A 162,794-nucleotide genomic window follows, 5' to 3' on the forward strand; every position below is an offset into this window, starting at 1 on the left:
CCGGGACGGCCGCCGCCGCCCCGGGGGTGTAGCTCGTGCTGCTCTGCGTGCCGTACGCCCTCGGCGCCACCCGCTCCGGGGCCCCCCCCCCCCGGGGGGGGCCCCCCGCCTCCGCGTTTTCCCGGAGACCCCGGGCCGCGGAATCCCCGGAACCTCCCGGAACCCTCGGGACCTCCGGAAACGCTCGGGACCTCCGGGAACGGCGAATATCCGCACAGTCGATCCATTTCCGAACCGGCGTTCCCGGAAATGAATTCCCCAGGTAATTCGAAAAAGCGTGCAGTTGCCTTTGCGGCCATTTCCGGATGGGATGTGAATTTCCATTCCGAAGGGCTCCGATCACCATGCCTGTGCTCACCCGGCTCGTCCTGCCGCACGCCGCTCCCCGGGTGACCACCGCGCGCCCCGCGGACAAGGGGGACGTGGTGTTCGGCCTGCTGCGCGCCCGCTGGCACGACCGCGGCCTGGAACTCACCGGCTTCGCCCGCCCCCAGGGCCTGGACACCCGCCGCCCCGGATCCGCCTGGACCTGGCTGACCCTGCGCCACGAGGACGCGGACGCACCGCCGCTGCACCTGCGCTCCAGACCCCGCAGGATGCCCGAGGTCACCGACGACAGCGCCCGGCCCGAGCACAACCACGACTGGTCCGGTTTCACCGTCCTGCTGGCGCCCGGCCGGCTGCGCCGGGACGGCCGGTGGCTGCTCGGCGACTGGCGGATCGAGACCACCCTCTTCACCCGCCCGCGCGCCGTCCGGGTGCGCCGCCACTACGGCGCCCTCGCCCCGCACTGGTGCGGCTCCGGCGAGTACCCGCCGGCCTGCTGGGTGGACCACGACGTCCGCCTCCAGCCGTACTTCGAGGACGGCCGGCTGCGGCTGCGGCTCGAACGCCCGGCCGTCCGGATCACCCGGGCCGCCCGCACCGCCGTCGGCCTCGGCCTCGGCGGCGTCGCCGACTCCTGCCCGGCCGGCACCGTGCTGCGGCTGCGCCACCGGCAGAGCGACGCGGTGATCGAGCAGCCGCTCACCCGTGGCGGCGACACCTTCACCGTCCGGCTGCCGTACCGGCCGTTCACCGCCGAGGGGCGCGGCCGCGGGGACCTGGAGCACTGGGACGCCGAACTGCTGCGGCCGGACGGCGGCACCGAGCAGCTGTGCCTCGACGAGCGCGGCGGCCCGGTGGCCGGCCAGCACCCGCTGCCCGACACCCGCGACCGCGTGCTCTACCTCAAGCACCTCGCCGACGGCCGCCTCCAGCTCTGCGTCCAGCCCGCGGTCGGCCTGGTCGACCGGATCGCGGTGCGGGCCGACGGCTTCGAGCTCTCCGGGCACTGCCCGGAGCCGGCCGCGGACCGCCTGGAGCTGGTGCTGCGGCACTCCGGCACCGCGAGCGAGGTCCGCGGCCCGGTCGCGAGCGGCCCGGACGGCCGCTTCCTGGCCCGGGTGCCCGCCACCCGCACCGGCTCGGACGGCGCCGCACTGCCGCTGCGCAAGGGCATCTGGGAGGCCTCGCTGGAGCCGCCCGACGGCGCCGGGCCGGGCCGGTCGCTGCTCGCCGCCCCCGCCGCACTGCCCGCCGTCCCCGCCGCCGCCACGGCCGGCGGCAAGCGGATCCTGCTGCAGCGCCGCTGGCACGACACCCTGCTGGTGGACTCCACCCCGGTGCTCAGCGCCGCCGAGCGCAGCGCCTGGACGCAGCGCCGGCAGCGCGCCGAGCACTACCCGGCCGCCCGCCGCGCACCGCTGCGCGACGCGGTGCTCTACGACGTGTTCGGCGGCCGCGGCTACGCCGACTCCCCGCGCGCGGTGCACGCCGAACTCGCGCGCCGCAGCGCGCCGCTGGCGCACCTGTGGGCCGTCGACGACGCGCAGGCCGCGGTGCCGGCCGGGGTCACCCCGGTGCGGGTCTGGAGCCCCGAGTGGTACCGGGCGCTGGCCACCTGCCGCTACCTGGTCGGCAACACGCACTTCCCGGACTTCCTGGAGCGCCGCCCCGGCCAGGTCGTCGTGCAGACCTGGCACGGCTCGCTGCTGAAACGGATCGCCCACGACGTCGAGAACCCCTGGCTGGCCGACCACGGCTACCTGGCGGCGCTCGACCGGGAGACCCCGCAGTGGAGCCTGCTGCTCTCCCCCAGCCCGTTCGCCACCCCGATCCTGCGCCGCGCCTTCCGCTACGGCGGCGAGGTGCTGGAGTCCGGCTACCCGCGCAACGACGTGCTCGCCCACCCGGACCCGCGGACCGCCGCGGCCGTCCGCCGCCGGCTCGGCGTCCCCGACGGCAAGCGGATCGTGCTGTACGCGCCGACCTGGCGCGAGGACCAGCGGCGCGGCGACGGCGACGGCTTCCGGCTCGACCTGCGGCTGGACCTCGACCACGCCCGTCGGCTGCTCGGCCGGGACCACGTGCTGCTGGTCCGCCCGCACGCGCACGTGCGCGAGCCCCTGCCGGGCGCGGGGGACGGCTTCCGGTACGACTGCGGCGACTACCCCGACCCGCAGGAACTGCTCCTGGTCGCGGACGTGCTGGTGACCGACTACTCGTCGATCATGTTCGACTTCGCGATCACCGGCCGTCCGATGTACTTCTTCACCTACGACCTGGAGCACTACCGCGACACCCTGCGCGGCTTCTACTTCGACTTCGAGCCGAACGCCCCGGGCCCGCTGGTGCCGACCTCCGCCGAACTGCTCGGCGCGCTGCGCGAACTCGCCGACCGCGGCGGCGGGTTACCCCCCGGCTACGCCGAGCGCTACCGGCGCTTCCAGGCCGAGCACTGCGCGCTGGACGACGGCGGTGCGGCCCGCCGGGTGGTCGACCGGATGCTCGGGACGCAGCCCGCCGCGGGCCGGTCCCGGGCGGCGCCGGGAGCGCGCCGGAACCGCCGTCAGGAGAAGGAGTAGCTCCGCCAGGGCCGCCAGACCTCGTCCGCGTCGAACCGGGAGAGGCCGAAGCCCGGCACCACGAAGGACGCCCGGAAGCCGCGCGCCTGCTCGTACGCCTGGTCCAGCACGTCGTCCGGCAGGCCGTGGGCGACCGTCACGTGCGGGTGGTACGGGAAGGCCAGCTCGCGGGCCAGCGGGCCGGAGCGGACGTCCGCCTCCAGCAGCCGGCACTCCTGCGCGCCCTCCTCGACCCGGACGTACACCACCGGGGAGACCGGGCGGAAGGTGCCGCTGCCGCGCAGCAGCATCCGGAACGGCCGGTGCGCGGCGGCGACCGCCGCCAGGTGCTCCTCGATCTTCGGCAGCGCGTCGGCCGGCACCTCGGTCGGCGGCAGCAGCGTGACATGCGTCGGTATCGACCGGGCCAGCGGATCGCCGTGCCCGGCCCGGGCGTCCTGGATCGCCGCGCCGTGCGGGTCCGGGACGCTCACGGACACGCCGATGGTGACGACCTCCGGGAGGTCGCCACCACCGGGCAGGCGTGTGAGGGGAGTCACCGCTTGGCGGCCGGGAGGAAGCCGATCCGGTCGTACACCGTCTCCAGCGTCGCCGACGCCACGTCGCGGGCCTTCTCGGCGCCGATCGCCAGCACCCGGTCCAGCTCGGCCGGGTCGTCCAGGAAGGTGCGGGTGCGCTCCTGGAAGGGGGTGACCCACTCGGTGAACAGCTCGGCCAGCTCGGTCTTCAGGGCGCCGTACATCTTGCCCTCGAAGTGCGCGACCAGCTGCTCGACGGACTGCCCGCTGAGCGCGGAGTGGATGCGCAGCAGGTTGGAGACGCCCGGCTTCTCCTCCTCGTCGTAGGACACGACGGTGCCGGTGTCGGTGACGGCGCTCTTGAACTTCTTGGCGCTGACCTTCGGGTCGTCCAGCAGGCTCACCAGGCCCTTGGGCGAGGAGGCCGACTTGCTCATCTTGACGGCCGGGTCCTGGAGGTCCTGGATCTTCGCCGTCTCCTTGAGGATGTACGGCTTCGGCACCGTGAAGGTCGGGCTGTAGCGGGTGTTGAAGCGGTCGGCGATGTCGCGGGTGATCTCCACGTGCTGGCGCTGGTCCTCGCCCACCGGCACGGCGTCGGCCTGGTAGAGCAGGATGTCCGCGATCTGCAGGATCGGGTAGGTGAACAGGCCGACGGTGGTGCTCTCGGAGCCGTAGCGGGAGGACTTGTCCTTGAACTGGGTCATCCGCGAGGCCTCGCCGAAGCCGGTGAGGCAGTTCATCACCCAGGCGAGCTGCGCGTGTTCGGGCACGTGCGACTGGACGAAGAGCGTGCAGTGGTCCGGGTCCAGGCCCGCGCCGAGCAGCTGGGCGGCGGAGATCCGGGTGTTCTCGCGCAGCGTCGCCGGGTCCTGCGGCACCGTGATCGCGTGCAGGTCGACGACCATGTAGAAGGCGTCGTTGTCCTTCTGCAGGTCGACCCACTGGCGCACCGCGCCCAGGTAGTTGCCGAGGTGGAACGAGCCGGAGGTGGGCTGGATGCCGGAGAGCACCCGGGGACGCTCCTTGACCGGACCGGTGACCGCTGCGTTGACCATGCGGGCCATTCTTCCAGTTCCACCGGTCGCTCAGGAAACGTCCGCCCCCGGAGGTTCGGCCAGTGTGACGGCACTCACCCTCACCCGGGCGATCCGCCGGCCCTCGACCTTGGCCACCGTCAGCAGCACCCCGCCGCCGCCGTCCAGCGGGACGCGCACCTGGTCGCCGTCCCGGGGCAGCCGGCCGAGCGAGGCGACCAGGCAGCCGGCCACCGTCTCGTAGGGGCCCTCGGGCAGGGTGACGCCGGTCTCCTCGGCGAAGTCCCCGAGGTTGAGCAGGCCGTCCAGCTCCATGCCGCCGCCGGCCAGCCGACGGGTGGGGGCGGACTCCGGCCGGTCGTACTCGTCGCGGATCTCGCCGATCACCTCCTCGACCAGGTCCTCCAGGGTGACGATCCCGGCGGTGCCGCCGTACTCGTCCACCACGATGGCCAGGTGGTGGCCCTCGCGGCGCATCTCGCCCATCGCCTCCAGCACCCGCTTGGTGCCGGGCAGCAGCTTCACCGGGCGGGCCAGGTCGCGGACCTTGGCGGCCTGTCCGCCGCGCGCGCCGTACAGGTCGCGGACGTGGACGAAGCCGACCACCGCGTCGGCGCTGCCCTCGACCACCGGGTAGCGCGAGTGCGGGGAGGTGTCGGCCTGGTGCCGTACGGCGGCCAGCGGGCGCTCGGCGTCCAGGAAGGTCACCTCGGTGCGCGGGACCATCACCTCGCGCAGCTGGCGCTCGCCGGCGGCGAACACGTCGGCGATCAACGCCCGCTCGTCGCTGCCCAGTTCGGTGTTGGCGGCGACCAGGCCGCGCAGCTCCTCGGAGCTCATCGAGCCGCGCCCGGCCGTCGGGTCCCCGCCGAGCAGGCGGACCATCAGGTTGGTGGAGTGGCCCAGCAGCCAGATCGCCGGGCGCAGCACGACCGACATCACGTCCACCACCGGGGCGGAGAGCACCGCGATGGACTCGGCGCGCTGCAGGCCGATCCGCTTGGGGGTCAGCTCGCCGAGCACCAGCGAGACGTAGCTGATCACCAGGGTGAGGCCGACCAGGGCGACCGCGTCGGCCACGCCCTCGGACAGGCCCGCCCGGACGAACACCGGGGCGAGCTTGCCCGCCAGGGTGTCCGCGCCGAAGGCGGCGGACAGGAAGCCCATGCAGGTCACCCCGACCTGGACGGCGGCCAGGAAGCGGTTGGGGTCGGCGGCCAGGTGCGCGGCCCGGGCCGAGCGCCGGGTGCCGTGCGCCTCCAGCGTCCGGATCTGGCCCTCGCGCAGCGAGATCAGCGAGATCTCGGCGACGTTGAAGAGCCCGCCCAGCAGGATGAAAACGAGGACGAGCGCGGCGTCCCCGAGGGTTTCGTTCACAGCGGGCCAGTGTAGGGCGGCCGGTGCGGGGCCCCGAGGCCGGACACGGCGGCGGCCCGCCGCTTCCCCGGGGGGAAGTCGGCGGGCCGCCGGTGCTGCGGTGCGGGCGGGCTCAGATGAGGCCCAGCTCCTGGACCGCGTCGCGCTCCTCGGTCAGCTCCTGGACCGAGGCGTCGATGCGGGCGCGCGAGAAGTCGGAGATCTCCAGGCCCTGGACGATCTCGAACTTGCCGTCCTTGGTGGTGACCGGGAAGGAGGAGATCAGGCCGGCCGGGACGCCGTAGGAGCCGTCGGAGACGACACCCATGGAGGTCCAGTCGCCCTCGGCGGTGCCGTTGACCCAGGTGTGGACGTGGTCGATGGCGGCGTTGGCGGCCGAGGCGGCCGAGGAGGCGCCGCGGGCCTCGATGATGGCGGCGCCGCGCTTGGCGACGGTCGGGATGAAGTCGTTCTCCAGCCAGGCCAGGTCGCTGCCGACGGCCTCGAAGGCCGGCTTGCCGGCGATCTCGGCCTGGAAGACGTCCGGGTACTGGGTCGCGGAGTGGTTGCCCCAGATGGTGACGCGCTTGATGTCCGAGACCAGGGCGCCGGTCTTGGCGGACAGCTGGCCGACGGCGCGGTTGTGGTCCAGGCGGGTCATCGCGGTGAAGCGCTCGGCCGGGACGTCCGGGGCGTTGCGCTGGGCGATCAGGGCGTTGGTGTTGGCCGGGTTGCCGACGACCAGGACCTTGATGTCGTCCGCGGCGTGGTCGTTGATGGCCTTGCCCTGCGGGCCGAAGATGCCGCCGTTGGCCTGCAGCAGGTCGCCGCGCTCCATGCCCGCGGTGCGCGGACGGGCGCCGACCAGCAGCGCGACGTTGGCGCCGTCGAAGGCCTCGTTCGGGTTGTCGGTGATCTTGATGTCGCGCAGCAGCGGGAACGCGCAGTCGACGAGCTCCATGGCGGTGCCCTCGGCGGCCTTCAGGCCCTGCGGGATCTCCAGGAGGCGCAGGTTCACCGGCACGTCGGCACCGAGCAGGTGGCCCGAGGCGATGCGGAAGAGCAGCGCGTAGCCGATCTGGCCGGCGGCTCCGGTGATGGTGACGTTGACGGGGGTGCGGGTCATTTCTACCTTCTCCAGCAAATCGCCAGGTGCCCCAGGCACACCGGCGCACTGGAGCCGAGGATGGTCTCTCGACATCGAGAGACCGGCGTCAGGTTATCGCAAAGGGAAGCGTACGCCGCGTGTGCGGGCGTGGCTGATGCGTCACAGACGCACCGCGGCCCCCGCCCCGCCCCCGGGAGTCCGGGGGGGTGGGGCGGGGGCCGCGGCGGGCCGGACCGGTCGGCGCCCCGGCCGGTCGGTGCCGCCGGTCAGTGCTTGGGCCGGCCCATCAGCTGGCCGATGTTGTCCAGCAGCGGAATCTGCACCCACGGGTTCGGCTGGGCGACCAGGGTCAGCAGCACGATCGAGGCGCCCAGGAAGGTCAGCACGATCACGTCGGTGAAGCGGCTGCGCACCGCCAGCATCCCGACCTCGGGCAGCACCAGGCGCAGCACCGCGCCGAGCAGCACGCCGCCGCCGAGGATCAGCAGCCCGTACTTGAAGCCGTCCTTGAAGTCGGCGAACCAGGTGACCGCGAGGCCGGCGCCGACCACCAGCAGGACCAGCGTTATCGGCCACTGCCGGACCGGCAGGGCGTGCTCGCGTCCGAGGGCCGCGGCCGAGCCCTCGGGCGGCAGGGTGCCGGTGGTCTTCACCGGCCTGTGCCGGGACCGCGCCGGTCGCGGTTCAGTCATGTTCGCCGTCCCTGGGGTGTCAGATGCCGGCGCGGCGCTCGGCCGCCTCGACGATGTTGTTGAGCAGCATCGCGCGGGTCATCGGGCCCACGCCGCCGGGGTTCGGGGAGATCCAGCCGGCCACCTCGGCCACGCCCGGGTGGACGTCGCCGACGATCTTGCCCTCGCTGCGGCTGACGCCCACGTCCAGCACCGCGGCGCCCGGCTTGACGTCCTCCGGCTTGACCAGGTGCGGCACGCCGGCGGCGGCCACGATGATGTCGGCCTTGCGCAGGTGGGCGCTCAGGTCCCGGGTGCCGGTGTGGCACAGGGTCACCGTGGCGTTCTCGGAGCGGCGGGTCAGCAGCAGGCCGATCGAGCGGCCGACCGTGATGCCGCGGCCGACCACGACCACCTCGGCGCCGTTGATCTCGACGTCGTGGCGGCGCAGCAGCTCGACGATGCCCAGCGGGGTGCAGGGCAGCGGGCCGTCGATGCCCAGGGCGAGCCGGCCCAGCGAGGTCGGGTGCAGGCCGTCGGCGTCCTTGTCCGGGTCCATCAGCTCCAGGACCGGGTTCTGGTCCAGGCCCTTGGGCAGCGGCAGCTGGACGATGTAGCCGGTGCAGGACGGGTCGGCGTTGAGCTCGCGGACGACGTTCTCCACGTCCTCCTGGGAGGCGGTGGCGGGCAGCTCGCGCTGGATCGAGGCGATGCCGACCTCGGCGCAGTCCTTGTGCTTGCCGTTCACGTACCAGCGGCTGCCCGGGTCGTCACCGACCAGGACGGTGCCGAGGCCGGGCGTGACGCCCTTCGCCTTGAGGGCCGCCACGCGGGCGGCGAGTTCGGACTTGATCGCGGCGGCGGTGGCCTTGCCATCGAGAATCTGGGCAGTCATGACCCCATTCTCCCGGATCGCGGCAGGGTGCCGTACCACGGGCGGCCGGGTGCCGCGGCGGCGGCCGGTCGGACGGCCGGACGGGTACGGAACGTCCGTACCGCATTGCGGTTGCGCCACAGTCTCGACCCGGCGCCGGAACCGGCTGGACAGGGCGCTGCCGTCCGGATGACGATGTTGCCCGCATACCCTGCCGCAACCAGGCCCGGTGACGGGCCGACGGATACCGCGGCGGGGCGTATCCGGGGGAAAGAGCCAGTGATCCGACCACAGCAGTCCGAGCAGCCCGACCGCCGCAGCGCCGCGTCCGCCGCACTGCGCCCGTCCCGGTCCGCGCTCGCCCGTTCATCACGCTGCTGAGCCGGTCGTACCGCCCGCCACTGCCGCCGGGCTGTCACCGCGCCCCGATACCGTCCCGTGCTGTCGCCGACCCGACTCGCGACCGCACCAGGGGCCTCCGCCGTCCCGTCCCCGCGTCCCCGTAACTGCCCGGAGGCATCGATGAGTTACCCGCCCGACCCGAACAACCCGTACGGCCAGCCGCCGGCCGCCCCGGGCTACGGCTACCCGCAGCAGGCCCCGCCGGCCGCGTACGGCTACCCGCAGCAGCCCCCGGCGTACGGCTACGCGCCGGTGGCGCCGCCGCGCTCCATGCCGGGCCTGGTGATGACCGCCCGCGTCCTGCTGTTCGTCGTGGGCGGCGTGCAGGTCCTCCTCACGGGCCTGCTGCTGATCGTGGCCGCGAGCGCCAAGACGGTCGCCAACCAGCACAGCACCAGCAGCGACACCGCGATCTTCGGCAACGCGGCCGCGGGCGTGCTGCTGGTCCTCGGGATCCTGTACCTGCTCGCCTCGGTGCTCTCGATCACGCTCGGGGTGAAGTTCGGCAAGGGCGGCCCGGCGACCCGGATCACCACCATCGTGTACGGCTCGGTCGCCCTGCTGCTCGGTGCGCTCGTGACGATCAGCGCGATCACCGGGAGCACCCAGGCCCAGGCCGCGGGCAGCGGCTTCGGCGTGGTGGTCGGCGTGCTGTGGATCGGGATCTGCGTGCTGTGGATCGTCGCCATGAGCACCCGGGAGGGCGTCGACTGGTTCAACCGGCCGCGGTACTGACCGGCCCGTAGGAACCCCGCCCGTACCGCATGACAGAGCGGCCCGGCTCCCCTCGGGGGGCCGGGCCGCTCTGTCATACCGTCACGTCATCAGTGGAAGAAGTGCCGCGCACCGGTGAAGTACATGGTCACGCCGGCCTCGGCGGCCGCCGCGACGACCTCCTCGTCGCGGATCGAACCACCGGGCTGGACGATGGCCCTGACCCCGGCGGCGATCAGGATCGCCGGGCCGTCCGCGAACGGGAAGAACGCGTCCGAGGCCGCGTACGCGCCCTTGGCCCGCTCGCCGGCCCGCTCGACCGCGAGCTTGCAGGAGTCGACCCGGTTGACCTGGCCCATGCCCACGCCGACCGAGGCGCCGTCCTTGGCCAGCAGGATCGCGTTGGACTTGACGGCCCGGCAGGCCCGCCAGGCGAAGGCCAGCTCGGCCAGCTCGGCCTCCGACAGCGCCTCGCCGGTCGCGAGCGTCCAGTTCGCCGGGTCGTCGCCCTCGGCGTGCACCCGGTCGGCGTCCTGCAGCAGCACGCCACCGGAGATCGGGCGGACCTCCTGGCGGTTGGCCGGGGCCTCGGGGGCGAGCAGCACCCGCAGGTTCTTCTTACGGGTCAGCACCTCCAGGGCGCCGTCCTCGTAGCCGGGGGCCACGACGACCTCGGTGAAGATCGGGGCGATCTGCTCGGCCAGCTCGACGGTGACCGGGCGGTTGACCGCGATGACGCCGCCGTACGCGGAGACCGGGTCGCACTCGTGCGCCTTGCGGTGCGCCTCGGCGACGTCGGCGCCGGTCCCGATGCCGCACGGGTTGGCGTGCTTGATGATCGCCACGGCCGGCTCGGCGTGGTCGTAGGCGGCGCGGCGGGCGGCGTCGGTGTCGACGTAGTTGTTGTACGACATCTCCTTGCCGTGCAGCTGCTGCGCGCCGGCCAGGCCGCCGGTGCCGTCGCTGTACAGCGCGGCGCCCTGGTGCGGGTTCTCGCCGTAGCGCAGCACGTTCTGCCGCTCCCAGGTCGAGCCCAGGAACTCGGGGAAGTGCTCGTCGCTCGGCGCGTAGCCGGCCTCGAACCAGGAGGCGACGGCCACGTCGTAGGCGGCGGTGTGGGCGAACGCGGCACCGGCCAGGCGCTTGCGGGTGGCCAGGTCGAAGCCGCCCTCGCGGACGGCCGTCAGCACGTCCTCGTAGCGGGCCGGGTCGACCACGACGGCCACCGAGGGGTGGTTCTTGGCGGCGGCGCGGACCATGCTCGGGCCGCCGATGTCGATCTGCTCGACGCACTCGTCCGGGGTGGCGCCGGAGGCGACGGTGGCCTTGAACGGGTAGAGGTTCACCACGACCAGGTCGAAGGGCTCGACGCCCAGCTCGGCCAGCTGCGCGCGGTGCGACTCCAGGCGCAGGTCGGCCAGCACACCGGCGTGCACGCGGGGGTGGAGCGTCTTCACGCGCCCGTCCAGGCACTCCGGGAAGCCGGTCAGCTCGGAGACCTCGGTCACCGGGACACCGGCGGCGGCGATCCGGCCGGCGGTGGAGCCGGTGGAGACGATGGCGACCCCGGCGGCGTGCAGGCCCTGGGCCAGCTCCTCCAGACCGGTCTTGTCGTACACGCTGATCAGCGCGCGACGGATCGGACGGACGTTCTCCGAAACGGGCGTGGTGGTGGAGCTGGCACTCATGCCGGGATCCATACCTTTCGGTCCTCGATGCGGTGACCCTCGCGGGCCAGCCGGCCCACGACGTCGACGAGCAGCTTGCGCTCGACAGTCTTGATGCGCTCGTGCAGCGCGTCGCCGCCATCGGCGTGGTCGGCGTCGACGACCTCGACGACGCCCTGCGCGATGATCGGCCCGGTGTCCACGCCGGCGTCGACCAGGTGGACGGTGCAGCCGGTGACCTTCACGCCGTACGCGAGCGCGTCGGTGACGCCGTGGGCGCCGGGGAAGGCGGGCAGCAGTGCGGGATGGGTGTTGACGATCCGCCCGGCGAAGGCGGCGATGAACTCGGGGCCGAGGATCTTCATGAATCCGGCCGTGACCACCAGGTCCGGCTCGTACTCGGCGACGGAGGCGGTCAGCGCGCGGTCCCAGGCGGCCCGGTCCGGGAAGTCCTTCACCCGGTGGACGAAGGTCGGCAGGCCCGCCTTCGCGGCACGCTCCAGGCCGGCGATCCCGTCCCGGTCCGCCCCGACGGCGAGGACCTCGGCGCCGTAGGCCGGATCCGCAACGGCCTCCAGCAGCGCCTGCAGGTTGGTTCCGGAGCCGGAGACCAGCACCACCAGGCGAGCCGGTCCGGACGTACGGGGCGGGAAGTGCTGGGCGGGGGCGGCGGCCACTGCGCGATTCTCCGTAGGTCGGGCGCCGTGCGCTGGTACGTCCACCGGCGGTGGGGCCACTACGAACGGCAGGTCGAGCGAGGGGGAACACCAGGAAAACCCGCCGCGACGCGGGCCCCGGGAACCGATGTGAGCTGCTGACCGTCACCACGATAACGGCTGGTCGGACGGCCTCCGAACCCTCCCGGCGGCGCTACGCGCGTAGTTGAGACGGGGATCTCCTCGGGCCCGCCGCACCGGAGTTGTGCCCGGCCCGGCGGGGGCCGACCGGGCCCGGGCACCGGCCCGCCGGTCGGTCGGCGAACGGCTGCGGGATCATTGGGGGGCGCGGGAGACCGCGCCGACCGCGCCGGCCGCGGGACCGCGACGACCGCGGGCCCCGGCCCGGCTCCCGCCGAGCTCCGGCCGAGCTCCGACCGACAAGGATTGGCTGAACCCATGAGCAGCGGCGACGACACCGACGAGCGCAACCCCTTCGCGCCGCCGCCGGCGGACGCCCCGGACCAGCCGTGGCAGCCGCGCAGCCCCTGGACCGGCGGGGACGGCTCCGGCGGCCAGGGTGGCGAGCGCCCGCAGCTCCCGCCGCCGTGGGGCTCCGGCCAGGGCGAGGGCGGGCCCGGTCGGCGGCCCCCGGCCCCGCAGCCGCCCCGGCTCGACCCCACGAACCCGGCCCACCGCCGGGCCCGCAACGCCGCGCTTGCCGGGCCGTTCGCGCTGGTCTGCCTGTTCACGGGGTTCCACTGGATCGCCCTGCTGGTCGGGGTGCTCGGCATCGTCTGGGGCGTCGCCGCCCTGCGGAGCCCGCGGCCCGCCCCGGGCGCGGCCGGTGCGCCGGCGGGTCCGGCCACCACGGCGAGCCCGGTCGGCCCGGTCGGCCCGGCCCGCGGGGGCTCGGCGCCGAACCCGCTCGTCCCGGCCGCGCTCGCCGGGATCCTGACCGGTGCGATGACCGTCGTGGTCGCCACCTCGGTGATCGGCCTCAACTACCACTACCGCGCGTACGTCACCTGCGTCCGCGACTCGCTGACCTCCGTCGGAGCCCAGAACTGCGACCGCTACGCGCCGCAGTGGTACGTGGACTTCACCGGGAACGCCGAGTAGCCCGGGCGACCCGCCCGCGCGACGGTCCGTCAGTCGAGCGGGTCCGCCTCCGGCTCCGCGGGCTCGCGGGCGGGCCCGGACAGGTGCAGCACGAGGGCGTACGTACGGGCGCGCAGTCGCAGTGCGCCCCGGTGTGCCTGCCGTGCGAGCCTCGCGTACACGCCACCGCCGTCCGCGGGGGCGAGCACCAGGTGCCGGACGAGCAGGGCGCCCGGGACGGCCACCAACGCGAACCAGCCCGCCGCCGCCAGGCCCGCCGACCACGGCACCGGCCCCAGCCGGGCCATCCGCCCGCCCGCCAGCGCCCCGCCGGACAGCCAGCCCAGCAGCGCCGCCCCCGCCCCCACCACGAGGGCCGCCGCCAGCGCGGCCGTCACCGTCGCGGCGGGCGGCCAGGGCCCGGCGCCCTCCTCGTCGCCTCCGGTCGCCCCGGCCGGGCCCCGCCGGCCCGCCGCCGCCCGGCCGAGCAGCACCGCCGGCACCACCCCGGCCAGCAGCGGCAGCACCAGCGCCGCCCACCGCCAGCCGCCCGGGCCGTCGGCCGGCAGCAGCGCGAACAACGGGAACTCCGGCACCGGCCCCAGCGCCGTACCGTCCGGCGACACCACCGTCCCGGCGCCCACCGCGAACCCGGGGCCCAGCGCGTACGCCGCGCCCCACAGCACCGCGTTCGGCAGCAGCACCAGCGCGAGCAGCGACAACCCCAGCAGCGCGGCGGGCCCTCGCCCCAGCAGCGCCATCCCGCGGCCGCCGCCGGTCGCCGCGTCCAGCACCGCCGACAGGGCCACCAGCACCCCACCCGCGGCGACCAGCCCGGCCCCGGCCGCCAGCGCCGCGGCACGCACCACCGCCGCGCCGCCGGCCGGACGGCACGGCGACGGGAGGCGGTCCAGCGGGGAGCCGGCGAACGGGCCGCCCGCGGCGTCGACCGATCGGACCCCGGCAGCCGTCGCGAGGGCCGCCACCAGCGCGACCACCAGGACGTCCGGCACCACCCTGCTGCGGAACAGCCCGGCGCCCGCACCGTGCAGCGCGACCGCGACCGCCACCGCGCAGTAGCCCGCCCACAGGGCCACCGGCCCGCCCCAGCGCGAGCGCAGTCCGCGCCGGGCCGCCACTGCGGCGCCGGCCCGGTGCAGCCGGACCACGGCCAGGACACCCAGCAGCAGCGGAGTGACGGTCAGTGGGGTGTCCGCCTCCCCGCGCAGCACCGGCGCGCCGTGCCCGAGCAGCCAGAGGACCCCCGCCAACCGGGTGGCAGCGGCCGCGCCGTCGTCCGCGTACGGCGTCACCACCCACAGGCCGAACACCGGCGCCCCGACCACCGCCAAGCCGACCAGCGCCGTCCGCACCCCCGCCAACAGGTCGGCCAGCGCGGGGCGTCCGCCCAATTCTCCCGGCGCCTCCAGGATCGGACGGCCCATCAGCTGCGTCATGCGCCACATCGTGCCAAGGCGACTCGCCATGCTCCGTGAAGCGGCAAACCGCCGCCGTGTCCCAGATTATTGGCTTATGCGCATTTTCAGACCCTGCCCCCGCACCGTCGGCACCCCGGCCCGGAGTGTCTGATGACCACGCCGCCGACCGCGGACTCCCCCACCCCCGAGCGCCACCGCGACCCCGCCCGCGCCGACCACTCCCCGGCGCGCCTGCTGCGGAAACTGACTCCCCGTGAGGCCCAGACCCTCGCCCACCTCGCCGCCGGCCACGACCTCCCCCGCACCGCCGCCTCCCTCGGCGTCACCCCCACCACCGCCCGCAGCTACCTCCTGCGCGCCATGCGGAAGCTCGGCGCCTCCAGCGAGGCCGAGGCCGTCACCCTCGCCGCGGGCTCCCTGCCGTACGTCCCGCCCCCGGGCCCGGCGAACTTCGCCGGTCTCACCCCGTCCTCCCTCGGCCCCGTCTCCTCCAACGGCCGGCCGACCGCCTACGGCGCAGCCGCACCGACCGCCGCGCAGGCGTCGGGGCGCCCCGACACCGCGGGCGCGCCGGACGGGCTCCCGGTCTCCGGGAGCGGCGGAGGACGCGACGCCGGACGCGACGGCGGACGCGACGGCGGACGCGACGGCGGACGCGACGGCAACGCCCGCCTGGCGCCGGCCGGGCCGACGGCGGCGCCCCCGCCCGCGAACCCCCGGGCCGCGGCCCCCACGGTCCCGGACCGGGAGGAGGCGCCCACGGGCGACGGGCGGGGCCCGGCCACCGGCGCCCGACGCGGCCGGTCGGCGCAACGCGCCCGGCAGGAGCGCGGAGACACGGCGCACACGCCCGCGCGCGGGCGTCCGGCCACCCGTCCCGACCGCGCCACCCCGCCGAACCGCCCCGACACCGCTCCGGCAGCCGACGAGGGGCCGCGCACCGGCGCCGTCAGCGGCCCGGCACCGTCGGCCGCCGCACGGCGAGGACGACGGGGCCGTACCGCACCGGTCGTCGCGACTGCGGCACCGGTCGTCGCGAAGGAGACCGCACCGGCCGAGACGGCGGCACGCGGGAGAAGCGGTGCCGCGGACGAGGACGGACCGCGACCGGCCGACGCCGGCCGCGCGCAGCAGGCCGCCCGGGAGGAGCGCGACGGCACGGCCGAAGCTCCCACTCCGGAGCACCGGCGGCCCCCCTCCGCCGACCGCACGGCCCCCTCGGGCGCCGTACCGGACCGCGACGAGCCGACGGGGACTCCCCGGGCCGCCACAGCCACAACCAGCCGACTGGCCGCGTCCTCCGCCGACGGGCCGGACCGGGCGGGCTCCGCGCACCCGGCGAGGCGCGGCGACGTGGCTGCGGAGGTCCGGGCCGCCACCACGGCGGAGGGGCCGCAGCGCCGCTCCGGCGGCGGGCGCGCGCAGCCGGGTCCGGACACGCCCCCGCCCGCCGCGGCCGGGCGTGACCGGGCGGGCCCGGAAGCAGGTGGCACCGCGGCGGGCAGCGAGCAGCCCCCCGCGGGCACGGACGGGCACGGCGGACCGGCGCACACGGCCCCGCCCGCAGCGACCGCACCGGTCGCGGACGGGAGCGCCCGGCCGCCCGAGCGGCACCGCGACCCGTCGCCGGCCGTCCCGCCCGCCGCACCGCTCCCCGCCGACCTCCCGGCGCCGACCTTCGAGGAGCTGTACGAATCGGCGCACACCCGCCTGGTGCAGCAGGCGTTCCTGCTGACCGCCTGCCGCCACCGCGCGGTGCACTGTGTGCGGCGGGCCTTCGGGGAGGCGCGGCGCAGGTGGCCCGCGGTGGCCGGATCGGGTGACCCGGAGGGGTGGGTGCGGCTGCGGGCCTTCGAGCTGGCGCTGTCGCCGTGGCACCGGGGCGGGCCGCGGCGGGCGCACGCGTGGAGCCTTCCGCACCGGCGGATCAAGGTGCGGCCGGCGGACGAGTCGCAGGCGGTCCTGCCGGACCACGACCGGCTGACCGACCGGGACCGCGCGTTGCTGAAGGCCCTCAAGCGCCTGTCGCGGCCGCAGCGCCGGGCGCTGGTGCTGCACGACGGCCTGGGGCTGACGGCGGCGGCCATCGCCGTGGAGGTGGAGTCGACGCAGGCGGCCGCCGAGGGGCGGGTGTGGACGGCCCGGACGGCGCTGGCGCTGTGGGTGCCGGACCTGGTGGGGCCGGATCCGGCGGCGCCGGGGTTCGCGGACGGGCTGAGCCTGCTGCTGCACCGGGCGGCGGTCCGGGGTTGCCCCCAGCCGCACCGCTCGCCGATCCCGGTGCTGCGGGCCCGGCACCGCTTGTGGACGGCGAGCCGAACGGGCGCGGCGGCGCTGCTGACGGTGGCGGTGGGCGGGGCGACGCTGGCGACCCTGGCGGGGGTGCGGCCTGCGGTGCTGTTCCGGCCGTCGGATCCGCCGACGCCCTCGCTGTGCCTGCCGGTCGGCGAGGCGCAGGAGCCGGGCGTGCCGGTGCTGCCGGGCGGGGCACCGAACGGGATCAGCAGCCTGTGGTGCAGCCCGGCGCCGGGGCTGGAGGCGGTGCTGGTGGAGCCGCACACCCAGGCGGTCGCGCGCTGGGAGCTCCCGGCGGCGGCAAGGGGAGCGGACGCCCCGCCGCCGCGGGGGCCGGCGGTCTGCCGGATGTGGTCGCCGCTGCCCTGCACGACGGGGCCGACGGGTCACTGAGGGACAGGCGCCCGGGAGAAGGATCGCCGAGAGACGGGCCGCTGAGAACAGGCGAGCGCCCCCGCCCGGGGAGGGCGGGGGCGCTCGCTGCGCTTCGGCGCGGGGATCAGGCCTGGGCGGCGATGATCTCGCGGGCCAGGCGGGCGGTCTCGGACGGCGTCTTGCCGACCTTGACACCGGCGGCCTCCAGGGCCTCCTTCTTCGCCTGGGCGGTGCCCGAGGAGCCGGAGACGATGGCGCCGGCGTGGCCCATGGTCTTGCCCTCGGGGGCGGTGAAGCCCGCGACGTAGCCGACGACCGGCTTGGTCACGTTCGCCTTGATGAAGTCCGCGGCACGCTCCTCGGCGTCGCCACCGATCTCACCGATCATGACGATGATCTCGGTCTCCGGGTCCTCCTGGAAGGCCTTGAGAGCGTCGATGTGGGTGGTGCCGATGACCGGGTCGCCACCGATGCCGACGGCCGAGGTGAAGCCGATGTCGCGCAGCTCGTACATGAGCTGGTACGTCAGGGTGCCGGACTTCGAGACCAGGCCGATCTTGCCGGAGGTGGTGATGTCGGCCGGGATGATGCCGGCGTTCGACTGTCCGGGGCTGATGAGACCGGGGCAGTTCGGGCCGATGATGCGGGTCTTGTTGCCCTTGGCACCGGCGTGCGCCCAGAAGGCGGCGGTGTCGTGCACCGGAACGCCCTCGGTGATGACGACGGCCAGGCCGATCTCGGCGTCGATGGCCTCGACGACGGCGGCCTTGGTGAAGGCCGGCGGCACGAAGAGGACCGAGACGTCGGCGCCGGTCTTCTCCATCGCCTCGGCGACGGAGCCGAAGACCGGGATCTCGGTGCCGTCGACGTCGACCGTGGTGCCGGCCTTGCGCGGGTTGACACCGCCGACGATCTGGGTGCCGGAGGCGAGCATGCGGCGGGTGTGCTTCATGCCCTCGGCGCCGGTCATGCCCTGGACGATGACCTTGCTGTCCTTGGTAAGGAAGATAGCCATGGTGTTAAGTCCCCTTCCTTACTTGTTGGCCAGCTCGGCGGCGCGGTCAGCGGCGCCGTCCATGGTGTCCACGCGCTGGACCAGCGGGTGGTTGGCGTCGTCGAGGATCTTGCGACCCAGCTCCGCGTTGTTGCCGTCCAGGCGGACGACCAGCGGCTTGGAGACGTTCTCGCCCTTGCTCTCCAGGAGCGCGAGGGCCTGGACGATGCCGTTGGCGACCGCGTCGCACGCGGTGATGCCACCGAAGACGTTGACGAAGACCGACTTGACGTCGGGGTCGCCCAGGATGATCTCCAGGCCGTTCGCCATGACCTCGGCGGACGCGCCGCCACCGATGTCGAGGAAGTTGGCGGGCTTGACGCCGCCGTGCTTCTCACCGGCGTAGGCGACCACGTCGAGGGTGCTCATGACGAGGCCCGCGCCGTTGCCGATGATGCCGACCTGGCCGTCGAGCTTGACGTAGTTCAGGCCCTTGGCCTTGGCGGCGGCCTCCAGCGGGTTGGCCGCGGCCTTGTCCTCCAGGGCCTCGTGCTCGGGCTGGCGGAACTCGGCGTTCTCGTCCAGGGAGACCTTGCCGTCGAGGGCGATGATCTTGCCGTCACCGGACTTGATCAGCGGGTTGACCTCGACGAGGAGGGCGTCCTCCTTGATGAAGACGGTCCACAGCTTCTGCAGGACCTCGGCGACCTGGTCGGCGATCTCGGCCGGGAACTTCGCCGCGGCGACGATCTCGGCGGCCTTCTCCGGGGTGCAGCCCTCGTTGGCGTCGACCGGGATCTTGGCGAGCGCCTCGGGGTTCTGCTCGGCGACGACCTCGATCTCCACGCCGCCCTCGACGCTGGCCATGGCCAGGAAGGTGCGGTTGGTGCGGTCCAGCAGGAACGAGACGTAGTACTCGTCCTTGATGTCCGCGGTCTGGGCCAGCATCACCTTGTGAACGGTGTGGCCCTTGATGTCCATGCCGAGGATCTGCTCGGCCTTGGCGACGGCGTCCGCCGGGTCGGCGGCGAGCTTGACGCCACCGGCCTTGCCTCGGCCACCCACCTTCACCTGAGCCTTGACGACGGCGCGGCCGCCGAAGCGCTCCGCGATGGCGGCAGCGTCTGCGGCGGTCTCGATGACATCGCCGTCAAGCACGGGCACGCCGTGCTTGGCGAAGAGGTCCCTCGCCTGGTACTCGAACAGGTCCACGTGTTTGTCCTTGTTCGTGGTCGCGGATTGTGTCTCTACGAGCGTGCCACGGCAGGATCTTCGCTGCGGGTCGTCGGGGCGGTGCGGGTACGCAGAGGTACGGCCTTGCGGCCCACACAGCCACGGGCGCACACGTCAATCAACACGCGCGTCACGTCCGTCTGGCAGGTTATCCCCGTGGGACGGGACTGTTCCGCCCGGGGGCCTGCCCGTCTTGGGTGAGAACCGTCACAGACACCCTAGAGCGTCCCGGTGAACGTCCCGTCCACCGATCGGGTGGATTCCCGCGTCCGGGTGAATCCGTCACACCCCCTGGTCAGGCACCGGGATCGGACGCTTCTCGATGGCCGCGGCCATGATCCCGGGGAAGGCGTCCGGGGTGCAGGCGAAGGCCGGCGCGCCGAGGGCGGCCAGAGCGGCGGCGTGCGCGTGGTCGTAGGCGGGCGCACCTTCGTCGGAGAGCGCGAGCAGGGCGATGAACTGGACGCCGGCCGCCTTCATCGCGGCGACCCGCTTGAGCATGCCGTCCCGGATGCCGCCCTCGTAGAGGTCGCTGATCAGCACGACGACGGTCTCGGAGGGGCGGGTGATCCTCGACTGGCAGTAGGCGAGCGCGCGGTTGATGTCGGTGCCGCCGCCGAGCCGCGTCGCGAACAGGACGTCCACCGGGTCGCTGAGCTGCTCGGTGAGGTCGACCACCGAGGTGTCGAAGACGACCAGCCGGGTGTCCAGGGTGCGCATCGAGGCGAGCACCGCGCCGAAGACCGCCGAGTGCACGACCGAGGACGCCATCGAGCCCGACTGGTCGATGCAGAGGATGACGTCCTTCTTCACCGCGCGCTGGGCGCGGGCGTAGCCCACCAGCCGCTCGGGGACGACGGTGCCGTGCTCGGGCAGGTAGTTCTTCAGGTTGGCCCGGATCGTCCGGTCCCAGTCGATGTCGCGGTGCCGGGGGCGGTCGACCCTGGCGCTGCGGTCCAGGGCGCCGCCCACGACGGCCCGGGTGCGGTCGGCGAGCCGGCGCTCCAGGTCGGCGACCACCTTGCCGACCACCGCCCGGGCGGACTCCCGGGTGGTCTCGGGCAGCGCGTGCTTCAGCGAGAGCAGGGTGCCGACCAGGTGGACGTCCGGTTCGACGGCCTCCAGCATCTCCGGCTCCAGCAGCAGCCGGTCCAGTCCGAGCCGGGTGATCGCGTCCTGCTGCATCAGCTGGACGACGGTGGACGGGAAGTACGCGCGGATGTCGCCCAGCCAGCGGGCCACCTGCGGGGCCGAGCCGCCCAGTCCGGCGCTGCGGCGGCCGCCGCGGCCCGCCCGGCCGCCGTCCTCGGGCGCGCCGCGGTAGAGCGCGGCGAGGGCGCCGTCCATCGCGGCGTCCCGGCCGCGCAGGGTGCAGCCCGTGCCGTCGGCCTCGCCGCCGAGCACCAGCCGCCAGCGGCGCAGCCGTTCGTCGGTCGTGGGCGTTGCCATCTCGTCCTCCTCCTTCAGCGGATGTCGGGTGGTGCGGGTGTCGGTGGTGCGGGTGGCGGGCGTGCCGGGCGTGGCGGGCGGGCCGGGCGTGGCGGGCGGGCCGGGCGTGAGGGGTGCCGGGTGGGCCGGGTGCCGGGTGCCGGGCGGGTCAGGTGTCACGGCCGGTGGCCTGCCGGGGGATCCTCGGGCGGACGCCGAGCAGCAGCGCCACCACCGGGACGGCGGCGTCGGCGCGGGCCCGGTCCAGCTCGCCCGCCGGGGCAGGGTCCGCCGGTGGTTCGCCGAGCGGGCCGGCCGCGACCCGGCCGCCGATGGTCGTCCGCACGCCCGCCTCCAGCCCGGCGAAGGTACGGCGCAGCAGCGGCAGGACGTCGGTGAAGGCCTCGCCGCTCACCCCGGTCAGCCACTCGTCCAGCAGGGCGAGCAGCCGGGGGTCGTGCAGCAGCAGGGCGCCGCCGCCGGCCAGGAAGCCCTCGACCCAGCCGGCCGCGTCCACCGGGGCGTTGGCGACGGACAGGACCAGCCGCAGGCGGCGGCCGGCCTCCTCGGAGTCGAGCCGGCCGTCGTCCAGCAGCAGCCGGACGGCCCGGCCGCGGAGCAGGCCGGGGGCGCCGGTCGCCGGGCCGCCGGACGGCTCGCGGGCGGCCAGCGAGCGCAGGGCGGCGGCCCAGCGGTCGGCCAGGCCGACCGGCCCGTCGGGAGCGCCCGGGGCACCGGAACCGGCAGGGGTGTCCGGGGCGTCGGCGTCGACCGGCCCTGGTGCGGCGGAGCTGCCCCGGGGCCCGGCGGAGGTCAGCAGGCCGATCGCGCCGTGCACCTCGTCGAGGCGGCCGCGCATCGCCGCCGCGTTCTCGGCGTCCAGCCCGACGCATGCGGGCGGCAGGCCGACGCAGACCCGCTCGGCCAGGCCGGCCGCCGCCCCGGCGAGCGCGCCGTGGTCGGTGCCGCGCACGTCGCCGTAGCGCAGCGCGCGGACCAGTGCGGGCAGCGCGCCCGCCAGGTGCGCGACGTCGGTGTCCAGGGCCGCGCAGTCGGCGAGCGCCCGCATCACGGCGGGCAGCGCGTCGGACAGCCCGGCCAGCAGGCAGGTCTCCACCAGGCCGGTCAGCTCGGCGAGTTCGACGGCGGCGCGGGCGGTGCCGACCGCCTTGCCGGTCGCCGCGCCCTCGACTGTGGTGCCCCACTGGGCGGCCTCGGCGATCCGGACCGCGAACTCCGGCTGCCAGCACAGCCGCCAGCTCTCCCGGAACGTCCCGGTCGAGTTGACCGCGGAACGGGCCGGCACGCCCCAGTCCACGCCCAGCAGCCGCAGCCGGTGCAGCAGTCGGGAGCGGGCCGCGTCGGTCTCCTTGCGCAGGTCGAGGTCGACGTCCTTCGGCGCGGCCTCGGGCTTGAGCCGCAGCGAGCGCTGCAGCCGGGCCAGGTCGCGCTGCAGCGGCACCGCCGGTGCGGCGTCCGGCACCTCGCCGAGCGCGTCGCCGACCACCAGGCGGTCCCGGACCAGCTCCAGGGCGACGTCCGAGCCCTCGCAGAGCACCGCGCGAACGGCGTCCAGGGTCTCGGTCAGCCCGGCCAGCGGGCGGCCGCGCAGCACGGCCAGGGTCTCGGCGAGCCGGACCGCCTCGATGACGTGGGCGGAGGAGACCGGGTGGTCCTCGGCGCGCAGCAGGCCGGCGGCCCGGGTGAGCCAGCGCGGCACCGGGTCGCCGTCGGTGGTGAACAGGTGGTGGTACCAGCCGGGCGACTGCACGCCCGCGCCGTACCCGGTCGACTGGGAGAGCCTGCGGTGCGTCCACGGCACCCAGGTGATGTCCGTGCGCACCTTCTTCGGCAGCCCGGCGAGCAGTGCCCGGTCGTGCGCGACGGTGGGCATAGCCGCCAGCGCGGGGACGTGGAAGGCCCCGCAGACCACGGCGATCCGCCGGTGCCCGGCGCGGCGGGCGGCGCGGATCCGTCCGCGCATGTACGCCTCGCGCAGCAGGTCCCGGCGGGACTCGAAGAGCCCTTCGGCGCGCAGCGCGCCCATCGCCTCGGCGACGGCGGCGAACGGGGCCAGCGCGTCGGCGCCGGGCGTGCGGTGCTCGACCACGTCCTCCCACCAGCGCTCCGGGTCGTCGTGCCCGGCCGCCTCGGCGAGCAGCGCCACCGGGTCGGCGGGGAGCCCGTCGGCGTCGTCGGTACCGGGCGCGTCCCCGGGATCGGTCCCGTCGCCGCATTCGGCCGCGTCCTCGGGCGCGGCCGCGAAGCCGTACCCGGCGGGCAGGTCGATGAAGTGCACCGGCAGGTCGTGCTCGACGGCGTGCCGGATCGCCACCCACTCCGGGGAGAACTCGGCGTACGGCCAGAAGGCGGCCTTCGCCGGGTCGTCCACCGCGTGCGCGAGCAGCGCGACCGGCGGCACCAGGTCCTTCTCGGCGGCCAGGTGGACGATGCCGTCGGCCTCCGGCGGGCCCTCGATCAGCACCGCGTCCGGCTGCCACTGCGTCAGCGCGGCGGCCACCGCCCGGGCGGAGCCGGGGCCGTGGTGGCGGACGCCGAGCAGGGCCACCTCGGCGGCGCTCATGCCGCCACCCCGCTGCCCTCGGCGGGCGCTCCGCGCAGCCGGCACCGCCCGACGGTCCGTTCTCCCCCGGCCCCGGGCCGGGAGCACTCCCGTCGCCCGCTCACGCCGTCACCTCGCGGGCGGCCCGGTAGAAGTCCTTCCAGCCGTCGCGCTCGCGCACCACCCCTTCGACGTACTCGCGCCAGACCGCCTGGTCCGCCACCGGGTCGCAGACGACGGCGCCGAGGATGCCGGCCGCCACGTCCCCGGCGCGCAGCACGCCGTCGCCGAAGTGGGTGGCCAGGGCCACGCCGTTGGTGACCACCGAGATCGCCTCGGCGGTGGAGAGGGTGCCGCTCGGGGTCTTGACCTTCGTCCGGCCGTCCACCGTGATGCCGGCCCGCAGCTCCCGAAAGACGGTCACCACGCGCCTGATCTCCTCGGCGCCGCCGGGCAGTTCGGGCAGCTCCAGGGAGCGCCCGAGCTGGTGGACCCGGCGGGTGACGATGTCGACCTCCTCCTCCAGCGAGCCCGGCAGCGGCAGCACCACGGTGTTGAAGCGGCGGCGCAGCGCGCTGGAGAGCTCGTTGACCCCGCGGTCGCGGTCGTTCGCGGTGGCGATCACGTTGAAGCCGCGCACCGCCTGCGTCTCGGTGCCCAACTCCGGTACCGGGAGCGTCTTCTCGGACAGGATGGTGATCAGGGCGTCCTGGACGTCGGCCGGGATGCGGGTCAGCTCCTCGACCCGGGCGATCCTGCCGTCGGCCATCGCCCGCATCAGCGGCGAGGGCACCAGGGCGTCCGGGCCGGGGCCGCGGGTGAGCAGCTGGGCGTAGTTCCAGCCGTACCGGACGGCCTCCTCGGGGGTGCCCGCGGTGCCCTGCACCAGCATCGTGGAGTCGCCGCTGATCGCGGCGGCCAGGTGCTCGGACACCCAGGTCTTCGCGGTGCCGGGCACGCCGAGCAGCAGCAGCGCGCGGTCCGTCGCCAGGGTCGTCACGGCGACCTCGACGACGCGGCGCGGGCCGATGTACTTGGGGGTGATCCGGGTGCCGTCCGGCAGTTCGCCGCCGAGCAGGTACGTCGCCACGGCCCATGGCGACAGCTTCCAGCGCTCGGGGCGCGGACGGTCGTCCTGCGCGGCCAGGGCGGCCAGTTCGCCGGCGAAGGCGTCCTCGGCGTGCTGCCGCAGAACGTCGGTCATGGGGGCTCCTTCGGGTCGGCCGCCGGGTGCACGGGTGCCACGGCGGCGGGATGATCGGGGGGAGCCAGGCCGGCGTCCCGGCCTGTGGGAACCACCCTGCACCGACCCACTGACAACGCCCGGCGGCCCGCGGGAGGCCCGGGAGGAGGCCCGCGGGAGGCCCGGATGGCGGCCCGCGGACGGGCAGTCAGCCACTGTCAGTGCCGCCGCCTACGGTCGGTCGCATGGAGGAACGCTGGAGCACCGAACACGTCCTGTCCCTGGCGCCTGACGCCGCGTCGCAGAAGGCGGCGGGCAAGCTCTCCTCGCCCGCGTCGTGGTCCGGCGCCGGCACCGACGGCACCGCGCTCTGGGGCGAGTGCAGGGGCAGCGGCCGCACGCCGTACCGCACCGTGATCGAACTCGCCACGCCCGCCTACCAGTGCAGCTGCCCCAGCCGGAAGTTCCCGTGCAAGCACGCGCTCGGGCTCCTCCTGCTGTGGAGCGGCTCTCCCGGGGCCGTCCCGGCCGCCGAACCCGCCGACTGGGCGGCCGACTGGCTCACGTCCCGCCGGGAGCGCGCCGAGAAGCGTGCGACGGCTCCGGTCGACCCGGAGGCCGCCCGCCGCCGGGCCGAGAAGCGCGGCGCCCGGGTCGCGGCCGGCGCGGCCGAGCTGCGGCTGCGCCTGGCCGACCGGATCCGGCACGGCCTGGCCGACCGGTCCACCGCCGGCCCGTGGGAGGAGGTCGCCGCCCGGATGGTCGACGCGCAGGCCCCCGGCCTGGCCGCCCGGGTCCGCGAACTCGACACCGTGCCGCAGGAACGGCTGCTGGAGGAGTACGCGATGCTCCACCTGCTCGCCACCGCCGCCACCCGGGTCGACGAACTGCCCGCCGAGCTGGCCGCGACCGTCCGCGCCCGGGTCGGCTACACCCTGGACGCCGCCGAGGTGCTGGCCGGCCCCACCGTCCGCGACCGCTGGCTGGTGCTCGGCAGCCGCACGGTGCCGATGGAGGGGGGCTCCGACGACCGGCTCACCACCCGCCGGGTCTGGCTGCGCGGCGCCAAGACCGGCCGTCCGGCCCTGCTGCTGGCCTTCGGCCGCCCCGGCCAGGCCCCCGACCTCGCCCTGCCCACCGGCCACCTGCTGGAGGCCGACCTCGCCTACCACCCCGGCGCCCGCCCGCTGCGCGCCGCCCTCGGCACCCGCTACGGCGCGCCCGAGGCCGGCCCGGCCGACCCGCCCGCCGGGCTCACCGTCGCCGAGGCGACGGCCGGCTACGGCACCGCCGTCGCCGACGACCCGTGGCTGGAGGCCTGGCCGACCGTCCTCGGCGACGTCGTCCCGGTCCGCGCCCCGGACGGCTGGTACCTGACGGACGGCCGGCACACCGTGCCCGTCCACGCCCCGGCCGTCCCGGAGGCGGCGCTGTGGCGGCTGGCCGCGGTCTCCACCGGCCGCCCGCTGACGGTCTTCGGCGAGTACGGCCACCAGGGCTTCGCACCGGTCACCGCCTGGCCCGTCGGGCACCGGCCGGTCGGCCTCACCAACCCCTAGGAGCACCGAGAATGACGATCACCCAGGACCCGTGGGAGACCCTGCACACCAGCGCCCTGCTCGGCACCGACCGCCGCCCGCTCCCGGCCACCGTCCTGCCGCTCGCCGACGCCGTGGACACCGCCGACCAGGCCACCGCCCTGCTGGAGCTGGCCGCCCTCGCCACCGTCCGCCGCCGGGCGGGCGCGCTGCCCGTGCCGGCGGCCGAAGCGCCCGGCCCGCCCGCGCCCGGGGACACCCGCCCGGAGCTGCCCGAACCGGCCGCCCGCCGGCTGGCGGTGCTGCTGGCCGGCCGCACCGGCGGCGGGGGCGGCGGCACCCTGGCCAACCTCACCGAGTTGCTGCCGCAGTGGCTCGCCACCGCCCGCGCCCGGGGCCTGCGGCCGCCCGCCGCGCTGGTGCCCGGCCTGCTCGATGCCGCCCGCGCGCGCAGCGAACTGCGCTCCGACGCCGTCGCGTTGGCCGGTCCGCTGGGCCGCTGGCTGGCCGGGCGGAACCCCGACTGGCGGTTCGTGCTGCGCACCACCGCCCAGGAGCCGGCCCGGGAGCAGGACGACCCGGCCGACCACCAGCTGTGGCACGAGGGCCTGTTCGCCGAGCGCGTCACCCACCTCACCCTGCTGCGCCGCCACGACCCGGCGGCCGGCCTGGAACTGCTGCGCAGCACCTGGTCCACCGAGCGCGCCGAGGACCGCCTGCTCTTCCTGGACGCCCTCCAGGACGGCCTGTCCCCCGCCGACGAGCCGTTCCTGGAGGCCGCCCTCGGCGACCGCAGCAAGAACGTCCGCGCCACGGCCGCCGAACTGCTCTCCACCCTGCCCGGCTCCGCCCTGGCGGGCCGGATGGCCGGCCGGGCGCGGGCCGCCGTACGCCTCGCCGGGACGGGCACCCACCTGCTGGTCACCCCGCCCGCCGAGTGCGACGCGCAGATGCAGCGCGACGGCATCACGCCCAAGTCCCCCACCGGGCGCGGTGAACGGGCCTGGTGGTTCGGCGAGGTGGTGGCCGCGGCGCCGCTCGCGCTCTGGCCGGAGAGCACCGGGCTGACGCCCGAGCAGCTGCTCGCCCTGCGGGTCGGCGACAGCATGGACGAGACCGACAGCAGTTGGGCCGACGACCTGCGGGAGGCCTGGGCGCGCGCCGCCGTCCGCCAGCACGACGCCGCCTGGGCCCGGGCGCTGCTCGGCCCGGCGCCGGTCCCGCCCACCCGGGGTGCCGGCCGGGCCCGTTCCCCGCGCGCCACCGGCGCCCCGGCCAAGCTGCTGGCCGTCCTGCCGCCCGAGGAGCGGGCCGCCTGGACGGCCGCCTTCATCGAGGTGCACGGGCTGGGCGAGGCCTTCCAGCTGCTCGGCGCCTGCGCCACCCCGTGGACGCCGCCGCTGTCCACCGCGGTGGTGGACGCCCTGGCCCGGGCTGCCGCCTCCGGCGCGTACCCGTGGAGCCACAGCGGGGTGCTCGGGATGACGGAACGCGCGCTCGCGCCCGAGACGGCCGACGCGGTGGAGGAGTTGGCCGCCGGGGCCGCCCCGGACTCCGCCTGGGCCGAGACCTTCGCCCGGCTGGCGGGCACCCTGCGGTTCCGGGCCGCGATGCTCGCGGAGCTGGCGGGCTGACGCCGGACGGCCCGACCGGCGGCGGAAGCGGAAACGGCGGAGCGGGCCTGCCCCCCGGGGGCAGGCCCGCTCCGCCGTACCGACGACCGGCTCGTCCGGAGCCCGGTTCGCCCGAAGGCCGGTTCGCCCGGAGCTCAGCTCGCCCGAAGGTTGGCCTCGACCCAGGCGACCACGTCCCGGGTGGGCGTGCCCGGCGTGAAGATGTCCGCGACGCCCATCGCCTTGAGCTCGGCGATGTCCTCGTCCGGGATGATCCCCCCGCAGAAGACCTTGATGTCCGCCGCGTCGCGCTCCTTCAGCAGCTCCAGGACCCGCGCGCACAGCGTCATGTGGGCGCCCGAGAGGATCGACAGCCCGATGCCGTCCGCGTCCTCCTGGATCGCGGTGTCGACGACCTGCTCGGGCGTCTGGTGCAGCCCGGTGTAGATGACCTCCATACCGGCGTCGCGCAGGGCGCGCGCAATGACCTTGGCGCCACGGTCGTGACCGTCGAGCCCCGGCTTGGCGACCACCACACGGATCGGCCCCGACACACTCATCACTGCCTCCTGGACCTCGTCGTCCATCACCCCACCGGGCCTCGTGGGCCACGGGTGCGGTTAACGGTCAATAACCAACCTGAGGGGAGGTTAGCGCCACCCGACCCGGTTGACCGAGCCCCCTCCCAAGAGGAGGGCAAAGTCACAGCTCCGGGCCTTGCTACCAGTGGGTATACCCTTCTCACCCCCGACCTCCCCACAGACCCCCCGGGCGCCCCCTTGACAACACGGGGTTTTTCCGGAGCGTCGGCCTTCCGGCTACAGTCACGGCTGTTCGACCTCGACCGACGCCGTGACCGAGGCCCACCGAGGAGGCAGCCCCCGATGGCTCCCGAAGCAGCCGCCCGTCCGACCCGCGCGGAGCTGCGCCTCGCCGCCCGCGAGCAGTCCCGCGCCCAGCGCCGCGGCGCCGCCAAGGCGGCCACCCGGACGGCGCTGCTGCGGGTCGCGCTGCCGTCGGTGGCCGCGCTCGGGGTCGCGGCCGCGGCGGCGATCACGGTGCAGGGGCAGGCCGACCAGCAGCGCGCCCAGGCCGCCGGCCGGATGCCGGCGCAGGCATCGGCGGACGACGCCCCCGGCCACGCGGCCGCCGGGTCGGCGGCCGCCCAGGCCGTCGCGACCGGCGACCGGGCCCAGGCCTCGCGCGGCGACGCCCGCCAGCCACTGGCCGGCGCCCAGCCCACCGGGGCCCCGGACGCGCAGCCCACCCCCGAGCCGGCCCCCGAACCGGTCAAGCCCAAGGTGGTCATGCCGGTCGCGCAGCACGGCCTCGGCGAGCTGTTCGGCGAGGCGGGCACCCACTGGGCCAACCGCCACACCGGCATCGACTTCCCGGTGGACGGCGGCAGCCAGGTCATGGCCGTCGCGGACGGCACCATCCGCACCCAGTGGAACCCGTTCTACGGCTACATGTCGATACTCAAGATGTCCGACGGCACCGAGGCCTGGTACTGCCACCTGCGCGCCTACAAGATCCGCAAGGGGCCGGTGAAGCAGGGCGACGTCATCGCCTTCGTCGGCAGCAGCGGCAACAGCACCGGGCCGCACCTGCACTTCGAGATCCGGCCGGCCGGCAGCGGGCCGATCGACCCGCTGCCGTGGTTCCTGGCCAACGGCCTGGACCCCCGCTAGGACTGCGACGTCCCGACGGCTTCCCGCCGGGACCACAGCTTCTCGGACTACAGCTTCTCGACCGGCGCGTAGCGCAGCAGCAGCTGCTTGCGCCCGTCCGCGCCGAAGTCGACGGTGGCCTGTGCCCGGTCGCCCACGCCCGTCACGGCCACCACCGTGCCCAGCCCGAAGCTGTCGTGGGTGACGCGGTCGCCGACCGCCAGCGAGACGACGTCGCGCTCGACGACCTTGCCGCCGCGCCGCGCGGACTGCCCCCAGCCCGCCTTCGGTGCGGCCGAGGCCGAGAACGAGGAGGACGAGGACCCCGAGGAGGAACGCGAACTCCCGCCCCCGGAGGAGGACTTGCCCCAGGACGAGCCCGAGGAGTAGCCGCGCTGGGCCGGCGCGTGCACTCCCCCGGTGCGCTTCCACTCCACCAGCGTCTCCGGGATCTCCTCCAGGAACCGCGAAGCCGGGTTGTACGCCGGCTGCCCCCAGGCGCTGCGCAGCACCGAGCGGGTCAGGTACAGCCGCTCGCGCGCCCTGGTCAGCCCGACGTACGCGAGCCGGCGCTCCTCCTCCAGCTCCTTGACCTGGTTCAGCGCCCGCATGTGCGGGAAGATGCCGTCCTCCATGCCGGTCAGGAAGACCACCGGGAACTCCAGGCCCTTGGCGGTGTGCAGGGTCATCATCGTGATGACGCCCTGCCCCTCCTCGTCCTCGTCCGGGATCTGGTCGGAGTCGGCGACCAGCGCGACCCGCTCCAGGAAGTCGGCCAGCGAGCCGACCGGCGGCGCGCCGTCCTCCCCGGCGTCCGGCCGCTCGCCCGGGTCCTGCTCGTACTCCAGGGCGACGGACGCCAGCTCCTGCAGGTTCTCGACCCGGGTCTCATCCTGCGGGTCGGTGGAGGACTGCAGCTCGGCCAGGTAGCCGGTCTCCTCCAGGACGGCCTCCAGCACCGCCGCCGGGCCCGCGCCCGACTCGACCACCTGGCGCAGCCCGGCCATCAGGACGTTGAACTTCTTGACGGCGTTGGCGGAGCGCGCGGCCATCCCGTACGCCTCGTCCACCCGCACCAGCGCCTGGGCGAAGGAGATCCGCTCCCGCGCGGCCAGCGCGTCGATCATCGCCTCGGCCCGCTCGCCGATGCCGCGCTTGGGCACGTTGAGGATCCGGCGCAGCGGCACGGTGTCCTCCGGGTTGGAGAGCACCCGCAGGTACGCCAGGACGTCCCGGACCTCCTTGCGCTCGTAGAAGCGCACCCCGCCGACCACCTTGTACGGCAGGCCGACCCGGATGAACACCTCCTCGAAGACGCGGGACTGGGCGTTGGTCCGGTAGAAGATCGCGACGTCGCCGGGCTTGGCCTCGCCCTTGTCGGTGAGCCGGTCGATCTCGTCGGCGATGAACTGGGCCTCGCCGTGCTCGTCGTCCGCGACGTAGCCGACGACCTTCTCCCCGTGGTCGCCGGCCGTCCAGAGCTTCTTCTCGCGACGGTTCGCGTTGCGCTCGATGACGGCGTTGGCGGCGCTCAGGATGGTCTGCGTGGAGCGGTAGTTCTGCTCCAGCAGGATCGTGGTCGCGTTCGGGTAGTCCTCCTCGAACTGGAGGATGTTGCGGATGGTCGCGCCGCGGAAGGCGTAGATCGACTGGTCCGCGTCACCGACGACGCACAGCTCGGCCGGCGGCACCTCGGCGAGGTGCGCGGCGGCCGGGTTCACGAAGTCCCCGTCCGCGGTGCGCTTCGGCGCGGCCGCGACGGACCCGCCGCTCAGCTCCCGGACCAGCATGTACTGGGCGTGGTTGGTGTCCTGGTACTCGTCGACCAGGATGTGCCGGAACCGGCGCCGGTAGTGCTCGGCGACGTCGGGGAAGGCCTGCAGCAGGTTCACCGTCGTCATGATGATGTCGTCGAAGTCCAGCGCGTTGGCCTCGCGCAGCCGCCGCTGGTACAGCGCGTACGCCTCGGCGAGCTTCTTCTCCGTCGGGTTGGCGGCCTGGTCGGCGAAGGTCTCCTCGTCGATCAGCTCGTTCTTGAGGTTGCTGATCTTCGCCGTGAAGGACTTCGGCGGGTACTGCTTCGGGTCCAGGTCGAGGTCGCGGCAGACCAGCGACATCAGCCGCTGCGAGTCGGCCGAGTCGTAGATCGAGAAGCTGGAGGTGAACCCCAGCTGCTTGGACTCGCGGCGCAGGATCCGCACGCAGGCGCTGTGGAAGGTGGACACCCACATCGCCCGGGCGCGCGGGCCGACCAGCGCCTCGACGCGCTCGCGCATCTCCCCGGCGGCCTTGTTGGTGAAGGTGATCGCCAGGATCTCCCCGGGCTGCACCCCGCGGGCGCCCAGCAGGTGGGCGATCCGGTGGGTCAGCACCCGGGTCTTGCCCGAGCCGGCGCCGGCCACGATCAGCAGCGGCGACCCCGCGTGCAGCACCGCCTCGCGCTGCGGGTCGTTCATCCCCTCCAGCAGCTGCGCCGGGTCGATCATCGTGCGGGCGGCGCCGTTGCGGTACCAGGCGTCCCGCTCCGCCTGCGCGGCGTGGTCGGTCTGGAACAGCCCGTCCGGGATCGCCTCCTCGTACGCGTCGTACGGGACCTCGTCCTCGTACGGCGGCGGTTCCTCGTCGACGTGGTCGACGGGGGCGGCGGGCTGCTTCGACCCGGCGGCGGGTGCCTCGAAACCGGGGAGCGGGAGGTCGTCAAAGAGGCTACTCATGGCACTCCGAGTCTATGGCCACCCACCGACAAGCCCGCCCGGCCGGAGCAGCTCCATCGCTGCGGACCGGCCGGGCGGGCTCGACTGCGGGCGCGGCTCAGACCAGGCGGCGGGCGGTGGCCCAGCGGGTCAGCTCGTGGCGGTTGCTCAGCTGGAGCTTGCGCAGGACGGCGGAGACGTGGCTCTCGACGGTCTTCACCGAGATGAAGAGCTGCTTGGCGATCTCCTTGTAGGCGTAGCCGCGGGCGATCAGGCGCAGCACCTCGCGCTCGCGCTGGGTGAGGCGGTCCAGGTCCTCGTCGACCGGCGGGGTGTCGGTGGCGGCGAAGGCGTCCAGGACGAAGCCGGCCAGCCGGGGCGAGAACACCGCGTCGCCGTCGGCGATCCGGAAGATCGCGTTCACCAGGTCGGTGCCGGTGATGGTCTTGGTGACGTAGCCGCGCGCGCCGCCGCGGATGACGCCGATCACGTCCTCGGCGGCGTCCGACACCGACAGCGCCAGGAACTTCACCCCTCCCTGCTCGCCCATCACGCCGACCGAGCGGCGCAGCACCTCGACACCGCCGCCGCCGGGCAGGTGGACGTCGAGCAGGACCACGTCGGGCCGGGTCTCGGCGACCACGCGGACCGCGGAGTCCACGTCGTCGGCCTCGCCGACCACGTCGATGCCGGTCACGTCGGTGCGGCCGATCTCGGCCCGGACACCCGTCCGGAACATCCGGTGGTCGTCCACCAGCACGACCCGCGCGGTACGCCCGGCCCCCTCCGCCGGGACCCCCGTCGGCGCTGCCTCAGTCATTCGCTCTCTCCATCTCCAGCTCGACCTCGGTACCGCCGCCCGCTGCCGGCCGCACCCGAGCGGTGCCGCCGTTGCGCTTCATCCGGCCGATGATCGACTCCCGTACGCCCATCCGGTCCTCGGGCACCGTGTCGGGGTCGAAGCCGGGGCCGTGGTCGCGGACGAACACCGACACCGTCCTCCCCTCCACCTCGGCGTAGACCTGGACCGGTCCCCCGCCACCGTACTTGGCCGCGTTGACGGTCGCCTCCCTCGCGGCCTGCATCTGTGCCGCGATCCTCTCGTCCATCGGGCAGTCGCCGACGATCACCAGCTCGACCGGGACGCCGTGCCGGTCCTCGACCTCGGCGACGGCGGCGCGCAGGGTCTCCGCCATGGTGTCCGGCGCGGCCTCGGCGGCGGCCTCCGGGCGGTACAGCCACAGCCGCAGCTCGCGCTCCTGCGAGCGGGCCAGCCGCAGCACCTCCTTGGGGTCCTCGGCCCGGCGCTGGATCAGGGTCAGGGTGTGCAGCACGGAGTCGTGGATGTGCGCGGCGATCTCGGCCCGCTCCTGGGCGCGGATGCGGGCGGTGCGCTCGGCGCCGAGGTCCTGCCACAGCCGCAGGCCGTACGGGCCGAGCAGCACCAGCACCCCGGCGAGCACCGCGAGCGAGGCCTCGATCACCGAGCTGAGCGTGGAGCCGCTGCCCTGCATGGCGAGCAGCGCGATGGTGCCCGCCACCGCGAGCAGCACGCCCGCGCCGACCCGGGTGTAGGCGCCGCGCCGGCGCTCGCCCTCGATGCCGAACCAGCGCTGCCAGCGCGAGTCGTCGGCCTGCCGCCAGACCAGCGCGACGCCGACGCCGATCGCCAGCAGCGGCCAGGTGTACGGCTTGGCGGTCTGCACGCCGAGCACGTTGAGCAGGGCGATCAGGCCGATCACGACCATGACCAGGGCGGCGAGCTGGCCGAGGCCGCCCTGCCCGTTCTTGCCGGCCGGCGCCGCGTCCTCGCCCTCCGCGGGCGCCGTCACCGGCTCGCCCTGGAGGGTGTGCTGGAGCAGCTGGCGCAGCCGCCCGAGCCGGCCGCCGGCGGGGCCCTTGCTCAGCAGGCCGCCCTGCAGCCCGGGCGCGGCCGGGACGAACACCCCGTTGAGGTACACCCACTGGGCGCCGCCGCGCTGCGAGGGCTCGCCGATGCCGATCGGCACCACGAACCAGAACGCGGCGTACAGCAGCGCGCCGATCCCCTGCGCGAAGAACAGGAGGACGAAGGCGAGCCGCACCCAGCGCACCGGCAGCCCGAGGTGCACGGCCAGGCCGTGCGCGACGCCGCCGAGCATGCGGCCCTGCGGGCTGCGGTAGAGCCGGCGGTAGGGCGGCTTCCCGCCGTCGGGCGCGTTGGGGTCGGCGCCCGACGACGGCGCGGCGTCGGGGGCGATGGTTCGGGGATCGGTACCGGGGGCTGCCACGCCACCGATGGTTCCACGCACGCCCGTACGGGCGCATCAGGGTGTGCCCCTGGCCCTTATCAGGGACAAGTCAGGGTACGTGCAGGGGTGCTCCCGGTTGGGCCGGACCGGCACCTGCCGGAAGGATGGTGCCCATGACCGAGGACCCCCGCATCGAGGAGGCCGGGCCCGCCGCCCCGCCGGAACCGGAACGCCCGCCACTGACCAGGGCCGAGCACCACCGCGTGGTGGCCGGCGTCTGCGGCGGCCTCGGCCGGCACCTGGACATCGACCCGGTGGTCTTCCGCGTGGTCACCGTGGTGCTCTGCCTCTCCGGCGGCCTCGGGCTGTTCCTGTACGGCCTGGCGTGGCTGATCGTCCCGACGGACGACGACCCCAAGGGCCGCGGCGGGCGCACCGAGCTCCAGCGGGTGCTCACCGGCCGGGTGGACGGCCAGTCGGTCGGCGCGGTGCTGCTGACCGTGATCGGCACCGGGGTGTTCTTCTCCTCGATGGGCGACGGCGACCAGCTGTTCCCGCTGCTGCTGCTCGCCGGCCTGGTCTTCCTCGCGGTGCGCTACGACCCGGACCGCCGTCGCGGCCGGGGGCGCGGCCACCGGCAGGGCGGCCCGTACGACCGCCACTTCCCCGAGTCCGAGGCCGGGGCGGCCGGGGCCGAGGGCTACGTCTGGCCGCGGCCGGCGTCCGACGAGGCGGCGCGCGCCCACCACACCGCCGACCGGGCCGCCGGAACGGTCCCCACCGACGCCCCGCCCCCGGGCCCGAGCGGCTACCTGTGGGACCCCCGCCACCCCGAGCGCAACCCGTACGGCGCCGCCTCCGCGAACCCGACCCCGCCGTTCGGCACCCCGGTGCCGCCGGCCGGCGGCCCGGCCCAGCCCTGGTGGCAGCGCGCCGACCTGCCCGAGGGCGACCCGCTGCGCAAGGCCGGCCCCAAGCGCCGCGCCGAGGCCGCCGCCGTGCGGCACCCCCGGGAGGGTTCGGCGCTCGGCTTCTTCGGCTTCCTGCTGGCGATCGGCGCGGCCACCGCGGTCTGGGCGTCCTCCCGGAACCACCACGACCCCACCGCGCTGAGCACGACCGCGCTGGCCGCCGCGCTGCTGGTGGTCGGCCTGACCCTGCTGGTCGGCGCGAAGTTCGGCCGGGCCCGCAAGCTGGCCGCGACCGGACTGCTGCTGACCCTGGCGCTGGCCTTCGTCGGCCACTCGCCGGACTCGATGAAGAACGCCGTCGGCCCGCGCGAGTGGACGGTCACCGCGACGTCCGACCTGCACGACCGCTACAACCTCGGGGCCGGATCCCTCCGGCTGGACCTCTCCGGACTCGACCCGGCCGGGGCCACCCTCGCCACCAAGGTCGACCTCGGCGCCGGCGACATGACCGTCACCGTGCCGGCCGACGTGACCGTGAACGTGGTCGCCCGGGTGGGCCTCGGCGACATCGACGTCCCGGGCGACCGCAGCGACAGCACCGGACGGCACACCTATCTGATCGGCCCGGTCAACGGCCAGGCCTCCAAGGGCACGCTCAACCTCGAACTCGGAATCGGGCTCGGCGACATCAAGGTGGTCCAGCAGTGAGGAAGCACCGGCTCGACCTGTTCTCGCTGATCGCGGGTGGGCTGTTCACCGTGCTCGCCGTGCTCTACCTGGTCGCCGCGCTCAACGACCAGTCGGTGAACGGGCGGATCGTCATCCCCGTCACGTTCATCGTGCTCGGCGTCGGCGGTCTGGCCGGCGCGGTCGCCGCGGTGGCCCGGCGCGGCCGCCCCGACCGCAAGGAGTGACCCGCCCGGGCCTCAGCTCTGCTGCGGGCCCAGGGTCAGCTTGTCGCCGTCCTTGGTGACGGTGTACTTCGGCAGCGGCTTGACCGCCGGCCCGTTCACCACCGCACCCGTGGCGGCGTCGAACCGGGAGCCGTGGCAGGGGCAGTAGAGCCGGCCGTCCTTCGGGGCGTCCACGGCGCAGCCGGAGTGGGTGCACACCGAGGACAGGCCGCAGTACTGGCCCGCCTTGGGCTGCACGATGTAGACGGCGTCCCCGGTGGCCGGGTCCTTGACCTGGGCCGAGCCGCCGACCGGCACGCTCGCGACGGGCACCGTGGGCGCGGACGCCGGGGCGGCGGAGACCGGGGCCGCCGACTGCTTGGGCGCGGCCTTGTCCCGGCCGAAGGTGCGGGTCAGCGAGCCGGAGAGCAGCCCGGCGCCGCCGATCGCGACGGCCGCGATCCCGCCGTCCACCAGCGCCCGGCGCTTGACGTGGTCCTCGCCCAGCCCCCGCGCGCGGTCCCGGTCGGCCCGGCGGGCGAGGTAGCCGTCCAGCGACAGGTACGGGGTGCCGGCCAGCACCAGCGGGGTCCAGGCCATCAGGTAGGCGAGGTCGTTGCCGAGGTAGTACGGCGCGACGCTCCAGCTGACGGTCAGCCAGAGGCTGAGGTTGAGGAGCGCGCCGCCGAGCGCCGCGACCCGGCCCCAGAGACCGAGCAGGGTGCCGAGCCCGACCGCCAGCTCGCCGAAGGCGACGGCGAGCGCGAACAGCGTCGAGTGGTGGAGTGCCGGGCCGAGCAGGAAGGAGATCGGGCTGCCGCCCGCCTTGGCCGCCTGGGTCTGCGAGACGAAGGAGGCCGGGTCGCCCGCCCCGGCCAGGAAGTGCCCGTCGGAGAGCTTGTCGAGGGCGGCGTAGACGAAGGTGACGCCGAGGAAGAGCCGCAGCGGGAGCAGCGCGTACTTCGACGCGAGCGCGCGCAGCTGCGCCGCCCGGTCGGTCCGACCGGCCGCTGCCCCGCCGGCCGGCATCGGCTTGCTGGCCTCCGACATCCCGCACACCTTCCCTCTCGGCCTGCCACTCCCTGACAGGTCCGGTCCGCATTCTGCCCGCTCCTGCCCGCTTTCGGTGGGAGGTCCCACCACGGGGAGCGGTCCCGCACCGCGAACGGCCGCGCCGCCGCTCCCTTCAGTACGGGAACGACGGCGCGGCCGTTCAGGCTCCGGCCGGAGTCCGTCGGCGACGGTCCTCAGCGGCCGGCGGGAGTGGTCACTCCCACTCGATGGTGCCCGGCGGCTTGCTGGTGACGTCGACGACGACGCGGTTCACGTCGCGGACCTCGTTGGTGATCCGGGTGGAGATCCGGGCCAGCACGTCGTACGGCAGGCGCGACCAGTCCGCGGTCATGGCGTCCTCGGAGGAGACCGGACGCAGCACGATCGGGTGGCCGTAGGTGCGGCCGTCGCCCTGCACGCCCACGCTGCGCACGTCGGCGAGCAGCACGACCGGGCACTGCCAGATCTCGCGGTCCAGACCGGCCGCGGTCAGCTCCTCGCGGGCGATCGCGTCGGCGTCGCGGAGCAGGTCCAGGCGCTCCTCGGTGACCTCACCGACGATCCGGATGCCCAGGCCGGGGCCCGGGAACGGCTGGCGCTGGACGATCTCCTCCGGCAGGCCCAGCTCCTGGCCGACCATCCGGACCTCGTCCTTGAACAGCTTGCGCAGCGGCTCGACCAGCTGGAACTGCAGGTCCTCGGGCAGGCCGCCGACGTTGTGGTGCGACTTGATGTTGGCGGTGCCGGTACCGCCACCGGACTCCACCACGTCCGGGTACAGGGTGCCCTGGACCAGGAAGTCGACCGACTCACCGTGCTCGCCGGCCTCGGCGATGATCTCGGCCTGGGCCTGCTCGAAGACCCGGATGAACTCACGGCCGATGATCTTGCGCTTCTCCTCGGGGTCGGTGACCCCCTTCAGCGCGTCCAGGAAGCGCTCGGCGGCGTCGACGACCTTCAGCTGCACGCCGGTGGCGGCCACGAAGTCCTTCTCGACCTGCTCGGTCTCGCCCTTGCGCATCAGGCCGTGGTCGACGTAGACGCAGGTCAGCCGGTCGCCGATGGCCTTGTTGACCAGGGCGGCCGCGACCGCGGAGTCCACGCCGCCGGACAGGCCGCAGATCGCGCGCTTGTTGCCGACCTGCTCGCGGATCAGGGCGATCTGCTCCTCGACCACGCTGCCGGTGGTCCAGGTCGGAGCGATGCCCGCGCCGCGGTAGAGGAAGTGCTCCAGGATCTGCTGGCCGTGGTCGGAGTGCAGCACCTCGGGGTGGTACTGGACGCCGTACAGGCGGGCCTCGTCGTTCTCGAACGCGGCGACCGGGACCAGGTCGGTGGAGGCGGTGACGGTGAAGCCCTCCGGCGCGGCGGAGCAGGCGTCGCCGTGCGACATCCACACCGAGTGCTGCGCCGGGACGCCCTCGAACAGGGTGGAGCCGGTGCGGGAGACGGCCAGCGGGGTGCGACCGTACTCGCGGGCACCGTTGTTGTCGACGGTGCCGCCCAGGACCTTGGCCATCAGCTGGAAGCCGTAGCACATGCCGAAGACCGGGACACCGGCCTCGAAGATCGCGCGGTCGAGCTGCGGCGCGCCCTCTTCGTAGACCGACGACGGGCCGCCGGAGAGGATGATCGCCTTGGGGTTCTTGGCGAGCATCTCGGCGACGGGCATGCTGCTCGGCACGATCTCGCTGTAGACCCGCGCCTCACGCACCCGACGGGCGATGAGCTGGGCGTACTGGGCGCCGAAGTCGACCACCAGGACGGTGTCGTTGTCCGGCGCGGACTGGACGGGAATTGCAGAGGACACAGACGGCCTTCCGGCAGCGGTATCGGGGTGTCACGCGGAGCCGCCTCCCCCTGCGGGGCTGCGGTGGCGACGGGCGTGGGGTGTCTGGACACCGATTCTACCGGGCTGTCCGGTTTCACTCGTCTGCCCGTCCAAAGAACCGTGACCGGACGGGGCCCCGGTTCGTTGCTTCAGACGACCGCACGGCCGCGCCGCGTCCGCCAGACGCGCCGACCGACCCCCGCGGGGGCACCGCCGTACGGCTGCAGGACCACGCGTGGAGCTCCACCCCAGTCCACCGGCGCATGTGGCGCCGCCGCCCGGCCCGCCGGGTGCGCGGCTCCGTGGGACCGTGCGCGGGTGCCGCGGCCGGCCAGCAGGGGACAGCGAACCCGGCCGCGACTGGGCCGAGAGGTGGGACGGCCGGAGTCCGGGGACGCCCGGGACCGGCCGTCGCACCCCCGGCCCGATCCGGGGCGCAACCGGCGCACTCCCCCTGTCCGTCCCACGCCGCTACGCGCGTCCGCGTGCGCCGCAACCACCCGAACCACTACGCACCGTGATCATCGACGGCCGTCCCGCCGGTAAATGAGCCGGGTCGAACTGTGCCGAATCGGTTGCAGAGCAAGCCCTTCGTCCAGCACGATGCTCGTTGTAGGCGGTTCTCCCGGCGACCTGACGGCTCACCGAGGGGCTCGCCGACGACCTTCCGCAGCCGCCGCGCAGCGAGGCGACGGCGGTTTGCACTTCACGCTCCGTGAGCAAGGGGCCTGCGTGAACCGACACGCCACCCGCCGCTCCACGAGCGTGCGCGCCCTTCACCGCCGGTGACCCACGCCGGAGCCGCGGGGCGCGATCCGAAGCCGACCGACACGACGGCGCTCCTCCCCCGGCGCCGTCACCCCAGCACCGGCGCGGCCCTGACGCCGAGTGCTGAACGACAAAGGGCCCCGTTCCCCCGCGGGGCCCTTTGCCCGTTCCGGACGCCTCCCGACCACCCGCGCACCCGGTCCCGTCCGGCCCCGGCGCCCCCCGCTCCTTCCGGAAGCCGGGGGCGCTCCGCCCGGCTCAGGGGTGTTCGCGCCAGACGGTCGGGTCGACCGGCTCCTCGCCCCGGGGCTGCGGCACGTCGGCGGGGACCGGGGTCCCGCCCGCGGGGGTGGGCGGCGCCCCGTGCGAGCCCAGCACCTCGCTCACCCCGGCCGCGGGGGCGGGCGGTGCGTCCGACGGCGCGGCGGCCTGCGCCGGGACGCCCGGCGCGGGGACCACCGACGTGGGAGCACCCTGCTCGGGAACGCCCTGCGCGGGAACGCCGTGCGGCGGCGTCGGCCCGTACGGCGGCGCCGGCGGCACGGGCGCGTACGGCTGCGGATGCGCGGCGGCACCCTGCGGCGCGCCACCGTACGGCGCACCTCCGTACGGAACGCCTCCGTACGGGGCCCCGGCGTACGCGGCGTCCTTGGCGGCGCCCCCGCCCCGGACCGCCGTCAGCAGCGGCGGCACCAGCAGTGCACCGACCACCGCCCAGACCGCGTTGGCCGCCAGGACGGTGAGGAAGGTCAGCCCGACCGAGTTCTCCTGGCCCGCCACACCGGCGGTGGTGCTCAGGCCCGTCACGGACGAGGTCCGGGTCATCATCGCCCCGGCCACCGCCATCAGCAGGGTGAGCGCCGCGGCGTGCACCGCCGCCAGACGCAGCCGGTCGACGGCGTCCAGCTGCCGCCGGTAGGCCGTCCAGCCGAGCGTTCCCGCCGCGAACAGCGCCAGCAGACCGGCCCAGCGCCAGTCGGCGGTCACCTCGTCGGGCAGGTCGAAGAAGGAGATGTTCAGGTCCTCGCTGCGGTCGCCCCAGCCCGTCCCGCCGCCGGACACGCCGCTGTGGGCCTGGAACGTCGCCCCCGAACCGAAGCCGAGCAGGGTGAGGCCGAGGTTGGGCAGGAAGGCCAGCGACAGCCCGATCTGCCCGCCGCTCGTGCTGTTCGCCGCGACCAGGACGAAGGCGGCCGCCGCGGACAGCGCCACCGACACCGCCACGGCCCGGCCGGCGGTCAGCGCGGCCAGTGCCCAGCCGCGCACCGCCCTACTGCGCCAGGCGGCCCAGCGCAGCGCGTCGGTGCCGTAGACGACGAAGGCCAGCAGTCCGGCCAGCAGGACGGTCCAGCCGACCGCCTCCAGCCAGCCGGCTTCCGCGGTGACCGCCGGCCGGGACAGGTCCCGGCCGCTGGTGGTGGTGTAGTCGGGGACGCCGTAGGTGTCCTGGGGCTGCCAGGTCGTGCCGCCGAACGCCCAGAGCAGCGTGGTCACCCCGGCCAGGACCAGGGCGGTGCGCAGCGCCTCGCCCGCGGCCTGGCCCCGGGTCAGCTGGCCGGCCACCGCCTTGCGCTGCTGCAGCCCGGCCCGCAGTCCGAGCCAGAGCGCCAGGCACCACAGGACGGTGACGGTCATCGGCGCCACCCGGAAGACGATGTCCATCCGGTCGGCGTGGCCCCGGCTCAGCGGGCTCTGGTAGCCGAGCCTGAACGGCGCGCCGAGCGCGTTCAGTGCCATCGCCAGCGTCGCGCCGAAGCGGTCGCCGAACTCGGGCGAGTGGAAGCGGTACTCGTACTGGTAGTCGCTCGGGACGGCCGCGATCAGGGCGGCCAGCAGCAGCACGACCGTCGGTGCGACGGCCGCCTTGAGCGCCGGGCGCCAGTCGGGCCCGGTCAGCAGTCGGTGGAAGGGCGCCGGCTGGGCGTACGGCGTCCCGGCGCCCCAGCCGCCCACCGCGGGCGGGGCGGGCGCCGGGACGCCGGGGCCCCCGGTGGGGCCGTACCCGTGCGGCGGGGGCGGCGGCGGGACCGGGGGCGGGACGGTCCCCGCCGGGTACCCGGGCGGCGCGGCCGGCGCCACGGCGGGCGGCCCGGCCGGCGGCACCGCCGGCGGGCCGACGGCGGGTGGGGGCGGCGGCGGGGGTGCGAGCGGCCGCCCGCACGAACCGCACGCCGACGCCCCCTCCACCGAAGTCGCACCGCACGCTGCGCAGTTGGCCATGGACCGGTTCCCCCCGTTCGACGAGTCCCTGGGCTGCCCCAAGGAGCCCGTTTATCCCATCGGACCCAAACGAATGTCAACCGACCACCGGGGCAGGCGGATTGGGCGCACGGACCGGCTTCAGTCGCGCTTCTTCGGGACTTCCGGGACGGGCAGCATCGGCAGCCGCAGCGCGCCGAATGCGCCCTCCGGCACGGCCGGTCGCACCGGCGCCACCGGGGTGACCCTCCGGTACGCCTCGTCCTGCGCCGGGCGCCGGTCCGCCTCGCCCTTGTTCGGCCACATCGACAGGGCGCGCTCGGCCTGCGCGGTGATGGTGAGCGAGGGGTTGACGCCGAGGTTGGCGGAGACGGCCGCGCCGTCCACCACGCTGATCCCGGGGTGGCCGTACAGCCGGTGGTACGGGTCGACGACACCGGTCTCGGGGGCGTCGCCGATCGGGCAGCCGCCGAGGAAGTGCGCGGTCATCGGGATGTCGAAGATCTCGCCGACGGTGCTGCCCGCGAAGCCGTTGATCTCGGCGGCCAGCGCCTGGGCGCCCTTCTCGGCGGCCGGGATCCAGGTCGGGTTGGGGGCGCCGTGGCCCTGGCCGGAGGTGAGCCGGTCCTTGCCGAGCGGGCCCTTCTTCAGCGAGACGGTGATCGAGTTGTCCAGGGACTGCATCACCAGGCCGATGATCGTCTTCTCGGACCAGCCGCGCTGGTTCATCGAGCGGGCGAAGGTCACCGGGTGGAGCACCGAGTTGCCCAGGTAGCGCAGCCAGCGCGGGGCCCGTCCGCCGCCCTTGACCTGGGCGATCGACAGCGCGCCCATCGCGTTGGAGCCCTTGCCGTAGCGGACCGGCTCGATGTGGGTGTTGGCGTCCGGGTGGATCGAGGAGGTGATCGCGACGCCCTTGGTGAAGTCCGCCTTGGCGCCGTAGCGCCGGTCGGTGGTCTGTGCGCCCACCAGGGCCTCGGAGTTGGTGCGGGTCAGCTCGCCGAGCCGCGCCGAGATCCGGGGCAGGTGCCCGGCGGCGCGCATCCGGTGCAGCAGCGACTGGGTGCCGTAGGTGCCGGCCGCGACGACCACCCGGGCGGCGGTGATGGTCCGCGCGCCCGCCTTGACCCGGTCCGTCTTCGAGCGGGAGTCGGTGCGGCGCACGTCCACGGCGAAGCCGCGCTCCCCGTCGGCCCCGTCGATCTCCCGGATCCGGGCCACCGTGGTCAGCGGGTGGATCTCCGCGCCGCCCCGTTCGGCCAGGTAGAGGTAGTTCTCGGTGAGCATGTTCTTGGCGCCGTGCCGGCAGCCGGTCATGCACTCGCCGCACTCCACGCAGGCCTTGCGGGCCGGGCCGGCGCCGCCGAAGTACGGGTCGGGGACCTCGTCGCCGGGCGCCGCCTTGGCCGTACCGTCGGTGTCCTTGCCGTCGCCGAAGAACACCCCGACCGGGGCCATGTGGAAGGTGTCGGCGACGCCCATCCGCTCGGCGGCCGCCTTGAGGTGGACGTCGGAGGGGGTGACGGTCGGGTTGAGCCGGACCCCGAGCATCCGCTGCGCCTGGTCGTAGAACGGCGCCAGCTCCTCCTGCCAGTCGGTGATGTGGCGCCACTGGCGGTCCTCGAAGAAGGCCTTCGGCGGCACGTAGAGGGTGTTGGCGTAGTTCAGCGAGCCGCCGCCGACCCCGGCGCCGGCCAGGATCAGCACGTTGGCCAGCAGGTGGATCCGCTGGATGCCGTACAGCCCGAGCTGCGGCGCCCACAGGTAGTTCGGCAGGTCCCAGGAGTTCTTGGGCAGTTCGTCGCGGTCGAAGCGCCGTCCGGCCTCCAGGACGGCGACCCGGTAGCCCTTCTCGGTCAGCCGCAGTGCCGCGACCGACCCTCCGAAGCCGGACCCGACCACGACCACGTCGTAGTCGAACTCCGACGCACCACCGGACTCCACCATCTGCCACTGCTCCTTCACCGTGATGATCATGCGTGTGGGAACCACGAACCGGGCCCCGCCCGGAGCCGGGGCCCGCGTGCCACCGGGGGCCTACCGGAAGCGCAGCGCCTTGAGCGCGCGCAGCCCGCCGGTCATCAGCCCGGCGAACTGCTTGTCGTCCAGGCCGAACGAGGGCGCGATCGGCAGCAGCCGCTGGGTCGCGACGGTCTGCGCCTCGGTGAAGCGCAGGATGCCCTCGGCGCCGTGCCGGCGGCCCAACCCGGAGTCGCCCATGCCGCCCATCGGGGAGGCGATCGACCCGTACGCGGCCGCGTAGGCCTCGTTGACGTTGACCGTGCCGGTGCGCAGCCGGGCCGCGACCGCCCGGCCGCGGCGCAGGTCCCTGGTCCAGACACTGGAGTTCAGGCCGTACGGCGTGGAGTTGGCGGCGGCCACCGCCTCGTCGTCGGTGTCGAAGCGGTAGACGGAGACGACCGGGCCGAAGGTCTCCTCGGCGCAGACCGTCATGTCCGGGGTGACGCCGTCGAGGATGGTCGGCTCGTGGAAGAACGGGCCGAGGTCCGGTCGGGCGCGGCCGCCGGCCAGCACGGTGGCGCCCGCCTTCACCGCCTCCTCCACGTGCCGGGTGGTGGTCTCCAACTGGCGGACGGAGACCAGCGAGCCCATGTCCGCGCCGTACGCGAGGCCGCCGCCGAGGCGCAGCGCCCGGGTGCGGGCGGCGAAGCGCTCCAGGAAGGCGTCGGCCACCGAGCGGTGCACCAGCAGCCGCTCGATCGAGATGCACAGCTGCCCGGCGGAGGAGAAGCAGGCCCGTACGGCGCCCGCGGCGGCGGCGTCGAGGTCGGCGTCGGAGAGCACCAGCATGGCGTTCTTGCCGCCGAGTTCGAGCGAGGCGCCGACCAGCCGCTCGGCGGCGCGCCGGGCGACGTCCCGGCCGGTGCGGGTGGAGCCGGTGAAGGAGACGTAGTCGGCGTGCTCCACCACGGCCGGGCCGATCACCGGGCCGTCGCCGATCACGATCTGCCACAGGTCGGCCGGCAACCCGGCCTCGACCAGCAGTTCGCGGGCCCACAGCGCGGTCAGCGCGGTCTGGGTGTCGGGCTTGTTGACCACCGCGTTGCCGGCCACGAAGGCGGGCAGCGCGTCGCCGACGGACAGCTCCAGCGGGTAGTTCCAGGGCGAGATGTGGCCGATCACACCCTTGGGACGGCGGGCCTCGACCGTGTGGGTGAGCACCGGCAGGGCGCCGCCGCGCCGCTTGTCCCTGAGGTAGGCGTGCGCGGCCCGCCCGTAGTGCCGGGCGGCCATGGCGACGGCCATCACCTCCTCGAAGGCGTGCAGCCGGGCCTTGCCGGTCTCCGCCTGGATCAGGTCCAGGACCTCGTCCTGCCGCTTGAGCAGCAGGTCGTGGAAGCGCAGCAGGACGGCGGCGCGGCGGCGCACCGGCAGCGCGGCCCAGGCCGGCTGGGCGCGGCGGGCCAGCTGGAAGGCGACCTCGACGTCGGCGGGGGTGGACTGCGGCAGGCCGGCCAGCCGCTCGCCGGTCAGCGGGGCGACGGTCTCCACCAGGTCGGGCTCGCCGGCGGCGGTGACGCCGGCCGCCAGCCGGTCGACCAGGGAGGGCGGAACGGCCGACGCGACCGTCCGGCCGCCGCCGGGGGCCGCCGGGTTGCCGGCGCCGGGGTGCTCGGTGGTCACTGCATCTGCTGTGAGGTCCGACATACGGCGCAGCCTAGGCCTTCGGGAGCCGGTCCGGTACCCGTCGGTAACAAGAATCTGCCGCAGTCGGGCGAAAGCGGGGCGCTCCGCCCGTACCGCGTCCCGCTCGGCTCGTCGGCGGGCCGGCGGAGGGCACCAGCGGGTCGACGTGCGGCGTCAGCGGGTCGGCGTGAAGTAGTGGAGCACCGCGTTGAAGCGCTGCTCGGCCTCGTTCCACTCGTTGCCCTTCTCCGGGCTGGACGAGTAGATCGCGTAGCTGGTGCCGTCGTCGTCGATGAACTCCGCCTCGACCGCCCGCCGCCGGCCGCCGCCCTGGGCGGCGTAGCTGAACTCCCAGACGGCCGCCTCGTGGCCGTTGACCGCGACGGCGGTCAGCTTGTGCTGCTTGTAGTCCTTCAGCGACTTGGAGACGGTGCCCTCCATCTCCCGCATGTGCTCCAGCGGCTTGACCGACTGGCCGACGGTGACGGCGAACTGCAGGTAGTGCACCTTGTTGTCGGGGCTGTAGTAGATCTGGTTGTCGGACGTCGCGGAGCGCTGCCACACCGGGCTGCCCGAGGGCAGCGGGAAGCGGAAGCCGGCCGGGTCGTCGACCCAGTGGTAGCCGCCGGGCGCCGCCGGGGGGCTGGCGTCGCCGCTGGGCCCCGGTCCGGTCGACTCGGTCGGCGCGGTCGGCGCCGGGTCGTCGGGGCCGCCGCCCACCACGTACCGGGTGGCGCCGAAGGTGCCCGCGGCCGCGAGCAGGCCGACGGCCAGCGCGATGGCGACGATCCTCGCGGTGCTGCGGCGCTTGGCCGGGCCGCGCGCGGGCGTGACGGAGTGCGCCACCGGCGCGACGGGAGCGGTGTGCGCCTGCGAGGCGGCTGCCGCGCCCCCGGTGGTGTCCTGGACGGCGGGGGACGCCCCGACGGGGACACCGGCGGCCTGCGGCTCGGTCGGCCCCTCGGAGCCCGCCGGCGGAGCCTCCGCGGGCTCCGCGGGGCGCTCGCTGCGGTCCACCACCGGCACCGCCTGGGTGGGCGACCGCATCGGCGCGACGGCCTTGAAGCCGATCGTGTGCCCGGCCTGCACCTCGGCCAGCATCCGGGCCGCCTCGTCCGCGGTCGGACGGTCGGCCGGGTCCTTGGCCATCAGCGCGGCCAGCACCGGCCCGAGCGGCCCGGCCCGGCGCGACTCCGGCAGCGGCTCGTCGACCACCGCGGCCAGCGTGGTGATCGGCGAGTCCCGGCGGAACGGCGACTGGCCCTCGACCGCCGCGTACAGCGTCGCGCCGAGGCCCCACAGGTCGGAGGCCGGCCCGGGCCGCTGGCCCTGGGCGCGCTCCGGCGCCAGGTAGTCCGGCGAGCCGACCAGGTCGCCCGGCCGGGTCAGCTCGGTCGAGCCCTCGTACTTGGCGATCCCGAAGTCCAGCAGGACCACCCGCCCGGTGCCGCGCTCCAGCAGCACGTTGGCCGGCTTCACGTCCCGGTGCAGCACGCCCAGCTGGTGGCCGCGGTGCAGCGCCGCGAGCACCTGGCTGCCGACCTCGGCGGCGGCGCGCGGCTGCAGGGTGCCGTCCTGACTGATCACGTCGGCCAGCGAGCGTCCGTCGACCAGCTCCATGACGATCCACGGCCGGCCGTCCTGCTCCAGCACGTCGTGCACGGTGATCACGCCCGGGTGCTTGATCCGCGCGGCCGCGCTGGCCTCGCGCTTCATCCGGGTGTGCAGGATCTGCAGGTCCTCCTCGGGCAGGTGGTTGACGGTCAGCTCCTTGACCGCGACCTCGCGGTCGAGCATCCGGTCCCAGGCCCGCCAGACCGTGCCCATGCCGCCACGGCCGAGCCGCTCACCGAGCTCGTACCGCCCGGCGAGCAGCCGCTCCACCTCGGCCGCCTCCGGCCGGTCCTGCACACCCATCTGCGACCGCTCCCCCACACATTCCGCCAGCCGTCACCGCGACGGAGGGCCTGGTGCAGACCACTGTTCGAACAAATCCCACGCACACATTAGGCGTACCGCGCGGCCCCCGGTAATCACGCCCACCCCCCGGAGCGGGGCTGCCCGATCCGTCCGGGCCGTCAGCCTGCGAACATCACCACGGCGGCCATTCCCAGCGCCAGCAGGACGAAGACTCCCCCCACCAGCAACGGGCCGAGCAGGGCGGGTGGTATCCGCGGCGGTTTCGCGTCACCGCCGGACCGCTTTCCGGCGCCGCCGGCCGCGCCGGCCGCGCCGGCATTCCCGGTGTCCCCGGGGTTTCCACCCCGTCGGCCGCCGCGGCGCTTCCGCACCGGCACCAGCGGCGCCTCCGGCTTCAGCGTCACCGCCCGCGCCACCCGCTCCTCGTCCACCGGCTCCGGCGCGCCCGCCAGCAGCTCCGCCAGTTCGCGCCACACCGCCTCCGCGGTCGGCCGCAGCACCGGATCGGGCTGCAGCAGCCGCTCGACCAGCGGCCCCAGCGGCCCGCAGACCGCGGAGTGCTCGCGCCGCCCGTCCCGCACCGCGGTCACCAGCTCCGGCACGCCGCCCTCCGGGTACGGCGCGCGGCCGGTGACCAGCCGGTGCACCAGCACGCCGAGCGCCCAGCAGTCGCCCGCCGGGCCGCCGTCCAACGGCCAACGCTCCGCCACCGGGCCCACCAGGGTGGCCCGGACGTCGTACCGGCGCCGCCCGCCCGGCCCGCCGAGCTCCTCGGCCAGCGCCTCCTGCGCCACCCCGGCGAGCAGCCCGCCGAGCATCGCCGCGCCGTCCTCGCAGACCAGCACCGACTCCGCGGTCACGTTGCCGTGGGTGAGCCCGGCCGCGTGCAGCGCCCGCAGCGCGCCGGCCAGGTCCGCCGCCAACTCGGCCGCCCGGTACGGCGGTACCGGCCCGCCGACCAGCAGCTCGGCCGCCGTCTGCCCGGCCGGCCGTTCCTCGGCCGTCCACAGCGACTCACCGTCCACGAAGGCCCCGACCCCGCGCAGCAGCCGCGGGTGCGCGGCCGGCGCGGCCGAGCCGACCGCCGCCACCCGCCGCACCAGCCGGTCCGCCTGGGCGGGCGCCTCCTCCTCCGGGTCCTGACCGGCGGTCAGCAGGGCCGGCAGCTCCAGGGCGCGCAGCAGCACCGATTCGCCGGTCCGCTCGTCCACCGCGTGGGCGCGGAAGGGTTCGGGACGGTCCGTCAGCCGGTACCGTCCCGCCAGCAACTGCCCGGGGCCGCCTCGCATGCCAGTTCCTCTCGCTCACCGAGCAGCCTACTGAGCGGTTCCCCTACGCTCGGCCCATGGACTGGACCGATCTGATCGACACCGCCTTCACGGTGGCGGGGAACACCGACCGAGCCAACCGGGCGGAGGCCGTCCGCACGGTGGAGGCCGCCGTCGTCGACGGCGAGGAGCCGGTCGCCTCCACCGCCGGCCGCCACCCCGACCACTTCCGCAAGGGGGTGCTCGTACTGACCACCCACCGGCTGCTCTTCCTGAAGGACGGGAAGCCGCCGGTACCGGTTCCGCTCACCGCCGTCACCGGCGCCACCGTGAACCGCACCAAGCTCAACGGCGAGGTGCTGACGGTCGTCGCGCTGACCGGCTCGCACCGCTTCGAGGACGTGGCCAAGGCCGACGTCTTCGCCGAGCGGCTCCGGGAGTCCGCCCGGCTCGCCCGCACCGCCGCGGCGCCGGGGAAGCCGGCCGCCGCCGCGCCCTCCGACGGCGAGCAACTCGTCGGACAGCTGGAGCGGTTGGCCGCGCTGCGCGCGTCCGGGGCACTCACCGAGGACGAGTTCAGCCGGGCCAAGCAGCGCCTGATCGGCTGAACCCGCCTCCCGTGCGCTACGGCGCCGGCTGGAAGCTGTTGAAGACGACGTCCCGGACCGGGGCCTGCGCGGCCCACTCCGCGTCCGGGACGATCCAGTAGATCGAGTAGCCGTACTTGGCCGGGGTCCCGGTCACGAAGCCGCGGTTGAGCGAGTGCATCCTGGGCGTGCCGTTGGTCCACTCCCAGTCCGCCGCGTTGGTCCACTGCCGGTAGGTGATCGGCGCCAGGTTCAACCGCTGGTAGTTGGTCACCTGGCCGCGCACGTTGGGCTCGGACTCCTGCCAGTCGGCGACGGCGCTGGCGCCCGGCGTGGTCGTCCACTCGATCCGCAGCTGGCTGCCGTCGGCGGCGTTCTTGAAGATCCGCCGGTTGGCGTCGGACCCGGACGGCTGCAGCCAGTCCGGCAGGACGACCGAGAAGCCGCTCGGGTCCTTGTACTCGTGGTACCCGGCCGGCACCGCGCCGCCCGGAGCGGGCTGCGCCGGGGCCGGGGCGGGTGCCTGCGACTGCGCCGGAGCCGCCGGCGTGGTGGCGGCGGGCTGCGCGGGCGCCGGAGCGGGGACCGCGGGCGTGGCGGCCCCGGCGCCCGGTGTCCCGGTGGCCGTGGCGGCGGGCGCGGGTGCGGACGCGGGCGGCGCCGCGCTCTCGCCCGGCGCGGCGTCCGTGGTCGTCGCCACCGGCGAGCCGGACCCGGCGCCGTGGGTGGACGCGCCCTTGGCGCTGCCGTTCCCACCGCCGACGGCCTGGAGCACCGCGACCACTCCCGCGATCAGCAGCAGCACCACGATCACGGTGGCGATGGCCAGCCGCCGCCGGCCGGTGCGCGGGTTCGCCCCGGCGGCCTGCGTCGCGCCCATCGTCCACTCGCTGGTCACCGGCCGGATCGGCTCGGGCGCCGGCTCCGCCGCCTTCGCGGCGGGCTCCGCCACGGCGGCCGCGGGCGGCTCCTCGTCCCGGGCCCGGCTGCCCACCCGGACCGTCCCCAGCAGCCCGCCCACGGGCCGCTTCCGGCCCTCCTCGGGCTTCTCCGGCTCCGGCTCCGGCTCCGGCTTCGGCTCCGGCTTCGGCTCGCTCGCGGGCTCCGCCCCGGATCCGGCCTCCGGCTCGGTCCTCGGCCCGGCCGCGGACTTCGTCCCCGGCGCGACGGCCGGCTGCTCCACCGGCATCGCGTACTCGGTGGTCGACTCGGACTTCACGGTCGCCTCCGCGACCACCCGCTTGAGCATCGACCGGGTCTGCGTGGCGTCCAGCCGCTCGGCCGGGTCCTTCTCCAGCAGCCCCTCGATCACCGGCAGCAGCGGCCCGGCGTTCACCGGCGTGGCCAGGTCCTCGGTCATCACCGCGGTCAGTGTGGCCAGGGCCGAGCCGCGGTCGTACGGCGGCCGCCCCTCGACCATCGCGTACAGCGTGCCGCCCAGCGACCACAGGTCTGCCGGCGGCCCGGGCTTCTGCCCGCGGGCCCGCTCCGGGGATATGTACGAGGGCGCGCCGACCAGCATGCCGGTGGAGGTGACGGAGGCGTCGCCCTCGACGCTGGCGATGCCGAAGTCGGTCAGCACGACCCGGCCGTCATCGCCGATCAGCACGTTGGACGGCTTGACGTCCCGGTGCAGGATGCCCAGCGCGTGCGCGGCGATCAGCACCCCCAGCACGTCCAGCGCGATCTCGGCGGCCCGGCCGGGCGCGAGCGGCCCGTCCTCGCGGATGACGTCGGCCAGCGAGCGGGACTCGACCAGCTCCATGACGATCCACGGCCGGTCGTCCTCGTCGACGACGTCGAAGACGGTGACCGCGGAGTTGTGCCGGATCCGTGCGGTCGCCTTGGCCTCGCGCAGCGTCCGGACGATCAGCCGGTGCTTCTCCTCCTCCTCGACGCTGGCGTTCATCCGCAGTTCCTTGACCGCGACGGTCCGGCCCAGCATCTCGTCCTCGGCGCGCCAGACGGTGCCCATGCCACCGCGTCCGAGCACGCCGTTCAGCCGGTAGCGGCCGGCCAGGAGGCGGCCGGTGGAACCCTGCGCCTGGGTCATTCGGAACGTTCCCCCATGTGCTGCTGGCGGTCGTGGTGACGGCGTGTCGGACCGGCCGGGCCCGAACGCCCAAGCCTCCATCATCCCCTGTCCCGGTGGCTCCGGACCACCCGCCCCCCGTCCCAAGCCGGGACGAACCGGAACCGGTGCGGCGCTCCGTGCCCGATCTGTGATCGAAAACTCGCCAAGATCCGTTCGAATCACTGCTACCGTTCGGCAGCTCATCGTCTTTTCCGGGGGGATTCGGCGCCCATGACCGCACCCGCACCGGGCGCTGACGGCCCATCGCCCCGGCCGCACACCGCCCAGCACTACTCGGTCGCACCCGCACCGGCCTCCCCCGAAGGCTACGTGGTGCCCGGCATGCCCGGCGCCCCGGTGGCCGGGTACGACCCCGTCGCCCCCGCGGCCCGGACCGCCCCCCGCCGCCGCACCGCCGCGGCCGTCGCCCTCGCCGTCCTCGCCATGCTGCTCGGCGGCCTGGCCTACGGCTGCGCCCCGCTGCGGGCCGCCGACAGCCTCGGCTGGCTGGCCATCGCCCAGGCCGGAGTGGTGGCCCTCCCGCTCGGCCGGCTCGGCGGCCGCAACCGGCTGCTCCCGCCGCTCGGCGCCCTCCTCGCAGCCGGTGCGCTCCTCCTCGGTCAGCTGGCCGAACACCTCCGCCTGGTGGACGCCGACGGCCCCGGCCCGCGCGGCCTCCTGCACGACGCCCTGGCCGGCTGGCGCGCCGACCTGCGCCCGCTCGACGCCGCCTTCTACGCCATCGCCCTCATCGGCGGCTTCCTCCTCACCCGCCGCACGGCCGACCGCAGTTGACGCCCCGCCGACGACCGGGAAGCCCCCGGACAGCCCGAAGGCCCCCGCCGTGCTCGGCGGGGGCCTTCGTCAGCCGACGGCTCAGCGGTGGTCGAGCGCCGGGTTGACCGTCACCTCGACGCGCTGGAACTCCTTGAGCTCCGTGTAGCCGGTGGTGGCCATCGCACGGCGCAGCGCACCGAACAGGTTCATGGTGCCGTCCGGGGTGTGCGACGGACCGGTCAGGATCTCCTCGGTGGTGCCGACCGTGCCGAGGTCCACCCGCTTGCCGCGCGGCAGCTCCTCGTGGACGGCCTCCATGCCCCAGTGGAAGCCCTTGCCCGGGGCGTCGGTGGCGCGGGCCAGCGCGGCACCGATCATCACGGCGTCGGCGCCGCAGGCGACGGCCTTCGGGATGTCGCCGCTGTAGCCGACGCCACCGTCCGCGATCACGTGCACGTAGCGGCCGCCGGACTCGTCCATGTAGTCGCGGCGCGCGGCCGCCACGTCGGCGACGGCGGTGGCCATCGGCACCTGGATGCCGAGCACGTTGCGGGTGGTGTGGGCGGCGCCGCCGCCGAAGCCCACGAGCACGCCGGCCGCGCCGGTCCGCATCAGGTGCAGCGCCGCGGTGTACGTGGCGCAGCCGCCGACGATCACCGGGACGTCCAGCTCGTAGATGAACTGCTTGAGGTTGAGCGGCTCGGCGGCGCTGGAGACGTGCTCGGCCGAGACGGTGGTGCCGCGGATGACGAAGACGTCGACGCCGGCGTCCACCACGGCCTTGGAGAACTCGGCGGTGCGCTGCGGGGAGAGCGCGGCGGCGGTGACCACGCCGGAGTCGCGGACCTCCTGGATCCGCTGCTTGATCAGCTCGGCGCGGATCGGCGCGGCGTAGATCTCCTGCAGCCGACGGGTCGCGGTGGCCTCGTCGGTGATCGCGGAGATCTCGTCGAGCAGCGGCTGCGGGTCCTCGTAGCGGGTCCAGAGGCCTTCGAGGTTCAGCACGCCCAGGCCGCCGAGGCGGCCGATGGCGATGGCCTGCTGCGGCGAGACCACGCTGTCCATCGGGGCGGCCAGGAACGGCAGCTCGAAGCGGTAGGCGTCGATCTGCCAGGCGATCGAGACCTCCTTCGGGTCCCGGGTACGGCGGCTGGGGACGACGGCGATGTCGTCGAAGGCGTACGCCCGGCGGCCGCGCTTGCCTCGCCCGATCTCGATCTCGGTCACTTCGAGCCCTTCTGCTGTGTTGCTGTGCCCGCCGGGTCACCCCGGCCGCACCCCAGTATCCCGTACTACCGGCGGCCGCGCCCCGACGGCCCGCTCCCCGGACGCGCCGGAGGGGCCCGCCGCTGCGCTGCAGCGACGGGCCCCTCGGTGGCTCGGGTGGTGCGGACCGGTCAGCGGGTCGAGTAGTTCGGCGCCTCGACGGTCATCTGGATGTCGTGCGGGTGGCTCTCCTTGAGGCCCGCCGAGGTGATCCGGACGAAGCGGCCCTTGCTCTCCATCTCGGCGATGGTGCCGGCGCCGACGTAGCCCATGGTCTGGCGCAGGCCGCCGACCAGCTGGTGCAGCACGGCCGACAGCGGGCCGCGGTACTGCACCTGGCCCTCGATGCCCTCGGGGACGAGCTTGTCGTCCGAGGCCACCTCGGCCTGGAAGTAGCGGTCCTTGGAGTACGAGCGGCCCTGGCCGCGGGACTGCATGGCGCCCAGCGAACCCATGCCGCGGTAGGACTTGAACTGCTTGCCGTTGATGAACAGCAGCTCGCCCGGGGACTCCTCGCAGCCGGCCAGCAGCGAGCCGAGCATCACGGTGTCGGCACCGGCGGCCAGCGCCTTGCCGATGTCGCCCGAGTACTGCAGGCCGCCGTCACCGATGACCGGCACGCCGGCCTCGCGGCAGGCCAGGGCGGCCTCGTAGATGGCGGTGATCTGCGGGACGCCGATGCCGGCGACCACGCGGGTGGTGCAGATGGAGCCGGGGCCGACGCCGACCTTGACGCCGTCCACGCCGGCGTCGATCAGCGCCTGGGCGCCGTCACGGGTGGCGACGTTGCCGCCGACCACGTCGACGCCCACGGCCGACTTGATCTTGGCGATCCAGGCCAGCGCGTTGTGGCTGTGGCCGTGCGAGGTGTCGACCACCAGGAAGTCCACGCCGGCCTCGACCAGGGCCTGGGCCCGGTCGAACGCCTCGGCGCTGGCGCCGACGGCGGCACCGACCAGCAGCCGGCCCTCGGCGTCCTTGGCGGCGTTCGGGTACTGCTCGGCCTTGACGAAGTCCTTGACGGTGATGAGGCCCTTGATCCGGCCCTCGTCGTCGACCAGCGGCAGCTTCTCGATCTTGTGGCGGCGCAGCAGCGCCATCGCGTCGACGCCGGAGATGCCGACCTTGCCGGTGATCAGCGGCATCGGGGTCATGATCTCGCGGACCTGGCGGCTGCGGTCCGACTCGAAGGCCATGTCGCGGTTGGTGACGATGCCGAGCAGCTTGCCCGCCTCGTCGGCGATCGGCACGCCGGAGATGCGGAACTTGGCGCACAGCGCGTCGGCCTCGGCCAGCGTGGTGTCCGGGCCGACCGTGATCGGGTCGGTGACCATGCCGGACTCGGAGCGCTTCACCAGGTCGACCTGGTTGGCCTGGTCCTCGACGGACAGGTTGCGGTGCAGCACGCCGACGCCACCCTGGCGCGCCATCGCGATGGCCATCCGCGACTCGGTCACCTTGTCCATCGCCGCGGAGAGCAGCGGGATGTTGACGCGGACGTTCCGGGAGACCCGCGAGGAGGTGTCCACCTGGTTCGGCAGCACCTCGGAGGCCCCGGGCAGCAGCAGGACGTCATCGAACGTGAGCCCGAGCATGGCGAACTTCTCGGGTACGCCTGCGGCGTTGTAAGACATTTGGGGGGTACCTTCCGTGGCCGGCCTTATCCGCTCACGCCCTGAGGGTGGGGGCGCATTCATCGCTCACTCGCGCAGACCGCCGAAAGCCGGGCGCAATAGGAGGATCCTCCAAGGGGACCCCGCGCGCACCCGTGAAACTTTGGCAACCCGCCCAGGCGCCGATACCCCATGGTACTGGCACCGCGAATGTGTCCTCGTGTGCCCTTGACAACAACCCCGCCCGCTGCCTGATTCCGCCTGATTCCGTCCCGCCCGCGGAGCCCCGCCGAGCGGGCACGCCCCGCAACGGCCGAGGTCACGCGCCCCGCAACGGCCGAGGCCAGGGGTCAGGAGGACTCCTCCGCGAGGGCCCGCAGCCGACTGAGCGCCCGGTGCTGGGCCACCCTGACGGCGCCCGGGGACATTCCGAGCACCTCGCCGGTCTCCTCCGCCGACAGCCCGGCGGCCACCCTCAGCAGCACCAGCTCGCGCTGACGGGCCGGCAGGTTGGACAGCAGCTCCTTCGCCCAGGCCGCGTCGCTGCTCAGCAGCGCCTGCTCCTCCGGGCCGAGCGCCTCGTCCGGCACCTCCGGCAGGTCGTCCTGCGGGACGACGGTCGACCCCGGCCCGCGCATCGCGGCCCGCTGCAGGTCGGCGATCTTGTGCGCGGCGATGCCGTACACGAAGGCCTCGAACGGCCGCCCCTGGTCCTTGTACCGGGGCAGCGCGCAGAGCACCGCGACGCAGACCTCCTGCGCGACGTCGTCCACGTGGTGCCGGGCTCCGCCGGGCAGTCGCACGAGCCTGGCACGGCAGTACCGCAGCGCCAGCGGGTGGACGTAGGCGAGCAGGGCGTCGATCGCCGGGCCCTCGCCGCGCACGGCCGCCGCGACCAGCTCGCCCACCAGCGGCGAGCCGCCCGTACCGAGCACCGGAGGACGGCCCGGTCCGCGGTCGGCGCCGGAGCCGTCCGGACCGCCGGGATCGGCGTACGACGGATCGTGACCCGGACCGGAGGGCTCGCCCTCCACCGGGTCCGCCTGGCCGGCCGCGCCGGCGACGTCGTCGCGCATCGGTCCATGGTGCCTGGTCGAGCGGGAAAACGCGGCACCGCGTCCGGAGTTGTGCACCGGAACGTTATGCGCTGCCGCACCGTGGGGCGTGCCGCGCACCACCGGCCCCTCCTGCACCGTGCCGCCTCCCGCCCCGCCGTCGGTGGTCCCGTCCGTCGCGCCGTCCGCCGAGTGTCCTGCGGCCGCGCGGTTCGCCGCAGTGCCTGTCCGCTGGTCCCCGAGGTGCTCCACTCCTCCATGGTGCAACCTCGGGACCGTGACGTCACACACCTGTGCGGTACCCGCCACGGGGATCACCGGTGGCGCGCCGCACCCGGCGGCGCCGCCGGTGGTCAGCGGACCAGGCCCCAGCGGAAACCCAGCGCCACCGCGTGCGCGCGGTCGGAGGCCCCGAGCTTCTTGAACAGCCGTCGGGCGTGGGTCTTGACGGTGTCCTCGGACAGGAACAGCTCGCGCCCGATCTCGGCGTTGCTGCGGCCGTGGCTCATGCCCTCCAGCACCTGGATCTCACGCGCCGTCAGGGTCGGCGCGGCACCCATGTCGGGGCTGCGCAGGCGGCGCGGGGCGAGCCGCCAGGTCGGGTCGGCGAGGGCCTGGGTGACGGTGGCCCGCAGCTCGGCGCGCGAGGCGTCCTTGTGCAGGTACCCGCGGGCGCCCGCGGCCACCGCGAGCGCGACACCGTCGAGGTCCTCGGCGACGGTGAGCATGATGATCCGCGCGCCCGGGTCGGCGGACAGCAGCCGCCGGACCGTCTCGACCCCGCCGAGGCCGGGCATCCGGACGTCCATCAGAACGAGATCGGAGCGGTCGGCCACCCAGCGGCGGAGGACCTCCTCCCCGTTCGTCGCGGTGGTGACCCGGTCCACACCGGGTACGGTCGCGACCGCGCGGCGAAGCGCCTCGCGGGCGAGCGGGGAATCGTCGCAAACGAGAACGGAAGTCATGACCGTCGTCCTCCGCAGCTGATCCGCGTCACGTTGAGCCTCCTGGCTGGTACGAACCTCTCCGACACGGCCGATCGGCGACAGACTCCGTGCTGATCGCCCCAACCTGCCCGCGATCGTTCCCGACGTCCGGCGCCCGCTAACCGCCTCCGCACTTCCAACGACCGTCACTCGAATGAGTTACGGCCTTCGGGGCCATCTCCACCACTGTACGTGGCCAACCCATTACCGATCAGCCGCATCGCGGTGCACACGCCGCACTTTTCCGCAGCTCGCGCGCGGTCGGCGTACGACCCGCACACCGATTCGGCATGTCGTGCGCCCGTCGGCCACCCGATTGCCACGCCCGCGCCCGCCGAGGACCCTTGCCCACTTTGCCCGTTTTTATAGCTTTCGTATGGTCATTGACTGTTGTGCCAGTGTGTGGGTGACTTGTCCATGGAGTTGCCTTAAGTCATATTTCCAGGTGTCCACACCAGTGCATCGAAGCCCCGCCGTATCGCTCGGCAGCAGCCCGCCGAGCGCCCGGCCGACGGCCGACGGCCTCTGAAGGGAATGAGCCATGGCAGATTTCTCCCGCCTCCCCGGTCCCAACGCGGACCTCTGGGACTGGCAGCTCTCCGCAGCCTGCCGCGGCGTGGACAGCTCGCTCTTCTTCCACCCCGAGGGCGAGCGCGGGGCCGCGCGCAGTTCGCGCGAGGCCAGCGCCAAGGAGGTCTGCATGCGCTGCCCGGTGATCGCCGAGTGCGCCGCGCACGCGCTGGCGGTCCGCGAACCGTACGGAGTCTGGGGCGGGATGACCGAGGACGAGCGCGAGGAGATGCTGGGACGCTCGCGGCACCGGCTGGTGGAGGTCCCGCTGACCCCGCCCGCGGTCGCGCAGCGCTAGACCCGCCTCCGCGACGCGCCGTGAAGAAACGTTTCTTCGCGGCGCATCAGGCCGGTCACGGCCGGTACGGGACCTGCGGGATTTCCGTCACCCACCGTCAGCGGGCGGCCGCCGCCCCCGCCAGCCGCTCCAGCATCAGCGCCACGGCCGGCACCTCGGCCAGGTCCGGCAGGGTCAGCGCGACCACCTGTCGCACCGCCGGCGCCCCCGAGGCCGTCCGCACCGGCACCGTCGACACGCCGTCAGGGCGCACCGACTGCAGCGCCAGCCGCGGCAGCACCGCCACGCCCAGCCCGGCCGCCACCAGGCCGACCACCGCCGGGTAGTCGTCGGTCGCGAAGTCGATCCGGGGCTCGAAGCCCGCCCCGGCGCACAGCTCCACCAGGTGCCCCCGGCACTGCGGGCAGCCGGCGATCCACTGCTCCCCCGCCAGCTCGGCCAGCTCGACCGGCCCGCCCCGCCCGGCCAGCGGGTGGGCGGCCGGCAGCAGGCCCACCAGCGGGTCGTCCAGCAGCGGGGTGACCACCAGATCGGACCAGTCGGTCCCGGCGGTCAGCTGCTGGGCCTCCAGGTTGGCCTCGGCCCGCGCCTCGCGCGGCGTGCCGTGCGCCGGCGGCGGCAGCACGACGGCGCCGTCGGACTGCGGGTAGCGGAAGGCCAGCGCGATCTCGCACTCGCCGCCGCGCAGCATCGCCAGCGACTCCGGCGGCTCCGCCTCGACCAGCGACACGCGCACCCCCGGATGGCCGTCCCGCAGCCGGGCGACCGCGGGCGGCACCAGGGTGGAACTCGCGGTCGGGAAGGACACCAGCCGCACCCGGCCGGCCCGCAGCCCGGCGATCGCGGCCACCTCCTCCTCGGCGGCGGAGAGCCCGGCCAGGATCCCGGTGGCATGCTTGAGCAGGACCCGCCCGGCCTCGCTGAGCTGCATCCCGCGGCCCGAGCGGACCACCAGCGGGGTGTCCACGGACTTCTCCAGGGCCTTCATCTGCTGGCTGATGGCGGGCTGGGTGCACCCCAGCTCACGAGCGGCGGCGGAGAAGGAGCCGGTGCGGGCGACGGCACGCAGGACGCGCAGGTGGCGGGCCTCGATCATGCCTTAGTTATAAGGCAATCTTTGCGTTCTGCAAAATTCTACTGATGGTTGAAGCGGCCACGACCCGGCGGACGACCGGGCGGGCGACAGCCGGAGGCCCGGCCCGCGTCCCCTCGCGGGGTGCGGACCGGGCCTCCGGTCAGTCGTTCGGGCCTCAGTGCGAGTGGCCGTGACCGTGGGAGTGGCCGTGACCGTTGTCGGCCTCCTCCTCCTTCTTCTCCACCACGAGGGTCTCGGTGGTGAGCAGCAGGGAGGCGATCGAGGCGGCGTTCTCCAGGGCGGAGCGGGTGACCTTGACCGGGTCGATGACGCCGGCCTTCACCAGGTCGCCGTACTCGCCGGTGGCGGCGTTGTAGCCCTGGCCGATCTCCAGCTCGGAGACCTTGGAGGTGATGACGTAGCCCTCCAGGCCGGCGTTCTGGGCGATCCAGCGCAGCGGCTCGTGCAGCGCCTTGCGGACCACGGCGACACCGGTGGCCTCGTCACCCGACAGGCCCAGGCCCTCGTCCAGCACCTTGGCGGCGTGGACCAGGGAGGCGCCACCGCCGGCGACGATGCCCTCCTCGACCGCGGCGCGGGTCGCCGAGATGGCGTCCTCCAGGCGGTGCTTGCGCTCCTTCAGCTCCACCTCGGTGGCGGCGCCGACCTTGATGACGCAGACGCCGCCGGCCAGCTTGGCCAGGCGCTCCTGCAGCTTCTCGCGGTCCCAGTCGGAGTCGGTGGCGGCGATCTCGCCCTTGATCTGGGCGACGCGGCCGGCCACGGCCTCGGCGTCACCGGCGCCGTCGACGACGGTGGTCTCGTCCTTGGTGATGGTCACGCGGCGGGCGGTGCCCAGCACGTCCAGGCCGACCTGGTCGAGCTTGAGGCCGACCTCCTCGGAGATGACCGTGCCGCCGGTCAGGGTGGCCAGGTCGCCCAGGATCGCCTTGCGGCGGTCACCGAAGCCCGGGGCCTTGACGGCGACGGCGTTGAAGGTGCCGCGGATCTTGTTCACGACCAGGGTCGACAGCGCCTCGCCGTCGACGTCCTCGGCGATGATCAGCAGCGGCTTGGAGGCACCGCCCTGCAGGATCTTCTCCAGCAGCGGCAGCAGCTCCTGGATGGAGGAGATCTTGCCCTGGTTGATCAGGATGTACGGGTCCTCCAGGACCGCCTCCTGCCGCTCCGCGTCGGTGACGAAGTACGGCGACAGGTAGCCCTTGTCGAACTGCATGCCCTCGGTGAAGTCCAGCTCCACGCCGAAGGTGTTCGACTCCTCGACGGTGATGACACCGTCCTTGCCGACCTTGTCGATCGCCTCGGCGATCAGCTCGCCGACCTGGGTGTCCTGGGCGGAGAGGGACGCGACGGCGGCGACGTCGTCCTTGCCCTCGATCTCGCGGGCGACGGACAGCAGGTGCTCGGAGACGGCGGCGACGGCCTTGTCGATGCCCTTCTTCAGGGCGGCCGGGCCGGCACCGGCGGCGACGTTGCGCAGACCCTCGTTGACCAGGGCCTGGGCCAGCACGGTGGCGGTGGTGGTGCCGTCACCCGCGACGTCGTTGGTCTTGGTGGCGACCTCCTTGACGAGCTGCGCGCCAAGGTTCTCGTACGGGTCGTCCAGCTCGACCTCACGGGCGATGGTGACACCGTCGTTGGTGATGGTCGGGGCGCCGAACTTCTTGTCGATGACGACGTTGCGGCCCTTGGGGCCGATGGTCACCTTGACGGTGTCGGCCAGCTTGTTGACACCGCGCTCCAGCGAGCGGCGGGCGTCCTCGTCGAACTGCAGGATCTTCGCCATGTTCCCTATTCCCTCGGGGCTGCGGCCGGCCCACCGGCCGCCGAACTACGTGAACCAACAACCACGCCCCGGGCCCCTGTCACTTGGGACACGGATCCGGGGCGGGTCGGAACGACTTACTTCTCGATGCTGCGTTTACTTCTCGATGATGGCGAGAACGTCACGAGCCGAGAGGACGAGGTACTCCTCGCCCTGGTACTTCACCTCGGTGCCGCCGTACTTCGAGTACAGGACGATGTCACCGACGGCGACGTCGAGCGGCAGACGCTGGCCGTCCTCGAAGCGGCCCGGGCCGACGGCCAGGACGACGCCCTCCTGGGGCTTCTCCTTGGCGGTGTCCGGGATGACCAGGCCGGAGGCCGTGGTCGTCTCGGCGTCGAGCGGCTGGACCACGATGCGGTCCTCAAGCGGCTTGATGGCAACCTTGCTGCTGGTGGTCACGTCCGAGCTCCCCTTCGGAGATTACGGGGTTTTCTAACGGGTAGGGGCGAGCCTGCGGGTCTGCCGTCGCGGGGGTCAGACACACGTCTTCGCGTTAGCACTCCCCCGGTGGGGAGTGCCAAGGACGACCATAGGGCCGTGTTAGCACTCAGTCAACCAGAGTGCCAACGGCGCGCCCGGACAGCCCCGGCCGAGGGATGAGTACCCGTACTCATGTGCGACCGTCGGCGCCCTCGGCACACTCGTGCCATGACCGACACCCCGGTACGCCTCGGCCCGTCCGACGCGCAGGACGCCGTGCTCGCGGTGGCACTCCTGCCCGTACTGGCCGCCCTCCCGCTCGGCGCCTTCTGGCTGGGCGCCGCCGTGGCCGAAGGCTTCGGCTCCGACAGTGGCGGCTGCGTCGCCTACGGCGCGCTCTGCGCCCTGGTCATCGGCTGGGGCGTGCCGGTCGCCGTCGCCGTGCTCGGCGAACGGGCCGACTACCGGCTGCTGCCGATCTCCGCCGCGGTCGCCCCCTTCGCCCTGCCCGTCGTGCTCTGCCTGGCCGCCCTCGGATGAGCACGCCGCCCGCCGTCCGCGGGGCCCGAGCCGGGCTCCGCCCGCTCGCGCCCGCCCCGGGCACGGCGCCGCGCCGACCGGCGAGAATGACCCCGTGGACACCGAGAACCTCCAGCCCCTGCTGACCCCCGAGGGCCAGGCCCTGCTCGCCGAGCTGCGCGAGTTCACCCCCGAGGAGGAGCTCGCGCTGGCCACCCGGCTGCGGCGGGAGCACCCGGCGGAGCTGGTGTCGGCGGCCTTCGGGCAGGCGCGGCTGCGGCAGCGGGCGCGCGCGAAGTTCGGGGCGGACGCCGACCTGATGTACTTCACGCCCAACGGGGTCGAGCAGTCCACCCGGCGCAGCGTGGCCGAGTGGCGGGCGCGACGGTTCGCCGAGCTGGGCGTACGGCGGCTGGCGGACCTGTGCTGCGGCATCGGCGGGGACGTGCTGGCGCTGGCCCGGGCGGGCATCGAGGTGCTGGCCGTCGACAAGGACCCGGCGGCCTGCGCCGCCACCGCCGCGAACGCCGCCGCGCTGGGCCTGGCCGAGCTGGTCGAGGTGCGCTGCGCGGACGTCGCCGAGGTGGACGTCGCCGGCTACGACGCGGTGTTCACCGACCCGGCCCGACGGACCTCGCGCGGCCGGGTGTTCGACCCCGAGGCGTACGCCCCGCCGCTCTCCTGGGCGATCGAGGCCGGCCGGCGCACCCCGATCGGGGCGCTGAAGGTCGCACCGGGCATCCCGCACGAGGCCGTCCCGGCGGACGCCGAGGCCGAGTGGGTCTCCGACCACGGCGACGTCAAGGAGGCGGTGCTCTGGTTCGGCACCAGGGCCGCCAGCCCGCACCGCGCCACCCTGCTGCCGCACGGCGACAGCCTCACCGGCGGTGACCTGCCCGACCCGCCGGCCGGCCCGGTCGGGCGCTACCTGTACGAGCCGGACGGCGCGGTGATCCGGGCGCACCTGGTGGCCGAGGTGGCCGAGCAGGTCGGCGGCCGGCTGATCGACCCGAAGATCGCCTACCTGACCTCGGACGAGCTGGTCGCCACCCCGTACGCGCACGCCTTCGAGCTCACCGACGTGATGCCCTTCCACATCAAGAAGCTGAAGGCGCTGCTGCGCGAGCGCGGGGTCGGCACGGTGGTGATCAAGAAGCGCGGGATGGCGATCACCCCGGAGGAGCTGCGCCGCCAGCTCAAGCCCTCCGGGCCGAACACCGTCACGGTGATCCTCAGCCGCACCGACCACGGCCCGCTGATGATGCTGGGGCAGCCGGTCCGGGCCTCCGGGGCCTAGGAGGCGGGGGCCTGGATGTAGTCCTCCAGCCGGGCCACCGAGAAGCCCTGCTCCTGGATCCGGGCCAGCAGGTCGCCGAACATCTGGGTCATCGTGGCGCCCTTGAGCTCCTTGGGGCCGCGGAAGTGCGCCAGGATGATGTCGCCGGGCTTCAGCTTCTTGTCCCCCGCCTGGTACTGCATGTCGTGGATCTGCATCGACTCGCGCCACAGCACGACCGCGCGCGGGCCGCACTGCTGCACCGCGGTGTTGAGCGTCGGGGTGTTGGCACCGTCGCCGAACGGCGGGCGGAACAGCAGCGGCGCGGTGCCGTACTGCTGGGTGAGCGCGGCCTGGTCGTCGCAGACCTCGGACTTCTGCTTGTCCGGCGACAGCTTGCTCATCACCGGGTGGTCCACGGTGTGGTTCTGGATGTGGTTGCCGAGCGCCTGGAGCGGCTTGAAGTAGCCGTAGTCGTTCTTGACGATGTCCTTGGTCAGGAACATCGAGATCGGCACCTTGAGGTCGGTCAGCATCTCGACGAACTTCGGGTCCTTCTCGGCGCCGTCGTCGATGGTGATGAAGACCACCTTGTCGGTCGTCTTCACGTCGCTGAACACCGGTACCGGGCCGGTCCGTTCGAGCTTGATGGGCTTGTCGGCGGGCGGCGCCGGGGCGGGCGGGAGCGGGGTGAGGTTCCACTTCGCCCAGGCCGCCGCGTTCGCGCCCGCCGGGGCGGCCCCCGGCGTGGCGGCCGCGCTGCTCGGGGCTGCCGCGGCCGGCTGGGGCGTGCCCGACGCCGCCGACGTGCCGGCCGGCGCGGCCGTGCCGCCGCCTCCGTTGTCGCCGCACGCGGTGGCGAAGGCCAGCAGGGCCAGCGCCCCCGCCGCGTACGTCCTGGTCCTGCTCCGCCCGTCCCTGCTCACCGCACCGCGCTCCCGGTTCCCGTTCAGCTTTCTATCAGCTGATTCACGGTAGCGGCCGGGGTCGCGGTTCCCGGTGACGACCTATTCGACCTGTTCGACCTGTTCGACGCGCTCGCTGGTGAAGGACCAGCGGTGCACCGGCCGGCCGAGCAGCTCGGCCGGCGGGTCGGCGACCGGCACCGGCGCGCCGCTCCACCAGGTGATCAGGAGCACCCGCTCGCCCGGGGCGGAGAACACTTCGAGGCGCTCAAGACCGGCCGTGCCGCGCACCGCGGGCAGCACCGACTCCCGCACCCAGGCGGCGAGTTCGGCCCCGCGGCCGTCCGCCGCCCGGGCCTCCCACATCGCGGCGACGGTCATCCGGCGCCGCCACCCAGGGCGTCGTAGGCCTGTCCGTGGACGTCCCCGTGCCCGAAGCCCGCGGCCGGCACGTGGACCTCGGTCACCGGCAGCGAGGAGTCGGCGGACAGCTCGAACGCGGACGGCGCACGGTCGCGCCACACCATCTCGGAGCCCAACGCCGCCACCATCGCGCCGTTGTCGGTGCACAGGCCCGGCCGCGGCACCCGCAGTCGGATGCCGGCCCGGTCGCAGCGCTGCTGGGCCATCTCGCGCAGTCGCGAGTTGGCCGCCACGCCGCCGCCGATCATCAGATGGTCGACGCCGTTGTCCTTGCACGCCTTGACGGCCTTGCGGGTGAGCACGTCGGTGACCGCCTCCTGGAAGGACGCCGCCACGTCGGCGATCGGCACCTCCTCGCCGGCCCGGCGCTTGGCCTCCACCCAGCGGGCGACGGCGGTCTTCAGACCGGAGAAGGAGAAGTCGTACGCGGGGTCGTTCCGGCCGCTCAGGCCGCGCGGGAAGGCGATCGCCTTCGGGTCGCCCTCGCGTGCCCTCCGGTCGACCACCGGGCCGCCGGGGAAGCCCAGGCCGAGCACCCGGGCGACCTTGTCGAAGGCCTCGCCGGCCGCGTCGTCGATGGTCGCGCCGAGCGGGCGGACATCGCTCGTGATGTCCTCGCTGAGCAGCAGCGAGGAGTGCCCGCCGGAGACCAGCAGGGCCATCGTCGGCGAGGGCAGCCGGCCGTGCTCCAGCTGGTCGACGCAGATGTGCGAGGCGAGGTGGTTGACCCCGTACAGCGGCTTGTCCAGCGCCCAGGCGTACGCCTTCGCGGCGCTGACGCCGACCAGCAGCGCGCCGGCCAGGCCGGGGCCGGCCGTGACGGCGATGCCGTCCAGGTCGCTCGCCTTGATCCCGGCGGTGTCCAGGGCGCGCTGGATGGTCGGGACCATCGCCTCCAGGTGGGCGCGGCTGGCAATCTCCGGGACGACGCCGCCGAAGCGGGCGTGGTCGTTGACGCTGGAGGCGACCGCGTCGGCCAGCAGCGTGGTGCCGCGCACGATGCCGACGCCGGTCTCGTCGCAGGAGGTCTCGATGCCGAGGACGAGCGGTTCGTCAGCCATGGCGGGTGTCCTCAATGTCCTTCGGGTCAGTGCTGTCAGTGCTGGGGTGGTCGAGGCGCATCACCAGCGCGTCGACGTTGGCGGGCTGGTAGTAGCCGCGTCGGATGCCCACCGGTTCGAAGCCGTGGCGCTCGTACAGCCGCTGGGCCCGCGGGTTGTCCACCCGCACCTCCAGCAGCAGTTCGGCGCAGCCGCGCCGGGCGGACTCCCGGATCAGGTCGGTGAGCAGCGCCGTGCCGAGGCCGGCGCCCTGGTGCCGGTCGTCGACGGCGATGGTCTGGACGTCGCCCTCGCCGGCGATCGCCATCAGGCCGGCGTAGCCGACGACCGAACCGTCGGCGGCGGTGGCGACGGTGTAGTGGCGGGTGCCGCCGGGGTGGGTCTCGGCCAGCTCGGACCAGAACATCCCGGTGGACCAGGCGTCCTCGGGGAACAGCCGCAGCTCCAGCTCCATCACCGGCGCGATGTCCCACCAGCGCATCGGGCGCAGGGTGGTGCCGTGGTTCACGCCGGGAGCACCGCCTTGTAGCCGGCCGGCACCTGGGCGTCCGGGCGGCGCAGGTACAGCGGCACGTTCGGCAGCAGCTCGCGCCCGGCGGCCAACTCGGCGGCGGCGAAGCCGGCCAGGGCCCCGGCGGACACGTGCTCCGGGCCGTGCGCGCCCGGGAAGGCGTCCGGGTAGAGCAGCGCGCCGGCGCCGACCGAGCGCGGCGGCGCGGTCAGCTCGGCCGGGCGGTCCACGCCCGGGCCCTCGGTGCGGCGGCCCTCGGCGTCGTACGAGGCCCAGTAGACCTCCTTGCGGCGCGCGTCGGTGGCCACCGTGAACGGCTGCCCCGCCAGCCCCTCGGCGCGGGCCTGGAAGGCGATCGCGTCCAGGGTGCAGACGCCGTGCACCGGCAGCCCGAGGGCGTGGCCGAGCGCGGCGGCGGTCACCAGGCCGACCCGCAGACCGGTGTACGGGCCCGGGCCGACGCCGACCGCGATGCCGGTCAGCCGGTGCTTGTCCACCCCGGCCGTGCGCAGCACACCGTCGATCGCGGGCAGCAGGAGTTCGCCGTGGCGCCGGGCGTCGACCTGGTGGGTCTCGGCCAGGACGGCGGTTCCGTCGTGGACGGCGGCGGTGACGGCGGGGGTAGCGGTGTCGAACGCGAGCAGCAGCACGGGTCAAGGTTAGACCGACGTTGGGCCGACCGGACGATCGGCCGGACGTGCCAACCGGGAACACACATCCGAGGCGCTGCGACCCGGACGGACGGACCTGGCACGATAAGCCCGTACGAAAAGGGACGGCAGCGGGAGCGGCACGTGGCGAAGATGGGTCCTGGAGTGGTGGTCACGGGGCTGACCCTGGGGGCCCTGGCGGTGGTGAGCCTGCTGGCCTTCCAGGCCAACGGCGCCCAGGACCGGGCCGGCGGCGCCAAGCCGACCCCCACCATCACGGCGACGGGCACGGCCACCGCCGCGGCGCCGACCGCCTCGGCCACCCCGACCGTCCCGCCGCTGCCGGCCACCTCGGGCACCGGCATCCGGGTGGTCTACTCGGTGAGCAGCCACTACGTCTGGCTGGTCGACCCGAAGAAGACCCCGCAGGTCGCGGCGGCCTTCCCGGTCAGCCCGGGCACGGTCGAGCCCGCCCCGGGCAGCTACGCGGTGTACAGCCGCACGGCGACGGCCACCGGCACGGACGGCCGGCAGATCGAGCACGTGGTGCGCTTCGCGCAGCAGAGCGGCGTGGTGTTCGGCTTCAGCGCGGCGGTGGACGGCACGACCCCGCCGGCCGACCCGAAGACCAAGACCGGCGGCATCCGCAGCGGCCGCACGGACGGGCAGCTGCTCTGGGACTTCGCGCCGAAGGACACCAAGGTGGTCGTGGTCGCCTGAGGCGGCTTCACGCGGCCCGGGGTGCCTGCGCCTCGGGCTCCTCGGCCTGCCCGGGCTCGGGTCCGGGCGGGGTGGACACCGCCTCGGCGGCCGCGCGGGCGGCCAGCAGTGCCCGCATCGGCTCCCCCGGAGCGCAACGGGCGGACTCTCCGGCCCCGGCGGCGCGGACGGCGCGCTCCGGGGCGGGGGTGGTGCTCGACATGGCGCCTCCCTAGTTAGGCAGACCTAACCGCAGCACCCATCCCACCACGCCCGGCACTCCGCCCGCAACATCTTGCCGACAGTCTGTCGGCAAGTCGCCGCGACCCGCCGCTACTCCTGCCCCGCCAGCTTCGCCAGCGCCACGTCCGCCCAGCGCGGACCGATGCCGGTCAGCAGCACCCGGCGCGGATCGTGGTCGTCCCCGTCGGCGGTGTCGCCCAGGGCGCGCTCGATCCGGACCTCCAGCCGGTCCTCGGACAGCCGCTCGACCTTGCCCTCGCCCCACTCGACCACGACCACCGACTCCGGCAGCGAGACGTCCAGGTCGAGGTCCTCCATCTCGTCCAGGTCACCGCCCAGCCGGTACGCGTCCACGTGCACCAGCGCCGGGCCGCCGACCAGCGAGGGGTGCACCCGGGCGATCACGAAGGTCGGCGAGGTCACCGCCCCGCGGACCTGCAGCCCCTCCCCCAGGCCCCGGGTCAGCGTGGTCTTCCCCGCCCCCAGCTCGCCGGAGAGCAGCACCAGGTCCCCCGGCCGCAGCAGCGCGGCCAGCTCCCGGCCGAGCCGGCCCATCCGCTCCGGGGTGGGGACGGTGAGAGTGGCGTGCGAGCCCATGCGCGTGTCTTGCCCTTCGGTCCGTACCGGCGCACCGACCACCGGCCGCCACCGCTACCGTGCCACATCGCCGCCCCCGGGTGCGCCGGGCGGGTGCCGGGCCGGGCGTCGGCGGGCGTCGGGCGGGCGTCAGGCGGGGTCGACGACCGGTTCGGCGGCCGGTCCGGCAGCCGTGCCCGCGGCCGTGCCCCCGGCAGGCTCGCGGGTCAGGTCGAGGACGGCCGCGGGCAGCGGCGCGGCCCCCGCGAAGTCGGCGGCCCGGCGCAGCAGCAGCGCCAGCTCGCGGTCGACCAGCTCCGGCCGCTCCAGCATCACCAGGTGCCCGGCGCCCTCGGCCAGCACCAGCTCGGCGCCCGGCAGCCGCTCGGCCATCGCCTCGCTGTGCGCCGAGGGCGTCAGGAGGTCCTTCGTCCCGGCCAGCACCAGGACCGGCAGGCCGCGCAGGGCGGCCAGCGCCTCGTACTTCTCGTGCGCGCCGAACACCGGGTAGAACTCGGCGACCACGTCGATCGGGGTGGCGTCCAGCAGCTGCTCGGCGAAGCGCACCACGCCGGGGTCGACGTCCCGGCCCCCGAAGGAGAACTTCCGGTAGAAGACGGCGGTCAGGTCCGACCCCAGCCGCCGGGTGGCCTCGACCAGGTCGACCTGACGGCCCAGCAGCTTCACCATCCCGGGCGCGACCTTCTTGAACAGCTTCGCGCCGGCCTTGGGCAGGCCGAGGCTGACGTCGTCCCAGTCGCCCGCGAGCGTGCCGATCAGGGCGACCCCGGCGACCCTCTCCCGGAACAGGTCCGGGTACTGGTCGGCCAGCGCCATCACCGTCATGCCGCCCATCGAGTGGCCCACCAGCACCAGCGGCCCGGTCGGCGCGACGGCGTCGATCACGGCCTTCAGGTCGCCGCCCAGCTGGTCGATGCCGGCCGGCTCGCCGGCCAGGTACGAGCGGGAGCGCTCCGAGCGGCCGTGGCTGCGCTGGTCCCAGAAGACCAGCCGCATGCCCTCGCGCAGCGCGGCCCGCTCGAAGTGCCAGCTGTCCTGGTTGAGGCAGTAGCCGTGGCAGAACACCACGGTCAGCGGTTCGGCGCCGGAGCCGTCGCCGTCCGGCTCGGCCCAGCCGGTGCCGTCCAGCTCCACGTACAGCTCGGTGCCGTCCGGCGCGGCCACCGTCCTCGGACGCCCGCGCAGCGAGCCGTACGGGGCGCTCGCGTCCAGCTCGGCCCGGGCCCGGCGGCGCATCGCCCGCCCGACGGTCAGCCGCTCGATCGCCACCCCGGCGGCGGCCCCCGCCGCCAGCACACCGACCGAGATCCCGATCACGCCCGCCCGGCTCACCCCGGAGGCCGCGCCGGCCGCCTTGGCGACCGCCGCGACCGTTCCGTCCCCGGTCGGCGCGTCGGTCATGCCGGCGTGTCCCCGGTGTGGCTGCCGCCCAGGTAGCGGCGCGGCACCCGGGCGCCGATCCGGGTGACGATCTCGTACGCGATGGTCCCGCAGGCGCGGGCCCAGTCCTCGGCGGTCGGCTCGCCGCGCTCGCCGCTGCCGAACAGCAGCGCCTCGTCGCCGATCGCGGGGGCGTCCCCGCCGAGGTCCACGACGAACTGGTCCATCGCGACCCGGCCGGCCACCGTGCGCCACTTGCCGCCGATCTGCACCGGGCCGGTACCGCTGGCGTGCCGGGGGACGCCGTCGCCGTAGCCGAGCGGGACCAGGCCCAGGGTGGTCGGGCCGGGCGTCGTGTAGTGGTGGCCGTAGCTGACCCCGTGCCCGCCGGGGACCTCCTTGACCAGCGCCAGCCGCGCCGCGAGCGACATCACCGGGCGCAGCCCGAAGTCGGCCGGCGAGCCCACCTCGGGCACCGGCGAAAGCCCGTACGCGGCCAGGCCGGTACGGACCAGGTCGAAGTGCGACTCGGGCAGCAGCAGGGTGGCCGGCGAGTTCGCCAGGTGCCGCACCTCGGGGCGCAGCCCGGCCGCCTCGGCCTCGGCCAGCGCGGTGCGGTAGGAGTCCAGCTGGGCCTGGATCGACGGGTGGCCGGGCTCGTCGGCGGCCGCGAAGTGCGACCAGACGCCGACCACGGTGAGCAGCCCCTCCGCCTCGGCGCGCCGGGCTGCGGCCACCAGCCGGGGCCAGTCGTGCGGCTGGCAGCCGTTGCGGCCGAGGCCGGTGTCGGCCTTCAGGTGCACGCGCGCCGGGATGCCGGTCTCGCGTACGGCCGGGAGCAGTTCGTCCAGCGCCCACTGGCCGCTGACCGAGATGTCCAGGCCGGCCCGGAGCGCCTCGCGCCACGGCCCGCCGGGCGTCCACAGCCAGCACAGGATGCGGGCGTGCTCCGGGCGGATGCCCGCGGCCCGCAGCGCCAGCGCCTCGTCGGGCGTCGCGCAACCGAGCCAGCCGACCCCGTTCGCGACCGCCTCGCGGGCACACTCGACCGCGCCGTGGCCATAGGCGTTCGCCTTGACCGCGAGCATCACCGCCGCGCCGCCGACGCGCTCGCGCAGCGCCGCGAGGTTGCCGCGCAGGGCGCCGAGATCGATGGTCGCCTCGGCCCGTACGCCGTCGGTCAGGGTGGCGGTGCCGATCGTGTTCGCAGTTGTCATCAGGGTCAGTCTCCCAGACGTCCCGGAGTCCTCGCCGAACGGCCCATCGGCGCGGCGGCCGACGACCGGGCCCCTCCCGCCGCACCACCCCGCGGCGAACCGCTCGTCACCCCCTCTCGGACGCGGCCGGCGGAGCCTTCGGTTCCGCTCCCGGCCGCGGCCCGCTACCCCGCGCGGACCGCCCGCCACACCGCCGGCAGCGCCTCCGCCACCGCCAGGGCGGTCACCGGTGCGCCCGGGTCCCCCGCCGCCTCGCGGCCGGCCAGGCCGTGCAGGTAGGCGGCCACCGACGCGGCGTCCAGCGGCGGGAGTCCCGCCGCCAGCAGCGAGCCCGCCAGCCCGGCCAGGACGTCGCCGCTGCCCGCGGTGGCCAGCCAGGAGGTGCCGGTGGGGTTCACCCGGACGGCCCCGCCCGGGTCGGCGACCACCGTCGTGGAGCCCTTGAGCAGGACGGTCGCGCGGTAGGCCGCCGCCAGCCGTCGGGCCGTGGCCAGCCGGCTGGCGGCCAGGTCGTCGGCGGCCGGCGGCGCGGTGCCCTCGGCGCCGGCGAGCAGCCGGGCGGCCTCGCCGGTGTGCGGGGTCAGCAGGGTGGGTGCGGTGCGGCCGGCCAGCGCCTCCGGGCCGAGTCGGCCCAGCTCGGTCAGGCCGTCCGCGTCCACCAGCACCGGGACGTCGCCGGCCAGCGCCTCGGCCAGTGCCTGCCGCGCCCCCTCGCCGCCGCCCGGCCCGACCACCCAGGCCTGCACCCGGCCGGCCCCGGCCGGCCCGCCCTCGGTGACCAGCGTCTCCGGGAAGCGCCGCACCACCTCCTCGGCCGCCGTGCCCACGTACCGGACGGCGCCCGCACCGCCGCGCAGCGCCCCGGCAACCGCCAGCAGCGCCGCCCCCGGGTAGGTCGCCGACCCGGCCGCCACGCCGACCACGCCCCGCCGGTACTTGTCGCTCTCCGCGCCCGGCCGCGGCAGCAGCGCCGCCACGTCCGCGTGCTGCAGGGCCGTCACGCCCGCCTCCGGCAGCTCCAGCCCGATGCCGACCAGTTGCACGGCGCCCGCGTACGAGGCCCCCGGGTCGACCAGCAGGCCGGGCTTGTACGTGCCGAAGCAGACCGTGACGTCCGCGCGCAGCGCCGCGCCCGGCACCTCGCCGGTGTCGGCGTCCACCCCGCTGGGCAGGTCGACCGCGACCACCACCCCGCGCCGCCCGGCCTCCGCGTACGGCCGGGCCCCGGGGCGCAGCCCGCCCCGGCCGCCGATGCCGACGATCCCGTCCAGCACCAGGTCCGCGCGCGAGAAGTCGGCCAGGCCGACGTCCTGCTCCGCCGTCACCCGTCCGCCGGACGCCCGCAGCGCGGCCAGCCCGCCCTCGTGCGCCCGTTCCGGCGCGAGCAGCACCGCCGTCACCCGCGCCCCGCGCCGGGCCAGCGCGGCCCCGGCGTACAGGGCGTCACCCCCGTTGTCCCCGCTGCCGGCCAGCACCACCACCCGGCTGCCGTACACCCGCCCCCGACGCCGGGTCAGCAGCCGCGCGCACGTCGCCGCCAGCCCCGCGGCCGCCCGCTGCATCAACGTCCCCTCCGGCAGCCGCGCCATCGACGCGGCCTCGGCGGCCCGGACGGTTTCCACAGGGTGTGCATGACGCATGGCGGGGCTCCTCCGGCCGTCGACGTACGGACGACGCTAGCCCGCGTCACCGCCCCGCGGGAGCCGGGCCTGCGGCACACTTTCGAGTGACAACCACTTCGATCCCCCCACCAGTGCCGGTCCGTGCGCCTACCTTGTGGCCCGGCACGGACCCACAGGAGGGAGAAGGGCCATGGTCGCCATGCCAGCAGTCGAGGGCCCGCTGGGCCGGGACGGCCTCCTCCAGGCGTTCCTGGAACTGGACACACCGCCTGGTTACAAGGCCGAGCTCGTCGAAGGGGAGATCGTCGTGACGCCACCGCCGGACGGAGAACACGAGACCGCGTTCTCCCTGCTGAACCGGCAGTTCATGCGCAAGGCCGAGGCCGAGTTCGACCTGTCCGGCAACAAGGGGCTGATCGTGCCGACCGGCCGGTTCATCCCCGACGGCACCGTCAGCCCGGTCGGACACTTCCTGAACGCCGGTTCCTGGGCGGACGCCTCCGGTGTACTCCTCGTCTTCGAGGTCACGTCCACCAGTCCGCACCGGGACCGCGAACAGAAGCGCCGCGGGTACGCCGCCGCCGGAATCCCCTGCTACCTGCTGGTCGACCGGAGCGCGGGCATGGTCACCCTGTTCACCGCCCCCGAGGGGGAGGACTACACGGAGAAGGAGCCGGTCCCGTTCGGCAAGCCGATCGACCTGCCCGCCCCGTTCTCCTTCACGCTCGACACGGCGCCCCTGCGGTAGGACGCAGCCACCGCAGGGGCGCCGTTGCCGACGGGCGTGGAACTACTCGACGGTGACCGACTTCGCCAGGTTGCGCGGCTGGTCGACCTCGTGGCCCTTGGCCGTGGCCAGCTCGCAGGCGAAGACCTGGAGCGGCACGGTGGAGACCAGCGGCTGGAGCAGGGTCGGGGTGACCGGGATGCGGATCAGGTGGTCCGCGTACGGCACGACGGCCTCGTCGCCCTCCTCGGCGATCACGATCGTGCGGGCGCCACGGGCCCGGATCTCCTGGATGTTGGAGACGATCTTGTCGTGCAGGATCGACCGCCCGCGCGGCGAGGGCACGACCACCACGACCGGCAGCCCCTCCTCGATCAGCGCGATCGGGCCGTGCTTGAGCTCGCCCGCCGCGAAGCCCTCGGCGTGCATGTACGCCAGCTCCTTGAGCTTGAGCGCGCCCTCCAGGGCCACCGGGAAGCCGACGTGGCGGCCGAGGAACAGCACCGAGCGGGCGTCGGCCAGCGAGCGGGCCAGCTCGCGCACCGGCTCCATGGTCTCCAGGACCTGCTCGACCTGCTTCGGCGCGTCGCCGAGCTCCTTGATGACGGCGAAGATCTCGTCGCCCCACTTGGTGCCGCGCACCTGGCCCAGGTAGAGGGCGACCAGGTAGCAGGCGACCAGCTGGGTCAGGAACGCCTTGGTCGAGGCGACCGCGACCTCCGGACCGGCGTGCGTGTACAGCACGGCGTCCGACTCGCGCGGGATGGTGGAGCCGTTGGTGTTGCAGATCGCCAGCACCTTGGCGCCCTGCTCACGGGCGTGCCGCAGGGCCATCAGGGTGTCCATGGTCTCGCCGGACTGCGAGATGGCGATGACCAGCGTGCCCGGGCCCATGATCGGGTCGCGGTAGCGGAACTCGGAGGCGACCTCGACCTCGCAGGGGATGCGGGTCCAGTGCTCGATCGCGTACTTGGCGATCATGCCGGCGTGGAAGGCGGTGCCGCACGCGACGATGACGACCTTGTCGACCGACCGCAGGTCGGCGTCGGAGATCCGCAGCTCGTCGAGGGTGAGCCGGCCGTCGGTGCCGATCCGGCCGAGCAGGGTGTCGGCGACGGCCTTCGGCTGCTCGGCGATCTCCTTGAGCATGAAGTAGTCGTAGCCGCCCTTCTCGGCGGCGGAGGCGTCCCAGTCGACGTGGTACTCGCGCACGTCGGCGGGGGTGCCGTCGAAGTTCGTGACGGTCACGCCGTCCTTGCGCAGCTCGACGACCTGGTCCTGGCCCAGCTCGATCGCCTCGCGGGTGTGCGCGATGAAGGCGGCGACGTCCGAGGCGAGGAAGTTCTCGCCCTCGCCGCGGCCGACGACCAGCGGCGAGTTGCGGCGGGCACCGACGACGACGTCCGGCGCGTCGGCGTGCACGGCGACCAGGGTGAAGGCACCCTCCAGCCGACCGCAGACCGCCCGCATGGCCTCGGCGAGGTCGCCCTGGTAGGCCTCGCCCAGCAGGTGGGCGACGACCTCGGTGTCCGTCTCCGACCGGAGGGTGTGGCCGCGCTCGGCGATCTCGGCGCGCAGCTGCGCGAAGTTCTCGATGATGCCGTTGTGCACCACGGCGACCCGCAGGTCGTCGTCCAGGTGGGGGTGGGCGTTGGCGTCCGTCGGGCCGCCGTGGGTGGCCCAGCGGGTGTGGCCGATGCCGGTGGTGCCGCCGGGCAGAGGGGACTCGGCGAGCGACTTCTCCAGGTTGGCGAGCTTTCCGGCCCGCTTGTCGGTCGACAGGCTCCACTGCCCGTCGGAGTCCTGAACCTGCACCGCGACACCGGCCGAGTCGTAACCCCGGTACTCCAGGCGCTGCAGGCCTGCGATTACTACGTCGAGGGCGGACTGCGCGCCCACGTATCCAACAATTCCGCACATGCGTGCCAGCATAAGGGCGGTTCTGTGGCCGTATTCCCGCCTCCCGCGAACGCTGCGTGACCGACACCACAACCACCGTGAACGCCGCTACGGCTCACAATGGAGCATGTGCTGACCGAACTCTGTACGCGGGGCGCCGCCACGCCCGGCCCGTCCCCGTCCCCCTACGTGGATCTCAGCCGGGCCGAATGGAGCGCGCTGCGCGAGCGCACGCCGCTGCCGCTGACCGCCGAGGAGGTGGAGCAGCTGCGCGGCCTCGGCACCGCCCTCGACCTCGACGAGGTACGTGACGTCTACCTGCCGTTGTCGCGGCTGCTGAACCTGTACATCCACGCGACGCACGAACTGCGCGGCGCCGTGGGCACGTTCCTGGACACGCCGGACACCGAACGCACCCGGACCCCGTTCATCATCGGGGTGGCCGGATCGGTCGCGGTCGGCAAGTCGACCACCGCGCGCCTCCTCCAGGCGCTGCTCGCCCGCTGGCCCGAGCACCCCCGGGTCGAACTGGTCACCACCGACGGCTTCCTGCTCCCCAACGCCGAGCTGCGCCGGCGCGGCCTGATGGCCCGCAAGGGCTTCCCCGAGTCGTACGACCGCCGGGCGCTGATGCGCTTCGTCGCGGACGTGAAGGCGGGCAAGGAGCGCGTCAGCGCGCCGGTCTACTCGCACCTGGTGTACGACATCGTGCAGGACGAGCGGCTGACCGTGGAGCGCCCGGACATCCTGATCGTCGAGGGCCTGAACGTGCTCCAGCCGGCCCTGCCCGGCACCGACGGCCGCACCCGCCTCGCGGTCGCCGACTACTTCGACTTCTCGATCTACGTCGACGCCCGGACCGACGACATCGAGCACTGGTACCTGGACCGCTTCAGGAAGCTGCGTCAGACCGCCTTCCAGGACCCGAACTCGTACTTCCGCCGCTTCACCGAGGTGCCGGAGGAGGAGGCGATGGAGTACGGCCGGCAGGTCTGGCGCACCATCAACAAGCCGAACCTGCTGGAGAACGTGCTGCCGACCCGCGGCCGGGCCACCCTGATCCTGCAGAAGGGCCAGGACCACAAGGTCCGCCGGGCGCTGCTGCGCAAGCTCTGAGCGCACGACGGAGGGCCCCCGCCGCAGCGGCGGGGGCCCTCCGTACGTCCGGGCTCGGCCCGGGGTCCGGGCTCAGCCCAGGTGGGTGCGCACGGCCTCGGCCAGGGTCTGCGCGACCGCCTCGGCCTGCACCGGGTCGGCGGCCTCGACCATCACGCGGACCAGCGGCTCGGTGCCCGACGGGCGCAGCAGCACCCGGCCGGTGGAGCCCAGCTCGGCCTCGGCCGCGGCGACCGCGGCGGCCAGCTCGGTGCTGGTCCTCACCCGGGACTTGTCGACGCCCTTGACGTTGATCAGGACCTGCGGCAGCCGGGTCATCACGGCGGCCAGGTCGGCCAGCGGCTGCTTGGTGGCGGCCAGGCGGGCGCCCAGCATCAGGCCGGTCAGGGTGCCGTCGCCGGTGGTGGCGTGGTCCAGCAGGATGACGTGGCCGGACTGCTCGCCGCCCAGTGCGAAGCCGTGCTCCTTCATGGCCTCCAGCACGTAGCGGTCGCCGACGGCGGTCTCGACCAGCTCGATGCCCTCGCGCTCCATCGCCAGCTTGAAGCCGAGGTTGGACATCACGGTGGCCACCGCGGTGTTGCCGCGCAGGGTGCCGGCCTCCTTCATGGCCACGGCGAGGATCGCGATGATCTGGTCGCCGTCCACCTCGTCGCCGTCGGCGTCGGCGGCCAGGCAGCGGTCGGCGTCGCCGTCCAGGGCGATGCCGAGGTCGGCCTTGTGCTCCTTCATCGCGGTGCGCAGGCGGTCCAGGTGGGTGGAGCCGACGCCGTCGTTGATGTTGAGGCCGGTGGGCTCGGCCCCCAGGGTGTGGACGACCTCGGCGCCGGCCCGGGCGAAGGCCTCGGGGGCGACGTAGGCGGCCGCGCCGTGGGCGCCGTCGATGACGACCTTGACGCCGTCCAGGCGGTTGGGCAGTACGCCGATCAGGTGGGCGACGTACTTGTCGAAGCCCTCGGTGTACTCGCGGACCCGGCCGACGGCGGCGCCGGTCGGGCGCTTCCAGTCCTCCTCGCCGACCGTGTGCTTGCGGTAGTGGGCCTCGATCGCGTCCTCGATCCGGTCGTCCAGCTTGTGGCCGCCCCGGGCGAGGAACTTGATGCCGTTGTCCGGCATGGCGTTGTGGCTGGCGGACAGCATCACGCCGAAGTCGGCGCCGAGCGCGCCGGTGAGGTACGCCACGGCCGGGGTGGGCAGGACACCGACCCGCAGGACGTCGACTCCGGCGCTCGCCAGACCGGCGATGACGGCGGCCTCCAGGAACTCGCCCGAGGCACGCGGGTCACGGCCGACCACCGCGACCGGCCGGTGGCCGTCGAAGGCGCCGGCCTCTCCGAGCACGTGCGCCGCGGCGACGGACAGCCCGAGCGCGAGCTCCGCCGTCAGTCCCTCGTTGGCCACCCCGCGTACGCCGTCCGTACCGAAGAGTCGTCCCACTGTCCCGTCCTCCATCACCACTGCTCGGAACCACCGATGATCCCGGCCGCCGCACAGTAGCCGGGGAACACGTCGCCCCGGAGTACGCGTGGTACTCCGGGGCGACGGTTGTGCGCATCCAGGGGGTGCGCCGCCAGGGCGGACCGCACCCCCTGGGACGCGATTAGCGCTTGCTGTACTGCGGCGCCTTGCGGGCCTTCTTCAGACCGGCCTTCTTGCGCTCGACGGCGCGGGCGTCACGGGTCAGGAAGCCGGCCTTCTTCAGCGCGCCGCGGTTGTTGTCCACGTCGGCCTCGTTCAGGGCACGGGCGACGCCGAGGCGCAGCGCGTAGGCCTGGCCGGACACGCCGCCACCGCTGATGCGGGCGACGACGTCGTAACGGCCGTCCAGCTCCAGGAGCTTGAAGGGCTCGTTCACGGTCTGCTGGTGCACCTTGTTGGGGAAGTAGTCCTCAAGGGTGCGACCGTTGATCTTCCACTGGCCGGTGCCGGGGACGATGCGCACGCGGGCGATCGCCTCCTTGCGACGGCCCAGGCCGGCGCCGGGGACGGCCTCGCCGAAGCGGCCGGCCAGCGACTCGGAGGTGTAGCTCTCCTCGGAGGTGTACTCGCCCTCGACGACGGTCTCGTCGAAGTCGACCTCAAGGGTTTCAGTGGTCTCGGCCACGGTGTTCCTCAGCTCTTTTCAGTGTTGGGGGGCTTGGTGGCCGAATTACTGCGCGACCTGGGTGATCTCGAACGGCACCGGCTGCTGGGCAGCGTGCGGGTGCTGGTCGCCCGAGTAGACCTTCAGCTTGGAGAGCATCTGACGGCCCAGGCTGTTCTTGGGAATCATGCCCTTGATGGCCTTCTCGACGGCCTTCTCCGGGTTGTTCGCCAGCAGGTCGTCGTAGCGCACCGAGCGCAGACCGCCCGGGAAGCCCGAGTGGCGGTAGGCCAGCTTCTGGGTCTTCTTGTTACCGGACAGGTGCACCTTGTCGGCGTTGATGATGATGACGAAGTCACCAGTGTCAACGTGCGGCGCGTAGATCGCCTTGTGCTTGCCCCGGAGGAGGTTGGCGGCCTGGGAAGCCAGGCGGCCGAGCACGACGTCGGTCGCGTCGATGACGTGCCACTGACGCTGGACGTCGCCGGGCTTGGGGCTGTACGTACGCACGGTCGTAGCCTTCGCTTTTCAGTGAGTGAGTCCTGACAGGAGCACCCGGACGGAAGATCAGCCTGGTCAACCTTGGACGCAATTCAAGGGGGACCGCTGGTCGTCGACCTGATGTCTCCGGCGTACCGACCTCTCACGTGAGATAGAGCGAGCCAATACGCACATCAAGCGTCCAGGTTACCGGCACGATCCTGAGGGGTCAAAAATCGCCGTGGACCCCCCTGGCCGTCACTCAGCGTTCGCGCTCCACCCGGGTCACGTCCCAGACCGGATCCGACGACTCGAACACCTTGCCGTCGGCCCCGAAGACCAGGAAGCGGTCGAAGGTCTTGGCGAACCAGCGGTCGTGGGTCACGCACAGCACGGTGCCCTCGAAGGCCTCCAGCCCGGCCTGCAGCGCCTCGGCGCTCTCCAGGTCCAGGTTGTCGGTCGGCTCGTCGAGCAACAGGGCCGTCACACCGGAGAGTTCGAGCTTGAGGATCATCAGCCGGGCCTGCTGCCCACCGGACAGCGACTCGAACTTCTGCTCCTCCTGGCGGTCCAGCTCGTACCGCCGCAGCGCACCCATCGCGGCGCCGCGGCTGAGCGCGTGCTCCTCCTCCACGATCGAGCGGACGGTACGGCCGAACAGCTCCGGATGGGCGTGGGTCTGCCGGAAGTGGCCGGGGACGACCCGGGCGCCGAGCTTCCAGTCGCCGGTGTGCTCGACCGTCGTGTCGCCGGCCAGCAGCCGCAGCAGGTGCGACTTGCCGGCGCCGTTGGCCCCCAGCACGCCGACCCGCTCGCCGTAGAAGACCTCCAGGTCGAAGGGCTGCATCAGCCCGGTGAGCTCCAGCCGCTCCATGGTGAAGGCGCGCACGCCGGTGCGCCCGCCCTTGAGCCGCATGGTGATGCTCTGCTCGCGCGGCGGCGCCTCGGGCGGGCCGGCGTCCTCGAACTTCTTCAGCCTGGTCTGGGCGGCGGAGTAGCGGGAGGCCATGTCGTGGCTGACGGAAGCGGCCTGGCGCAGGGTGACGACCAGCTTCTTGAGCTTGGCGTGCTCCTCGTCCCAGCGGCGGCGCAGTTCCTCGAAGCGCTCGAAGCGGGCCTTGCGGGCCTCGTGGAAGGTGTCGAAGCCGCCGCCGTGCACCCAGACGCTGCTGCCGGCCGCGCCCGACTCGACGCTGATGATCTTGTCGGCGGTGCGGGAGAGCAGCTCGCGGTCGTGCGAGATGTACAGGACGGTCTTCGAGGTGGCCTTGATGGCCTCCTCCAGCCAGAGCTTGGCGGGGACGTCCAGGTAGTTGTCGGGCTCGTCGAGGAGCAGCACCTCCTCCGGCCCGCGCAGCAGCGCCTCCAGCACGAGCCGCTTCTGCTCGCCGCCGGAGAGGGTGTTCAGGCCGCGCCACTGGGCCTTGTCGAAGGGCATGCCGAGGGCCGCCATGGTGCAGACGTCCCAGTCGGTCTCGTAGTCGTAGCCGCCGACGTCGGCCCAGTCGGACAGGGCCTGGGCGTAGCCCATCTGGGTCTTCTCGTCGTCCTGGGCGATCATCGCCAGCTCGGCGGCGTCCACCGCGCGGGCGGCCACCGCGATCCGCTCGGGGGCGACCGACACCAGCAGGTCGCGCACGGAGGCGTCGGCCGGCAGCGCGCCCGGCGTGGACTGCTGGTCCTCGCGGCCGGTGGTGCCCACGAACTGGCGCATCACGCCGAGCCCGCCGCTGATCGTCACCGAGCCGCCGTGCGGCTGGAGGTCCCCAGCGATCATCCGCAGCAGGGTGGTCTTGCCCGCGCCGTTCGCGCCGACCAGGGCGACCGCGGCGCCCTCGCCGACCCGGAAGGACGCGTCGTCGAACAGCACCCGCCCGTCCGGCAAGTAGTACTCAAGGTGCGAAATCTCGACGTGTCCCATGAGGAGGATTGTCCCAAGCGGGCGCCCCCGGCCAAAACGGATTACGTCACAGCGGGCTGCCCCGGGAGGGTGCGCATCCGCCGGGCCGCCCGGTTGCGCTCGGCCAGCTGGTCGTCCGGCGGGTAGCCGACCTCCTCCAGCGTCAGCCCGTACGGCCGGATCACGTTGACGGCGGAGTTGCGCACCCCGCCGGCCAGCACCTCACCGGGGAACTCCACCGGCCGGTGCCCGTCGCCGACCAGCAGCATGGCGCCGACCAGCGCCCGGACCATGTTGTGGCAGAAGGCGTCCGCCCGGACGGTGGCGACCGCGAGCGAGCCCTCCTGGGCGGCGTACGGGTCCACCGGGACGCGGTCCCAGTGCAGCTCCAGCAGGGTGCGGATGGTGGTGGCGCCCTCGCGCTTCTTGCAGTACGCGGCGAAGTCGTGCTCGCCGAGCAGCAGCTCCGCCGCGGCGTTCATCCGGTCCAGGTCCAGCGGGCGGTCGTGCCAGAGCACGTGCCCGCGCAGCAGCGGGTCCACCCCGCCCGGGTGGTCGGCGACCCGGTACGCGTACCGGCGCCAGACCGCCGAGAAGCGGGCGTCGAACCCGGCCGGCGCTTCGCCGACCCGGTAGATCCGGACGTCCCCGGGGAGCCGGCCGGCCAGCCGGCGCAGCAGCTTCTCCCGGTGGGCCTCCCACAGCTCCGCCGGCAGGTCGACGTGCGCGACCTGGCCGCGCGCGTGCACCCCGGCGTCGGTGCGGCCGGCCACGGTCAGCGGGAACAGCTCCGGGCTGCGGGTGACGATCTGCAGCGCGGTCTCGATCTCCTCCTGGACCGTCCGGCGGCCGCCCTTCTGGCGGGCCCAGCCGGAGAACTCGGCGCCCTGGTAGGCGAGGTCGAGCCGGACCCGGACGTGCCCGTCCGCCGGACCGTCCTTGACCGGCGGCTGCTCGGCGCAATCGTTGACCACTGCTTCTCTTCTCCCGGGAACCTCGCGCGGACAGGCAACGGGCCCGCTCCCCCATCGCTGGGAGAGCGGGCCCGCTTCACACCTGGAGGTGTCAGGCCTGCTCGGCGGCCTCGGCCTCGTCGGCCTTGGTCTCGACGGCGGTGGCCTCGTCGGCCTCCTTGACGGCACGCTTGGTGGCGGCCTCGGCCTCACCCACGGCGGTCTGCGCGACGGTCAGCGCCTCGACCAGCTCGATCACGGCCATCGGGGCGTTGTCGCCACGACGGGGACCGATCTTGGTGATACGGGTGTAACCACCCGGGCGGTTCTCGTAGCGCGGCGCGATCTCGGTGAAGAGGGTGTGCAGCACGGCGATGTCGGTGATCGTCTTGCGAACCAGGCGACGGTTGTGGATGTCGCCCTTCTTCGCCTTGGTGATCAGCTTCTCCGCCAGCGGGCGCATCCGACGGGCCTTGGCCTCGGTCGTGGTGATGCGGCCGTACTGGAACAGCTCCCGGCACAGACCGGCGAGCAGCAGCGGCTCGTGGTGCGGGCCGCCGCCGAGGCGGGCACCCTTGGTGGGACGCGGCATGGATTTACTCCTCGAATCTCCGACTGCGGCCGTACCAGGTACCGCAGCGGGCGTGCGGGCACTGTGCCCGCACGACTTTCACGACGACGGAGGCGGTTCCGGGGAACCGCCCCCGCGGTCAAGTCTTTCAGTACTGCTCGGTCTCCGCGTAACCCGCGTCGTCCAGGTCGTCGGCGCCGAAGGCGTCGGCGGCGGCGGTCGGGTCGAACCCGGGCGGGCTGTCCTTGAGGGCCAGGCCCATGCCGGCCAGCTTCGCCTTGACCTCGTCGATCGACTTCGCACCAAAGTTGCGGATGTCGAGCAGGTCGGCCTCGGAGCGGGCGACGAGCTCACCCACGGTGTGGATGCCCTCGCGCTTGAGGCAGTTGTAGGAGCGGACCGTGAGCTCCAGCTCCTCGATCGGCAGCGCCAGGTCGGCGGCCAGGGCGGCGTCCGTCGGGGACGGGCCCATGTCGATGCCCTCGGCGTCGATGTTCAGCTCGCGGGCGAGACCGAACAGCTCCACCAGGGTCTTGCCGGCCGAGGCCATGGCGTCGCGCGGACGCATGGCGGGCTTGGTCTCGACGTCGACGATCAGCTTGTCGAAGTCGGTCCGCTGCTCGACACGGGTGGCCTCGACCTTGTAGGTGACCTTCAGCACGGGGCTGTAGATCGAGTCGACCGGGATGCGGCCGATCTCCTGGCCGGAGGCCTTGTTCTGGACGGCGGAGACGTAGCCGCGACCGCGCTCGACGGTCAGCTCCATCTCCAGCTTGCCCTTGCCGTTGAGCGTGGCGAGGACCAGCTCGGGGTTGTGCACCTCGACACCCGCCGGCGGGGCGATGTCGGCGGCGGTGACGACACCCGGACCCTGCTTGCGCAGGTACATCACGACCGGCTCGTCGTGCTCCGAGGAGACGACCAGCTGCTTGATGTTGAGGATGAGGTCGGTCACGTCCTCCTTGACGCCCGGCACGGTGGTGAACTCGTGCAGGACGCCGTCGATGCGGATGCTGGTGACAGCGGCACCCGGGATCGACGACAGGAGCGTGCGGCGCAGGGAGTTGCCGAGGGTGTAGCCGAAGCCCGGCTCCAGCGGCTCGATCACGAACCGCGAGCGGAACTCGTCGACGACCTCTTCGGTCAGCGAGGGACGCTGAGCGATAAGCATGGGGGATGTTCCTCCAGTTGTCTTCGGCACCCACTATTTGATGCCGACAGGACCAAGCGTACGGGCTCCCGCAGGAAGCGACGAATCACTGTGTGTGGGAGCCCGTACGAGGTTTCAAGCAGTACTACCGAGTGCCCGAAGGCGCTGCGTCAGACGCGGCGGCGCTTCGGCGGACGGCAGCCGTTGTGCGGGGTGGGGGTGACGTCCTGGATCGAGCCGACCTCCAGGCCGGTGGCCTGGAGCGAACGGATCGCGGTCTCGCGGCCGGAGCCCGGACCCTTCACGAAGACGTCGACCTTGCGCATGCCGTGCTCCTGCGCGCGACGGGCAGCGGCCTCGGCGGCCATCTGCGCGGCGAACGGGGTGGACTTGCGCGAGCCCTTGAAGCCGACGTGGCCGGCGGAGGCCCAGGAGATCACGTTGCCCGCGGGGTCGGTGATCGAAACGATGGTGTTGTTGAACGTGCTCTTGATGTGCGCGTGGCCGTGAGCGACGTTCTTCTTTTCCTTGCGGCGGATCTTCTTCGCGCCGGCAGCCTGACGACCCTTGGGGGGCATAAGTCTGTTCTCCTACTGAGGTGGTCGGTCCGCTGACCCGCGGGCCGGAGGGATGTCCGGTTACGGGACGGACTACTTCTTGCCCGGCTTCTTCTTGCCGGCGATCGCGCGACGCGGGCCCTTGCGGGTACGCGCGTTGGTGTGGGTGCGCTGGCCGCGGACCGGCAGGCCACGGCGGTGACGCAGACCCTCGTAGCAGCCGATCTCGACCTTGCGGCGGATGTCGGCGGCCACCTCACGGCGGAGGTCACCCTCGACCGTGTAGTTGGCGTCGATGTACTGGCTCAGCTTGACCAGGTCTTCCTCGGTGATGTCGCGAACGCGGACATCCGGGTTGACGCCGGTCTCGGCGAGGGTCTGCTGGGCGCGGGTACGGCCGATGCCGTACACGTAGGTGAGGGCGATCTCGATCCGCTTCTCACGGGGGAGATCAACGCCGGCGAGGCGTGCCATTCAAGGCTCCTGTGCTTTTTCAGAGGTCTTGCGTGCTACCTACTCCGACACCTCACGGTGAGGGAGCCCCGGCCTCTGACCGGGGGCGGCAGTCCGTTCCGGACGGAACGGATCGGGTAGCCAGCTCATGACGTTTTCGCGTCGCGCGAAGTACTACGAGAAATGCTGGGGAGAGATCAGCCCTGGCGCTGCTTGTGGCGCAGGTTGTCGCAGATCACCATGACCCGGCCGTGACGGCGGATCACCTTGCACTTGTCGCAGATCTTCTTGACGCTCGGCTTGACCTTCATGTTTCAGGTTCTCCGGGTCTAGATCTGACGTTCTTACTTGTAGCGGTAGACGATCCGGCCGCGCGTGAGGTCGTAGGGGCTGAGCTCCACGACGACCCGGTCGTCCGGCAGGATGCGGATGTAGTGCATGCGCATCTTGCCACTGATGTGCGCGAGGACCTTGTGACCGTTCTGCAGCTCGACCTTGAACATCGCGTTCGGAAGAGACTCGATCACGGTGCCCTCGATCTCAATGGCGCCTTGCTTCTTAGCCATGAACTGCGAGATCCACCTTCCGGGACCGGCTACCGTATGCGGAACGCTCGTGCGAACCTGGGTTCACCCCGCCCCCGAGGGGAAGAGGGCGTGCTGAAGCACGCTACGAGTGAGCCGACGGTCCATCCTACGCCAGCGCGTCCGGTGGACCAAAACGGGGGTCCCGGAAAGCGGTACCCGTCACATCTGCTACGTCAGACCCCCGCGGACACCGTCAGCGGCTCGACGTGCGCGGTGCAGGCCGAGCAGCGGCGGGCGGCCTGGGGGATCTCGGTGAGGCACTCGGGGCACGGGCGCTTCGCGACCTTCGGCTTCTTCGGCAGGTAGCGCTCGGTCGCCTTGGTGACCGGCAGCACCACGCAGAAGTACAGCACCGCGGCGGTCATGACGAAGGCGATCACGACGTTGAGGAACTGGCCGTACGGGAAGGTGACCCCGGCCACCGTCGCCTTGTACGAGCTGAAGTCGCCGGCCGCGCCGACCACCACGCCCACCAGCGGGGTGAGGAAGGCGGACACGAAGCCGGTCACCACCCCGGTGAACGCGGCACCGATGACCACACCGACGGCCATGTCGACGACGTTGCCGCGCATCATGAAGTCGCGGAATCCCTTGAGCACGTGCTCTCTCCTGCTCGCTCGCAAACCGGTACTGCTGACCACTACCAGCCGATAAAAATAGGACAAAAGCCCTGGAGGTCCAAACCTCCAGGGCTCTGATCCCTTGTCAGCGGCGGCGGCTCGGGCCGCCGCGACTACGCGAGCGGGTCCGGAGCTGCGGTGATGCCCAGCTTCGCCAGTTCGGCCTTGCCGCCGTCGAAGGCGGTCAGGACCAGCGGGCCCTGCTCGGTCACGGCCACCGAGTGCTCCCAGTGCGAGGCCCAGGTGCCGTCGTTGGTGACGACCGTCCACTCGTCGTCCAGGACGGTGGTGTGCGGGGTGCCCAGCGAGACCATCGGCTCGATCGCCAGCACGGTGCCGGGGATCAGCTTCGGGCCCTTGCCGCGGCCGCGCTCGACGTAGTTCAGGACGTGCGGCTCCATGTGCATCGCGGTGCCGATGCCGTGGCCGCCGTAACCCTCGGTGATGCCCCACTTGCCCTTCGGCGGCAGCGGCTGGCGGCGGATGAAGCCCTCGATCGCCTTGGAGACGTCGACCAGGCGGTTGCCCTTCTTCATCTGGGCGATGCCGGCCCACATCGAGCCCTCGGTGACCCGGCTCAGCATCTCGACCTCGGGGCGGACCTCGCCGACCGCCACGGTGATCGCCGAGTCGCCGTGCCAGCCGTCCAGGATGGCGCCGCAGTCGATCGAGATGATGTCGCCCTCCTGCAGCGCCCGGTCGCCGGGGATGCCGTGCACGACCTCGTTGTTCACCGAGGCGCAGATCACGCCCGGGAACCAGAGGCCGCCGTGGTGGGCGCGGAAGTTCGAGGTGGCGCCGTGGTCCGTGATGACCTTGTCCGCGACGTCGTTGAGCTCCTGGGTGGTCACCCCCGGAGCGACCGCCTCGCGGCAGGCCTTGAGAGCCTCGGCGACGACCAGCCCGGCCGCTCGCATCTTCGCGATCTGCTCGGGGGTCTTGATCTCCACCATCTGGTCACGCCTTCCAAGTCCGGATTACCACTGCCTACAACCGTACGACGCCGAAACGGCCGGGCCACCCGCTGGGCGGGCGACCCGGCCGTACCGTCGTACGTTCGCCGAGAGACTCAGCTGTCCTGCTTCAGCGCCTCGATCGCGCGGGCGGTGACCTCGTCCACCTTGCCGAGGGCCGGGATGGTCACCAGGAGACCCTGCTCCTTGTAGTAACCGATGATCGGCTCGGTCTCCGTGTGGTAGACCTCCAGGCGCGTGCGCACCTTGTCCTCGGTGTCGTCCGAGCGCTGGTACAGCTCGCCGCCGCACTCGTCGCAGACGCCCTCGGCCTTCGGCGGGTTGTAGTCCACGTGGAACACGTGGCCACCGTCGTTGCGGCACAGGCGGCGGCCGGCGATCCGGCGGACGACCTCGTCCTCGGGGACCTCCAGGTCCAGCACGCCGTCCAGGTTGATGCCCTGCTCGGCGAGGAACTCGTCCAGCGCCTTGGCCTGGCCCAGGTTGCGGGGGAAGCCGTCGAGCAGGAAGCCGTTGGCGGCGTCCTCCTGGAGCATGCGGTCCTTGGCCATCCCGATGGTGACCTCGTCCGGTACCAGACGGCCCGCGTCCATGTAGCTCTTGGCCTCAAGCCCCAGCGGGGTGCCCTGGCCGATGTTGGCGCGGAAGAGGTCGCCGGTGGAGATGTGGGGAATGGACAGGGTCTTGGCGAGCAGGTGCGCCTGAGTACCCTTCCCGGCCCCGGGAGGACCAACGAGGACGATACGCATCAGCGGAGGAACCCTTCGTAATTGCGCTGCTGGAGCTGGCTCTCGATCTGCTTAACAGTTTCGAGTCCGACGCCGACGACGATGAGAACGCTGGTGCCGCCGAACGGGAAGTTGGTCTGCTGTCCGAAGGCGACCAGGGCGATCATCGGGATCAACGCGATCAGGCCCAGGTAGAGCGAACCCGGCCACGTGATTCGGGTCAGCACGTAGTTCAGGTACTCGGCCGTCGGCCGGCCGGCCCGGATACCCGGGATGAACCCACCATACTTCTTCATATTGTCGGCAACTTCTTCGGGGTTGAAGGAGATGGCGACGTAGAAGAACGCGAAGAAGACGATCAGCAGGAAGTAGGTGGCCATGTAGATCGGGTGGTCACCCTTGACGAAGTTCGTCCGGATCCACGTGGCCCAGCCCGCCTGGCTGTTGGTCAGCTGGACCACCAGGGCGGGGATGTAGAGCAGCGACGAGGCGAAGATGACCGGGATGACACCGGCCTGGTTCACCTTGAGCGGGATGTAGGTCGAGGTGCCGCCGAACGCCCGGCGGCCGATCATCCGCTTCGCGTACTGGACCGGGATCCGGCGCTGGGCCTGCTCGACGAAGATGACGAGCATCACGACGACGATGCCGACCGCGACCACGGACAGGAACTCGACCCAGCCGTCGCCGATGGTGCCGGACTGCTTGATCGCCCACATCGAGGACGGGAACTGGGCCGCGATCGAGGTGAAGATCAGCAGCGACATGCCGTTGCCGATGCCGCGGTCGGTGATCAGCTCGCCCAGCCACATGATCACCGTGGTGCCGGCGGTCATCGTGAGGACCATGACGGCGATCCGGAAGACGCCGGTGTCCGGGACGATCTGGTTGGCCAGCGGGCAGCCGGAGAACAGCGCACCGCTGGAGGCCGTCGCGACGATGCCGGTGCCCTGGAGCACGGCGAGCGCGATGGTCAGGTAGCGGGTGTACTGGGTGATCTTGGCCTGGCCGGCCTGGCCCTCCTTCTTCAGCATCTCCAGTCGCGGGATCACGACGGTGAGGAGCTGGAGGATGATGCTCGCCGTGATGTACGGCATGATGCCGAGGGCGAAGATCGTCAACTGGAGGAGCGCGCCACCGCTGAACAGGTTGACGAGCCCGAAGAGGCCGCTGTTCTTGGTCTCCTTCACGCACTCGTTCACGGCGGTGAAGCTCACGCCAGGAATCGGAATGTGCGAGCCCAGCCGGAACAGCACCATGATGCCCAGCGTGAACAGCAGCTTCTTGCGCAGGTCGGGCGTCTGGAACGCCCGCGCGAACGCACTGAGCACGGTGCCTCCTGCGCCTCCCGCGCGTCGTCGGCGGGAGGGTCGGTCCTGAATGGGGAGTTTGCGGTTCGGGCCCCCGTACAGACGGCACAGGCGAGCCTACGCGCAGCCTACAAGGGAACTCCACGGACTCTAACAGTGCGCGGCCACTCCGAAGAAGCGCGTACGGCCCGTCCCCCACTCACGGGGTACGGGATGCCCGGATTTGCCACACAAAAAACGACCGGAAAATGGCACGGGCCCCGCACCTCCCGGAGGAGGTGCGGGGCCCGAAAGCGGTATTCAGCGGGCTCAGACGAGCTCGGTGACCGTACCGCCGGCGGCCTTGATCTTCTCGGCGGCCGAGCCGGAGACGGCGTCGACCGTCACCTGCAGCGCAACCGAGACCTCGCCGGTGCCGAGCACCTTGACGAGGGAGTTCTTGCGAACCGCGCCCTTCGCGACCAGGTCCTCGACCGTGACCTCGCCACCCTGCGGGTAGAGCTCGGCCAGCTTGTCGAGGTTCACGACCTGGAACGTGATCTTGAACGGGTTCTTGAAGCCCTTCAGCTTCGGCAGACGCATGTGGAGCGGCATCTGGCCACCCTCGAAGCGCTGCGGAACCTGGTAGCGGGCCTTGGTGCCCTTGGTACCACGACCGGCGGTCTTACCCTTGGAACCCTCACCACGACCCACGCGGATCTTGTCGGTCTTGGCACCCGGGGCGGGACGCAGGTTGTGGATCTTGATCGGGTTGTCGCCCATGATCAGTCCACCTCCTCAACCGTCACCAGGTGACGGACCGTGTGGGCCATCCCGCGGATCTCGGGACGGTCCTCCTTCACCACGACGTCGTGCATGCGCTTGAGACCAAGCGAACGCAGGGTGTCACGGTGGTTCTGCTTGCTGCCGATGTACGACTTGGTCTGCGTGATCTTCAGGCGAGCCATCAGGCGCTCACCCCAGCAGCACGCGCCCGCAGCAGAGCGGCGGGGGCCACGTCCTCCAGCGGCAGGCCACGACGGGCGGCGATCTCCTCGGGGCGCACGAGGCCCTTCAGAGCAGCCACGGTGGCGTGCACGATGTTGATCGCGTTGTCCGAGCCGAGCGACTTCGACAGGATGTCGTGGATGCCGGCGCACTCCAGGACGGCGCGCACCGGACCACCGGCGATAACACCGGTACCGGGGGCGGCGGGCTTCAGCAGCACGACGCCGGCGGCCTTCTCACCCTGGATGGGGTGCGGGATGGTGCCCTGGATACGGGGGACCTTGAAGAAGTTCTTCTTGGCCTCCTCAACACCCTTGGCGATGGCGGCCGGAACCTCCTTCGCCTTCCCGTAACCGACACCCACGGTGCCGTCACCATCGCCCACCACGACCAGCGCGGTGAAGGAGAAGCGACGACCACCCTTGACAACCTTGGCGACACGGTTGATCGCGACGACGCGCTCGACGTAAGCGGTCTTCTCGACGGCGGGGGCGTTGCCCCGGTCGTCACGCTTACGGTCACGCCGCTCGCCACCGGTGCCGCCGCCGGCGCCGCTACCGCGGCGCTGGGGTCCAGCCATTGGAATTACCTCTCTCGATTACGTCCGCCGACAGAGTCGACGAGCGGCTTAGAAGTCGAGCCCGGCCTCGCGAGCCGCGTCCGCCAGGGCGGCGATGCGGCCGGCGTACCGGTTGCCCGCGCGGTCGAAGACGACCGACTCGATGCCGGCGGCCTTGGCGCGCTCGGCGACCAGGCTCCCGACCTTCTTGGCCAGCTCGGTCTTGTCGCCCTCGGCGCCCTTGATGGACACGTCGAGGGTGGACGCCGACGCCAGGGTGTGACCCTTGGCGTCGTCGATGACCTGGGCGACCATGTGACGGTTCGAGCGCGTCACGACGAGACGCGGACGCACCTCGGTGCCGACGACGCGCTTGCGAACGCGGATCGCGCGGCGCTTGCGAGCGGCGCTCTTGTAGGCGTTGCCCTTGCCGATCTTGACAGAGACGCTCATCGCTTACTTACCACTCTTTCCGACCTTGCGGCGGATGACCTCGCCCGCGTACTTGACGCCCTTGGCCTTGTACGGGTCGGGCTTGCGCAGCTTGCGGATCTTCGCGGCGACCTCGCCGACCTTCTGCTTGTCGATGCCGTCCACGTGGAACTTGGTGGGCGACTCGACGACGAAGGAGATGCCCTCCGGCGCGGGGACCAGGATCGGGTGGCTGTAGCCGAGCGAGAACTCCATGTCGGAGCCCTTCGCAGCGACTCGGTAACCAACACCGCTGATCTCCAGCGACTTGCGGTAGCCCGCGGTCACGCCGGTGATCATGTTCGCCACCAGCGTGCGGGTCAGGCCGTGGAGGGCCTTCGACATACGCTCGTCGTTGGGGCGGGTGACAGCCAGAGTGCCGTCCTCGCCCTTGCCGATCTCGATCGGCGCGGCGACGACGTGGGTGAGGGTACCCTTCGGGCCCTTCACCGAGACCGTCTGGCCATCGATGGTGACGTCCACGCCAGCGGGGACCTGGATGGGCAGCCGTCCAATGCGCGACATTGCTGTACCTCCGTTTCCCGAATTACCAGACGTAGGCGAGAACTTCTCCGCCTACGCCCTTCTTGGCGGCCTGCTTGTCGGTCAGGAGGCCGGAGGACGTGGAGATGATCGCCACGCCCAGGCCGCCGAGAACCTTCGGCAGGTTGGTGGACTTTGCGTAAACGCGCAGACCCGGCTTGCTGATGCGCTTGATGCCGGCGATGGAGCGCTCACGGTTGGGGCCGAACTTGAGCTCGATGGTCAGCTTCTTGCCGACCTCGCCCTCGGTGGGCTCCTCAACCTTGTAGGAGGAGATGTACCCCTCCTGCTGCAGGATCTCGGCGACGTGCGCCTTGATCTTGCTGGCCGGCATCGCCACGGAGTCGTGGTACGCCGAGTTCGCGTTACGCAGACGCGTGAGCATGTCTGCGATGGGGTCGGTCATGGTCATGATGGCCTCAGGCCTCTCTCGCCGTGGTTTCTCCGCGCCAGGTCCCCCTTCCGCACTCTCGCGAGTTCGGCAGGGGCACAAGCGCAGGGGACCTGCGACGTAGTAAGACTGGGTGCGAGCCCCGGAGAGGGGCCACGGACGTCCATGGGGAAGCCGTGGCAGGGGGCCCGACCCCACTACCTTACGGGAATCCGTACGGCAGGCCCAAAACGGGCCGGTGTGGGATCGGGCACCTCTGCGTCGCTGTGTGCCTAGGGCGCCTGGATTACCAGGAGCTCTTGGTCACGCCCGGCAGCTCGCCGCGGTGCGCCATCTCACGGAGGCAGACACGGCACAGGCCGAACTTGCGGTACACCGAGTGCGGACGGCCGCAGCGCTGGCACCGGGTGTAGGCCCGGACGCCGAACTTCGGCTTGCGCTCGGACTTCGCGATGAGGGACTTCTTCGCCATTGGCTCACGCCTCCTTGAACGGGAAGCCCAGAGCGCGCAGGAGCGCCCGGCCCTCGTCGTCGGTCTGAGCGGTGGTCACGACGGTGATGTCCATACCGCGCTGACGGTCGACCTTGTCCTGGTCGATCTCGTGGAACATAACCTGCTCGGTCAGACCGAAGGTGTAGTTGCCACGGCCGTCGAACTGCTTCGGGGAGAGGCCGCGGAAGTCGCGGATTCGCGGCAGGGCCAGCGAAACCAGACGGTCCAGGAACTCCCACATGCGGTCACCACGGAGGGTGACGTGCGTGCCGATCGGCTGGCCCTCGCGCAGCTTGAACTGCGCGATGGACTTGCGGGCCTTGGTGACGGCCGGCTTCTGACCGGTGATCGCGGTCAGGTCCTTGATGGCACCTTCGATCAGCTTGCTGTCGCGGGCAGCCTCGCCGACACCCATGTTGACCACGACCTTGACCAGGCCGGGGATCAGCATGACGTTCTCGTACTTGAACTGCTCGTGCAGCTGGCCCTTGATCTCGGAGTTGTAACGCTCCTTGAGGCGGGGGGCCACCTTCTCAACAGTCGTCTCAGACATCAGATGTCCTCACCGGTTCGCTTGGCAACGCGGATCTTGTTGCCCTCGTCGTCGAAGCGGTAGCCAACGCGGGTGACGACCTTCTTGCCGTCCTTCTCCACGACCAGCTGGACGTTGGAGACGTGAACCGGGGCCTCGACGGTGACGATGCCACCCTGGGTGCCCGGACCCGGCTTGGTGTGCTTCTTGACCCGGTTCACACCCTCGACCAGGACCTTGTTCTCAGCCGGCATGGCCTGGATGACCTTGCCCTGCTTGCCCTTGTCCTTGCCGGTGATGACCTGAACCAGGTCACCCTTCTTGATCTTCATGCTGTTCGCCATGGGTTAGAGCACCTCCGGCGCCAGCGAGATGATCTTCATGAACTTCTTGTCGCGCAGCTCGCGGCCCACGGGGCCGAAGATGCGGGTGCCACGGGGGTCACCCTCGGTGTTCTTCAGCACGACAGCGGCGTTCTCGTCAAAACGGATGTACGAGCCATCCGGACGACGACGCTCCTTGACGGTGCGGACGACGACGCACTTGACGACGTCACCCTTCTTCACCGAGCCACCGGGGATCGCGTCCTTGACGGTCGCGACGATGACGTCCCCGATTCCGGCGTAGCGGCGACCGGAGCCACCGAGAACACGGATGCAAAGGATCTCCTTGGCACCAGTGTTGTCGGCAACACGCAGTCGCGACTCCTGCTGGATCACAGCTTTCTCCTGATCGTCAACGAGAGTCGACGGGCCGGCCGCTGCTCACACCGGCGTCCTGAACGGACCCGGTGCACATACGGCCGTACCTCATCGGCTTCGTTACTTGGCCTTCTCGAGGATCTCGACGACGCGCCAGCGCTTCGTCGCGGACAGCGGGCGGGTCTCCGCGAGGAGAACCCGGTCGCCCACGCCGCACGCGTTCTGCTCGTCGTGCGCCTTCAGCTTGTTCGTACGGCGGATCACCTTGCCGTACAGAGCGTGCTTGACGCGGTCCTCGACGGCGACGACGACGGTCTTGTCCATCTTGTCGCTGACGACGAGACCCTCACGGGTCTTGCGGAAACCGCGCGTCTCGTTGGTGTTCTCAGTCATCAGGCGTTCTCCACCGTCTCGATGCCCAGCTCGCGCTCGCGCATCAGGGTGTAGATCCGCGCGATGTCCTTGCGGACGAGCTTGAGCCGTCCGTGGTTGTCGAGCTGCCCGGTCGCCGCCTGGAAGCGGAGGTTGAACAGCTCCTCCTTGGCCTCGCGCAGCTTGGCAACGAGACCCTCGTTGTCCAGCGAGCGAAGCTCAGCAGCCTTGGTAGCGGCCGACATCAGCTCTCACCGTCCTCGCGCCGGACGATCCGGCACTTCATCGGCAGCTTGTGCGCGGCGCGGGTGAGCGCCTCGCGAGCAACCTTCTCGTTCGGGTACGACAGCTCGAACATGACCCGACCCGGGTGCACGTTCGCGATCCACCACTCCGGCGAACCCTTACCGGAACCCATGCGGGTCTCGGCCGGCTTCTTGGTGAGCGGGCGGTCCGGGTAGATGTTGATCCAGACCTTGCCGCCACGACGGATGTGACGGGTGATCGCGATACGAGCGGACTCGATCTGACGGTTCGTCACATAGGCCGGGGTCACGGCCTGGATGCCGAACTGGCCGAACGCCAGCTCGGTGCCACCCTTGGCAGCGCCACGGCGCTTCGGGTGGTGCTGCTTGCGGTGCTTGACCCGACGGGGGATCAGCATTGGGGTCAGGCCTCCGTTCCGGTGTTCTCGGCAGCCGGAGCCTCCGCGACCGGGGCCGCGGGGGCCTCGGCAGCGGCGGGACGGCGGCCACGGCCACCGCGCTCGCCACCACGGCGCTCGCCACCGCGGGCGGGACGACCACCCTCGGGACGGGCCGGGCGGTTGCCCGAGCGGGCAGCGGCGTTCTCAGCGCGGACCTCGGCGATGTTCTTGACGTCGCCCTTGTAGATCCAGACCTTCACGCCGATGCGGCCGAAGGTGGTCTTGGCCTCGAAGAAGCCGTAGTCGACGTTCGCACGCAGGGTGTGCAGCGGCACGCGACCCTCGCGGTAGAACTCCGAACGGCTCATCTCGGCGCCGCCGAGACGACCGGAGCACTGGACCTTGATGCCCTTGGCGCCGGACTTCATGGTGCCCTGCATCGACTTGCGCATGGCACGGCGGAAGGAGACGCGGGAGGACAGCTGCTCCGCGACGCCCTGAGCCACGAGCTGGGCGTCCAGCTCGGGGTTCTTGACCTCAAGGATGTTCAGCTGGACCTGCTTGCCGGTCAGCTTCTCCAGGTCGCCGCGGATGCGGTCGGCCTCGGTGCCACGGCGACCGATCACGATGCCGGGACGCGCGGTGTGGATGTCAACGCGGACGCGGTCGCGGGTGCGCTCGATCTCGACCTTGGAGATGCCGGCGCGCTCCATGCCCTTCGTCATCATGCGACGAATGGCGACGTCTTCCTTGACGTAGTCCTTGTACAGCTTGTCGGCGTACCAGCGGGACTTGAAGTCCGTGCTGATGCCGAGGCGGAACCCGTGCGGGTTAACCTTCTGGCCCATTACCGGGTCCCTTCCTTGCTGCTGACGACCACGGTGATGTGGCTGGTCCGCTTGCGGATCCGGTAGGCGCGGCCCTGGGCGCGCGGACGGAACCGCTTCAGGGTCGGGCCCTCGTCAACGTACGCCTCGGAGATGTAGAGGTCGTCCACGTTGGAGTGGTTGTAGTTGTGCGCGGCGTTGGCAATGGCGCTGTCGAGCACCTTGCCGACCGGCACGGTGGCTGCCTGCGGAGCGAAACGCAGGACGGCCTGGGCCTCCGTGGCATTCATGCCACGGATGAGGTCCACCACGCGGCGGGCCTTCATGGGCGTCACGCGGATGTACCGCGCCTGAGCCCTGGCTTCCATGGTTGTCCCCTTAATGGAGTAAGTCATTGAGTCGTTTTGGCGCGTCAAGCTCAGGCGCTTAGCGACGCTTCGACTTCCGGTCTTCCTTCACGTGACCACGGAAGGTGCGGGTCGGAGCGAACTCGCCGAGCTTGTGGCCGACCATCGACTCGGTGACGAACACCGGGACGTGCTTGCGGCCATCGTGGACCGCGATCGTGTGACCGAGCATGCTCGGCGAGATCACGGAACGACGGGACCAGGTCTTGATGACGTTCTGGGTACCCGCCTCGTTCTGAGCGTCCACCTTCTTGATGAGGTGGCCGTCGATGAAGGGGCCCTTCTTGAGACTGCGCGGCATCTGACCTGCTCCTAGCGCTTCTTGTTGGTCTTGCGGCGGCGCACGATGAGCTTGTCCGACGCCTTGTTCGGGCGACGGGTACGGCCCTCGGGCTTACCCCACGGCGAGACCGGGTGGCGACCACCGGAGGTCTTACCCTCACCACCACCGTGCGGGTGGTCGATCGGGTTCATGGCGACACCACGCACGGTCGGGCGGACGCCCTTCCAGCGCATACGGCCGGCCTTGCCCCAGTTGATGTTCGACTGCTCGGCGTTGCCGACCTCGCCGACGGTGGCGCGGCAGCGCGCGTCAACCAGGCGGATCTCACCGGAGGGCATGCGCAGGTGCGCCATCTTGCCCTCACGAGCCAGCAGCTGGATGCCGGAGCCGGCGGAGCGGGCCAGCTTGGCACCGCCACCGGGACGCAGCTCCACAGCGTGGATGGTGGTACCGACCGGGATGTTGCGCAGCGGCAGGTTGTTGCCCGGCTTGATGTCGGCGCCAGCGCCGTTCTCGATCCGGTCACCCTGCGCGATGCCGCGCGGCGCGATGATGTAGCGCTTCTCGCCGTCCGCGTAGTGCAGGAGCGCGATGCGCGCGGTGCGGTTCGGGTCGTACTCGATGTGCGCGACCTTGGCCGGCACGCCGTCCTTGTCGTGACGACGGAAGTCGATCACGCGGTAGGCGCGCTTGTGACCGCCACCCTGGTGGCGAGCAGTGACACGACCGGCGTTGTTACGGCCGCCCTTGCTGTGCAGGGGGCGAACCAGCGACTTCTCCGGCGTGGACCGCGTGATTTCTACGAAGTCGGCCACGCTGGAGCCACGACGGCCCGGCGTAGTCGGCTTGTACTTGCGGATGCCCATTTGGCTCTCTCGTCCTCGTCCTAATCGACGATCACGATCTCCCTATTCAGGAGACCGGACCACCGAAGATGTCGATGCGGTTGCCCTCGGCCAGCGTCACGATGGCGCGCTTGGTGTCCTTGCGCTTGCCAAAGCCCGTCTTGGACCGCTTGCGCTTGCCCTGACGGTTGATCGTGTTGACAGCCTCGACCTTGACCGAGAAGACCGCCTCGACGGCCTGCTTGATCTGGGTCTTGTTGGCGCCCGGCGACACGATGAACGTGTACTTGTTCTCGTCGAGAAGGCTGTAGCTCTTCTCGGAGATGACCGGCTTCACCAGGACGTCACGGGGGTCCGTGAACGTCTTGCTCGTAACGTCGCTCATCAGGCGGCGCTCCCTTCGAGCTCGCCCTCAGCGGCAACGGCCTTGGCGGACGCGACCGGACCGGCCACGAAACGCTCGAAGGCGGCCTGGGTGAAGACCACATCGTCGGAGACGAGCACGTCGTAGGTGTTCAGCTGACCGGCGTCCAGGATGTGGACGTGCGGCAGGTTGCGAGCGGACTTCAGGCCCAGCTCGTCCTCGCGCTCGACGACCAGGAGGACGTTCTTGCGCTCGGTGATCTTGCCGAACAGGCTCTTCGCGGCCTTGGTCGACGGCGCCTCGGTCGCGGTCACGCCGGTGACGACGTGAATGCGGTTGTGGCGGGCCCGGTCGGTGAGCGCACCGCGCAGGGCGGCGGCGATCATCTTCTTCGGGGTCCGCTGCGAGTAGTCGCGCGGCACGGGACCGTGCACGACGCCACCGCCGGCGAACTGCGGCGCACGGGTCGAGCCCTGACGGGCGCGGCCGGTGCCCTTCTGGCGGTACGGCTTCTTGCCGCCACCGCGGACCTCGCCGCGAGTCTTGGTCTTGTGGGTGCCCTGACGGGCCGCAGCGAGCTGCGCCACGACGACCTGGTGCATCAGCGGAACGCTGACCTTCGCGTCGAAGATCTCGGCCGGCAGCTCGACGCTGCCGGTCTTGTCGCCAGCCGGCGACAGGATGTCAATGGTGCTCATTTCCTCACAGCCCCTTCGCCGCGGTGCGGACGAGGACGAGGCCGCCGTTCGGGCCCGGGACGGCGCCCTTGATGAGCAGCAGACCCTTCTCCGCGTCGACCGCGTGCACGGTCAGGTTCTGGGTGGTCACACGCTCGTGGCCCATCCGACCAGCCATGCGCAGGCCCTTGAACACACGGCCCGGGGTGGCGCAGCCACCGATGGAACCGGGCGAACGGTGCTTGCGCTGGGTGCCGTGACCGGCGCCGAGACCCTTGAAGTTGTGACGCTTCATGACACCGGCGAAGCCCTTGCCCTTGGAGGTGCCGGTCACGTCGACCTTGACACCCGCCTCGAACAGCTCGGCGGTGATCTCCTGGCCCAGGGTGTACTCGGACGCGTCCGAGGTACGGATCTCGACCAGGTGGCGGCGCGGGGTGACACCGGCCTTGGCGAAGTGGCCCGCGAGGGGCTTGTTCACCTTGCGGGGGTCGATCTCGCCGAAGCCGAGCTGGACGGCGCTGTAGCCGGCCGGGCTGTCGGCGGTGTGGACCTGGGTCACGACATTGGGCCCAGCCTTGACGACGGTCACCGGGACAACCCGGTTGTTCTCGTCCCAGACCTGGGTCATGCCGAGCTTCTCGCCCAGGATGCCCTTAATCTGCTTAGCCATCTTCGGTGCGCCTCTCAGAGCTTGATCTCGATGTCGACGCCCGCCGGCAGGTCGAGACGCATGAGCGAGTCAACCGTCTTCGGCGTGGGGTCGAGGATGTCGATCAGACGCTTGTGAGTACGCATCTCGAAGTGCTCGCGCGAGTCCTTGTACTTGTGCGGCGAGCGGATGACGCAGTACACGTTCTTCTCAGTGGGCAGCGGCACCGGGCCTGCGACCTGCGCACCAGTACGGATCACCGTCTCGACGATCTTCTTCGCCGAGGAGTCGATGACCTCGTGGTCGTAGGCCTTGAGCCGGATGCGGATCTTCTGTCCCGCCATGGCTACTCAGTAGTCCTTTGTCCTTAGTCACTGCACGACTCCCCCTCCGACCCCCGCGCTCGGGCGTGTCGCCTTCGCGCTTGCAAAAAACCGGCGAAATACTTCGTCGGTTTCGAACTTTCGGGGTGAGGGGTGCCGGATCGAGGCCCCGCACACGCTTCCCGGAAGATTCCCGTACTTTCGCCCCGCAGCTGCCGTGGCGTAGAACTCACGCTTGACGGCCATCACGGGAACGACGAGTAGATGGGACTCGCTTCCAGTCCTCCCGGCGGGAGGCGCGCAGCATCGGCAACTCAACCGAGCAACTTGGACATACTGCCACATGGAGCAGCACGGATGCCAATCGGGGCCGGTGAGGCGTACCTCACCGGCCCCGACGGGGTGATCCCGCAGGTCAGTTCTTGGGCGGGCGCCCGCAGGTGGCGTCCACGTCCTTCGAGGTCGTGTTGGCGCACCACAGGTGGCCCTGGTCCGGACCGAAGGTGTACTCGGCCAGGTCCATGTTGACCGGGTTGCAGGCCTGCTTGCCCTTGTACGGCGAGTACTTGGGGCAGTCCCCGTTGTCGAGCTGCTGCAGGTGGGCGCGCAGCGCGTCCAGGCCCATGTCCTCGACGCCCGGGTTGGTGGACGGCATGAAGCGGTTCGCCGACCAGGAGCCGCCCATGGTGGCGAACAGGGCGAGCGCGCACACCAGGCCGGCAGCCAGCTGCGACATCACCCGCGGCGAGATCCGCGCGGCCCGGCTCGGGGCCACCTCGCGCAGCGTGTCGCGGACCCAGCCGAAGCCGCGCTCGTAGGTCAGCATCACGCCCATGACCGCCAGGATCATCAGGCAGTAGAGGATGATCCAGGTCGTCCGCGGGTACAGCTGGACGGCCTGGTTGTGCTCCATGTGGGAGGCGAACCAGAAGCGCAGCAGCCAGGCGCCGGCGAGGACGAAGCCCGCCGTGCGGACCACCATGTTGCGCAGGCCCAGGCCGACGCCGATGCCCAGGGCGACCAGCAGCAGGATGCCGAAGCCGGTCTGCCCGGCGATGTCACCGTTGCCCGGCCAGTTGTGGTAGGTCAGGTCGCCGGTGCGGTCCGACGCCCAGCCCATGACGTAGGCCGGGTCGATGTAGGTGTTGATGTAGGCGTACCGGTCCATCGTGGAGGCGCCCAGGCGGGCCAGCTGGTACAGCAGCGGGGCGCCGATCACGCCGGCGGTGACCAGCATGGTCGCCAGGAAGACCAGCGCGCGCTTGAGGGCCGTCCGGCCGCGGCGCCACGGGAAGAGCATCAGCACGAGGATGAACGAGCCCGGCGCCGCCCAGAGGTACCAGCCCGAGTACCAGAGGAACATCACGCCGAACGCGGCACCGAAGCCGAGGCCGCGCAGCACCGCGGAGCGGGTCGACAGCTCGCCGGCCCGGCGGATCTCGCGGAAGCAGGCCGCCAGCAGCGGCAGCAGCACCAGCATGGAGCCGTGGCTGTACGGACGGATCGGGTCGAGGAAGACGATCGACGTCGGCACCGCGACCGCCATCGCCCAGAACGGGCGCAGCAGCATCCGCCAGGAGAGGTAGGCCATCGGCCCGACCAGCGCGCTGAGGATCAGCTGCAGGTCCTTGAGCGCGTGGCCCACGCCGGCGATGCCGTTGTGGAAGAACTTGGCCCAGACGGCGAGCAGGGCGGGGAACAGCGGGGGGTACACCCCGGGCAGGCCCTGGCCGCGCAGCATGTCGTTGGCCATGCCCATGAGGTTGCCGGGGTCGCCCTCCTGGCCGCCGAGGCCCCAGGGGGTGCCGTGCAGGGCGACCACGATGCCGCCGGCCACGACGCCGGTGCCCAGGCCCGCGACGGCGGCGCACGCCAGTCGCTGGGCGACCCGGTAGTAGCGCAGCGTCCCGCGGTAGGCGAGCAGCAGCAGCACCGCGAGGACGGGGATGCCGAGCAGGGCGGCGTACTGCTGGATCTTGGCGAGGCCGCTGACCTGGCCGATCCTGGTGGTCGGGTTGACGCTGATGTGGGTGCACAGCAGCATGAAGCCGACCGCGACGCCGACGCTGACCACGGCCTCGGCCAACGGGAGGAACCAGCGCTTCTCGGTCCACCGTGAGAAGCGGTCGGCCCGGCGGCCGCTCGGCGATCCGTCGGAGGACGCCGTGGTCGCCTCGTCGTCGGGTGCGTTGGCACGGCCGCCGACGACGTCCGGGGCCAAATCCGTCATGTCTCTTCGCTTCCGTGAAGCGGCACACTGCCGCGGGTCGGACCGACTCGCCGGATGCGGGCGAGCTCTGCGGGCGGCGGCCGGGCGCCCGATCGGCACAGGTCGGCCGAAACTCCTGAAGTGCTGTGGGCGTCCGGCGGATCGATCATCGCCCTCGGCGGTGCCGGGCCCGGGCCGGGACTCATGGTAATCGCACCGCGAAGAGCGTGTCATGGCGTGCCGCCGGGCCGTCACGGGCCCCTTCCCGCCCCGGGGGGAGCGGGACCCCGGCGGATAGGGTGAGCTGCGCTCAGTCCTCGTCCGCCCAAGACCACCGGCCCGGAGTCCCCCGCCCATGTCGCACACCGCACGCAAGAGATCGGTTCTGACGGCCAGTCCGCCCCTGGCCGAGGCCCTCGGACGGAAGAACGGCTTCGGCCTCCTGCGGCTCGTCCTCGCCCTCGCCGTGATCTTCGCCCACGCGATGCCGCTCGGGCTCGGCAAGCCCGACCTCGGGCTGCTGGAGAGCCGCGGTCAGACCAACGTCGGCGCGATCGCGGTGAGCGGCTTCTTCGTGCTCTCCGGGCTGCTGATCACCCGCAGCGGCATGCGGTTGAGCCCGGCCCGCTTCCTGTGGAACCGGGCGATCCGCATCCTCCCCGGCCTCTGGGCCTGCCTGCTGCTGACGGCGTTCGTGGTCGCCCCGGTCGTCGCGTACCACCAGGGTCGGCTGGCCGGCTTCTGGTCGCACCCGCAGGGCCCGCTGGCGTACCTGGAGGCCAACTGGTCGATCGGAGTGAACCAGTGGGGGATCTCCGGGCTGCTCGACCACGTGCCGCACCCCACCGCCTTCAACGGCTCGGTGTGGTCGCTGGCGTACGAGGTGCTCTGCTACCTGCTGGTGGTCTCGCTGGCCGCGGTCGGCGTGCTGCGGCGGGCGCGCTGGGCGGTCGCCCTGATGATCCTCGGGCTGTACGGCTACCTGGTCCACCTGGCGTCCGGCTTCCACCTGCTGCGGGCCCCCGAGTACGCGCCGACCGGCCTCACCGGCTGGCAGCTGCCGTTCCTCGGCCCGATCAGCCTGGACATGTTCATCCCGCTGACCTTCATGTTCGGCCTCGGCGCGCTCGCCGAGCTGTACAAGAAGCGCCTGCCGATCAACGACCCGGCCGGCGTGCTGGCCGCGGTGGTCTTCCTCGGCACCGCGCGGTTCGGCGGCTTCACCCTGTTCGGCCTGCCCGCCTTCGCCTACCTGCTGATCTGGCTCGCCTGCCGGATGCCCGGCCCGCTGACCAAGGTCGGCACCCGGGTCGACCTGTCGTACGGGGTCTACATCTACGCGTTCCCGATCCAGCAGTGCCTCGCCCTCTGGGGCGTCAACAAGCACGGCTACTGGGCCTACACGGCGGCCTCGGTGGCGCTCTCGGTCACCGCGGCGTTCTGCTCCTGGTACGCCGTGGAGAAGCCCGCACTGAAGCTGAAGGACCTGGGCCTGCGCAAGCCGCCGCGGCAGGAGCAACCGCCGGCCGCCGAGCCGGCCCGGCCCCTGTCGCAGGTCTCGACCTGATCCGCCCCCGCAACGGATCCGGGCCCGGTACGCAGTGCGCGTACCGGGCCCGGTCCGTTCGGTCCGCCGGGGACCGCCGGGAGCTAGCCGGAGACCTTCTCGTCGAAGCGCTCCTGGTTGAGCCGCGCGCCCTCGGTGATGGCGACGGTGCGGGCCATGTCGGTGAGCTTCTTCTCCAGGGAGCGGAAGCGCAGGTAGGTGTTGAGCGCCAGGAAGGCCAGCGCCAGGACCATCAGGTACAGCACCAGGTCGGTGCCGCGGCCGACGCCGAACCGGTTCGCGACCCAGGTGACGTCGTTCGGACGCAGCACCGCGTAGATGTTCGCGAGCACGAACAGCACGAAGGCGATGCGCTTCCAGGCCCTGGTGTTGGTCCGGTCCCAGCGCCGGATGAAGATGAGCGCCGCGGTGCCGGCGCCCAGCACCAGCACCAGTTGGATCCAGAAGTACTTCATCGCCGGCCACGCTCCCGGAGCGAGATGTCGAAGAGGATGTTGACGCCGTTGATCAGGGACTGGCCCTTGGCGCGTGAGTAGTCGGTGTAGAGGATGTCCACGGGGACCTCCACCACACGCAGCGAGGACTTCGCCAGCAGGCCGACGATCTCCGAGGCGTGGGCCATCCCGTTCATGGTGATCCGCAGCTGGGAGGCCGCCTCGCGGTTGATCACGCGCAGCCCGTTGTGCGAGTCGGTGAGCTTCAGCTTGCGGGCGGTCGGGCTGACCGCGGCCGCCGTGCGGAGCACCACGCGCTTGATCATCGGGACCTGCTCGGACTGCTCGATGAAGCGGGAGCCGAGGACGACGTCCGCGGTCCCGTCGCGCAGCACGGCGACCATCTTCTCGACGTCGTGCGTCTGGTGCTGGCCGTCCGCGTCGAAGGTGGCGAAGTACTGGGCGCCGGGCTGCTGCAGTGCGTAGGAGAGCCCGGTCTGCAGGGCGGCGCCCTGGCCGAGGTTGACCGGGTGCCGCACCAGGTGGGCACCCGTGGTCATGATGTGCTCGGCCGAGCCGTCGGTGCTCCCGTCGTCGACCACGACGATGTTCGGGAACGTCTTGCGGGCGTTCTCCACCACATCGGCGATCACCTGGCCTTCGTTGTAGGCGGGGATCACCAGCCAGACGTCGTCGTATTGGGACATGGTCGCTTCCTGGGCGCTGGGACGGGATTGCTGGAGGGGTCTCACGGGTCAGGCCCGGCGGCCGGCCACATGGCTCAGCATCGCCCCGACACCCCGCAGGCCCGCCTTGCGGCCGGCCGCGGGGATCATGCTGAGCGCGTGCAGCCGCGAGGAGACGAAACGGCGGGAGATGGTGGCCGCCCGGTGCCAGCCGTGGCCGTCCAGCCGGTCCGCGGTCTCCCGGAAGAAGCGGCGGGCCTCCTCGAAGCGCTTGCCCGTGAAGGCGGTGACCGAGGACTCGCTGACGGCGTGCCGCCGGTAGCTGAAGCACACCTCGGGCACGACCGCCAGGGAGACGTCCGCGAGGAGCAGGTCGACGATGATCGCGAGGTCCTGGATGACGCCCAGGTCCGCGCGGAAGCTCGTCGCCTGCATGTCCTTGGTGCGCCAGCACACGGACGGGAAGTACAGCCAGTCGCCGCGCATCAGGCTCATCGCGAGCGGCTCGCCGGACATCAGCAGCGGGCCCGGGTCCTTCGGCGCGTACAGCCGGCGCTTGACGGTGTCGGCGAGGCTGCCGACCGGGTTCCCGTCGGCGCCGATGACCAGCACGCCGGGCTGGACCATGCCCGCCTCCGGGAAGCGCTCCAGCGCGTCCCGGACCACCTTCACGTAGTTGGGGTGCATCAGGTCGTCGCAGCCCATGAGCACGAGGTAGTCGTACTCGGCGAGCTGGACGCAGCGGTTGAAGTTGCCGCTGACGCCGAGGTTGGATTCGTTGCGCAGGTACCGGACCCGCGGGTCCGCGAGGGACTCGAACCAGCCGGGGACGTCCGGCTCCTTGCCGTCGTCGACGACCGTGAGGCGCCAGTCGTCGCCGTCCTGGGCCAGCACGCTACGGACCGCGTCCTGCATCAGCCGGACGTCGCCGTAGTACGGCATCAGGATCTCGAAACGGGACATCGGGTACCTAGACCTTGCCAATGAGCTCGGGCCGGCGGGCGGCGGCGCGGGTGGCGGGCTCGATCGCCTTCACGTTCGCCGGCATGCGGCGGATGAGGGCGAGCAGCAGCACCAGGCCGGCCCGGGCCAGGTAGATCGTCGCCTTGATCGGGGAGGCGGAGGGCGTGCCGGTGGTCCGCTCGCGCATCGCGACCGGGACCTGGCGGATGACGAAGCCGCAGCGGGCGGCGCCCACCATGCTCTCGATGGTGTCGCCCAGGTACTCGACCGGGTACCAGTGCGAGAAGAACTCGATCATCGGCTTGTTGCAGGCCTTGAAGCCCGAGGTGGTGTCGGTGAGGCGGGTCTTGGCGACCCGCGACAGCACCACCGAGAGCAGCTTCATCGCCCAGGAGCGCGGGCCGCGCACCTTGTACGAGCCCTCGCCGGCGAAGCGGGCGCCGATGACCAGGTCGGCCTCGTCGCGGAGCTTCTCCAGCAGCGCGGGCACGTAGGCCGGGTCGTGCTGGCCGTCGGCGTCGCACTGGATGGCGACGTCGTAGTCGTGCAGGTGCGCGTAGCGGTAGCCGAAGCGCATGGCGCCGCCGACACCGAGGTTGTACGGCAGCTGCGCGACCCGGGAGCCGCAGGCGGCGGCGACGGCGGCGGTGCTGTCCGTCGAGCCGTCGTCGACGACCAGGGTGTCCACGCCGGGGAGCTTCTGCTGGATCTCGCGGAGGATCTTCGGCAGGCCCTCGGCCTCGTTCCAGGCGGGGAGGATGATCAGTACCCGCTTGCCGTCGATCATGCCTTCACCTCGGGGTCGTTCACGTCGCTGCCCGAGCGGGCAATCGGGAAGTCGTGGTGCTCGGCGAGGTGGGCGCGCATCATCGCGACGTCCTCGGCCAGCGTGCGGGTCTCGGCCTCCAGTCGGCTGGTCTCCCAGCTGAGGTGCACGCAGACCAGCAGGACCAGCACGAAGCCGGCGAACAGCACGAGGCTGACGCCGGAGGCGACCCCGAGCCGCCGTGCGGTCGAGTCCAGCAGCCGCGGGAAGAAGCCCAGCGGGGCGATCACCACGCCGATGGCGAGCCAGAGGGCCGCGTACTTCTCCCGGAGCTGCTGGCGGCGCAGCAGCTCCAGGATCCACACGAGCACCAGCACGCCGGTGATCGAAGTCAGCACACTCAGCTGCACGATGGGTCTCGCCTTTCACGCGTCGGTGAGGCATGGGGGTGAATGGGGCACATGCTAGGGGCTCCGGTACCGCGGGACGGCCGCGGGGGGAGCGCTGACGACATCGTGATCAGCTCGCGGAGACCGCGTCGGGAGAGACCGTGACCTGCGCGGTGTCCGTACCGGCGCCGCGCACGCTACCGTCGCCGCGCAGCGCCAGCAACATGACCACGAGCACCACCAGCGGACCGACGGTGTACGCGGCCTCGACCCTGGTCGCCGGGGCGCCCGGCAGGCAGGTGATCAGCAGCAGCGCGGCGGTGCCGAGCACCCACCCGAGCAGCTGCCGGCGGTGGTGGCCGCGGGCGATGACGGCCTGGCCGACCACCGTGGCGAGCAGGTAGGCGAGCGTGCCCACCGAGAGCCAGAGGAAGTCCACCGGGCCCAGAGCATGCCGGTCCGCGTTGAACGCGACGTGAATCATCCATGGCCCCAGGACCACGGCGGGCACCCCGCCGAGGACCCCGAGGGCCGTCACGATGCCGCAGGTCTTGGTGAGGAGCTTGCGGAAGCCGACCCGGTCGCCGGTCGACGCGGCCGTCGACAGCCCCGACATCAGCGAGGCCTGCAGCGCGCCGAAGACGAACAGCGGGACCCGGCTGAGCACCATCGCGCCGGTGATCGCACCGACCAGGACGGCCTGCGAGGGCGCCAGCACCTTGATGCTGAGCACCGCCGCGTTGGCGACGAACTGCGCCAGCAGGAAGGAGACGGTCAGCAGGCCCAGGCCGCTGCACAGCTCCCGCCAGCCGATGGCCGGACCGGGCAGGGCGATCCGCAGCGTCCGCGGCAGGCTGACGAGCATGGCCAGCACCGGGGAAACGGCCAGGACCAGGCTGTACGCGAGCGCCGAGTGCACACCGGCCACCAGCAGGCCGACCGAGAGGGCGATCCGCAGGACGCCGTCCAGGCCGAGCTGGAGGCCGTACGCACCGAAGTGTCCGAGACCGGCCAGCACCCCGCGGGTCAGGTAGCAGGCGGCCGGGCCGACGAAGGCGGCGGCCAGGGCCACCACCAGGCTCCGGTCGCCGTGGAAGAAGGTGTCCGCGAGCGGGCGGGAGAACGCCCCCAGCGCGGCGAGCACGACCAGCAGCAGCCCGCCGGTCAGCACGGTCGCCTTGCGCAGCACCGGGGCCGCGCCCTCGCCCCGGGCGGCGCGGGCGGCGATCACCCGGGTCAGCTCCTGCTCGACCGGGAAGAACAGTCCGAGGGCGAACGCCATGGCGATCGTCCACAGGACGTTGACATCGGCGATCGCCTGGCGGTCGAGCGCGTGCCCGGCCACCCCGAGGTGCACGTACGAGGCGCCCCCGAGGGTGACCGTCCCGACGCCGACCGCCAGCAGTCCCGGCGGCAGCGCGCGCGTCAGTCGGCCGAGCACGCCGCTCACCGCTCCGCCGCGGTGCGCAGCGCCCGGAAGGCCGGGCGCTCCAGGGCGTCGGCCAGCATGGCCCGCCACTCCGGCAGCGGCGCCAGCCCGGCGGCGGCCCAGCGGTCGTGGCCCAGCACGCTGAAGGCGGGGCGGACGGCCGGGCGGACGAACGCCTCCGAGGTGGTCGGCCGGATCCGCTCCGGGTCGAGCCCGCTCAGCGCGTAGGTCTCGCGGGCCAGCCCGAACCAGGTGGTCCGGCCGCTCGCGGTGCCGTGGTAGACCCCGGCCGGGGCCCACCCGCCGAGCGCGGCCCGGCCGAGCTCGACCAGGCGGACGGCGAGCGCGTACGACCAGGTGGGCTGGCCGTGCTGGTCGTCGACCACGTCCAGGGTGTCCCGCTGGGCGGCCAGCTTGAGCATGGTGGCCACGAAGTTCGGGCCGTGCTCGCCGTACAGCCAGGCGGTGCGCACGACGTAGCCGTGCTCGGGGAGCAGCTCGGCGACGGCCTGCTCCCCCACCAGCTTGCTGCGGCCGTAGGCGTTGACCGGTGCGGTCGGGGCGTCCTCCGGGCAGGGCTCGGTGGCGTCGCCCGGCAGGACGTAGTCGGTGGAGACGTGCAGCAGCCGGGCGCCGGTCTTGGCGCAGGCCGCGGCGAGGTGGCGCACGCCGGTGCCGTTGACGGCGGTGGCGGCCTCCTCCTCGGTCTCCGCACCGTCGACGTCCGTCCACGCTGCGCAGTTGACCACGATGTCGTGGCCCTCGACGGCGGCCAGTACGGCCGCCGCGTCGGTGATGTCGAGGTCCGCCCGGCGCAGCGCGGTGATCTCGGCGGTCGGGTCGGCGGCCAGCACCGACAGCAGGTCCTGCCCGAGCATCCCGGCCGCGCCGGTGACCAGCCAGCGCACGGGCCCGGCGGCGTTCGCGGTCACTTGGCCAGGGCCGCCTTCTGCTTCAGCGGCTCCCACCAGGCGCGGTTCTCGCGGTACCAGGCGATGGTCGCGGCGAGGCCGTCCTCGAAGCGGACCTGCGGCTCGTAGCCGAGCTCCTCGCGGATCTTGCTGATGTCGATCGAGTAGCGCAGGTCGTGGCCCTTGCGGTCCTCGACGTACTCGACCATGTCCCAGCCGGCGCCGGCGGCCTCCAGCAGAAGACCGGTCAGCTCCTTGTTGGTGGCCTCGGTGCCGCCGCCGATGTTGTAGACCTCGCCGGCGCGGCCGCCGCGCATGACCAGCTCGATGCCGCGGCAGTGGTCCGAGACGTGCAGCCAGTCGCGGACGTTGCCACCGTTCCCGTACAACGGCACCTTCTTGCCGTCGATCAGGTTGGTGGTGAACAGCGGGATGACCTTCTCCGGGAACTGGTAGTGCCCGTAGTTGTTGGAGCAGCGGGTCACCACGACGTCCATGCCGTGGGTGCGGTGGTACGCCAGCGCCAGCAGGTCGGAGGAGGCCTTGGAGGCCGAGTACGGGGAGTTCGGCACCAGCGGCCAGGTCTCGGTCCAGGAGCCCTCGCTGATCGAGCCGTACACCTCGTCGGTGGAGATGTGCACGAAGCGGCCGACCCCGTGCTTGCGGGCGGCGTCCAGCAGGACCTGGGTGCCCACGACGTTGGTCAGCACGAACGGGCCCGCGCCGGCGATCGAGCGGTCCACGTGCGACTCGGCGGCGAAGTGCACCACCACGTCGTGGCCCGGCATGACCTGGTCGACGGCGTCCGCGTCGCAGATGTCGCCCTGGACGAAGGTGTAGCCCTGGTGGTCGGCCACCGGGGCCAGGTTCTCCAGGACGCCCGAGTAGGTGAGCTTGTCAAAGACGGTGATCCGGGCGCTCTCGTCCGCTCCGAGGAGCTGACGGACGAACTCCGAACCGATGAATCCGGCGCCGCCGGTCACGAGGATGCGCATAATGCGCGTAGTCTACCGTCGCCGATCGGCCCCCTCGAACGGCCCAGGACAGGGCCCGTCCGACTCTCACTTAAGCTGCTCGCATGCGTGGAATCCTCCTGGCCGGCGGGACCGGCTCGCGCCTGTGGCCACTCACCCGGGCGGTGTCGAAGCAGCTGCTCCCGGTCTTCGACAAGCCGATGATCTACTACCCGCTGTCCACCCTGGTGATGGCGGGCATCAGCGAGATCCTGATCATCACCACCCCGGCCGACCGCGAGCAGTTCGAACGCCTGCTGGGCGACGGCTCGCAGCTCGGCCTCAAGCTGGAGTACGCCGTCCAGGAGAAGCCCGAGGGCATCGCCCAGGCCTTCGTGCTCGGCGCGGACTTCATCGGCGACGAGTCCGTCGCCCTCATCCTCGGCGACAACATCTTCCACGGCAGCGGCCTCGGCACCCGGCTCGCCGAGCACACCGACGCCCCCGGTGGCCGGGTCTTCGCCTACCCGGTGGCCGACCCGACCGCGTACGGCGTGGTCGAGTTCGACGAGCACGGCCAGGCGATCTCCATCGAGGAGAAGCCCGAGAAGCCGAAGTCCCGCTACGCCGTCCCCGGTCTCTACTTCTACGACAACCAGGTCGTGGAGATCGCCCGCGGCCTGAAGCCCAGCGCGCGCGGCGAGCTGGAGATCACCGCGGTCAACGACGCCTACCTGCGCAAGGGTGAGCTGAACGTCACGATCCTGGACCGCGGCACCGCCTGGCTGGACACCGGCACCTTCGTCTCGATGGTGCAGGCCTCGGAGTTCGTCCGGGTCATCGAGGAGCGCCAGGGCTTCAAGATCGGCTGCATCGAGGAGGCCGTCTGGCGGGCCGGCCTGATCAGCTCCGAGCAGCTGCGCGAGCTCGCCGAGCCGCTGCTGAAGAGCGGTTACGGACAGTACCTGCTGGCCCTGCTGGACGAGGAGAACGCCCGGTGAAGTTCCGCGAACTGAGCATCGAGGGCCTGATCGAGATCACCCCTCAGCTGCACGGCGACCCGCGCGGCATGTTCACCGAGTGGTACCGCTTCGACCGCCTCGCCGAGGTCGTCGGCCACCCGCTGCGGCTGGCGCAGGCCAACCTGTCGGTCTCCTCGCGCGGCGTCGTGCGCGGCATCCACTTCGCCGACGTGCCGCCCGGCCAGGCCAAGTACGTGACCTGCGTGCGCGGCGCCGTGCTCGACGTCATCGTGGACCTGCGGGTCGGCTCGCCGACCTTCGGCCGCTGGGAGGGCGTGCGGCTCGACGACGTGGAGCGCCGCGCGGTCTACATCCCGGAGGGCCTCGGTCACGGCTTCTGCGCGCTGAGCGACGACGCCACGCTCTCGTACCTCTGCTCCGAGACGTACAACCCGACCGGCGAGCACTCGGTCCACCCGCTCGACCCCGACCTGGGCATCGAGTGGCCGGCCGAGGAGCCGCTGCTGTCGGCCCGGGACGAGGCCGCGCCGTCGCTGGCGGAGGCGATCTCCTCCGGCCTGCTGCCGACGTACGAGACCTGCAAGGCGTTCACCGAGAGCCTGCGCACCCAGCAGGACTGAGGTCCCGCGAGGACGCACGAAGGCCCGGCCGGATCCCTCCGGCCGGGCCTTCGTCCTTCCGTCACTTGTCCCGGAACACCCAGTACTTGTAGCCGAAGTAGTTCACGACCGAGAGGATGACCAGCGCGAGCGCACGGGCCAGCAGGTAGAAGAGGCCCAGCTTCACGAAGCCGCCGACCAGCAGCACGGTGCCGACCCAGTTGCCGCCCGCCATCACCATGTAGCGGGCGGTCTGCTTGCCGACCGGCGAGGAGCTCTCGAAGGCCCAGATCCGGTTCAGCACGAAGTTCGTCGTGAAGCCGGCCAGCACGGCGACGAGGGTGGACACCGCCAGCGGCAGGCCGAGCACGCCGTGCAGGAGGTACAGCAGGCCCATGTCGACCGTGGTGCTGGTGACGCCGGCGGCCAGGAACCGCACCGCGCTATGGCCCAGAAGTCCGGCGATCCGGCCCTTCGCGGTGGATCCGGACACTTCCGAGGGCGATTCCAGTTGAGTCACGGGGGAATCGTAAGTGCAACGCCGGGCGGGCACACAGCCGCCCGGTCCGACCGAAATCGGCCACCCGTTATCTTGGTCGCGTGTCCTCATACCCCCCCGCCGTGACCTCCCCTCCCCCGGCCGCCGCGAGCAGGGCCGGCGACAGCTCCGGCCGACCGGGCCGCCTGCTGTTCCGGCGGACCTGGTGGACCGCGTTCATCGGGTTCTTCCTCGTCTGCGCGGGCTGGGCGCTCGCCTCGCCGTACGACGCGAGCCCGGACGAGCGGGAGCACATCGTCCGCGCGGTCGGGGTGGCCCGGGGCGAGTTCGCGCCCAAGCCCGAGGCGGCCGGCGGCGGCACCGGTGCCTTCCAGCACGTGCCGGCCTCGATCGTCCGGGACAACTGCTGGTGGTTCGACCCCACCAAGTCGGTGGCCTGCGCCAAGGCGCCCGGCGGCGCGGACCAGCAGATCGAGCGGGTGGGCACCCGGGCCGGCCGGTACAACCCGGTCTACTACGCGCTCGTCGGCTGGCCGATGGCCCTCTGGCCGAACTGGCTGGGCCTCACCCTGGCCCGGCTGGTCAGCGCCGCCCTGGTGTCGGCGCTGCTCGCCTCCGCCGCGCACAGCCTGGTCGCCTGGACCAGGCACCGGATCGCGGCGGCCGGGCTGCTGGTCGCGGTGACCCCGATCACCGCGCACCTGGCGGGCTCGATCAACCCCAACGGCATCGAGATCGCGGCCGGCGTGGCCCTGGTCGCGGCCCTCATCCCGACCATGCTGGACCCGGAGCAGCCGCTGCGGCGCGCGGCCATGGTGCAGATCGCGATCGCCGGATCGGTGCTCATGACGGTCCGCGCGCTCGGTCCGCTCTGGTGCGCGGCGGTCCTCGGGATCATGCTGATCCCGGCCAAGCGGGAGCGGGTGAAGGAGCTGCTGCGCTTCCGGCCGGCCTGGTGGGCGGCCGGGACGCTGTTCGCCGCCGGCGCCGCGGGGGCGCTGTGGACCGTGGTCATGAAGGCCTCGGAGATGATGCCCGTCCAGGTGCCGCCCGGCATCACGGTGCCCAAGGCGATCCGGCACGAGGTGATCGTCCGCTGGCCCGACTACTTCACCGAGGTGATCGGCGTCCCGTCGTGGCTCGACACGCACCTGCCCGGCACCGCCTACTACCTCTGGTACCTGGCCATCGGCTGCCTGGTGCTGCCCGCGCTCGCCTTCGGCGCGTGGAGCGACCGCTGGCGGGTGCTCGCCTTCTTCCTCGCCCCGTTCGCGGTGATCACGCTCTCGGACGCGATAGCGGCGCACAAGGTCGGCTTCGCCGGCCAGGGCCGGTACATGCTGCCGGTCGCCGTCGGGGTCCCGCTGATCGCGGCCTTCGTCCTCGGACGCCGGGACGTGCTCGACGGGGCCCGGTCGGCCTCGCTGGTCCGGATGATCGCGCTGCTGGTGCTGCCGCTGCAGCTGGCCTTCCTCGGGTACACCATGATCCGCTGGCAGGCGGGGCTCGGCACCTCGGTGGACTACACCCCGCTCAACCCGCTGGCCGGCACCTGGCACCCGCCGGCGGGCTCGGCGACCGCGCTGCTGACCGCCGTGGCCGGCTGCGTGGTGCTCGGGTACTGGGCGTGGACGAGCACCGGCGGCCGCGCCGGGCGGCAGGAGCGGACCGCCGCGGTCAGCGCTTCCTGAAGACCCACAGTTTGAGGAGGACGAACCGGGCCACGGTGGCGAGACCGTTCGCCACCACGAGCCCGGTCACCTCCACCACCCGGGAGGCGTGCGGCACCGCCGCGTCGAGCAGCGCGAGGACACCGCTGCTGAGGCCGAGGCCGATCAGGAACGCGACCGCGCCCTGGAGCTGGTGGCGCACCGCGCCGTCCGAACCGGTGATGCCGAAGGTGAAGCGGCGGTTGGCCGCGGTGTTGGCCACCGCGCTGACGGCCAGCGCGACCAGGTTGGCCACCTGCGACGAGGCGACCAGCCGCAGGGCGACGAACAGCGCCAGGTAGAACAGGGTGCTCAGCACCCCGATGACCAGGAACGACGGCAGCTGCCGACGGACCGCCGGCGGCTCGGTGCGCGGCCCGTCGCGGTGGTCGTGCCCGTCGCGGTCGTTCGGCCCGTCGTGCTCGCCCCGGTCGGCGGAGAGGATCTCGTTCACTCGCCCGTACCGTACCGGTCCGGCTCCTCGGCCGAGTCGTAGCCGATGAAGTAGGCGGGCCGCGCCTGGACCGCGGAGTAGATCCGGCCGACGTACTCGCCGAGCAGTCCGACGCAGACCAGCTGGACGGCGCCGATGAACAGCATCCCTATGAAGAGCGAGGACCAGCCGGGCACGGTGGAGCCGACCGCGTACGCGACCGTGGTGTAGAGCGCCAGCGCGATGCAGACCAGGAAGCTGAACAGCCCGAGCCAGGTGGCGAGCCGCAGCGGGGCCGCGGAGAAGTTGGTGATGCTGTCCAGCGCCAGTCGGACCATCTTGGACAGCGGGTAGTGGGTGCTGCCCGCGACCCGCTCCTCGCGCACGTAGACCACCTCGCCGCTGGGGAAGCCCAGCCACGGCACCAGCAGCCGGTAGACCGGCTGGTGCTCGGGCATCGCCTTCAGCGCATTCACCGCGGCCCGGCTGAGCAGCCGGAAGTCGCCGGCCTGGTTGGGCATCCGCTTGCCGACCAGCTTGCGCATCAGCCAGTAGTACGCCCCGGCGGTGCGCCGCTTGAAGGAGGTGTCGGTGCCGCGGTCGCCGCGGACGCCGTAGACGATGTCGAGGCTCTCCTCGCGGGCGAGCTCCAGCATCTCCGGGATCTTCTCCGGCGGGTCCTGGAGGTCGGCGTCGATGGAGACGACGTAGTCGCCGAAGGCGCGGTGGAGGCCGGCGGTGAGGGCGGCCTGGTGCCCGGAGTTGCGGGCGAAGCGGACGATGCGGAACTCCGGCCAGTCCTGGTGGATCTTCTGCATCAGCACCGGCGTCGCGTCGGTGCTGCCGTCGTCGACGCCGACCACCTCGTAGGCCACGTCGAGCCCGTCGAGGATCGGCCGCAGCCGCTCGACGGTCAGCGGGAGCGCCTCCTGCTCGTTGTAGATCGGCATCACGACCGACAACAGCGGTGCCGTTGACATGCGTTGGATCCCACTTTCCGCGACGGCGGGGCTGGTTGGTGGCCCGACCATAACAGTCTGCGATGAGCGGCCGGTGAAAGGAGGCGCGCTCCGGTGAGCGCCCCGTGAGACGCCGAAGGGCCCCGCGCACCGTGCGGTGCGCGGGGCCCTTCGGACTCGCCTGTACGGGGCAGGCAGGTCAGATCGTCAATTACTTGATGATCTTGGTGACCTGGCCGGCGCCGACGGTGCGGCCACCCTCACGGATGGCGAACTTCAGGCCCTCCTCCATGGCGATCGGCTGGATCAGCTGAACCGTCATGGCGGTGTTGTCGCCCGGCATGACCATCTCGGTGCCCTCGGGGAGGGTCACGACGCCGGTCACGTCCGTGGTACGGAAGTAGAACTGCGGGCGGTAGTTGTTGAAGAACGGGGTGTGGCGGCCACCCTCGTCCTTCGACAGGATGTAGGACTGGGCCTCGAAGTCGGTGTGCGGCGTGACCGAACCCGGCTTGATGATGACCTGGCCGCGCTCGACGTCCTCGCGCTTGATGCCACGGAGGAGCAGACCGACGTTCTCACCGGCCTGGCCCTCGTCGAGCAGCTTGCGGAACATCTCGATGCCGGTGACCGTGGTGGTGGTCTTGGTCTCCTTGATGCCGATGATGTCGACAGTCTCGTTGACCTTGAGGATGCCACGCTCGATACGACCGGTGACGACGGTGCCACGACCGGTGATCGTGAAGACGTCCTCGATCGGCATCAGGAACGGCTGGTCCACGGCGCGGGCCGGGGTCGGGATGCTCTCGTCGACGGCGTGCATGAGGCCGAGGAGCTTCTCGCCCCACTCCTTGTCGCCCTCCAGCGCCTTCAGCGCGGAGACGCGGACGACCGGCAGGTCGTCGCCCGGGAACTCGTACTCGGAGAGGAGCTCACGGACCTCAAGCTCGACGAGCTCCAGGATCTCCTCGTCGTCCACCATGTCGGCCTTGTTCAGGGCGACGACGATGTACGGAACGCCGACCTGGCGGGCCAGGAGGACGTGCTCCTTGGTCTGCGGCATCGGGCCGTCGGTGGCGGCGACGACGAGGATCGCACCGTCCATCTGGGCCGCACCGGTGATCATGTTCTTGATGTAGTCCGCGTGACCCGGGCAGTCGACGTGGGCGTAGTGACGCGCCTCGGTCTGGTACTCGACGTGCGCGATCGAGATGGTGATACCGCGCTGCCGCTCCTCCGGCGCCTTGTCGATCTGGTCGAACGGCGTGAAGGGGTTGATCTCCGGGTACGCGTCGTGCAGCACCTTGGTGATGGCCGCGGTAAGGGTCGTCTTACCGTGGTCGATGTGACCGATGGTGCCGATGTTGACGTGGGGCTTCGTCCGCTCGAACTTCGCCTTCGCCACTGCAGTCCTCCTGAGGACAGATCCTGTACGCCGTGCTGACGTCAGTTGGTCTTGTATCGGGCTTGGTCCGCGGTGCCGGAAGCACCTCGTACCGTCCCGCGGGTGGGGGCCGGAGGCCCCGGGAGGATCCGTCCGGATCCTCCCGGGTCGCCTCCTCATAGCCTAAGGGGTCGAAATCATCCCGAATGTCGGACTGATCCCGAGGCCGGCAGAGCCGGACTCACTCGCCCTTGGACTTGGCGATGATCTCCTCAGCCACGGCCTTGGGGACCTCGGCGTACGAGTCGAACTGCATCGAGTAGCTGGCGCGACCAGAGGTCTTGCTGCGCAGGTCACCGACGTAGCCGAACATCTCGGAGAGGGGCACCAGCGCCGTGACGACGCGGGCACCGTGACGCTCGTCCATGGACCGGATCTGGCCACGGCGAGAGTTGATGTCGCCGATCACGTCGCCCATGTAGTCCTCGGGCGTGGTGACCTCGACGGCCATCATCGGCTCAAGAAGGACCGGCTTGGCCTTCTTCGCGCCTTCCTTGAAGGCCATCGAGCCGGCGATCTTGAACGCGAGCTCCGAGGAGTCGACGTCGTGCGACGCACCGTCGAGCAGCGTGACGCGGACACCCTGCAGCGGGTAGCCGGCGAGCACACCGAACTCCATGGCCTCCTGGCAACCGGCGTCGACCGAAGGGATGTACTCCTTCGGCACGCGGCCACCGGTGACCTTGTTCACGAACTCGTAGCCCTCGGCCTGCTCAAGCGGCTCGATCGCGATCTGGATCTTCGCGAACTGGCCCGAACCACCGGTCTGCTTCTTGTGCGTGTAGTCGATGCGCTCGACGGCCGAACGGATCGTCTCGCGGTAGGCGACCTGCGGCTTGCCGACGTTGGCCTCGACCTTGAACTCACGCTTCATACGGTCGACCAGCACCTCAAGGTGCAGCTCGCCCATACCCGCGATGATGGTCTGGCCGGTCTCCTCGTCCGTGTTGACCTGGAAGGACGGGTCCTCCTCGGCGAGACGCTGGATGGCGACACCCAGCTTCTCCTGGTCACCCTTGGACTTGGGCTCGATGGCGACGCGGATGACCGGGGCCGGGAAGTCCATGGACTCCAGGATGACCGGGTTCTTCTCGTCGGCCAGCGTCTCACCGGTGGTGGTCTGCTTCAGGCCCATGACGGCGACGATGTCGCCGGCGCCCACCGACTCGATCTCCTCACGCTTGTTCGCGTGCATGCGGTAGATCTTGCCGATGCGCTCCTTCTTGCCCTTGACGGCGTTCAGCACCGAGGTGCCGGACTCCAGGCGGCCGGAGTAGATCCGGACGAAGGTGAGCTTGCCCAGGTGCGGGTCGGACATGATCTTGAACGCCAGCGCGGACAGCGGCTCGTCGTCCGACGCCTTGCGGGAGATCTTGGTCTCCGGGTCGTTCGGCTTGGTGCCCTCGATGGACTCGATGTCCAGCGGGGACGGCAGGTACTTGACGACCGCGTCGAGCAGGGGCTGAACGCCCTTGTTCTTGAAGGCGGTACCGCAGAAGATCGGGGTGAAGTCCGAGTTCAGGGTGCCCTTGCGGATCGCGTCCTGCAGCAGCTCGACCGGGATCTCCTCGCCCTCAAGGGCGAGCTCCATGATCTCGTCGCTGATGTTCGAGACGGTGTCGATCAGCGTCTCGCGGTACTCGTCAGCCTGCTCCTGCAGCTCGGCCGGGATGTCGACGACGTCGTACATCTCGCCCTTGGCGGCCTCGGCGGACCAGACCAGCGCCTTCATGCGGACCAGGTCGACGACGCCCTGGAAGTCCGACTCGGCACCGATCGGGAGCTGCATGACCAGCGGGGTGGCGCCGAGGCGGTCCACGATGGTCTGCACGCAGAAGAAGAAGTTCGCGCCCGTGCGGTCCAGCTTGTTGATGAAGCAGATGCGCGGGACGCCGTAGCGGTCAGCCTGCCGCCACACGGTCTCGGACTGGGGCTCGACACCGGCGACACCGTCGAACACCGTCACGGCACCGTCGAGGACGCGCAGCGAACGCTCCACCTCGACGGTGAAGTCGACGTGACCCGGGGTGTCGATGATGTTGATGGTGTTGTCGACGTCGTCGACCGTCCAGTGACAGGTCGTCGCGGCCGACGTGATCGTGATGCCGCGCTCCTGCTCCTGCTCCATCCAGTCCATGGTGGCAGCGCCATCGTGGACCTCACCGATCTTGTACGAGACACCGGTGTAGAACAGGATCCGCTCGGTGGTGGTGGTCTTGCCCGCGTCGATGTGCGCCATGATCCCGATGTTGCGGACCCTGGCGAGGTCAAGGGAGGTTGCAGCCATGGTGGCTCGTTCTCTCTCTGTCTAGTGACGGGGTACGGACTACCAGCGGTAGTGCGCGAAGGCCTTGTTGGACTCGGCCATCTTGTGGGTGTCCTCGCGACGCTTCACGGAAGCGCCCAGGCCGTTGCTGGCGTCGAGGATCTCGTTCATCAGGCGCTCGGTCATGGTCTTCTCGCGACGGGCGCGGGAGTAACCGACCATCCAGCGCAGCGCCAGGGTGCTGGCGCGGCCCGGACGGACCTCGACCGGAACCTGGTAGGTCGCGCCACCGACACGGCGGGACTTGACCTCAAGGGCCGGCTTGACGTTCTCCAGCGCGCGCTTCAGCGCGACGACCGGGTCGGAGCCGGTCTTCTCACGGACGCCCTCAAGGGCGCCGTAGACGATCCGCTCGGCGGTGGAGCGCTTGCCGTGCAGCAGGATCTTGTTGACCAGCTGGGTGACGACCGGGGAGCCGTAAACCGGGTCGATGATGACCGGGCGCTTCGGGGCGGGGCCCTTACGAGGCATTCTTACTTCTCCTTCTTGGCGCCGTAGCGGCTGCGGGCCTGCTTGCGGTTCTTGACACCCTGGGTGTCGAGCGAACCGCGGATGATCTTGTAGCGGACACCAGGAAGGTCCTTCACACGACCACCGCGCACCAGCACGATGGAGTGCTCCTGCAGGTTGTGGCCCTCGCCCGGGATGTAAGCGGTGACCTCGATCCCGCTGGTGAGGCGCACACGGGCGACCTTACGAAGCGCCGAGTTCGGCTTCTTCGGGGTGGTCGTGTACACACGCGTGCAGACCCCACGGCGCTGCGGGGAGCCCTTCAGCGCGGGAGTCTTGTTCTTCTCGACCTTGTCCTGCCGGCCCTTTCGGACCAGCTGCTGGATCGTAGGCACCGTTTCTCCGTTTTCTGTGTGCCAAGGCTTGGTGGAACTAACCTGCGGTGTCTTCCCTCGCAACCGGCCCCGTGGTCGACCCACGCGGTCGGGTGTGTTGGGCTTTTCCGACACGGAATCCCATGGCTGATGTACAGCGACGGCGCTCTACGCGCGGGGCGCTGGAAAGCGCTCCGGCTCGGCGCGGCGACCGGTGTGCATGCACGCACAAGGACCCGGGGACACCCCAGGCACAAGGTCAGAGCGTACCTAGCGCATGGGGCGCGGTCAAAACAAATGCAACGCCGCAGGTCGTCGCCTTCGGCCGGGCGTCACGCGGGTGTCCCGCACGTGACCGCCCGGTGTCGGGCCGTCTTCACCCGCTCTACCACAGTCGTCGGCCGCCCGCCAGCGGAGCGCCGCCGCGCGGCCTAGGCGATGCCCACCAGGATCAGCAGCGCCCAGAAGGCGCTGCCCATGTAGCCGAGGACCAGGCCGAGGACGGCCGCCCAGTCGCCGTCCATGTTGCGCTCGCGGATCTGGGCCCGGGCGATGTGCCCGGTGATCACCGCACCCACCGCCGGCAGCGCCAGGAAACCGCTCAGGCCGCACACCACCGAGACCACCGCCAGCACGTTGGTCTGGCGGGCCGGCGGGGGCGCGGCGGGCAGGAAGGTGGCCGGGACCGGCGGGCCGGCGGGGGCCGTCATCGGGCCGGCGGGCAGGTCCGCCACCAGCGCGGCCAGCTGCCCGTAGGTCTGCGCCTCGACGGCGGCCTCGTGACGCTGCTCGTACTCCTGGACGGAGAGCCGGCCCTCGGCGAAGGCGGCCTTCAGCACGTCGACCGTCCGGTCGCGGTCCGCGTGGCCGGCCCGCATCCCGGCCTGCGGGGACGGAGCGGGGACAGGAGCCTGGGCCGGAATCGGCGCGGGCTGCCAGCCGACGACCGGCCGGTGGCCGTGGCCGTGGCCCGGCTCGTGGCCGTGCTTGTAGGCGGGACCGGGTTCGCCCCACGGTTGAACGGACATCCGCCACCTCCCGGTACCGCGGTTCCCCCGCGCACCCTCACTGCTCCTCATAGTGCAGGACGAACAGGCGAACTGAGTAGTTGCCAAATCGGACCGACAAGGTCGGGAAAGGCGTTCCGCACGGCGTGCCTCACCCGTTCGGCGGACACGCTCAGGGGATCCTCAACTCGGGCGACAGCCCGTTCGTGCAGTGACAGGCTGAGCCGGAGAGCAGTTCCGCCGACCACGAGCAGAGAAGGCAGCGATGCAGGCGTCAGCACCACCTCCCTCCGACCTCCCCCGACCGGACGCCCCGTCCGCCGTCAGCATCCGAGGGCTGTGGAAGCACTTCGGCGCCCAGGCCGCCGTGGCCGGGCTGAGCCTGGAACTGCCGGCGGGCTCGTTCATCGGCCTGGTCGGCCCGAACGGCGCCGGCAAGACCACGACGCTGTCGATGGTCACCGGGCTGCTGCGGCCCGACCAGGGCACCGTCCTGGTGCACGGCGCCGACGTCTGGGCCGACCCGGTCCTGGTCAAGGCACGGATCGGCATCCTGCCCGAGGGCCTGCGGATGTTCGAGCGGCTCAGCGGGCGCGAACTGCTGCAGTACACCGGGCGCCTGCGCGGCCTGCCCGGCGCCGAGGTCGACCGCCGGGCCGAGGAGCTGCTGGCCGTCCTGGACCTCGGCCGGGACGCCGACAAGCTGGTCGCCGACTACTCCACCGGCATGCGCAAGAAGATCGGCCTGGCCGCCGCGCTGCTGCACAACCCCGACGTGCTGTTCCTGGACGAGCCCTTCGAGGGCGTCGACCCGGTCTCCGCCCAGACCATCCGCGGTGTGCTCAAGCGGTACGCGGCGGCCGGCTCCACGGTCGTCTTCTCCAGCCACGTGATGGAGCTGGTCGAGCAGCTCTGCGACTGGGTCGCGGTGGTCAACGCGGGCCGGGTCATCGCCCACGGCCCGCTGGACTCCGTCCGCGGCGGGCGCAGCCTGCACGAGGCCTTCCTCGACCTGATCGGTGTCCGCGAGGACGACGGGCAGGCCCTCGGCTGGCTCGGCGGCGGGCAGTTCGGCAGCGGGCAGTTGGACGGCGGACAGCTCGACGGCGGACAGCTCGGGGGCGCGCAGTGACTGCGGCCGTGCCCGGCGCGGTGCCGGACGGGCGGACGGTGGTCCGCGCCCTGGTGGCGCTCAAGCTGCGACTGCTGCGCAACGGGCTGCGGCGCAGCCCCGGCAGGACAACCGTCTACGTGCTCGGCGGCGTCGTGGGCCTGGCCTTCGCGGCCGGCATCGCCGTCGCCATGGCCGCGCTGAACGGGCGGTTCGCGGGCTCCGGGGACGCCGGGGTGATGCTGCTCGGCGTGCTGACCCTGGGCTGGGCGGCGCTGCCGCTGTTCCTGTTCTCCAGCGACGAGAGCGCCGACCCGACCCGGCTCACCATGCTGCCGCTGCGGCCCGGTCCGCTGCTGCGCGGCTCGCTGCTGGCCGCGCTGATCGGGCCCGGACCACTGATCAACCTGGTGCTGGTGACCGGCGCGGTGCTGGCCGGCGCCGGCGGCGGGGCCTCCGCCGCGGTCGCCGTGGTCGGCGTGCCGCTCGCACTGCTCGGCCTGGTCACGCTCTCCCGGGCGGTCGCGGCCGGCAACGCCCGGATGCTCTCCAGCCGCCGGGGCAAGGACTTCGCGGTCTTCGGCGGGCTGGCCTTCGCCCTGCTGATCCAGACCGCCAACGTCGGTTCGCAGAGCATCTTCGGCCGCCCCGGCGGCGACATCGACCTGAGCCCGCTGAAGCCGATCGCCTCCGTCCTGCGCTGGATCCCGCCGATCAGCGCCGCGGACGCGCCGCGCACCGCCGCCGAGGGCCGGTACGGGCTCGCGCTGCTGCAGCTCGCCGCGGCCGGCGTGCTGGTGGCGCTGCTGCTGCGCTGGTGGCGCAGCAGCCTGCAGGAGCTGATGGTCACCGCCGACTCCTCCACCCTGGAGGTGGCCCGCGGGGTGCAGCGCTCGCGCGGCTGGGGCTTCCTGCCCGGGGGCCGGACCGGCGCGGTGATGCAGCGCCACCTGCGGTACGCCTGGCGCGAACCGCGTGCCAAGGCCGCGGTGTTCACCAGCATCGGCATGACGGTGGTGATCTGTGTGCTGTCGATGGTCCAGGGCTGGGCGAGCGTCTACCTGCTGGCGATGACGGGGACGTTCCTCGGGCTGCAGATGCTCAACCTGTTCGGCATGGACGGCTCGGCGTTCTGGATGGTCGCCGCCACCCTGCGCACCCCGGCCGACGCCCGGGACGAGCTGCGCGGCCGGGCGTACGCGGTGCTGTCGTACGCGATCCCGGTGACGCTGGTGCTCGGCCTGGTGCTGGCGGCCGTCACCGGCACGTGGGCGGAGCTGCCCGCCGCAGTCGGCCTCGCGCTCGCGCTGCTCGGCTGCGGGGTGGCGCTCGGCGCGATGTTCAGCGTGCTGGTGCCGTACAGCATGCCCGCCGACAGCAACCCGATGCGCAACGCCGCCCCGGGCCAGAGCGGGCTGGTGATGCTCAACTCCTTCGGCTCGATGATCGGCGTCGCCCTGCTCGGCCTGCCGGTGGGCGGCTACCTCGGCTGGGCGCTGATCTCGGACGGGCCGAGCTGGCCGGTCCTGCTGATCGGCCCGCTCTACGGCGCGCTGATCGCCGTCCTCGGTGTGCGGATGGCGGCCACCCGGCTGCTGGAGCGCGCCCCGGAGATCCTGGCCACGGCCGTCGAGCGCTAGCCGCACCACCATCGGCGCCCCCGCTCGTTGCCGCCCCGCCGTCCGCTCCCGGTCCTCGGTGCGCGCTCCGGCATCATGGGCAGGAGGAACCGGGCCGTCGAGGAGAGCAGGGACACACCGTGGGCAAGCGCACGCAGCAGGGCGGGGACGCCGGGCCGCTGCTGGAGCAGGCGGTGCGGTCGGTGCTGACGGCACCCGAGGAGGGGCTGGACCTCGCCCTGGACACCGGGGCGTCCCTGCTGGCCGCCTCGGCCGGGCAGTGGTCGGCGGTCAGCCGGGCGCTGCTGGGGTACGCGGACACCGCCGTCGGCCGGTGCTGGTCCGCCGGCTGGCGCCCGGCCGACCTGGTGCGGGTGGTGCGGCGCGGGCTGAAGCCCGTCCACCTCGCCCTCGCGGTGGACCTGATCGCCGCCGAGGGCCGCCGCCACCCGGCGGCCGCGCTCGACCGGCGCTGGCTGGAGCAGCTGCGCGAGCTGGAGGCCGAGGTCTGGTGGCCCGGCGACGAGCAGTACCTGGGGGCCTTCGCCCAGCGGCACCGGCTGGACCGCTTCGCGCTCGCCACCGCCGTCCTGGAGCTGCTGCGCACCTGGGGCCGGCTGCCCCCGATCGCCCCGGTGGGGCCCGGCCCCGGGCAGGCGGCGCGGACCCGGCACTCCGGCCCGCAGCACCCCGGGCCCCCGGCCGGCGAGCCGCGGATGCTGGCCCGGATCCGGGCGCTGCTGGCCAAGGCCGAGTCCACCGAGTACTCCGAGGAGGCCGAGGCGCTGACCGCCAAGGCCCAGCAGCTGATGGCCCAGCACAGCATCGACGAGGCGCTGCTGGCGGCCGCCGGTGCGGACCGGAACGCCCCGGCGGCGCTGCGGATCGGGGTGGACAACCCGTACGAGGGCCCCAAGACGATGCTGCTGGACGCGGTCGCGGCGGCGAACCGGTGCCGGGTGGTCTGGGCGAAGGAGTTCGGTTTCTGCACCGTGGTCGGCTTCGACGGCGACCTGGACGGCGTCGAACTGCTCTACACCTCGCTGCTGGTGCAGGCCACCCATGCGCTCAACAAGGCGGGTTCCCGCCGGGACTCGCGCAGCAAGGCGTTCCGGCAGTCCTTCCTGGTCGCGTACGCGGCGCGGATCCGCGAGCGGCTGACCACGGCCACCGAGCGGACCACCAGCGCCGCCGCGGCCGGCCGGCACCTGCGCGAGGACGGCACCGAGGAGCAGCTGCTGCCGGACGCGCGGCTGCTGCCCGCGCTCGCGGCCCGCTCGGAGGCGGTGGACGAGGAGGTCGGCCGGCTGTTCCCGAAGCTGGTCTCGCAGCGGGTCCGGGTCAGCGACGGCGAGGGCTGGGCGGCCGGGCGCGCCGCCGCCGACCGGGCCGCACTGCACGGGCGCGCCGGGCAGATCCGCCGGTAGCTCCGCACGCGGACCTGATAGAACTACTCCGCCACGAACGAAGGGGGATCCGACGTGACGGAGCCGGCTGCCGAGTCGGGCTACCGGGACCGGGTGCGCGGAGCGCTGCTCGGCGGAGCCGTCGGCGATGCGCTGGGCTGGCCGGTGGAGTTCCAGCAGCTCCATCAGATCCAGGGCCGCTACGGGCCGGAGGGCGTGACCTCCCTACCGGGCGGTCCCGGGCCGGTCGAGGTCACCGACGACACACAGATGACGCTGTTCACCGCCGAGGGCCTGATCCGCGGCTTCGTGCGCGGCTGGACGGGCGGCGGCGGCTCGGTGCCGGAGGCCGTCCACGGCGCCTACCGGCGCTGGCTGCTGACGCAGTACCAGCCCGCGCCGGACACCGCGCCGCAGCCGCGCCCGTACGACGGCTGGCTGCTGCGGCAGTCCTTCCTGTACGCGCGGCGGGCGCCGGGCAACGCCTGCCTGAGCGGGGTGTCCGAGCACCCGGTGTTCGAGGCGCCGTCCGTGATCGGGCGGCCGGGGCCGATCAACCCGGGTTCCAAGGGCTGCGGCACGGTGATGCGCTCGGCGCCGTTCGGGCTGGCGCGGCTGGGTGTCGAGCAGTCCTTCGGGCTGGCGGTGCAGTGTGCCCAGCTCACCCACGGTCACCCGACCGGGTACCTCGCGGCGGGCGCCTTCGCGGCGCTGGTCGAGCGGCTCGCGAACGGGACGGAGCCGTGGGCGGCGGTCGGCGAGACCGTGGAGCAGATCCGCGACCTGCCGGCGTCCAAGGAGACCGTCCAGGCGCTGGCCAGGGCGGTGCGGGTCGCCCAGGAGTCCGAGCCGTCGGCGGAGGCGGTGGAGCGGGTCGGGCTCGGCTGGATCGCCGAGGAGTGCCTGGCCATCGCGGTGTACGCGCTGCTGGCGGCCACCCTCGACCCCGACCCGGTGCGCACCGCGCTGCTGCTGTCGGTGAACCACTCCGGGGACAGCGACTCGACGGGCGCGGTCTGCGGCAACCTGGTCGGGGCCGCGTACGGCGCCTCGGCGCTGCCCGCCGAGTGGGCCGGGGCGGTCGAGGGGCGGGCCGAGCTGCGGCAGGTCGCGGACGACCTGCTGGTGCTGTTCGGCACCCGCGACCCGCTCCACCCGGGGCTCGGCGGGCGCTACCCGGCCTGGTGAGCCCGCCGGCCCCGGCGCGACGGGCGCTCTCGGCCGGGCCCGGTGAGCGCGCCTAGCCGGCCTGCGGGTCGGTGACCTGGCCGAGGAACAGCGGCTGCCCGCCGGCGGTGTCCCGGATCAGGAACAGGAACGGCCGGTCGATGTGCAGCTGGGCGGCCTGACGCGGGGCGGGCGCCGCCGCGGCACCCACGCCGACCCCGCTGCCGGCCGCCGCGACCGTCCCCTCCTCGTCGACCTGCACGGTGGCCTTCTGCACCACCGAGCTGACGACGAGCGGCTCCTTGGCGATGCCGCCGAGGTCGGCGTCGTCGAAGGCCGTGTGGACACCGAGCGAACGCAGCGCGGAGGTGAGCTCGTTGGACGTGTCGAAGTGGAAGCGCGGCAGCTGCAGGTCGACGGGCTGTGCGCTGAGGGCGCCGAGGATCCGGTCCAGCTGGGGCTGGTCCAGGCCCTTGGTGAACGCGTCGAAGCCGCCCTGCGCGGGAACGATCAGGTCCATCGCCAGTCCGCCGTCCGCATAAGGCAGTTCGACGGCCTGCCAGGGTTCGCCGACGATCCCGCCGGAGCCGTCGGCGTACTTGAAGTCGCCGGTCTGGCCCATCGTGGAGACGTTCGGCGCGGTGCCGTCGAGCTTGTGGAACGGACGGTCCTCCGTGTGCGCGGGCTTGAACGCGGAGGCCCACTTCGCCTTGAGGTAGAGCGCGTCGGTGAGCACCAGCCGGGTGTCCGGGTTGATCGCCTTCGGGGCGAACAGGTCCTTGATCCGCCCCTCGGTGGCCTTCTCCACGGCCGCGTTGACCGCCTTGCGGCTGCCCTCCGGGTCCTTCTTGAAGTCGGTGGTGTGCACTCCGGCGTCGAAGGCCGCAGCGAGCGTCGCCAGGTAGTCGGGCTCCACCGTGAAGCCCTGCTGCGTCCAGACCTCGTCGCTCCGGTGCAGGGTGAGTCCGTCGGTGGTCGGCACGGGTCGGTTCAGCGCGCCGACGGCGAGGGCGTACTGCTTCGGGTCGAGCTCGGTGTGCAGGGCCTTCGCCAGCTCCTGGGCGGTCGCGCCGCGGGCACCGGGCAGCAGCATGGCGAGCACGGTGGAGAGCCCGGACGGGGAGAGCACCACGTTGCGGCCGGCGCCGTCCGGCGTGGCGGTGAGGGTGTGCAGGAGGTCCAGTCCGAAGGCGTCGGTGGCCTTCGCGGTGGCCGCCACCCGGGCCGGGTCCACCGCGGGCGGACTGGCGGGTGCGGAGGCCCTCACCTCCGCGCCGGTGGCGGCCCCGGTGCTGCCGCACCCGGCCAGCAGCGGCGCGGCGAGTGCGGCGGCGAGGAGCAGCGCCGCCGGGCGGCGGGACGTACGACGGGTTCCGGTGCTGCGGTTCGTCATGGCCCTTCGACGCACCACCCCGCCGAGCGGTTCCGCCCGCCCGGGGGGACGCAGGCCGGGAGCGCACCGGCCGGGAGCGCGCCGGCCGGCCCCGGGACCGGGACCGGGCCTCGACCGCTCAGTCCCAGAGCGCCCCGAGCTCCAGGAGCTCGTCCCGGTACTCGATCCGGTCCACCCATTCGGCCGGCCAGACCGCTTCGCCGTGGTGGGCGCCCGCGAAGGCGCCGGTCAGGCAGGCGAGGGAGTCGGAGTCGCCGCTGGAGTAGGCGGCCCGGCGGACGGCGGCGACCGGGTCGTCGGGCAGCAGCAGGAAGCAGAGCAGGCCGGTGCCGAAGGCCTCCTCGGCGACCCAGCCCTCGCCGGTGGCCAGGCAGGGGTCGGCCTCGACGTCGGGCGCGGCGAGGGCGGCCTCCAGGTCGTCGAGCACCTTGAGGCAGTCGTCCCAGCCGCGGGCCATGACGGCCTGCGGGGAGCTGCCGTACCAGCGGTCGGCGAGGTCGCCGAGCCAGAACTCGTCGTAGCGCTCCCGGCCGGCCAGCGCGTACGCCCGCAGCACCGCGGGCAGGCCGGCCGGCGGGACGCCCTCGGCCAGCTTGCGGACGGCGTACGCGGTGAGGTCACTGGCGGCGAGCGCGGTGGGGTGGCCGTGGGTGAGCGCGGACTGCAGCTGGGCGGCGCCGGAGAGCTGCCGGGCGTCCAGTGCGCGGACCAGCCCGATCGGGGCGACCCGCATGTTGGCGCCGCAGCCCTTGGAGCCCACGTCGCTCGCCTGCTGCCAGCGGTACTCGGGGCGGCTGAGCCGCTCGCAGGCGCGCAGGCAGGTCATGCCCGGGGCGCGGTTGTTCTCCGGGGAGCGCCACCAGTCGACGAACTCCTCGCGGACCGGCCGCTCCAGGCGCAGCGGGGTCAGCGGTCCGTCGGCCAGGGCGGTGCGCAGGCCGCGGCCGAGAGCGAGCGTCATCTGGGTGTCGTCGGTGACCGACGCCCTGGCGGGCAGCGGGAGTCGACGCCAGTCCGGATGGTCGACGGCGATCCGCTCGACGTCCTGGAACTCGGTCACCCGGCCCATCGCATCACCGATCGCCAAGCCCAGCAGTGCCCCCGTCGCCTTGCCCACGGCCGTTCCCCCTCGTCGTCAGACCTCGACCTGCAGTTCCTTGAGCCCGCGGATCACGTAGCCCGGGTTCCACTCGGGCTCGCGGACCAGCCGCAGGCCCGGGGCCCGGCGCAGCAGCGTGCCGTAGGACTCGGTGAGCTCCAGTCTGGCAAGCGGGGCGCCGAGGCAGAAATGGATTCCGGCGCCGAAGGTGATGTGCGGGTTGTCGGTGCGGGCGAGGTCGAGCCGGTCGGGGTCGGCGAAGCGCTCGGGGTCGCGGTTGGCGGAGCCGAACAGCAGGGCGATCTCGGAGCCGCGCGGGACGGTGACGCCGTGGACCTCGATGTCCTCCAGCACCCAGCGCTCGAACATCTGCAGCGGGGTGTCCCAGCGCATCAGTTCCTCGATCGCGGTGGGCAGCAGCCCGTCCACCGAGGCGCGCAGCCGGGCGAGCTCCTCGGGGTGGCGGAACAGCGCCCACCAGCCGTTGCCGGTGGTGTTGACGGTCGCCTCGTGGCCGGCGTTGAGCAGCAGCACGCAGGTGGAGACCATCTCCTGTTCGCTGAGCGCGTCGGAGCCCTCCTGGGCCTGGATGAGCGCGCTGACCAGGTCCTCGCCGGGTTCCGCCCGGCGTTCGCGGATCAGGGCGCGCAGGTAGTCGGAGAACTCGGTGCTCGCGGTGACGGCCCGGCGGGCGGCCTCCTCGCTCGGGTTGAGTTCGAACATCCCGGTGATGTCGGAGGACCACGGCCGCAACAGGTGCCGGTCGCCCTCCGGCACGCCGAGCATCTCGGCGATCACGGCGACCGGCAGCGGCTCGGCGACGGTGGCGATCAGGTCGCCGCCGCCGGCCGCGAGCAGGTCGTCGACCAGTTCGCCGGCCAGGCGCCGGACGGTCGGGCGCAGGCCCTCGACCATGCGCGGGGTGAAGGCCTTGGAGACCAGCCGGCGGATCCGGGTGTGGTCGGGTGCCTCCAGGTCGAGCAGCCCGTGGTCGTTCAGGGTGTGGAAGGGCTCGTGCGCCGGGTCGGGCTCGGGGCGGCCGAACTCCGCGTGGCTGAAGCGGTGGGTGTAGGTGCGGCCGAGCCGCCGGTCGCGGAGCAGCGCGCTGACGTCCTCGTGGCGGGAGACGAGCCACTGGTTCGTCGGCTCGAAGTACGTCACCGGCGCGTGCTCGCGCAGCTCGGCGTACGCGTCGTACGGGTGGGCCACGAACGCCGCCGACCAGGGGTCGAAGTTCGCCGTCGTCGTCATCGGTCGATCACTCCAGGCCGTGAGGGGGAGCCGGAAGGATCATCGTACGCACGCGGTGCGTCCGTGCGGAGCCCCCTCCGGCCCTCTCTCCTCAGGCCCGTTCGGTCACCAGCCGCCGCACCAGCGCCGGCAGTGCCCGGGAGATCGGCTCCCGGATCACCTCGTCCGCCGCCTCGTCGAACGGGGTCGGCTCGCCGTTCACCACGATCAGCCGGGCGCCGTTCTCCACCGCGATCTGCGGCAGCGCGGCCACCGGGTAGACCTGGAGGCTGGTGCCCACCGCGACGAAGACGTCGCAGGCCCGGGCGATCGCGTCGGCCTGCTGGAGCACCACCGGGTCCAGGTTCTCGCCGAACATCACCGTGCGCGGCTTGAGGACACCGCCGCACTCCCGGCAGGCCGGGTCCGGCTCCCCCGCCGCGACCCGCGCCAGCGCGTCCTCCATCGTCCCGGTCACCCGGCAGCGCACGCACTGCACCTCCCGTGCGGTGCCGTGCAGTTCGAGCACCTTGCGGGCGGGCAGCCCGGAGAGCTGGTGCAGCCCGTCCACGTTCTGGGTGAGCACCCGCACCGGCAGCCCGGAACGCTCCAGCTCGACCAGCGCCCGGTGCCCGGCGTTCGGCTCGGCGGCCAGCGCCCCGGCGTCGCGGCGCATCAGCCAGGCCCGCTCCCGCACCAGGCCGTCGGTCAGGTACGGCTGGAGGGTGACCAGTTCCTGCGCCGACGGGTCCCGTTGCCAGAGCCCCTGCGGGCCGCGGTAGTCGGGGATGCCGGAGTCGGTCGAGATGCCCGCGCCGGTGAGCACGGCGATCAGGGGACGCTTCGCGTTCATGCCCCGGACGGTACGGTGCCCGGCCCGCCCGCGGCCACCGAAAATCCGGGCCCGCCGACTCCCCCCGCGCACCGGGCCGGTCACCCCGCGCGGGCCGGCCCTCCGGACTAGCCGACCGGCCGGCGTCGGGCCTGCCCTGGCGTCAGGCCAGCGCCGGCCGCGGCGCCGCCACCGGACGGGCCAGCGGGGCCAGCGCCACCAGGTAGCAGGCGGCGGCCACCGGGATCATGGCCAGGTCGGCCGCCGAGGCGACGGTGCCGACCAGCATCAGCACCGGGCTCCACCAGCGCAGCGTCCGGGCCGCGCCCACCGACGCGGCGACCAGCAGCGCCAGCAGGCCGACGTAGAAGAACAGCGGGCCCACCTGGTACACGGCCGGGAGCACCCCCGGCACCTCCTGCACCCGGTCGAACAGCCGCGACTGCTCGGCCTTGTCCGCCGCCACCAGGCCGACCACCAGGTCGATGCCGATCTGCGCCAGCGAGCAGAGCAGCCCCGCGAAGGCCGTCCCCAGCGCCGCCCCGGCGGCGATCCGCCCGGCCGTGCCGCGCGGGGCGAGCTGCCGGCGCAGTGCGAGGAAGAGCGGGGCGAACAGCAGCAGCCCGGCGAACATCGCGGTGTGGCCGACCGTCCAGCCGAGGCCCGGCTCGCGGGAGCCCGGCACCAGGCGGATGCCGCCGTAGAGGGCCATCAGGGCGGGCGCGCCGACGACGGCGTACGCGGTGCGGCGGCTGTGCTGGGTGGTGTTCATCTGCGGTCTCCTGCGGTGTCCGTGATCCGTTCCGACACCGCACAGCCTGTCCGCCGGACCCCTCGTCCCGGATCGCCCGCACCGGCGAACTCCCCGCCTCCCCCGCACGGGGGAGGCGGTCCGCCCCCGTGCGTCAGGACTCCCCCGCCACCACCGCCCCCGCCTCGTAGGCGAACACCACCGCGTGCACCCGGTCCCGCAGGCCGAGCTTGCTCAGCACGTTGCTGACGTGCGTCTTCACCGTGTGCTCGCTGACCACCAGCTCGGCCGCGATCTCCGCGTTGGACAGCCCGCGCGCGATCAGCTGCAGCGTCTCCTGCTCGCGCAGGGTCAGCTGCTCCAGCAGCTTGGACGGCGGCCGCACCGCCCGCTCCGGCGCGCCCGGCCGGCGGGCGGCGAACTCGCCGATCAGGCGCCTGGTCACCGAGGGTGCGAGCAGCGCCTCCCCCGAGGCGACCATCCGCACCCCGTGCGCCAGGTCGTCCCGTCGGACGTCCTTGAGCAGGAAGCCGCTGGCGCCCGCGTACAGCGCGTCGAAGACGTAGTCGTCGATGTCGAAGGTGGTCAGCATGATCACCTTGGTGGAGGGGAACTCCGCGCACACCCGGCGGGCCGCCTCCAGCCCGTCCATCACCGGCATCCGGACGTCCAGCAGCAGCACGTCCGGACCGTGCGCGCGCACCGCCTCGACCGCCTCGGCGCCGTCGGCCGCCTCCGCCACCACCTCGATGTCCGGCTGTGCGTCCAGGATCATCCCGAACCCGGCCCGCACCAGCTCCTGGTCGTCCGCGACGACCACCCGAATCGGCGTCATCCGCCCACCCTCTCCACCCTCGTGCCCGCGGCCAGCGGCAGCCGGGCGCTCACCAGGAAACCCCTGCCCTCCGGCCCCGGCCCGGCCTCGGCCAGCCCGCCGCAGGCCGCCGCCCGCTCCCGGATGCCGACCAGCCCGCGCCCGCCCGACCAGCCGATCACCGCGCGGTCGGCCGTCGGCGGCACCCCGCGGCCGTTGTCGGAGACCACGACCTCCAGCACCTCGGCGGAGCGCCGCACCCGGATCGCCACCCGGTCGGCCCCGGCGTGCTTGACCGTGTTGGTCAGCGCCTCCTGCACGATCCGGTACGCCGCTGCCTCCACGTCGGCCGGCAACGCGCCCTTCCCCTCCGGGAGTTCGAGCTCCACCCGCAGCCCCGCCCCGCGCACCCGCTCGGCCACGTCGGCGAGTTCGGCCAGTCTGGGCTGCGGCGCCAGCTGGCGGCCGGCCTCGGGGTCCTTCAACACCCCGAGCACGCGCCGCAGTTGGACCATCGCATCGCGGCCCGCGTCGGCGATGGTGTCGAACGCGCGGATCGCCCGGTCCGGATCGCTGTGCACCACCACCGGCCCGGCCTCGGCCTGGATCACCATCAGCGAGACCGCGTGCGCCAGGATGTCGTGCATCTCCCGGGCGATCCGCGCCCGCTCCTCCGCCACCGCCCGGGCCGCGTCGCTCGCCGCCCGCTCACCGGCCTCCCGGGCTCGCTCCGCCTGCAGCCGGGCCAGCTTCCGCTGGGCGCGCACCAGCGAGCCGAACACGAAGGTGCCGACGGAGGTGAGCAGGCTGAACAGCGCGCCGTTCGGCGAGTGGGTGCCGACGACGTTGCCGACCACCACCACCGCCAGGACGCTCCACCGCACCCGCTCCGAGGACCGCTCCGCCACCGTGTAGAGGGCGATCACCCCGGACAGCGGCACCTGGGGGTTCGCCGAGTGCGCCACGATCGAGATCACCAGGGACGGCAGCGTCGCCAGCGTCAGCACCGTCAGCGGCCTCCGGCGCCGCCAGGGCAGCGGCAGCGCGGTCGCCACCGCGAGCAGGTAGATCCACCACGACCGGGCCGTCTCGTCCTGGGACACCGCCCACACCGCGACCCCCGCCGCGACCACCGCCAGCAGCGAGTCCTGCACGTACGGACTCAGCCCGGCCGACCAGCTCGGCCGACCCGTCGCACGCTCCACCCCGGTTCCTCCCCCGTAGCCGGGGACGCCGCCCCCGCGGAGAAGATCATGCCCTACCGGCAGGACCTCCGGAACGGCCCGGTCAGGCACCGCTGACCGTCACGCCGCCGGTCTCCGCCCGGGCGGTGATGCTGCGCGCCGCACCCGGCTGCGAGGGGAGGCCCACGTCCACCCCGCCGACCGAGGCGTGCGCGTCCACCGCGTACGCCTCACCGGTCGGGACCTTCACCCGCACCCCGCCGTTCGAGGTCGTCGCCTCGACCTTGGTCGGCGCGGCCGCGAAGTCGGCCCGCACCCCGCCGTTCACCGCGGTCAGCTTCACCTGCGCCGAGCTGAGCCCGCTCGCGTCGACCCCGCCGTTCTTGACGTCGGCCTCCGCGTCGCCGGCCAGCCCGGTCAGCCTGATGCCGCCGTTGGTCTCCTTGACCCGCACCTTGGTCCCGGCCGGCACCCGCACGGTGTACCCGATGCCGCAGTGGTCGCAGTCGTACGTCAGCCGGAGCACGCCGTCCTTCACCTCGTGCGTGCTCTTCGGCGCGGCCCCCTGGTAGTTCTGCTTCTCGACGACGCTCACGGTGTCGCCGTCGCCGGTCACCTGCACGCCGCCGTTCTCCCCCTCGACCACCAGCTCCTTGACCGGCTCGGCCACCCCGTAGCTGACCGTCCGGTGCTCCTGGTCGTCCCCGATCGGCAGACAGCCCATCATCCCGGCCAGGACCCCCGCCGTGATCGCCATCGCACCCAGTACCCGCTTCATCCCCTGCCCCCTTCGAAAGCACCGTCGTCCCGACACCGAGAAGCCTCCCGCAACCGCCCCCTCCCCCACCTCCCTCCGCGGAGCGGTTCCCGCCCCTCCCCCGCACGGGTGAGCCGGTCCGGGCGGTCGGCGACCCGCCCGGCGCCGGGAACGCCGCAGGGCGGCCACCCCGTGAGGGGTGACCGCCCTGCGATCAGCGGCCGTCGAAGGCCGAAGAGGTGACTCAGCCGGTGTACGGGCCGTAGTCGTAGTCGTCCAGCGGAACCGCCTGGCCGGAGCCGGCGCCGAAGGGCGACAGGTCGTAGTCGTCGTAGCCGACGGCCGAGTACATCGCGGCCTTGGCCTCCTCGGTCGGCTCGACCCGGATGTTGCGGTAGCGGGGCAGACCCGTACCGGCCGGGATGAGCTTACCGAGGATGACGTTCTCCTTGAGGCCCAGCAGCGGGTCCGACTTGGCGTGGATCGCCGCGTCGGTGAGGACCCGGGTCGTCTCCTGGAAGGAGGCGGCCGACAGCCAGGACTCGGTGGCCAGCGAGGCCTTGGTGATACCCATCAGCTGCGGACGGCCGGAGGCGGGGTGACCGCCCTCGGCGACCACACGACGGTTCTCGGTCTCGAAGCGGCCGCGCTCGACGAGCTCGCCCGGGAGCAGCTCGGCGTCGCCCGACTCGATGATCGTCACGCGGCGGAGCATCTGCCGGATGATGATCTCGATGTGCTTGTCGTGGATCGACACACCCTGCGAGTTGTAGACCTTCTGGACCTCGGCGACCAGGTGGACCTGGACGGCACGCTGGCCCATGATGCGCAGGACGTCGTGCGGGTTGGTGGCACCCATGGTCAGCTTCTGGCCGACCTCGACCGCCTCGCCCTCGCTGACCAGCAGCTTGACACGCTTCGAGACCGGGTAGGCGATCTCGTCGGTGCCGTCGTCCGGCGTGATGACGATCTTGCGGGTCTTCTCGGTGTCCTCGATCCGCGCCCGGCCGGTGGCCTCCGAGATCGGGGCCACACCCTTGGGGGTACGGGCCTCGAAGAGCTCGACGACACGCGGCAGACCCTGGGTGATGTCGTCACCGGCCACACCACCGGTGTGGAAGGTACGCATCGTCAGCTGGGTACCGGGCTCACCGATGGACTGGGCGGCGATGATGCCGACCGCCTCACCGATGTCGACCAGCTTGCCGGTGGCCAGCGAGCGGCCGTAGCAGAAGGCACAGGTGCCGACGGCCGACTCACAGGTCAGGATCGAGCGGGTCTTGACCTCGCTGATGCCGTGGCGGATCAGCTCGTCGATCAGCACGTCACCGAGGTCGGTGTTCGCGGTGGCCAGCAGCTTGCCGTCCACCGTGATGTCCTCGGCGAGCATGCGGGCGTAGACGCTGGTCTCGACGTCGTCCGTCTTGCGCAGGACGCCGTCCGCACCCACGATGCCGATCGCCAGCTTCAGGCCGCGCTCGGTACCGCAGTCCTCCTCGCGGATGATGACGTCCTGGGAGACGTCGACCAGACGACGGGTGAGGTAACCGGAGTCGGCGGTACGGAGGGCGGTGTCGGCCAGACCCTTACGGGCACCGTGGGTGGAGATGAAGTACTCCAGCACGGTGAGACCCTCACGGAACGACGCCTTGATGGGTCGCGGGATGGTCTCGTTCTTGGCGTTCGACACCAGACCACGCATACCGGCGATCTGGCGCATCTGCATCATGTTTCCACGAGCACCCGAGTCGACCATCATGAAGATGGGGTTCGTCTTCGGGAAGTTCGCGGCCATGGCGTCCGCGACCTCGTTGGTCGCCTGGGTCCAGATGCCGACGAGCTCCTGCTTGCGCTCGTCGTTGGTGATCAGACCGCGCTCGTACTGCTTCTGGACCTTCTCCGCCTTGGCCTCGAAGCCCTCAAGGATCTGGGGCTTGCTCGGCGGGACGATGACGTCCGAGATCGAGACGGTGACACCCGAGCGGGTCGACCAGTGGAAGCCGGCCGACTTCAGGTTGTCCAGGGTCGCCGCGACGACGACCTTGGGGTAGCGCTCGGCCAGGTCGTTGACGATCGCGGAGAGCTGCTTCTTGCCCACCTCGTAGTCGACGAACGGGTAGTCCTCGGGCAGCAGCTCGTTGAAGAGCGCGCGGCCCAGGGTGGTGGTGAGGCGGAAGGGCTCGCCCTCGTACCAGGTCTGCTGGCCGTCCTCGTCCACCGGAGCGGCCCAGCCGCGCGGCGGGACGGTGCCGGCCGGCAGGCGCAGCTCGATCGGGGCCTGCACGTCCAGGTCGCGGGCGTCGAAGGCCATGATCGCCTCGGCGGTCGACGAGAAGGTGCGACCGGCGCCCTTCACGTTCTCGCGGTCCGAGGTGAGGAAGAACAGACCGAGCACCATGTCCTGGGTCGGCATGGTGACGGGGCGACCGTCGGCCGGCTTCAGGATGTTGTTCGAGGACAGCATCAGGATGCGGGCCTCGGCCTGCGCCTCCGCGGAGAGCGGCAGGTGGACGGCCATCTGGTCACCGTCGAAGTCCGCGTTGAACGCGGTGCAGACGAGCGGGTGGATCTGGATGGCCTTGCCCTCGACCAGCTGCGGCTCGAAGGCCTGGATGCCGAGGCGGTGCAGGGTGGGCGCACGGTTCAGCAGGACCGGGTGCTCGGCGATGACCTCTTCGAGCACGTCCCACACGACCGGGCGGGCACGCTCGACCATGCGCTTGGCCGACTTGATGTTCTGCGCGTGGTTCAGGTCGACCAGGCGCTTCATCACGAACGGCTTGAAGAGCTCCAGCGCCATGGCCTTCGGCAGACCGCACTGGTGCAGCTTGAGCTGCGGGCCGACGACGATGACCGAACGGGCCGAGTAGTCGACTCGCTTGCCGAGCAGGTTCTGACGGAAACGACCCTGCTTGCCCTTCAGCATGTCGCTGAGGGACTTCAGCGGGCGGTTGCCCGGGCCGGTGACCGGACGGCCGCGGCGGCCGTTGTCGAACAGCGCGTCGACGGCCTCCTGGAGCATGCGCTTCTCGTTGTTCACGATGATCTCGGGGGCACCGAGGTCGAGCAGGCGCTTCAGGCGGTTGTTGCGGTTGATGACGCGGCGGTACAGGTCGTTCAGGTCGGAGGTCGCGAAGCGGCCACCGTCCAGCTGCACCATCGGACGCAGGTCCGGCGGGATGACCGGGACGCAGTCCAGCACCATGCCGTTGGGCTTGTTGGTGGTCTGCAGGAACGCGGAGACGACCTTGAGGCGCTTCAGCGCACGGGTCTTCTTCTGGCCCTTGCCGGTGCGGATGATCTCGCGCAGGCGCTCGGACTCCTCCGCCAGGTCGAAGTTCTCCAGGCGGTCCTTGAGCGCCGCGGCGCCCATCGAGCCGGAGAAGTACGTGCCGAAGCGGTCGCGCAGCTCGCGGTAGAGCAGCTCGTCGCCCTCAAGGTCCTGGACCTTGAGGTTCTTGAAGCGGGCCCACACCTCGTCGAGGCGGTCGAGCTCGCGCTGCGCGCGGTCGCGCAGCTGCTTCATCTCGCGCTCGGCACCCTCGCGCACCTTGCGGCGCACGTCGGCCTTGGCGCCCTCGGCCTCCAGCTCGGCCAGGTCGGTCTCGGCCTTCTTGGCGCGGCCTTCGAGGTCGGAGTCGCGGCGGTTCTCGATCTGCTGACGCTCGACCGAGACGTGCGCCTCCAGGGACGGCAGGTCGCGCTGGCGGCGCTCGTCGTCGACCCAGGTGATCATGTAGGCGGCGAAGTAGATGACCTTTTCGAGGTCCTTCGGCGCCAGGTCCAGCAGGTAGCCCAGGCGGGACGGGACACCCTTGAAGTACCAGATGTGGGTGACCGGGGCGGCCAGCTCGATGTGGCCCATCCGCTCACGGCGCACCTTGGCGCGGGTCACCTCGACGCCGCAGCGCTCACAGATGATGCCCTTGAAGCGGACGCGCTTGTACTTGCCGCAGTAGCACTCCCAGTCCCGGGTGGGGCCGAAGATCTTCTCGCAGAAGAGCCCGTCCTTTTCCGGCTTCAGGGTGCGGTAGTTGATGGTCTCCGGCTTCTTGACCTCGCCGTGCGACCACTGGCGGATGTCGTCGGCGGTGGCCAGGCCGATGCGGAGCTCGTCGAAGAAGTTGACGTCAAGCACTGGTCGTCAAGCCCTCTTTCGTAAGTCGAGAGTCGTTCATGTGGTCTGAGGGGGGCCTGGGGGCGGGCCGGCCGCGGTCGTGCGGCCGGCCCCACCTCCGTCAGACCTCTTCGACGCTGCTCGGCTCGCGCCGGGACAGGTCGATGCCGAGCTCCTCGGCGGCGCGGAACACGTCCTCGTCGGAGTCCCGCATCTCGATGGACTGGCCGTCCGAGGACAGCACCTCCACGTTGAGGCAGAGCGACTGCATTTCCTTGATGAGGACCTTGAAGGACTCGGGAATGCCGGGCTCGGGGATGTTCTCGCCCTTGACGATGGCCTCGTAGACCTTCACGCGGCCGAGCACGTCGTCGGACTTGATGGTGAGCAGCTCCTGCAGCGCGTAGGCCGCGCCGTACGCCTCAAGGGCCCACACCTCCATCTCACCGAAGCGCTGACCACCGAACTGCGCCTTACCACCGAGCGGCTGCTGGGTGATCATCGAGTACGGGCCGGTCGAACGGGCGTGCAGCTTGTCGTCGACCAGGTGGTGCAGCTTGAGGATGTACATGTAGCCGACCGAGACCGGCATCGGGAACGGCTCGCCGGAGCGGCCGTCGAACAGCCGGGCCTTGCCGGTGGAGTTCACCAGGCGCTCACCGTCACGGGTGAGGGTGGTGTTGTCCAGCAGGCCGGTGATCTCGTCCTCGCGGGCGCCGTCGAAGACCGGGGTGGCGAGGTTGGTGCCACCGTCGACCTGGTCGGCGCCGATCGCCTGCAGGCGCTGGGCCCACTCGTCGGCGAGGCCGGAGACGTCCCAGCCCTGCTTGGCGAGCCACCCGAGGTGGATCTCCAGGACCTGTCCCGGGTTCATTCGGGACGGGACACCCAGCGGGTTGAGGATGATGTCGACCGGGGTGCCGTCCTCCAGGAACGGCATGTCCTCGACCGGCAGGATCTTGGAGATGACGCCCTTGTTGCCGTGACGGCCGGCGAGCTTGTCACCGTTGGTGATCTTGCGCTTCTGGGCCACGTAGACGCGGACCAGCTGGTTGACGCCCGGGGGCAGCTCGTCGCCCTCTTCGCGGTCGAAGACGCGGACGCCGATGACCTTGCCGGACTCACCGTGCGGCACCTTCAGCGAGGTGTCGCGGACCTCACGGGCCTTCTCACCGAAGATCGCGCGGAGCAGGCGCTCCTCGGGGGTCAGCTCGGTCTCACCCTTCGGGGTGACCTTGCCGACCAGGATGTCGCCGGTGACGACGTCGGCGCCGATGCGGATGATGCCGCGCTCGTCGAGGTCGGCGAGGACCTCCTCGGAGACGTTCGGGATGTCCCGGGTGATCTCCTCGGGGCCGAGCTTGGTGTCACGGGCGTCGACCTCGTGCTCCTCGATGTGGATCGAGGAGAGGACGTCGTCCTGCACGAGGCGCTGCGACAGGATGATCGCGTCCTCGTAGTTGTGACCCTCCCACGACATGAACGCCACGAGCAGGTTCTTGCCGAGGGCCATCTCGCCCTCGTCGGTGCAGGGGCCGTCGGCCAGCACCTGGTTGACCTCGACCCGGGCGCCCTCGTCCACGAGCACCTTCTGGTTGAAGGCGGTGCCCTGGTTGGAGCGGGTGAACTTGGCGGCGCGGTACGTGGTGTACGTGCCGTCGTCGTTGGCCACGGTGACGTAGTCGGCCGAGACCTCCTGGACGACACCGGCCTTCTCGGCGGTGATGACGTCGGCGGCGTCGACGGCGCAGCGGTACTCCATGCCGGTGCCGACCAGCGGGGCCTCGCTCTTCAGCAGCGGCACCGCCTGACGCATCATGTTGGAGCCCATGAGCGCGCGGTTGGCGTCGTCGTGCTCAAGGAACGGGATCATGGCGGTCGCGACCGACACCATCTGGCGCGGCGAGACGTCCATGTAGTCGATCTCGGAGCCCGGGATGTAGTCGATCTCGCCGCCGCGGCGGCGGACGAGGACACGCGGCTCGGCGAAGGTCAGCTCCGCCGTCAGCGGGGCGTTCGCCTGCGCGATGACGTAGCGGTCCTCCTCGTCGGCGGTCAGGTAGTCGACCTGCTCGGTGACCACACCGTCGACGACCTTGCGGTACGGGGTCTCGATGAAGCCGAACGCGTTGACCCGGCCGTACGAGGCCAGCGACCCGATCAGACCGATGTTCGGGCCTTCGGGGGTCTCGATCGGACACATGCGGCCGTAGTGCGAGGGGTGCACGTCACGGACCTCGAAGCCGGCGCGCTCACGGGAGAGACCGCCGGGGCCGAGGGCGGACAGACGACGCTTGTGGGTCAGACCCGACAGCGGGTTCGTCTGGTCCATGAACTGCGACAGCTGGCTGGTGCCGAAGAACTCCTTGATGGAGGCGACGACCGGCCGGATGTTGATCAGGGTCTGCGGCGTGATCGCCTCGACGTCCTGGGTGGTCATGCGCTCGCGCACGACGCGCTCCATACGGGCGAGACCCGTACGGACCTGGTTCTGGATGAGCTCGCCGACGTTGCGCAGGCGACGGTTGCCGAAGTGGTCGATGTCGTCGACCTCGACCACGATGTCGCGGCCGTCGCCGTCACGCCACTCGGTCTCGCCCGCGTGCAGCTTCACCAGGTACTTGATCGCACCGATGATGTCGGGCTCGGTGAGCACGCCGGAGTCCAGCGACTCGGCGTTGCCCAGCTTGCGGTTGACCTTGTAACGACCGACCTTGGCCAGGTCGTAGCGCTTCGGGTTGAAGTACAGGTTCTCCAGAAGCGTCTGCGCGGCCTCGCGCGTCGGCGGCTCGCCCGGACGCAGCTTGCGGTAGATGTCCAGCAGCGCGTCGTCCTGGCCCTGGGTGTGGTCCTTCTCCAGGGTGGCGCGCATCGACTCGTACTCGCCGAACTCTTCGAGAATCATCTCGTTGGTCCAGCCGAGCGCCTTGAGCAGCACGGTGACGGACTGCTTGCGCTTGCGGTCGATGCGGACGCCGACCATGTCGCGCTTGTCGATCTCCATCTCCAGCCAGGCACCACGCGAGGGGATGACCTTGCAGGAGTAGATGTCCTTGTCGGACACCTTGTCCAGGGTGGAGTCGAAGTACACACCCGGGGAGCGGACCAGCTGCGAGACGACGACACGCTCGGTGCCGTTGATCACGAACGTGCCCTTGTGGGTCATGAGCGGGAAGTCGCCCATGAAGACCGTCTGAGACTTGATCTCACCGGTCTCGTTGTTGGTGAACTCGGCCGTGACGAAGAGCGGGGCCGCGAACGTGAAGTCGCGGTCCTTGCACTCGTCAATGGAGTTCTTCGGCGGCTCGAAACGGTGGTCGCGGAAGGTCAGGGACATCGACCCGCTGAAGTCCTCGATCGGGGAGATCTCCTCGAAGATCTCCTCCAGACCGGACTTGGTGGGGACGTCCTGACCACTCTCCAGGGCCGCCTCGACCCGGGACTTCCAGGCCGCGTTGCCGAGCAGCCAGTCAAAGCTCTCGGTCTGCAGGGCCAGGAGGTTCGGGACCTCAAGGGGCTCCTTGATCTTCGCGAAGGAGACGCGGAGCGGGGCGGTGGATGCGGCGGAATTGTTCGAGGCGTTGCGCGGCGCGGCCAAGAGGGGGGTCCTTCCGAGGGCTCGGAGCTCACTACGCGCGTACCAGCCGGGCCTGCTTGGGCTTGGTCCCGCCTCCATCGCCACCGGCCTCTGCCGGAGTCGAAACCCCAGGTCAGAGCCGCTTTGCGGAGGCGATGCCAGACCCCTTCAGGGCAACGCAAACTCCGGGCGACGAGTCACGGAGCAGCTAACAGGCAGCGCAAAGGGACAGTGTAGCCAAAGGCCACACTGCTGTCCAGCTCTGATTCGGAGACCGAATCGGAGACTCCTCCCGGTAGCCGGTGAGCGCGGACGCCCACCGGGTACTGCTCTAACTCACGTGGAGTCATTTCCCGCCGGGCCACTGGTTATGCATCCAGCAGCGGACCAACCGGGCGGACTCGCGCCTTGAGAATCGCGCGCCGCGCCTGGTTCGTCAAGGGCCCGCCGACGGTGCGGACCTCGCCCCGTCCATCGGTCGGATCCCCTCCGGCGTTACAGAAGCCGTGGTGGGGACCGCCCCGACGACGTTGATCACCATACCCCTCACCACCGACACTGCCGAGTGCGCGATCGGCCACACCGGTGGGGCGCATCGACCCGGACGGCGGAACGGGGCCCGGAGCGGGGCCCGGAACGGGGCCGGACGGGGCCCGCCCCCGGGAACGCGAAAAGGCCGGGCCGACCACCCGTGAGGGTGGTCGGCCCGGCCGCACGCCCCCTCAGAGGGGGCGCAAGATCACTTGACGGTGACCTTGGCGCCGGCACCCTCAAGGGCAGCCTTGGCCTTCTCGGCAACGTCCTTGGCAACCTTCTCCAGGACCTTGGCACCAGCGGTGTCAACGAGGTCCTTGGCCTCCTTCAGGCCGAGGGAGGTCAGGGTGCGCACCTCCTTGATGACCTGGATCTTCTTGTCGCCGGCACCGTCGAGGATGACGTCGAACTCGTCCTGCTCCTCAGCGGCCTCGGCGGCCGGGCCGGCAACGCCGGCGGCGGCAACGGCGACCGGGGCGGCAGCGGTGACGTCGAACTTCTCCTCGAAGGCCTTCACAAAGGCGGCCAGCTCGATGAGGGTGAGCTCCTCGAACTGCGCGAGCAGCTCGTCCTGGGACAGCTTCGCCATGATGGCGTCCTTCCACTAAATCGGCAGGTGGTGCCGGATGTACGGGTTGGGCGGGCACGGGCCCGCAGCGAGGCGTGAGCCTGCCGAATTACTCGGCGGCAGCGTCCTCGGCGGCGGGAGCCGGCGTACCGGCACCGCCCTGCTCGACCTTGTCGCGCAGCGCGTCCACAGTGCGGACGAGCTTCGACGGCAGGGCCTGGAAGAGCGCGGCAGCCTGGGACTGCTTGGCCTTCAGGGCACCCGCCAGCTTGGCGAGCAGCACCTCGCGGGACTCAAGGTCCGCGAGCTTCTTGATCTCATCGGCGGACAGCGCCTTACCGTCAAGGACACCGCCCTTGATGATGAGAGCGGGGTTCTCCTTGGCGAAGTCACGCAGAGCCTTCGCCGACTCCACCGGGTCACCGGTGACGAAGGCGACAGCCGTCGGACCGTTGAACAGGTCGTCGAGCTCCGTGATCCCGACCTCATTGGCCGCGATCTTGGTCAGCGTGTTCTTCACCACGGCGTACTCGGCGTTGTCGCCGAGCGAGCGACGCAGGGTCTTGACCTGCTTCACCGAGAGACCGCGGTACTCGGTCAGCAGCGCCGCGGAGGAGCCACGGAACTTGTCCGTGATCTCGGCGACGGCAGCAGCCTTGTCGGGCCTGGCCATAGGCTTACGCCTCCTTCCGTGATGTCGAAGTCAGGCCGACCACGAAAGTCGACCAATTCTGCCGCTGACCGGCTGGACGGAAGGAAAGCCCTTGCAGAAATGCAATGAGCCCCGATGCGCAGGGGCACGGGGCTCGGAACGACCTCGACGGGCTGCCGCGCGAACGCGAGACCCGGAAGTCGAAGCTCCAGACACACCTGCGCGGGCTGCCTGCGACGAATCGCAGATCCTTCGGCCACCGACTCCCTCTCGGGCGCCCGGCGACAACCAGCGGTCTTTGGCTTCGGCCAGATTAGCCGGACGCGTCCGCGAGGTGCAAATCGCCCTCGGACGGAGCAACCCCGGAGCGGCTCAGCGGGCCAGCGGGGAGACCGTCCGCACGCCGGTGTCCGCGGTGTCCGTCTCAGCCGGCGCCTGCGCCGAGAGCAGGGCGCCGGCCAGGTCGGTGTAGAGCACCGAGTCGTCCGCCCGGCCGCTGTCCCCGCTGCCGGTGCGCTGGAGCCGCACCAGCTGGTCCTTGTCGTTGAGCCAGAGGTCCAGGGTGAGCAAGAGCGAACCGCCGGGGGCGAGCGCGGCCCGCAGGCCGTCCCGGCGGGCCTGGGGCAGCTGGGTCTGGGCGGCCGCGTACCGCTCGGCGTTGGTGGTGACCCGGTAGTGCTCGACGGTCGAGTCCTCGTACTTCTCCTCGCCGACGAAGGCGGGGTCCGTCCCGTCGGCGGTGGCCGCGGCCAGCGCCTCCACCGGGTTCAGCAGGTCGATCAGCCCGGCGTACGGGATCTCCTTGCGGCCGTCCGGGTCCGGCGGAACGGTGAAGCGCTCCCAGTGCCGGCCGCCCTGCCGGGCCGCGGTGGCCGCGTCGCCGCCCTGGTAGGCGACGGTGTCCACCACGATCAGCTGCTCGGCGTCGGCCGGGGTGGAGCGCTTGACCTGCAGCGCCGTCTTCGGCTGCCAGAACAGCGGGCCGGATCCGGCGTCCGCGCCGAGCCGGTAGCTGACCTTGGCCCGGCGGGCGGTCTGCATGGCCAGCTGGGCGGAGAGCAGCACGCCGTGCGGCGAGCGGTCGGTCGGCTTGGCCGCGGAGGCGGTCGGCGACGCGCTGGTCGGGGTCGGGCTGCCGGACGGCTCGGCCGACCCGTCGGCTCCCCCGCCGCAGCCGCTCAGCCCGCTCGCCAGCAGGGCGACGACGGCCACTGCCGCCAACCGCTGCCGTCCCGCCACGTCCGTTCCCTTCCTCACCCTGCTCCGTCCGACGACGGCCCTCGTCCCGCCACCTTGCCACCCGTCACCGGCCCGCGCGGTGGCGGCCCCCTCAGCGATCGGGCCGGTCCGGCCGGATCCACCGGGTCGGCCGAGCCGGGGCCGTGCGCGCCGGTCGGCCGGTGGCGCCCTCCTCCGGGCTCCGCGGGCTCGGTGGACGCCACCACGTCGGACGGCTCCGGGTGGTGGCGGTCACCGGGACGGCGCGGTCCGGGTGGGCGACGGCCGGATCAGCTGCCGAGCAGCTTGAGGAGCTCGGCCTGGTCGCCGAGGTCGGCGGCGGCGGGCGCGGTGATCGCGGCGGCCTTGCCGAGGTCCGAGTAGGTGACCGTGACGGCCTCCTTCGCACCGTTCGTGTCGCCGTACTCCTGGTACTGGACGAGCTCCTGCTTGGCGTTCAGCCAGAAGTCGAAGGTGAGGGTCTTGCCGTCCTCCTCCAGCGTCTTCTGGACGGCCTTGCGCTGCTCCTCGGGGAGCCCCGACATCCCGGCCACCAGGGTGGAGGTCTCCTCGACCGCCCGCAGGTGGGTGGTCGGGGTGCCCTTCAGGTCCTCCTGGCCGACCTTGGTCGGCTTGCCGCCCTGGGCCGCGACGGTGAGCAGGACGACCGGGTTCAGCATCTGGCCCGCCGCCCGGAAGCCGTCCCCGGCCTCGTTCCCGGCGGGCAGCTTCACCCAGTGCTTCCCGCCCAGGACCGCGGCCGCGTCGTCGCCGCCGAGGTAGGCGTCCGGCCCGACCACCCGGATCCGGAGCTTCTTGCCCCCCATGTCGCCGACCAGGTCCACGGCGGCCTTGGCCGGGTCCTTCCAGTCGGCGTCGCCGGTGCCGCCGCCCTTGGCGTCGTCCGGGGCGACCATGGTGACCTTGCCGTTGCCGGCCTTCTGCATGACCAGCGCGGAGGCGGCCAGCGCCGCCTTCGGGTCCCCGGTCAACGCCGCCGCGATCGGGTCGCCGCCGCCCTTGGCGTCGCCGGCCTTGGCGTCGTTGCCGCCCTTGCTGCTGCAGGCGGTGACCGCACCGAGCAGGACGACCGTCGTCGCGACGGCCGAGGCGAGGCGCACAGCGCGCATGAAGTCCCCCGTGAAGATCATCGTCGACCCGGACAGGAGCCGGTTCCCGGCTCTTCCCAGGTCTCTCCCAGTCATTCCCAGCCGGACTCTAACGGATCTCCCGAGCCGTCACTCACCGGATTTCGGGCATCCCGTCAGCCGTCCGCGGCGGGCGACGCGTCGCCCGTCCCGGAGGACGGGACGTCCGTCGTGGTCACGGTGGTTCCGGCGGTGCCCCGGACCGTCTCGCGCAGTCTCATCAGCCGCTCGCCGGGCCCCACCCAGACGTCGAAGCCGATCGTCGTGACCCCGCGCTGCCGGTACCAGTCGACCGCGGCCGCGCGCCGCTGCGGGCTCGACTCCCGGTCCGCGCCGAAGAATCCGTCCACCGACACGGAGCCCTGGTAGTGCGCGACGGTCGTGCCGGCCAGCTGCTCGCCGCCGAGCGATCCGAGCGGGACGGCCTGGGCGATCGCGTAGGCGCGGCTGCCCGGGTCGGTGACCAGCGCGGTCGTCCAGCCGCCCGCGTAGCCGTCCGGATCGGGGCCGGCCGTCGGGTCCAGCGACTCGGCGCCGGCCCGGTCGGCGTGCTTGGCCGCGCCGCCCTGGTAGACGAGGTCGATCGCGCCGTTCCTCGACGTCAGCTGCCCGGTGCCCGCCTCGTCGGTGACGGTCAGCGCGGCCTCGTCCCGGGGGCCCCAGACCAGCGTGCCGCTCGCGGTGCGACGCCCCTCGGGCCCCTCCCGCTCCACCTCGATCCGGGCACCGCCGGCGTCGTCCAGGGCCTGCGCGGCCGAGAGCACCACCTGCTTGGGCGGCAGGGCCGTGGGGACGCCGGGCGTGCCGGTGTCCGGTACGGCCAACAGGCTGCAGCCGGTGCCGGCGCCGAGCAGCAGCAGAACGGCCGCCAGGGCGGCGGAGCGGGGGGCTGGCGGCACGGCACACTCCGTCGGTCGCGGGCTCTCCACATGATCTGACCGGCAGAGCGTACGACGGTTCGTGCATGCGTTCCCATCCGGGCAGGTCCCGGCCCCGCAGCCGCTCCCGTCGCGCCCCCGACCCCGGCTCCGGGAGCGGCTCCGACCGCGGGAACGACGACGGGCCCGCACCCCCGGTGAAGGGGGTGCGGGCCCGTCGTACGGACTGCTCTAGAGCGCTGGGGCTCAGACCGCGGCCGGGTCCTCCTCGACGAGGAGGTTGCGGGTGCGGTTCGGGTCCACCAGGATGCCGGGGCCCATGGTGGTCGAGAACGCGGTCTTCTTGATGTAGCGGCCCTTGGCGGCGGACGGCTTGGCGCGGAGCACCTCGTCCAGCGCGGCGGCGTAGTTCTCGACCAGCTGCTCGTCGGTGAAGGAGGCCTTACCGATGATGAAGTGCAGGTTCGAGTGCTTGTCGACGCGGAACTCGATCTTGCCGCCCTTGATGTCGTTGACAGCCTTGGCGACGTCCGGGGTCACGGTGCCGGTCTTCGGGTTCGGCATCAGACCACGGGGACCGAGCACGCGGCCCAGGCGGCCGACCTTGCCCATGAGGTCCGGGGTGGCGACGACGGCGTCGAAGTCCAGCTTGCCCTTCGCGACCTCGTCGATCAGCTCGTCGGCACCGACGATGTCGGCACCCGCAGCACGCGCGGCCTCGGCACGCTCGCCGGTCGCGAAGACCAGGACCCGAGCGGTCTTACCGGTGCCGTGCGGGAGGATCACGGTGCTGCGGACCATCTGGTCGGCCTTGCGCGGGTCGACGCCCAGACGCATGGCGACCTCAACGGTGCCGTCGAACTTGGTGGTGCTGGTCGCCTTGGCGAGGCGGACAGCCTCAAGGGGGGCGTAAAGGCGCTCGCGGTCGACCTTGGCGTCCGCGGCCTTCAGAGCCTTGCTGCGCTTCACTGCTGCTCCTGAATGGTGATTGGAGTTGTGGTGTCTCGGGCCTGCGCAGGCCCTACCACAGGGAACGAGAAGGGGATCAGCCCTCGACCGTGATGCCCATCGACCGGGCGGTGCCGGCGATGATCTTCTCCGCGGCGTCCAGGTCGTTGGCGTTCAGGTCGGGCATCTTGGCGGTGGCGATGTCGCGGACCTGGGCGCTGGTGAGCTTCGCGACCTTGGTCTTGTGCGGCTCGCTGGAGCCCTTCTCGATACCGGCGGCCTTCAGGATGAGGCGCGCGGCCGGCGGCGTCTTCGTGATGAAGGTGAAGGAACGGTCCTCGTAGACCGTGATCTCCACCGGCACGATCATGCCGCGCTGCGACTCGGTCGCAGCGTTGTAGGCCTTGCAGAACTCCATGATGTTGACGCCGTGCTGACCCAGCGCGGGGCCGACCGGCGGCGCCGGGTTGGCCGCGCCGGCGTTGATCTGGAGCTTGATAAGCCCCGTGACCTTCTTCTTCTTGGGAGGCATGTCTCTCCGGGTCCTTCCGAGAGGTGATTGCTGGTGCGTGCGGAACCGGGGCGACACCCGGCCGCCAGCACACACATCGGACCAGGCTAACGCGTCCGCGCCGCTGGACCAAAACGGATCCGGGGCAGGGCCCTCGGCCCCGCCCCGGATCCGAAGACCGTATGACTAGTTCTTCTGGATCTGGTCGAAGGAGAGCTCGACCGGGGTCTCCCGGCCGAAGATCTCGACCAGGCCCTTGACCTTCTTCGAGTCGGGGTTGATCTCGTTGATGGTCGCCTGCAGGGTCGCGAACGGGCCGTCGGTGACGGTGACCGAGTCGCCGACCTCGAAGTCCAGCACCTGGATCTCGCTCGGCTTGACCGGCGAGGGCTTGCCGGCCTCCTTGGCCGCCTGGCGCTCGACGTCGGGGGCGAGCATCTTGACGACCTCGTCCAGCGTCAGCGGGTACGGGTCGTAGGCGTTGCCGACGAAGCCGGTGACACCCGGGGTGTTGCGCACGACGCCCCAGGACTCCGGGGTGAGGTCCATGCGCACCAGGACGTAGCCGGGGAGCTTGTTCTGGCGGATGGTCTTGCGGTCGCCGTTCTTGATCTGGACGACCTCCTCCTGCGGCACCTCGGCCTGGAAGATGTACTCCTCGACGTTCAGCGAGACGGCGCGCTGCTCCAGGTTCTGCTTCACCCGGTTCTCGTAGCCGGCGTAGGTGTGGATCACGTACCACTCGCCCGGCATGAAGCGCAGGTCCTCGCGGAACTTGGCGACCGGGTCGACCTCCTCGGCCTCCTCGGCCTCCTCGACCTCGGTCTCCTCGGCGGCGGCCTCGACGTCGCCCTCCTCGTGCAGCGCGGCCTCCTCGGCGGGCTCGCCGGCCTCGGCCTCGTCGTACGCCTCGACCTCGTCCTCGTCGCTGTCCGCGGCGTCCACGATCTGCTCGGCGGACTCGACGTCGTCAGCCAGCTCGGCCGCGTCCAGCTCGGCGGCGACATCCGCCTCGCGGACGGTCTCGTCGGCGTCGTACAGGGGGGACTCAGACACGGTGGCTGCTTCTTTCCTGGAGATGGTGAAGGTGGCGCGCTCCGGAACCGGACCCGGCGCGCTGCCGCTCGCGCGGGCGCCTGGATGAGGCCTCGGAGACTTCAACAGTACCGAGTCAACGGTAACGGCGCGTACGACCTCCGCCGACAGCTCGACCCGGGCCGAAGGTCGGCCCGGGTCGGGAGGTTGTTTCGAAGGTGGTCGGCTGCGTCAGCCGAAGATCCAGAGGCTCAGCTTGGAGAAGCCGTAGTCCAGACCGGCCACGAAGGCCATCACGACGACGACGAACACGACCACGACGGTGGTGTAGTTGGTGAGCTCGCTCCGGGTGGGCCAGACCACCTTGCGCAGTTCCGCGATGATCTGGCGGTAGAACAGCGCCATGCGGGCGAACAGGCCCTTCTTGGCCCGCTTGCCGGACTTCTTGTCGCCCGAGCGGTTGGCCCGCTTGCGGTCGCGGCGCGAGAGCGCCTTCTCCTCGCCCTCGGCAGGCGTGGTCCCGGCAGCGCCGTCGGCACCCTCGGGGTTGCCGCTCTCAGGCGTTGCGGTGGAGCCCGTGGTCTCCGTCACTCGTCCTCACCTGAATCCGGGTCCTGCCGGACCGTCGCCGCGCACCCTAGATGGAGCACGACCGGCCGGCTTAGCGGTGCTGATCGGTGCCATCTCCGCATCAAGCCCGCTCGCTCTGTGGAGCGAACGGGCTAAGTGCGGATCTAGCAGCAGGGCAAGAGGGACTCGAACCCCCAACCGCCGGTTTTGGAGACCGGTGCTCTACCAATTGAGCTATTGCCCTACGGTGCCTCGCGGCTCCGGTGGCGACCAACCTACCGCATCTCTCCCCGCTGTCTGCACAGGCGGTTCAAGCTCCGGTCTTTTTCGGCGGGCCGTCGAGCAGCGAGTGTACGTGGTCGAGGGGCGTTTGGTCGAACCTCTTCTTCCGGGACGATCGATCGCCCGGCGGATGTCCGGTCCGGCGGGGCGCCCGCCGACGGATCGCCGGGCGCCGGGATCCGGACGGAGCCGTACGGATACTGGAACCGCGCTGCCCGGTCCGTCCCGGTTCTGCGACGATGCAGGCATGAGCGCTTCCACCCCGCAGCCCGACCAGTCCATCCGCCCCGCCGACCGCCGGGTCTCCGCCCGGATCGGCGCGATCGCCGAGTCCGCGACCCTCGCCGTGGACGCCAAGGCCAAGGCTCTCAAGGCCGCCGGCCGCCCGGTCATCGGCTTCGGTGCCGGCGAGCCCGACTTCCCCACGCCGGACTACATCGTCGAGGCCGCCGTCGAGGCCTGCCGCGACCCGAAGAACCACCGGTACACCCCGGCGGGTGGCCTGCCCGAGCTGAAGGCCGCGATCGCCGCCAAGACGCTGCGCGACTCCGGCTACGAGGTGGACGCCTCCCAGGTACTGGTCACCAACGGTGGCAAGCAGGCGATCTACGAGGCCTTCGCCGCGATCCTGGACCCGGGCGACGAGGTCATCGTCCCGGCCCCGTACTGGACCACCTACCCGGAGTCGATCCAGCTGGCCGGCGGCGTCCCGGTGGAGGTCGTGGCCGACGAGACCACCGGCTACAAGGTCTCGGTCGAGCAGCTGGAGGCCGCCCGCACCGAGAACACCAAGGTGGTGCTGTTCGTCTCGCCGTCCAACCCGACCGGCGCGGTGTACACCCGGGCCGAGGCCGAGGCGATCGGCCGCTGGGCGCTGGAGCACGGCCTGTGGGTGCTCACCGACGAGATCTACGAGCACCTGGTCTACGGCGACGCCGAGTTCACCTCGCTGCCGGCCCTGCTGCCCGAGCTGGCCGACAAGTGCATCGTGGTCAACGGTGTCGCCAAGACCTACGCGATGACCGGCTGGCGGGTGGGCTGGGTGATCGGCCCCAAGGACGTCATCAAGGCCGCGACCAACCTGCAGTCGCACGCCACCTCGAACGTCTCCAACGTCGCCCAGCGCGCCGCGATCGCCGCCGTCGCGGGCGACCTCTCGGCCGTGCACGAGATGCGCACCGCCTTCGACCGTCGCCGCCAGACCATCGTGAAGATGCTCAACGAGATCGACGGCGTCGTCTGCCCCGAGCCGCAGGGCGCGTTCTACGCGTACCCGTCGGTCAAGGGCCTGCTGGGCAAGGAGATCCGCGGCAAGCGTCCGCAGACCTCCGCCGAGCTGGCGGGTCTGATCCTGGACGAGGTCGAGGTCGCCGCCGTCCCCGGTGAGGCCTTCGGCACCCCCGGCTACCTGCGGTTCTCCTACGCGCTCGGCGACAACGACCTGGTCGAGGGCATCAGCCGGATCCAGAAGCTGCTGGCCGAGGCCCGCGACTGACGTCAAGCAGACATTCGGGATTCACCCGGCACACCGCCCTCTTTCACCCCTTCGGGGGACGAAAAGAGGGCGGTTCCCGTTCTGGGGCCGCATACGGCAGTATCGGTGAATGGAACGCCTGTTGAACCCGCGAGACGTCAGGGGCCTCCCGAAGGCCCACCTGCACCTGCACTTCACCGGCTCGATGCGACCCGCCACGCTGCTGGAGCTGGCCGACAAGCACGGCGTCCGGCTGCCGGAGGCACTGAGTTCCGGCGAACCGCCCAGGCTGCGGGCCACCGACGAGCGCGGCTGGTTCCGCTTCCAGCGCCTGTACGACACCGCCCGCTCGGTGCTGCGGGACGAGGCGGACATCCGCCGGCTGGTCCTGGAGACCGCGCAGGACGAGCGGCGGGACGGCTCCCGCTGGCTGGAGATCCAGGTCGACCCGACCTCGTACGCACCCCGGCTCGGCGGGCTGATCCCGGCGCTGGAGCTGATCCTGGACGCGGTGGACCAGGCCGCCCGGGCCACCGGGGTGGGCATCCGGGTGCTGGTCGCGGCCAACCGGATGAAGTCCCCGATGGACGCCCGGACGCTGGCCCGGCTGGCCGTCCGCTACGCCGACCACGGGGTGGTCGGCTTCGGCCTCTCCAACGACGAGCGCCGCGGCCTCGCCCGGGACTTCGACCGGGCCTTCGCGATCGCCCGCAAGGGCGGCCTGCTGGCCGCCCCGCACGGCGGGGAGCTGGCCGGCCCGGAGTCCGTCCGGGACTGCCTAGACGACCTGGACGCCGGCCGGATCGGCCACGGCGTCCGGGCCGCCGAGGACCCGCGGCTGATGGAGCGGCTGGCGGCCCGGCAGATCACCTGCGAGGTGTGCCCGTCCTCCAACGTCTCGCTCGGCGTCTACGAGAGCCCCGAGGAGGTCCCGCTGCGCAAGCTCTTCGACGCCGGCGTGCCGCTGGCGCTGGGCGCGGACGACCCGCTGCTGTTCGGCAGCCGACTGGCCGCCCAGTACGACCTGGCCCGGGACGTCCTGGGCTTCGACGACGCCGAACTCGCCGAGCTGGCACGGCAGTCGGTGCGCGGCTCGGTCGCGCCGGAGGCCGTCCGCAAGGAGCTGCTGGCGGACATCGACGCCTGGCTGGCGAACGGGCACGCCCCCGCGGACGCGCCCGTCACCGCCGCCGCGGCACCCTAGGCGCGCCGCCGGGCCGCACCGCCGGATCGCGCCGCCGGATCGCGCCGCGCAGCGCGGCCGGAGCGCCGCGCTAGAGCGCGACGCCCACCATCACCGGCTCGTTCACCAGCTCCACCCCGAAGGCCTCGCGGACCCCGTCCCGGATCTCCCGGGCCAGGGCCAACAGGTCCTCGGCGGTGGCCGAGCCGCGGTTGGTGAGCGCCAGGGTGTGCTTGGTGGAGAGGGTCGCCGGGCCGCTGCCGTAGCCCTTGCCGAAGCCGGCCTTGTCGATCAGCCAGGCCGCCGAGGTCTTGGTGCAGCCCTCCGGGGCCGGGTAGGCGGGGGCGTTCTCGGTGCCCGGGCGGGTCCGGAAGGACTCGTACTGCGCGGCCGTGAGCACCGGGTTGGTGAAGAAGGAGCCCGCCGACCAGGTGTCGTGGTCCGCCGGGTCCAGCACCATGCCCTTGCCGGCCCGCAGCCCCAGCACCGCCTCGAAGGCCTCGGCCAGCGGCACCCGCTCGTCCTGTCCGACCCCGAAGTGCTTGGCCACCTCGGCGTACTTGACCGGGCTGGAGAGGCCGGCGTGGTCCGCCAGGGCGAACCGGACCCGCAGCACCACGTAGCGGTCCGGCTCGGCCTTGAACCGGCTGTGCCGGTAGGAGAACGCGCACTCGGCGTTCGAGAGCGTGACCACCTCGTCGGCGGCGCGGTCGTAGGCGACCACCTCGGTGATCGTCTGGGCGACCTCCTGGCCGTACGCGCCGACGTTCTGCACCGGGGTGGCGCCGGCCGAGCCGGGGATGCCGGCCAGGAACTCGATGCCGGCCAGGCCGTGCTCGCGCACCGCCCGGGCGACCGCCTCCGACCACACCTCGCCGGCCGCCAGCTCCAGCACGGTGCCGTCCAGGGCGAAACCGGCGGTGGCGATCCGCAGCACGGTGCCGGGGAAGCCGGCGTCGCCGATCACCAGGTTGGAGCCGCCGCCGAGGACCAGCAGCGGCTCGCCGGCCGCGTCGGCCTCGCGGACGGCGGCGATCACCTCGTCGTCGGTGTGGGCGGTCACCAGGCGGCGGGCCGGGCCGCCGAGCCGGAGCGTGGTCAGCGGGGCGAGGGGGGCGTCGTTTTCTACCAGCACGCCCACCAGCGTACGGGGGGAAGGGCGGCCCCCCGGCCGCCCTTCCCCCGCGCCGGTCCGGTGCGGGTCCGCCACCGGCTCAGACCCGGGCCGCCCCGGCCCGGTCCGCCGCCGGCTGCCCGTCGGCGGCCCGGCCTGCGACCGCGGCCCCGGCCCCGCGCCGGCGCGGGATGAGCGCCGCGGCGAACGCCCCGGCCCCGACGGCCGACGCGCCGACGTACAGGGCGGGCACCAGCCCGTCCGCGAAGGACCGGGCCGACTCGTAGCCGCCCTGCGCCGAGAAGACCGCCGAGAGCACGGCGACCCCGAGCGCCCCGCCGACCTCGCGCAGCGCGTTGTTGGCACCGGAGGCGATGCCCTGCTCCTTCGGCCGGACGCTCGCCATCACCAGCTGGGCGGTCGGGCCGAAGTACAGCGACATCCCGATCCCGCAGATCACGATGACCGGGACCTGCGCGGCGTAGTCGAAGCCGCCGCCGTCCGCGACGAGGCCGAACAGCGCGAGGCCGATCGCCTGGAGCGCCAGCCCGGCCACCACGATCGGCCGGCCGCCGATCCGGTCGGAGACGATGCCCGCGATCGGCGAGACCAGCAGCGGCATCGCCGTCCAGGGCAGCATCCGGATGCCGGCCTCCTGCGGGCTGTAGCCGCCGACCCCCTGGAGGTACTGGCTGATCAGGAAGATCGAGCCGAACATCCCGAGGTACATCAGCAGGCTGGCGGCGTTGACGGCCGAGAAGGTGCGGCTGCGGAAGAGCCGCATCGGCAGCATCGGGTGGGCGGCCACGCGCTGCTCGTACCGGACGAAGGCGGCCAGCAGCACGACGCCGCCGATCAGGGCGCCGAGGACCAGCGGGCTGGTCCAGCCGTCCGGGTTGCCGCGGATCAGGCCGAGCACCACCCCGAACATCCCCAGGCTGACCAGCGCCGTTCCGGGCACGTCCAGGGCCCCGTCCGCGCCGCGGCTCTCGCCGAGCCGGCGGAAGGCCAGCGGCAGCAGGACGAGGCCGACCGGGACGTTCACCCAGAAGATCCACTGCCAGGAGAAGTGCTCGGTCAGCGAGCCGCCGATCAGCGGTCCGGCGGCGACGGCGAGGCCGCTGACGCCCGACCAGATGCCGAAGGCCAGCCCCCGCTTGGCCTCGGGCACGGCCGCGGTGAGCAGGGTGAGGGTGAGCGGCATCATCACCGCGGCTCCGACGCCCTGGACCGCCCGGGCGGCGATCAGCTCGCCGATCTCCGGGGAGAGGGCGGCCGCCGCCGAGCCGGCCGTGAAGATCGCCAGGCCGACCAGGAAGATCCTCCGGCGGCCGAAGCGGTCGCCGAGGGCGGCGCCGAACATCAGCAGCACGGCGAAGCTCAGGGTGTAGGCGCTGACCGTCCATTCGAGGTCGGACAGCCCGCCGCCGAGCTCCTCGCGGATCGACGGCAGTGCGGTGGTGACCACCAGGTTGTCCAGGGCGGCCATGAAGCCGGCCGCGCTGACGATCACCAGGGTCCAGATCGCGGTCCTGCCGAGGACCGGTTTCTCCGTCATGACTTCCCCCAGGTTCCTCTCGGGTGTTCCAGGAGTCTCAGGTAGTTATCGCTCAATAACTTTCGGGGGCCGAAAAGAGGCCGCACGGATGCCACCGTGCGGCCCGCCTACTCGGCCTTGTCGCACTTGTCGTCGAAGCCGGTCCAGATCCGGTGGTCCGGCGGGAAGCCCAGGGCCACCAGGGTGTTGATCAGCATCCCGTGCGCGAAGAACTGCGTGGTGTCCCGCATGTCGCCGCCGATCCGGATCCTGACCCGCTCGAACAGGCCCTCCCAGAGCCGCCGGGCGCTCTCCCCAATCTCCTCCTCGCCGGACGCCCTGGCCGCGAACACCGAGACGTAGAGCTGCATCTGCATCATGAGCTGGTCACGGTCCTCGACCAGCCCCATGTACGCCCCGGACATCGCCTCGGCGGCCGCCTCACCGGTCAGACCGGCCGAGGCCTCGTCGAAGACCCGCCAGGTCTCCTCCACGCAGCGTTCGGCGGCCGCCTCGAAGATGGCCTGCTTGCCCGGGAACAGCCGGAACAGGTACGGCTGCGAGACGCCCACCCGGCGGGCGATCGCCTCGGTGGAGGTGCCCCGGTAGCCACCCCGGGCGAACTCGATCATCGCGGCACGGACGACGCTCTCGCGCCGCTCCTCCGCACTCATCCTCATGCTCGACCTCGCCATGCATTCAAAGTTAGTGGCCAATCACTATCTTCGCAAGGCCCGCGACCGCGGCCGGGTTCCGCCGGGCGGCTCCCGGGCGCGGCCCGGCCGGTCGAGCGAACGCCCGACCGGCCCGCAGCCCCGGACCGGCCGGTCCTCAGACCAGCCGGACGACCGCCTTGGACATCCCGAGGACCTTCTGCCCGCCCGTGGTGGCCAGCAGGTCGATCTGCACCCTGCGGTCGTCCAGCTTCTTGGCGACCTTGGCCGAGACCTCGACCACCGCGCCGACCCCGTCGTTGGGCACCGGCACCGGACGGGTGAACCGCACGCCGTACTCGACCACCGCGGCCGGGTCGCCGACCCAGTCGGTGACCACCCGGATCGCCTCGGCCATGGTGAACATGCCGTGCGCGATGACGTCGGGCAGGCCGACCTCCAGGGCGAACTTCTCGTTCCAGTGGATCGGGTTGAAGTCGCCCGAGGCGCCCGCGTAGCGCACCAGTGTGTCGCGGGTCACCGGGAACGACTGCGCCGGCAGCTCGGTGCCGACCTCGACCTCGTCGTAGCTGATCGCCATCGCGCTCACTCCCCCGCCTCGTCGGCGGCCCGGGCCACCAGGGTCATGACCGACGTCACCACGTGCTCGCCGGTCGCGTCCGTCACCTCGCCGCGCACGGTGAGCACGTCGTTGCCCGCGAGCGACTTGATGTTGTCGATGGTCACCTCGACCGACAGCCGGTCCCCGGCCCGCACCGGGCGGGTGTAGGCGAACTTCTGGTCGCCGTGCACCACCCGGGTGAAGTCCAGGCCCAGCTCCGGGTCCTCGACGACCTGGCCGGCCGCACCGTAGGTGACCACGAACGGGAAGGTCGGCGGGGCGATCACGTCCGGGTGGCCCAGCGCCTTCGCCGCCTCCGCGTCGATGTACGCCGGGTTGGCGTCACCGATCGCGATCGCGAACTCGCGGATCTTCTCCCGGCCGACCTCGTACGGCTCGGTGGGCGGGTAGCTACGCCCGATGAAGGAGGGGTCGAGCGCCATGGCAGCTCCTGGGATCACGGGTGGACACGAAGCGGACGGATACGGAAAAGACTCCGGGCCGCACCCCCCGTGAGGGATGCGGCCCGGAGTCGAAGACCTGAATTCACACAGGCCCGATGCCCTACGACGAGGTCAGCGGGTCTCGCGGTGCGCGGTGTGCGAGTTGCAGCGGGGGCAGTGCTTCTTCATCTCAAGACGGTCCGGGTCGTTACGCCGGTTCTTCTTGGTGATGTAGTTCCGCTCCTTGCACTCCACGCAGGCCAGCGTGATCTTCGGGCGGACGTCGGTGGCAGCCACGGGAGTGCCTTCCTTGGACAACGAATAAGAACACAACAAGAGTAGCCGACCGGGAGTGCGATCTCCCGACCGACTACGCGGGGTAGCGGTGACCGGACTTGAACCGGTGACACAGCGATTATGAGCCGCTTGCTCTACCAACTGAGCTACACCGCCACAGTGATCCGCAGCACAGCCGAAACTGACTGCTTCTCACCAGAGCCCCCATGCGGAATCGAACCGCAGACCTTCTCCTTACCATGGAGACGCTCTACCGACTGAGCTATAGGGGCGAACGAGGAAGAGATTACACGTTTCGCGCCCGGAGGTGAAATCCGTATCCCGCGGCGAAGACCGCAGGTGGGCGAGGTGCACGGACGAGCGATCCAAGGCAGCTCGTTCGATCGGCCTCCGAGGCGCGCGGCCCGACCCGATACGACTATTGCCCGCCTCCCGGCACCCCGCCCCCTGGCGCCATAGGCTCGACGCTCATTGATCGGGATCGACTGGCCGACCGCACGGTCCGGCGCGAGAAGGAGCCGGCGATGGACAGCGCAGCCGCCGACGGGCCGCACCACGGGCCCGGCCCGGCGGCCAACCCGCTCGGGCACGGCCCGGTCCTGCTGCTCACCGGCGCCCGGCTGGCCGACGGACGGGTGGTGGACGTCCGGATCAGCGGCGACCGGATCCAGGCCGTCGGCACCGTCGGCAGCCTCGGCCCGCTGCCCGCCCTGCCCGGCGCGCCCACCGTGACCACCGGCGCCCGGATCGACCTCAAGGGCTACCTACTGCTCCCGGCCCCCGCCGAGGCGCACGCCCACTACGACGCGGCCTTCTCCGCCGCCCTGCCCGCCCCGCCCCCGGACACCCAGACCGACCTCACCCGCCGGGTCACCGAGGCCGCGCTCACCTCGCTCGGCTACGGCGCCACCGCCCAGCGCACCCACGTCCGGATCGGCGACGTGCACGGGCTGCGCCCGCTGGAGGCGGTGCTCACCGCCCGGCAGGCACTGCGCGGGCTGGCCGACCTGCAGGCGGTCGCGATGCCCCGGCTGCTCACCGGGCGGGCCGGTGCGGACGGCCGGGCGCAGCTGCGCGAGGCGCTCAAGCTGGGCGCCACGGCGGCCGGCGGCTGCCCGGAGCTGGACCCGGACCCGTCCGGCTACGTGGAGCTGCTGCTGGAGGCCGCCCGGGAGGCCGACTGCCCGGTGGACCTGCACACCTCGGCCGCCGACGGGGCCCAACTCGCCCGGCTGGCGGGCGCCTTGGCACCGCTGAGGCCACGGGTGACGCTCGGGCCGTGCGGTGCGCTGCCGCGCGGCGCGTCGGCGGTGCTGGCGACCAGCGGGGTGCGGGTGGTCTGCCTGCCGCAGAACGGCGGCTGCACCGGCCTGGAGGGCCGGCCTTCCGGCCTGCGGCCGGGCCTGCTGCGGGAGTTGGCGGCGGCCCGGGTGCCGCTGGCGGCGGGCAGCGGGGCCCTGCGCGACCCGTCCAACCCGGTCGGCCGGGCGGATCCACTCGCGTGCGCCTATCTGCTGGCGGCGAGCGGGGAGTTGACGCCGGAGGCGGCGTACGACGCGGTGGCGAACCAGGCCCGGGCGGCGCTCGGGCTGGCACCGGTCCGGGTGGACGCCGGGTTCCCCGCGGAGCTGCTGGCGGTGCGCGGGGACAGCCTGGCCGGGGCGCTCTCGGGCGGGCACAGCCGGCTGGTGGTGCACAGCGGCCGGGTGGTCAGCCGGACCAGCGCGGTACGGGAGTTCGCGGACACCGTGGCGCTGGCGCTGCCCAGGCAGTCCGGGAGCGCCGAGGGCTGAGCGACGGCCGGGGTCCGGGCCGCGGGGTCCGGGCCGCGGGGCCGACGTACGGGTTCGGACGTGCGGGTTCCGACGTGCGGGTTCCGACGTGCGGGTTCCGACGTGCGGGTTCGGACGTGCGGGTTCCGACCTGCGGGTTCCTGCGCGAACACCAAGGGGCGCGCGACGGGTTGTCGCGCGCCCCTCCCCCACCTGCCGGCCGTCGTTCGACGGCGGTGCGAGCGGCCCCGGGCTTCCCCACACGGAGCTGGGCCCGCTCGGTTCGGTACCGACGCTACGCCTACGGAGCACCACCGCCGTCCCGCCTTGACGCCCTCCTGTCGGCACGCGGCGGACTCTTGATGCCCCCTTGACGACCGGGCCTGCTCTTCCCCGCCCCCTCCCTCTCCCCCTCGCCCACCCGAGCTACGGCACGTACCGGTACCCGATGCCCGGCTCGGTGATCAGGTGCCGCGGCCGGGCCGGGTCCCGCTCCAGCTTGCGGCGCAGCCCGGCGAGGTAGACCCGCAGGTAGTTGCCGCGCCCCTCCTGCGCCGGGCCCCACACCTCGCGCAGGATCTGCCGGCCGGGCACCAGCCGGCCGGGATTGGCGAGCAGCAGGGCGAGGATCCGCCACTCGGTCGGGGTGAGCCGCACCGTGCCGTCGGGGCCGTTCACCGTGGTGGCCGCGAGGTCCACGGTGTGGTCGCCGATCACCGGCCGGACCGGCTGGACGCCGCCCAGCGGCCGGCGCAGCACCGCGCGTAACCGGGCCAGCAGTTCGTCCATCAGGAACGGCTTGGTCAGGTAGTCGTCGGCGCCCGCGTCGAGAGCGCCGACCTTGTCCGCGGCGTCGCTCCGGCCGGAGAGCACGATGATCGGCATCGCGCTGTGGGTGCGCAGGCCGCGCAGCACGTCCATCCCGTCGAGGTCGGGCAGGCCGAGGTCGAGCAGGACGGCGTCCGGGAGCGAGTGCGCGGCACGGTCGAGCGCCTCGCCGCCGCTGGCCGCGGTGCGGACGGCGTACTGCCGGGCGCTGAGGTTGATCCTCAGGGTGCGCAGCAGGGCCGGTTCGTCGTCGACGATCAGGATCTCACTCATGCGGCGCCTCCTCCTCGGGGCCGACGGGCTCGGGGGTGACGGGCTCGGGGGTGATGGGCTCAGCTGCGACGGGCTCGGCGGCGGGGTGCGCCGTGGCGGCGGGCAGGGTGAGCAGCATGGTGGTGCCGCCGCCGGGGGTGTCCTCGACCTCCAGGCTGCCGCCCATGGCCTCGGCGAGGCCGCGGGAGAGCGCGAGGCCGAGGCCGACGCCGGTGGTGTTGTCGGTGTCGCCGAGGCGCTGGAAGGGCAGGAAGACCCGGTCGCGGTCCTCGGGGGCGATGCCCGGGCCGCGGTCGATCACCCGGACCTCGACCTGCTCGGCGTGGTGGCTGGCGGTGACCAGGACGGGCGCGCCGGGGGCGTTGTGGCGCAGCGCGTTGGTGATCACGTTGGCGAGCACGCGTTCCAGCAGGGGCGGGTCGGCGAGCACCGCCGGGGCGGTGTCGAGGTCGAGCGGCTGGATCGGCGCGTACGGGTCGGTGAGGCTGTCGAGCGCGCGGGGCAGGACCTCGTCGAGGTGGGTCTCGGTGAGGTGGAGGGTGAGCGCGCCGGCCTGGAGGCGGCTCATGTCGAGCAGGTTGTCGACCAGACGGGTGAGCTTGACCAGCGATTCGTCGGCGGTGGCGAGCAGTTCGGCCTGGTCCTCGGGCGAGAACTCGACGTCGGGGCTGCGCAGCGAGCCGACCGAGGCGCGGGCGGCGGCGAGCGGGGTGCGCAGGTCGTGGCTGACGGCGGCGAGCAGGGCGGTGCGCATCCGGTCGGCGGCCTTGATCGGTTCGACCTCGGCGGCGACCACGGCGAGCCGGTCGCGTTCCAGGGCGGCGGCGACGTGCGCGGCGAAGGCGGTGAGCACGCGCTGGTCGGCGGCGGGCAGCCGGCGGCCGGTGAGGACCAGGACGGCGTCCGGGCCGACCGGGACCTCGGTGGTCTCGTGCGGGCCATCGCCGTCGCCCGGGTGCTCGTCCGCGCAGTGCGCGAGCACCTCGCCGTCGGCCCGGGAGAGCAGGGCGACGGCCCGCATGCCGAAGGCCGTCCGGGACTTCTCCAGCAGGGCGGGCAGCGCGTCGGCGCCGCGCAGCACGCTGCCCGCCAGGGTGGAGAGGGTCTCGGCCTCGGCGGTGGCCCGGGCGGCCCGGGCGGTGAGCCGGCCGGCGTGGTCGACGACGGTGGAGACGGTGAGCGCGATGGCGGCGAAGACCACCAGGGCCACGATGTTGTTGGTCTCGCCGATGGTCAGGCTGTGGATCGGCGGGATGAAGTAGTAGTTCAGCAGCACCGAGGCGAAGAGCGCGGCCACCAGGGCGGACACGGCGCCGCCGAGCAGGGCCACGATGACCACGCCGAGCTGGAAGATCAGCGCGTCGGTGGTGAGGTTGATCCGGTGGTGCGCCTGGGAGAGCAGCGCGGTGAGCAGCCAGGGCAGGACGAAGCCGGCCGCGTAGCCGACGACGGTGCGGCGCCTGGAGTGGCGGCGGCCGAGCGAGGGCAGCCGGCCGCGGCCGGTGAACTCGTGGGTGACCATGTGGACGTCGATGTCCTCGGAGGCGTCCACGGTGGTCTCGCCGATGCCGGGGCCGGTGAGGAAGCGGTTGATCCGGCCGCGGCGGCTGGTGCCGAGGACCAGCTGGGTGGCGTCGTGGGCGCGGGCGAAGGCGAGCAGCGCGGTGGGGATGTCGTCGCCGACGACCACGTGGTAGCTGCCGCCGAGGTCCTCGACCAGCTGTCGCTGCTGGGCGAGCGCGCCGGAGGAGGCGCCGGCCAGGCCGTCGCTGCGGGTGACGTGGACGGCCAGCAGGTCGCCGCCGGCCGTCCGGTCGGCGATCCGGGCGGCGCGGCGGATCAGGGTCTCGCCCTCGGGGCCGCCGGTGAGGGCGACCACGACGCGTTCGCGGGTCTCCCAGACCCGGTCGATGTTGTGGCTGGCCCGGTAGTCGCGCAGTCCCTCGTCCACCCGCCCGGCGACCCACAGCAGGGCGAGTTCGCGCAGGGCGGTGAGGTTGCCGACCCGGAAGTAGTTCGAGAGTGCGGCGTCCACCTTCTCCGCCTTGTAGACGTTGCCGTGGGCCATCCGGCGGCGCAGGGCCTGCGGGGCCATGTCGACGAGCTCGATCTGGTCGGCCCGGCGGACCACCTCGTCCGGGACGGTCTCGCGCTGCGGGATGCCGGTGATCTTCCGGACGACGTCGTTCAGCGATTCCAGGTGCTGGACGTTCACCGTGGTGATGACGTCGATCCCGGCGGCGAGCAGTTCCTCGACGTCCTGCCAGCGCTTGGCGTGCCGACCGCCGGGGATGTTGGTGTGCGCCAGCTCGTCGACCAGGACGACGGACGGGCGGCGGGCGAGCGCGGCGTCGAGGTCCATCTCCTCGAACTCGGCGTCCCGGTAGGAGCGGTGGACCCTCGGCAGGACCTCCAGGCCCGCGAGCATGCCCTCGGTGTGGCGTCTGCCGTGGCACTCGATGTACCCGACCACGACGTCGGACCCGCGGTCCCGTCTGCGCCGGGCCTCGTCCAGCATCCGGTAGGTCTTGCCGACGCCCGGCGCGGAGCCGAGGTACACCCTCAGCCGGCCGCGGCGGACGCCGGAGCCGGGGGTGAGGTCGCGGGCCATGGGCACTGCTCTTTCCATCGGATCGGAGGTGGTGGACGTCTGCGGACACGGGTCGGCCGACCCGGGCGCGGGAGGCGTCCTCCCGTGCCCGGGCCGGCCCGGTCACCCGCTCGTGTGGGGTGGTGTCACTTCTGCTCGCTGAGCGCCTTGTTGAGCAGGACGACGTTGACGCCGTCCTGTCCGAGGAAGCCGAGCGAACGGCTCTCGGTGTGCGCGTCGACCAGCGCGGCCACCTTCTCGACGGGCAGGCCGCGCTCCTTGGCGACCCGGTCGACCTGCTCCTTGGCGTAGGCCACCGAGATGTCCGGGTCGAGGCCGGAGCCGGAGGCGGTCAGCGCGTCGGCGGGGACGCTCGCCGGGTCGACGCCGTCGAACGCGGCGACGGCGGCGCGGCGGTCGTTGACGGCCTTCAGCAGGTCGTCGCTGTTCGGGCCCTGGTTGGAGGCACCCGACGAGGATCCGTCGTAGCCGGTCCCGGCGGCGGAGGGGCGGGGCTGGAACCACTTCGGGTCCGGCTGGGCCTCCTCCTTCGGGTCGTCCGGGTTCTTCTTCGGCAGGTTGAAGTTCTGGCCGATCAGGCTGGACCCGATCTCCTTGCCGTCGGCCTTCACGATCGAGCCGTTGGCCTTGTCGCCGAAGGCGACCTGGGAGATCCCGGTGACGAGGAGCGGGTAGGCGACTCCGAGGATCACCGTGAGAACCAACAGCACGCGCAGCGCGGTGAAGTGGGTGCGGACGGCGGTCGGCAGGGGCTTGGACATGGTGTTTCTCTCCTTTCCCTGCGTCAGTTGAGGCCGGGGATGAACTGGACGATCAGGTCGATCAGCTTGATGCCGACGAACGGCACCACCAGACCGCCGAAGCCGTAGATCCCGATGTTGCGGCG

General features: G+C 72.4%; 153 protein-coding genes and 3 tRNA genes. 28 read left to right on the forward strand and 128 right to left on the reverse strand.

The window, feature by feature from the left end; translation table 11 throughout:
• The first annotated feature begins 344 nt into the window (after nt 1-344).
• The gene (locus tag ACIRST_RS19070) at nt 345-2,906 is read left to right on the forward strand and encodes a CDP-glycerol glycerophosphotransferase family protein (RefSeq protein ID WP_402803190.1); all 2,562 of its coding nucleotides are present in this window, start codon (nt 345-347) and stop codon (nt 2,904-2,906) included.
• On the opposite strand, the gene ACIRST_RS19075 is transcribed toward ACIRST_RS19070, so the two are convergent.
• The 6 genes from ACIRST_RS19075 to ACIRST_RS19100 all read right to left on the reverse strand — a co-directional run bounded on the left by ACIRST_RS19075 (nt 2,891) and on the right by ACIRST_RS19100 (nt 8,491).
• The gene (locus ACIRST_RS19075; RefSeq protein WP_350519977.1) at nt 2,891-3,379 is read right to left on the reverse strand and encodes a 2'-5' RNA ligase family protein; all 489 of its coding nucleotides are present in this window, start codon (nt 3,377-3,379) and stop codon (nt 2,891-2,893) included. The two genes, ACIRST_RS19070 and ACIRST_RS19075, sit on opposite strands and share 16 nt — an antisense overlap.
• Before the next feature lie 62 nt (nt 3,380-3,441).
• On the reverse strand, nt 3,442-4,482 hold the full coding sequence (gene trpS, locus ACIRST_RS19080; protein WP_350519976.1) for a tryptophan--tRNA ligase: 1,041 nt from the start codon (nt 4,480-4,482) through the stop codon (nt 3,442-3,444).
• Between the two features lie 30 nt (nt 4,483-4,512).
• A complete protein-coding gene (locus tag ACIRST_RS19085; RefSeq protein ID WP_350519975.1) occupies nt 4,513-5,838 on the reverse strand; it encodes a hemolysin family protein in 1,326 nt (441 codons plus the stop codon).
• A gap of 112 nt (nt 5,839-5,950) precedes the next feature.
• Nucleotides 5,951-6,943, reverse strand: a complete 993-nt coding sequence (locus ACIRST_RS19090) for a malate dehydrogenase (protein ID WP_350519974.1) — start codon at nt 6,941-6,943, stop codon at nt 5,951-5,953.
• 248 nt (nt 6,944-7,191) lie between these two features.
• Nucleotides 7,192-7,617 carry a DUF3017 domain-containing protein gene (locus ACIRST_RS19095; RefSeq protein ID WP_350519973.1) on the reverse strand — a complete coding sequence of 142 codons (426 nt, stop codon included), beginning with the start codon at nt 7,615-7,617 and terminating at the stop codon, nt 7,192-7,194.
• Nucleotides 7,618-7,636: 19 nt separating this feature from the next.
• Complete coding sequence (locus ACIRST_RS19100) at nt 7,637-8,491, reverse strand: bifunctional methylenetetrahydrofolate dehydrogenase/methenyltetrahydrofolate cyclohydrolase (RefSeq protein ID WP_350519972.1); 855 nt, start codon at nt 8,489-8,491, stop codon at nt 7,637-7,639.
• A gap of 501 nt (nt 8,492-8,992) precedes the next feature.
• Here ACIRST_RS19100 and ACIRST_RS19105 point away from each other — a divergent pair.
• A complete protein-coding gene (locus tag ACIRST_RS19105) occupies nt 8,993-9,607 on the forward strand; it encodes a hypothetical protein (protein WP_350519971.1) in 615 nt (204 codons plus the stop codon).
• Between the two features lie 89 nt (nt 9,608-9,696).
• On the opposite strand, the gene purH is transcribed toward ACIRST_RS19105, so the two are convergent.
• Together purH and purN are read right to left on the reverse strand one after the other, a co-directional pair.
• Complete coding sequence (purH, locus tag ACIRST_RS19110; RefSeq protein ID WP_350519970.1) at nt 9,697-11,274, reverse strand: bifunctional phosphoribosylaminoimidazolecarboxamide formyltransferase/IMP cyclohydrolase; 1,578 nt, start codon at nt 11,272-11,274, stop codon at nt 9,697-9,699.
• Nucleotides 11,271-11,930, reverse strand: coding sequence for a phosphoribosylglycinamide formyltransferase (gene purN, locus ACIRST_RS19115; protein ID WP_402803191.1), 660 nt, complete (start codon nt 11,928-11,930; stop codon nt 11,271-11,273). Before purN ends, purH begins: the two co-directional genes overlap by 4 nt.
• Before the next feature lie 438 nt (nt 11,931-12,368).
• Here purN and ACIRST_RS19120 point away from each other — a divergent pair, with 438 nt between their 5' ends.
• Nucleotides 12,369-13,031, forward strand: a complete 663-nt coding sequence (locus ACIRST_RS19120) for a hypothetical protein (protein WP_402803192.1) — start codon at nt 12,369-12,371, stop codon at nt 13,029-13,031.
• Between the two features lie 29 nt (nt 13,032-13,060).
• Here the strand turns inward: ACIRST_RS19120 and ACIRST_RS19125 are convergent, their stop codons facing one another.
• A complete protein-coding gene (locus ACIRST_RS19125) occupies nt 13,061-14,467 on the reverse strand; it encodes a DUF6350 family protein (protein WP_402803193.1) in 1,407 nt (468 codons plus the stop codon).
• 132 nt (nt 14,468-14,599) lie between these two features.
• On the opposite strand from ACIRST_RS19125, the gene ACIRST_RS19130 reads away from it, so the two are divergent.
• Nucleotides 14,600-17,137, forward strand: coding sequence for a LuxR C-terminal-related transcriptional regulator (locus tag ACIRST_RS19130; RefSeq protein ID WP_402803194.1), 2,538 nt, complete (start codon nt 14,600-14,602; stop codon nt 17,135-17,137).
• A 106-nt stretch (nt 17,138-17,243) separates the two neighbouring features.
• Here the strand turns inward: ACIRST_RS19130 and sucD are convergent, their stop codons facing one another.
• The 5 genes from sucD to ACIRST_RS19155 all read right to left on the reverse strand — a co-directional run bounded on the left by sucD (nt 17,244) and on the right by ACIRST_RS19155 (nt 24,541).
• Nucleotides 17,244-18,134 (reverse strand): succinate--CoA ligase subunit alpha, encoded by an 891-nt coding sequence (gene sucD / locus ACIRST_RS19135; protein WP_350519965.1) that lies wholly within the window; start codon nt 18,132-18,134, stop codon nt 17,244-17,246.
• An 18-nt stretch (nt 18,135-18,152) separates the two neighbouring features.
• A complete protein-coding gene (gene sucC, locus ACIRST_RS19140) occupies nt 18,153-19,325 on the reverse strand; it encodes an ADP-forming succinate--CoA ligase subunit beta (protein ID WP_350519964.1) in 1,173 nt (390 codons plus the stop codon).
• Nucleotides 19,326-19,628: 303 nt separating this feature from the next.
• Entirely contained in the window at nt 19,629-20,795 is a 1,167-nt protein-coding gene (locus ACIRST_RS19145; RefSeq protein WP_402803240.1) for a VWA domain-containing protein, read from the reverse strand.
• Nucleotides 20,796-20,943: 148 nt separating this feature from the next.
• On the reverse strand, nt 20,944-23,358 hold the full coding sequence (locus ACIRST_RS19150; protein WP_402803195.1) for a DUF5682 family protein: 2,415 nt from the start codon (nt 23,356-23,358) through the stop codon (nt 20,944-20,946).
• Between the two features lie 100 nt (nt 23,359-23,458).
• Nucleotides 23,459-24,541: an AAA family ATPase gene (locus ACIRST_RS19155; RefSeq protein ID WP_402803196.1), complete on the reverse strand. Its 1,083-nt coding sequence runs from the start codon at nt 24,539-24,541 to the stop codon at nt 23,459-23,461.
• A gap of 224 nt (nt 24,542-24,765) precedes the next feature.
• Between ACIRST_RS19155 and ACIRST_RS19160 the strand changes: the two genes are divergently transcribed.
• Together ACIRST_RS19160 and ACIRST_RS19165 are read left to right on the forward strand one after the other, a co-directional pair.
• Entirely contained in the window at nt 24,766-26,079 is a 1,314-nt protein-coding gene (locus tag ACIRST_RS19160) for an SWIM zinc finger family protein (protein ID WP_402803197.1), read from the forward strand.
• An 11-nt stretch (nt 26,080-26,090) separates the two neighbouring features.
• A complete protein-coding gene (locus ACIRST_RS19165) occupies nt 26,091-27,692 on the forward strand; it encodes a DUF5691 domain-containing protein (protein WP_350519959.1) in 1,602 nt (533 codons plus the stop codon).
• A 134-nt stretch (nt 27,693-27,826) separates the two neighbouring features.
• Here ACIRST_RS19165 and ACIRST_RS19170 read toward each other — a convergent pair whose 3' ends face one another.
• Nucleotides 27,827-28,231 (reverse strand): cobalamin B12-binding domain-containing protein, encoded by a 405-nt coding sequence (locus tag ACIRST_RS19170; protein WP_189916109.1) that lies wholly within the window; start codon nt 28,229-28,231, stop codon nt 27,827-27,829.
• Between the two features lie 324 nt (nt 28,232-28,555).
• Here ACIRST_RS19170 and ACIRST_RS19175 point away from each other — a divergent pair, with 324 nt between their 5' ends.
• On the forward strand, nt 28,556-29,362 hold the full coding sequence (locus ACIRST_RS19175) for a M23 family metallopeptidase (RefSeq protein WP_350519958.1): 807 nt from the start codon (nt 28,556-28,558) through the stop codon (nt 29,360-29,362).
• Between the two features lie 47 nt (nt 29,363-29,409).
• Here the strand turns inward: ACIRST_RS19175 and pcrA are convergent, their stop codons facing one another.
• From pcrA to ACIRST_RS19190, 3 genes are all read right to left on the reverse strand, one after another.
• Nucleotides 29,410-32,055 carry a DNA helicase PcrA gene (gene pcrA, locus ACIRST_RS19180; protein WP_350519957.1) on the reverse strand — a complete coding sequence of 882 codons (2,646 nt, stop codon included), beginning with the start codon at nt 32,053-32,055 and terminating at the stop codon, nt 29,410-29,412.
• 97 nt (nt 32,056-32,152) lie between these two features.
• On the reverse strand, nt 32,153-32,854 hold the full coding sequence (locus ACIRST_RS19185; protein ID WP_350519956.1) for a response regulator transcription factor: 702 nt from the start codon (nt 32,852-32,854) through the stop codon (nt 32,153-32,155).
• Nucleotides 32,847-34,304: a PspC domain-containing protein gene (locus tag ACIRST_RS19190; RefSeq protein ID WP_396549237.1), complete on the reverse strand. Its 1,458-nt coding sequence runs from the start codon at nt 34,302-34,304 to the stop codon at nt 32,847-32,849. The genes ACIRST_RS19185 and ACIRST_RS19190 overlap by 8 nt, the downstream gene beginning before the upstream one ends.
• Nucleotides 34,305-34,438: 134 nt before the next feature.
• Here ACIRST_RS19190 and ACIRST_RS19195 point away from each other — a divergent pair, with 134 nt between their 5' ends.
• Nucleotides 34,439-35,884 (forward strand): PspC domain-containing protein, encoded by a 1,446-nt coding sequence (locus ACIRST_RS19195; protein WP_402803198.1) that lies wholly within the window; start codon nt 34,439-34,441, stop codon nt 35,882-35,884.
• Nucleotides 35,881-36,090, forward strand: coding sequence for a hypothetical protein (locus ACIRST_RS19200; protein ID WP_402803199.1), 210 nt, complete (start codon nt 35,881-35,883; stop codon nt 36,088-36,090). The genes ACIRST_RS19195 and ACIRST_RS19200 overlap by 4 nt, the downstream gene beginning before the upstream one ends.
• A 12-nt stretch (nt 36,091-36,102) precedes the next feature.
• Here ACIRST_RS19200 and ACIRST_RS19205 read toward each other — a convergent pair whose 3' ends face one another.
• The 7 genes from ACIRST_RS19205 to ACIRST_RS19235 all read right to left on the reverse strand — a co-directional run bounded on the left by ACIRST_RS19205 (nt 36,103) and on the right by ACIRST_RS19235 (nt 48,777).
• Nucleotides 36,103-37,119, reverse strand: coding sequence for a Rieske 2Fe-2S domain-containing protein (locus ACIRST_RS19205; RefSeq protein ID WP_350519953.1), 1,017 nt, complete (start codon nt 37,117-37,119; stop codon nt 36,103-36,105).
• 217 nt (nt 37,120-37,336) lie between these two features.
• Entirely contained in the window at nt 37,337-38,932 is a 1,596-nt protein-coding gene (gene guaA / locus ACIRST_RS19210) for a glutamine-hydrolyzing GMP synthase (protein ID WP_350519952.1), read from the reverse strand.
• A gap of 1,047 nt (nt 38,933-39,979) precedes the next feature.
• The gene (locus ACIRST_RS19215; protein WP_402803200.1) at nt 39,980-41,674 is read right to left on the reverse strand and encodes a hypothetical protein; all 1,695 of its coding nucleotides are present in this window, start codon (nt 41,672-41,674) and stop codon (nt 39,980-39,982) included.
• 387 nt (nt 41,675-42,061) lie between these two features.
• Nucleotides 42,062-43,897, reverse strand: coding sequence for a GMC family oxidoreductase (locus tag ACIRST_RS19220; RefSeq protein WP_350519950.1), 1,836 nt, complete (start codon nt 43,895-43,897; stop codon nt 42,062-42,064).
• Between the two features lie 60 nt (nt 43,898-43,957).
• On the reverse strand, nt 43,958-45,589 hold the full coding sequence (locus tag ACIRST_RS19225; protein ID WP_402803201.1) for a succinic semialdehyde dehydrogenase: 1,632 nt from the start codon (nt 45,587-45,589) through the stop codon (nt 43,958-43,960).
• 153 nt (nt 45,590-45,742) lie between these two features.
• A complete protein-coding gene (locus ACIRST_RS19230; RefSeq protein ID WP_402803202.1) occupies nt 45,743-47,485 on the reverse strand; it encodes a protein kinase in 1,743 nt (580 codons plus the stop codon).
• Between the two features lie 161 nt (nt 47,486-47,646).
• Nucleotides 47,647-48,777, reverse strand: coding sequence for a hypothetical protein (locus tag ACIRST_RS19235; protein WP_402803203.1), 1,131 nt, complete (start codon nt 48,775-48,777; stop codon nt 47,647-47,649).
• Between the two features lie 56 nt (nt 48,778-48,833).
• Between ACIRST_RS19235 and ACIRST_RS19240 the strand changes: the two genes are divergently transcribed.
• A complete protein-coding gene (locus ACIRST_RS19240) occupies nt 48,834-49,364 on the forward strand; it encodes an SHOCT domain-containing protein (protein ID WP_402803204.1) in 531 nt (176 codons plus the stop codon).
• Nucleotides 49,365-49,380: 16 nt separating this feature from the next.
• Here the strand turns inward: ACIRST_RS19240 and ACIRST_RS19245 are convergent, their stop codons facing one another.
• Nucleotides 49,381-51,396, reverse strand: a complete 2,016-nt coding sequence (locus tag ACIRST_RS19245) for a serine/threonine-protein kinase (RefSeq protein WP_402803205.1) — start codon at nt 51,394-51,396, stop codon at nt 49,381-49,383.
• A 252-nt stretch (nt 51,397-51,648) separates the two neighbouring features.
• Between ACIRST_RS19245 and ACIRST_RS19250 the strand changes: the two genes are divergently transcribed.
• A complete protein-coding gene (locus ACIRST_RS19250; protein WP_350519944.1) occupies nt 51,649-52,212 on the forward strand; it encodes a hypothetical protein in 564 nt (187 codons plus the stop codon).
• Nucleotides 52,213-52,293: 81 nt separating this feature from the next.
• Here the strand turns inward: ACIRST_RS19250 and ACIRST_RS19255 are convergent, their stop codons facing one another.
• The 4 genes from ACIRST_RS19255 to ACIRST_RS19270 form a co-directional block, all read right to left on the reverse strand.
• Nucleotides 52,294-53,421, reverse strand: coding sequence for a GuaB3 family IMP dehydrogenase-related protein (locus ACIRST_RS19255; RefSeq protein WP_350519943.1), 1,128 nt, complete (start codon nt 53,419-53,421; stop codon nt 52,294-52,296).
• Between the two features lie 170 nt (nt 53,422-53,591).
• A complete protein-coding gene (gene guaB / locus ACIRST_RS19260) occupies nt 53,592-55,094 on the reverse strand; it encodes an IMP dehydrogenase (RefSeq protein ID WP_350519942.1) in 1,503 nt (500 codons plus the stop codon).
• A gap of 329 nt (nt 55,095-55,423) precedes the next feature.
• Nucleotides 55,424-56,149 carry a sigma-70 family RNA polymerase sigma factor gene (locus tag ACIRST_RS19265; RefSeq protein ID WP_350519941.1) on the reverse strand — a complete coding sequence of 242 codons (726 nt, stop codon included), beginning with the start codon at nt 56,147-56,149 and terminating at the stop codon, nt 55,424-55,426.
• 332 nt (nt 56,150-56,481) lie between these two features.
• Entirely contained in the window at nt 56,482-57,093 is a 612-nt protein-coding gene (locus ACIRST_RS19270) for a response regulator transcription factor (protein ID WP_014136228.1), read from the reverse strand.
• 562 nt (nt 57,094-57,655) lie between these two features.
• Here ACIRST_RS19270 and ACIRST_RS19275 point away from each other — a divergent pair.
• Nucleotides 57,656-57,982, forward strand: coding sequence for a WhiB family transcriptional regulator (locus ACIRST_RS19275; RefSeq protein ID WP_350519940.1), 327 nt, complete (start codon nt 57,656-57,658; stop codon nt 57,980-57,982).
• 97 nt (nt 57,983-58,079) lie between these two features.
• Here the strand turns inward: ACIRST_RS19275 and ACIRST_RS19280 are convergent, their stop codons facing one another.
• The 3 genes from ACIRST_RS19280 to groES all read right to left on the reverse strand — a co-directional run bounded on the left by ACIRST_RS19280 (nt 58,080) and on the right by groES (nt 61,305).
• Nucleotides 58,080-59,078, reverse strand: a complete 999-nt coding sequence (locus tag ACIRST_RS19280) for a LysR family transcriptional regulator (protein ID WP_350519939.1) — start codon at nt 59,076-59,078, stop codon at nt 58,080-58,082.
• Between the two features lie 154 nt (nt 59,079-59,232).
• Nucleotides 59,233-60,864 (reverse strand): chaperonin GroEL, encoded by a 1,632-nt coding sequence (gene groL / locus ACIRST_RS19285; protein WP_350519938.1) that lies wholly within the window; start codon nt 60,862-60,864, stop codon nt 59,233-59,235.
• Nucleotides 60,865-60,999: 135 nt separating this feature from the next.
• Nucleotides 61,000-61,305 (reverse strand): co-chaperone GroES, encoded by a 306-nt coding sequence (gene groES / locus ACIRST_RS19290; protein ID WP_014136232.1) that lies wholly within the window; start codon nt 61,303-61,305, stop codon nt 61,000-61,002.
• Between the two features lie 249 nt (nt 61,306-61,554).
• Between groES and ACIRST_RS19295 the strand changes: the two genes are divergently transcribed.
• Nucleotides 61,555-61,866 (forward strand): hypothetical protein, encoded by a 312-nt coding sequence (locus ACIRST_RS19295; RefSeq protein ID WP_402803206.1) that lies wholly within the window; start codon nt 61,555-61,557, stop codon nt 61,864-61,866.
• Between the two features lie 94 nt (nt 61,867-61,960).
• Nucleotides 61,961-63,142 (forward strand): methyltransferase domain-containing protein, encoded by a 1,182-nt coding sequence (locus ACIRST_RS19300; protein WP_402803207.1) that lies wholly within the window; start codon nt 61,961-61,963, stop codon nt 63,140-63,142.
• On the opposite strand, the gene ACIRST_RS19305 is transcribed toward ACIRST_RS19300, so the two are convergent.
• The 5 genes from ACIRST_RS19305 to tsaB form a co-directional block, all read right to left on the reverse strand.
• Nucleotides 63,139-64,047: a polysaccharide deacetylase family protein gene (locus ACIRST_RS19305; RefSeq protein WP_402803208.1), complete on the reverse strand. Its 909-nt coding sequence runs from the start codon at nt 64,045-64,047 to the stop codon at nt 63,139-63,141. The genes ACIRST_RS19300 and ACIRST_RS19305 overlap by 4 nt on opposite strands.
• Before the next feature lie 81 nt (nt 64,048-64,128).
• The gene (locus ACIRST_RS19310) at nt 64,129-64,407 is read right to left on the reverse strand and encodes a hypothetical protein (protein WP_402803209.1); all 279 of its coding nucleotides are present in this window, start codon (nt 64,405-64,407) and stop codon (nt 64,129-64,131) included.
• The gene (tsaD, locus tag ACIRST_RS19315; RefSeq protein ID WP_350519933.1) at nt 64,404-65,510 is read right to left on the reverse strand and encodes a tRNA (adenosine(37)-N6)-threonylcarbamoyltransferase complex transferase subunit TsaD; all 1,107 of its coding nucleotides are present in this window, start codon (nt 65,508-65,510) and stop codon (nt 64,404-64,406) included. Before tsaD ends, ACIRST_RS19310 begins: the two co-directional genes overlap by 4 nt.
• Complete coding sequence (gene rimI, locus ACIRST_RS19320) at nt 65,503-65,991, reverse strand: ribosomal protein S18-alanine N-acetyltransferase (RefSeq protein WP_350520093.1); 489 nt, start codon at nt 65,989-65,991, stop codon at nt 65,503-65,505. The genes tsaD and rimI overlap by 8 nt, the downstream gene beginning before the upstream one ends.
• Before the next feature lie 23 nt (nt 65,992-66,014).
• Complete coding sequence (tsaB, locus tag ACIRST_RS19325) at nt 66,015-66,671, reverse strand: tRNA (adenosine(37)-N6)-threonylcarbamoyltransferase complex dimerization subunit type 1 TsaB (protein ID WP_350519932.1); 657 nt, start codon at nt 66,669-66,671, stop codon at nt 66,015-66,017.
• 153 nt (nt 66,672-66,824) lie between these two features.
• Here tsaB and ACIRST_RS19330 point away from each other — a divergent pair, with 153 nt between their 5' ends.
• Nucleotides 66,825-67,391, forward strand: coding sequence for a hypothetical protein (locus tag ACIRST_RS19330; protein WP_402803241.1), 567 nt, complete (start codon nt 66,825-66,827; stop codon nt 67,389-67,391).
• Between the two features lie 7 nt (nt 67,392-67,398).
• On the opposite strand, the gene ACIRST_RS19335 is transcribed toward ACIRST_RS19330, so the two are convergent.
• The 5 genes from ACIRST_RS19335 to ACIRST_RS19355 all read right to left on the reverse strand — a co-directional run bounded on the left by ACIRST_RS19335 (nt 67,399) and on the right by ACIRST_RS19355 (nt 72,447).
• Entirely contained in the window at nt 67,399-67,593 is a 195-nt protein-coding gene (locus tag ACIRST_RS19335) for a hypothetical protein (RefSeq protein ID WP_350519931.1), read from the reverse strand.
• Between the two features lie 110 nt (nt 67,594-67,703).
• Nucleotides 67,704-68,210: a tRNA (adenosine(37)-N6)-threonylcarbamoyltransferase complex ATPase subunit type 1 TsaE gene (tsaE, locus tag ACIRST_RS19340; RefSeq protein WP_350519930.1), complete on the reverse strand. Its 507-nt coding sequence runs from the start codon at nt 68,208-68,210 to the stop codon at nt 67,704-67,706.
• A gap of 129 nt (nt 68,211-68,339) precedes the next feature.
• Nucleotides 68,340-69,611: an alpha/beta hydrolase gene (locus ACIRST_RS19345; RefSeq protein WP_350519929.1), complete on the reverse strand. Its 1,272-nt coding sequence runs from the start codon at nt 69,609-69,611 to the stop codon at nt 68,340-68,342.
• Complete coding sequence (gene alr / locus ACIRST_RS19350) at nt 69,608-70,807, reverse strand: alanine racemase (protein WP_350519928.1); 1,200 nt, start codon at nt 70,805-70,807, stop codon at nt 69,608-69,610. The genes ACIRST_RS19345 and alr overlap by 4 nt, the downstream gene beginning before the upstream one ends.
• 164 nt (nt 70,808-70,971) lie before the next feature.
• Nucleotides 70,972-72,447 carry an NAD(P)H-hydrate dehydratase gene (locus ACIRST_RS19355; RefSeq protein WP_402803210.1) on the reverse strand — a complete coding sequence of 492 codons (1,476 nt, stop codon included), beginning with the start codon at nt 72,445-72,447 and terminating at the stop codon, nt 70,972-70,974.
• Nucleotides 72,448-72,619: 172 nt separating this feature from the next.
• Between ACIRST_RS19355 and ACIRST_RS19360 the strand changes: the two genes are divergently transcribed.
• Nucleotides 72,620-73,177 carry a Uma2 family endonuclease gene (locus tag ACIRST_RS19360; protein ID WP_402803211.1) on the forward strand — a complete coding sequence of 186 codons (558 nt, stop codon included), beginning with the start codon at nt 72,620-72,622 and terminating at the stop codon, nt 73,175-73,177.
• A 42-nt stretch (nt 73,178-73,219) separates the two neighbouring features.
• On the opposite strand, the gene glmS is transcribed toward ACIRST_RS19360, so the two are convergent.
• Nucleotides 73,220-75,076: a glutamine--fructose-6-phosphate transaminase (isomerizing) gene (glmS, locus tag ACIRST_RS19365; protein ID WP_350519925.1), complete on the reverse strand. Its 1,857-nt coding sequence runs from the start codon at nt 75,074-75,076 to the stop codon at nt 73,220-73,222.
• Nucleotides 75,077-75,175: 99 nt separating this feature from the next.
• Between glmS and coaA the strand changes: the two genes are divergently transcribed.
• Nucleotides 75,176-76,171, forward strand: a complete 996-nt coding sequence (gene coaA, locus ACIRST_RS19370; RefSeq protein ID WP_350519924.1) for a type I pantothenate kinase — start codon at nt 75,176-75,178, stop codon at nt 76,169-76,171.
• A 72-nt stretch (nt 76,172-76,243) separates the two neighbouring features.
• On the opposite strand, the gene glmM is transcribed toward coaA, so the two are convergent.
• The 37 genes from glmM to ACIRST_RS19555 form a co-directional block, all read right to left on the reverse strand.
• Nucleotides 76,244-77,608: a phosphoglucosamine mutase gene (gene glmM / locus ACIRST_RS19375; protein ID WP_350519923.1), complete on the reverse strand. Its 1,365-nt coding sequence runs from the start codon at nt 77,606-77,608 to the stop codon at nt 76,244-76,246.
• 163 nt (nt 77,609-77,771) lie between these two features.
• The gene (gene rpsI, locus ACIRST_RS19380) at nt 77,772-78,275 is read right to left on the reverse strand and encodes a 30S ribosomal protein S9 (protein ID WP_350519922.1); all 504 of its coding nucleotides are present in this window, start codon (nt 78,273-78,275) and stop codon (nt 77,772-77,774) included.
• A gap of 45 nt (nt 78,276-78,320) precedes the next feature.
• Nucleotides 78,321-78,764 carry a 50S ribosomal protein L13 gene (rplM, locus tag ACIRST_RS19385; RefSeq protein ID WP_030055846.1) on the reverse strand — a complete coding sequence of 148 codons (444 nt, stop codon included), beginning with the start codon at nt 78,762-78,764 and terminating at the stop codon, nt 78,321-78,323.
• Between the two features lie 232 nt (nt 78,765-78,996).
• A complete protein-coding gene (locus ACIRST_RS19390) occupies nt 78,997-80,655 on the reverse strand; it encodes an ATP-binding cassette domain-containing protein (RefSeq protein WP_350519921.1) in 1,659 nt (552 codons plus the stop codon).
• A 41-nt stretch (nt 80,656-80,696) separates the two neighbouring features.
• Nucleotides 80,697-81,608: a tRNA pseudouridine(38-40) synthase TruA gene (truA, locus tag ACIRST_RS19395; protein ID WP_350519920.1), complete on the reverse strand. Its 912-nt coding sequence runs from the start codon at nt 81,606-81,608 to the stop codon at nt 80,697-80,699.
• 91 nt (nt 81,609-81,699) lie between these two features.
• Nucleotides 81,700-82,179, reverse strand: a complete 480-nt coding sequence (gene rplQ, locus ACIRST_RS19400; protein WP_360254676.1) for a 50S ribosomal protein L17 — start codon at nt 82,177-82,179, stop codon at nt 81,700-81,702.
• A gap of 127 nt (nt 82,180-82,306) precedes the next feature.
• A complete protein-coding gene (locus tag ACIRST_RS19405; protein ID WP_030055844.1) occupies nt 82,307-83,329 on the reverse strand; it encodes a DNA-directed RNA polymerase subunit alpha in 1,023 nt (340 codons plus the stop codon).
• A 149-nt stretch (nt 83,330-83,478) separates the two neighbouring features.
• Nucleotides 83,479-83,886: a 30S ribosomal protein S11 gene (rpsK, locus tag ACIRST_RS19410; RefSeq protein ID WP_030232513.1), complete on the reverse strand. Its 408-nt coding sequence runs from the start codon at nt 83,884-83,886 to the stop codon at nt 83,479-83,481.
• Between the two features lie 72 nt (nt 83,887-83,958).
• A complete protein-coding gene (gene rpsM / locus ACIRST_RS19415; protein WP_030259703.1) occupies nt 83,959-84,339 on the reverse strand; it encodes a 30S ribosomal protein S13 in 381 nt (126 codons plus the stop codon).
• A 176-nt stretch (nt 84,340-84,515) separates the two neighbouring features.
• Nucleotides 84,516-84,629, reverse strand: a complete 114-nt coding sequence (gene rpmJ, locus ACIRST_RS19420) for a 50S ribosomal protein L36 (protein ID WP_003956441.1) — start codon at nt 84,627-84,629, stop codon at nt 84,516-84,518.
• 33 nt (nt 84,630-84,662) lie between these two features.
• On the reverse strand, nt 84,663-84,884 hold the full coding sequence (gene infA / locus ACIRST_RS19425; RefSeq protein ID WP_003956442.1) for a translation initiation factor IF-1: 222 nt from the start codon (nt 84,882-84,884) through the stop codon (nt 84,663-84,665).
• Nucleotides 84,885-85,078: 194 nt separating this feature from the next.
• Entirely contained in the window at nt 85,079-85,504 is a 426-nt protein-coding gene (mscL, locus tag ACIRST_RS19430; protein ID WP_350519918.1) for a large conductance mechanosensitive channel protein MscL, read from the reverse strand.
• Between the two features lie 134 nt (nt 85,505-85,638).
• Nucleotides 85,639-86,478: a type I methionyl aminopeptidase gene (gene map / locus ACIRST_RS19435; RefSeq protein ID WP_350519917.1), complete on the reverse strand. Its 840-nt coding sequence runs from the start codon at nt 86,476-86,478 to the stop codon at nt 85,639-85,641.
• Between the two features lie 116 nt (nt 86,479-86,594).
• Entirely contained in the window at nt 86,595-87,248 is a 654-nt protein-coding gene (locus ACIRST_RS19440) for an adenylate kinase (RefSeq protein ID WP_350519916.1), read from the reverse strand.
• Nucleotides 87,248-88,558 (reverse strand): preprotein translocase subunit SecY, encoded by a 1,311-nt coding sequence (gene secY, locus ACIRST_RS19445; protein ID WP_350519915.1) that lies wholly within the window; start codon nt 88,556-88,558, stop codon nt 87,248-87,250. Before secY ends, ACIRST_RS19440 begins: the two co-directional genes overlap by 1 nt.
• Before the next feature lie 288 nt (nt 88,559-88,846).
• Nucleotides 88,847-89,299 (reverse strand): 50S ribosomal protein L15, encoded by a 453-nt coding sequence (rplO, locus tag ACIRST_RS19450; RefSeq protein WP_030280790.1) that lies wholly within the window; start codon nt 89,297-89,299, stop codon nt 88,847-88,849.
• 2 nt (nt 89,300-89,301) lie between these two features.
• On the reverse strand, nt 89,302-89,484 hold the full coding sequence (gene rpmD / locus ACIRST_RS19455; protein ID WP_030055835.1) for a 50S ribosomal protein L30: 183 nt from the start codon (nt 89,482-89,484) through the stop codon (nt 89,302-89,304).
• Entirely contained in the window at nt 89,484-90,104 is a 621-nt protein-coding gene (rpsE, locus tag ACIRST_RS19460) for a 30S ribosomal protein S5 (protein ID WP_030393306.1), read from the reverse strand. The genes rpmD and rpsE overlap by 1 nt, the downstream gene beginning before the upstream one ends.
• A gap of 48 nt (nt 90,105-90,152) precedes the next feature.
• On the reverse strand, nt 90,153-90,536 hold the full coding sequence (rplR, locus tag ACIRST_RS19465) for a 50S ribosomal protein L18 (RefSeq protein ID WP_030280785.1): 384 nt from the start codon (nt 90,534-90,536) through the stop codon (nt 90,153-90,155).
• Between the two features lie 3 nt (nt 90,537-90,539).
• The gene (gene rplF, locus ACIRST_RS19470; protein WP_350519914.1) at nt 90,540-91,079 is read right to left on the reverse strand and encodes a 50S ribosomal protein L6; all 540 of its coding nucleotides are present in this window, start codon (nt 91,077-91,079) and stop codon (nt 90,540-90,542) included.
• Nucleotides 91,080-91,101: 22 nt separating this feature from the next.
• Nucleotides 91,102-91,509, reverse strand: a complete 408-nt coding sequence (gene rpsH / locus ACIRST_RS19475; RefSeq protein ID WP_033213994.1) for a 30S ribosomal protein S8 — start codon at nt 91,507-91,509, stop codon at nt 91,102-91,104.
• 265 nt (nt 91,510-91,774) lie between these two features.
• Nucleotides 91,775-91,960, reverse strand: coding sequence for a type Z 30S ribosomal protein S14 (locus ACIRST_RS19480; protein WP_030055830.1), 186 nt, complete (start codon nt 91,958-91,960; stop codon nt 91,775-91,777).
• Nucleotides 91,961-91,964: 4 nt separating this feature from the next.
• Nucleotides 91,965-92,534 carry a 50S ribosomal protein L5 gene (rplE, locus tag ACIRST_RS19485; RefSeq protein WP_350519913.1) on the reverse strand — a complete coding sequence of 190 codons (570 nt, stop codon included), beginning with the start codon at nt 92,532-92,534 and terminating at the stop codon, nt 91,965-91,967.
• Nucleotides 92,534-92,845 carry a 50S ribosomal protein L24 gene (rplX, locus tag ACIRST_RS19490; protein ID WP_030232484.1) on the reverse strand — a complete coding sequence of 104 codons (312 nt, stop codon included), beginning with the start codon at nt 92,843-92,845 and terminating at the stop codon, nt 92,534-92,536. Before rplX ends, rplE begins: the two co-directional genes overlap by 1 nt.
• Before the next feature lie 15 nt (nt 92,846-92,860).
• Nucleotides 92,861-93,232: a 50S ribosomal protein L14 gene (gene rplN / locus ACIRST_RS19495; protein ID WP_030232481.1), complete on the reverse strand. Its 372-nt coding sequence runs from the start codon at nt 93,230-93,232 to the stop codon at nt 92,861-92,863.
• A gap of 102 nt (nt 93,233-93,334) precedes the next feature.
• Nucleotides 93,335-93,607: a 30S ribosomal protein S17 gene (gene rpsQ / locus ACIRST_RS19500; RefSeq protein ID WP_030280777.1), complete on the reverse strand. Its 273-nt coding sequence runs from the start codon at nt 93,605-93,607 to the stop codon at nt 93,335-93,337.
• Nucleotides 93,607-93,831 carry a 50S ribosomal protein L29 gene (gene rpmC, locus ACIRST_RS19505; RefSeq protein WP_030232478.1) on the reverse strand — a complete coding sequence of 75 codons (225 nt, stop codon included), beginning with the start codon at nt 93,829-93,831 and terminating at the stop codon, nt 93,607-93,609. Before rpmC ends, rpsQ begins: the two co-directional genes overlap by 1 nt.
• Entirely contained in the window at nt 93,831-94,250 is a 420-nt protein-coding gene (gene rplP, locus ACIRST_RS19510) for a 50S ribosomal protein L16 (protein ID WP_030232476.1), read from the reverse strand. The genes rpmC and rplP overlap by 1 nt, the downstream gene beginning before the upstream one ends.
• A gap of 5 nt (nt 94,251-94,255) precedes the next feature.
• A complete protein-coding gene (gene rpsC, locus ACIRST_RS19515; RefSeq protein WP_030055823.1) occupies nt 94,256-95,080 on the reverse strand; it encodes a 30S ribosomal protein S3 in 825 nt (274 codons plus the stop codon).
• Nucleotides 95,080-95,427: a 50S ribosomal protein L22 gene (gene rplV / locus ACIRST_RS19520; protein ID WP_030280773.1), complete on the reverse strand. Its 348-nt coding sequence runs from the start codon at nt 95,425-95,427 to the stop codon at nt 95,080-95,082. The genes rpsC and rplV overlap by 1 nt, the downstream gene beginning before the upstream one ends.
• Nucleotides 95,428-95,485: 58 nt before the next feature.
• Nucleotides 95,486-95,767 carry a 30S ribosomal protein S19 gene (rpsS, locus tag ACIRST_RS19525; protein WP_030280772.1) on the reverse strand — a complete coding sequence of 94 codons (282 nt, stop codon included), beginning with the start codon at nt 95,765-95,767 and terminating at the stop codon, nt 95,486-95,488.
• A gap of 11 nt (nt 95,768-95,778) precedes the next feature.
• Nucleotides 95,779-96,615 carry a 50S ribosomal protein L2 gene (rplB, locus tag ACIRST_RS19530; protein WP_030232466.1) on the reverse strand — a complete coding sequence of 279 codons (837 nt, stop codon included), beginning with the start codon at nt 96,613-96,615 and terminating at the stop codon, nt 95,779-95,781.
• A 46-nt stretch (nt 96,616-96,661) separates the two neighbouring features.
• Nucleotides 96,662-96,979, reverse strand: coding sequence for a 50S ribosomal protein L23 (gene rplW / locus ACIRST_RS19535; RefSeq protein WP_030280768.1), 318 nt, complete (start codon nt 96,977-96,979; stop codon nt 96,662-96,664).
• On the reverse strand, nt 96,979-97,656 hold the full coding sequence (rplD, locus tag ACIRST_RS19540) for a 50S ribosomal protein L4 (RefSeq protein WP_350519912.1): 678 nt from the start codon (nt 97,654-97,656) through the stop codon (nt 96,979-96,981). The genes rplW and rplD overlap by 1 nt, the downstream gene beginning before the upstream one ends.
• 4 nt (nt 97,657-97,660) lie before the next feature.
• On the reverse strand, nt 97,661-98,308 hold the full coding sequence (gene rplC / locus ACIRST_RS19545; protein WP_207810335.1) for a 50S ribosomal protein L3: 648 nt from the start codon (nt 98,306-98,308) through the stop codon (nt 97,661-97,663).
• A 14-nt stretch (nt 98,309-98,322) separates the two neighbouring features.
• Nucleotides 98,323-98,631: a 30S ribosomal protein S10 gene (gene rpsJ, locus ACIRST_RS19550; protein WP_012785157.1), complete on the reverse strand. Its 309-nt coding sequence runs from the start codon at nt 98,629-98,631 to the stop codon at nt 98,323-98,325.
• Nucleotides 98,632-99,025: 394 nt separating this feature from the next.
• Entirely contained in the window at nt 99,026-100,840 is a 1,815-nt protein-coding gene (locus tag ACIRST_RS19555) for a hypothetical protein (protein ID WP_350519911.1), read from the reverse strand.
• Between the two features lie 334 nt (nt 100,841-101,174).
• On the opposite strand from ACIRST_RS19555, the gene ACIRST_RS19560 reads away from it, so the two are divergent.
• On the forward strand, nt 101,175-102,386 hold the full coding sequence (locus tag ACIRST_RS19560) for an acyltransferase family protein (RefSeq protein ID WP_402803212.1): 1,212 nt from the start codon (nt 101,175-101,177) through the stop codon (nt 102,384-102,386).
• Between the two features lie 83 nt (nt 102,387-102,469).
• Here ACIRST_RS19560 and ACIRST_RS19565 read toward each other — a convergent pair whose 3' ends face one another.
• From ACIRST_RS19565 to rfbB, 8 genes are all read right to left on the reverse strand, one after another.
• Complete coding sequence (locus tag ACIRST_RS19565; protein ID WP_350519909.1) at nt 102,470-102,841, reverse strand: DUF2304 domain-containing protein; 372 nt, start codon at nt 102,839-102,841, stop codon at nt 102,470-102,472.
• Nucleotides 102,838-103,527: a glycosyltransferase family 2 protein gene (locus ACIRST_RS19570; RefSeq protein ID WP_350519908.1), complete on the reverse strand. Its 690-nt coding sequence runs from the start codon at nt 103,525-103,527 to the stop codon at nt 102,838-102,840. The genes ACIRST_RS19565 and ACIRST_RS19570 overlap by 4 nt, the downstream gene beginning before the upstream one ends.
• Nucleotides 103,528-103,575: 48 nt before the next feature.
• Complete coding sequence (locus ACIRST_RS19575) at nt 103,576-104,469, reverse strand: glycosyltransferase family 2 protein (RefSeq protein ID WP_402803213.1); 894 nt, start codon at nt 104,467-104,469, stop codon at nt 103,576-103,578.
• A gap of 7 nt (nt 104,470-104,476) precedes the next feature.
• Nucleotides 104,477-105,256, reverse strand: coding sequence for a glycosyltransferase family 2 protein (locus tag ACIRST_RS19580; RefSeq protein WP_350519906.1), 780 nt, complete (start codon nt 105,254-105,256; stop codon nt 104,477-104,479).
• On the reverse strand, nt 105,253-105,645 hold the full coding sequence (locus ACIRST_RS19585; RefSeq protein ID WP_360254645.1) for a DUF2304 domain-containing protein: 393 nt from the start codon (nt 105,643-105,645) through the stop codon (nt 105,253-105,255). The genes ACIRST_RS19580 and ACIRST_RS19585 overlap by 4 nt, the downstream gene beginning before the upstream one ends.
• Nucleotides 105,646-105,754: 109 nt before the next feature.
• On the reverse strand, nt 105,755-107,074 hold the full coding sequence (locus ACIRST_RS19590; RefSeq protein WP_396549179.1) for a hypothetical protein: 1,320 nt from the start codon (nt 107,072-107,074) through the stop codon (nt 105,755-105,757).
• Entirely contained in the window at nt 107,071-107,985 is a 915-nt protein-coding gene (gene rfbD, locus ACIRST_RS19595) for a dTDP-4-dehydrorhamnose reductase (protein WP_402803214.1), read from the reverse strand. The genes ACIRST_RS19590 and rfbD overlap by 4 nt, the downstream gene beginning before the upstream one ends.
• Entirely contained in the window at nt 107,982-108,959 is a 978-nt protein-coding gene (gene rfbB, locus ACIRST_RS19600; protein WP_402803215.1) for a dTDP-glucose 4,6-dehydratase, read from the reverse strand. Before rfbB ends, rfbD begins: the two co-directional genes overlap by 4 nt.
• A gap of 83 nt (nt 108,960-109,042) precedes the next feature.
• Here rfbB and rfbA point away from each other — a divergent pair, with 83 nt between their 5' ends.
• Both rfbA and rfbC read left to right on the forward strand, forming a co-directional pair.
• A complete protein-coding gene (rfbA, locus tag ACIRST_RS19605; protein WP_350519901.1) occupies nt 109,043-109,918 on the forward strand; it encodes a glucose-1-phosphate thymidylyltransferase RfbA in 876 nt (291 codons plus the stop codon).
• Entirely contained in the window at nt 109,915-110,520 is a 606-nt protein-coding gene (gene rfbC, locus ACIRST_RS19610) for a dTDP-4-dehydrorhamnose 3,5-epimerase (protein WP_350519900.1), read from the forward strand. Before rfbA ends, rfbC begins: the two co-directional genes overlap by 4 nt.
• A gap of 61 nt (nt 110,521-110,581) precedes the next feature.
• On the opposite strand, the gene ACIRST_RS19615 is transcribed toward rfbC, so the two are convergent.
• On the reverse strand, nt 110,582-111,019 hold the full coding sequence (locus ACIRST_RS19615) for a GtrA family protein (protein WP_350519899.1): 438 nt from the start codon (nt 111,017-111,019) through the stop codon (nt 110,582-110,584).
• 101 nt (nt 111,020-111,120) lie between these two features.
• Here ACIRST_RS19615 and ACIRST_RS19620 point away from each other — a divergent pair, with 101 nt between their 5' ends.
• Entirely contained in the window at nt 111,121-112,689 is a 1,569-nt protein-coding gene (locus ACIRST_RS19620; RefSeq protein WP_402803216.1) for a DUF2142 domain-containing protein, read from the forward strand.
• Here ACIRST_RS19620 and ACIRST_RS19625 read toward each other — a convergent pair.
• From ACIRST_RS19625 to ACIRST_RS19655, 7 genes are all read right to left on the reverse strand, one after another.
• Nucleotides 112,676-113,161, reverse strand: a complete 486-nt coding sequence (locus ACIRST_RS19625; protein WP_350519897.1) for a GtrA family protein — start codon at nt 113,159-113,161, stop codon at nt 112,676-112,678. The two genes, ACIRST_RS19620 and ACIRST_RS19625, sit on opposite strands and share 14 nt — an antisense overlap.
• The gene (locus ACIRST_RS19630; protein WP_350519896.1) at nt 113,158-114,120 is read right to left on the reverse strand and encodes a glycosyltransferase family 2 protein; all 963 of its coding nucleotides are present in this window, start codon (nt 114,118-114,120) and stop codon (nt 113,158-113,160) included. The genes ACIRST_RS19625 and ACIRST_RS19630 overlap by 4 nt, the downstream gene beginning before the upstream one ends.
• Before the next feature lie 190 nt (nt 114,121-114,310).
• Entirely contained in the window at nt 114,311-115,504 is a 1,194-nt protein-coding gene (gene tuf / locus ACIRST_RS19635) for an elongation factor Tu (RefSeq protein ID WP_350519895.1), read from the reverse strand.
• Between the two features lie 220 nt (nt 115,505-115,724).
• The gene (fusA, locus tag ACIRST_RS19640; protein WP_350519894.1) at nt 115,725-117,830 is read right to left on the reverse strand and encodes an elongation factor G; all 2,106 of its coding nucleotides are present in this window, start codon (nt 117,828-117,830) and stop codon (nt 115,725-115,727) included.
• Between the two features lie 39 nt (nt 117,831-117,869).
• Nucleotides 117,870-118,340 carry a 30S ribosomal protein S7 gene (rpsG, locus tag ACIRST_RS19645; RefSeq protein ID WP_148644378.1) on the reverse strand — a complete coding sequence of 157 codons (471 nt, stop codon included), beginning with the start codon at nt 118,338-118,340 and terminating at the stop codon, nt 117,870-117,872.
• Nucleotides 118,341-118,342: 2 nt separating this feature from the next.
• Nucleotides 118,343-118,714 carry a 30S ribosomal protein S12 gene (rpsL, locus tag ACIRST_RS19650; protein WP_014144289.1) on the reverse strand — a complete coding sequence of 124 codons (372 nt, stop codon included), beginning with the start codon at nt 118,712-118,714 and terminating at the stop codon, nt 118,343-118,345.
• A gap of 410 nt (nt 118,715-119,124) precedes the next feature.
• A complete protein-coding gene (locus ACIRST_RS19655) occupies nt 119,125-119,721 on the reverse strand; it encodes a DUF1707 and DUF4190 domain-containing protein (protein WP_402803217.1) in 597 nt (198 codons plus the stop codon).
• A 244-nt stretch (nt 119,722-119,965) separates the two neighbouring features.
• Here ACIRST_RS19655 and ACIRST_RS19660 point away from each other — a divergent pair, with 244 nt between their 5' ends.
• From ACIRST_RS19660 to ACIRST_RS19675, 4 genes are all read left to right on the forward strand, one after another.
• Nucleotides 119,966-120,832 carry an ABC transporter ATP-binding protein gene (locus tag ACIRST_RS19660; protein ID WP_402803218.1) on the forward strand — a complete coding sequence of 289 codons (867 nt, stop codon included), beginning with the start codon at nt 119,966-119,968 and terminating at the stop codon, nt 120,830-120,832.
• A complete protein-coding gene (locus tag ACIRST_RS19665) occupies nt 120,829-122,451 on the forward strand; it encodes a transporter (RefSeq protein ID WP_402803219.1) in 1,623 nt (540 codons plus the stop codon). The genes ACIRST_RS19660 and ACIRST_RS19665 overlap by 4 nt, the downstream gene beginning before the upstream one ends.
• A gap of 119 nt (nt 122,452-122,570) precedes the next feature.
• Nucleotides 122,571-123,857 carry a DUF2786 domain-containing protein gene (locus ACIRST_RS19670; protein ID WP_402803220.1) on the forward strand — a complete coding sequence of 429 codons (1,287 nt, stop codon included), beginning with the start codon at nt 122,571-122,573 and terminating at the stop codon, nt 123,855-123,857.
• 54 nt (nt 123,858-123,911) lie between these two features.
• A complete protein-coding gene (locus ACIRST_RS19675) occupies nt 123,912-125,024 on the forward strand; it encodes an ADP-ribosylglycohydrolase family protein (RefSeq protein ID WP_402803221.1) in 1,113 nt (370 codons plus the stop codon).
• Nucleotides 125,025-125,076: 52 nt separating this feature from the next.
• Here ACIRST_RS19675 and ACIRST_RS19680 read toward each other — a convergent pair whose 3' ends face one another.
• From ACIRST_RS19680 to ACIRST_RS19775, 20 genes are all read right to left on the reverse strand, one after another.
• Nucleotides 125,077-126,396: a serpin family protein gene (locus ACIRST_RS19680; RefSeq protein ID WP_350519888.1), complete on the reverse strand. Its 1,320-nt coding sequence runs from the start codon at nt 126,394-126,396 to the stop codon at nt 125,077-125,079.
• A 118-nt stretch (nt 126,397-126,514) separates the two neighbouring features.
• Nucleotides 126,515-127,513, reverse strand: a complete 999-nt coding sequence (locus tag ACIRST_RS19685; RefSeq protein WP_350519887.1) for an ADP-ribosylglycohydrolase family protein — start codon at nt 127,511-127,513, stop codon at nt 126,515-126,517.
• An 18-nt stretch (nt 127,514-127,531) separates the two neighbouring features.
• Nucleotides 127,532-128,746 (reverse strand): cytochrome P450, encoded by a 1,215-nt coding sequence (locus tag ACIRST_RS19690; protein WP_350519886.1) that lies wholly within the window; start codon nt 128,744-128,746, stop codon nt 127,532-127,534.
• Nucleotides 128,747-128,837: 91 nt separating this feature from the next.
• On the reverse strand, nt 128,838-129,578 hold the full coding sequence (locus tag ACIRST_RS19695; RefSeq protein WP_402803222.1) for an SIR2 family NAD-dependent protein deacylase: 741 nt from the start codon (nt 129,576-129,578) through the stop codon (nt 128,838-128,840).
• A 142-nt stretch (nt 129,579-129,720) separates the two neighbouring features.
• Nucleotides 129,721-130,329 carry a hypothetical protein gene (locus ACIRST_RS19700; RefSeq protein ID WP_350519884.1) on the reverse strand — a complete coding sequence of 203 codons (609 nt, stop codon included), beginning with the start codon at nt 130,327-130,329 and terminating at the stop codon, nt 129,721-129,723.
• Nucleotides 130,330-130,462: 133 nt separating this feature from the next.
• Nucleotides 130,463-131,143 (reverse strand): response regulator transcription factor, encoded by a 681-nt coding sequence (locus ACIRST_RS19705; protein ID WP_350519883.1) that lies wholly within the window; start codon nt 131,141-131,143, stop codon nt 130,463-130,465.
• Entirely contained in the window at nt 131,140-132,327 is a 1,188-nt protein-coding gene (locus ACIRST_RS19710; RefSeq protein WP_402803223.1) for a sensor histidine kinase, read from the reverse strand. The genes ACIRST_RS19705 and ACIRST_RS19710 overlap by 4 nt, the downstream gene beginning before the upstream one ends.
• A gap of 82 nt (nt 132,328-132,409) precedes the next feature.
• Nucleotides 132,410-133,084, reverse strand: coding sequence for a DUF4097 family beta strand repeat-containing protein (locus ACIRST_RS19715; RefSeq protein WP_402803225.1), 675 nt, complete (start codon nt 133,082-133,084; stop codon nt 132,410-132,412).
• Nucleotides 133,085-133,307: 223 nt separating this feature from the next.
• The gene (locus ACIRST_RS19720) at nt 133,308-137,201 is read right to left on the reverse strand and encodes a DNA-directed RNA polymerase subunit beta' (protein WP_350519880.1); all 3,894 of its coding nucleotides are present in this window, start codon (nt 137,199-137,201) and stop codon (nt 133,308-133,310) included.
• Between the two features lie 100 nt (nt 137,202-137,301).
• Nucleotides 137,302-140,778: a DNA-directed RNA polymerase subunit beta gene (rpoB, locus tag ACIRST_RS19725; protein ID WP_350519879.1), complete on the reverse strand. Its 3,477-nt coding sequence runs from the start codon at nt 140,776-140,778 to the stop codon at nt 137,302-137,304.
• A 718-nt stretch (nt 140,779-141,496) separates the two neighbouring features.
• Nucleotides 141,497-141,880: a 50S ribosomal protein L7/L12 gene (gene rplL / locus ACIRST_RS19730; RefSeq protein WP_350519878.1), complete on the reverse strand. Its 384-nt coding sequence runs from the start codon at nt 141,878-141,880 to the stop codon at nt 141,497-141,499.
• A gap of 88 nt (nt 141,881-141,968) precedes the next feature.
• Nucleotides 141,969-142,532: a 50S ribosomal protein L10 gene (gene rplJ, locus ACIRST_RS19735; RefSeq protein ID WP_045693068.1), complete on the reverse strand. Its 564-nt coding sequence runs from the start codon at nt 142,530-142,532 to the stop codon at nt 141,969-141,971.
• A gap of 351 nt (nt 142,533-142,883) precedes the next feature.
• Nucleotides 142,884-143,750, reverse strand: coding sequence for a hypothetical protein (locus ACIRST_RS19740; protein ID WP_402803226.1), 867 nt, complete (start codon nt 143,748-143,750; stop codon nt 142,884-142,886).
• A 269-nt stretch (nt 143,751-144,019) separates the two neighbouring features.
• Entirely contained in the window at nt 144,020-144,859 is an 840-nt protein-coding gene (locus ACIRST_RS19745; protein WP_402803227.1) for a hypothetical protein, read from the reverse strand.
• A gap of 134 nt (nt 144,860-144,993) precedes the next feature.
• Nucleotides 144,994-145,776 (reverse strand): hypothetical protein, encoded by a 783-nt coding sequence (locus ACIRST_RS19750; RefSeq protein WP_402803228.1) that lies wholly within the window; start codon nt 145,774-145,776, stop codon nt 144,994-144,996.
• Nucleotides 145,777-146,001: 225 nt separating this feature from the next.
• On the reverse strand, nt 146,002-146,724 hold the full coding sequence (gene rplA / locus ACIRST_RS19755; protein WP_329930358.1) for a 50S ribosomal protein L1: 723 nt from the start codon (nt 146,722-146,724) through the stop codon (nt 146,002-146,004).
• Nucleotides 146,725-146,800: 76 nt separating this feature from the next.
• Entirely contained in the window at nt 146,801-147,235 is a 435-nt protein-coding gene (gene rplK, locus ACIRST_RS19760) for a 50S ribosomal protein L11 (RefSeq protein WP_350519874.1), read from the reverse strand.
• 165 nt (nt 147,236-147,400) lie between these two features.
• Nucleotides 147,401-148,270, reverse strand: coding sequence for a transcription termination/antitermination protein NusG (nusG, locus tag ACIRST_RS19765; protein WP_402803229.1), 870 nt, complete (start codon nt 148,268-148,270; stop codon nt 147,401-147,403).
• Between the two features lie 210 nt (nt 148,271-148,480).
• Entirely contained in the window at nt 148,481-148,840 is a 360-nt protein-coding gene (gene secE / locus ACIRST_RS19770) for a preprotein translocase subunit SecE (RefSeq protein ID WP_350519872.1), read from the reverse strand.
• 150 nt (nt 148,841-148,990) lie between these two features.
• A tRNA-Trp gene (locus ACIRST_RS19775) sits at nt 148,991-149,063 on the reverse strand.
• 285 nt (nt 149,064-149,348) lie between these two features.
• Here ACIRST_RS19775 and ACIRST_RS19780 point away from each other — a divergent pair.
• Together ACIRST_RS19780 and ACIRST_RS19785 are read left to right on the forward strand one after the other, a co-directional pair.
• A complete protein-coding gene (locus ACIRST_RS19780) occupies nt 149,349-150,596 on the forward strand; it encodes a pyridoxal phosphate-dependent aminotransferase (protein ID WP_350519871.1) in 1,248 nt (415 codons plus the stop codon).
• A gap of 109 nt (nt 150,597-150,705) precedes the next feature.
• Complete coding sequence (locus ACIRST_RS19785; RefSeq protein ID WP_402803230.1) at nt 150,706-151,779, forward strand: adenosine deaminase; 1,074 nt, start codon at nt 150,706-150,708, stop codon at nt 151,777-151,779.
• Between the two features lie 70 nt (nt 151,780-151,849).
• Here the strand turns inward: ACIRST_RS19785 and ACIRST_RS19790 are convergent, their stop codons facing one another.
• The 8 genes from ACIRST_RS19790 to ACIRST_RS19825 all read right to left on the reverse strand — a co-directional run bounded on the left by ACIRST_RS19790 (nt 151,850) and on the right by ACIRST_RS19825 (nt 156,696).
• Nucleotides 151,850-152,893: a UDP-N-acetylmuramate dehydrogenase gene (locus ACIRST_RS19790; protein WP_402803231.1), complete on the reverse strand. Its 1,044-nt coding sequence runs from the start codon at nt 152,891-152,893 to the stop codon at nt 151,850-151,852.
• A 79-nt stretch (nt 152,894-152,972) separates the two neighbouring features.
• Complete coding sequence (locus ACIRST_RS19795) at nt 152,973-154,430, reverse strand: MFS transporter (RefSeq protein ID WP_402803232.1); 1,458 nt, start codon at nt 154,428-154,430, stop codon at nt 152,973-152,975.
• 107 nt (nt 154,431-154,537) lie between these two features.
• Nucleotides 154,538-155,104 carry a helix-turn-helix domain-containing protein gene (locus ACIRST_RS19800; RefSeq protein WP_350519867.1) on the reverse strand — a complete coding sequence of 189 codons (567 nt, stop codon included), beginning with the start codon at nt 155,102-155,104 and terminating at the stop codon, nt 154,538-154,540.
• A 136-nt stretch (nt 155,105-155,240) separates the two neighbouring features.
• Nucleotides 155,241-155,663 (reverse strand): MaoC family dehydratase, encoded by a 423-nt coding sequence (locus ACIRST_RS19805; RefSeq protein ID WP_350519866.1) that lies wholly within the window; start codon nt 155,661-155,663, stop codon nt 155,241-155,243.
• 5 nt (nt 155,664-155,668) lie between these two features.
• On the reverse strand, nt 155,669-156,127 hold the full coding sequence (locus tag ACIRST_RS19810; RefSeq protein WP_402803233.1) for a MaoC family dehydratase N-terminal domain-containing protein: 459 nt from the start codon (nt 156,125-156,127) through the stop codon (nt 155,669-155,671).
• Nucleotides 156,128-156,259: 132 nt separating this feature from the next.
• Nucleotides 156,260-156,424 (reverse strand): 50S ribosomal protein L33, encoded by a 165-nt coding sequence (gene rpmG, locus ACIRST_RS19815; protein WP_006604855.1) that lies wholly within the window; start codon nt 156,422-156,424, stop codon nt 156,260-156,262.
• 83 nt (nt 156,425-156,507) lie between these two features.
• Nucleotides 156,508-156,580 (reverse strand) — tRNA-Met (locus ACIRST_RS19820).
• A 43-nt stretch (nt 156,581-156,623) separates the two neighbouring features.
• Nucleotides 156,624-156,696: transfer RNA gene (locus ACIRST_RS19825), tRNA-Thr, on the reverse strand.
• A gap of 252 nt (nt 156,697-156,948) precedes the next feature.
• On the opposite strand from ACIRST_RS19825, the gene ACIRST_RS19830 reads away from it, so the two are divergent.
• A complete protein-coding gene (locus ACIRST_RS19830) occupies nt 156,949-158,217 on the forward strand; it encodes a hydrolase (RefSeq protein WP_350519864.1) in 1,269 nt (422 codons plus the stop codon).
• Between the two features lie 405 nt (nt 158,218-158,622).
• Here the strand turns inward: ACIRST_RS19830 and ACIRST_RS19835 are convergent, their stop codons facing one another.
• From ACIRST_RS19835 to kdpC, 3 genes are all read right to left on the reverse strand, one after another.
• Complete coding sequence (locus tag ACIRST_RS19835) at nt 158,623-159,297, reverse strand: response regulator (protein WP_350519863.1); 675 nt, start codon at nt 159,295-159,297, stop codon at nt 158,623-158,625.
• The gene (locus ACIRST_RS19840) at nt 159,290-161,908 is read right to left on the reverse strand and encodes an ATP-binding protein (RefSeq protein ID WP_402803234.1); all 2,619 of its coding nucleotides are present in this window, start codon (nt 161,906-161,908) and stop codon (nt 159,290-159,292) included. Before ACIRST_RS19840 ends, ACIRST_RS19835 begins: the two co-directional genes overlap by 8 nt.
• A gap of 125 nt (nt 161,909-162,033) precedes the next feature.
• Nucleotides 162,034-162,669 carry a potassium-transporting ATPase subunit KdpC gene (gene kdpC / locus ACIRST_RS19845; RefSeq protein WP_402803235.1) on the reverse strand — a complete coding sequence of 212 codons (636 nt, stop codon included), beginning with the start codon at nt 162,667-162,669 and terminating at the stop codon, nt 162,034-162,036.
• Nucleotides 162,670-162,794 lie beyond the last annotated feature (125 nt).

The organism is Kitasatospora sp. NPDC101447, from assembly GCF_044767225.1.
Taxonomy (GTDB): Bacteria; Actinomycetota; Actinomycetes; order Streptomycetales; family Streptomycetaceae; genus Kitasatospora.

Excerpts from the sequence above, each read along its gene's own strand:
- ACIRST_RS19070 (WP_402803190.1), top strand. The coding sequence starts at position 345 with ATGCCTGTGCTCACCCGGCTCGTCCTGCCGCACGCCGCTCCCCGGGTG.
- trpS (WP_350519976.1), bottom strand. The coding sequence starts at position 4,482 with ATGGTCAACGCAGCGGTCACCGGTCCGGTCAAGGAGCGTCCCCGGGTG.
- ACIRST_RS19090 (WP_350519974.1), bottom strand. The coding sequence starts at position 6,943 with ATGACCCGCACCCCCGTCAACGTCACCATCACCGGAGCCGCCGGCCAG.
- ACIRST_RS19095 (WP_350519973.1), bottom strand. The coding sequence starts at position 7,617 with ATGACTGAACCGCGACCGGCGCGGTCCCGGCACAGGCCGGTGAAGACC.
- ACIRST_RS19100 (WP_350519972.1), bottom strand. The coding sequence starts at position 8,491 with ATGACTGCCCAGATTCTCGATGGCAAGGCCACCGCCGCCGCGATCAAG.
- ACIRST_RS19105 (WP_350519971.1), top strand. The coding sequence starts at position 8,993 with ATGAGTTACCCGCCCGACCCGAACAACCCGTACGGCCAGCCGCCGGCC.
- purH (WP_350519970.1), bottom strand. The coding sequence starts at position 11,274 with ATGAGTGCCAGCTCCACCACCACGCCCGTTTCGGAGAACGTCCGTCCG.
- ACIRST_RS19120 (WP_402803192.1), top strand. The coding sequence starts at position 12,369 with ATGAGCAGCGGCGACGACACCGACGAGCGCAACCCCTTCGCGCCGCCG.
- ACIRST_RS19125 (WP_402803193.1), bottom strand. The coding sequence starts at position 14,467 with ATGACGCAGCTGATGGGCCGTCCGATCCTGGAGGCGCCGGGAGAATTG.
- ACIRST_RS19130 (WP_402803194.1), top strand. The coding sequence starts at position 14,600 with ATGACCACGCCGCCGACCGCGGACTCCCCCACCCCCGAGCGCCACCGC.
- sucD (WP_350519965.1), bottom strand. The coding sequence starts at position 18,134 with ATGGCTATCTTCCTTACCAAGGACAGCAAGGTCATCGTCCAGGGCATG.
- ACIRST_RS19145 (WP_402803240.1), bottom strand. The coding sequence starts at position 20,795 with ATGGCAACGCCCACGACCGACGAACGGCTGCGCCGCTGGCGGCTGGTG.
- ACIRST_RS19150 (WP_402803195.1), bottom strand. The coding sequence starts at position 23,358 with ATGAGCGCCGCCGAGGTGGCCCTGCTCGGCGTCCGCCACCACGGCCCC.
- ACIRST_RS19155 (WP_402803196.1), bottom strand. The coding sequence starts at position 24,541 with ATGACCGACGTTCTGCGGCAGCACGCCGAGGACGCCTTCGCCGGCGAA.
- ACIRST_RS19160 (WP_402803197.1), top strand. The coding sequence starts at position 24,766 with ATGGAGGAACGCTGGAGCACCGAACACGTCCTGTCCCTGGCGCCTGAC.
- ACIRST_RS19165 (WP_350519959.1), top strand. The coding sequence starts at position 26,091 with ATGACGATCACCCAGGACCCGTGGGAGACCCTGCACACCAGCGCCCTG.
- ACIRST_RS19170 (WP_189916109.1), bottom strand. The coding sequence starts at position 28,231 with ATGAGTGTGTCGGGGCCGATCCGTGTGGTGGTCGCCAAGCCGGGGCTC.
- ACIRST_RS19175 (WP_350519958.1), top strand. The coding sequence starts at position 28,556 with ATGGCTCCCGAAGCAGCCGCCCGTCCGACCCGCGCGGAGCTGCGCCTC.
- pcrA (WP_350519957.1), bottom strand. The coding sequence starts at position 32,055 with ATGAGTAGCCTCTTTGACGACCTCCCGCTCCCCGGTTTCGAGGCACCC.
- ACIRST_RS19185 (WP_350519956.1), bottom strand. The coding sequence starts at position 32,854 with ATGACTGAGGCAGCGCCGACGGGGGTCCCGGCGGAGGGGGCCGGGCGT.
- ACIRST_RS19195 (WP_402803198.1), top strand. The coding sequence starts at position 34,439 with ATGACCGAGGACCCCCGCATCGAGGAGGCCGGGCCCGCCGCCCCGCCG.
- ACIRST_RS19205 (WP_350519953.1), bottom strand. The coding sequence starts at position 37,119 with ATGTCGGAGGCCAGCAAGCCGATGCCGGCCGGCGGGGCAGCGGCCGGT.
- ACIRST_RS19220 (WP_350519950.1), bottom strand. The coding sequence starts at position 43,897 with ATGATCATCACGGTGAAGGAGCAGTGGCAGATGGTGGAGTCCGGTGGT.
- ACIRST_RS19225 (WP_402803201.1), bottom strand. The coding sequence starts at position 45,589 with ATGTCGGACCTCACAGCAGATGCAGTGACCACCGAGCACCCCGGCGCC.
- ACIRST_RS19230 (WP_402803202.1), bottom strand. The coding sequence starts at position 47,485 with ATGGGTGTGCAGGACCGGCCGGAGGCGGCCGAGGTGGAGCGGCTGCTC.
- ACIRST_RS19235 (WP_402803203.1), bottom strand. The coding sequence starts at position 48,777 with ATGCGAGGCGGCCCCGGGCAGTTGCTGGCGGGACGGTACCGGCTGACG.
- ACIRST_RS19240 (WP_402803204.1), top strand. The coding sequence starts at position 48,834 with ATGGACTGGACCGATCTGATCGACACCGCCTTCACGGTGGCGGGGAAC.
- ACIRST_RS19245 (WP_402803205.1), bottom strand. The coding sequence starts at position 51,396 with ATGACCCAGGCGCAGGGTTCCACCGGCCGCCTCCTGGCCGGCCGCTAC.
- ACIRST_RS19250 (WP_350519944.1), top strand. The coding sequence starts at position 51,649 with ATGACCGCACCCGCACCGGGCGCTGACGGCCCATCGCCCCGGCCGCAC.
- guaB (WP_350519942.1), bottom strand. The coding sequence starts at position 55,094 with ATGTCTTACAACGCCGCAGGCGTACCCGAGAAGTTCGCCATGCTCGGG.
- ACIRST_RS19265 (WP_350519941.1), bottom strand. The coding sequence starts at position 56,149 with ATGCGCGACGACGTCGCCGGCGCGGCCGGCCAGGCGGACCCGGTGGAG.
- ACIRST_RS19270 (WP_014136228.1), bottom strand. The coding sequence starts at position 57,093 with ATGACTTCCGTTCTCGTTTGCGACGATTCCCCGCTCGCCCGCGAGGCG.
- ACIRST_RS19275 (WP_350519940.1), top strand. The coding sequence starts at position 57,656 with ATGGCAGATTTCTCCCGCCTCCCCGGTCCCAACGCGGACCTCTGGGAC.
- ACIRST_RS19280 (WP_350519939.1), bottom strand. The coding sequence starts at position 59,078 with ATGATCGAGGCCCGCCACCTGCGCGTCCTGCGTGCCGTCGCCCGCACC.
- groL (WP_350519938.1), bottom strand. The coding sequence starts at position 60,864 with ATGGCGAAGATCCTGCAGTTCGACGAGGACGCCCGCCGCTCGCTGGAG.
- ACIRST_RS19295 (WP_402803206.1), top strand. The coding sequence starts at position 61,555 with ATGACCGACACCCCGGTACGCCTCGGCCCGTCCGACGCGCAGGACGCC.
- ACIRST_RS19310 (WP_402803209.1), bottom strand. The coding sequence starts at position 64,407 with ATGACCGTCGCCGCGATGTGGGAGGCCCGGGCGGCGGACGGCCGCGGG.
- tsaD (WP_350519933.1), bottom strand. The coding sequence starts at position 65,510 with ATGGCTGACGAACCGCTCGTCCTCGGCATCGAGACCTCCTGCGACGAG.
- rimI (WP_350520093.1), bottom strand. The coding sequence starts at position 65,991 with ATGCGCTGGTGGGACATCGCGCCGGTGATGGAGCTGGAGCTGCGGCTG.
- ACIRST_RS19330 (WP_402803241.1), top strand. The coding sequence starts at position 66,825 with ATGGGTCCTGGAGTGGTGGTCACGGGGCTGACCCTGGGGGCCCTGGCG.
- ACIRST_RS19335 (WP_350519931.1), bottom strand. The coding sequence starts at position 67,593 with ATGTCGAGCACCACCCCCGCCCCGGAGCGCGCCGTCCGCGCCGCCGGG.
- tsaE (WP_350519930.1), bottom strand. The coding sequence starts at position 68,210 with ATGGGCTCGCACGCCACTCTCACCGTCCCCACCCCGGAGCGGATGGGC.
- ACIRST_RS19345 (WP_350519929.1), bottom strand. The coding sequence starts at position 69,611 with ATGACCGACGCGCCGACCGGGGACGGAACGGTCGCGGCGGTCGCCAAG.
- alr (WP_350519928.1), bottom strand. The coding sequence starts at position 70,807 with ATGACAACTGCGAACACGATCGGCACCGCCACCCTGACCGACGGCGTA.
- ACIRST_RS19355 (WP_402803210.1), bottom strand. The coding sequence starts at position 72,447 with ATGCGTCATGCACACCCTGTGGAAACCGTCCGGGCCGCCGAGGCCGCG.
- ACIRST_RS19360 (WP_402803211.1), top strand. The coding sequence starts at position 72,620 with ATGGTCGCCATGCCAGCAGTCGAGGGCCCGCTGGGCCGGGACGGCCTC.
- glmS (WP_350519925.1), bottom strand. The coding sequence starts at position 75,076 with ATGTGCGGAATTGTTGGATACGTGGGCGCGCAGTCCGCCCTCGACGTA.
- coaA (WP_350519924.1), top strand. The coding sequence starts at position 75,176 with ATGGAGCATGTGCTGACCGAACTCTGTACGCGGGGCGCCGCCACGCCC.
- ACIRST_RS19390 (WP_350519921.1), bottom strand. The coding sequence starts at position 80,655 with ATGGGACACGTCGAGATTTCGCACCTTGAGTACTACTTGCCGGACGGG.
- rplQ (WP_360254676.1), bottom strand. The coding sequence starts at position 82,179 with ATGCCGCGTCCCACCAAGGGTGCCCGCCTCGGCGGCGGCCCGCACCAC.
- ACIRST_RS19405 (WP_030055844.1), bottom strand. The coding sequence starts at position 83,329 with ATGCTTATCGCTCAGCGTCCCTCGCTGACCGAAGAGGTCGTCGACGAG.
- rpsK (WP_030232513.1), bottom strand. The coding sequence starts at position 83,886 with ATGCCCCCCAAGGGTCGTCAGGCTGCCGGCGCGAAGAAGATCCGCCGC.
- rpsM (WP_030259703.1), bottom strand. The coding sequence starts at position 84,339 with ATGGCACGCCTCGCCGGCGTTGATCTCCCCCGTGAGAAGCGGATCGAG.
- rpmJ (WP_003956441.1), bottom strand. The coding sequence starts at position 84,629 with ATGAAGGTCAAGCCGAGCGTCAAGAAGATCTGCGACAAGTGCAAGGTG.
- infA (WP_003956442.1), bottom strand. The coding sequence starts at position 84,884 with ATGGCTAAGAAGCAAGGCGCCATTGAGATCGAGGGCACCGTGATCGAG.
- map (WP_350519917.1), bottom strand. The coding sequence starts at position 86,478 with ATGGTGGAGATCAAGACCCCCGAGCAGATCGCGAAGATGCGAGCGGCC.
- ACIRST_RS19440 (WP_350519916.1), bottom strand. The coding sequence starts at position 87,248 with ATGCGTATCGTCCTCGTTGGTCCTCCCGGGGCCGGGAAGGGTACTCAG.
- rplO (WP_030280790.1), bottom strand. The coding sequence starts at position 89,299 with ATGGGCGACAACCCGATCAAGATCCACAACCTGCGTCCCGCCCCGGGT.
- rpmD (WP_030055835.1), bottom strand. The coding sequence starts at position 89,484 with ATGGCTCGCCTGAAGATCACGCAGACCAAGTCGTACATCGGCAGCAAG.
- rpsE (WP_030393306.1), bottom strand. The coding sequence starts at position 90,104 with ATGGCTGGACCCCAGCGCCGCGGTAGCGGCGCCGGCGGCGGCACCGGT.
- rplR (WP_030280785.1), bottom strand. The coding sequence starts at position 90,536 with ATGAGCGTCTCTGTCAAGATCGGCAAGGGCAACGCCTACAAGAGCGCC.
- rplF (WP_350519914.1), bottom strand. The coding sequence starts at position 91,079 with ATGTCGCGCATTGGACGGCTGCCCATCCAGGTCCCCGCTGGCGTGGAC.
- rpsH (WP_033213994.1), bottom strand. The coding sequence starts at position 91,509 with ATGACCATGACCGACCCCATCGCAGACATGCTCACGCGTCTGCGTAAC.
- ACIRST_RS19480 (WP_030055830.1), bottom strand. The coding sequence starts at position 91,960 with ATGGCGAAGAAGTCCCTCATCGCGAAGTCCGAGCGCAAGCCGAAGTTC.
- rplE (WP_350519913.1), bottom strand. The coding sequence starts at position 92,534 with ATGTCTGAGACGACTGTTGAGAAGGTGGCCCCCCGCCTCAAGGAGCGT.
- rplX (WP_030232484.1), bottom strand. The coding sequence starts at position 92,845 with ATGAAGATCAAGAAGGGTGACCTGGTTCAGGTCATCACCGGCAAGGAC.
- rpsQ (WP_030280777.1), bottom strand. The coding sequence starts at position 93,607 with ATGACTGAGAACACCAACGAGACGCGCGGTTTCCGCAAGACCCGTGAG.
- rpmC (WP_030232478.1), bottom strand. The coding sequence starts at position 93,831 with ATGTCGGCCGCTACCAAGGCTGCTGAGCTTCGCTCGCTGGACAACGAG.
- rplP (WP_030232476.1), bottom strand. The coding sequence starts at position 94,250 with ATGCTGATCCCCCGTCGGGTCAAGCACCGCAAGCAGCACCACCCGAAG.
- rpsC (WP_030055823.1), bottom strand. The coding sequence starts at position 95,080 with ATGGGCCAGAAGGTTAACCCGCACGGGTTCCGCCTCGGCATCAGCACG.
- rplV (WP_030280773.1), bottom strand. The coding sequence starts at position 95,427 with ATGGAAGCCAGGGCTCAGGCGCGGTACATCCGCGTGACGCCCATGAAG.
- rpsS (WP_030280772.1), bottom strand. The coding sequence starts at position 95,767 with ATGCCGCGCAGTCTCAAGAAGGGCCCCTTCATCGACGGCCACCTCATC.
- rplB (WP_030232466.1), bottom strand. The coding sequence starts at position 96,615 with ATGGGCATCCGCAAGTACAAGCCGACTACGCCGGGCCGTCGTGGCTCC.
- rplW (WP_030280768.1), bottom strand. The coding sequence starts at position 96,979 with ATGAGCGACGTTACGAGCAAGACGTTCACGGACCCCCGTGACGTCCTG.
- rplD (WP_350519912.1), bottom strand. The coding sequence starts at position 97,656 with ATGAGCACCATTGACATCCTGTCGCCGGCTGGCGACAAGACCGGCAGC.
- rplC (WP_207810335.1), bottom strand. The coding sequence starts at position 98,308 with ATGGCTAAGCAGATTAAGGGCATCCTGGGCGAGAAGCTCGGCATGACC.
- rpsJ (WP_012785157.1), bottom strand. The coding sequence starts at position 98,631 with ATGGCGGGACAGAAGATCCGCATCCGGCTCAAGGCCTACGACCACGAG.
- ACIRST_RS19555 (WP_350519911.1), bottom strand. The coding sequence starts at position 100,840 with ATGACGGATTTGGCCCCGGACGTCGTCGGCGGCCGTGCCAACGCACCC.
- ACIRST_RS19560 (WP_402803212.1), top strand. The coding sequence starts at position 101,175 with ATGTCGCACACCGCACGCAAGAGATCGGTTCTGACGGCCAGTCCGCCC.
- ACIRST_RS19565 (WP_350519909.1), bottom strand. The coding sequence starts at position 102,841 with ATGAAGTACTTCTGGATCCAACTGGTGCTGGTGCTGGGCGCCGGCACC.
- ACIRST_RS19570 (WP_350519908.1), bottom strand. The coding sequence starts at position 103,527 with ATGTCCCAATACGACGACGTCTGGCTGGTGATCCCCGCCTACAACGAA.
- ACIRST_RS19575 (WP_402803213.1), bottom strand. The coding sequence starts at position 104,469 with ATGTCCCGTTTCGAGATCCTGATGCCGTACTACGGCGACGTCCGGCTG.
- ACIRST_RS19580 (WP_350519906.1), bottom strand. The coding sequence starts at position 105,256 with ATGATCGACGGCAAGCGGGTACTGATCATCCTCCCCGCCTGGAACGAG.
- rfbB (WP_402803215.1), bottom strand. The coding sequence starts at position 108,959 with ATGCGCATCCTCGTGACCGGCGGCGCCGGATTCATCGGTTCGGAGTTC.
- rfbA (WP_350519901.1), top strand. The coding sequence starts at position 109,043 with ATGCGTGGAATCCTCCTGGCCGGCGGGACCGGCTCGCGCCTGTGGCCA.
- ACIRST_RS19630 (WP_350519896.1), bottom strand. The coding sequence starts at position 114,120 with ATGTCAACGGCACCGCTGTTGTCGGTCGTGATGCCGATCTACAACGAG.
- fusA (WP_350519894.1), bottom strand. The coding sequence starts at position 117,830 with ATGGCTGCAACCTCCCTTGACCTCGCCAGGGTCCGCAACATCGGGATC.
- rpsG (WP_148644378.1), bottom strand. The coding sequence starts at position 118,340 with ATGCCTCGTAAGGGCCCCGCCCCGAAGCGCCCGGTCATCATCGACCCG.
- ACIRST_RS19655 (WP_402803217.1), bottom strand. The coding sequence starts at position 119,721 with ATGTCCGTTCAACCGTGGGGCGAACCCGGTCCCGCCTACAAGCACGGC.
- ACIRST_RS19660 (WP_402803218.1), top strand. The coding sequence starts at position 119,966 with ATGCAGGCGTCAGCACCACCTCCCTCCGACCTCCCCCGACCGGACGCC.
- ACIRST_RS19680 (WP_350519888.1), bottom strand. The coding sequence starts at position 126,396 with ATGACGAACCGCAGCACCGGAACCCGTCGTACGTCCCGCCGCCCGGCG.
- ACIRST_RS19690 (WP_350519886.1), bottom strand. The coding sequence starts at position 128,746 with ATGACGACGACGGCGAACTTCGACCCCTGGTCGGCGGCGTTCGTGGCC.
- ACIRST_RS19695 (WP_402803222.1), bottom strand. The coding sequence starts at position 129,578 with ATGAACGCGAAGCGTCCCCTGATCGCCGTGCTCACCGGCGCGGGCATC.
- ACIRST_RS19700 (WP_350519884.1), bottom strand. The coding sequence starts at position 130,329 with ATGAACACCACCCAGCACAGCCGCCGCACCGCGTACGCCGTCGTCGGC.
- ACIRST_RS19705 (WP_350519883.1), bottom strand. The coding sequence starts at position 131,143 with ATGACGCCGATTCGGGTGGTCGTCGCGGACGACCAGGAGCTGGTGCGG.
- ACIRST_RS19715 (WP_402803225.1), bottom strand. The coding sequence starts at position 133,084 with ATGAAGCGGGTACTGGGTGCGATGGCGATCACGGCGGGGGTCCTGGCC.
- rplL (WP_350519878.1), bottom strand. The coding sequence starts at position 141,880 with ATGGCGAAGCTGTCCCAGGACGAGCTGCTCGCGCAGTTCGAGGAGCTC.
- rplJ (WP_045693068.1), bottom strand. The coding sequence starts at position 142,532 with ATGGCCAGGCCCGACAAGGCTGCTGCCGTCGCCGAGATCACGGACAAG.
- ACIRST_RS19745 (WP_402803227.1), bottom strand. The coding sequence starts at position 144,859 with ATGCGCGCTGTGCGCCTCGCCTCGGCCGTCGCGACGACGGTCGTCCTG.
- rplK (WP_350519874.1), bottom strand. The coding sequence starts at position 147,235 with ATGCCTCCCAAGAAGAAGAAGGTCACGGGGCTTATCAAGCTCCAGATC.
- ACIRST_RS19780 (WP_350519871.1), top strand. The coding sequence starts at position 149,349 with ATGAGCGCTTCCACCCCGCAGCCCGACCAGTCCATCCGCCCCGCCGAC.
- ACIRST_RS19785 (WP_402803230.1), top strand. The coding sequence starts at position 150,706 with ATGGAACGCCTGTTGAACCCGCGAGACGTCAGGGGCCTCCCGAAGGCC.
- ACIRST_RS19795 (WP_402803232.1), bottom strand. The coding sequence starts at position 154,430 with ATGACGGAGAAACCGGTCCTCGGCAGGACCGCGATCTGGACCCTGGTG.
- ACIRST_RS19800 (WP_350519867.1), bottom strand. The coding sequence starts at position 155,104 with ATGGCGAGGTCGAGCATGAGGATGAGTGCGGAGGAGCGGCGCGAGAGC.
- ACIRST_RS19805 (WP_350519866.1), bottom strand. The coding sequence starts at position 155,663 with ATGGCGATCAGCTACGACGAGGTCGAGGTCGGCACCGAGCTGCCGGCG.
- ACIRST_RS19810 (WP_402803233.1), bottom strand. The coding sequence starts at position 156,127 with ATGGCGCTCGACCCCTCCTTCATCGGGCGTAGCTACCCGCCCACCGAG.
- ACIRST_RS19830 (WP_350519864.1), top strand. The coding sequence starts at position 156,949 with ATGGACAGCGCAGCCGCCGACGGGCCGCACCACGGGCCCGGCCCGGCG.
- ACIRST_RS19835 (WP_350519863.1), bottom strand. The coding sequence starts at position 159,297 with ATGAGTGAGATCCTGATCGTCGACGACGAACCGGCCCTGCTGCGCACC.
- ACIRST_RS19840 (WP_402803234.1), bottom strand. The coding sequence starts at position 161,908 with ATGGCCCGCGACCTCACCCCCGGCTCCGGCGTCCGCCGCGGCCGGCTG.
- kdpC (WP_402803235.1), bottom strand. The coding sequence starts at position 162,669 with ATGTCCAAGCCCCTGCCGACCGCCGTCCGCACCCACTTCACCGCGCTG.